The sequence below is a fragment of the Rhodococcus sp. 5G237 genome, from assembly GCF_053764735.1.
Window position 1 is genome coordinate 344795 of sequence record NZ_JBSNCD010000003.1, and the last position, 230686, is coordinate 575480.

The following is a 230686-nucleotide window of genomic DNA, read 5'->3' on the forward strand; positions in this document are numbered from 1 at the left end:
GGTCTGCGAGACGAGGATCTCGTTCCCGGTCACCTCGAAGGCACCCGCGACCATGTCCAGATCGAGGACGTCCTGGAGGGGTCCGCCTGCTCCGGTGCCGAACTCGAAGTCCTCGTCGATCTTGGCCTGCACGCCGTAGGCGGGCACGACCTCCTCGATGCCGTCCACCCCGCGGACCGCTTCGGCGGCGGGGGCCGGGACACCGAACATCTGCGGCCCGGTGAGCATGAAGTCCGCCTCGACACCGTTGTCGACGAGCGCGTCGACACTGGCCTTCGCCGACGACCCGAACACCCCGATGACGGAGACGAGCATCAGACCCAGAGTGAGGGCGAAGGCGGTCGCGGCGGTGCGACGCGGATTGCGGGTCGCGTTGGTGCGCGCGAGCCGGCCGATCGCTCCGAAGGGCCGGGCGAAGACGGCACCGAGTGCGTTCACGACGGGCCGGGACAACGCCGGCGCCGCGAACAGCACCGACAGGATCAGCAGGAAGGCGCCGATACCGACGGTCGCGGCCGCGCCGCCACCGACCTGCTGTGCGCCCACCACGACGAGCGCCGCACCGACGATCGCGCAGAGCACACCGATGATCGTGCGGAGGCGCAGCGACTCGACGGTCGCCGTGGATTCCTCGCGCATCGCGGCGACGGGCGGAACGTGGGTCGCGCGTCGCGCCGGGGCGTAGGCGCTGACCATCGTCACGACCACGCCGACGAGCAGCGCGACGATCACGGTGCGCGGGGACAACTGCAGCGGGCCCGACGGCAGTCCGAGATCCGCGGCGTTCAGTGCCGCGCGCAGACCGTAGGCGAGCGCGACGCCCGCGGCGATACCGATGATGCTGCCGATCAGGCCGACGACGAAGGCTTCGAGGGTGACCGACCGGCCGACCTGCTTGCGGCTCGCACCGATCGCGCGGAGCAGGGCGAGTTCGCGCAGTCGCTGGGCGACGATCATCGAGAAGGTGTTGTAGATGATGAACGTGCCGACGAGCAGTGCGATCGCGCCGAATGCGAGCAAGAAGTAGTTGAGGAAGTTCAGGGCTTCGGCGACCTGCGACTTGGTCTCCTCGGTGACCTCGGCTCCCGTCTGCACCTTCAGGTCGGGCAGCGCCGCCGCGATCTCGTCGCGCAGCTGCTCGGGCGAGAGCGAACCGTCGCCCGCGACGTCGAGGAAGCCGACGTGCCGGCCGTCGGTGAACAGCTGAGATGCCTGTTCCTCGGTGAACAACGCACCGATGTAGCCGCCGGTGTCGGTCTCGAGTTCGTAGATGCCGCTGACGGTCACCGGCACCATGCCCTGCGAGATGGTGAGCACGGTCGTGCTGTCGCCGATCGAGAGATCACCGCGTTCGGCCGCGCTCTCGTTGAGCGCGATCTGACCGCTCTCCGCCGGCGGTCCACCGGCCACGAAGGTCTCCGGTTCGCCGACGAGACGGTCGGGCGGGATGTAGGCGTAGCCCTCGGCGGGTGCGCCTCCGGTCTGGATCGCGGCGCCCTCGGAGTCGAGGACGATGATGCCGCCACCGATCGACGGGGACGTGCGCTCGACGCCGGGGAGGGCGGCGACCTGGTCCACTGCCTCGATCGGGACACCGCTGGTGCCGTACTGCTCGGTGCTGACGCGGACGTCGACACCCTGGGCGACGTCGCCGAAGATGCCGTCGAAGGTGCGCTGCAGGGTGTCGGTGAAGACGAACGAACCGGTGATGAAGGCCGTGCCGAGCACCACGGAGAGCACGGTCAGGGCGAGCCGCACCTTGTGTGCGGCGAGGTTGCGCAGGGCAACCCTGCGGATGGGATTCCCACTCATCGCGGTGTCTCCTATTCCGCCACGGGAGCCGCGGAGGCGGGATCGAACTGCTTCATCCGGTCGAGCACTCGTTCGGCCGTCGGTCCGCGCATCTCGTCGACGATGCGTCCGTCGGCGAGGAACACCACGCGGTCGGCGTAACCGGCGGCGCGCGGGTCGTGGGTGACGATCACGACGGTCTGGTCGAACTCGTCGACGGCCGCCCGCAGGATGGACAGCACCTCACCGGACGAGCGGGAGTCGAGGTTGCCGGTCGGCTCGTCGCCGAAGATGATCTCGGGCCGGCCCGCGAGGGCACGCGCGCACGCGACGCGCTGCTGCTGGCCACCGGACAGTTCGCCGGGGCGGTGCCCGAGACGGTCGGTGAGTCCGAGACGGGTGACGACGGTGTCGAGCCATTCCTGATCGACCTTGCGGCCCGCGATGTCCACCGGGAGGGTGATGTTCTCGAGCGCGGTGAGGGTGGGGACGAGGTTGAACGCCTGGAAGACGAAGCCGATGCGGTCGCGCCGCAGCTGGGTCATCCCCTTGTCGGACAGGGTCGTCAGATCGGTGTCGCCGATGAAGACCGCTCCGGAGGTCGCGCTGTCGAGACCTGCGAGGCAGTGCATGAGAGTCGACTTGCCCGATCCGGAGGGACCCATGATCGCGGTGAACTCACCGGCGGCGAAATCCGCGGTCACACCGTCGAGGGCGTGTACCGCGGTTTCTCCGGTGCCGTAGATCTTCTTCAGGTCCTGGGCGCGGGCTGCTGGGGCCGAGTGCAGTGGCATGCACCCATCTTCCCGGTGCCGGGAGCACCGCACCATCGGGGAGGACCCCGATCTTCGATTCGGGGATACGGGCGTATGCCGCGGTGGTGGCTCAGGCCCAGCGTGCCTGACCTCCGTCCAGCGGGATCGTCGCTCCGGTGAGATAGCGTGCGTCGTCGCTCACAATCCACGCCACGGCGCGCCCGATGTCCTCCTCGGGGTCGCCGATACGGCGGAGCGGGATGGACTTCACGAACTCGGCGGCCTCCTCCGGGTTCGTTTCCGTCCACCATTTCAGGCCGGGCGACAGGGCGTGCGGGGCGATGGCGTTGACGCGGATGCCGTCGGTCCCCCATTCCGTTGCCGCGGTGCGGGTGAGCGAGCGCAGCGCCTCCTTGGTCGAGGCGTAGCCGCCGTAGCCGCTCATGTCCCAGCGCACCGCCGCGGAGGTGACCATGTTGACGATCGACCCGCCGCCGCGTTCCTTCATGATCGGGTGGACGAGCTGCATGGCGTGCAACGCCGCGAGCGGACCCGAGCGGTACGCCTTCTCCAGCACGGCCGGCTTCAGGTCGAGCAGCGGCCCGAGCGGATTGAAGCTCGCATTGTTGACGAGGATGTCGACACCGCCGAAGACCCCGACCGTCCGGTCCACCGCAGCTGCGATCGCCTCCGGATCGGCGATGTCGCACACGACCGGCTCGGCGGTGCCACCGAAGGCGCGGATCTGCTCGGCGGTGTCGATCAGCTTCGACTCGGTCCGGCCGGCGACCGCGATGGCCACGCCTTCGCGAGCCAGCGCGAACGCGACCCCCTGACCGATCCCCTGACCTGCGCCGGTGATCAGCGCGACCCTGCCGTCGAGTTTCCCGCCTTCGAGTGTGCCCATGCGAGGAGTCGAGCAGATTCCGGGCACGTCCGGGTATTGCGGTCCCGGTCGGCGGGACGCTGCCCTAACCTGTGGCACATGCGGATAGGTGCGCACGTCCGGCAGGACGACGATCCCATCGGTCAGGGCGAGCATCTCGGTGCCGATCTGGTGCAGGTGTTCCTGTCGGACCCGCAGAAGTGGACGAAGCCCGGTGAGCATCCGCGCACCGAGGAGATCCTCTCGTCGGACGTCGACGTGGTGGTGCACTCGCCGTACGTCATCAACGTGGCGAGCCTGAACAACAGGGTGCGGATGCCGTCGCGCAAGGCCGTCGCCGACCACGCCGAGGCGGCCGCGCGGATCGGCGCGCTCGGGCTGGTCGTCCACGGCGGGCACGTGCGCGCAGGTGAGGACGTCGCCGCCGGGGTCGAGAATTGGCGCAAGCTGTTCGAACGGCAGGAGGACAAGGGCGGGTTCGGGGTGCCGATCCTCGTCGAGAACACCGCGGGCGGCGACTTCGCGATGGCCCGCTACATCGACGCGATCGGGCGGCTGTGGGACGCCATCGGCGACTACGGTCCCGGCTTCTGCCTCGACACCTGCCACGCCTGCGCGGCCGGGGAGGATCTCGTCGGTGTCGTCGAACGGGTGCGGGCGGTCACCGGCCGGATCGACCTGGTGCACCTGAACAATTCGCGTGACGAGTTCGATTCGGCCCGCGACCGGCACGCCAATCTCGCCGACGGGCAGATCGATCCGCAGTTGCTCGCGGAGATCGCGGTGCAGGCCGACGCACCGATCGTGCTCGAGACCCCGGCGGAGGGACTCGCCGAGGACATCGCCTTCCTGCGGGAGCACTCGACCTGACGACGCACTCCGCTCTACGTGTGCGTCGTGCGCGGACCGATGCACCGTGTCGACGGCGCGCCTCTGTCTCCGACCGAAGCGCACGCCCCCGAAGCTGCGGTCACATGCCGGGCAGGTCGCCGGTCAGATAGTGCTGCACGGTGGGGGCGACGATCTCGACGAGCTGCTCCGACGGCATCGACGCGAGCGGTTCGAGTCCGATGATGTAGCGCACCAGCATGATCCCGGTCATCTGGGTGGCCACCAGCTCGGCCCGCAGTCTGCCGGTGCCGACCGGACGATCGATGCGCTCGAACAACGGCGCGAGCGCGACCTCCAGCAGGAACGAGCGGATCAGACCACTGTCACCGCCTGCGATCTGCGCACGGAACATCGCCACGGCCGCGTCGCGGTGCGGCGAATCCCACACACCGAGAAGGGCGGTCACGAGAGCTCGACCGAGATCCTCGGGTGCGGCCGCGTAGACGGGGGCGAGGACGTCGCGCGGATCGACCGGCAGCGCGATGGACGCGGTGAACAGCTGCAGCTTGGTGCCGAAGTAGTGGTGCACGAGCGCCGGGTCCACTCCAGCACCGGCTGCGACCGCACGCACCGTCGTCTTGTCGAAGCCGTTGGCGGCGAACAGTTCCCGGGCGCTCGCGAGGATGTCGTCGCGCGCGCCCGAATTGCCGGGGCGACGGCCGGGGCGCCGCGCCCCGGCCTCGCTCGTCACGGGGTGCGACGGCGCAGTGTCGCCGCACCGAGCGTGAGGGCCGCGGCGGCGAATGCCGCGACGACGATCAGATCCCGCACCATGACGCCGGTGACCCCCGGGTTCACGGTGATCTCCTGCAGCGCCTCCACCGCGTAGCTCAACGGCAGTGCGTTGCTGATCCAGCGCAGCCAGTCGGGCAGATCGTCCCGGGCGACGAGCAACCCGCACAGCAGGAACTGCGGGATGACGATCACCGGCATGAACTGCACGGCCTGGAACTCGGTGCGGGCGAAGGCGCTGCACAGCAGACCCAGGGAGACCCCGAGGACGGCGACGAGAACCGCGACGACCAGCACCCACAGCACCGATCCGGCGCTGGTGACGTCGAGCAGCCAGAAGGCCACCACGCAGGCGAGACCGGCCTGGACGGCCGCCGCGAGCGAGAAGGCGCTGCCGTAACCGGCGAGCAGGTCGAGTTTCGTCAGCGGTGTCGTGAGGAGTCGTTCGAGGGTGCCCGAACTGCGCTCGCGTTGCATCGCGATGGAGGTGACCAGGAACATCACGACGAACGGGAGGATCCCGAGCATCGTGACGGCGATCCGATCGAACAGCGAGACTCCGCCCGGACCGGTGGGGGCGTTCTGATACATGAAGTACAGCAGCGTCATCAGCAGGCTCGGGACGAGCACGATCATCGCGACGGTGCGATGGTCGGCCCGCAGCTGACGCAGGATGCGGGTGGTCGTGGTGGCATGGATGACGGCGCTCACGGTCGTGCTCCCGTCCGGTTCCGGATGAGTCGGAGAAAAGCGTTCTCGAGGCCCGTCTCCCCAGTCTGTTCGCGCAGTTCGACCGGGGTCAGCTGGGCCACCAGCCGGCCTTCGCGCAGGAGGACGAGCTCGTCGCAGTGGTCGGCCTCGTCCATGACGTGGCTGGACACGAGCAGGGTGGTGCCGCGGTCGGCGAGCGCACGGAAGTGCTCCCACAGCTCGGCGCGCAGCAGCGGATCGAGTCCGACGGTGGGTTCGTCGAGCACGAGGAGTTCGGGATCGCCCACCAGCGCGCACGCGAGCGACACCCGTCCGAGCTGGCCGCCGGAAAGGGCCGACGTCCGGTTGTCGGCGTGGTCGGTGAGCCCGACCGCCGCGAGGGTGGCGGAGACCGCGGGGCCCTTCCGCCCGTAGAGGGAGGCGAAATAGGAGACGTTCTCGGTGACGGTCAGGTCGGGGTAGACGCTCGGCGACTGGGTGACGTACCCGATGCGGCGGCGCAGTTCGGCGCTGCCCGCGGGCAGGCCCAGCACCGTGACCGTGCCGGATTCGACGATCTGGGTGCCGACGATCGCGCGCATCAGTGTGGTCTTCCCGCAGCCCGAGGGGCCGAGCAGTCCGGTGATCGAACCGCGTGGGACGCGCACGCTCACGCCCTCGAGAGCTCGGTGGGTGCCACGCCGGACGTGCAGGTCGCGGATGTCGACGGCGTCGGAGATGTGGTCGATGGTCATGGTCCACTCAATTCATCGAGTGTTGAAATCATCCTCGGATGAATTGTGCGCCTCACGTCTCGATCCGGTCAACCCCCGCGAGCGTCGCCAGGGGCCGCCGGCAGCTCCGACGTACCATGAGCCCCATGAAGCACACGCGTCTCGCACTGGCCATCACCGCAACAGCACTGGTCCTGGCGGGATGCTCCGCCGGCGGCGAGCCCGCGCCCTCCCCCGCCGTCTCGGTCGACACGCCGACGTCCTCGGCTCCCGAGACCACCACCTCCGACGAGGTCCCGCGCGACGCGCGCGAGAAGGTCTCCCCGGCGGGAGAGGGTGCGAAGCTCACCGTCGTCGACATCCGTACCGGACGTCACGAGGGCTTCGATCGCGTGGTCTACGAACTCGGCGGCGAGGGCACACCGGGATGGCGGGTCGGCTATGTCGACGAGCCGCTCCAGCAGGGCAGCGGCAACGAGGTCCCCGTTGCGGGCGACGCCGTGCTGCAGGTGCTCATCGACGGTTCGGCCTATCCGTTCGACAGCGGCGTCGAGCAGTACGCCGGCCCGGATCCCGTGCTCGCCGATGCCGGCGGATCCGTGGTGGAGGTCAGCGGGTCCGGTGTCTTCGAAGGTGTCACCCAGTCGTTCATCGGCGTCGCCGCACACGGCACCCCGTTCTCGGTGTACTCCCTCACCGGGCCGACCCGCGTGGTGATCGACGTGGCTCGCTGACGCCTCGTCCTGTCGTGGTGCGAGCCTAGGCTTGACCTCGAGCGCACTCGAGGTCCTAGCCTCGGCTGCGACCCGAGGAGGCCGACACCATGAGCATGGAAGTCACCGCGTGGAACGCGATGTACAACGCGATGCACGCCGAGAGCGACCGCAGGCCGTTCTCCCGAGCGAGCCTGCGGCGGATCGCCGAGTTCGCCCGGCCGCACCGCCGCAACATCACCTTCTATCTCGTCCTGAGCGTGACCATCGCGGCTCTCGGCGTCGCGACACCGGTACTCGCCGGGCGGGTGATCGACGCGATCGTCGACGGCGCCGCGGTCTCGGTCGTGGTGCTGCTCGCGGTGATCATCGCCGCGATCGCACTGGTCGAGGCCGGCCTCGGGATCGCGAACCGCTGGTTGTCGGCGAGCATCGGCGAGGATCTCATCCTCGATCTGCGCACCACGGTGTTCGACCACGTGCAGCGCATGCCGGTCGCCTTCTTCACGAGAACCCGTACCGGTGCGCTCGTCTCACGCCTGAACAACGACGTCATCGGTGCGCAACGCGCCTTCAGCGACACCCTCTCCGGCGTGGTCGGCAACATCGTCACCCTCGCGATCACCCTGGTGGTGATGATCGGGATCTCCTGGCAGATCACACTTCTCGCACTGCTGCTGCTCCCGATCTTCGTAATCCCCGCCCGGCACATGGGTGCCCGGCTCGCGCAGCTCAGCAGGGAGGCCGCCAACCACAACTCGGTGATGAACACGCAGATGACCGAACGATTCTCGGCTCCGGGCGCCACCCTGGTCAAGCTGTTCGGCCGTCCGGCGCAGGAGTCGAGGGAGTTCGCCGTCCGAGCGACGCGGGTCCGCGACATCGGGGTGCGCACCGCGATGCTGCAGAGCGTGTTCGTCACGGCCCTGACACTGGTGTCCGCGCTCGCGCTCGCGCTCGTCTACGGCCTCGGCGGTTTCTATGCCCTGCGCGACCAGCTCGATCCCGGTTCGGTGGTCGCGATGGCGATGCTCCTCACGCGCCTGTACTCGCCGCTGACGGCGCTGGCCAGTGCCCGCATGGACGTCATGAGTGCGATGGTGAGCTTCGAGCGGGTCTTCGAGATCCTCGACCTGAAGCCGCTGATCGAACAATCGCCCGACGCCCGGCCGGTGCCCGGCGGTCCGGTCGCGGTGGAACTCCGGGATGTCGCCTTCGCGTATCCGTCCGCCGACAAGGTCTCGCTCGCCTCCCTCGAGGAGGTCGCGGTGCTCGATTCGCGGGGCGGCGAAGAGGTGCTGCACGACGTGTCGTTCCGCGTGGAACCGGGCCGGATGGTCGCACTGGTCGGATCGTCCGGTGCGGGCAAATCGACCATCGCCCAACTGATCCCGCGACTGTACGATGTCGATTCCGGTGCCGTGCTACTCGGCGGAGCGGACGTCCGCGAACTCACCGCCGATTCGATCCGCGCGACGGTCGGGCTGGTCACCCAGGACGGTCACCTGTTCCACGACACGGTCCGCAACAACCTGCTGCTCGCCCGCCCCGAAGCCGGCGAGGACGAACTGTGGGACGCCCTGCGTCGCGCTCGCCTGGAGCCCCTGATCGCGTCGTTGCCGAACGGACTCGACACGGTCGTCGGCGAACGCGGCTACCGCCTGTCGGGTGGTGAACGTCAGCGGCTGACGATTGCGCGGCTGCTGCTCGCCCATCCGCGGGTGGTGATCCTGGACGAGGCCACCGCCCATCTCGATTCGACCTCGGAGGCCGCCGTGCAGGAGGCATTGACCGAGGCGCTCGAGGGTCGCACGTCGGTGGTCATCGCACACCGCCTGTCGACCATCCGCGCCGCCGACGAGATCCTGGTCGTCGAGGCCGGACGCATCGTCGAACGCGGCAACCACGACGACCTTCTGGCGGCGGGCGGCCGCTACGCGGAGCTGTACCGCACGCAGTTCGCCGATTCGGGACCGAAGGTGTCGGCGGGAGCACCCATACTCGACGCATGAGCGCCCGAGAACACGACCTGTTGCCGAAGTGACGCTGTTCTCCGAACCGGTTCGACGCCCTGCGCAACGCGTTGCGGGCCTGACCGAGGATCAGGCCCGCAACGGACGAACTGACGGACGTCAGTCGCGGTAGCCGCCGCGACCACCACGGTCGTTGCGGTCGCTGCGGTGCGTGAAGTCGCCGGAGCGGCCGCCACGGCTGTCGCCGTACTCGCGCTTGCCGCCACGATCGCGCTTGCCGTGATCGCGACGGTCTCCCCCGCGCCGATCGTCGCCGCGACGGTCGTCGCGTCCGCGATACGAGCTGGGACGTCCGGACGGTGCGCCGGAGTCGGGCTGCAGCTGGATGAGCACGCCCGAGATGCGGGTGGAGCGCAGCGCGTCGAGGGTCTGCGGCGACAGATCCTTCGGCAGCTCGACGAGGCTGTGATCGGCACGGATGCTGATGTGCCCGAAATCGCCGCGGCGCAGTCCCCCCTCGTTGGCGATGGCACCGACGATCGCACCGGGCTGCACGCGGTGACGCTTGCCCACGGCGATGCGGTAGGTGGTCATCTCCTGGCCGTCGCGACCGACCTTCGGCCCGTCGTCGAAGCGACGCGGCGGGCGCTCGCGCGGTTCGCGCTCGCGGCGCGGCGGTGCGACCGGCTCGGGTTCGGCCTCCATGAGGAACGACTCGCCGTCGCGAGACAGCACCGCCAGCGCGGCCGCGATGTCGGCGAGCGGCACGTCGTGCTCGCGCTCGTAGTCCTCGATGAACGTGCGGAACAGCTGCAGGTGATCGGAGGCGAGCGCCTCGGTGATCGAGTCGTTGAACTTCGACACGCGCTGGGCGTTGACGTCCTCGACGGTGGGCAGCTGCATCTCTGCGAGGGGCTGGCGGGTGGCCCGCTCGATCGCCTTGAGCAGGTGCCGCTCACGCGGAGCGACGAACAGCAGCGCGTCGCCGGTGCGGCCGGCGCGGCCCGTGCGGCCGATGCGGTGCACGTACGACTCGGTGTCGTGAGGGATGTCGTAGTTGACGACGTGGCTGATGCGCTCGACGTCGAGACCACGCGCGGCGACGTCGGTGGCGACGAGGATGTCGAGCGTGCCGTTCTTGAGCTGGTTGATCGTGCGCTCGCGCTGGGCCTGCACGATGTCGCCGTTGATGGCGGCGGCGGAGAAACCGCGGGCCCGCAGGCGCTCGGCCAGGTCCTCGGTGGCCTGCTTCGTGCGCACGAAGATGATCATGGCCTCGAAGGTCTCGACCTCGAGGATGCGGGTCAGCGCGTCGAGCTTGCGCTGATGGGAGACGAGGACCCAGCGCTGGGAGATGTTCGCCGACGTCGTCGTCTTCGACTTGACGGTGATCTCCTGCGGATCCTTCAGGTACTGCTTCGACAGCCGGCGGATCGCGCCCGGCATGGTCGCGGAGAACAGCGCGACCTGCTTGGTGTCGGGGGTGTCGGCGAGGATGCGCTCGACGTCCTCCTGGAAGCCCATGGTGAGCATCTCGTCGGCCTCGTCGAGGACGAGGAACTCGAGTTCGGAGATGTCGAGGGTGCCCTTGGCGAGGTGATCGATCACACGTCCGGGGGTACCGACGATGACCTGGGCGCCGCGACGGAGGCCGGACAGCTGTACACCGTATGCCTGGCCGCCGTAGATGGGCAGGACGGACAGGCCCGGGATGTGGACGGAATACTTACCGAAAGCCTCCGCGACCTGCAGCGCGAGCTCTCGGGTGGGCGCCAGCACCAGCGCCTGGGGCCGCTTCACGGAGGTGTCGATACGCGAGAGGATCGGCACCGCGAAGGCGGCGGTCTTGCCGGTGCCGGTCTGAGCGAGACCGACGACGTCCCGTCCCTCCAGCAGCGGTGGGATGGTCGCCGCCTGGATCGGCGACGGGGACTCGTAACCCACATCCGAAAGAGCTTGCAGCACACGTGCATCGATGTCGAGATCGGCAAACGTGAGAGCTGCGGTCTCCTGGTCGGGGGCGTCTTGAATATCACTCATTTGACCAGCAGTTTATCGGATGAACCCACCTCTTCGCGCCCGGACCCGGCGGCGACCTGGGCTCGAGCGCGCGAATAATGACTCACCCCACCCCGTCGCCGGCACCCGGGGCGCGTCACACTGGGCAGGTTCATCGTCCCCGACCGAAGGATTCCACAGTGACGGCTTCCCCCTCCGCGCACGAGTCCGCGACACCCCCGTCCGTCGCCGATTCGGGCATTCCGACGCACTGGTACAACATCGTCGGCGACCTCGAGGTGGCCCCGCCGCCGCACCTGCACCCGGGCACCCGCGAACCGATCACCGCCGACGATCTCGCACCGCTGTTCGCCTCGGGACTGATCGCGCAGGAACTGTCGACCGAGACCGACATCGAGATCCCGGAGGCCGTGCGCGAGGTCTACGCCGGTTACCGCTCCACTCCCCTGTTCCGCGCCCGCTCGTTCGAGAAGGCACTCGGCACCCCGGCCCGCATCTACGTCAAGTACGAGGGCGTGAGCCCGGTGGGCAGCCACAAGGTGAACTCGGCGGTCGCCCAGGCCTACTACAACTCGCTCGACGGCGTCACCCGACTGACGACGGAAACCGGTGCCGGACAGTGGGGTTCGGCCCTGTCGTTCGCCTGCGCGAAGTTCGGTATCGATCTCGAGGTGTGGCAGGTCCGCGCCTCCTACGACTCGAAGCCCTACCGCCGCTTCCTCATAGAGACCTACGGCGGCACAGTACATCCCAGCCCGTCCGATCTGACGGAGGCCGGTCGCGCCGTCCTCGCCGAGTACCCGGACACACCCGGTTCGCTCGGCATCGCGGTGTCGGAGGCCGTGGAGGTCGCGGTGAAGGACGCCGCCGCCCGCTACACCCTCGGCAGCGTGCTCAACCATGTGGTGCTGCACCAGACCGTCATCGGCCTCGAGGCCGTGGAGCAGTTGCGGGCGGTGGGCGAGGACCAGGCCGACGTGGTCTTCGGTTGCGCAGGTGGCGGTTCGAACCTCGCCGGCCTGTCGTTCCCGTTCCTGCGCGAGGTCATCCACGAGCGGGCGACGACGCGCGTCGTCGCCGTCGAGCCCGCAGCGTGCCCGTCGATCACCCGCGGCGAGTACCGCTACGACCACGGCGACATCGCAGGTCTGACGCCGCTGCTGAAGATGCACACCCTCGGCCAGGACTTCATCCCGGATCCGATCCACGCCGGCGGGTTGCGATACCACGGCATGGCGCCGTTGCTCAGCCACACCGTCGAGCTCGGCTACGTGCAGGGACAGTCCGTGGCACAGACCGATGCCTTCTCCGCGGCGGTGCTCTTCGCCCGGAACGAGGGCATCGTGCCGGCGCCGGAGTCGTCGCATGCGATCGCAGCGGCCGCGGAGTACGCGCGCGGCCTCGCCGAGCCCGAGGTGATCGTGATCGGCCTGTCCGGCCACGGTCAGCTCGATCTGCCCGCCTACCACTCCTACCTGTCGGGCGAGCTCGACTGAGATCCCCATCGGTCCGTCCGGGCGGCGAATGCTCGCCCCGCCCGGGCGGACCGTCCCATACTGGAGGCGTGCGGTACGCCACGCGCGAGGAGGCGGGCCGGCGACTCGCCCGGTCGGCCGGGCACCTGCGCGACGCCGACCCGGTGGTTCTCGCACTTCCCCGTGGCGGCATCCCCGTCGCCCGCGAACTCGCCGCCGCCCTCGACGCACCCCTGGATGTCCTTGTCGTCCGCAAACTGGGCGTGCCGTGGCATCCGGAACTCGCGATGGGGGCGATCGCCGAAGGCCCGACCACCGAGTCCGGGGAGGCGGCAGGCGAGGGCGTCTTCCGGGTCCTCAACGAGGACGTGATCCGGCGCGGGCGGATAGCCCCCGAATCCGTCGACAACATCGAGAGACGCGAACTCGCCGAACTCGCCCGCCGCGCCGATTTCCTGCGCGCGGGTCGCGCCCGCGTACCACTAGCGGGCCGCACGGCGGTCGTCGTCGACGATGGGGTGGCCACGGGCGCGACGGCGGCGGTGGCCTGTCTCGCCGCGCGCGCATCCGGCGCCGACCGAGTCGTCCTTGCGGTGCCGGTGGCTTCCCCGGAAGCGCTGCGCCGAGTGGGCCGGGTGGCCGATGAGGTGATCTGCCCCTGGACACCGGTGGACACCGACAGCGTCGGCGCTGCTTACAAGGATTTCCACCAGCTCGGCGACGACGAGGCCGTCCGCCTCCTCCGCGATACCGGTACTTCGGGTACCGGAAAAACCGACGAGACTATCCGATAGTGGTAATCCTCGTTACCGGCGGGTAGCATTGTTACGTAGATCACTGCTTATCGGACTGTAAAAAAGGGGCAAATCAGTCCGAGGGGTAATGCATTTCCCAATGACATGTGATGCAATGCACACCGACAGTATCTAACGATGGAGGGGTCACAGTGAGTGAGATTGCCGTGCCACAGTCGTTCTCGATCCCCGAGAACACGTCGATGGCCGACAGCGTCTTCCGCCACGAGAAGGAGTCGCCGGAGTTCGTGCCGTTCGAGCGGCTGGTCGACGGCAAGTGGGTTCCCGTCACCGCGCGTCAGTTCGCATCCGAGGTACGCGCCGTGGCGAAGGGCCTGATGGCGTCGGGCATCGAACTCGGCGATCGCGTCGCGGTGCTGGCGGCGACCCGCTACGAGTGGGTGCTCCTCGACTACGCGATCTGGACCGCGGGCGGTGCCACCGTCGCGATCTACGAAACGTCGTCGGCCGACCAGGCCCAGTGGATCCTCGAGGACTCCGGAACCAAGCTACTCATCGTCGAGAACTCCGGTCACGTCGACACGGTCCGCGAGGTCGCCGAGAACGCCCCGACCGTGCGTGAGGTCCTGCAGATCGAGCCCGCGCCGGGCGGCAAGAGCGCGGTCGACGAACTCATCGCACGCGGCGCGGCGGTCACCGACGAGCAGGTCGAGGAACGGCGCAACTCGGTCACGGCCGAATCCGCGGCGACCCTCATCTACACCTCCGGCACCACGGGCCGGCCGAAGGGCGTGCAGCTCAAGCACCGTCACTTCGCCTCCGAGTCCGCCGCCTGCGGTCTCGCCCTGCCCGATTCGATGCACGAGGGTCAGCGCACCCTGCTGTTCATCCCGATGGCGCACGTCTTCGCCCGCCTGATCTCCTTCGCGGCCTTCGACAGCAAGGTCACCGTGGGCCACACCTCCGACCTGTCGACGCTGCTCGATCAGTTCGCGGTCTTCAAGCCGAACTTCATCCTGTCGGTGCCCCGCGTGTTCGAGAAGGTCTACAACTCGGCCAAGCAGAAGGCCTACGACGGCGGCAAGGGCAAGATCTTCGAGAAGGCCTCCGACGTCGCGATCGAGTACAGCAAGGCACTCGAGAACGGCGGCCCCGGCCTCGCCCTGAAGATCCAGCACTTCGTCTTCGACAAGCTGGTCTACGGCAAGCTCAAGGCCGCGCTCGGCGGCAACGTCACGCGTGCCGTCTCGGGCGGCGCCGCACTCGGCGCACGTCTCGGCCACTTCTTCCGCGGTGTCGGCGTCACCATCTACGAGGGTTACGGGCTGACGGAGACCACCGGCGGCATCATCATGAACACCCCGGCCGCTCAGAAGATCGGCACCGTCGGCAAGCCGTTCAACGGCTGCGCCGCGAAGATCGCCGAGGACGGCGAACTGCTGCTCAAGGGTCCCCAGGTGTTCGACGGTTACTGGCAGAACGACAAGGCCACCGACGAAGCCATTCGCGACGGCTGGTTCCACACCGGCGACATCGGTGCGATCGACGAGGACGGCTTCATCTCGATCACCGGCCGCAAGAAGGAACTCATCGTCACCGCGGGTGGCAAGAACGTCGCGCCGGCCGTCCTCGAGGATTCGCTGCGCGCCCACCCGCTGATCAGCCAGGTCATCGTGGTCGGCGATTCCAAGCCGTTCGTCGGCGCGCTGATCACCCTCGATCCGGAGGCACTGCCGGGCTGGCTCGAGCGCCACAACCTGCCGGCGGGCACGACGGTCGCGGAACTGATCAAGAACCCCGACCTGATCGCCGAGATCGACGAGGCCGTCGCCGAGACCAACAAGAAGGTCTCGAAGGCCGAGTCGATCCGCAAGTACCGCATCCTCGAGACCGACTTCAGCATCGAGAGCGGTGAGCTGACCCCGACGCTCAAGCTCAAGCGGAACATCATCCACGACAAGCACGGCGCCGAGATCGCAGCGATCTACAACTGACGCTTCGAACACACCGGGCCCCTCGCAACCGCGAGGGGCCCGGTCGTCTTCCGGGGACTGCGGTGTCAGACGGCCAGGCCGCCCACGAACCCGGCGACGTCCGAGGTCACCCTGCGATGGACGGGCTCGTGGAGCAGGTCGTGCCCGGCATCGGGATAGTCGAGCAGCTGCGCCCGCGGCACCGCCGCCGCCCAGTCGCGCACCGGATCGATCGGGGCGAGCCGATCGTCGACGCCGTGGACCAGCAGGACCGGCAGATCGCTCGTGCGAAGCGCTTCGGCCGTCGCCGGCAGCGCCGCGGTGCGCGGCGTACCGCACAGGACGACGCCCGCGAAACGGGTGCCGCTGGACGCGCCGGACGCCAGCGCCGTCAGGACGGTTGCCGCACCGAGGGAATGTCCCATGGCCACCAGGGGCAGACCCGACTCGGCGGCGATCCCGGCGAGCACGCCGAAGTCCTCGGCGTGGCGCCCGACGTCGCCGGGTGAGCCGAGTTCTCCTTCCGAGAGTCCGTGGCCGGCGAGGTCGAGTCCCCACAGTGCGATGCCGTGGGCCGCGAGACCGGACGCGAAACGGTGGTAGTGCCCGGTGTGCTGCCCGAAGCCGTGGGCGAACACGACAGCGGCACGCGCATCCTCGACCGGCCAGGACCGCCAGTGGACCCGGCCGACCGATCCGGGGAAGAACGTCAACGGCATGGAACTCATTCTCGCCGGAGGCGAGAGGTCACCAGCAGCCGCCCTCACCGCGGTAGGTGGGCACCTCGGTGCGTCCGTGCTCGTCGACGAGATACACCCGGTCGAACCTCTCGCACAGTTCGCCGGCCTTCGCGTGGCGGAACCACACCCGTCCCCCGATGCGGATCGACGCGGCCGCGCGACCGCGGACCGGGGTCTGCACCTCCCCCGCGCCCTCCGTCCCCAGCAGTTTCAGCCCCGCGGGCCGGACCGGACGCGGGACCCGCGAGGCCCCGGCCGGGCCGGATGCGATGTATCCGCCGCCGAACAACGTCGTGATCGACGGTGCCGGTTTCCGCACGGCGGGTAGCGCGAAGAACATCGACGGTGTCGGAGTGAACGCGCGGTAACCGTCGAACAGGGTGGGAACGTACAGGCCCGATCCCGCCGTGGCCTCGGTGACGACCCGGTCGGCGGTGGTCACCTCGAGCGACCCGGTGCCGCCGCCGTTGACCAGTTCGAGTTCGCCCACGACCGCGCGGACCGCGTCGACCACGGCGCGGCGGCGTGAGGCGAGTTCCCGAGCCGACAGGCCCTTGACGAGCCGAACCGGTAGCGACGAGTCGGGCAGACCCGCGATCTGGGCCTCGTAGAACATCACGCCGACGACGTCGAACCCGGCGTCCTCGGCGCGACGGGCCAGCTCGGCCGCGCTCGCGGGGGTGCGTATCGGCGAACGCCGCACCCCGAGGTGGACCGGACCCACCCGCAGCGACGCATCGATGTCCAGGCAGACTCGTGGCCGGAAGCCGTTCTCCCCCACAGCATCGCGGGCTACCTCGCGGATGATGCGGAGGTGCTCCGCCGAATCGATCATGAGCGTGATCGCCTGTGCCGCTTCGGGCGACGCCGCGAGACGCCCGAGCGCCGTCCGGTCGACCGTCGGATATCCCATCAGGATGTCGCGGGCGCCGTGCTCGACGAGCCATAGGGCCTCGCGCAGCGAGTACGCCATGATGCCGCGAAAACCGCCGCGAGCGGTCAGTTCCGGGCCGAGGACCTCGGACAGGACGGCGCGGCAGCGCACCGATTTGCTCGCGACCCGTACGGGCACACCGTTCGCGCGGCGGATCAGGTCGTCGGCGTTGCGTCGCAGGGTGGGCAGGTCGACGGCAGCGAACGGCGGGTCGAGGTCGGCCGTCGCCGCCTGCACCCGATCGAGGGCATCGTCGTGAGCGGAAGCAGCACGGAGCACGGGCGATCCCTTCGAAAGGTCGGGTCGGGTCAGGAACGTTCTACGGCACGGGTCGCGATGATGTCGGCGACGACTCCCAGTTCGGCCGTGGCCGCCTCACCGTCGCGATCGACGAGCCACCGGAGCACGACTCCGTCGAGCACGGACAGCGACAGTCGTGCGAGCGTCCCGGTAGGCAGCGACCATTCGAGACCGCATCGCTCGGCGCACGTGTCGAGGAACAGCCGAGCCTGCTCGTCCATCAGGCGGTACTGCTCCACGGCGATGTCGCCGCTGGCGGGACTGCCGTCGGTGCGGTGCCGGAGCGAGTAGGCGGTGATCTCGTAGGTGAGGGTCTGCAGCCCCGGCGTGGATTCGATGGCCGACCACATGGCGCGAAGACCGGTGTGGAGCATCGAGCGGAGACAGTCGACGCCGCCGGTCTGCTGCGTGTCCTCGGGCACGTCGAAGGCCGCGTGCATGGCTCCGGCGAGTTCGCCGACGACGGCGTTCGCCATGGCGACGACGAGGTCTTCCTTGCTGTCGAAACAGTAGTGGACGACACCCAGTGACACCCCGGCCTTCTCGGCGACGGCGCGGACCGTGACAGCTCCCACTCCCCCGCCCTCCGCCAGTTCCAGTGCCGCAGCCACGAGTTGGGTGCGACGCTCGTCAGCAGGCAACCGATTCGGCATGACCTGATGGTAGAGGTCGGGAAAGATTCGCGAGCAGGTGTTGACCTGGACGCTCGTCCAGGTCGAAGATGAGGCATGGCCACCTGGCGCAACTGGGCGCGCACCGAGAGCGCGACACCCCGCCGTTTCGAGACCCCCGGCGATGTCGACGACCTCGCGCGCGTCGTCGTCCGCGCCTCCGAACAGGGCGAACACGTCAAGGCCGTGGGCGCCGGGCACTCGTTCACCGGCGCGGCCGTCACCGATGGCACACTGATCTCGCTCGATCGGATGTCCGGTCTCGTCGCGGTGGAACCGTCGGCCACCGGCGCGCGTGTCACCGTTCGGGCGGGGACGCGACTGCGCGATCTGAGCGACCTGCTGTGGGCGCAGGGCCTCGCCGTACCGAATCTCGGCGACATCGACGTCCAGTCCGTCGCCGGCGCGATCTCGACCGGCACCCACGGCACCGGTGCGACCTTCCGCGGACTGGCGGCAGCCGTGTGCGGCGCGACGATCGTGCTCGCCGACGGCCGGATCGTCGACTGCTCGCCCGAGCACGAATCCGACCTGTTCGAGGCCGCCCGGCTCGGAGTCGGCGCCCTCGGCGTGCTCGCCACCGTCACGCTCGACTGTATCCCCGCATTCCGCCTGCGCGCGGAGGAAGCACCCTCCTCGCTCCGCACGACACTCGATGCCCTCGACCAATTACGCAGCGGTGTCGACCATTTCGAGTTCTACTGGTTCCCGCACACCGACGGCGTGCTCATCAAACGCAACACCCGTCTCCCCGGTGAGACACCGGTGCAGCCGGTCGGGCGGGTGCGCACCCTCCTCGACGACGAACTGCTCTCCAACGGCGCCTTCGCGCTCTTCCAGCAGGTCGAGACGCGGATTCCCGCCACCATCCCGGCGCTGAACCGGGTCGCGTCACGGGCGTTGTCCCCGCGCACCTTCGTCGACCGCAGCTACCGGGTGTTCGCGTCCACCCGCCGGGTGCGGTTCCGGGAGATGGAGTACGCGCTCCCCGCCGAGCACCTTCCAGCGGTTCTGCGCGAGATCGATACGTGGCTGCAGCGTAAGGACGTTCGCGTCGGTTTTCCGGTGGAGGTGCGGTTCGCGCAGGGCGACGACGTGTGGTTGTCCACGGCCCACGGCCGCGACACCGCCTATGTGGCCGTGCACCAGTACCATCGGCGCGACCACACGGCCTACTTCGACGGTGTCGAGCCGATCCTGCGTGCCGCGCAGGGCCGCCCGCACTGGGGCAAGCTCCATTCCCTGACAGCGGACGATCTGCGCGAGCTCTACCCTCGGTTCGACGACTTCCTCGCTGTGCGCGACCGTGTGGATCCGCACCGCACCTTCACGAACCCGTATCTGCGCCGTGTCCTGGGCGAGTGACGCCCGGGCAGACTCACCCGGACGGACTCAGAGGAAGGCGGCATCCCACGAATTGCGCCGGAGCACATCCCGCTCGGCGTCGGTGAGACCCAGCTGATCCTTCAGCCCTGCGAGGTTGTCGTCGACGTAACCACCGAAATAGGCGGGATCGTCCGAGTGCACGCTCACCGACAGGCCCGCCTCGAGCATGCGGCGCAGCGGATGGTCGGCGAGCGTATCCACCACGCGGAGGCGGACATTCGAGAACGGGCAGACGGTGAGCGGAATACTCTCGTCGACCAGGCGCGCGACAAGTTCGGGATCCTCGAGCGAGCGGATGCCGTGGTCGATGCGCTCGGCGCCGAGGAGGTCGAGCGCCTGCCAGACGTATTCCGGAGGTCCCTCCTCCCCCGCGTGCGCCGTGATGTGCAGCCCTTCGGCCCGCGCCCGTGCGAAGACGTCCTCGAACAGCGACGGCGGGTGGCCGACCTCCGCCGAGTCCAGGCCGAGGGCGATGATCGGCGCGCCGAGGCGCAGCAGTTCGCCGAACACCTCGTGGGCTTCGGGCACGGGGCGATCGCGCACGATCGACGCGATCATCGCCGCATCGACCCCGAACTCCCGGTGTGCACCGGCGACCGCGTCGGAAAGCCCGGCCACGACCTCGGGCAGCGGAACACCGCGCGAGGTGTGGGCCTGCGGATCGAAGAAGAACTCCGCGCGGGTGACGCCCGCCCGCGCCGCACGAGCGAAATAGGCGCGGGCGAGGTCGGCGAAGTCCTGCGCGGTGCGCAGAACCTCCATGTTCGCGTAGTACAGGTCGAGGAACGACTGCAGATCGGTGAATTGGTAGCGGCTGCGCAGATCGTCGAGATCGCGATAGGGCAGCTCGATGCGGTTCCGCTCGGCGAGGGCGAGGATCAGTTCGGGTTCGAGCGTGCCCTCGATGTGCACGTGCAGTTCTGCGAATCCGTCGGTCACCTGATCCTCGCCATCTGTCGTTCCTTCGCCCTCGAGTGTCCGGCCGGTCAGCGGCCCTTCCGCACCGGAGCTCAGCGCCCCTTCCACACCGGAGCTCAGCGACCCTTCCACACAGGAGGCCGCTTCTCGGCGAAGGCGGTGGCGCCTTCACGCGCGTCCTCCGAGGTGAACACGGGTGCCATGATCTCCATCTGCTTCGCGAACGCCTCCTCGCTCGACCAGTCGGCCGAGCGGACGATGATCTCCTTGGTCGCCGCCACGGCGAGCGGTCCGTTCGCCGTGATGCGCTCGGCCAGTTCGAATGCACCCTCGAGTGCCCCACCGGGTTCGGTGAGGCGATTGACGAAACCGTATCCGTAGCCTTCCTCGGCGGTGAACGCGTCCCCGGTGAGAGCGAGTTCGAGGGCCTTCTGGTAGGGGATGCGCGACGGCAGGCGCAGCAGGCCACCGCCACCGGCGACGAGGCCGCGCTTGACCTCCGGGATGCCGAACTTCGCGTCCTTCGCGGCGACGACGAGATCGGTGGCCAGGACGAGTTCGGTTCCGCCGGCGAGGGCGAATCCTTCGACGGCGGAGATGAGCGGCTTGCGCGGCGGCGCCTCCGTGAAGCCGAGCCCCTTACCGGGTACCACCACGTTCTCGCCGGCGACGAACGCCTTGAGGTCCATGCCCGCGCAGAAGTTGCCGCCGGCGCCGGTGAGCACACCGACCGACAGGGAGTCGTCGCTGTCGAGTTGGTCGACCGCCTCGGCGAGCGCGTGGCTCACGGCGGCGTTGACGGCGTTGCGCGCCTCGGGCCGGTTGATGGTGATGACGAGAACGCGATCGCGTCGTTCGAGCAGGACTACGTCGGACATGGACACACCTCTCCACTACGGAAAATGCCGGTTCATCCGGTTACAGGCTGTATACCCGACGAGAACCTGTTGCAGGGTTCACGACACCCGGACGGCGATCTGCTCGACGAAGCCCTCGTCGTCGATGCGCACCTGATCGCCCGTGCGGAACCAGCCGTCGTCCGTGAATGCCTCGTCCGAGGCGCACGGATCGCGCCAGTAGCGGCGGGCCACGCTCGGTCCGCGACAGAGCAGTTCGCCCATGCCGTGCTCGGCATCGGGCCCGAGCAGCGCGACCTCGATCCCTCCGAACGGCACGCCGACACTGCGGGGATGGCGGGAGCGGTGTTCCGAGGGCAGCAGCAGACCGATCCCGCCCGTCTCGGCGACACCCCATCCCCGCACGAAGCGCGAGGCGGGGAAGGCGGCGCGGAGATGACGCCACGGTGCGCGGATCACGCGGGATCCCGAGACCACGACGGTCCCTCCGAAGGCGAGCGTGGGCAGCAACTGGACGCTGCATCCGACCGCCGTGGACAGCGGCGCCGTCAGCACGGTCCGCACGCCGTCGCCGACGAGATCCATCGCGTGGGCGACGGCCTCGATCGTCGACAGCACGTTGGTGTTGGTCAGTTCGACGCCGCGCAGTCCACCACCGGCGACGCGCACGTAGTAGAGGACCGCGAGTTCGTCCGGTGACGCACCTCCGTCGAGGAAGGCGACGCCGTCGGGCAGGTCGGAGTCCAGGGTGAGTACCGCACCGCTGTGGACCTCGATCTCCGCTGCTTCCTCGGGGCTGCAGCTCGGGTCGGGGAGCACCGGGACGCCCCCGGCAAGAACCACGCCGAGGAACCCGATCAACCAGCGGACCCCGTTCGGCTGACAGATGACCACCCGGTCGGCGGGGCCGACTCCCTGATCGAGGAGACCACCGGCGACGCGGGCGGCGGCGGCCCACAGTTCGCGGTAGGTGAGTGTGCGGCCGCACCGGTCGACGACCGCGACGCGGTTCGCGAAACGCAGCGCACTCCGGTCGAGCAGCTCGGCGAGGCACGGCTCCAGGCAGTCGTACTGGAGGATGCCGCTGTCGCGGCGAGTGACCCGATCGTCCCGGAGCCACCGACTCCCTGCAGGAATTTCCACTACGGCCACCGACATGCCACCTCCCGCCCGGCGTGCGTGCCTGCACTATATGGCGCGGATCACAGCCATGTGAGGAAACGGCGGGTCACGGACAACCGGGAAGGTGCCACAGGGTGGTCGTCGGAACGTCCGTCAGGCGCTCGCTGCTGCCGAACGCTCTTCGGCGGCGCGCTGTTCCTTCTGGCTTGCGGGACGGTCGAAGGCGAGTACGGCCACGAGCCCGATGAGCAGGATGCCTGCGGGCAGCCACAACGATTCGGCCATCGCCGCGGCGAACGGTTCGCGCAGGGGCTCCGGCAGGACCGCGCCGGACGTCTCCATCTCCGCCGTACCTCCTCCCCCGCCGACACCGTTGGCACTCAACCGCGCCGCCATGATCGCGCCGAGAGCGGCACTGCCCATCACCGCGCCCACCTGACGCGTCGTGTTGTACACACCGGAACCCGCCCCGGCCCGGCTCGGTGCGAGACCGTTCGTCGCGGTGGCGGAGAGCGGCGACCAGATGCCCGCGTTCGCTACTCCGATCAGGGCGATCGGCAGCAGCAACTGCCAGATCTCCGCGTCGGGAGTCATCACGAGGGCGAGCCAACCCAGCCCGATCGTGAGCAGCGAGAAGCCGGTGCCGGCGATCAGCCGCGGATGGACCCGGTCGACGAGGCTGCCCACGAGCGGCGCGAGCACACCGCTGAAGACCGCCATCGGCACCATGAGCATCGCGGCGCCGGTCGGGCTCAGACCGCGCACCGACTGGGCGTAGAACATGATCGGCAGCATGACGCCGGTGATGGCGAATCCCATCGTCGCGATGCCGATGTTCGCCAGCCCGAAGTTGCGGTCCCGGAACAGCGACAACGGTACGAGCGGTTCACCGCGGTTGCGCGACTGCTGGGCGACGAACACGACGAGCAACACGATGCCCAGTCCGATCAGCGCCCACACGCGGGCGGTCCACTCGAACGAGTTGCCCTCCTGGATCCCGAACACGAGACAGAACAGGCCGGCACCGCTGAGCAGCATGCCGAGCACGTCGAACCGGTGCGGGCTCGTGGGCAGCACCGGCACGTACCGCACGGCGAGCGCGAACCCGACGATCCCGACGGGCACGTTCACGAAGAAGATCCACTCCCAGCCCAGTCCGTCGACCAGGACACCGCCGGCGAGCGGCCCGACGAGTGTCGCGACCCCGGCCACGGCGCCCCACAGGCCCATCGCGGTCCCGCGCCGCTCACGCGGGAAGATCCGCGTCACCACGGCCATGGTCTGCGGCGACATGAGCGCCGCGCCGAACCCCTGGAACACGCGGGCGACGATGAGCATCTCGATCGTCGACGAGAAACCGCACCACAACGACGCGATCGTGAACAGCACCAGTCCGCAGAGGTAGACCCGGCGCTGACCGAAGCGGTCACCGAGGCGACCCGTCACGAGCAGCGGCACCGCATAGGCGAGCAGATACGCGCTCGTGACCCACACGACTGCAGCGATGTCGGCTCCGAAGGTCCGCATGATCGCCGGGTTGGCGACGGCGACGATCGTGCTGTCCACCAGGATCATGAAGAAGCCCAGGCACAGGGCGCCCAACGCCGCCCATCGGGCACCGTCGGACATCTCCACCGCCACATCGGACCCGCGTTCGCGCGTGCCCACCTCGCTGTCGTCGCTCACCGGACCTCTCCCCTCGTCGGCGGTCTACGGTAGCGGGGTGGACCCGCACATCTCGAGCATCGCCGCCCTCGCGTGGTGTCGTGCACTGGGCCTACCCGACGGCGCCCTCGTCGAACCCGGGTGCGTCACGCGCATCGACGACTCGGTCCGCGACGTCCGACTGCTCGCCGTGGGACGCACCACCGCGATCGTCGGACCCGGCACCGCGGTCTTCCGCCTCGCGGCCGAACCCGACCCGGCCGAGATCGACGCCCCGAACGCCGAGCTCGTCGTGGCAGGCCACGCGGGTCGCACGGAGATCCTTGCTCTGTGCACCGACTGGATCGACGCGACACGCGTCGAGAACCCGCTCATCTCCGACGACCCCGAGGACCTCGCCGAGCTACTGCGGTGCTGCCCGCCCGACGACGTCACCGAGGCAGAATTGTCGCCGACGGGACCGTCGCGCGTGTTCGTGTTGCTCGACGACGATCACCGTCCCCTCGCCGGCGCGGCCTACAGCGAACTCGGGTCGTTGCTGGCCGACGTGCGGGTGCTGACGACACCGCCGGCGCGCCGGCTCGGGCTCGCCTCGACGGTCGCGACGCTGGCGACCCACGACGCGCTCGATGCCGGACTCGTCCCGCTGGCCCGCATGCGCCGCGACAACCGCGGTGCCCGGACGGTCGCGGCGGTGTCGGGATACGACATCTGGGGAACCCTCGTGACGGTTCGGGTTCCACCCGGGAAGTGACGAGTGTGCGCGGAAGGATGCGTAGGTGACCGAGAACAAGTACGTCGAGCCGGGTGCGGAGTTCACCCGGGACACCAACTACATCCCCACCCGCATCACCGCGGACGGGCGCGACGGCTATCCCGTCGAGTCGGGGCGGTACCGGCTCGTCGCCGCCCGGGCGTGTCCGTGGGCCAACCGCACCCTGATCGTGCGGCGGCTGCTCGGTCTCGAGGACGCTCTGTCGCTGGGACTGTGCGGCCCGACGCACGACGAGCGCAGCTGGACGTTCGACCTCGACCCGGGTGGGGTCGACCCCGTCCTCGGCATCCCGCGACTGCAGGACGCGTACTTCGCGCGCTTCCCGGGATACGACCGCGGCATCACCGTCCCGGCCGTCGTCGACGTGCCCACCGGGCAGGTCGTGACGAACGACTACCCGCAGATCACCCTCGACTTCTCCACCGAGTGGACGCAGTTCCACCGCGAGGGCGCCCCTGATCTGTATCCGGAGGAGCTGCGGGACGAGATCGACGAGGTGGCGGAGCTCGTCTACCAGGACGTCAACAACGGCGTGTACCGGTGCGGTTTCGCCGGTTCGCAGGAGTCCTACGACAAGGCCTTCGATCGGCTCTTCGCCCGCCTCGACTGGCTCGAGGAACGCCTCGGGGCGCAGCGCTATCTCGTGGGCGAGACCATCACCGAGGCCGATGTGCGCCTGTTCACCACGCTCGTCCGGTTCGATCCCGTCTACCACGGGCACTTCAAGTGCAACCGGAACCGGCTGGCGGACTTCCCGGCGCTGTGGGCCTATGCGCGCGATCTGTTCCAGACACCCGGCTTCGGCGACACCATCGACTTCGTGCAGATCAAGCAGCACTACTATCTCGTGCACACCGACGTCAATCCCACGGGCATCGTGCCGAAGGGACCGGATCTGTCGAACTGGCTCGATCCGCACGGCCGTGAGGCGCTCGGCGGGCGGCCGTTCGGGGACGGCACACCGCCGCCCCCGCCGCGTCCGAGCGAGGTGGTCCCCGAAGGGCACGGCACGGTCGCCCGCTGATCCCCTGCGACGGTTCCTATGGCCGACGGGGTCGGTAGGTGCCGATCGTCCAGTACACGCCGTGCGGGTCGCGGCAGGTGAACCCGTGCGATCCGTAGTCCTCGTCGTGGAGTTCGACGGTCACGGTCGCGCGGACCGCCGGGTCCTCCGCCTGCGCCGAGGCGAGCACCCTCTCGTACAGGGCATCGACGGTGGCGTCGTCGGGAAGCACGAGATAGGCGGTGCCCTTGTCGGCGTGCTGGTCGAGCGGCGACCCGCGACCGGTCGAGCCGAGCATGACCCCTCCGCCGTGCGGCCAGAGCAGGGCTGCGTGGTCGACGCGGTCCCCTTCCCCGTAGACCTCCGCTTCGGCGAACCCGAGGGTCTCCACGAGGAAACGGATCGCGCCCCGGGCGTCGGTGTAGGCGAAGCACGGCCACACCGTGTCGAGGGTGGGTGCGACGGTGGCCGACTGCTGCGTGGAATTCGTTGTGTTCGTCATGCCTTCGAGTGTCGGCCCGGATCGTCTCGATCGTCTTGGACGAATGGGAACACCTCGTCCTCGAGCCACCGCGACGGCGGGACGCCCGCCAGATCGCGCCAGTCGCGGGCGAGATGCGCCTGGTCGTAGAAGCCGCACTCGGCGGCGACATCGGCGAGGCGGCGGCCGGGGTCGGCCCGCAGCATCCGTCGCGACCGGTCGAAGCGCGCCACCCGGGCCACGTCCTTCGGGGACAGTCCGAACTCGGCGGCGCACCGGTTCGCGAGGTGTCGCCTGCTCCATCCGAGTTCGTCCGCGACGGCACCGACCGGGCGGGCCGGGTCCGTCACGAGCAGGTGCCAGGCGTGGACGAGGTGCCCGTCCGGGCTCGTCGACCGTGCGGCGACCAGGCGGCGGGTGAGAATCCGGTCGAGGACGGCGAACCGCTCGTCCCACGATTCGGCCGCGGAGATCCGGTCGAACAACTCCCGGCCGTCGGCGCCGATGACGTCCTCGAGATCGACGGCCCACGGACCGAGCGCGGCGGCGGGCGCACCGAGCAGGGCGCGGGCACCCGCGGGGGTGAGCGCGAGTTGGATCCCGTGCTGCCGTCCGTGGTGGACGATGGGCACCGGTTGCGTCGACAACCCTCCGGCGAGCGTGTCGAAACGTTCCGGGCACCGTCCGTCGCCCCGCGAGAGTTCGACGGGTTCGGAGATCGTGAGGATTACGGTGACCTCCGGAGAGGGCATACCCAGATGGGTCCCCGGCGGGAAACCGTCGAGCCGATACCCCTCGTACGACCGTACGTAGGGTGTCAGCAGGGGTGTCGGACGCCGCCTGGCGCCGTCCGACACACCGACTGCGGACCCGGTCATGGCACCAGCGTAGTGAGAGCAGTCCGGAAGACAAGAGCACCGGAGAACAGGGGCACGATGAGCAACAAGGCAGGCGTCGCAGAGGCCTTTATCGTCAAGATGCTGGACAACGGCGCGAGGCTGCAGGGTCCTGCGGTGGCCAAGTACGTCGATCTCATGCGGCGCTCGCACCCCGACGAGTCCCCGGCGCAGATCATCGAGCGGCTCGAGAAGCAGTTCCTGCTGACCGTCACCGGCAGCGGGTCCGCGGCGGGCGCGACCGCGGCCTTCCCCGGCATCGGGACGCTCGCGGCCATCGGCGCGGTCGGCGCCGAGACGGCTTTCTTCTTCGAGGCGTCCGCGCTGCTCACCCTGGCCATCGCGTCGGTGCACGGGATCGAACCCCACAACCACGAGCAGCGCCGCGCGCTGGTGCTCGCCGTCTCCCTCGGTGACGCCGGCCGGGAGATCGTCGCGACCGCGACCGGCGCGTCGCTGCGGAACTGGCCCAAGGCCCTGACCACCGGTGCGGGAGGCACCCAGCTGAAGACGCTGAACAATTCCCTGGTCAAGAAGTTCATCCGCCGGTACTTCGCCAAGCGCAGTCCGCTGCTGATCGGCAAGCTCGTCCCCGCGGGCATCGGTGCCGCGATCGGTGGCGTCGGCAACCGTGCGCTGGGCAAGCGCACTATCCAGAACGCCCGCGACGCCTTCGGTGCGCCTCCGGCCGCGTGGCCCGCCGTCCGTCCCGTTCTCCCGGCGAGCGGAGAGGCACCGGCGCTCGATGCCGGCGTTCCGGTCCCGAAGGACTGACCGTGCCGATCGGCGGGAAGATGTTCGTACGGGAGTCCGGTGCGGGACCGCGCACCGTCGTCCTGCTGCACGGCTTCTCCGATCACGGCGGTACGTGGTGCAAGGTCGCGCCGGCGATCGCCGAGCGGCACCGGGTGCTCACGGTCGACCTGCCCGGTTTCGGGCGCAGCGCGCAGCACTGGGAGACACCCGTGCTCGACCACTACGTCGACGTCCTGGCCGACCTCGTCGACGACGTTCCCGAACCGGTGTCGCTGGTGGGGAACTCGCTCGGTGCGGTGACCGCGCTGGTGTTCGCGTCGGTCCACCCGTCCCGGGTCGGCCGCGTGGTGCTCGCCGACATGCCGGGTCTCGCCGGAATCCCCCGGTGGTGGACGCGGGGTGCGAGCATGCCGGTCGAACTGTCGCGCCTGCTGTTGCGTCCGCTGCCCGCCCCGGTGATGCAGCAGGCCATGGGTGCCCTGTACGCGCGGGCCGCCGTGCACCGACGCGGCACCTTCGACCGGGCGGCGCGCACGGCGTTCGCGGCGAACTACGCGACCCGCGAGCAGGTCGACACGCTGCTGACCGTGGGCCGGCACGCGATCGGTGAGCTCGGCCGACTGCCGATCCCGGAGATGGTGCACGCCCTCGACATGCCGGCCCTGCTGGTGTGGGGTGCACGCGACCGGTTGACGCCCGCTCACGCCGCGCGACGGGTGCAGGCCGGGGGCCGGAGACGGGTGGTGATCATCCCTGATGCCGGGCACTGTCCTCAGCTCGACGCGCCCCGCGAGTTCCTCGACGCTGTCCTGCCCTTCCTCGACTGACCCGTAAGCTCACGGCGACCGCGGCACGAGCCGCACCCACATCTCGACGACGCGGGGGTCCGAATCCGTGACAGCACCGTCAGCGCAACCGCCGTACGGCACACCCGATCCCCGGGTGCCCTCGGGGGCACCGGGCACGGGGATCACCGTCCACGGCCTGAGCAGGATGTTCGGTGACCACACGGCCGTATCGAATCTGTGGTTCACGGTGCCGCCGGGCTCGATCACCGGTTTCCTCGGCCCCAACGGATCGGGCAAGACCACCACGCTCGGCATGATGCTCGGACTCGTCCGGCCGAGCGCCGGGAACGCCTTCGTCGACGGCGTGCCGTTCACCTCGCTGCGGCAGCCTGCACAGGTCGTCGGGGCGGTGCTCGACGCGCGCAGCGCCCACCCGAAGCACCGGGCGCTGACACACCTGCAGGTCTATTGCGCCGCGATCGGCGTGCCCGACGAGCGGGCGAGGCAGATGCTCGATCTCGTCGGCCTGGGGTCGGTCGCGCGACGTCGTATCGGCGAGTTCTCCCTCGGCATGCGGCAGCGACTCGCCCTGGCGACGGCCCTGCTCGGACAACCGCGTTATCTCGTGCTCGACGAACCGGCGAACGGACTCGACCCCGAGGGCATGGCATGGCTGCGCGACTTCCTCCGCGCGTTCGCCGCCAACGGCGGGACCGTGCTGATCTCGAGCCACATCCTGCGGGAGATCGAGCAGCTGGCCGACCGCCTCGTGATCATCGCGAACGGTCACCTGGTCGCGGAGACCTCGATGACCGACCTGCGCGACGCCTACCGCTCGCGGGTGTTCGTCGCGGCCTCCGACCCGGCCCGCCTCGCGACCGCGCTCGCCGCGGCCGGGCACACCGACGCGCAGGTGCAGCAGGACGGACGGCTCGCGGTGGTCGGCGTGACTCCCGACCGCATCGCCGAGATCGCCGCGACCGCGGAGGTGACGCTGTTCGGGACGAGTGTCGAGCACGTCGATCTCGAGCAGGTCTACCTCGCGATGACGGCGGGTCGGTATGCGGCCGCGCCGGTCGCGCAGTATCCGGGGCACGGCCGGCAGTATCAGCCCTACCCGAACGCACAGCAGTACCCGAACGCACAGCAGTACCCGCAGCCGCAGTGGGGGCAGCCGAACCGACCGCCGGCCGGGCAAGGAGGTCCCACCGCATGACCGTGCTTCTCACCGCCGAGTTCCGCAAGGTCCTGAGCCTGCGCTACTGGTGGATCCTCGGCATCGCACCACTGCTGGTGGGTCTGTTCTGCGGCGCGCTGACGCTGCCGGTCGCGCGGCAACTCGAACTCGGTTTCGGTGACGGTTTCGCCGAGGCCGTCGCCGCCGCGGTCGGTATCTCCCTCTCGTTGTCGCTGGTGTTCCTGTTCGCCGCGATCTTCGGTGCGGTGGCGACGGGCAGCGAGTTCGCGCACCGAACGATCGTGACGACCTTCCTCACCGCGCGGGGACGCGACCGGGTCGTCGGGGTGAAGTTCGCGACCGTCGCCGTGATCGGGTTGTTGTACTGCATCGTCACGGAAGTCGCGGCGGCCGCGACGCTCGTGTTGTTCGGTGGGGGCTTCGACGGTGCCGACCTCGGTTCGGTCGCCAAGGTGATGGGCATCGGTCTGTTCTGCGCGCTGATGTGGTCGCTCATCGGAGCGGGGCTGGGTCTGCTCACACGGTCGACGACGGGCAGTGTGCTCGCGATCTGCGCGTGGGTGCCGTTCGGGGAGCTGATGGTCTCGGTCGTCCTGCACGGTCTCGGTCTCGGCGCGATCGCGTCGTATCTGCCGGCGCAGGTCACCTGGTACGTGCTGTTCTCGGCGGTGTCGATGCCCGAGGACGTGACGCTGGAGATGACGTGGCCGGCGGCTCCGCTGCTTCTGATCCTCTGGACCGTGGTGCTGGGCGGCCTCGGCTGGTGGCGCGCCCGCACCGCCGACGTCGTCTGACACCTTCGATCACCTGCGTCTCCGGCCCTCCCGGGCGGCTCCGACGTGCCCTGTCGTGACTCGGCGCTAATGTCGGTTCGATGGCACACGACCCGATTCCGCGCTCGCCGGGATGGATTTCCCGGCTCGTCGCCGAATGCCTGAAACACCGCAGAACAGCCGTCGGGGCGCTGGCCGTCACCGTCGTCGCTGCCCTGATCGACATCACCTTCCCACTGCTGACGAAGGTCGCGGTCGACAGCGCCACCGGGCGGGGCGACGTGCCCGCCGACGACCTGCGCCTGATCGGGCTGGCGGCGGCTGCGATCGCGGCCGGTGCGGTGATCCGGTTCGGCTGCCAGTACGGGCGTCGCATGCTCGCCGGACGCCTGTCGCTCGACGTGCAGCACGACCTGCGGTTGCACCTGCTCGGCTCGCTCCAACGTCTCGACGGCCACGGTCAGGACCGCATCCGCACGGGTCAGGTGGTCTCGCGGTCCATCACCGACCTGCAACTCGTGCAGGGCCTGCTCGCGATGGTGCCGATGTCGGCGGGTGCGCTGCTGCAGTTCGTGCTCGCGCTGGTGATCATGACGACCCTCTCGCCGCTGCTCACACTGGTCGCGGTGGTCATCGTTCCGATCATCGCGGGTCTCGTCCGGGTCGTGCGCCCGAAGCTGTTCGCCGCGACCTGGTCGGCGCAGCAGCGCGCGGCCGATCTTGCCCAGCACGTCGAGGAAACGGTCACGGGCGTGCGGGTGGTGAAGGGCTTCGGGCAGGAGTCGCACGCCGTCGACCAGCTCGAGGAGCACGGTCGCAGGCTGTACGCGGAGCGTCTGCGTGCCGCCCGGATCAACGCGTGGTTCTCGGCGCCGATGGGTGCGATCCCACAGTTCGGGCTCGTCGCGACCATCGCGCTCGGCGGCTGGCTCGCCCTCGAGGGCGGAATCACCGTGGGCACCTTCGTGGCGTTCACCGCCTATGTGGCGACGATGACGGGGACGACCCGCACCCTCTCCCAGGTCGTGATCATGGCGCAGTTGTCCCGCGCCGCCGTCGAGCGGGTGTACGAGGTGATCGACACCGAACCCGATGTCGCCGATCCCCCGCATCCCGTCGAGCTGCCCGACGGTCCGCTCGGGGTGCACCTGGAGGACGTGACGTTCGGCTTCGACGACGACCGGCACGTACTGCGCGGCCTCGACCTGGAGATCGCGCCCGGCGAGACCGTCGCGATCGTCGGCCCGGCCGGGTCGGGCAAGACCGTGCTGTCGCTGCTGCTCCCCCGCTTCTACGCGCCGCACCACGGGTCGGTGTGCCTGACCGCGGACGGCCGCGACATCGACGTCGCCACGCTCCGCGCCGACGATCTGCGCGGGGCGGTCGGCCTCGTCTTCGACGAGCCGTTCCTGTTCTCCGACACGGTCGCGTCCAACATCGCTCTCGGCCGGCCCGACGCATCGGACGACGAGATCCGCGCCGCGGCCGCAGCGGCACGCGCCGACGACTTCGTCGAGGCCCTCCCCGAGGGCTACGACACGGTCGTCGGTGAACGCGGCCTGACCCTGTCCGGCGGGCAGCGGCAGCGGGTCGCGCTGGCGCGGGCACTGCTCGTCGATCCGCGGGTGCTGATCCTCGACGACGCGACCTCGGCGGTCGACGCCGAGACGGAGGCCGCGATCTACGGCGCGTTGCGGGCGGGCCGGCGCCGCACGACCCTCGTGCTCGCCCATCGGCGGTCGACGCTCGCGCTCGCCGACCGGGTCGCCGTGCTCGACGAGGGGCGCATCGTCGACATCGGGACGGTCGACGAACTCGAGGAGCGCAGTCCCGTCTTCCGGCGTCTGCTCTCGACCGACGACGACGCCGCACCGGCACCGGAACGCCCCGTCCCCGCCGGTGAGTTGTGGCCCGACGAACCGGACGACGACGAACTGTCCGGGACCGTCCGGAACCCACCGGCCGTCGGTGGAGGTCGCGGCGGACCGGCGGGCGGTGGTGGCCGCGGCGGGCCGGTGTCCGGTGCGCTCGGCGCGGTCGCCCCGACCCCGGAACTGCGCGCGGCCGTCGACGCGCTTCCCCCGGCCACCGAGACGCCCGGACACGATCCGGCCCTGCAGTCCGAGGCCCTGCGCCTGCCCGACCCGCAGTTCCGGTTGCGGACGACGCTGCGCCCGGTGCGTGCACTGCTGGCGGTCGTCGTGCTGTGCCTGGCGGTGGAGTCGCTGACGAGCATCGCGTTCCCGTCGCTGGTGCGGTACGCCGTCGACCGCGGAGTGACCCCGGGCGATCCGTCCCGGCTGTGGCAGGCGACCGCCGCAGGTGTGGTGCTCGCGCTGCTCGGCTGGTTCGTGGTCGCGATCCTCACGGTGCTCACCGCGCGGGCGGGCGAACGGGTGTTGTTCGGGCTGCGCGTGCGCTCGTACGCGCACCTGCAACGGCTCGGACTCGACTACTACGAACGCGAACTGTCGGGCCGGATCATGACGCGGATGACGACCGATGTGGATGCGCTGTCGCAGTTCATCCAGACCGGCCTGTCCACCGCGGTCGTGGCGGTGCTCACGCTCACCGGTATCTCGATCGCCCTGATCGCCACCGACCTGTCCCTGGCCCTGGTGGTGCTGGCGGTGCTGCCCGTGCTGGTCGGCGCAACCCTGTGGTTCCGGAAGGTCTCCGGGACGGCGTACGCGCAGTCCCGCGAACGCATCTCCCTGGTGAACGCGGATTTCCAGGAAAACGTCACGGGTCTGCGCGCCGCCCAGGCCTACCGCAGGGAGGAGACCGCGGCGCGGCGGTTCGCCGAGCGCGCGGAGGCCTATCGGCGCAGTCGCCTACGGTCGCAGCGGGCGATCTCGCTGTACTTCCCGTTCATCACCTTCCTGTCCGATCTGGCGCTCGCGGCGGTCGTCTTCGTCGGCGCCCGGGAGGTGGCGTCGGGCGCGGTCGGCCCCGGTGTGCTGATCGCGTTCGTGCTGTATCTGAACCTGTTGTTCGCGCCCATCCAGCAGTTGTCGCAGGTCTTCGACGGCTACCAGCAGGCGCGGGTCGGTCTGCGCCGGATCGGCGACCTGTTGCGGACCGAGAGCTCGCTCGAGTCTGCCGAGGAGGGCACGGTCACCATCATCGGGCACCTCCGAGGCGACGTCGACCTGCGGCAGGTGGGCTTCCGGTACAGCGAGGCCGATCGTGAGGCGCTGAGCGATGTGGACCTGTCGATCCCGGCCGGGTCGACGGTCGCCCTGGTGGGCCGCACCGGCGCCGGGAAGTCGACGGTCGTCAAACTGCTCGCCCGGTTCTACGACCCGACGTCCGGTTCGGTGCGGGTGGACGACACCGATCTGCGCCGTTACCGCCTGCGCGACTATCGGGGCCGGCTCGGTGTGGTGCCGCAGGAGGCGCACCTGTTCACGGGCACAGTGGCGACCAACATCGCCTACGGCCGGCCCGACGCGACGCGCGAGGAGATCGAATCGGCCGCGCGCGCCGTGGGGGCGCTGGACATGATCGCGGGTCTCGCCGGCGGCATGAACCATGCGGTCGGTGAGCGCGGTCAGGGTCTGTCGGCGGGCCAGCGTCAGCTCATCGCGCTCGCGCGCGCCGAACTGGTGGATCCCGATCTGCTGCTGCTCGACGAGGCCACCGCGACCCTCGATCCCGCCACCGAGAAGGCGGTGCTCGAGGCGGGTGCGCGGGTGGCCCGCTCACGGACGGCCGTGGTGGTGGCGCACCGTCTCGCGACCGCCGCACGCGCCGATCTCGTGGTGGTCGTCGACGACGGCCGTATCGTCGAGTGCGGGCCCCACGACGAGCTCCGCCGAGCGGGAGGTCTGTACACCACTTTGTGGCAACTCGCTACCGGTGGTCTCGTTCCGGAGGAGCCCGAGGTCCTGCTCACTTCGACGACGGAAGGATCGAACATGAGATCATCCTCACGTTTGTAACGGGGTGCGCGCTGCGCCGATGCACCTTAGAGGGAATAATCGGCTCTCGAGAACCGTCATCGATGGAGACCCCATCGCACCAGATTGTGAGGTAGCCCACCGACATGCGCGGTCAGTTCGGATCGTCACATGCCACGGGCTAGCCTCATATTCACAGGCGCTCCGATCGGGTACCGAAGAAAGAAACGAGGCGAACAACTGCCGTGAGCAGCAGCTCTACATCACAGTTCGGACAGAACCAGTGGTTGGTTGACGAGATGTACCAGCGCTTCCAGGACGACCCTTCGTCCGTGGACGCGAGTTGGCACGAATTCCTCACCGACTATTCGCCGGAAGCCGCGGTGGCCGGAGGCACCAACGGCTCCGACACCGCCACGACCGAGAAGCCCGCGCCGAGCACAGCATCTGCGCCGAGTTCCTCCGCTTCGGCCCCCACCAAGCCTGCGCCGAAGGCCGAGACCAAGGCGGAGACCAAGGCCGCGCCTGCGAAGCCTGCACCGAAGGCGGAGACCAAGCCTGCGGCGCAGCCGAAGGCCCAGGCCGCGCCCGCGAAGCCGGCTCCCAAGCCCGCCGCGGCCCCGTCGGGCCAGGCCACCGAGGAGAAGAAGGTTCTGCGCGGCGCCGCTGCTGCCGTTGCGAAGAACATGAACGCCTCGCTGTCGATCCCGACGGCCACCAGTGTTCGCGCGGTGCCCGCGAAGTTGATGTTCGACAACCGCATCGTCATCAACAACCACCTCGCCCGCACCCGGGGCGGCAAGGTCTCGTTCACCCACATCCTCGGTTACGCGATCGTCCAGGCGGTCAAGGCGTTCCCGAACATGAACAACCACTTCGCCGAGGTCGACGGCAAGCCGAACCTCGTCGTGCCCGCGCACACGAACCTCGGTCTCGCGATCGACCTGCCCGGCAAGAACGGCCAGCGTTCGCTGGTCGTGGCGGCCATCAAGAACTGCGAGACGATGAACTTCGCGCAGTTCTACTCGGCCTACGAGGACATCGTGCGCCGCGCCCGCGACGGCAAGCTCACCGGCGACGACTTCTCCGGCGTCACGATCTCGCTGACCAACCCGGGCGGTATCGGCACCGTGCACTCGGTCCCGCGTCTGATGCAGGGCCAGGGCGCGATCATCGGCGCCGGCGCCATGGAGTACCCGGCCGAGTTCCAGGGTGCGTCCGACGCGCGGATCGCCGAGATGGGCATCGGCAAGCTGCTGACGCTCACCTCCACCTACGACCACCGCGTGATCCAGGGCGCGGAGTCGGGTGAGTTCCTGAAGAAGATCCACGAGCTGCTCATCAGCGACGACTTCTACGACGGCATCTTCCACACCCTGCACATCCCCTACGAGCCGGTCCGCTGGCGCAAGGACGTGCCGGAAGGCCTCGTCGACAAGCACACCCGTGTGCTCGAGCTCATCGCCGCCTACCGCAGCCGCGGCCACCTCATGGCCGACACCGATCCGCTGCAGTTCGTGCGCGACAAGTTCCGCTCGCACCCCGACCTCGACGTCACGACCCACGACCTGACGCTGTGGGATCTCGATCGCGAGTTCAACGTCGGTGGCTTCCACGGCCGCCAGAAGATGAAGCTGCGCGACGTGCTGTCGGTGCTGCGCGACGCGTACTGCCGCCACGTCGGTGTCGAGTACACCCACATCCTCGAGCCCGAGCAGCAGCAGTGGCTGCAGGAGCGCGTCGAGGCGCACCACGTCAAGCCGACGGTCGCCCAGCAGAAGTACATCCTGAGCCGCCTCAACGCCGCCGAGGCGTTCGAGACGTTCCTGCAGACCAAGTACGTCGGTCAGAAGCGCTTCTCGCTCGAGGGCGCCGAATCCGTCATCCCGATGATGGACGCGATCATCGATCAGGCCGCCGAGCACACGCTCGACGAGGTCGCCATCGCGATGCCGCACCGCGGTCGCCTGAACGTGCTCGCGAACATCGTCGGCAAGCCGTACTCGCAGATCTTCTCGGAGTTCGAGGGCAACCTGAACCCGGCCGCTGCGCACGGTTCCGGCGACGTGAAGTACCACCTCGGCGCCGAGGGCACCTACATCCAGATGTTCGGCGACAACGACATCAAGGTCTCGCTCACCGCGAACCCCTCGCACCTCGAGGCGGTCAACCCGGTGCTCGAGGGCCTCGTCCGCGCCAAGCAGGACATCCTCGACAAGGGTGAGGACGGCTTCACCGTCCTGCCGCTGCTCCTGCACGGCGACGCTGCGTTCGCCGGTCAGGGCGTCGTCGCGGAGACCCTCAACCTCGCGCTGCTGCGCGGCTACCGCACCGGCGGCACCGTGCACATCGTCGTCAACAACCAGGTCGGTTTCACCACCGCGCCGGAGCACTCGCGTTCGTCCGAGTACTGCACCGACGTGGCGAAGATGATCGGCGCGCCGATCTTCCACGTCAACGGCGACGACCCCGAGGCCTGCGTGTGGGTCGCGAAGCTCGCCGTGGACTTCCGCGAGAAGTTCCACAAGGACGTCGTCATCGACATGATCTGCTACCGCCGCCGCGGTCACAACGAGGGCGACGACCCGTCGATGACCCAGCCGGCGATGTACGACGTGATCGACACCAAGCGCAGCGTCCGCAAGAGCTACACCGAGGCCCTGATCGGCCGCGGCGACATCTCGCTCAAGGAAGCGGAAGACGCCCTGCGCGACTACCAGGGACAGCTCGAACGGGTCTTCAACGAGGTCCGCGAACTCGAGAAGTACCCGCCGGAGCCGTCGGAGTCGGTCGAGCTCGACCAGACCCCGCCGAAGCGCCTCGACACCTCCGTCGACCGGTCGGTGCTCGAGCGGATCGGCGACGCCTTCGCCGAGGCGCCCGAGGGCTTCACCGTCCACCCGCGCGTCAAGCCGGTGCTCGAGAAGCGTCGTGAGATGTCGCGTAACGGCAAGATCGACTGGGCGTTCGCCGAGCTGCTCGCGTTCGGTTCGCTGGCCGAGGAAGGCGCCCTGGTGCGCCTGGCCGGTCAGGACTCGCGTCGCGGCACGTTCACGCAGCGCCACTCGGTCATCATCGACCGCAAGACGGGCGACGAGTACAGCCCGCTCGCCTCGCTGGCCAACCAGGCCGGCAACGGCGGCCGCTTCATGGTCTACGACTCGGCGCTGACCGAGTTCGCGGGCCTGGGCTTCGAGTACGGCTACTCGGTGGGCAACCCCGACGCGCTCGTGCTGTGGGAGGCGCAGTTCGGCGACTTCGTCAACGGCGCGCAGTCCATCATCGACGAGTTCATCTCGTCCGGTGAGGCCAAGTGGGGTCAGCTCTCCGACGTCGTGCTGCTGCTGCCGCACGGCCACGAGGGCCAGGGTCCCGACCACACCTCGGGTCGTATCGAGCGCTGGCTGCAGCTGTGCGCCGAGGGCTCGATGACGGTCGCGGTTCCGTCGACCCCGGCGAGCTACTTCCACCTGCTGCGTCGCCATCACCTCGACGGCATCCGCCGTCCGCTGGTGGTGTTCACGCCGAAGTCGATGCTGCGCAACAAGGCCGCGGTCAGCAACGTCGAGGACTTCACGCAGGGCAAGTTCCGTTCGCTGCTCGAAGAGGTTCCCTACGAGGAGGGCACGGCCGATCGGTCGAAGGCCACTCGTGTGCTGCTGACCTCCGGCAAGATCTACTGGGAACTGCTGGCGAAGAAGCAGAAGGAAGGTCGTGACGACGTCGCGATCGTGCGCATCGAGCAGCTGTACCCGGTGCCGCGTCGCCGCATCGCCGAGACGCTCGAGCAGTACCCGAACGCCACCGAGTTCTTCTGGGTCCAGGAGGAGCCGGCGAACCAGGGTGCCTGGCCGTTCCTCGGCCTCGCGCTGCCGGAACTGCTGCCCGAGAAGCTCAGCGGTATCAAGCGCGTGTCGCGTCGCGCGATGTCGGCACCGTCGTCCGGTTCGAGCAAGGTCCACGCTGTCGAGCAGCAGGAGATCATCGAGAAGGCCTTCGGTCGCTAGAAGCTCCGTTTCGGATCCTTCGGGTCCTTGACGGTTCTCATGTGAGCCGGGTCGGTTCGTCCCCGCGAGGGGCGATCGACCCGGCTCACGCCTTTTCCGGTGCGTTTCGGACCGGGCACGACGGGCACCCTTCGGAGGACCCCCGATCGCGTCCTGCGAGGAGCTACCGATGGCGAATCCGACCGTGGCCGACTACCTGTTGCACCGCCTGCGCACGTGGGGGGTGGACCACGTCTTCGGATATCCCGGCGACGGCATCAACGGGATCCTCGCCGCCTGGACGCGCACCGGCAACGATCCGGTCTTCGTGCAGTCCCGGCACGAGGAGATGAGCGCCTTCGAGGCCGTGGGCTATGCGAAGTTCACGGGCCGGCCCGGGGTGTGCATGGCAACCTCCGGCCCGGGCGCGATCCATCTGCTCAACGGCCTGTACGACGCGAAACTCGACCACGTTCCGGTGGTGGCGATCGTGGGCCAGACCGACCGCTCCGCGATGGGCGGGTCGTACCAGCAGGAAGTGGACCTGCACACGCTGTACAAGGACGTGGCATCGGCGTTCGTGGAGACGGTGACGGTGCCCGAGCAGTTGCCGAACGTCCTCGACCGGGCGATGCGCACCGCCATCGCGTATCGCACGCCCACGGCCGTCATCATCCACGGCGACGTGCAGGAACTCGAGTACTCCCCGCCCGGCCACGAGTTCAAGATGGTGCCGTCGAGCGTCGGCTTCGATCGTCCCCGGATCGCACCGGACGACGACGCGATCCGGCGGGCGGCGGAGATCCTCAACGCCGGGGACAAGGTGGCGATGCTCGTCGGCAGCGGCGCCCGGGGTGCGCGGGCGCAACTCGAGCAGGTCGCGGACCTGCTCGGCGCCGGGGTGGCGAAGGCCCTGCTGGGCAAGGACGTGCTGTCGGACGAGTTGCCGTGGGTCACGGGCTCGATCGGGCTGCTGGGCACGCGGCCCACCCATGAGATGATGACCGGCTGCGACACGCTGCTCATCGTCGGTTCGTCCCTCCCCTACAGCCAGTTCCTGCCCGAATACGGCCAGGCCCGCTGCGTGCAGATCGACATCGACCCGAACATGATCGGGATGCGCTATCCGAACGAGGTCAACCTCGTCGCGGATGCCGCCGCCGCGCTCGACGCGCTCGTCCCGCTGCTGCAGCGCAAGGCGGATCGGTCGTGGCGTGAGGGCATCGAGCAGAACGTGCAGCGCTGGTGGCAGACGATGGGACAGCAGGCGGAGGTCGAAACGGAGTTCGTCAATCCGCTGCGGATGTTCGCCGAGGCCTCACCGCGACTGCCGGACGATGCGATCGTCACGGCGGACTCGGGTTCGGCCGCCAATTGGTATGCGCGCCAACTGCAGTTCCGTGGTGACATGCGCGGTTCGCTGTCGGGCACCCTCGCGACGATGGGTCCGGCGGTGCCGTACGGGATCGGCGCGAAGTTCGCGCATCCGGGTCGTCCGGTGGTCGCGTTCGCCGGCGACGGGGCGATGCAGATGAACGGCATGGCCGAGCTGATCACCATCCAGCGGTACTGGCAGCAGTGGGCGGACCCGAGGCTCGTCGTCGCGATCATCCACAACAACGACCTGAACCAGGTCACCTGGGAAATGCGTGCGATGGGTGGGGCACCGAAATTCGCGGAGTCCCAGTCGCTTCCGGACGTCGACTACGCCGCCTTCGCGCGCAGTCTCGGGTTGGGCGGCGAAACCGTGAAGTCCTCGGACGAGATGGGCTCGGCCTGGGATCGCGCGCTGGCCGCGGACCGCCCGACGGTGCTCGACGTGTACACCGATCCGGACATGCCACCGATCCCGCCGCACGCGACGTGGGAGCAGTTCACCGATGTCGCCAAGGCCGTGCTCGCCGGTGACGAGAACCGTTGGGGCTTCGTGAAACAGGGCGTCAAGACGAAGCTGCAGGAGTACCTTCCCGGAAACGATCGCTGAGAATCCCACCGTCCGGAGCATCGTCACCGGCCGGAGAGTGGAGCGAATGCGCCGCCAGCGCAACGCCGGACAGCGCCGCGATGGCCAGTTCGACGAACTCGTCGCGGGTGAGTTCGGGATCGCGTAGCCACGCGATGGTCGTGTCCTCGACGAAGGCCACCCAGCCGCGGACGGCGAGTCGCACCGCCGGCGTGGGCTCGATGCCGATGGCAGGCAGGTGCGCGACGGTCCGGTCGACCAGCGCCGTGCGGGTGTCCTCGAAGGCCGCCCTCATGTCGGGGTCGCCGCTGGTGGCGCCGCGCAGGATCGAGACGTACATGTCGCGGCGCCGGGTGACGTAGTCGACGTACGCGACGAGCGTGCCGCGCAGCATCTCGATCGGTTCGAGGCCCTCGTCCGGTGCGGTGTACTCGACGAGATCCCGACCGATGCATCGCACGAGTTCGACGTGGTAGTCGTGCTTCGAGGCGAAGTAGTGGAACAGCAGCCCCTTCGAGACCCCGGCCCGTTCGGCGACCTCGTCGACGGAGATCTGTTCGAGGGGCCGGTCGGCGAGCAGTTCGAGACCCTGCTCGATCAGCTGGGCCCGGCGTTGGGCGGGACCGAGACGGGTCCGGCGGGGTCCGGGATGGTCTTCTGTCACGTCCACCATGCAAACACCGTTATTGAATTATGGTCAACAAGTGTTGACCAGGTCACTGGAACGCTCTAGCCTCAAGTACATGAGTCTTCCGGTTACAGATACCGTCGCCGACGCGGAGATCCGTCAGGTCGACACGCTGATCATCGGCAGCGGGTTCGCCGGGCTCGGTGCGGCCATCCGACTGTCGCAGGCGGGCAAGGACTTCCTCCTGCTCGAACGCGCCTCCGAGGTGGGCGGCACCTGGCGCGACAACACCTACCCCGGCGCGGCGTGCGACGTGCCGTCGAACCTGTACTCCTACTCGTTCGCCCTCAACCCCGGCTGGACGCGCTCGTTCTCGCCGCAGCCGGAGATCCAGGAGTACATCCGCTCGGTCGCCGACCGGTACGACGTGCGGCGACGCACCGTCTTCGGATGCGACGTGCAGACGGCCCGCTGGAACACCGCGACGCACCGCTGGGACGTGGCCACCACGCGCGGCAAGTACAGCGCCAAGGTCGTGATCTCCGCGGTCGGCGCCCTGTGCGAGCCGTCGCTGCCCGACATCGAGGGCATCTCCGGGTTCGAGGGTGAGATCTTCCACTCGGCGCGGTGGAACCACGACGCCGACCTCGCCGGCAAGCGCGTCGCCGTCATCGGCACCGGAGCCTCCGCCATCCAGATCGTGCCGGCCATCGCGGGCACCGTCGGCCGTCTCGACGTGTACCAGCGCACGGCACCGTGGATCCTCCCCCGCTTCGACCGCGAGTACACCGCCCCCGAGCGGTTCGCCTTCCGCTACATCCCCGGCTTCCAGCGTCTCTCGCGTGCCCTGCAGTACACCGCCCGCGAGACGCAGGTCGTGGGTCTGGCCAAGGCGCAGGCCTTCATGAAGCCGCTCGAACTCGCCGCGCGCATCCAGGTCCGCCGGCAGATCCGCGACAAGGAACTGCGCCGGAAGGTCACGCCGAATTACGGCATCGGTTGCAAGCGCATGCTGATCTCGAACAACTACTACCCCGCCCTCGACCGGCCGAACGTCGACCTCGTCACCGACGGCATCACCCGCGTCACCCCGCGCGGCATCGTCACGAAGGACGGCACCGAACGCGAGGTCGACGCGATCGTCGTCGCGACCGGCTTCCACGTCACCGACTCCCCGACCTTCGCCGGTATCTTCGGCAAGGACGGCCGCTCGCTCGCCGAGGTCTTCGACGAGACCGGCATGCAGGGGTACAAGGGCAGCTCGGTCGCCGGCTTCCCGAACCTGTTCTTCCTCGTCGGCCCGAACACCGGACTCGGCCACACCTCGATGGTGTACATGATCGAGTCGCAGCTCGAATACGTCGTCGACGCGATCCGCACGATCGACCGCAACCGCATCGGCGCGGTCGAGGTCCGCGAGGACGTGCAGGACGAGTACAACCGCGACCTGCAGCGCGCGCTGCGATCGAGCGTGTGGAACAACGGCGGGTGCGCGAGCTGGTATCTCGACAAGCACGGCAACAACACCACGTTGTGGCCGGGATTCACCTTCGAATTCCGCCGTATCACCCGCAGATTCGACCTCGAGGCGTACCGTAGCGTCGCCGAATCGGATCTCCCCGTCGCCACCGACCGTCCCGCGCAGGAGCACACGTCCCGAGAGGCAGCAGTTCGATGAGTGAATTCGCAGGCCGGGTCGTCGTCGTCACGGGCGCGGGTTCCGGGATCGGACGGGCCCTCGTCCTCGCCCTCGCGGCCCGAGGTGCCCGCCTGGCGATCTCGGACGTCGACACCGCAGGGCTCGAGGAGACCGCGCGTCGCGCACGGGATCTCGGCGCCGAGGTGAAGGCCGACCATCTCGACGTCACCCAACGCGAGAAGGTCCTCGAGTACGCCGAGCAGGTCGCCGCCCACTTCGGCGCGGTCCACCAGGTGTACAACAACGCGGGCATCGCCTATCACGGCGACCTCGAGCGCACCGAGTTCAAGGACATCGAGCGCGTGATGGACGTCGACTTCTGGGGAGTCGTCAACGGCACCAAGGCTTTCCTGCCGTATCTCATCGCGTCGGGCGACGGCCACCTGATCAACGTCTCGAGCCTGTTCGGTCTGCTGAGCATCCCGGGCCAGGCGGCGTACAACTCGGCGAAGTTCGCCGTGCGCGGGTTCACCGAGGCAGTACGGCAGGAGATGCTCGTCGCGCGGCATCCCGTGCAGGTCACGTGCGTGCATCCCGGTGGCATCAAGACCGCGATCGCGCGCAACGCCGCTGTCCCCGACGGCGACGACCAGGCGACCTTCGCGGAGTTCTTCGACCGCAAGCTCGCACGCACGACCCCCGAGGACGCGGCGAAGACCATCCTCACCGGTGTGCGGAAGAACAAGGCGCGCGTGCTCATCGGCGCCGATGCGAAGCTGCTCGACGCCTTCGTCCGCGTTGCCGGACCGGCCTATCAGCGTGTCGTCGCCACCGTGACCTCTCGGGTCGTGCCGAGGGGATAGGCTGCGGCATGCCTCCGACACCGCAGTTGTCACCGCGGGTGGCGCGTACCGCCCTGCGTCCTCTCTTCCGTGCCCTGCTGTCGCCGCGCTGGTCGTTCTCGACGCAGCGCCGGTTGCTCGATCTCGCGGCGCCGTTGCAGTTCCTCCCGAAGGACACCGTGGTGCGCCCGATCCGTCTGGCGGGACGCCCCGCCGAGCGGATCACGGTGGGCGCCACCGAGCGGACCACGGCGATCCTGTACCTGCACGGCGGGGCGTACACCGGCGGGTCGCTCGCCACGCACCGCTCGCTCGCGGCGTATCTCGCCGCCGCGTCCGGATCGGCCGTGTACGTCCTCGACTACCGGCTCGCTCCCGAGCATCCCTATCCGGCGGCGTTGAACGACGCCGAGGCAGCCTACCTCGAACTCGTCAGCGAGCACGGCTTCGAGGTGCCGGACACCGCGATCGCCGGCGACTCGGCCGGCGGTGGCCTCGCCGCGGCCACCACACACCGGCTCATCGACCGTCACGGGATCACCCCGCCGGCGCTCGGATTGTTGTCGCCGTGGACCGATCCGGCCGCCCGCGACCTGCCCGACGTGAACGACGTCGTTCTGAACAAGGGCTGGGTGTATTCCTCGGCCGAGGCGTATCTCGCCGGAGGCGATCCCACCGATCCCGGTTACGCGCCCATCCACGCCGATCCCACGGGTCTGCCGCCGACGCTCATCCAGGTGGGCACCGCGGAGATGTTCCACCCACAGGTGCGGCAGTACGCCGAGAAGCTCCGGGCCGCGGGCGTCGACGTCACCCTCGTCGAACAACCCGAGCTGTGGCACGTCGCGCCGTTGCAGGCGTCGCTCGTTCCCGAGGCCGCCGCGGCGATCTCCGACTTCGGTGTGTTCCTCCGGGACCGGATGGGCACCCGCGCGGGCTGAGTACTCGCGGGGTGCCGTTCACGCTCCGGCGTGTTCGTCGATCCATTCGCGGGCCACGGTCTCGGGATCGTCTCCCTCCTCGACACGCGCACGCAGTTCGGTGAGATCGCTCGTGGTCAGTTCACCCGCGATGGTCCGCAACGCGTCGAGTTGTGCCTCGTCGAGGGTGCCCTTGCGGAAGACCGGGACGACGTTCTGGGCCGGCAGGACCGGTGCGGGCGCATCGTCGGCGTTCGTGTCGTCCTGCGGGCTGCGGTCGGGTGCGTCGGGCACGGTGCTCACGGGCGAATCCGCGTCGATCTCCGCGAGGGCGGACGACGTCGTGGTGGTTCCGACGACCGTGTCGGGTTCCGACGCGACGGCGACGGACTGTGCATCCTCGATCCGTCGCACCTCGCGCGGGCGGCAGTCGGCGCGTTCGAGGGCGGTGAGTCCACCGGCGGTGTCGAAGTCCTCGGTCACCGCGAAGGTCAGGTCGGCGCAGCGGCCGGCGAGGTCGGCCACGCGGCTCACCGACCATTGCGTGAGCCGTTCGCGGTCGGCGAGCAGCACCGCGCGGTCCTGCGCCGAGGCGTAGTCGGAAATCGTCAGTTCGTCGGGCAGTGCGCGCGCCAGCGCCTCGAAAACGTCCTCGGCGTCGGTCGCGTCGGCACCGGGATCGTAGGACGCGAGCAGCCGTCCCGTGTAACCGGGGATCAGCGTGAGATCGGCGGCGTCGAGCGCTGCGGTCGGATCGGCGACGCCGGAGCGGACCTGCACGTCGATCCCGCTACCGCGCAGCGCTCCCGCGTACAGCTGCGCGAGCAGTTCCTCGTCGGGCCGCTCCCCCGCCCCGACGATCACCGTCGTCGACGGTGCCGCCTCGTCGAGAACGGGCGACGCACATCCCTGGAGCACGGCCGCCGCCGCGCATGCGGTGAGCACCGTCGCCGCGACCGGCCGGATCCGTCTCGCTTCGTTCGCCACGGCGGTCATTGTCGCCCACCGGTGTGCCACGGTCCGCACGTGCCCGACCGTCCGGCCCGCCGAGGCGCCGAACGCCCCGATCCGGAACCTTTGTGCGGTTCGGATCGGGGCGTTCGGTGCGATCTCGCCGGGAGCGAATCCCTAGTCGGTGACGCCTTCGGCCTTCGCCGCGGCCGCGACGGCCTCGGCGACGGCGGGCGCCACACGCGGATCGAGCGGGCTCGGGACGATCTTGTCCGCAGCCAGTTCGTCACCGACGACCGAGAGGATGGCCTCGGCGGCGGCGAGCTTCATGCCCTCGGTGATGCGGCGGGCACCTGCGTCGAGCGCGCCCTTGAACACACCGGGGAAGGCCAGCACGTTGTTGATCTGGTTCGGGAAGTCGCTGCGACCCGTCGCCACGATCGCGGCGTGCTTGTGGGCGATGTCGGGGTGGATCTCCGGATCCGGGTTCGACATCGCGAAGATGATGGCGTCGTCGGCCATCGTCGCGACGATCTCCTCGGGCACGGTGCCCGACGACACGCCGAGATAGACGTCGGCGCCGTCGAGCGCCTCGGCGATGCCGCCCTTGCGGCCCTCGGGGTTGGTGCGGGAGGCCAGATCGGCCTTGATCTCACCGAGATCGGTGCGGTCGGAGGAGATGATGCCCTTCGAATCGAGCACCACCACGTCGCGCGCACCGGCGGCGAGCAGGATGTTCGTGCACGCCACGCCGGCAGCTCCGGCCCCGGAGATCACGATGCGCAGGTCGGCGATGTCGCGGCCCTGCACCTTCACCGCACCCTTGAGGGCGGCCAGGGCTACGATGGCGGTGCCGTGCTGGTCGTCGTGCATGACCGGGCAGTCGAGCGCCTCGATGACGCGCTTCTCGATCTCGAAGCAGCGCGGGGCCGAGATGTCCTCGAGGTTGACGGCGCCGAAGGACGGACGCAGCCGGATGAGGGTCTCGACGATCGCGTCGGGATCGGTGGTGTCGAGCACCAGCGGGATGGAATTCAGGCCCGCGAACTTCTTGAACAGCGCGGACTTGCCCTCCATCACCGGCAGCGAGGCACGTGCGCCGATGTTGCCGAGACCGAGGACCGCGGTGCCGTCGGAGACGACGACGACCAGGCGGTTGGTCCAGGTGTAGCGGTCGACGAGGGTCTCGTCGGCGGCGATGGCCCGGCAGACCTGGGCGACACCGGGGGTGTACGCAATGGACAGATCGCGCTGGTTCTCGAGCGGCGCGGTCAGCTCGACCGACAGCTTGCCGTCGACGTGACTCGAGAAGATCTCCTCGTCCGTCAACTCGAGCTTCTGAGGGGTAGGTGCATCAGACACAATTGACACGATGACACTCCTGCGTGTTCCGAGTCGACCTCTGGACTCGGTTGCTGCGAAAACACCGCAGTTCAATGCATTTCACACACGTGCATGCATCGAGTTGCAGCGCTTCGCCAAGGACATTGGATTGAAGCTTCCGGGCGCGATCACGACTGCCGCTGTACAACGCTGTACGGCTTCCGGAACGTGATGGAGCCGGGGCGGGTGGCCCTGGCATCGAGCCCTGGGTGATCTAGCCCTGGGTGGGTCTGCCATCCTTCGTCCGATTCCGGGGTATTCCGGCTTTCGGATTGCCGCAAGTTTGCCACCTTTGCAGACGAACAATCAAATCGGCATCGATTGCGAAGGTCTCACGGTTTTGTCGCCTCACCTGTGAGTTTACGTGCCGTGAACACCGCGCCGCGGGCGCACCGCGACGAATTTCCGCAGTTACACGACGGCTACCGACGGGTAGCCGAGATGGCACTCGGGGTCGTCATCCCCACCACTGGGTGATCATCAGAATCGATGCAGTGAAGATCACCACAAGGCTCGACAGGAGTGCCGCACCACCCGAGCGCCGATCCGCCGTCACCTGGGCGATCACGGCCACGAGCGCGGCGACGACGTGCGCGGCGACCGAGGTGGTGCCCGGACCGGGGAAACCGCGGTCGCCGGCGAGGTACTGGGCCCCGCACACCACGAGCGTCAGGACCAGCACCGCCCCGCACACCACGCCGGAGAGAGCGCGGAGGGCGCGGACCGGCAGACTCGCGCGGCGCGGTGCAGGTTCGTACGGATCGGCGTAGTACCCCTCGTCCGGGTAATACGGTTCGGTGTAGTACTCACTGTCGTAGTAGTTTTCGTCGTTCGACGACCCGTACTCTCCGTCCGGATACCGCGCACCCCGTCGCCTCATCCCTCGAGCACCTCCACGCCGGTCGCGCGGTCGAGCAGCGCCTCGTACGCCGCCGGAGCCGTGGTGAAGCTGCCGAGCCTGATCGTCTTGTTGTCGCCGTGATAGTCGGACGACCCCGTGACGACGACCCCGAGCGACCGCGCGAGATCGCGCATCGTCCGCACGTCCTGCTCGTTGTGATCGGGATGGTCGGCCTCGACACCGCCGAGTCCGAGTTCGGCGAGTTCCTCGATGTGGTCGAGAGCGAGGAGCCGCCCGCGCGCACGTGCCCGGGCGTGCGCCACCACCGGCACACCGCCCGCGGCCGTCACCATCTTCACGGCGTCGGCGAGCGGGGTATCGGCCTTCGGTACGTAGTAACGGCCGCGCGGCGACAGCAGCTCGGTGAAGGCGTCGGCCACCGTGGGCACCACACCGGCGGCGACGAGCGCCCGCGCCAGATGGGGCCGGCCCGCGGCGGGGCCCGCCTCGGCGAGCACCGCGTCGATGTCGATCGGCAGACCGTCGTCCGCCATCCGCACACCCATCGCCCGGATCCTCGACACCCGTTCGCCACGGAGCCGCTCGAGTTCGGCGACGAAGACCGCGTCGTGCGGGTCGAAGAGATAGGCCAGCAGGTGCACGGCGACCGGGGCGCCGTCCTCCCCGCGTCCCGTGCAGGACATCTCCATTCCCCGGACGAGACGCAGGCCCGTCGGCAGGGCCGCTGCGGCCTCGTCCCATCCCGCGGTCGTGTCGTGGTCGGTCAGGGCCACGACGTCGAGACCCGCCCGGGCAGCGGCACGGACCAGTTCCGCGGGACGGTCGGTGCCGTCCGATGCGGACGAGTGGGTGTGGAGATCGATACGCACGCCACCAGTCTGTCAGGTCGGCGGGCTAGCATGACTGGAGCTGCCCCGCCCGGTCCCCGTCGACGGGCGACCGCCGCGCCGCGGGCCTGCGACCGGGCCGCGTCCCAGCGGCATGCCGTGAGGAAGGACAACATGCCGCACCAGCCTTCTCGTGCCACCCGTCGCGGCCCCACTACTCCCCCGGTCCCCACCGAGCAAGCGGTGGTCGACTGCGCGGTCTACGTCGACGGGCACCGCCTGCCCGGCCGCTACAGCCACACCGAGGCGATCGCAGAGGTACGTCGGCGCGGTACGGGATTCGTGTGGCTCGGGCTGCACCACCCCGACGAGGAGCAGATGACGAACGTCTCGCACACCTTCGGACTCCACGAGCTGATGGTCGAGGACGCCGTCCACGCCCACCAGCGGCCGAAGCTCGAGCGCTACGACGACGTGCTGTTCCTGGTGCTGCGCACCGTCAGCTACATCGAGCACGAGTCGGTGACGACCACCAAGGACATCGTCGAGACCGGCGAGATCATGTTGTTCACCGGCCCCGACTTCATCGTGAGCGTGCGGCACGGCGACCACTCCGAGCTCTCGCACGTGCGCAAGCGCCTCGAACGCGACCCCGATCATCTGTCCCGCGGTCCGGCGGCCGTGCTCCACGCGATCGCCGACCACGTGGTCGACTCCTATCTCGCCGTCACCACGGCCGTGCAGCCCGACGTCGACGACATCGAGGAGCTCGTGTTCACCCCCGACACGCGGATCGCGGTCGACCAGATCTACATGCTCAAGCGCGAGATCGTGCAGCTGCGCCGCGCCGTCGTGCCGCTCGCCGAACCGCTGCAGCAACTCATCCGGGCACCGGGCAACCCGATCCCGAAGGATGTCCGGCGGTACTTCCGCGACGTCGCCGACCACCACACCACGGTGTCCGACCGCATCGCCGCCTTCGACGAGACGCTCGGCACGCTGCTCGACGCGGCGATCGCGAAGGTCACCGTGCAGCAGAACACCGACATGCGCAAGATCTCCGCGTGGGTCGCGATCGCCGCCGTGCCGACGATGATCGCCGGGATCTACGGCATGAACTTCGATCGCATGCCCGAACTGCACTGGGAATACGGCTATTACGTCGTGCTCGCCGCGATCGTCGCGATCACCGTGGGACTGTTCGTCACCTTCAGGCGCAACAACTGGCTGTGACGACCGAACTCGACCGAGCCCCGACACGCGCTGCGCAGGCGGTGCGATCGCCGCGACGCCACGTGCTCGCCGTCGCCCTCGCACTGATCCTGCTGCAGACGATCCTCCGGACGGTGGTGGCTGCGACCGGCGAGTTCTACTGGGACGACCTGATCCTCCTCGGGCGGGCGGGGTCGTATCCGTTGCTGTCCGATCTCTTCCTGCGGTACGACCACGACGGTCACCTGATGCCCGCCGCCTTCCTCGTGGCGGGGATCGCCACGGCGATCGCGCCGCTGGAATGGTGGCCGGCGGCGGCCTCGCTCGTGATCGGTCAGTTGCTCGCGTCGCTGGCGGTGCTGCGGGTGCTCTGGCTGCTGCTCGGTCCGCGACGCGCTCTGTGGGGGCCGCTGCTGTTCTATCTCCTCACGCCGCTGACGCTTCCGGCCTTCGCGTGGTGGGCGGCCGCGCTCAACGCGTTGCCGCTGCAGGCCGCACTGGCCTGGGTGGCGGGAGATGCGCTGCAGTACAGCAGGACCGGTCGACGGCGTCATCTCGTGAGCGCCCTCGTCGTCACCGCGGTGGCCCTGGTGTTCTTCGAGAAGTCGGTCCTCGTTCCGTTCGCCGCGTTCGCGACGGTCGCACTCGCACACCACGTCGACGGACTCACGCGCCCGATCCGCAGCACATGGGCGCAGGCCCGGCCGTTGTGGCTCGGGTCGGTGGCCGTGCTCGTCGTGTGGGCGGTCTGTTACGCGACGGTGGTCGAGTCCCGGTTCGGGATCCCGCCGTGGTCGATGGTGGCCGGGCTGACCCATCACGGCATCTCCTACGGGTTGCTGCCGTCGCTGCTCGGTGGTCCGTGGGAGTGGGAACGGTGGAATCCGAGTCCGCCCTGGGCCGATCCCCCGCTCGTGCTCGTCGTCGCCGCGTGGCTCGCCGTCGCTGTTGCGGCGGTGTGGACGGTGCGCCGGCGGCACCGGACCGGGCCGGTGTGGCTCACGGTGATCGCCTACGTCCTGGCCTCGCTCGCGGCGATGATCAGCACGCGCTTCGGCCCGGAGACCACCTACGAACTCGCGCGCACACTGCGTTACTTCGCCGACTCCGCGGTGGTCGTCGCGATCGCCGCGGCGCTGATCCTGCGCGCCCCGCGGCGGGGCACGACGACCCGTCCTCGCGCCGTTCGTGCGACCGCCTGGACCTGCGCAGCCGTGTTCACCGTCGGCTCGCTGTGGTCGACCGTGACGTTCGCGCGCAGCTGGTCGGACAACCCGACGGGCGACTACCTCGGGGCGGCGAAGGCCGCGCTCACGGCCCGGCCCGACGAGCCCGTGCTCGATCACCCGGTGTCGGTGTGGATCCTGCTGCCGGTCACCTACCCGCACAACCTGGTGGGGTCCGTCTTCTCCGCACTGCCCGGCCGGTCCGACATCCGCGACCACGCGACCGACCTGTGGGTCCTCGACGATCTCGGACAGCGCACTCCCGCCGACCTGCTACCGCTGCGCTTCGTCCCGCCCGGCCCCGAGCCCGACTGCGGTCATCGCGTCACCACCGACGCCGTCACGGCCGTGCCGCTCGACTCCCCTGCGGGCGACTGGGAGTGGACGGTGCAGGTGAACTACCGGGCCTCCGCCGACGGCACGATCGGCCTCGGGTTCCCCGGCCACGCATCCGGCACCGTGCCCGTCACCGAAGGACTCGGGACGGTGTACGTCCGCGTCTCCGGGGACGGGTCGGCGTTGCAGGCGCGCTCGTCCACTCCCGGCACCACCGTGTGCCTCGGTGCCGGATCGCTCGGGGTGGTCGTGCCGCGGGGGTGACGGCGGGTCGGAGGCGGCTCAGCGGTCGTCGACGAACCGCACGTCGTGTGTCTCGACCTCTGGTGCCGCGAAGTTCAGCAGTCGCATGCCCTCGGCCTCGAGCGCCGACCGAGCGGACACCGTGACCGTCCGCCACAGCGTCATCTCCACGGCGGCGGTAGTCCGGTCGGTGATCACGCGCGCACTGCCCGCGACAGTGCCCCCGACGAGCAGCAGGGGTGCGATGATCCCGTTCTCCGCCATGATGCGCTTGCGGTGCTCCTCCGAGACGAACCGGGTGCGATCGGCGTGCGAGAGGAGCACGTTGTCGAACGGCGCGAGGATCCGTACGGGAGCAGGGGCCGAGGGGTCGGGTCGCGGCGCGTCGGGCAGGTCGAACAGTTCCGTTCCGCGTTCGTCCCGGAACACGACGAGTTGTGGGCGGAGGCGGTCGACGATCTCGGCGAGCCGGGTCAGGCCGCACCAGGTCTGCACGTCCTTGACACTTGCGGGACCGAAGGCGGCCAGGTACCGCAGGATCAACCGATCTGGGCCGGGGAACGCGGGCGGCGGGCCCACATACTCGTCGAGGTGCGCCAGGCGAGGTTGCCCCGATCGTCCCCACAGTCCGCGCGGCGGCACCTGCACGAGCGGAAGCAGACATCGCACCGCGTGTGCCAGCGCGGCCGGATCCTGGTCGGGGAACCGTTCGGCGAGCAACGGTCGCAACTCGGCCTGACTCATCGGAGTGCCCGCCAGCAGAGCCCGGGCGACCGACACGAGCGCCGACCGGTCGAGACCCTCGAGGCCGATGCGGTGGGCCTTGTTCGCGTCGACGCCCCGGTCGAGCACCGGCTGCACCCACGGGCGCAGCGCGTGCGCATCGGCGCCGGAGACCGCGAACACGGTGCCGCGCATCAACGCGATCCGGACGACCGCCCGCGACTCCAGCAGATCCGACAACGCGTCGGGCCGGAAGCTCCGGATGCGGGTCCACAGCGCGAAATACGGGGCGAGCGGCGCCTGGGCCTGCAACCCGAGCAGGTGCTCGATCATCGACAAGGCATCCGTGCTGCTCCGCCGCAGCAGGTGCTGGCGGGCCAGCGTGGCGCGTCCGAGCGCACGGTCGGTGAGAACCGGGACGGTCACAGACGTGCTTGCGCCCGGCGCGGGTCGCTCAGGTCGATGCCCGCTTCCTCCCACGCCTCGCGCAGCGCCTCGGTTCCCTTCAGCCGCTTCCAGGCCGCCTCGGTACCGGTGATCGGACGGGCCTCGAAGAAGTGGACCGGATCGGACGGCTCGGGCAACTCCAGCGACGGCACGTCGGCCGTCTCGAGCAACACCGCGGTGAACGGAGCGCCCGGCCACAGCGGCTCCCCGAGATCGAGCAGGGCGTCGTCGGTGAGGACCACGCCCTCCACGGCGGGCAGCGCCGCGAGCACCGCGAGGGTGCGGTGGACGCCGGCGGTGACGCCCTCGTCGTCGCGCAGGCTGAGAACCAGTTCGGCCCGCGGCCCGCGCGTCGGGTCGGCCACCATGTCGGTCGGGTCGCCCATCGGGTGCCGGGAACATCCCAGGGTCGCGTACCGCAGGAGTTCGGCGCCGCGGAATCGGAGGACCTCGATCGGTTCGAGACCGAGGAAGGTCACCGACGCCGATTCCGGATCCGGATCACCCGGCGCGGTCAGATGCTCGGTGAGGTGGCTGCGGACGGTGGCGAGAACTGCGTCGGTCACCCCTGCAATGTAGTCCCCGTCCCGCACATGCGGTTCCCACCCGGACCTGTGCACCGCCCGGTACCGTCGAAGCGTGGCTCGCGACACCGGTTTTCCGGTCTCCGATGCCGGCGACGATTTCGCCCGGCAACGCCGGCGCGCCGAGTACGCCCGGCTCATCGCATGGCTGCGCCGCGAACCGGCCGACGTCAACACGGTGCTGCCCTTCGACGACGTCGTCGCCGCCCTCGGACGCCTCGGTGAGCGGCGACTCGGGTTGCAGATCATCGAGGTCGCCTCGATCGTCGGCAGCGTCGACCGCGCCGACGACTTCGACCGACACTTCCGCCCCACCTCGGCGCGTCTGCGCGCACGCTGGGAACGCATCGCGGCCGCGCGGCGCCGCGGCGAGGCCATACCGCCGATCTCCGTGTACCGGGTGGGGCCGATGCACTTCGTGCAGGACGGGCACCACCGCGTGTCGATCGCCTACGCGCAGGGCGATCACACGATCGACGCCTACGTCACCGAGATCACCACGAAGGTGCCCGCAGAGGGCATCAGGGCCCGTCCCGATCTCGTGCGCAAGGACCACTTCCGGATGTTCCTCGGCCGCGTCCCCCTGCACGGCGCCGAGCAGGACGCGATCCGCGTGTCCGACCCGTGGGGGTACGCCGAACTGGCCGAGGCCGTCGAGGCGTGGGGTTTCCGGCTCATGCAGGATCTCGGCGAGTACCTCACCCGCGAGGAGGTCGCGCGTCGCTGGTACGAGGAGGAGTTCGTCCCCGTCGTCGCGATGGCCCGCGAAGCGGGAATGCTGCGCTCACGCACCGACGCCGAGGTGTATCTGTGGATCGCGAGCGAGCGGTACCGACTCGTGCGGCGGCACGTGTGGAGCGAGGAGATCGTCGACGAACTCCGCAGCCGCGCACCCCGCTGACGACTTCGGTGGATCCGGCCCCGCCTTCCGGGGTCGGATCCACCGAAGTCGGTTTGTCAGAGGGTGACGTTCGCGCCGGTCTCCTGATCGAACAGCGCGATCTTCGCCGGGTCGAACCACAACTGCACGGTCCCGCCCTTGGTGGCCTGCGATTCCACCGACAACCGCGCGACCAGCGATTCGGCCGACATGTCGGCACCGGCGTCGGCGGCGAGTTCGTCGAGGTCCTTCGAGTGCACACCCGGCCCCTCGGCCGTGAAGTACGCGAACTTGTCGGAACCCATCGACTCGAGCACGTCGACCTCGGCGGAGAAGGTCACGCCCGTCTCCCGTTGGGTCGGGTCGAGCAGGTCGGCGTCCTCGAAGTGCTCCGGACGGATACCGACGACCACCTCGCGCGACGGATTGTTGCGACGCACGGTCTCCCACCGCTCGTCGGGCAACCGGAACTCGCCGAACGAGGTGCGGATCGAACCGTTCTCGATCTGCCCCGGCACGAAGTTCATCGACGGTGACCCGATGAAGCCGGCGACGAACAGGTTCCGCGGATGGTCGTACAACTCCTGCGGCGCCCCGACCTGCTGCACGAACCCGCCGCGCATCACGACGACGCGATCGCCCAGCGTCATCGCCTCGGTCTGGTCGTGGGTGACGTACACCGTCGTGGTGCCGAGACGCTTCTGCAGGCGCGCGATCTCGGTGCGCATCTGCACGCGCAGCTTCGCGTCGAGATTCGACAGCGGCTCGTCCATGAGGAACGCCTTGGGGCTGCGCACGATCGCACGACCCATGGCCACGCGTTGCCGCTGACCGCCCGACAGGTTGGCGGGTTTGCGGTCGAGATGCTGTGTGAGATCGAGGATCCGGGCCGCCTCGTCGACCTTGCGGGTGATCTCGTCCTTGGACACCTTCGCGAGGGTGAGCGGGAACGCGATGTTGTCGCGCACCGACATGTGCGGATACAGCGCGTAGGACTGGAAGACCATCGCGATGTCGCGGTCCTTCGGTGCCCGCTCGTTGACACGCTCACCGGCGATGCGCAGTTCGCCGTCGGAGATGTCCTCGAGACCGGCGATCATGTTGAGCGTCGTGGATTTTCCGCACCCGGACGGTCCGACGAGGATGATGAACTCGCCGTCGGCGATCTCGAGATCCACGTCGCTGACGGCCTTCGCTCCGTCCGGATATTCCTTCGTCACCTTGTCGAGCACGATCTCGGCCACGGTAGTTATCCCTTCACTGCGCCGGAGGTCAGTCCGGCGACGATTCGACGTTGGAAGATCAGGACGAACACGATGATCGGGATCGTGATGACGACGGCCGCCGCTGCGATCGACCCGGTCGGTTCCTCGAACTGCGATGCACCCGTGAAGTTCGCGATCGCGGCGGGTGCGGTGATGGACCGCTCGGTGGAGGTCAGCGAGATCGCGAACAGCAGGTCGTTCCAGCAGAAGATGAAGACCAGGATCGCCGCCGTGATGATGCCGGGAGCGGCGAGCGGGGCCACGACCTTCCGGAACGCCTGACCCGGTGTCGCGCCGTCCATCTTCGCGGCCTTCTCGAGTTCCCACGGGATCTCCTTGAAGAAGGCCGACAGGGTGTAGATCGCGAGCGGCAGCGAGAAGGTGATGTACGGCAGGATCAGCGCCGCCCACGTGTCGAACAGTCCGAGTCCGCGCATGATCTCGAACAGCGGGCTGACGAGGGAGATCTGGGGGAACATCGCGATGAGCAACGCCACGCCCACCAGGATCTTCTTACCGGGGAAGTCGAGCCGGGCGATCGCGTAGGCGGCCATCGTCCCGAGGATCACCGCGATGACCGTGGCGATCAGGCCGATGCCGATGGAGTTGATCAGGGCGCTCGTGAACGCGTCGGTGCGGAAGATGCCGCGGTAGTTGTCGAGCGTCCACTGCTGCGGGATGAACCGGCCGTCCTGGATGGTGCCGGGCGGTTTGAACGACAGGCTCGCGATCCACAGCACCGGGACGAGTGCGTAGAGCAGGACGATCAGGTTCACCGCCGACCACGACAGGGTCCGTTTCCTGGTCTCGGCCATCATCGGCCCCCTTCGTCCGAGCCGGGCGCGGATGCACCGAACAACTTGATGAACACGAACGCGATGATCGCGACGCACAGGAAGATCAGGACGCTGATCGCCGACCCGATGCCGAGGTTGAAGGCCCGGAACAGATTGTCGTAACCGAGGATCGACACCGATCCGGTGCCGTTGGCGCCGCGGGTGAGGACGTAGATGTTGTCGAAGATGCGGAAGGCGTCGAGCGTGCGGAAGAGCAGGGCGACGAGGATCGCCGGTTTCATCAACGGAACGATGATCCGCACCAGACGCGTCCACGCCCCGGCACCGTCGACCTGCGCCGCCTTGAGCAGATCGTCGGGGACGAGCGCGAGGCCGGCGAGGAGCAGCAGCGCCATGAACGGCGTGGTCTTCCACACCTCGGCGAGCACGATGATCGCCAGGGACGGGATCTGATCGGTGAGCGGGGCGCTGCCGTCGGGCAGCAGGTTCGCGAGATAGCCCGTGCCCGGGGTCCACGCGTAGTACCAGCTGTAGGCGGCGGCGACGGTGACGATGCCGTACGGGATCAGCACCACCGTGCGCACGATGCCCTTGCCGACGATCGTGCGGTGCATGACGAGTGCGATCGCGAGGCCCAGTACGAACTCGATCGCGACGGAGACCAGGGTGACGAGCGAGGTGACGATGAAGGCCTGCCACCAGAATTCGTCGCTGAGCACCGCGACGTAGTTCGACAGCCCGACGAACCGGCGGTCGTCGGGGAAGCGCAGATCGTAGCGTTGCAGACTGAGCCAGACGGCGTATCCCACCGGATAGGCCGTCACCGCGAGCATCACGATCGCGGCGGGCGCGACGAGCAACAGACCGAGTCGTCGCTCGGCCTTCTTCCCCTCGGACAGCGCTGGTTTCGTCTTCGCCGACGGTTCCTTCGGGGTCTCGTCGGTCGGTTTCGATTCGACGGCGGTCACGGGATCAGTCCTTCCGAATTGACCGCCTTGCGCACCTGCTCGGCGAGTTCCTCGACGGTGCGGGGCGGATCGATCTGGTCGACCGGGTTGAGGGTGGCCGTCACCAGCGTCGAAATGCTCTGGTAGGCCGGTGAAGCGGGACGCACCGCGGCGTTCTCGAGACCGGCGCGGACCTCACGCCAGGCCGGATAGGCCTCCTGGAATTCCGGGTCGTCGTACAGCGCCGCGAGCGTCGGCGGCACGCCGCCACCGATGGCGTTGTTGCGCTGGTTCTCCTCGTTGCGCAGGCACTGCATCGCTTCGAACGCGAGATCCGGCTGGGTACTCGTGCGGGCGACGGCGATGTTGAACCCGCCGATGGTGACCTGGGCGGGCTCGCCGGGGATCACCGAAGGGTACGGCGCGGGAAGGAAATTCTGCTCACCGTCGACGGTCAGGACCGTGTTGCCGGTGTTCTCCGAGGTGACGTTGCCGTTCTCGTCGATGAAGGGCAGAGCAGCCTCGTTCTCGATGATGCCCGGCAGGACGAACGGCCAGTTGACCTGGAACGCCGTGCGCCCGCTCTCCATACCGAGGCGGACGGCCGCCTCGTCGGCCTGGTTCAGGGACGGATCGGCGCCGGGCGCCGTCGCGACGCGCTTCATGATGTCGAGCGCGGTCACCGCCGCGTCGTTGTCGGTGAGGGTGACCGTGACACCGTCCTCCCCCACCACCGAACCTCCGGCGCTCGAGAGCAGGGTGTTGAACCACACCATCAACCCTTCGTACTGCCGGCCCTGCACCCCGATCCACGACGGCCGGCCCTCCTCGGCCAGGCCGCTCGCGATCTCGATCATCTCGTCCCAGGTCTCCGGAGGTTGCCCGTCCGGCATGAGATCCTTTCGGTACCAGAGCAACTGGGTGTTGGTGTTGAGCGGCGCAGCATACAGCCGGTCCTGCCAGGTCGCTGATTCGAGAGGGCCCTCGAGGGTGCCCTCGGAGACCTCGGCGGCCACATCGTCGGGCAAGGGCAGCGCCCACCCGGCCTCGGCGAACTCGGCCGTCCACACGACGTCGAGGGTCATGAGGTCGAGGCCCGGGTCGTTACCGGTCAGCCGCCGCGCCAACTGCAGTCGCTGGTCGTCGGCGTTCTTCGGAAGTGTCCTCTGCTGCACGCGATATCGGCCGCCGGCCTCCGCAGTGCACACCTCCGCGGCCTGCGCGTACTGCTCGGCACCGTCGGCGGCCGTGTAGAAGGACAGAACGACACCCTCGTCGTCGCTGCCGCACGCGGCCAGTCCCGACGCCAGGAGCACCGCGGCCGCAGAAGCTGTGACCGCCCGGCTCGTCCGCCGTGTCTTGCCCGACCGTCTCATGCGTGACTCCGCTCGTATCGGGGACCTCGTGATCCGACGATAACGCCCGTACCGGCCAGCCGTAGCAAAACGAGCAGGGCGTACATCCGGAGCGGAATCGGCACGACGACGAGGTCAGAAGGAGGTCCCCGAGAAGGGTGCCTGGGGCCAGGAGAACAGCAGGTCAGCGGTGTCTACGGCGTCCGGTCGGTGCACCCGGGCGCGACCCGCGTCGACCATCCGGTGCCAGCCATGCCGGCCGAGCAGGAGCGCACCGAGGTCGGCGATGTCGATCGTCAGGTCGGCCGGTCCCGCGGTGCGCGCCACGCCGTCGGCGGAGATCTCGAAGACACCGGCGTTGTCCGTCAGCAGCCGATCGGTCACCTCCACGCTCACCGAGCCGAACCCTCGATAACTCCGCGCCGACAGCGCCCGATCGAGGTCGAGGATGCGCAACCACGTCTCGTCCGAGACCGAGCGGAAGTGCACGGCACGCGCGTCGCCGAGCATGAGTGGGAGCTGGTCGTCCTGCGGAAGTGCCGCGAACCGCAGGGTGTCGACGAGATCGAGGTCGAGCAGGAACCGGACCAGGCCGGCGTACGCCGCGGGTGACGGGGCGAAGAAGTCGTCGACCACGACGGTGCGGTTGCGGCTGGTGAACCATGCCTGCGTGTCGACGGGGTGGTACCGGACGAAGCCGTCCTCCTGCCCCGGTTCGCCGTGCACCGCCACGTACATCGGATCGGTGAGCGAGTCGGCCCGCCATCGGCGCGAGTTCCACCAGTACTCCGACCGATCGATCATGCCGGGGCGCGGCGGCAGATGACGGGAATGGATCTGCGCCAGCACGTCCCACGCATCCGGATAGGTCAGCAGACGCACCGTTCCGGACTCGGGCACGTCGGGACGCAGTGCGGCACCACGCACGTCGACGTCGACGGACACCGAGGTCGAGGCGACGCCGTAGCCGAACCGGCCGTAGATGGTCGCTTCGGAGGCACGCAGCGTCGCAAGGATCTCGCCGCGGTCCCGCGCGTCGCTCAGCTGGCGATGCACGAGTCCGGAGATCACGCCGCGACGCGTATGGGTGGGCAGCACACCGATGTGGGTGACCGCCGCGTGCGGCACCCGGGCGCCGCCGGGCAGGGTGAGATTTCCGCTCGTGGCGTCGACTGTCCCGACGAGCATGCCGTCGAGGAAGGCACCCCACGTGCGGCCGGCCTCGAGGTAGCGGCTCACCGTCCCGTCGGGAACCTCGGGCCACGACGGCAGACCCACCATCGCCGTGCGGAACAGCGCGGACGCCTCCCGCAATTCGGCTTCCGACTCCAGAACTCTGATCTCCGGTTCCGTTCGCTCACCCATGGAACGACACTATCGACCGCGAACTTGCACCGCGGGTGAACGGCCGTGACGTTCGGTACACCGGCTCCGGGCGGGTAGGTTTCCAGCGTGCGACGCGAGTGGGATCCAGCAGACACCGGGGTGCTGCAGCTGCCCTCCGGCCGACTCGTGCGGGGACGCGGGATACGCAGACCGGTGTTCGACGAGCCGTTTCCCGACTTCGGGGTGTATCTCCTCGGCCGCCCTCCGGCAGCACCGTTCGAGTGGGAGTCGCGGTGGATCCACTGGCCCGACTTCCGCACGCCGCGCGAGCCGGAGGACGCTCTCGCCATTCTGTACGAGGCGTGGATCCGGGCGGGAAGACAGCGCGTGGAGATCGCGTGCGGGCGTGGACGCGGCCGCACCGGCACCGCACTGGCGTGCCTCGCCGTCCTCGACGGGCTCTCCCCGGAGGAGGCGGTCGACTTCGTTCGGCGGCACTACCATCCGCGCGCGGTCGAGACGCCCTGGCAGCGCAAATTCGTCGCGCACGCGAAGGCGCGCTCCTGACGGCTCAGTTCTTCGTCCGGGCGAGGTGGGCCTCGGCGGCCGAGACGGCGCGTTCGGCGGCGACCACCCGTTTCTTCGCCTCGGCAGCGGCGCGGCGCGCGAACGTGCGTTGCTGCTCTGCGTGTTCGAGCTTCGCCCGAAGCTCGGCGACCTCCTCCTCGTGACGAGCCAGCTCCTGCTCTGCCGCCGACGCGGCTTCGCGCGCGTCCTCGGCCGCGCTGTGAGCCGAGTCGAGAGCGGCAGCGGCCTCGTCGATCTCCGCGTCGCGCGCCGCCTGCTCCGCCTTCTCGCGCTTCGTGGGTCCACGCTCGCCCTTGCTCTTGCGCGCAGTCCTGTCCGCTGACGTTCTGTCGTCCTCGTCCTTCTCCTCGGACCCGCCACGGACGACGGTGAGCGGCATCGCCGACAGGTCACCGAAGCCGTCGGACTCGACGATCGCGTCGAGTCGGCCCTGCCGGACCTGCTCCCCGATGTCGGGATCCGACAGCGCGGCGTTGAGGGTGCGCCCCACCTCGCGCAGTGCGCTCTCCGAGACGGTGCGGCCGCGGTCGGCGGCGAGCCGACCCGCGTCGCGCTCGAGCGCGGCGACCACTCGGCGACGCTGCTCCGACAGTTTCCGCATCTCGCTGCCGGACAATCGTCGTTGCGCGGTGCGCAGGGCGGATCCGATGTCGAGCAGCGCCGCGAGTTCGTCGGCCCGTTCGCGGGCGAGCAGATTGACCATCCAGGCCGCGACCGTCGGTTTGCGCAGTCTGCCGATGGCCGCCGTCAGCTCGCGGTCGCCCGCTTCGCGTGCCTGCGCCGCGAATTCGGAGCGGGCCGCCACGAAGTCTCCTGGGTCGAGGCCGTAGAGGGCATCGGCCACCGAATCGAGGTCGGGCATGGGATCGACAGTAGTGGCGCGAGGCCGATCACGACGAGTGCCGTTCTCGGCGAACGCGCGACCGCGCGACGATCAGATGGCGAGCTTGGCGAGGATGTCGCGCGCCTTCTCGGCGGTGGGCGGCTGGCACAGCACGTCGTAGCGGCCGGCGACGAGCTGCATGGTGGACGAGAAGTCGCGCTGACCGCGGGTCGCGGCGTACGGGATGCTCGCCGAGATGAGGCCGAAGATGATGCCGCCGACGAGGCCGACGAGCAGCGGGCCGAGGAAGTCGGTGGAGAAGATGCCGAGCAGCAGACCGAAGAACACGCCGAGCCATGCGCCCGAGACGATGCCGCCGCCGATCACCTTCGGCCACGTGAGCCGACCGGTGACCCGCTCGACCTGCATGAGATCGACACCGACGATGGTGACGTCCTCGACGGAGAAGTTCTGATCGGCCAGGTGGTCGACCGCCCGTTGCGCCTCGGCATAGGTCGGGTACGAACCGACGGGCCAGCCCGTGGGAGGTGTGGGCAGACCGGGTACCTGGCGACCCGGTCCGAGGGGATTCGTCATGTCGTTTCGGCTCCTTCGCGATACACGCCGACGGTCGCGGCGCCGGTCTCCATTCTGCCTCGACGGGGACCGGCACGCCGCGACGGTTCGCCCGATATGTTCTTTTTCCTGTCAGGAGACCGGCGGCTCGAACTTCTGGGTGCGCTGCAACCCGGCGGCCCGGCCCTTCGCGGAGATCACGAGGGCCATCTTCCGGCTCGCCTCGTCGATCATCTCGTCGCCGAGCATCGCGGCACCGCGGGCGCCGCCCTCGGCCGAGGTGTGCCACTCGTAGGCGTCGAGGATCATCTCGGCCTTGTCGTAGTCCTCCTGCCGGGGGCTGAAGACCTCGTTGGCCGCGTCGATCTGGCTCGGGTGCAGCACCCACTTGCCGTCGAAGCCCAGGGCGGCGGTGCGCTGCGCCGACCGGCGGAAGGCGTCGACGTCGCGGATCTGGAGGTAGGGACCGTCGATGGCCTGCAGCCCGTGGGCGCGCGCGGCCATGAGGATCGTCATGAGGATGTGGTGGTAGGCGTCGCCGACGTCGTAACCCTCGGGCTGTTCACCGACGACGAGCGTGCGCATGTTGATGCTCGCCATGAAGTCGGCGGGACCGAACACGAGCGTCTGCACGCGCGGGCTCGCCGTCGCGATCTCGTTGATGTTCGTCAACCCGATGGCGTTCTCGATCTGCGGTTCGATGCCGATCCGTCCCACCTCGAGACCGTGAGCCTTCTCGACCTGGGTGAGGAGCAGGTCGAGCGCCTTCACGTGGCTCGCGTCGGGCACCTTCGGCAGCAGGATCGCGTCGAGGTTCGCGCCGGCACCACCGACGACCGTCGCGACGTCGAGATAGGTCGCATCCGTGGTCCAGTCGTTGACGCGCACGACCTTGATCTGGTCGCCCCAGCCGTCCTCGTTCAGAGCTTCGACGATGGTGCTGCGGGCCTGTTCCTTGGCCAGTGGCGACACGGCGTCCTCGAGATCGAGGAAGATCTCGTCCGCGGGAAGGCCCTTGGCCTTGTCGATCATCTTCCGGCTGCTGCCGGGAACCGCGAGTACCGACCTCCGGGGCCTGAACGAAAACGACATGACCTGACCAGACCTCCGAGTTCCGGGAACAGCGTGCGCACGCTCTAGCCTGGCAATCATGGCAGCAGTGAGCAAGGTCTTCGTCGCGCGGCTGGCCGGACTGGTCGTTCTCGGCCCCGACGGCGAGTCCATCGGCCGCGTCCGCGATGTCGTGCTGACCATACGAGTGGGGCGTCAGCCTCCTCGTGCGCTGGGGCTCGTCGTCGAACTGCCCACCCGCAAGCGGATCTTCGTCCCGATGCTGCGCGTGACCGCGATCGAGCCCGGCGCGGTCACCCTCGTCACCGGCAACGTCAGTCTGCGCCGGTTCACGCAGCGACCCTCGGAGGTGCTCGCCCTCGGTCAGGTCCTCGATTCGCGTGTGCGCGTCGACGACCCGGAGCTGCCGGACCTGATGGGTGTCGACGCCGTCGTGGTGGATCTGGGGCTCGAGCTCATGCGCACCCGCGACTGGGTCGTCGCCCGGGTCGCGGTGCGTCGCCATCGCGGCCGGCTCGCGCGCCGCTCCCCCATCCACATCGTGGAATGGCCGCACGTGCACGGACTCACCCAGCAGGCACTGTCGATGCCCGGACAGGGTGTCGCGCAGTTGCTCCTGCAGTTCGAGGACATGCGCCCGCCGGACGTCGCGAACGCCCTGCGCGACCTGCCGATCAAGAGACGCACCGAGGTCGCCGCGGCACTCGACGACGAACGCCTCGCCGACATCGTGCAGGAGCTGCCCTCCGACGATCAGACCGACCTGCTCACCCAGCTCGGTCTCGACCGGGCGGTCGCGGTGCTCGAGGCGATGGATCCCGACGACGTCGCCGACCTCCTCGGTGAGCTGCCCGCCACGGACGCCGAGTCGTTCCTGCAACGCATGGACCCCGAGGACTCCGAGCCGGTGCGCCGCCTGCTCGAGCACTCCCCCGACACCGCCGGTGGTCTGATGACCCCGGAACCGGTCGTGCTGACGCCGGCGACCACGGTGGCCGAAGCGCTCGCCCGCGCCCGCAATCCGGATCTGAGTCCGGCCCTGGCGTCGATGGTCTTCGTCGTGCGACCGCCCACCGCGACACCCACCGGCAAGTACCTCGGCTGTGTCCATCTGCAACGATTGCTCCGGGAACCGCCTGCGAGCCTGGTGGGAGGGGTCGTCGACGACGACCTGCCGCGCCTGGCCCCCGACGACGCCCTGACCACCGTCACCCGGTACTTCGCGACGTACAACCTGGTCTGCGGTCCGGTGGTGGACGACGAAGGGCACCTGCTCGGCGCGGTGAGCGTCGACGACGTGCTCGACCATCTGCTGCCGGAGGACTGGCGCGAGGAGGACATCGAGGATGAGTGACCGCAGCACGCAGGGCCGCTCGCGCCTCGAGACCCCCCAGGCATCGAGGTTCCGCTTCAACTTCGACGCCGAGGCGGTCGGCCGGGTCAGCGAGTCGATCGCCCGATTCCTCGGAACGGGCCGCTATCTCGCCATCCAGACGATCGTCGTCATCGTGTGGATCGCTCTCAACATCGCCGCGGTCGGACTGCAGTGGGATCCCTATCCCTTCATCCTTCTCAACCTGGCCTTCTCGACACAGGCCGCCTACGCCGCGCCGTTGATCCTGCTGGCGCAGAACCGGCAGGAGAACCGCGACCGCGTGTCGCTCGAGGAGGACCGCGCCCGCGCCGAGCAGACCAAGGCCGACACCGAGTTCCTGGCACGCGAACTCGCGGCGCTGCGACTCGCGGTGGGCGAGGTCGCGACCCGCGACTATCTGCGTCGCGAACTCGACGACCTGCGCGCCCTGCTGGTCGACGACGAGAACGAGGACGACGCCGGCACTCCGCGCACCCGCGGACCTCGTCGCTGAGGGCCCCCGTCCTGTTGTCCGGCACGCCCGGTTGCACACAACCCGACATCCTTCTGTAACCTTCGTCACAGCAGTCGGACGGACGACCGGAGGAGGGTGATCGCGTGCGGTGGAAGGTCGCGCTGGCGATGCCGGTGATCGTCGCTGCCGGACTCGCGGCGACAGCGTCGTCGGCGACAGTGGTGGCGGAGACGACGTCCGCCGAGACCGAGCCGAGCGCCACCCCGGCGGTGGGCGTGCTTCCCGGCGAGATGCGCGAGGCGCAACCGCTGCGCAGCCCGAGCGACCCGCTCGCCCAGCTTCCGCCCGACGCCCTGGCCGCGGCAGGAGGTGCGGCCGTTCTCGGCGACGGGCCACTCGCGATCCCCGAACTCGTCTTCTACGCCTACCGCGCGGCCGAGATGCAGCTGGCCATCGACTCCCCCGAGTGCGGCCTGCCGTGGAACCTGCTCGCGGCCGTCGGGCGCCTGAGCTCCGGACACGCCGACGGAGGACGCACCGACATCCTGGGCACGCTGACCACGCCGGTCGTCACCCCGGAGGGACTGCTCGGGCCGATGCGCCTGGCCCCCGCGGTGTGGGAGCAGTATTCCGCCGACGGCAACGCGGACGGCACCGCCGATCCGCAGAACATCTTCGACGCGACCCTGGCCGCCGGTGCCCGGATGTGTGCGGAGGGCGGAAACCTGCGCGAGCCGGACGGTGAGGCGCGGGCGGTGGCGTCGGTCGATCCGTCACCTGACTATCTGGCGAACGTCCGGCACTGGTCCGGTGCGTATTCGAAGGCCGCCGAGGTGGCTCCCGCCGATCTCGCTCCGATTCCGGCGCGGCCGGTTCCGAACGCCGCGGATGTCGCGGCTCCCGCGCCGGCTCCGGCGGTCACCGCGCCCGCTCCGGAGTCGACACCTCAGCCGACCGACACTCCGGCCCAGCAAGCGCCCGCCGACACTCCGGCCCAGCAGGCACCCGAACAGAACATCCCGGCTCCGCCGCCGATGCCGGAGTTGCCCGAACTCCCATGTCTGGTGCCCGCCTTCTGCGAGTAACTCCCGGCACACACGCGAGATGACGACACGCGCGACACGCGTGTCGTCATCTTTTTCTTTCACCCCACCCGACCCATCGGACCAGCACGGATGGGCCACAGCAGTACGCCTGCACCCCCGTTACATCACGTTTGAGTAACGGAAAAGCATCGAATGCTGTAGCCTCGGCCCGGCACGTAACGAAGGTGTCTCGTTCCGAGGCACCCGAGGGAGGGTTATCCATTGGGCCGCCACGCCAAACCGTCGGATTCGAAGCTTCGGCGAAATTCCGTCATCGCGATGACCGGACTCGTTCCGGTCGGACTGGTCGCCGCAGCCGCGACCACCGCGGGTGCGTCGCCGCGAGCGCTGATGGGTGCAGCTCACCACGAGACCGAGCCGACGGCGTCGTCGACCGACTCGGCCGACCTCGCCGCCGTGGTTCCCGAAGCGGTCGCCGCCGTGCAGACGATCATGCTCGAGCCCGAACCGGCACCCGTGCGCACCTTCAAAGCCGCCCCCGCGCCGGAACCCGAGCCCGAGGTCCTCCAGGAGGGCCCGCTCGGCATCCCCGGGATCAACTACGCCGCCTACCGCAACGCCGAGCGCGTCCTCGCCGAGGAGAATCCCGCCTGCGGCATGCACTGGACGCTCCTCGCCGGCATCGGCCGCGTCGAGTCCGGACACGCCAACGGTGGTCACGCCGACGACAAAGGCAACCTGCTCGAGCCCGTCATCGGCCTGCCGCTCAACGGCAGCCTGCCCGGCCAGGCCGTCATCCACGACACCGACGGCGGCGCCCTCGACGGCGACACCGTCTACGACCGCGCGGTCGGGCCGATGCAGTTCATCCCCACCACGTGGAACCAGTACGCGGGCGACGGCAACGGCGACGGGGTCTCCGATCCCCAGAACTTGTACGACTCGACGCTGACCACCGCGAAGTACCTGTGCGACGGTGGCCTCGACATGCGCAACCTCGCGCACTCGACGAAGGCGATCCACCGCTACAACAACTCGATGGCCTACGTGGCGAACGTGCTCGCCTGGTCGACGGCCTACTCCACCGGCATCGACCCGAGCCCCGCGGATCTCCCCCGCATCCACTGATGACCGGAGGTGGTCGTCGACCCGTATCCGGTGGCGAGCGGCATGCCGCCTACCATGGGCGTCATGGCAGTCAGTGAGTCCGACGTCCGCAGTGCGCTCGCACGGGTCCAGGACCCGGAGATCCGCAAGCCCATCACCGATCTCGGAATGGTCAAGAGCGTCGAGATCGGCGCCGACAGCAGCGTCGATGTGGCGATCTATCTGACCACGGCCGGATGCCCCATGCGCACCGAGATCTCGGAGCGCGTCACCAAGGCCGTCGCCGACGTCGCCGGTGTGGGCGAGGTGCGCGTGACCCTCGACGTGATGAGCGACGAGCAGCGCACCGAGCTCCGCAAGTCGCTGCGCGGCGATTCCACCGAGCCCGTCATCCCGTTCGCCCAGCCCGGGTCGCTCACGCGTGTCTACGCGGTGGCCTCCGGCAAGGGTGGTGTCGGCAAGTCGTCGGTCACCGTCAACCTCGCCGCAGCGATGGCCGCGCGCGGACTGTCGGTGGGTGTGCTCGACGCCGACATCTACGGTCACTCGATCCCCCGCATGCTCGGCACGTCCGCCAAGCCCACGCAGGTCGAGCGGATGATCATGCCGCCGATCGCGCACGACGTGAAGATGATCTCCATCGCCCAGTTCACCGAGGGCAACACCCCGGTGGTGTGGCGCGGCCCGATGCTGCACCGCGCGCTGCAGCAGTTCCTCGCCGACGTCTTCTGGGGCGACCTCGACGTCCTGCTCCTCGACCTGCCGCCCGGCACGGGTGACGTCGCCATCTCCGTCGCGCAGCTGATCCCGAACGCCGAGATCCTCGTCGTGACGACGCCGCAGCAGGCCGCCGCCGAGGTCGCCGAGCGTGCCGGTTCGATCGCGCTGCAGACGCGTCAGCGCATCGCCGGCGTGGTGGAGAACATGTCGTGGCTCGAGCTGCCCGACGGCACCCGCATGGACGTCTTCGGCAGCGGTGGCGGTCAGGCCGTCGCCGAGCGTCTCACCCGCGCGGTGGGCGCGACGGTGCCGCTGCTCGGTCAGATCCCGCTCGACCCGGCCGTGCGCGAGGCCGGCGACTCCGGTACCCCGATCGTCCTCGCGGCGCCCGACTCGGCGCCCGCGGTGGCGCTGAAGGAAGTCAGCGACAAGTTGGCGGTGCGCAAGCGCGGGCTGGCCGGTATGTCGCTGGGAATCGACACCACGCGTCACCTGTAAGAACCCCGATATCGATCGAGCCCCCGCCGTGCTTCACGGCGGGGGCTCGATCGTAGGAAAGCTGTCAGGTGGCGTCGGGATCGATCGGCGGCTTCTCGTCCGGGGCGAGCGGCTTCGACAGGTTCGGCCGGCTCGCGCCGTTGGTGGGCGTTCCCGGGGCCGCCGAGGACGGCTTGTCGAAGTTGCCGGTGAGGACCGAGTCGTCGCCGTCGAGCAGATGCTTGGTGATCACGGCCCGCGGTGTCATGCCGCGCAGCTGGTTCAGCTCGGACAGGGGTTGCCGCAGGTCGTCGAACTCCGGTCCGAGTTCCTCCTTGAGCTGGTCGCGCGCACCCGTGGCGTAGTCGCGTACCTGACGCAGCGACTTGGCCACCCACGAGACGGCGCCGGGCAGGCGCTCCGGGCCGAGAACCACGAGGGCCGCCACGATGAGTACCAGGAACTCGCCCCAACCGATGTTGCCGAACACGCATCCAGGGTACGTGGTCTCGTCCGGATCGCAGCACCTACGCGGAAGCTCACATCACGCGGCTGGGACGTTCGGTCCGAGACAGGGACCGTTCAGTCGGAGACGGGGGTGACCTCGACGTCGACGAGGCGGCCGTTGCGCACGAGCTGGACGGTGATCGGCTCGTCGATCTCCTGCTGCTGGACCGCCACGACGAGCTCGTCGGCGCTGGTGACCTCGCGGTCGCCGACCTTGACGATGACGTCGCCCTCGACGATGCCTGCGCGCTGGGCCGGGCTGTCCTGACGGACGTTGGCGACCTCCGCGCCGCTCGCGACGTCGTTGACGACCGAGCGTGCGTTCACGCCGATGTCCGGGTGCCGCATCTCGCCCGTGCGGATCAGCTCCTGCGCCACCTCGGTGACGTCGTCGATGGGGATCGCGAAGCCCAGACCCACCGAACCGCCGGTCTCCGACTTGATCGCGGAGTTGATGCCGATCACGCGACCCTCCATGTCGATGAGGGGGCCGCCGGAGTTGCCGGGGTTGATCGAGGCGTCGGTCTGGACGGCGTCGATCACCGCGTCGGTGTCGGTGCCTTGCCCGCTGAGCCGCATGGGCCGGTGCAGCGCACTGACGATGCCGCGGGTGACGGTCTTGCTCAGGCCGAGCGGCGAACCGACCGCGACGACGTCCTCGCCCACCTGGACGTCCTCGGAGCGGCCCAGTTCGGCGACGACCAGGTTGTCGACGTTCTCGACGGCGAGCACGGCCAGGTCGGTCTTGATGTCGCGTCCGACGATCGAGGCGGGCACCTTCGTGCCGTCGTCGAAGGTGACCTGCACCTTCGCGTCGGGATTTCCGGCGGCCATCGAGATGACATGGTTGTTGGTGACGATGTAGCCGGCGCCGTCGATCACCACGCCCGAGCCGGTGCCGGCGTCGCCACCGACGGTGGTCTGGATGGAGACGACCGCAGGCAGCACGGTGTCGGCGACACGCGCGACCGCGCCGGTCGGCAGTTCCTCGTCGGGACCCGACTGGCTCAGCGTCACTCCGCGACTGGTCAGCGAACCGTTGTCGGCGGTCGCGAGCGCGACGACGAGTCCGCCGACCATGCCGATCACGACGGCCACCGCGGCCAAGGTCGCGAGTGCGCGGGGTTGGACGCGGCGGTCGAACAACACCTCACGCAGGGTGAGTCCGGGGGCCGGGGGAAGTTCCTTCTCCTCGGCCTCCCCGGCCAGGGGCGGACCGAGCCGCACCGCGGAGTCGGGGTCGCGCCACGGATCGGGTTCGGTGTCGTCCTCGGTCTCGGCTGCGGGCTGAGCGGGAGGACGCTGGAGTGTCTCGTCGGCGTCGGACGGACGTCCGTAGGCCTCGGCCAGGATCGCGTCGGTCGGGGGCGCCTGCTGGACGCGCGGGTCGACGACGCGGGGATGGACCGAGGAGTCGAACGAGCCCTCGGCACCGGGCGGGCGTCCGAAGACCCGTGCGGATGCCTGGTCGACGGTGGGTCGGTAGACGGGCCGGGGTTCGAGGCGGGGAGCGTCATCAGGGCGCGTGATCGCTCCGTCGGACCCACCCGACGAGGCGTTGCCGGACGAGCCTCTTCCCGACGAGTCCTTACCGGATGAGGCATGGGGCAGCTCGTCGTCGCGACGAGGATCGTCGCCGGCTCGTCGTTCGGTGTGCTGCGCAGATTCGGCCGTCACGCGTGCCCGTCTCCCCCGTCTAGGTCCGTCACGCAGCCCAGTATCACCGATGGCATCGGATCACCTGTTACCGCCCGTCCGGTCACCGGCGCCGGAGAATCGACCAGCGGCGCGCGGCGAAGCCTTCCTCTGCCTGCGGGTGCGGGGATGGATCGCACAGGTGTGAAGGGATGTTGCTGAGCGTCCCGAGCAGTGAACTCGGCATACGCGGTACGTGATCGGCAGCGGACCGCAGTGCGTGGCGGGCCTGCTGCTGGGCTTCGACCTCGGCGGCACACTCCGGACACATCGACAGGTGCTGGGCGGCCCGCATGTAGGCCGCCATGCGCAGTTCGCCGTCGACGAAAGCGGCAACTGCCTCGCTGGCGAGATGTTCAGTGGAGCCGAACCTGCGAGGTGGTTGCACCATCGTCATCACTACCTCCCGGCGGCTACCCCGCATCGACGCGACCGTTTTCGACCTTTCCATGCTCGCGCAGGTACTCGCGGAGTGCCTGGCGGCCTCGGTGGATACGACTACGTACCGTACCGAGTTTCACCCCCAGTGTGGCACCGATCTCCTCGTAGGACAGACCTTCGATGTCACAGAGCACCACCGCGGCACGGTACTCGGGTCCGAGCGAGTCCAGAGCGGACTGCAGGTCGGCGCCGAGACGCGCGTCGTGGTAGATCTCCTCGGGGTTCGGCCCTGCGGCCGGTACCCGATCGTAGTCCTCCGGGAGCGCTTCCATCCGGATGCGGTTCCGGCGGCGCACCATGTCCAGGAAGAGGTTCGTGGTGATGCGATGCAACCAGCCCTCGAAAGTGCCGGGCTGATAGTTCTGCAACGACCGGAAGACGCGGATGAAGGTCTCCTGCGTGAGATCCTCCGCGTCCTGAGCGTTGCCGGAAAGACGGTAGGCGAGTCGGTAGACACGGTCGCCGTGCTCACGAACGAGTTCGTCCCACGACGGCATCGCCGCGCGGTCCCCGGTGGCATCGAACGCCGCGGTGCCGCTCAGGTCCGCCTCGAAGGCAGCGTCGAGCGCCGAGGCGTCGTTCTCGGGAACGGTGTGGGATCGGGTCATGTGGATCGGTGGATCCTCCTCGTCGGGACCGCAGTCATACGGGCTTCGGGGCCTACAACACGCGACCTGCAGGGAATATTCCTTCACAGGAACGTTCCACGAGGCCGGTGCGTCCTCGAAGTCGTGAACCGGTGCGATCGTCCGGTTCGTCGAGTGTCAGTTTTCCTCGCGGCCATGTGGCCGCCGTATGAGTAACCTGAAACGTCGCTGAGAAAACCGGTCCGGGCATGTTCATCCGCCGAAATCACACAACTGACGGCACCACTCCGTGCGCGCCTGCCTGCGCGAACGAATCGCCGAGGATAGCCTCAGTGAGGTGCAGACCAACGCCGATCGCATCCTGACCCACGCCGAGAACATCGTCGTCGAGGACGACGAGCTCGCCGCGGCGCGTGACCGTGCCGAAGATCTGGGCGCCGACCCGGTGTCCCCCTCCGTCGGAGCCACCCTCGCGATGTTCGCCCGCATGCTCGACGCGAAGACGGTAGTGGAGATCGGGACCGGTGCGGGTGTGAGCGGGCTGTGGTTGCTGCACGGCCTCCGCGAGGACGGCGTGCTCACCACGATCGACAGCGAACCGGAACATCAGCGGGCCGCGAAGATCGCCTTCCGCGAGGCCGGCATCGTGGCGTCGCGCACCCGGCTCATCAACGGCCGCGCGCTCGACGTGCTGCCGCGACTCGCCGACTCCGGCTACGACATGGTCTTCGTCGACGCGACCCCCGCCGACCATCCGCACTTCGTGCGCGAGGGCGTGCGTCTGCTCCGGCCCGGTGGCGTGATCGTTCTGCACAACGCCCTGCTCGACGGACGGGTCGCCGACCCCGCCGCCCGCGACGCGACGGTGCTCGCGGTGCGCGAGGCCACCCGCGCGGTGTCCGACGACGAGCGCCTCGCCCCGGTGGTCCTGCCGCTCGGCGACGGCCTGCTCTGCGCGGTGCGCCTCAGTTGATCTGCGGCGGTGCGCCTCAGCTGATCTGCGCGGTGCGCCCCGGCGTCCGGCTTCGGAGCAGGCACAGTCTCAGATCCAGATGCCCTTGCCGATGGCGACGACACCACCGTTGCTGACCGCGAACCGCTGACGGTCGCGCTCGAGGTCGACGCCGATGATCTCGCCGTCGCCGACGACGACGTTCTTGTCGAGGATCGCTCGTCGCACGACCGCACCCTTGCCGATGCGCACACCGGGCATGAGCACGCTGCCCTCGACGGTCGCTCCGTCGTCGACCATGACGTTCGAGCTGAGCACCGAGTTGCGGACCGTGGCGGCCGACAGGATGCTGCCGGCACCGACGATCGATTCCTGCGCCAGACCACCCTGTACGAACTTCGCGGGCGGCAGGTTCTCGGCGGCACCGCGGATGGGCCAGCGCCGGTTGTAGAGATTGAAGATCGGGTGGACCGACACGAGGTCCATGTGGGCGTCGTAGAAGGCGTCGAGCGTACCGACGTCGCGCCAGTAGGCACGGTCGCGTTCGGTCGCGCCCGGGACGACGTTGTCGTTGAAGTCGTAGACGTGGGCCTCGCCCTGCTCGACGAGCGCGGGGATGATGTCGCCGCCCATGTCGTGGTCGGAGTCGGGATTCTCCGAGTCGGCCCGCAGCGCCTCGACGAGGACCTTCGTGGTGAAGACGTAGTTGCCCATGGACGCGAACGTGACGTTGGGGTCGTCGGGCGTTCCGGGCGGGTGTGCGGGCTTCTCGAGGAACTGGGTGATCCTGCCGCTCTCGTCGCTGTCGATGCAGCCGAACGCGAAGGCTTCGCTCCGCGGGACGCGGATACCGGCGACGGTGACACCGGCTCCCGACTCGATGTGCTGGCGCACCATCTGCTCGGGGTCCATCCGGTACACGTGGTCGGCGCCGAAGACCACGATGTACTCGGGATCCTCGTCGTAGACCAGGTTGAGCGACTGCAGGATCGCGTCGGCGCTGCCGGTGTACCAGCGGGGACCGAGTCGCTGCTGGGCCGGCACCGGGGTGATGTACTCACCGGTGAATCCGGACAGGCGCCAGGTCTGCGAGATGTGCCGGTCGAGGGAGTGCGACTTGTACTGCGTGAGAACGCAGATGCGCAGGTAACCGGCATTCACGAGATTGCTGAGCACGAAATCGATGAGGCGGTACGCGCCCCCGAACGGCACTGCCGGCTTGGCTCTGTCCGCGGTCAGCGGATACAGACGTTTGCCCTCGCCGCCGGCGAGAACGATTCCAAGCACATGGGGCTGGCTCCTCACACGCTTCAACCTATCCCCCGACCCAGGCCACCGCCAGCGAAGCGGAATCTCGACGCCGATCGGAGTGTCGGGGCCGGGTGGCCGGAACCTGCGCGGCCCGCTACTTTGAGGCGGTGAGGGTGGCAATGATGACGCGGGAATATCCGCCTGAGGTGTACGGCGGGGCCGGAGTCCACGTCACCGAACTCGTCGAACAACTGCGTCGACTGGTCGAGGTCGACGTGCACTGCACGGGTGCACCGCGCGACACCGCGTTCGTGCACTCCCCCGACCCGGCACTGCGCGACGCCAATCCCGCCCTGACGACCCTGTCCGCCGGGTTGCGCATGGCGCACGCCGCGGCCGGAGTCGACGTGGTGCACTCGCACACCTGGTACACCGGGCTGGCCGGTCATCTCGCCGCCGAACTCCACGATGTCCCGCACATCCTCACCGCGCACTCCCTCGAGCCGCGACGGCCGTGGAAGGCCGAGCAGCTCGGCGGCGGTTACCGCATCTCCTCCTGGTCCGAACGCAACGCCGTCCGGTACGCCGACGCGATCATCGCGGTCAGCGACGGGATGCGCCTCGACGTGCTCGACGCCTACCCCTTCGTCGATCCTGCTCGGGTCCACGTGGTGCGCAACGGGATCGACACCGCCGTCTGGCATCCGGGTCCGGCCGAGCCGGGCCACGAGTCCGTCGTCACCCGCATCGGTCTCGATCCGGACCGCCCGATCGTCGTGTTCGTGGGCCGCATCACCCGGCAGAAGGGCGTCGGGCACCTGATCGCCGCGGCGCACCACCTCGATCCCGATATCCAGCTCGTCCTGTGTGCCGGCGCGCCCGACACCCCCGAGATCGCCGCCGAGACCGAACGCGCGGTGGCCGCCCTGCAGGAGGCCCGCGACGGGGTGCACTGGGTGCGCGAGATGCTGCCCACCGCATCGGTCCGCGAACTTCTCTCGGCGGCAACGGTTTTCGTCTGCCCCTCGGTGTACGAGCCGCTGGGGATCGTCAACCTCGAGGCGATGGCCTGCGAGACCGCCGTGGTGGCCTCCGACGTGGGAGGCATCCCGGAGGTGGTGCAGGACGGGATCACCGGGCGCCTGGTGCACTACGACGCGTTCGACACCGCGACCTACGAGCGTGCACTGGCCGACGCCGTCAACGACGTCGCGCGCGACCGCGACCGGGCCGCACAGTGGGGCCGGGCCGGACGCGACCGCGCCGTCAGCGAGTTCTCGTGGGCGCAGATCGCCCGTCAGACCGTCTCCGTCTACCAGCAGGTGATCACGGCGCGCTAGGTTCGTCGGCCGTCCCGACCCGTCGCCACGTGGTGACGGTGACCGACACCGTCACGTCGAACGGGTCGGGCAGAGAGGCCAGCAACTCCGCACGCCGGTCGGAGGTCACGTGGTGGGCCGACGGGCCCATCCCCGCGACGAGGCCGAGCGCCTCGCGCGGGAATGCGGCCGTGAAGCGCACGTCCGTCCGTCCCGCCCGCTCGAAACGTCCCGACAGGGCGGACGAGAGCCGCTCGGTCTTCCGGTCGTCCACGCTCACCATGCCGGGTAGCGCGACCAGTTCGCGCAGATGCTCCGAGGTGGGTGTCGCGACGACGAGCGTTCCGCCGGGGGCGAGCACGCGGTGGCTCTCGGCAGCGTTGCGCGGCGCGAACACCGACAGCACATGGGTGAGCGAGGCCGACTTCACGGGCAGTCGTTGCCACGCGTCGGCGAGGATCGCTCCGGTCCGGGGATGGCTGCGGGCGATGCGGCGCACCGCGGGCTTGGAGACGTCGAGTCCGATGCCGCGCGCTGCCGGCAGGGCGTCGAGCACGGACGCGAGGTACTGCCCCGTACCGGCCCCGACCTCGAGGATCGCAGCGTCGGCGGGTGCGTCCACCGAATCGGCAGTGTCCACCGCATCGGCCGTGTCGACGCAGGCGTCGGCTACCGCGCGGCGGATGGGGTCGTAGTGCCCGGCACCGAGGAAGTCGGCGCGGGCGGCGATCATGTCGGCGGTGTCGCCGGTGAACGGCGTCGAACCGCCGGCGAGCAGCGACACGTAGCCCTGGCGTGCGACGTCGAAGCTGTGCCCGCGATCGCACATCACGACGTTGTCGTCGAGGTCGAGCGCGGACTCGCAGTGAGGGCACGCGAGAAGGTCGATCACGTCGGCGAGCATCGCGCCTCCGATCGTGTTCTCAGGACGACACCGGGCCCCGCGCGCCGAGAAGCGCGGGGCCCGGAGTGCCCTGAGAGGGGCCGATCAGCTGGTGACACTCTTGAGTTCGTCGCCGAGTGCCGCAGCCTCTTCCGGCGTGAGCTCGACGACCAGACGTCCGCCGCCCTCGAGTGGAACCCTCATGACGATTCCTCGTCCCTCTTTGGTTGCTTCGAGGGGACCGTCCCCGGTCCGGGGCTTCATGGCCGCCATCCTCTGCTCCCTCCAAATCTGCACCCGACCGCCGGGCGCGTGGGTTACCGTGTGGTTGCATCGCCGGTCGCGGCGACGCGCACCTTCTCATTCTTCCCTATCCGGAATACGTGCGCGTAGCTGACTCCTGGGTAAGAGACTCCTCCGGGTTCTACGGGTCGAGTGACACCCAGCACGATTCGAGGTGATCGTCGACCATCCCGGTGGCCTGCATCAGCGCATATGCGGTGGTAGGGCCCACAAACCGGAAGCCGTGACGCTTCAGCTCACGGGCCATCGCCGTGGACTCCGGCGTCACTGCCGGAATCTCCTCGACCGTTACCGACCGTCGCGCGCGTCGCGGCGGTGCGAACGACCACAGCAGCTCGTCGAGGTCGGTGGGCAGTTCGAGCACGGCCCGCGCGTTGGCGATCACCGCCTCGATCTTGCGGCGGTTGCGCACGATGCCGGGGTCGGCGAGCAACCTCTCGACGTCGGCCTCCGTGAAGCGGGCGACCGCCTCGACGTCGAAGCCCTGGAATGCCGCGCGGAAGGCCTCCCGCTTGCGCAGGATCGTCAGCCACGACAATCCCGACTGGAACGCCTCGAGGGAGAGCCGCTCGAACATCTCGTCGCGGCCGTGGAGCGGCCGGCCCCACTCGTAATCGTGATAGTCGCGGTAGAGCGACGAACCGGGACCGTCGACCGCCCACGGGCACCGCACGCGGTCGTCGGCATCGGTTACGGCAGCGTGCTCGTCGGTGTCGACCACGGGTCCTTGCTCGTCGGCCGTCATCGCGACTCCCCCGTCGACTCCGACGATGCGCTCTCCGGAACGTCCTCCGCTTCGAGCTCTTCTGCCCCGACGTCCTGCCCGGCACCGTCGACCGACTCTCCCGCCGCGCGGGCCTCGGCGTCGGCGAGACGGACCCGCAGCTCGTCGACCTCGCGGGCGAGACGATCGAGCGCCCAGTCGACCTCGCTCATCTTGTAACCCCGCACGGTCTGCTGGAACCGCAGGTCGCGGATGTCGGTGCCGGTGACGTCGGTGGCCGGCAGCACCGTGACGGTGGTGCCCGGAGGCAGCGGCGCCAACGTCTCACCCCGGCCGAAGACGGCGCTCGCGACGAAGAACAGCACGGCGGCGACGCCCGCCATCACGAGCACGTACAGCAGAACCGTGAGCATGCTCCGATCTTGGCACGAGCGTCCGACACCGGCCGGGGCCGGTGCCGGACGGCCGGTTCAGCCGGTGACCGTCACCATCGGTGGCCGGTCGGTGAGATCGACGGAGGTGTCGAACGGGACGAACGCGTCGCCCTCCACCAGGAACTGGGTGAGCGGCGCCCCCGAATCGGGGATCCCGCATCGCGAGAGCATCGTGCCCACGATCTGCCGGCTCATCGCCCCGAGTTCGGACAGCGGCCGGTTGCGGTGCTTGCGGACCCCGAGGTTGACCTGCGCGATCGCGTGGAGACCGAACCGGTCGTAGGTGTCGAGCAGCAACCCGATCTCCACCCCGTAACCCGGTGCGAACGGAACCGATTCGAGCAGTTCCCGCGTGCCCGCGTACTCACCGCCGAGCGGTTGCAGCACACAGGTCAGCTCCGGTCGCAGTGCCGCGAGCAGCGGCCGTGCGACGAGCTCGGTGACGCGGCCACCACCGTGGGCGTCCTCGCCACCACCGGTGCGCAGGGGACGCCGGTAGTACCCCTTGACGAGGTGCACACCGTCGCCGAGCAGCAGGGGCCCGAGCAGTTTCGGCACGAAGGCCGGATCGGGATCGATCAGATCGGAGTCGACGAAGGCGATGAGGTCGCCGGAGGTCGCGGCGAGCGACCGCCACAGCACCTCGCCCTTGCCCGGGACCGGTTCGATGCCCGGTACCGCCTCCTCCCTGGACATGACGCGGGCACCCGCCGCCCGCGCCCGGGAGGCGGTCTCGTCGGTGGAACCCGAATCGAGGACCACCAATTCGTCCACGAGACCGCCGAGCAGCGGGTGGATCGTGTCGATCACTCCCGCGACGGTCTCCTCCTCGTTGAGGGCGGGCAACACCACGGTCACCGTGCGGCCGGCCTTGGCCGCGATCAGCTCGTCGATCGCCCAGGCGGGCCGATCCCAGCTGTTGGCCTCGTTCCACGTGCGTACAGGTGCACTCATGCCAACCCCCTCACCGTGCGCGCCGGCGGGCGTGTGCCCGCGATCGCCGCGACCATGTCGACCACCCGACGTGTGGCTGCCACCTCGTGTACCCGGAACATCCGTGCGCCGGCCGCTGCGGCCAGAGCTGTCGCTGCCAATGTGCCCTCCAACCGGTCGGCGAGTTCGACTCCCAGAGTCTCCCCCACGAAGTCCTTGTTGCTCAGCGCCATAAGCACAGGCCACCCGGTTTTTACAAGAACGTCCACGTGCCGCAACAGAGCGAGTCCGTGATGGGTGTTCTTTCCGAAATCGTGGGTCGGATCGATGAGGATCGAGTCGCTCGCAACGCCGGCGCGGGCGGCGGCGTCCGCGGCGGCGACGACCTCCGCGACCACCTCCCCGACGATGTCGGTGTACCGCACGCGGTGCGGCCGGGTGCGCGGGACGGCACCGCCGGTGTGGGAGCAGACGATGCCGGCCCCGAGCTCGGCGGCGACCGCGACGAGTTCGGGATCGGCACCGGCCCACGTGTCGTTGATCAGATCGGCGCCCTCGCCCACGGCGCGACGCGCGACCTCGCTGCGCCAGGTGTCGACGCTGATGAGCACATCCGGATACCGCTCGCGGATGGCGGCGACGAACGGCACGACGCGCCGGATCTCCTCGTCGCTGTCGACGACCTCACCCGGCCCGGCCTTCACCCCGCCGATGTCGACGAGGTCGGCACCCTCGGCCACCGCGCGGTCGACGGCGGCGAGCGCCGCGTCGTCCTCGAAGGTCGCTCCCCGGTCGTAGAACGAGTCCGGGGTGCGGTTGACGATCGCCATGACGAGCGCCCGGTCGGTGGCGACGGGGCGCCCGCACAGGGTGGACGGTGCCGGACCGGGACGGGTCACGGGGGTCTGCTCGTCGACTTCGGTCGCGGGGCCGCTCATGATCCCATCCTGACATGCTCAGCGAGCGGGCAATTCTCCCCGCGCGATGCCGTCGACGAAGCCGTCGAAGATCGGCCGGTAGCCCTCGCTGCGACTCGCGAGCACGTACACCTCGTCCTCACCGGTCTCGGAGTAGCCCTGCTTGCGCAGATCGACCTTCCGGCTCTTGAAGGTCGTCGTGTACTCGAGCTCGTCGACGATGCGGACGAAGAGCGGGACCGCGTAGTCCGGCAACGCGTCGTGCAGCGACTTCGCGAGCGCCGCTCCGTCGAGCTCGGCGCCCTCCTTCAGGGTGATCGCGGCCATCCCGGCGCGGCCGTCGGCCCCATCGACCTCTACGCCGTAGACGACGACCTCGGCGACCGTCTCGTGCGACGACACCGCGGCCTCGACCTGCGTGGTCGCGACGTTCTCGCCCTTCCACCGGAAGGTGTCGCCGAGCCGGTCGACGAACGCGACGTGCATCCAGCCCTGGTCGCGGACGAGGTCGCCGGTGTCGAACCAGACGTCGCCGTCGGAGAACGCGTCGCGCAGCAACTTCTTCTCGGTGGCCTCGGGATCGGTGTATCCGTCGAAGGGCGCGCGGGAGGTGACCTTCGCGAGGAGCAGTCCGACCTCGCCCTTGCCGACCTTCTTCAGGCGGCCGTCGTCACCGCGGCGCGCCTGCCCGGAATCGGGGTCGTAGTCGACGACGGCGTAGGGCAGCGGGCAGATGCCGGCGGTGCGCTTCTGGTCGAGCGCGTTGATGAAGGCGATGTTGCATTCGCTGGCGCCGTAGAACTCCGCGACGCGGTCGATGCCGAAGCGTTCGGTGAACTCGTCCCACAGTTCGGCACGCAGACCGTTGCCGACGGCCAGGCGGATCCCGTGATCGGCGTCGTCCTCCCGCGGCGGCTGGTTGAGCAGGTAGCGGCAGATCTCACCGATGTAGATGAAGGCCGTGGCGCCGTTGCGCTCCGCGTCGTCCCAGAAGTTGGACGCCGAGAACTTCCGGCCGAGCCCGAAGGTGGCCCCGGCAGCGAGCACCGAGGACAACGCGACCGTCAGAGCGTTGTTGTGGTAGAGCGGCAGGCAGGAGTACAGGACGTCGGTGCGGCGCAGGCGCACACCGAGACTGCCGAGGCCCGACATCGACTTCAGCCACCGGAAGTGCGTCATGCGGCTGGCCTTCGGCAGTCCTGTCGTGCCGGAGGTGAAGATGTAGTAGGCCGTCTCGGACGCCCGCAGGTCCTCGGTGACGGCGGGATTCGACGCGTCGGCGTCGCGGGCGGCGGTGTCGAGTTCGTCGAAGCGCAGCACGGTGCGGGCCTGCGGTTCGCCGCCGAGGGAGTCGACGGCCTCCTCGCACTCCTCCCCGATCACGAGGGCGGCGCTGTCGAGCAGCGACAGGCTGTGCTCGAGCACCTCACCACGCTGGTTGATGTTGAGCATGCCGGCGGCCGCGCCGAGCTTGACCGCGGCCAGCGCGACCAGCAGGGTCTCGGGCCGGTTGCCCATGAGGATGCCGACGACGTCGCCCTTGCCGACACCGCGATCGGCGAGCACCGCTGCGTACCGGTTGACCCGAGCGTTGGCCTCGCCGTACCCGATGGTGGCGCCCTCGAACCGGATGAAGGGCCGCTCCGGGTGACGCTCGGCGAGCTTCTGGAAGACCGACCCGATCGTCTCGCGGGCGGTCGGCTTCCGGGTCATCCCGACTGCTCCGCGCAACACGATGGGGAGATCGGGGGCCATCCGGGGCAGTTTCGAGACGAGTCCGGGCAGGGACACGACGGGGGCATTGTCTCGATCGGATCGAGTGGTCACGACACATTTCCTCACGGCGACGTCGGGGACGGGCGGGCTCGCTCGGGCGACACCCATGGCGTTCCCCCGAACTTACCGAAGAGTAGATAAGCGCGCGCCGAAGTGGAACACCTCAGACCGCCGCGTACGGCGCAGCGCACCGGTCGAGCGCATCGGCGAGGTCGGTGGTGACCGCGAGACCGTCGAGTGCGCGTTGCGCGACGAAACCGGTGTCGACCATCGATCCGAGCCAGCCGAGCAGGCCGTCGAAGTGCCCCGTGGGATCGAGCAGGACCACCGGCTTGTCATGCATACCGAGATACCCCGCGGTCCACGTCTCGAACAGTTCCTCGAGGGTTCCGATGCCGCCGGGCAGGGTCAGGAAGGCGTCGGCGCGGTCCTCCATGATGCGTTTGCGCTCGCGCATCGTCTCGGTGACGATCAGCTCGTCGGCGTCGACGTCCGCGACCTCGCGGTGCACGAGCGCCTTGGGAATGACCCCGATCGTGTGCGCCCCCGCCGCGCGGGCCGCGTCGGCGACCGCGCCCATCATCGACACGTTGCCGCCGCCGGAGACCAGCTGCCAGCCCCGTCGGCCGATCTCGGTGCCGACCGCGGCGGCGAGTTCGAGGAACTTCTGGTCGACAGGGCCCGACGCGCAGTACACACAGACCGACAGAGCTTCGGTCACCATCCACTCCCGTTTCCGTACAGTTCGTTCTCGTCCTCGCCGCGATGCGCCTCGAGGATGATGTCCACCGTCTCCTCGACGCTGTCGGTGACGAAGAGGAGGTCGAGATCGGCGGGCGAGATCTTGCCGCCGCGGACCAGGGTCTCGCGCAACCATCCCACCAGGCCGTTCCAGTACTCCGAACCGAACAGCACGATGGGGAACTGCGTGATCTTGCGGGTCTGCACGAGGGTCAGTGCCTCGAACAGCTCGTCGAGCGTCCCGAAACCGCCGGGCAGGCACACGAACGCCTGCGAGTACTTCACGAACATCGTCTTGCGCGCGAAGAAGTACCGGAAGTTCAGTCCGAGATCGACCCACTCGTTGAGGCCCTGCTCGAAGGGCAGCTCGATCCCCAGTCCGATCGACAGTCCCCCGGCCTCGCTGGCACCGCGGTTGGCCGCCTCCATCGCGCCCGGGCCGCCACCGGTGACGACGGCGTATCCGGCGTGGACGAGTGCGGCGCCGAGCTCGCGGCCGATCTCGTACTCCTCGTGACCGGCCGGGGTGCGTGCCGATCCGAAGACGGTGACGGCGCGGGGCACCTCGGCGAGCGCACCGAAGCCTTCGACGAACTCGCTCTGGATCCGCAGTACACGCCACGGATCGGTGTGCACCCAGTCGGACGGGCCGCGGCGATCGAGCAGCCGCTGGTCCATCGTCGTCGCCTCGCGGGCGAGAGAACCACGCAGTTGCACCGGACCCTGGTGCACGACCTCGCGCCGGGAGCCACGTTCGGAGGAGGAGTTGTCGCCGGACATGGCGGTCACGTTATCGGGTGAGGTAGGAGCGCAGAACGGAGGTCACCTCGGTGATCCGACCGACCTCGACGTGCTCGTCGCGCTTGTGCGCGAGGTTCGGGTCGCCCGGCCCGTAGTTGACGGCCGGAATCCCCAGCGCGGCGAACCGCGAGACGTCGGTCCAGCCGTACTTGGCCCGGAACTTCCCGCCGGCGGCCTCGACGAGCGCGGCCGCGGCCGGGTTCGACAGTCCGGGCAGCGCGCCGGGCGACATGTCGGTGAGTTCCATCGAGATCGCGAGACCGTCGAAGACCTCGCGGACGTGCGCGAGTGCGTCGTCGGGGCTGCGATCCGGGGCGAACCGGAAGTTCACGTCGAGCGCAGCGGCGTCGGGCACCACGTTCCCGGCGACACCGCCCTCGATGCGCACGGCCGACAGTCCTTCCCGGTACACACAGCCGTCGATGTCGACCGACCGTGCCTCGTAGCGGGCCAGACGGTCGAGCACGGGAGCGAGCTTGTGGATCGCGTTGTCGCCGAGCCAGGAGCGCGCCGAATGTGCCCGCACGCCGTCGGTCGTGATGCGCACCCGCAGGGTGCCCTGGCAACCGGCCTCGATCTCACCCGAGGTAGGTTCGCCGAGGATCGCGACGTCCGCGTCGAGCCAGTCGCGCAGTTCGGTCTCGATCCGGCCGAGCCCGTTGTACGCGGCCGCGATCTCCTCGCAGTCGTACATCACGATCGTCAGGTCGTGAGCGGGATCGGTGACGGTCGCTGCGAGGTGCAGGAAGACGGCGTCGCCGGCCTTCATGTCGGAGGTGCCGCAGCCCCACAGCAGGTCGCCGTCGCGCCGCGACGGCACGTTGTCGGCGATCGGGACGGTGTCGAGGTGGCCGGCGAGCATCACGCGGCTGCCGAGCCCGCGGTTCGTCCGCGCCAGGACACAGTTGCCGTTGCGCACGATCTCGAAGCCGTCGGTCTGCTCCCGCAGGGCCACTTCCACGGCGTCGGCGATGAGCGTCTCGTCCTGCGACACGCTCGGGATGTCGACGAGCGCGGCGGTCAGTTCGACGGGGTCGGCGTGCAGGTCCAGCTGCGGTACGGGCATACCTGCACGATACGAAACGCGTCCGTCCCTCAGACCCCGCACACGATTTTCTCAGGGGGGACACAGGCGCAGGACCGCCTCGCGTACGCTTCTCACCCGTGAGTGCACACGGAGCATCAGCAGTAGGCATCGCGAACATCACGGAGGACGGGACCGTCCTCGACACGTGGTACCCGGCACCCGCCCTCGGCGAGCCGAGCGAGACCGGAACCACGCGACTCGAGGGTACGGACATCCCGTCCGATCTCGCCCTGCTCGCCGGTCACGACGAGGCGCGCGAGGTCCAGCAGGTCGTGGTGCGCACCGATATCGCAGACCTGTCGAAGCCGCCCGTCGACACTCACGACGCCTACCTGCGCCTGCACCTGCTGTCGCACCGTCTCGTCCAGCCGCACGGACTCAACCTCGACGGCATCTTCGGTCTGCTCGCGAACGTCGTGTGGACCAACTACGGCCCGTGCTCGCTCGAGAACTTCGAGACCGTGCGCTCGCGTCTGCGCATCCGCGGACCGGTGACCGTCTTCGGTGTCGACAAGTTCCCCCGCATGGTCGACTACGTCGTTCCCGCCGGTGTCCGCATCGCCGACGCCGACCGCGTCCGCCTCGGCGCGCACCTCGCGTCCGGCACCACCGTCATGCACGAGGGCTTCGTCAACTTCAACGCCGGCACGCTCGGCAACTCGATGGTCGAGGGCCGCATCTCCGCGGGTGTCGTCGTCGACGACGGTTCCGACATCGGTGGCGGCGCCTCGATCATGGGCACCCTCTCCGGTGGTGGCAAGGAGGTCATCTCCGTCGGCAAGCGCTGCCTGCTCGGCGCGAACGCGGGCGTGGGCATCTCGCTCGGGGACGACTGCATCGTCGAGGCCGGCCTGTACGTCACCGCCGGCACCAAGGTCACCGGCCCGGACGGCACCGTCGTCAAGGCCGCGACCCTCAGCGGCGCGTCCAACCTCCTGCTGCGACGCAACTCGGTGAGCGGCGCGGTCGAGGTCGTGCCGAACAAGGGCAGCGGAGTCGAACTGAACGCGGCTCTGCACGCCAACGACTAGCTCTGCACCCCACGACAGATTCGGAACCGAGAAACTGTGAGTGAAACCCAGCGGCCGGCTTCCGAGGTCGAACATCTCGGGAGCGGCCTGAAGGTCCGTCATCTGACCATGATGGGACTCGGCTCCGCCATCGGCGCGGGCCTGTTCCTCGGTTCCGGAGTGGGTATCGCCGCCGCCGGTCCGGCCATCATCGTGTCGTACCTGCTCGCCGGCGTGATGATCATCTTCGTGATGCGCATGCTCGGCGAGATGGGTGCCGCGCTGCCGGTGAGCGGTTCGTTCTCCCACTACGCACGCATCGGAATCGGCCGCTGGGCCGGATTCAGCATGGGTTGGTTGTACTGGTTCATGCTGATCATGGTGCTCGGTGTCGAGATCACCGGCGCCTCCGCGATCGTGCAGTCGTGGCTACCGGGCGTACCCCAATGGGTGGTCGCGCTGGTGTTCGTCACCTTCTTCGCGGTGGTCAACCTCGCGCGGGTCGCCAACTTCGGTGAATTCGAGTTCTGGTTCGCGGCCCTGAAGGTCGCGGTCATCCTCGGGTTCCTGGTGATCGGTATCCTGCTCGTGTTCGGCCTGCTCCCCGGCACCGAACCCGTCGGCACCACGCACCTGCTCGGCGACGGCGACGGTTTCGCGCCCAACGGCATCGCCGGCATCGCGGCCGGCCTGCTCGCGGTGGCCTTCGCGTTCGGCGGCATCGAGATCGTCACGATCGCCGCGGCCGAATCGAAGGACCCGGAACGGTCCATCGCGACCGCCGTGCGCAGCGTCGTCTGGCGTATCTCGATCTTCTACCTCGGGTCGATCTCGATCATGGTGCTCGTGCTGCCGTGGACCGCGGCGAGCGGCGAGACGTCCCCGTTCGTCTCGGTGCTCGACATCGCCGGCCTCCCCTACGCGTCCGGCTTCATGGAACTCGTCGTGGTGATCGCGCTGCTGTCGGCGTTCAACGCCAACGTCTACGGCACCTCCCGCATGGCCTACTCGCTGGCGCGCGGCGGCGACGGCCCGGCCTGGCTCAGCAAGCTCACCCACCACGGAGTGCCCCGCAACGCGGTGCTCGTCTCGGTGTTCTTCGGCTTCGTCAGCGTATGGCTCAACTGGTTGCTGCCCGACACCATTCTCGGGATCCTGCTCAACGCCGTCGGATCGGCGCTCATCGCGATCTGGCTGTTCATCGTCGTCTCGCATCTGCGGTTGCGTCGCAAGTTCGAGCGCGAGGGCACCATTCGCCTGCGCATGTGGCTGTTCCCCTATCTCAGCTGGTTCACGCTCGCGATGCTCATCGGCTTCATCGTGCTGATGCTGTCCGACAGCGCGGCCCGGGTCCAGCTCGCGTCGACCTTCGTGCTGTTCCTGATCATCACGGCGCTCGGCCTGATCTGGCACCGCACCCACGACAGGACGGCCGTCAGCCACCCGTCCGATCGGCCAGCGCAGTGAGCACGAGCTCGGTGATGTCGAGCGGATCGCTCGTCCGGTAGTTCACCCCTCCGGTCGCCGCAGCGATCTGCTCGAGGGTCGCGGTGTCGACGTCCTCGCCGAGTCCGATCGTCACGATCCGGACCGGCCTGGACGGATCGTTCTCGTTCGAGAGGACGGCGAGCAGTTCGTCCTTCGAGATCTCGGAGCCGTCGTCGGCACCATCGGTCACCACGACGACACTGTTGGCCGCTCGCGGGTCGTAGCTGTCCTGCACGTACCGGAAGGCCGCGAGGATCGTGTCGTAGAGCGCGGTGGTCTCGTCGGCCGTGCCGGCCATCTGCGCGACGAGCGCGGTGAGCCGGTCGCGATGGGTCCCGCCGTCCACCACGGCATCGAAGCGCCGGATCGGGGCCGCCATGATGTAGTCCCCCGAGGGTTCGGCCCGGTCGTTCGGCAAGGTGGCATAGTCGCTCACTCTGCCGCCGAAGAACCACAGGCCGGCCGAGACGTTCCCGGGCAGGACCTCGTTGGCGGCGGTCGCGGCGCGTCGGACCAGTTCGATCCGGCTCTCGTCGCCGAGATTGCGGTTCATCGAAGCGGAGACGTCCACCGCGAACACGGTGCGCACGGGAAGGGCCTGCAACGCCCACACATTCATCGCTTCCTCGGCGACGGTCTCGTCGTCGAGTTCGAGCACCGGCACCGCGCCCACACCGCGGTCGTCGGGCAGGGGCCGTCCGCCTCCGCCCCGGAAGCCGTGACGGGCCAGCCTGTCGAGCCCTTCGGAGGTGTGCAGCGCGTCGGTCAGCGCGGTCGCGGCGGCCGCCGCGGCGTCGTGTCTCTCCCCGCGCGCGGTCACGATCACCGGATAGTCCACGAGCAGCGTCCCGGTGGCGGGTACCTCGATGCCCAGTTCGCGTTCGTGGACGCTGCGATAGGCCTCGACCTGCTGTTCGGTGCTCACCACCGTCCCGCCGTTCGCGACGGTCTCCTCGAGCAGCGTCGATCCGGTGGGCACCTCCTCGTCGCGGACCCCCTCCCGCTCGGCGAGCGGCGCCATGACGGGACGGACGGTGCCCATCGCGACGGGGTCGTCGGCGGCCTCCGCCAGCACCGCGCGGATGGCTCCCGCCGCGGGGCCGGAGCGCAGTGGGTTGCCGAAGACGAGATCCGGATCGGACAGGGCCTCCTGCCAGTCGGCCGCCGGTTCGACGGTGCCCGGCGCGCCCGCGATCACGAGCGGCGTGGTGGCGAGAGGGGTCGACACCGTGCGCACCGGGCCGGTAGCGGTCTCACCCGCCCACGACGCCCACCAACCGCCCGCCGGGAGCCACAGGTCGGGAACGTCGTCGGTCGCCAGTCGCGCCGACACCTCGCCCGGTTCCTGTTCGACGACCTCGAATTCGGTGCATCCGGATACCGCGATCTCCTCGATCACGGGTGCGAGGTCCGCGGTGACCGCCACGGTGTAGCGCTCGGAGTCGTCGCACCCGCTCTGCCCCTCCACGACGAGGAAGGCGACGGATCCGGCCGCGAGGACGAGGATCGCGGCAACGACGAGCCAGCGCGCACGACCCCTGCCCTGCCGACTCCTGTCCGGCCGTGCACCCCCACGCGCGCCGCCACGACGGCTCGGCGGATCCGACTCGGACGGTTCGGATTCCCCCGCCATGCGTCGGCCCCCTCGCGTTCACTCCGGGTGACGCCCCTCGGTCGCCCGAGACCGATGATATAGACCGACAGACCTCGGGAAGCCGAATCCGATGCGATATCAGCCCTGTTCGGAGCTCTCCAGTTCGAGTCGTCGAGCGATCAGCGCCGCCTGCAGTTGCCGCAGACCGGAGGGCCGGGTGGGGTCGAAGCCGGTGAGTTGCGCGACCCGCTTGAGCCGGTAGTCGACGGTGTTCGCGTGGACGTGCAAGGTCTTGGCCGTGAGCTGACGACTGAGGTCGTGGGCGATGTGCGTTTCCAGCGTCTCGACGAGTTCGGGTGATTCGTCGAGTGGGTCGAGTACGCGCGCGAGGTGGCGGCGTGCCGGTCCGGGCCGGGTGAGCTGGTATTCGAGGGCCAGATCCTTCATGCCGTAGGCCCCGACCGGACGGCCGAGCCGTCGCACGAGATCGAGCAACTCGTGGGCCTGCTTCGCGGCGGTGGGCACCTCCCGGACGGGAGCGTGGACGAGAGCGATCGTGACGGACACCCCCGCGACGGTCTCGATACGCTGCCGGAACTCCTCGATCGCCTCGGTCGTGGGTGATTCGGGGAGCAGGACGGTGCCGCCCTCGGGACCGAGCATCGCGAGATGGCGACCCTCGCAGATCGCTTCGAGTTCGGTCTCGACCCGCCGCAGGGTGCGCCGCGCGACGACCTCCGGCCGCACGTGCGGATTGCGTTCGTCGGGATGCCGGGTGAGCGAGACCGCGAGCACGGTGTAGGTGTCGGCGAGCACCAGCCCGGAGCGCTGCGCGACCGCCGCGGCGTCCTGCCCGCTCAGCAGCGCGGTGACCAGTTCCTGCGCGGCGACGTCGCGTTCGCGGCGGATGGCGTCGAGTTCGGCGACGAAACCGGTGGTCGCGGCGACGGTGACCTTCTCGAGCAGGGCCATCCACAGGCGGGACGCGTCGGCGACGGAGGAGACGTCGCCCTCCCGGGCCCGATCGGTGACCAGCTCCCAACCGAGGCGGATGCCTTCGTGGTAGATCCGGAGCATGTACTCGAGCCGGAATCCGGCGCGGGCCCACTGTGCGGCGCTGCTGCGCAGGTCGGCGAGCTCCGCGTCGGACGGCAGTTCTCCGGAGTCGAGGAGATGAATTGCGATGCGCAGGCAACGCACGGTGACCTCGGTGACGTCGCCGCGCAGTGATTCCCCCGGTCGGAGCGAACACGGAGCCACGTTGTCGGCGAAGTGCGCCACGAGTTTGCGGGCCACGGCCGGCAGATCGCGCAGCGGAACGGACGCGGGCTTCCCGTCCACCACGAAGAGCGGAGCGTTCTCACCGTCCCCCCGACGGTCGTGCCCGGGCAACCGGACCTGATCCGTTACAGACATCCCTCGAACCCCCATCGAAGTGAGTAGATCTACATACGGTGCAGTAGAGAATCCGCCTCGCAGTGTGACACATGCAACCCCTGTGACCGATTTTCCACGAAGTTCCGGTAACAGGAATTGCCCGCGGGCGCTCCCCCACCGACCCTGTCAGCCCAGTTTCTTCTTCTGCACCTTGCCCATCGCGTTGCGCGGAAGGTCGCTCACCACACGCACCTCCCGGGGCCGCTTGTGCACGGAGAGCTGTTGTGCGACAAGGTCGATCAGTTCCGATTCGTCGACCTCCGAGCCGTCGGCGGCGGGCACCACGAACGCGACGATCCGCTGACCGAGGTCGTCGTCGGGCAGGCCCACCACGGCCACCTCCCGCACAGCGGGATGGCCGAGCAGAACGGTCTCGATCTCCCCCGCACCGACCCGGAACCCGCCGGTCTTGATCAGATCGGTCGACTCGCGACCCACGATGCGGTGGAATCCACCCTCGTCGACGGCCGCCACGTCGCCGGTGACGAACCATCCGTCCTCGGTCCACGCGGCCGCAGTGGCCTCCGGCCTGTTCAGGTAGCCGTCGAAGAGCATCGGTCCACGCACCTGCAGGACACCGATGCTCTCCCCGTCGTGGGGCACGTCGCGGCCCTGCTCGTCGCGCAGTCGCGTCTCGACCCCGGCCACCGGCGTGCCGACCCAGCCGGGACGGCGCTCGCCGTCGACCCGCGTGCTGAGGGTCAGCATCGTCTCGCTCATGCCGTAGCGCTCGATCGGAACCAGCCCCGTGAGCTCACGCAGTCGTTCGAAGACCGGCACCGGCAGCGGCGCGCTGCCCGAGACGAGCAGTCGCGCGCCGCTGAGCGCGCGGGCGGAGTCCTCGTCCTCGACGACGCGTGTCCACACCGTCGGCACCCCGAAGTAGAGGGATCCCTGCGCTTCGGCGTAGGCCTGCGGGGTGGGCTTGCCCGTGTGGATCAGCCGGCTGCCCACACGCAGGGCCCCGACCACACCGAGCACGAGTCCGTGCACGTGGAACAGCGGCAGTCCGTGGACGAGCGTGTCGCGCTCGGTCCAGGCCCACGCCTCGGCGAGCGCGTCGATGCCCGCGGCGATCGCCCGGCGGCTCAGCAGCACGCCCTTCGGAGCGCCGGTGGTACCGGAGGTGTAGAGCACGAACGCGATTCGCGCGGGGTTCGGCTCGGGCAGGTGGTGCCAGTCGCGGGCGTGCAGGCGGACCGGCAGGCTCGGCAGCTGTGGAACGTCGGGATGCTGCACCTCCGGCGCCGGACCGAGCCAGGCCTGCGCACCCGAATCCGTCAGGATGTGGGCGAGTTCGGCGGGCCCCGAATCCGGCGGCACCGGCACCACGGTCGTCCCGGCGAGCAGGGCACCGGTCACGGCGACGACGGTGGTCGCGCTCGGAGTGGCGAGCACGGCCACCCGATCGGCGCGTGCCACCCGCGCCGCGACCGCGGTGGCCGCGCCGAGCAGATCGCTGCGGGAGAAGGTGTGGCCGTCGATACGAACGGCGTCCGGGAGATCGTCGCCGCGCGCGACGGCCAGCGGGTTCAGCGAACGAAGCAGTGCAGACACAGCAGCCACGATTCCATATCGCTCCCGCAGCCTCGCGGAGGCGGTCGGGTGTGGCGGTCAGGTGTGGATGTCGCCGCGCGCCGCGGACATCGATGTCCGCGCGAGATGTGCCGGGGGAAGCACAGTGGCCAGGACCGCGCCCAGCAGCATTCCGATGAGGACGGCCACGCCGTGCGCGTCGCCCGCGATCACGAGGACCACACCGAGAAGGAAGGTCGCCGCGGAGGCGACGAGCAGCGAGCGGGTCGCTCCGACGACCGGCCACAGTCCCGCGAGGGTCGCGGCCGAGGCGAGCGTCGCGCCGGTCGTTCCCGCGCCGTCGGACGGGAAGACGAAGGTGGTGAACAACCCCCACAGCACCTGGCCGACCAGGAACAACCCGAGGGCGCGGTACCACCCCCACACCTGCACGATCGCGACGGCGACCACCGCGAGCAACAGCAGGTTCACGACGGTGAGGAGCACACCGCCGTCCTCGATCAGACCGGCGGTGAGGACACGCCACCACTCCCCCCGGTCACGGGTGCGGACCGGCTGCCGCCGGAAGACGTCGAGCAGTCCGGGGAAGACGAGCCGCGCGAGTGAGGCCACCGCGACCACCGACCACAGGATCGTCGCCGCGACGGGTGGGGGCCACCAGAACGATCGCGTCGTCGCGTGCGCGGAGCTTCCCGAGTGGGAGCGCGACGCGCTCACCGCAGCGATGGCCACCACGGCGACGTAGAGCACCCACAGCAGCGGATCCTCACCGGACGAACTCACGGGGCCAATCTACCGGCGAGCCGCTCGCCGGGCGGTGCGTCGACGCTGTCACATCAGTGGCTGCGACTATCCGCCCAGCGGAGCCGGAGGCTGCGCTCTATCCACGCAGTCGGGCAGCGGCGGCGTCGATGGCGTCGTCGGTTGCGGTGAGCGCGATCCGGACGTGCAGGACACCACCGGGACCGTAGAACTCACCGGGCGCGACGAGGATGCCGCGTTCGGCGAACCAGTCGACGGTCGCGCGGCATTCCTCACCGCGCGTCGCCCACAGGTACAGGCCCGCCTCCGAATGGTCGACGGTGAAGCCGGCGCCGCGCACGGCCTCGAGGAGCACCTCGCGACGCTTGCGGTACTTCTCGCGCTGGGCGTTCTCGTGCTCGTCGTCGTTCAGTGCCGCGGTCATCGCGGCCTGGATCGGCAGCGGCAGCATCATGCCGGAGTGCTTGCGGACCTCGAGCAGGTCGGCGACGAGGTCGGCGTCGCCGGTGACGAAACCGGCCCGGTAGCTCGCGAGATTCGAAGTCTTCGACAGCGAGTGCACCGCGAGGAGGTTGGTGTGGTCGCCCCCGCACACGCTCGGGTGCAGGATCGACAGGGCCTCACCCTCCCAGGTGAGCCCGAGATAGCACTCGTCGGAGACGACGATCGCGTTGCGGCTGCGCGCCCAGTCGACGACCTTGCGCAGGTGGTCGGGTCCGAGCACCTTGCCGGTGGGGTTCGACGGCGAGTTCACGAAGACCAGCGACGCGACCTCGGGGCCGAGGCGGGTCAGCCCGTCGGCGCGGATGATGCGGGCACCGGCGAGCAGGCCGCCCACCTCGTAGGTCGGGTACGCCAGTTCGGGGATCACGACGAGATCGTCGGCACCGAGGCCGAGCAGCGACGGCAGCCAGGCGATCATCTCCTTGGTGCCGATCGCCGGCAGGATCGCCGAGTCGTCGAGACCGGTGATGCCGTAGCGACGTTCGAGCGCACCCACGGCCGCCCGCCGAAGTGCGACGGTGCCGTGGGTGGTCGGATAACCCGGCTCCTCCGCGACGGAGACGAGCGCCTCCCGGATCACGGGGGCGACCGGGTCGACCGGTGTGCCCACCGACAGGTTGACGATGCCGTCGGGATGCGCCGCTGCCTTCGCCTTCGCGTCGGTCAGGGAGTCCCAGGGGAAGTCCGGCAGGCCCTTCGCCACCGAACGGCGGATACGCGTGCTCACGAAAGTTCCACCGGTCCGTTCGTCACTCTTCGCCCATGGGAGGGAGGTTCTTGACGAACGGCGGGTCGTAGTCGACCTTGCCGAGCTTCGCGGCGCCACCGGGCGAGCCGAGATCGTTGAAGAAGTCGACGTTGGCCTTGACGTACTCGGACCACTCGTCCGGGACGTCGTCCTCGTAGAAGATCGCTTCGACGGGGCACACGGGCTCGCACGCACCGCAGTCGACGCACTCGTCGGGGTGGATGTACAGCATGCGACCGCCCTCGTAGATGCAGTCGACGGGGCACTCCTCGATGCATGCCTTGTCCAACACGTCCACGCACGGTTCCGCAATCGTGTACGTCACTGCTGTTCTCCCTGCCTCTCTGTAAGCCCGCCGACCTGCGCGGTCTCGCCCGAGCGGGCACCCTCGGCGCCCACGGTCCTCCAGTATCCCCCGACCCACCGTAGGCCTCCGGAGTAAGGGTTACCTACTTCGGAGTGCCGGCCGCCGTGAAGGCTCAGCCCGAGGTGACCGGAAGCTCGATCGGCGTGTACGCGGTGGTCCGCCGGCGCGCCGGCCGCCCGATGCCCTCGGCGATCGCGACCAGTTCGGCGACGGTCTTCTCCGAGCCGTGCTGCGAGCCCGCCATGCGCGAGATCGTCTCCTCCATGAGCGTGCCGCCGAGATCGTTCGCCCCACCCTCGAGCATGGCCTGCGTTCCGGCGACGCCCAGCTTGACCCAGCTGGTCTGGATGTTGTCGATCCGGCCGTGCAGCATGACCCGCGCGAGGGCGTGCGCGGCACGGTTGTCGCGCATGGTCGGGCCGGGACGCGACGCGCCGGCCAGATACAACGGCGACGACTGGTGCACGAAGGGCAGCAGCACGAACTCGGTGAATCCGCCTGTGCGGTCCTGGATTCCACGGATCACCTCGAGGTGGCCGACCCAGTGGTGCGGCTGGTCGACGTGCCCGTACATCATCGTCGAGCTCGAGCGCAGGCCCACCTCGTGCGCGGTGGTCACCACCTCGATCCACTCGGCGGTCGGGAGCTTGCCCTTGGTGAGCACCCACCGCACCTCGTCGTCGAGGATCTCCGCGGCGGTGCCCGGGATGGTGTCGAGCCCGGCCTCACGCAGTTCGGTGAGCCAGTCCCGGATCGACGTGCCACTGCGCGCGACACCGTTGACGATCTCCATCGGCGAGAAGGCGTGGACGTGCATCGACGGCACCCGTGCCTTGACGGCGCGGACGAGATCGGCGTAGCCGGTCACCGGCAGTTCCGGGTCGATGCCGCCCTGCATGCACACCTCGGTGGCGCCGGCGACGTGCGCCTCCCAGGCGCGGTCGGCGACCTCGCTCGCCGACAGGGTGAACGCGTCGGCGTCGCCCTTGCGCTGCGCGAAGGCGCAGAACCGGCAGCCGGTGTAGCAGATGTTGGTGAAGTTGATGTTCCGGTTGACGACGTAGGTGACGTCGTCGCCGACGGTGTCGCGGCGCAGCTGGTCGGCGAGCGCCACGAGCGCTTCGAGACCGGCGCCGTCGGCGTTGGCGAGGGCGATGTACTCCGCTTCGGTGCAACCGCCCGGATCCCGTTCCGCGGAGCGCAGCGCCGAGAGCACGTCGCTGTCGAGCCGCACCGGTGCGGAGGCGCCCAGCTCGAGCACCTGCTCGCGGACGGTCTCCCAGTCGCCGAAGGCGCTCCCGAGATCGGACCGGTGCTCGGTGTTGCGTCCGGTCACGTCGATCTCGGAGTTCAGATCGACGCGGCCCGACGACTCCCAGTCGATGTCGGGCTCCTGCCAGGGCAGTCCGGACGGGATCACCTCGCGCGCGAGGCCCGTGGCCGGATCGGCGAGGGCGTGCACGTGCGCGGTGATGCGCGGATCGATCCACGGTTGCCCGGCGAGCACGTACTTCGGCTGCGCGGCGATCCGCTCGGTGAGCTCGAAGCCGGCCTCGGAGCTCAGGCGCGCCAGGGTGTCGAGATTCGGCCAGGGCCGTTCGGGATTGACGTGATCGGGCGTCAACGGCGAGACACCACCCCAGTCGTCGACACCCGCCCCGAGCAGCGCGCGGCACTCGTCGAGTGAGACGAGATTCGGCGGGGCCTGGATGCGCATGCCCGGCCCGAGGACGAGCCGGGCGACGGCGATCGCGGCGAGGAACTCGTCGAGATCGGCGTCGTCGTGCTCGCGCATCGCGGTGTCGTCCTTGGCGCGGAAGTTCTGGACGATCACTTCCTGAATGTGACCGAATGCCTTGTGCGACTTGCGGATCGCATGGATCGATTCGGCACGCTCGGTGAAGTCCTCACCGATGCCGACGAGGATGCCGGTGGTGAACGGCACCGCGAGTCGGCCCGCATCGGTGAGCACCCGCAGCCGCACCGCCGGATCCTTGTCGGGGCTGCCGTAGTGGCACTGACCCTTCTCGGTGAACAACCGTTCGGAGGTGGTCTCGAGCATCATGCCCATGGACGGGGCGACCGGCTTCAGCCGCGAGATCTCGGCCCAGCTCATCACCCCGGGATTGAGGTGCGGCAGCAGACCGGTCTCCTCGAGGACGCGGATCGCCATCGCTCGGACGTAGTCGAGGGTGGAGTCGTAGCCGCGCTCGTCGAGCCACTGCTTCGCTTCGGGCCACCGGTCCTCGGGCCGGTCGCCGAGTGTGAACAGGGCTTCCTTGCAACCCAGTTCGGCTCCCTGACGGGCGATCTCGAGGATCTCGTCGGGTTCGAGGTACATGCCGTGACCCTCGGCGCGGAGCTTGCCGGGGACGGTGACGAAGGTGCAGTAGTGGCATCGGTCCCGGCACAGCCGGGTGATGGGGACGAAGACCTTGCGCGAGTAGGTGACCGTGCCGGATCGACCCTCCGCGAGAAGGCCGGCATCGCGCACCCGCGCCGCCGACGCACAGAGATCCTCGAGATCGGCGCCCCGGGCCTGCAGCAGGACCGTCGCTTCGTCCACGTTCAGTGCGACCCCGTCGCGAGCCCGGCGCAGCGCTCGACGCATTCCCGAGGGAGTCGCCGCGGATCGGTGCGCAGCGCCGGGACGCACGGTGGGGGTCGGGAGCATCGCGGACTGCGGGGTGTCGTCTGCGGAATCGGTCATGCGCCCGATCATGCGCCTACGAGCACCCCCATGCCACTTCGGGGTCTATTCGCGCGGGTAGTCGTCGTCCGCCGGGACTTCGCGGGACTGCTCGTAGGTGTCTGCCGGGTCGGCCTCGAGGGGCACATCCGAAGGCAGGTCGTCGGCAGGATCGTCGTAGACGGGAGTGGCCTGCTCGAGCCGGTCGGCCTCGGAATCGTTGTCGGACTGGATCTCGATGTCGAGCGCATTCGACTCCGTCATTGCGATCTCCTCCTCACAGGGCCCGATCGCGAGGTCGGATCGGGCGAGTCCGGCCGGGTTCTACGGATCCCAGCCTAGCGTGGAACCGGACACGGGGCCCGATGGAGCAGGAGGAGCGGGTGGAGGACGACGAGGGTGCACCGGCGGGGCCGGTCGAGGACACATCGGTGAGGCCGGCCGAGAGCACGCCGGCGGGGCCGGCCGACGGTACCGCGGTGACGGGTGTGGTGATGAGGGAGCCGTCGTGGCGGCCGAGCCCGAAGTCGCGTGTGCTGTGGGCCGTGAGCGCGGCCTCGATGTGGCTGCCGCTGGTCGTCGCGCAGGTCGTGTGGGCGCTCGTCGCGCCGGTGGGCGCGGGATGGCACATCACCGCCGCGGCGGCGACCGTCGTGCTCGGTGGACTCCACGTCGCGGTGGTGCCGGTCTGGCGATACCGCGTCCATCGCTGGGAGATGGACGAGACCGCGGTCTACACGCGTTCGGGCTGGTGGACGCAGGAACACCGCATCGCACCGATCTCCCGGATCCAGACCGTCGACACCGAGCGGGGTCCGCTCGACCGGTGGCTCGACCTGACCACCGTCACCGTCACCACCGCCTCAGCGGCGGGTGCGGTGGAGATCGTCGGGCTCGACAGCCGGGTCGCCGACGAGACCGTCGCCCGTCTGACCACGCTCGCCGCAAGCTCGGAGGCGGACGCGACATGAACGAGGCCGTCGCACCCGGGACCGGCACGGACGAGGAGGTGCCGTGGTCGCGCCTCGATCGCCGGATGCTGCTGATCCACCCGATCGAGGAGATCCTGCGCCTGCTGCCCGTCCTCGCCGGCTCGTTCGTCATCGGGACCACCAGCGGCAATCCCGTGTGGGGCCTCGCAGCGACGGGCGTGCTCGTGCTGGTCGGTCTGCTGCGCTGGTTCACCACCACCTACCGCGTGGGACCGCAGCACGTCGAACTCCGCCGCGGCCTGCTGCAACGACGCGAGTTGTCGATCCCCCGCAGCCGCATCCGGTCGGTGGACGTCGAGCAACGCCTCCTGCATCGCGTGCTGGGCCTCGCGGTCGTGAAGATCGGCACGGGCCAGAGCGGGGGCGCCGATCGCAACCGGTTCGAACTCAACGGCCTCCCGATCGCAGCAGTCCCCGAGCTCCGTGCCGTTCTCCTGAGGGGTGGGCAGCAGGACGACATGCCGGCCGAGACGACCTCGACTGCTGCCGTCGCCGAGCGTCAGCTGGCACGATTCGACCCGGCCTGGGTGCGCTACGCGCCGTTCTCCACGACGGGACTGCTCGCCGTCGCGGCCATCGCCGGTGCCGCCTTCCAGTTCGGGCTCGGCCGGTGGATCGCCGAATCGCAGGTCGTCCGCCGCGCGGTGGAGACCGCGGAGGACCTCGGCCTGGTGGTCGCGCTCGTGATCCTCGTGCTGGTCGTCGTGCTCGTCGCCAGCCCGGCCGCGTGCGTGCGGTATCTGCTGCTCTACGGCGATCTGCGGGTGACCGACGACCACCGGGTCCTGCGCATCGCGCACGGCCTGCTCACCACCCGTCACACCACCCTCGACCGGGCGCGGCTGCGCGGGGTCGCGCTGCACGAACCGCTGGCACTGCGGCTCGTCGGCGCCGCGCGGCTCGACGCCGTCATGACGGGCAGGACCGCGCAGCAGGGCGGTTCGTCGCTGGTCCTGCCGTCGGCGCCCGACGAGGAGGTCCGGCGGGTCGCGGCCGAGGTGCTCACCGGACGGCTGCCACTCGAGGTTCCGCTGCGCAGGCACGGCCCCCGTGCACGTCGTCGCCGTTACACGCGGACGCTGTGGCCGGTGGCCGTCGTGGTCGCCGCCGGGCTCGTCGCCCTGACCGTCACCGACCGGCACGTGCCGTTCGCTGTGATCGCCACGGTGGTCGTGGTGCTGGTCGCGGGGGCGTGCTCGCTGGCGCAGGACCGCTACCGGGGTCTCGGCCACGCCGTCGTCGACGGGCATCTCGTCGCCCGCAGCGGCTCGATCGACCGGCAGCGCATCTGCCTCGACGCGGACGGTGTGATCGGCTGGACGGTGCGGCAGACCTTCTTCCAGCGCCGTGCCGGTCTCGCGACCGTCGTCGCGGCGACCCCGGCGGGTGCGGGACGCTACGAGGTGATCGACATCCCCGTGGACGAGGCGTGGGCGCTTGTCCAGGAGGTCACACCGGGTATGGGAGAAGCATGGATCGACCGATGAAGCCCTCTTCCGGCAAAGGCCCCCTGCACGGCACTCCCCCGGCGACGCTGGCCGAACTCGACGACGCACTCGTCGACTGCCACGCGTGTCCGCGGCTGGTCGCATGGCGTGAGCAGGTCGCGCGGGAGAAACGAGCAGCCTTCCGCGACGAGGAGTACTGGGGCCGGCCCGTCCCCGGCTTCGGCCCGGCCGATGCGTCGCTGCTGATCGTCGGGCTGGCGCCCGCCGCGCACGGCGGGAACCGCACGGGACGGATGTTCACGGGAGACCGGTCGGGTGACGTGCTGTACGCGGCCCTGTACGACGCGGGACTCGCGTCGCAACCGACCGCGACGCACATCGGCGACGGCCTCGAGCTGTTCGGCACGCGCATCACGTCGCCGGTGCACTGCGCGCCACCGGCCAATCGCCCCACGGTCGTCGAACGCGACACCTGCCGGCACTGGCTCGAACAGGAACTGGACCTGCTCTCCCCCACGTTGCGGTCGGTCGTCGTGCTCGGCGGATTCGGGTGGCAGGCGCTGCTACCGGTCCTGTCGGCGGCGGGGTGGACGATCCCGGTTCCCCGCCCGAAGTTCGGGCACGGCGCGCATGCGCTGCTGGCCTCCACCGAGGCACGGGAGCACCCGTTGCACCTGTTCGGTTGCTATCACGTCAGCCAGCAGAACACCTTCACAGGCCGGTTGACGAAGGAGATGGTGACCGAGGTGCTCAGGGACGCGGCGCGGGCTGCGTCCCTCCCACTGCCCGGGTGATCTCCTTGATGCGGGCCGAGAACAGGTACCCGCCGGCGGGGGCGAGCGCGGCCACGGGCAGCAGCAGGGTCCGCCAGTCGCCGAGCGCGAGCTGGTCGCCGCCCGGCCCACCCACGAGGCAGACGAGGAAGACGACGGCCCAGGCCAGCAGCGGCAGAGCCGCGCTGCGCAGGGATCCGGTCTCGGCGCGAACCGCCATCACGAGGAGCAGGTTGACGACGCCGGCCAGCAGGATGGTGATCGGGAAGGGCACCCCGGCGATGTACACGCCGAGATAGAAGACCGACAACAGGGCGCACAGCGCACCGTCGAGCACGAGCAGCGCGACGAGCCCCCGGCGGGGCTGGATGTCCGCCGGTGACGCGAGGGGTGCAGCGGTTGCTGGATCGACCGTCATGCTTCGATGGTGCGCTACCGGACGCGCCCGAGCGCAACCGGGGTCCGCGGAACCATCCGCGACCCACGCACGGGACGTCAGGGAACCGGCGGGTATCCGAGCATGGTGAGCAGCGCGCTCTGCTGGTCCGCGAAGGAGTACAGGGCGTGCCAGTAGTCGGCCCGGATCTCGTCGGCGTACGGCCTCAACGAATCCACGAACGCGACGATCTGGTTCTGGACGGACCAGTTGTACATCGACAACCCCCTGCACGGTGTGCCTGCGTGATGCGCGAGGCCGGGTGACGCGAACCACCTACAGCCTCGTTGATGACTCGGATCACACTAGCCGATGCCGGAGAAGAGGTCGTCCTCTCGTCCCGTGGAGTCGGTCAGGCCGAGCTGCCCGCGCACGAGCACGAAGTGCTCCTGGTCGAAGACGGGCTGGGCGACGAGGTTGGAGAGCACGAACTGCTCGCCGTCCTCCGCGACCAGCACCTGGGTCGCGTGCGCGGCCATCGCGGTCCGCTTCGCGTCGAGAACCGAGCGGACGTCGACGACGGTGGTGACCTCGTCGTCGGGCACGCTCGGCAGTTCGCCGGCATCCGGTCGGCGCCAGCCCTCGGGCAGCGTGCCCATGGCGGCGATGCCGCGTTCGAGCGCGGATCGTTCGGCGACGGTCCAGTACACCTTCGCGGGGGTCCACGCCGCCCCGGCGGACGGATAGTCCTCGGTGCCGGCCGCTTCGACGGCCGCGGTCACCCGTTCGTGCACCGCGATGTGGTCGGGATGCCCGTAGCCACCGAACGGGTCGTAGGTGACGACCACGTGCGGACGCGTCTCGCGGATCACGGCGACGAGCGCTTCGACCGCCTCATCGTGGTCGGCGTTGACCCAGGCACGAGGATTGTCGGCGGACGGTGTGCCCGCCATCCCGGAGTCGCGCCAGTGCCCGGCACCGCCGAGGAAACGCGGTCGGTCGACGCCGAGCGCGTCGAGCGCCCGGGTGAGTTCGAGGATGCGGTATCCGCCGAGCTGATCGGCGCGGTCGGCGGTGAGCTGGGCCCACTCGTCGCCGATCACTTCGCCCTCCTCGCCGAGCGTGCAGGTCACGACGGTGACCTCGGCGCCCTCGGCGACGTACCGGGCGATGGTGCCGCCGGTCGTGAGGGTTTCGTCGTCGGGATGGGCGTGGACGAGCAGAAGTCGTCGATCCGCAACGTCGGGGAGAGTTCCCGGAGCATCGGTCACGGTGTGGTCCTTCCCCACAGATGGGCGTCGCCGAGAATACCGGTGGCGACAGCGGCTGTCAGCGAGACGTTCTCGACGCCCGGACCGGCGGCGACGACGGCCCGGTCCTGCAGGATCGGCAGGTTCACCGCGAGATCCCACAGCCTGGCCTGCGCGTCGGCGACGACCTTCGCCGGGTCGGTGGTGCCGTTCAGCGCTGCCAGCAGATCGGGTTCGAGACCCGGATCGCACGCTCCCGAGAGGTTGCTCGGAGCCTCGAGTTGCGCTGCGAGCGCGTCCTCACGTTCCTCGACGTCGTCCTCGTCGAGCGTGGTGGTCGCGGAGTCCGAGGGTCGGGCAGCCTCCGTCGTCCCGGCGGCGTCGGGCTGCGCCGGCAGGTCGGGCCCGGGCGCGGTCGGCAGATCCTCCCCCGCTGCCGTGGGTGCTGCGGCCACCGGGACGCATCCGAATCGGGACAGCGCGGCGGTGGCGGGGTCTCCACCGGCACGCATCCAGCCGACGACCGCGTGCACACTGCCCCCGACGAGGGCTTCGCCGTACAGCTCGTCGGGAGGCAGTGCGTCGACCGACGCATCGATCCCGGCGCCCCGCCACAGGTCGACGGCGGTGCGTGCGACGGCGCGGGCGGTCTCGTCGCCCTCCGGCACGCCCACGACCAGCGTCAACGGCACGCCGGCCCGGGCCAGGGCACCCTCGGACAGGGCCGGTCCGTCGGGAGTTCTCGGTCCGGGAGTCGCGCTCGTCGGCGCCGCCGTCTCGGATGTCCCCGTCTCGGATGCCTCGGTCTCCGGTGCAGCGGCCTCCGGTGCTTCGGGGCCGGGTGCGTCAGGGCCTGCCGGCACCGGGGGCACGACAGGCGGGACGGGCAGATATCCGGCCTCGGCGAGACGTCCGAGGGCCTGCTCCCGGGGCAGACGCGCCGGCATCGTGTCGGTGTATCCCGGATCGGACGGCGCGAGCACCTGGGCACGAGCTCGCACGACCTCGGTGCTGTCGGCCGTCGCGACGAGCCCGAGCAGCTCGGGATCGAGCAGGTCGATAACGCCTCGTCGGACTCCGGGGTCGGCAAGTTCGGCGGTGCGTGTGTTGAGGGTCAGCTCGAGGGTGCGCGGCTGGAGCTGGACGCCGGTCCGCACACCCGGCACGGCGGCGAGCTGCGCCTCGAGAGCGACACCGCCCGCGCTCTGGACCACCTGGGCGTCGTCGCTGCGCACCGATTCGGTCACCTGGGCGTCGGTGCCGGCGCGGCGCATGATCAGTTCGTCGGGTCCGGCCGGGGTGCCCCAGAACCGGTCGTTGCGTTCGAGCAGCACCTCGGCGCGCCCCCGGTCGACGTTGTCGACGTGGAATCGCGCGCCGGACACGGGAATCGTCTCGGACAGGCCGGTGGAAAAGCCACCCGGAGTGTCCTTGACCAGGTGCGCGGGCAGGAGATTCGTGAACAGTTCGCGCCAGGCCGGATACGGCTCGCGAAGAGTGACGGTGACGGTCTTGCCTCCGCCCGACGATCGGATGTCGTCGATGAGGCGGTAGCCGGCAGGATCGACCACGCCAGGCTGGGTGATCATCTGCCGCCACAGATACCGGAAGTCCTCGGCAGCGATCGGCGCTCCGTCCGACCACTGGGCCTCGTCGCGCAGGCGGTAGGTGATGGTGAACGGCGCCTCGTCGGTGACCTCGGCGGACAGCAGCAGCGAGTCGTCCGGAACCCACAGTGCTGCAGCGGGATTCTCCGGATCGGGCACGGCTCGGAAGGCACTCGGGAGGACGAGTTCGGCGACGGCGTTCGCGACGGGCGACTGGTCTGCGAGCAGGTGGGGGTTGAAGCCCGAACCGACCTCGTCGATCGCGACCACCACCGTGCTGCGCTTCGGAGCGGGAGCCGGGGTCGTGGTCGGCTCCGTCTGCTCGATGGGCGGCGGCGGGTCGGCGGTGCAACCGGTGAGGACCAGCGCAGCCACGGCCAGGCCGGCCGTCGCCCCGATCAGTCGGCGACGAGCGCGCGTACGCGACACTCGGGCTCCTTCCGTGAGGCAGGTGGTACGTGGGGTGGCCCCGGCCAGCATGCGCTCGCCGGGGCCCCCCCACACCTGGACTACTTGTTACGGGCCTTCTCCCGCGACCGCGCACGCGCACGGTCGGTCTGCGAGAGGTGCAGCTTGCGCACGCGCACGTCCTCCGGCGTGACCTCGACGCACTCGTCCGCAGCACAGAACTCGAGCGCTGCCTCGAGGGTCAGCTCGATCGGCTTGGCGAGGGTCTCCATCACGTCGGCGGTCGAAGAGCGCATGTTGGTGAGCTTCTTCTCGCGGGTGACGTTGATGTCGAGGTCCTCGGCGCGCGGGTTGATGCCCACGACGTGGCCCTCGTAGGTGTCGCTGCCCGGTTCGACGAAGAAGGTGCCGCGGTCGGCGAGCTGGATCATCGCGAACGGGGTGACCGAACCGGCACGGTCGGAGACGAGCGAACCCGTGTGGCGGGCGCGGATCTCGCCGGCCCACGGCGCGTAACCGTGGAAGATGGCGTTCGAGATGCCGGTGCCGCGGGTCTCCGTGAGGAAGTCGGTACGGAAACCGATCAGACCGCGCGACGGGATGATGAACTCCATACGAACCCAACCGGTGCCCTGGTTGGTCATCTGGACCATCTTGCCCTTGCGGTTCGCGAGCAGCTGGGTGATGGCGCCGAGGTGCTCCTCGGGGCTGTCGATGGTCAGCTCCTCGTAGGGCTCGTGCAGCTTGCCGTCGATGGTGCGGGTGACCACCTGCGGCTTGCCGACGGTCAGCTCGAAGCCTTCACGGCGCATCTGCTCGACGAGGATGGCCAGGGCGAGTTCGCCTCGGCCCTGCACCTCCCACGCGTCGGGGCGTCCGATGTCGAGGACGCGCAGCGAGACGTTGCCGACGAGCTCGGAGTCGAGCCGCGTCTTCACCATGCGGGCGGTGAGCTTGTGGCCCTTGACCCGGCCGACGAGCGGCGAGGTGTTGGTGCCGATGACCATCGAGATGGCCGGCTCGTCGACGGTGATGCGCGGCAGCGCCACCGGGTTCTCCGGATCGGCGAGCGTGTCGCCGATCATGATCTCCGGGATACCGGCCACGGCGACGATGTCGCCGGCGACCGCGACCTCGCCCGGCTGCCGTTCGACACCGACGGTCTTGAGCAGCTCGGTGATCTTGACGTTCTTGACGCCGTCGGCGTGCATCCACGCGACGGTCTGGCCCTTGCGCAGCTCACCCTGGTGGATGCGCAGCAGCGCGAGACGACCGAGGAACTCGGAGGCGTCGAGGTTGGTGACGTGCGCCTGCAGCGGCGCCGACGGATCACCCTTGGGTGCGGGGATGCACTCCATGAGGACCTCGAAGAGCTCGTCGAGGTTCTCGGCGTCGGGGACCTGGCCGTTCTCGGGCTGCTTCTTCGACGCCTTGCCCTCACGACCGGAGGCGTAGAGGACGGGTAGCTCGAGGGCGAGCTCGGCGGCTTCGGCGGCCTCGTCGTCGAGGTCGGATGCGAGGTCGAGCAGCAGGGTCTGGCTCTCCTCGACGACCTCGGCGATGCGGGCGTCGGGGCGGTCGGTCTTGTTGACCACGAGGATCACCGGCAGCGACGCGGCGAGCGCCTTGCGGAGCACGAAGCGGGTCTGCGGCAGCGGGCCCTCGGAGGAGTCGACCAGCAGGACGACGCCGTCGACCATGGACAGGCCGCGTTCGACCTCACCGCCGAAGTCGGCGTGGCCGGGGGTGTCGATGACGTTGATGACAGTGACGGTGCCGTCCGGGTGGTGACGGTGCACCGCGGTGTTCTTCGCGAGAATGGTGATGCCCTTCTCGCGCTCGAGGTCGCCCGAGTCCATGACCCGGTCGACGAGTTCCGCACGTTCGGCGAACGCGCCCGACTGGCGCAACATGGCGTCGACGAGAGTGGTCTTTCCATGGTCGACGTGCGCCACGATGGCGACGTTCCGAAAATCAGCGGTGCTCACGCGATAGCTCTCCTGGCTGTAGTCCGGCCACACGGCACTGGACCCGGTCGGCACCTCGCCCGTACGGCGTTCGTCTCGATGGCCGCGACGCGAGATTGCGAGCTACCTGCCCCGTCCGATTCTCGGCGTGCAGGCACTGCGGCCGTCAATACACTTTACAGGCCGTTTGTCGGTCGCCGCTTCTACCTCATCCGATACCCGCAGGTCGGCGACGATCAGGGTGACGCTCGACACTCCCACGGGAGACGTAAGCACCGAATCCGGCACCACATGCACCCCTTGGCTCACAAGTAAGGAGATGCTAACCTTCGCCCGCCGGTGAATTCGCCGCACGCAGGACCGTGGAAGGCAGGCGGAACGTATGGGGAAGGTGAAGGCGAGCAAGGTCGCAGGCCTGAAGCCGAAGAAGAAGTGCTGCCGCAAGAAGACGCGGTGCCTCAAATGCCCCGTCGTCGTCATGCGCATGAGGAAGGTCGAGAACGACGGCCTGAGCAAGAAGGAACTGCGCAAGTATCTCGACAAGGCACGCGCCGCCTGACCACAAGGCATGCGCCGTATGACCTCAGCGCCGCAGATGTTCGCGTAGGTCCGGGATCCACGCACGATCAGCCGGGACGAGATCGACCTGCTCGAGTTCGTCCGCGTCGACCCACCGCAACGCCGCATGGTCCAGCGGCTCGGGATCACCCGAGACGAGTTCGACCCTGTAGGCACACAACTCGCGGCCTCCGGCCAACGGCACCGCGACCCCCAGCCGCTCCGCACCGCGCACCTCGACACCGAGTTCTTCCCTCAGCTCCCGCACGAGCGCCGCTTCCACACTCTCCCCCGGTTCCGCCTTGCCGCCGGGCAACTCCCACAGGCCCGCGAGGTCGACGGGCCGCGTGCGCTGGGCGAGCAGCACGCGTCCGTCCCGGATGACGGCGCCGGCCACGACGTGCCCATCGGGCGCCGGTGTACTCGCAGACGATGTGCTTGCAGACATGACCTGCATCGTCCCAGAATGAGTCATGTCCCAGCTGCTGACGGACGGAGAGATCGACGCCGCGCTCGCCGAGTTGCCGCACTGGCACCGCGCGGGACAGTCGCTGGTCCGCACCATCGAGGCGCCCACCTTCCCCGACGCGATCGCGCTCGTCGACCGGGTGGCCGTCGTCGCCGAGGAGGCGAATCACCATCCGGACATCGACATCAGGTGGCGGAAGGTGACCTTCGCGTTGAGCACGCATTCCGCCGGTGGCATCACGGAGTCGGATCCGGCTCTTGCGCGTCGGATCGACGAGGAGGCACGGCGCTCGGGTCTGTAGTCGCCCGTTCGTCCTGCTCCTCGCGTCCCCGGGCGGCGAGGATCACGACGACGTAGACGGCGAGGACACCGACCACGTTGACGGCGCCGAGCCAGGCGAGCGGGGCGGGACGTTCGACGTCCCAGATCGAGTTCTGCGCCGTACTCAGCACCCACGGAACGCCGATCAGCGTGACCGCGGCCCAGCACGCGGCCACGATGCGGGCTCCGAGCGACCGCACGAGTGGCCCGTAGACGAGCCACAGCAGCAACGGGACGACCCACACCCAGTGGTGGACCCACGAGATGGGCGAGACGAGCAGACCGAACAGCTGCACGATCAGCAGCGTGCCGAGACGGTCGTGCGTTCCGTCGGGCAGCGGTCCCAGCGACCGCCACGCCGCGAACGCGAGGACCGCGCAGACGACGACGCCGACCAGCCACACCGGACCGAGCCCGACGTCCTCACCCGCGAGACGACCCAGCGCTCCGCGCAGCGACTGGTTCCACACCGAGACGACAGGTCCGATCCGGTCCGCGTCGCCGAAGAGGGACCCGAAGTAGGTGGCGGCCTGGGAGCCGAGCACCAGCAGGCTCACCAGGACGGTCCCTACGAAGACGACCGCGGAGAACACCGCCTCCCGCCAGCGCCTCTGCGCGAGGAAGTAGAGCCCGGTGATGGCGGGCGTGAGCTTGATCCCGGCGAGTACGCCGACGAGTCCACCCGACAGCCACCATCGGGAACTGCGGGCCGCGAGCATCACGCCGAGGACGAGGAAGACGTTGATCTGGCCGTAGTCGAGGGTCGTGCGTACCGGCTCGGTCCATATGCCCGCAGCCGTCCACAGCATCGCGATACCGATCCACGACCTGCTCCGCGCCCGCGCGCCCACGACGAGTTCGAGGGAGATCCACACGACGGCGAACAGCGCCGCGACCGTCAGCAGCTGCCAGGCCACGCCCAGGACCCCGAACGGGATCAGGTGCAGGGGCAGGAAGACGAGGGCGGCGAAGGGTGGATAGGTGAACGGCAGGGGGAAGTCGGGGGTGTCCTCCGAATAGGTGAACCCGTAGAGGTCGCCCTGCAGCAGAGCGGCCGATCCCTCGACGTAGACGTGCAGGTCGACGAGGTTCATGCCGTTGGGAGTGATGAATCCCCAGGCGAGCCGGACGACGACGGACAGCGCCAGTAACGCCGCGCACCACCACATCCGGTGCGAAGGAAACCCTCGTGGCACTACGGTGCGGCCTCTCCCGTCGAACGTCCGTCCGGTGAACCGGACCCGGCGAAGGAGATTACCGTTCCGATAGGCATGCAAACGAACCGGAGTTCACTCCCGTAACGATTTCATCTACAGTCACAATCTTCTCAGGTCGGACGCGTTATGTTCGACAGGAACCGAGGGACGGAACACCCCGTGGTTAGAATCCCGAACCAGCGATGGGCGCGCCGTTCCGAAACGGCAGGCTTGTCCCGTGTGCGGGGGGTCCATAGAGTGTCCCCTCGAGCCGTCAGCATCCGGTCGTTCGTCCCGAACAACCGGATGCTTCAACGACAAGGATGGGGAACAGTGCTTCGTACTCGAGGAATGCGACGGGTGCTCACGCTGTGCGCACTCGCCGCCACCGCGGGATTGGCCGTGCCTACGCAGGCCGTCGCGCAACCGGCGCCACCCGCGCTGCCGGATCTGGCAGGGCTCGTCGAACTGCCCCGGTTCGAGATTCCCGCCGATCTTTCCGTCGAGTCGTTGACCGACCTCCTCGCCGGGGTCCGGGCGAACCCCGAAGAGGTCGAGGCCCTGGCTTCCCTCGCGCCCGCGATCATCGGTGCGGCCGCAGGCCCCGCCGATGTCGCCGACGCGGCCGACGGCAAGAACGACCTGCTGGCGCAGGCCAAGGAACTGCTCGCGAACTCCGAGCTCCCCGAGTCCGTGAAGAGCACCCTCCAGCGCGTCATCACCTTCCTCGACGGCAGCGGCGGTGGCGGACCCGACATCCCCGAGCCCGGCGCCGTGGTGATCTCGCAGTTCCTCTACCCGACGATCGGCAAGGGTTGCATCGGCGACAGCCAGGACTCCGTGGGCACCGCCCTCGCGGTCGCGGGTCCGTCCCACCTTCCCCCTCCCGGACCGGCCGCAGGCCAGACCGGCTTCGTCTTCACCGCGCTGGGCACCGCCCCCGCCGCCGGCGAACAGCAGCAGCCGCTCACCCTGAGCTGGGTCAACGTCTCCAACGGACGCACGGGAACGCAGCCGCTCACCAACGACGCGAAGATCAACCCCGACGGCCCGACCACGCTGAGCGCGATCGCCGACACCGGTTCGGGTCAGGTCCTCGCGGTGATCTCCGGTGGAATCACCACGCAGGACGAGGGCGCCGATCCGCGTTCGTGCACCTTCCTGCCGACCGTGGGTCTCGTCGCCGTTCCCTGATCACGTCGAACGCAGATCACGTCGAACGTACCGAAGGCCGCCGGGGAGTTTCTCCCGGCGGCCTTCGCGTCTCTTCCCCCGCCGCTGTCGGGCGTGATAGACCGGAGCATGGCCTTCCCCGCGTCGCGCATCCCGTCGAAGCAGCGTCGTCTGCGGCACCGAGCCGGCGCCGCGTCCGTGAATTCCCGCCGTTCGCTCCTCTCCCACCGCTCGATCCTGTCGATCGCCTCGGAGCGGTCGATCCTGTCGATCGGTTCCTCGTACTCGATCCTGTCGATCGGTAGCTGCGGGTCGGTCCTGTCCATCGGCTCCGTCGGATCGTTCGGTTCGGCGTTGTCGTCACTGTCGTTCGCGAGTCTCGGCTCGGCGCTGTCCGGACTGTCGCGCTGGTCGCTGCTGGCGTGGCGGGGCGATCATTCCGCACCCGACGAGCATCCGCCGCTCTCGATCACTGTCGACGAATCCGAGCCCGACAAGCACTGTCAGTCCTGACACCGGGAGCCGGTCGAACGGCCACGCAGGACCGGAAGGCGGAAGGTCACTAGGGATCGACGGCCCCGTCGTGTTAGACACGATGGCAGCGTCGTTCGTATTGCGCACAAATTGTCGTCGTAGGCCGCGTCACCCCGGCCCCGGACCGAGGAGCCGCATGGCCGTAGAGACACCGCTCTCCACCCGGGAGATTCCTGCCCCGCGCGGGATCGTGCCGGTCCTCGCGACCGTCGGTATCAGCGTCGCGCTCATGCAGACCCTGATCGTTCCGCTCCTCCCCCGGTTGCCGGTGCTCGTCGGCGCGACGCCCGAGAACACGTCCTGGGCCGTGACGGCGACTCTGCTCGCCGGCGCGGTGGTCACTCCGATCAGTGGTCGCCTCGGCGACATGTTCGGCAAACGCCGGATGCTGCTGGCCTCGCTGTCGCTGATGGTGCTCGGTTCGGCGGTCTGCGCGCTCGCGACGACCCTCGTTCCGCTCGTGGTCGGTCGGGCACTCCAGGGCGCCGCGATGGGCGCGATCCCGCTCGGTATCGCGATTCTGCGCGACGAGTTGCCCTCCCGGCGACTCCCGGGCGCCATGGCCACCATCAGCGCCACGATGGGTGTCGGCGGCGCGATCGGCCTGCCCGCCGCGGCCTTCGTCGCCCAGGCGACCGACTGGCACATGCTCTTCGTCGCCTCGCTGGCCCTCGGCCTCGTCGGGATCGCCGCGATCCTGTTCGTCGTGCCCGAGTCGTCGCAACGCAATCCGGGACGCTTCGACGTCGCCGGGGCACTGTTGCTCTCCGTCGCCCTCGTGTTGTTGCTCCTGCCTGTCACCAAGGGCAACGACTGGGGATGGACCGCCCCGGCCACCCTCGGAATGCTCGCCGGGGCACTCGTGGTGTTCGTCGGCTGGGGCCTGTACGAACTGCGGATACCGCGACCGCTCGTGGACCTTCGGCTGTCCGCCCGCCGGCCGATCCTCATGACGAATCTCGCGTCGGTCGCACTCGGCTTCTCGATGTACTCGAACATCCTGGCGTTCCCGCAGCTACTGATGGCGCCGACGGAGACCGGTTACGGTTTCGGGCAGACGATGGTCACCGCCGGGATCGCGCTCGCTCCCGCCGGGCTCGTCATGATGGCGCTGTCCCCCGTCTCGGCGCGCATCACGACGCGGTTCGGGGCTCGCGTGACCCTCGGTTGCGGCGCGGTACTGGTGGGCCTCGGCTATCTGATGGCGTACGTGCTGTACCAGGAGGTCTGGCACATCGTCGGCGCCTCGATGCTCATCGGCGCCGGTGTGGGTCTCGCCTACGCCGCGATGCCCGCGCTCATCATGGGCGCCGTGCCGTTGCGCGAGTCCGCCGCGGCCAACAGCCTCAACACCCTGATGCGGTCGATCGGCACGACGAGCGCCGCGGCGGTGGTGGGTGTGATGCTGGCGGCGATGACCCAGCGCATCGGCGACGCCGTGGTGCCCGCCCTGGAAGGGTTCCGCGCCAGCTTCCTGGTGGCGGTGGGCGCGGCAGTGGTGGCGCTGGTCTTCACGATCCTCATCCCGCCGCCGGGCCGCTCCGTGCGACCCGTCGACGAGACCCGACCCGAGCGCTAACTTCCCAGGAGTCCCGGGGCGGAACTCGGTGCGCTGCCGGCGAGCGACCACTGGCCGTAGTCGGGCGTGAGCACGTGGTTGATGTCGACGCCGATGCCGTCGATCCGGACCTCGCCCGGGATCTGGTGCAGGTTCGCTCGCGGATGCACGTACCCCTTGGGCGTGCCCCAGTCGTGCTGCCAGTAGAAGGACCCGAGGGAGACCGCCGACGCCCAGTCGATGGTCGGCGAGTTGGCGTACACACCGAGATTTCCGGCGCCGACCACTTCCTGCCAGCCCAGTAGGTACGGCACGACCTGGAGCGTGAACTGCTCGAAGGTCGGGTTGTCGTCGATCGAGGCGTAGATCGGCCGGTTCTCCGGGCCACCGGCCGCGTAGTGGAGGTCGAGGCCGCGCCGGGCGTGCTTCAGACCGGCCTCGTAACCACCGAGCCAGTCGGCGGTCTCGGCCTTGCCGTACTGGTAGCACGAGACCACTTCGAGGCCGCTGTCGACCAGCGCGTCCGCTTCCCGTCCGGTGAGCGGCTTGGCGCGCATCCACGCCGCGTCGGGCCGCGCGTCGGACACGTACCGGATGGCGCCGATATGGCCGGCGGCGCGGATCGACGAGGGCGACGGCACGGCGGCCGAGTAGTCGATGATCGTCCCGAGCACCGGGCGTCCCTGGGCCAGGCCCGGCGCGCCGAGCGCAGAGATCAACGCGACGCCCGATCCGAGCGTCGCGTACCGCAACATGTCCCGCCGCGAAAAGGTCATCGCAACCTGTCCTTCGTATTGCCGTCCGTACGTCCGCCGTATTGCATCACAATCACAGGCGTCCCACCGGCCACACGGGGAATTCGACAGGTCGCGGCAGCCGATATCGCGACGGCGCTACGAGGTCAGCGGCCGGACAGTTCGGCGAAGAAGGCCGGCACCAGGGAGACGTCCTCGATCGTCCGCACCGTGGAGCGGACACCGAGACCGTGCTCCTTGAGCAGATCGCACAACCCGTCGCCGTCGACGAGATCGATCGGCGGGGCCCCGTGCCGGTGGGCTTCGGCGCGTGCGTCCTCGGTGAACGATCCGGTGGTGACGAGCAGGCCCTTCTCGCCCCGCCCGACCATTGCGGCGCGGAACTCACGGACCACGTCGGCACCCGCCTTCTCCGGTGCCCGCAGGAAACGGAAGAACACCGAGAAGCTCAGCAGCGACACGCGCAGCACTCCGGTGCCCTCGACGTGGCCCTCGGTGGCGTGGGATCCGCCCGGCGCCGGAATCGTCAGGGTGGTGAATCCGGCCGCGCGCAGCACCGCGGTGGCGAGCCGTTCGAAACCGTCCTCCGACAGGTCGGCGACGGCGCCGAGGACCGGTTCGCGCCACAGTTCGGGATCCTCGGGGGCGGCTGCGAGCGGCACGACCTGGGCGCCCTGCGAGACGTTCCGCACCATGCGCTTGCGGCGCTTCTCGGCCGTGTACGCGACCTGCATGGGCTTGATCTCCGACTCGCGCACGGCGCGGCCGCGGTCGGTCACGCTCCACACACCGCGGCGGGTGTTCGACAGCAGGCCCATGCCCTTGAGGTACGTCCGGGCCCAGGCCAGCCGGTATTCGATCTCCGTTCCGGGGCCATCGCCGTGGAGTACTGCCCGTGCTTCCTCGGACAGTCCGGTCCGGGCGATCACGGCGGAATCGATCTCCTCGATGACGCCGGATCCGCCGAGCTCGATCACCGCCTGCACGGTCGGCCAGAGAAGATCCGTGTACGGCGGCAACGTGGCCTCGCCACCTCCGGTGTTCCGGACGGAGTTTCCGATCGCGTTCCGGCGCTGCACACCTTCCCCTAACGTCGCGGCCGTGCGGCCGCACTATCGGTCCTGCACGTAGGCAACAACCCTATCCGATGCACGGCCCCTGTCCGCGGGTGCCGGATCGGGCGCGCCGAATCACGAACCGATCGCCCTTCCCGGTCCTACGATTTCCCCACGGAAGAATTTCGCCTCCACCGAAGCGAGTCGCCATGCAACGTCCGGCGCCTGTCGATCTGGCACACCATCCGCATCTCAGTGGCCTGTTCGCGCCTCAACGCGAGGAGGTGGACGTCCGCGAGCTGGAGGTCGACGGGGAACTTCCCGCAGATCTGCACGGAAGCTATCTCCGCAACGGACCCAATCCGCGCTTCGACCCGATCGGCCACTACGTCTACCCGATCGACGGCGACGGCATGGTCCATCGCGTGCAGATCTCCGAGGGCACCGCCCGCTACACGAACCGGTTCGTGCGGACCCCGCAGGTCGTCGCGGAGGAGAAGGCCGGCCGCGCGCTGTGGGCCGGCATCACCGATCCGTACTTCCCTCCCGAAGAGGAGGTCGGGCCCGACCTCGCGAACACCATGCGCGAACTGCCGGACATCAACATCGTCCAGCACGGCGGGCGGCTTATGGCGATGGCCGAGGCGTCACCGCCGTACACCCTGGGTTCCGACCTCGAGACGCTCGGACGCGAGACCTTCGACGGAACCCTGCCGGTCGGGCTGACGGCGCACCCGAAGATCGATCCGCACACCGGCGAGATGGTCGCCTTCTGCTACATGCTCGACCCGCCGTATCTGACCTGGTCGGTGGTCGCACCGGACGGGACGGTGACGCGCGCGCCGACCCCGATCGACGGCGTCGACCGGCCGTTGATGATCCACGACATGGCGCTGACACCGACTTATGTCGTTCTGGTCCTGGCCCCGCTCGTATTCGACCTCTCGCAGATCTTCTCCGGCGGGTCGCCGCTCGACTGGAAGCCGGAGCTCGGAACGCGTGTCGCACTCGTCCCCCGCGACGGCGGGGCGGTGCGGTGGTTCTCGACCGACACCTTCTGGATGTGGCACACCGCCAACGCGTTCGACCTGCCCGACGGCGATGTCGCACTCGACTACGTGGAGTGGGCGTATCCGGGCGCGTTGACCGAGAAAACGGGTCCGAACCGGTCCGTCCTACGACGCGCCGTGATCGGTCGCAACGGGATCACCCGCACGACTCTGCACGAACGCGACATCGAGTTCCCCCGCATCGACGATCGGTCGATGACCCTCGGCCACTCCGTCGTCGCGACCATCGGGCGCAGCAGGCCGCAGAAACTCCCTGCGGGAGCGGCCGATTCGCTCTTCTGGTTCGATGTGGCGTCCGGAACCGAATCGGTCTGGGCGCACGAGACCCTCTCCCCCGGCGAACCGGCCTATCTCTCGGGTGATTCGGGCGGCTACTGGGGCGCGATCGCGACCGACCGGGCGGACATGACGAGCTGGTTCCTCGTCTTCCCCGAGACCGACCCGGCGTCGGGCCCGATCGCGCGGGTCCGTCTGCCGATCCGTGTCCCGGCCGGCCTGCACGGAGCCTGGCTCCCGCCGGACTGAGCGTCGCTCCGGCTAGTTTGGGTGGATGGGTTTCACACGAGCCGAACTCGAGTCCTTCCGCGATGCGGTGATCCCCGATCTCGTCGCGCCCGGTTGCCGCCTGTTGTTCGTCGGCATCAATCCGGGACTGTGGACCGCGGCAACGGGAGCCCACTTCGCACGGCCCGGAAATCGCTTCTACCCCGCCCTGTTCCGCGCCGGTATCGTCGACCGGCTGATCGACGCGTCGTCCGGCATGAGCGACGCCGACCGCGATCACCTGCTCGAGCGGGGTGTCGGCATCACGAACCTGGCGCCGCGCGCGACGGCCCGCGCCGACGAGCTCACCGACGAAGAACTGCGTGAGGGCGGGCGCCATCTGGCGAACGTGGTGGCCGAGTTCCGCCCTCGTGCCGTGGCGGTCGCGGGCATCACCGCCTACCGCGCGGCCTTCGGCCGGCGCAAGGCGAAGGCCGGGCGGCAGGACGACACGATCGGCGACGTCCCGTTGTGGGTGGTGCCCAATCCGAGCGGGTTGAACGCCCACGAGACGGTGGAGTCGCTGGCGCGGGCCTACGCCGAACCGGCCCGGGCGGCCGGCATCCTGTCCTGAACTACCGCTGAGCGCCGAACACCTTGTCGAGGAAGTGTGTGGCGCGGTAGCCGGGCGGTGTGCCCTGCACGACGACCGCCCATCCCTCGGAGTTCTCGGTGCGGAGCGGGAGGATCGCCTGGTACTCCGGGGATTCGTACCATGATCGGGCACGGTCGACGTCGGGGAATTCGATGATCACGAGGTTTCCCTCGAAGGGTCCTTCCATCCCTTCGGGGTCGACGCCGTGGACGAGGAAGCGTCCGTCGTACGGGGCGAGGGTGTCGTCGATGGTCTCGATGTACCGGACGATGTCGTCGTTGAGGTCGACGTTGCGGAGATGAGCCACTGCGTATGCGTTCATGGGGACCACCCTGCGCCTCGTCGTGCACGGAATCGATTACCCCGGAAGTAATGGTGACCGTTCCCCGCCGGCTCTACTGTCGGGTGCATGACCACGGTCGACACTCCCCACGCCGGAGCCCTGCTGCGGGCATGGCGCGAGCGCCGCGGCCTGAGCCAGCTCGCCCTGGCCCACACCGCCGGCATCTCGTCGCGGCATCTCAGCTTCGTCGAGACCGGCCGGTCCCGCCCGTCACGAGCGACCGTGCTGAAGCTGAGCGACCGGCTGGACATCCCGCTGCGCGAACGCAACACCATCCTGGTCGCGGCGGGCCACGCGCCCGTCTACCCCGAGCATCACCTCGGCGACATGCCGATGGCGGCGATCTCCGACGCGATCACGCGAATCCTGTCGTCGCACCACCCCTTTCCCGCACTCGTCGTCGACCGGCACTGGACGATGGTCGATTCCAACGACGCCGTCGGGGTGTTCGTCGAGGGGTGCGCTCCGGAACTGCTGGAACCGCCGATCAACGTGCTGCGCCTGACCCTGCACCCGCAGGGACTGGCGCCGCGCATCGTCGATCTCGGGCAGTGGCGCGGTCATCTGCTCGCCCGGCTGCAACACCAGATCGGTGCGACCGCCGACCCCGTCCTGCTGCGCCTGTACGACGAACTCGCCGGTTATCCCTGCGACGATCCGGTCGACGAGGTCGAACCGCATTCGCTGGTCGTGCCGATGCGGTTGCGGACCGAGGCCGGCGAGTTGTCGTTCTTCAGCACGACGACCCTCTTCGGGACCCCGCTCGACGTGACGGTGTCGGAACTGGCGATCGAGGCGTTCTATCCCGCCGACGAGGCGACGGCCCGGGCGCTGAGCGGAGCGTGATCGCCGAATCGGCCGATCACGAACGGTTTCCGCGCTAACGTGGGAGGTGCGCGTCTGCCGAGCGGATCATGCGGAGGACACCGACATGAGCACTGCGAAATGGTGGGTTCTCGATCAGCGGGAGTCCGGCTTCGCCCTCGAACACCGCCCCAGCGGCGACCTCGTCCTGATGAACACCGCGACGTCGGAAGAACACGTCCTGCACGGCTACGTGTGGAAGCACTGTCCGCACTTCGGCCTGCAGATCCAGAGCGAGGGCCCACCCCCGTACGGACCGTGGGTGGAGAACCCCGAGGAGTGAGTTTCCCTCACGGGATCATCCGTAGCGGCGTGTGCTCGCCGGTGGCGGTGTCGATCAGCACCGCGCGATCGAGTGTCGCTTCGATGGGCAGCACGTCGTAGACGACCGCGCCCAGGCGGTCGAGTTCCTCGCGCCGGGTTCGGGGACTCAGCGAACAGTGCGGGGTCCAGCGTCCCGGGACGTAGTAGCGGTGCAGGTCCGCTCCCGTCGTCTCCACGACCTGCACGACGCGGTCCTGCCGCTGCACGAGTTCGGTCGAGGGGGCAGGCACGAGCGACGCCCGGCCGCGCCGGAACAGCCCGAGCGTGTCGATGTAGACCGGGACGGGTCCCCCGTCGGGCATGTTCTCGAGGGCCGAGACGACGGCGGGTGGATCGTAGGTCCGCAGTACCGCGTACGACAGGTGCGGCACGTGCTTGCGGTGCGTGTGGGTGAGCAGGGTCGGGATGCCGCTCTCCTCGAGCCGGCCCCACAGTCGCCGGATCGCGCGGTCGGTCTCGGTGTCGAACAGGAGACAGACCGCCAGCGCCATCAGTTGAGTGTGGCGTGCCAGACGAGCGCGGCAGCGAGGGCACCGGCGCCGTTGAGCGACCAGTGCAGTGCGATGGGCGCGAGGATGCTGCCGCTGCGACGACGCAGCCACGTGAACACGAAGCCCGCGGCGGCGGTCGCGATCACCGCGCCGACGATGCCGGCGATCTGCGCGAGCAGTCCGGCGCCGAGGAAGGCGCTGAGGCCGGCGTTGCCCGCCGTGAGACCGAACGACGAGGCGACGTGCCACAGGCCGAACAGCAGGGATCCCGCGGCGAAGACCCCGCGTGCGCCCCACACCCGCTCGAGGGTTCCGTGGAGCACCCCACGGAAGGCGAGTTCCTCGGGGATGACGGTCTGGAGCGGGATGATGATCATCGAGGCGACGAGGGCACCGGAGATCGTGGCGTAGCGCTCGGAGAGGAAGAACTGCCTGGTGAACGGCAGGGCGATACCGATCGCGACGACCGCCAGGACGAGGGCCACGGCTGCTACCGAGTAGAGCGTCCCCTTCTTCCAGTGCCGAGGTGAGAGTCCTAGTTCCGACCAGCGCATGCCGCGTCGACGCATCATCGCGACCAGCACGCATGCTGCGATCGGCACGGTCGCGATCGACGCCCACGCGGTGGTGAAGTGGGCGATCAGGTTGGTGGTGACGAGCACCGCGATCACGACGGCAAGATCGATCCAGGCGTGGAAACGGGGAAGCCAGGCCAGCGACGGCAGGCGTCCGGTCTCGGGCGAGAGCAACCGTTCGATTTCTACGGTCACGTGCGATCCCTCCGGAAACTCTCGAACATCCGGTCAAGTGTACGGATCGGGGCCTGCCGGCCGCCGTGACGGCGAACACTCCGGCCTCGACTTCCTTCCGGGATTTCCGGTCGTCGGCGACATAAACACGCCGCCGAAAGTCTCGAGACGCAAGTCACATTCAGTCTGCAGGTCGAGTCCGTCACATGCCCCGTTGTCAAGGCCTTGCGTCGGCGCCGCTAACGTGTACGGCGATCATCAGCCCTCTTCCAGGAGAAACAATGGCCGACTTCCTCTACGAGGACCTGCTGCCGATCGGGGAAGACCCCACCGAGTATCGGTTGCTGACCACCGAGGGGGTGTCCACCGTCGAAGGACCCGACGGCCGCACCTTCCTGAAGGTGGAGCCCGAGGCCCTGCGCCTGCTCACCGAGACCGCGCTGCACGACATCTCCCATTACCTGCGCACGGATCACCTGAAGCAGCTGGCGAGCATCCTCGAGGACCCCGAGGCGTCGAACAACGACAAGTTCGTTGCGCTCGACCTCCTGAAGAACGCGAACATCGCCGCCGGCGGCGTGCTGCCCATGTGCCAGGACACCGGCACCGCCATCGTCATGGGCAAGCGCGGCCAGCAGGTACTCACTCCGGGCGACGACGAGGAGTCCATCGCGCGCGGTGTGTACGACGCGTACACGAAGCTGAACCTGCGGTACTCGCAGAACGCCCCGCTGACGATGTGGGACGAGAAGAACACGGGCAACAACCTGCCGGCGCAGATCGAGCTGTACGCGGACACCGCGAAGGGCCACGAGAACGCCTACAAGTTCCTGTTCATGGCCAAGGGCGGCGGATCGGCCAACAAGTCGTACCTGTACCAGGAGACGAAGGCCATCCTGAACCCGGACTCGATGATGCAGTTCCTCGAGGCCAAGATCCGGTCGCTCGGCACCGCGGCGTGCCCGCCCTACCACCTCGCGATCGTCGTCGGCGGCACCTCCGCCGAGTTCGCGCTCAAGACGGCCAAGTACGCCTCGGCGCACTACCTCGACGAGCTGCCCACCGAGGGTGCCATCACCGGCCGCGGCTTCCGCGATCTCGAACTCGAGAAGAAGGTCTTCGAGCTCACCCAGAAGATCGGCATCGGCGCGCAGTTCGGTGGCAAGTACTTCTGCCACGACGTCCGCGTCGTCCGCCTGCCGCGCCACGGCGCGTCGCTGCCCGTCGCGATCGCCGTCTCCTGCTCGGCCGACCGCCAGGCCAAGGCCAAGATCACACCCGAGGGTGTCTTCCTCGAGCAGCTCGAATTCAACCCCGGTCGGTTCCTGCCCGAGGTCACCGACAGCCAGCTCGACTCCGAGACGTCGGGGGTCTCGGGCACCGGCAAGGGCGCCGCGGTCAAGATCGACCTCACCCGGCCGATGCCGGAGATCCTCGCCGAGCTGTCCAAGCACCCGGTCAAGACGCGCCTGTCGCTCACCGGTCCGCTGGTCGTCGCGCGCGACATCGCGCACGCGAAGATCAAGGAGCGCCTCGACCGCGGCGAGGAGATGCCGCAGTACCTGAAGGATCACCCGGTCTACTACGCCGGTCCGGCGAAGACCCCCGAGGGCCTCGCGTCGGGTTCGTTCGGCCCGACGACGGCCGGTCGCATGGACTCCTACGTCGACCAGTTCCAGGCCGCCGGCGGCTCGATGGTGATGCTCGCGAAGGGCAACCGCTCGAAGCAGGTCACCGACGCCTGCCACAAGTACGGCGGCTTCTACCTCGGTTCCATCGGCGGCCCGGCCGCGCGCCTGGCGCTCGACTGCATCAAGAACGTCGAGGTCGTCGAGTACGAAGAGCTCGGCATGGAAGCGGTCTGGAAGATCGAGGTCGAGGACTTCCCCGCCTTCATCGTCGTCGACGACAAGGGCAACGACTTCTTCGCGCACACCGGCGAGGTCACGCTCACGGTCGGCAAGCGCCCCGGTCTGTAGACCCGACTCGCTGTAGACGCACTATCCCGAACGGCCCGGCAGGATTCCTGCCGGGCCGTTCGCGTTCGGGTGGATGTGCGCACCGTGCGGACAGAAACACGCTGCCGAAGCGTGTGCTCATGTCCACAGGACGAGCAAATTCGGACTCAAGCAGCGCAGGTGTGCGTCCGCGCGAGCACCGCGGGCGACTGCACGACCACCTGCTGCAGGAAGTCGAGGACGACGCCCGGTGCCGGTTCGGCGCCGGGTGCGAGCACCGAGCACAGTGCGCGGTACTGGTCGTCGCTCATCACGGGCGCGATACGGAAGTGCGTGGTCATCGCGAGCGTGAAGTCGATCCCGAAGTCGCGGGCGCGGACCTGCAGCTGCGGACCGTGCTCCCCCGCGATCAGGCAGACGTCGAAGACGGCCCGTCCGGCGGTGTGCTCGAACGATGCGGCCGGAACGTTGTTGCGGACCATCTGCCGGTAGAGAGGCCGCAGTCCGCCGAGCACGACCGGCGGAAGCGTCACTGCTCGAGGACGGTCGGCGGTGAACATGTGATCACTCCTTCAACCCTGCGACCCCATCCGGGTCGCCCACTTTTTCTGGAATAAATCCAATAACTGGAACTATTCCAGAAAAACGTTCGAGACGCAACCACCTCGTTGGTCGATCATCCAACCGGCGCACCCGCGGCGAACCGAACTCTGTAGCGCTTGCACCTCCCCCGCCGCACGCCCACCGGACAGTATCGAATGCACCGACGAAAGGAGGGTCCGTGCAGCTCACAACGGCCCGGTTCGATGCGATGCCCGAGGACGAGGCCGTCGCTCTGTTGCTCGACTGCTGTTCGAGCCGGACATGGGCGCACTCCGTCGTCGCGGCGCGCCCGTTCGGTTCGCGCACCGTGCTGCTCACCACCGCCGCTGCCGCGGCCGAGAACCTCGACGATGACGACCTCACCGACGCTCTCGCCGGCCACCCGCGCATCGGCGAACGCAGCGAACACGCTGCTTCCCGTCGCGAGCAGTCCGCCGTCGCCACGGCCGACGCCGACATCCTCGACCGGCTCGCCACCGGCAACCGCGAATACGAGGAACGGTTCGGGCACGTCTACCTCGTCCGCGCCGCCGGCCGCACGGCGCCGGAACTGCTGGAGATCCTCGAGCGTCGCCTCCGCAACGATCCGGAGACCGAGAAGGCCGAGATGCGTGCGGCGCTCGCCGAGATCACCCGACTCCGCCTCGAGCGGATCGTCACCGAGACCGCAGGGAGCCGCGCATGAACACCCTGAGTACCCACGTGCTCGACGCGACGGCCGGTGCACCCGCGGTGGGGTTGCACGTCACCCTCACCGACACGCACGGAACCTCGCTGGGCGCCGGCGTCACCGACGACGACGGCCGCCTCACCGGTTTCACCGACGCGCTGCCCGAGGGCACCTACCACCTGACCTTCGCCACCGGCGACTGGTTCTCGAGCCGTGGAGTCGCGTCCTTCTATCCGGAGGTGACCGTCACCTTCCGTATCCCGAAAGGCAGCAGCCACTTCCACGTGCCGCTCCTCCTGTCGCCCTATTCGTATTCCACCTACCGCGGGAGCTGACCACCATGACCGAACTGACCGGCAAGATCGTCCTCGGACCGCACCGCTACGGCAAGGCCGAGAACCGGGTGGTGCGCATCGTGCGTGACACCGACCGGCACGAGATCCGCGACCTGAACGTCTCGTCCTGCCTGCACGGCGATTTCGACGCCGCACACCTGGAGGGTGATCAGGGCACGGTGTTGCCCACCGACAGCCAGAAGCAGACCATCTACTCCTACGCCAAGGAGAAGGGCGTCGAGTTCGTCGAGGAGTACGGTCTCGCGCTCGCACGGCATTTCGTCGACGACGTCGAACCCGTCCGCTCGGCACGCATCGAGATCGAGGAGTACGCCTGGGAGCGGGTCGTCGTCGACGGCGCCGGGCACGACCACACCTGGACCCGCAAGGGATCCGAGGTCCGCACCGCCGCGATCACCGTCGAGGACACCGGGACCGACCGCCGCGAATGGGTGGTCGGCGGCCTGAAGGACCTCGTCGTCCTCAAGTCCACCGGCTCGGAGTTCCAGGGCTTCCTCACCGACCCGTACACGGTCCTCGAACCGGCAGAGGATCGCATCATGGCGACGAGCCTCCAGGCACGCTGGCGGTTCGCGTCGACCGACGTCGACTGGGACGCCGTCTACGCGGGCGTGCGCGCCACCCTCCTCGAGGTGTTCGCGAACCTGCATTCGAAGGCCCTGCAACAGAGCCTGTACGAGATGGGCCGCGCCGTGCTCGAGCGCTACCCGTCGATCGCCGAGATCCGCCTGTCCGCACCGAACAAGCACCACTTCCTCTACGACCTGACACGTTTCGGAGTGGAGAACGCCGGTGAGGTCTTCCACGCCGACGACCGGCCCTACGGACTGATCCAGGCGAGCGTGCTGCGCGAGGACGCCCCCGATGCCGGCATCTCCTGGGAGCCCTACACCGGCGCCATGTGACCACTCACGCGGCACGACAACGGATACCGCTCACGCGAGAGCGGGTTCCAAGGAACGCAACGCGAGATACAGGTCGAAGCGGTCACCGGTGCGCGCGAGGGAACGCCCGGTGAGCGCTTCGACCCGCCCGATGCGGTAGCGGACCGTGTTCAGGTGCACGTGCAGTCGATCGGCCGTGCGCCGCCACGATCCGTCGCAGTCGAGGAATGCCTCGAGGGTCGCGAGAAGACCCGCATCCGTGCGCCGGTCGTGTTCGACGACGTCCCCGAGCAGCCGGTCGGCGTAGGCGCGACGCAGTTCGTCGGGCAGGGTCGACAGCAGGTCGAGCGCCGAATCGAGTTCGGCGCGTCGCACCGACACCGGACCCGGATCATTGTGTGCGGCAGCGCATGCCGACGCTGCCGCGCGGACCGCGCCCGCCGGGTCGTTGTCGGAACTCTGCCCTCCGACACCGACGAACATCCGGTCGCCGCGCAGTGCCGGTGCGAGACGGCCGAGCCGTCGGCTCAACAACCGTGCCACGTCGACGTCGTTGCCGATCGCCGGGGCGACCACCCTGTTCGCCGCGTCGACGGACGTGACGGCGCCGTCGAGAACATCCTCGACGAGACCGCGCAGGACGTCCGGCGAGATCCGGCCCTCGGCCTCGGCCACCACCGCGACCCGCGAGTCCGCAGCGCGCACCGTCGTGGTCCGGTCGGTGATCTCCCATGCCACCCGGCGCCGTTCGTCGCGCCGGATCCGATCGAGAGCGACCACCGCGGCGAGCTCGGAGAACGCCTCGACGCACTCCGGTCCGCTCTCGTCGTGCCGGATCACCAGGAACCACGCGTCGATCCGGTCCGTCAGTCCGCGTCCCACCGGCAGGACGGTGAGGTCGTCCGCGAGTCGCAGTGGAAAGCGGTCGGCGGTCAGCGCTGCTGCGGTGATCCGGTCGAGTTCGGCGTCGTCGAGCTCGGAACCTCCTGCGACCCTCACGCCCGTGGAGGTGATCAGCGCCGATTCCACCCCGAGCTGCTGCGCGAGTCCGTCGAGCAGCTCCCCCACACTCCGACCGTCGGCGACGGCGGCGAGCCATTGCCGCTGCCGCGCCAGCCCCGTCTGCAGACGATCCATCCGGGCCCCGGCCATCCGCCCGGTCATGTATTCGATGACCCGGCTGAACGGCACCTCGTCGGGCACGACCAGCAGCGGCATGCGGTGTCGTGCACACGCCTCGACCACGTCGTCGGGTACGCGGCCGTGCAGGGCCTCGCCGGCGGCCATCGCCGTCACCCCCGCTCCGACGAGTCGTTTGACGAACAGGTCGGAGTCCTCGGCGGAGCGTCGCCACACCAGGCCGGTGAACACGAGCGAGCCTGCGCTGACGTAGCGCGTGGGGTCGGGCATGTCGGTGGTGCACGCGCGCAGCACCGGACGGCTCAGGGCCTCCGCGTCGCCGTGCAGTACACCGATTCCGAGCCCCGGCGCCTCCACCACATCTCGAAGAAGCACGATGTTCACCTCCTGGTGACGGTCTTGGACGATCGCACAGTACGAGCCGCGGATTTCCGAGGTGTTTCGTGCGTGCTGCCGCAGAGGTACATCTGTTCGGCGCAGTTGACTGGAGACTCCCGACGATCCGAGGAGTCGACTATGCACGCGAATCCCACCACCCGGCCGCTCGTCATCCGCGGCGCACACGTGGTGAGCATGGACGCCGCCCGCGCCGAACACCGCGACGGATATGTCGTCGTCTCCGGCAACCGGATCGTCGCGGTCGGCTCGGGCGAACCGACCGGTTACGACGACGCGCAGATCGTCGACGGCACCGGGTGCGTGCTCACCCCCGGCCTGATCAACACCCACCACCACCTGTACCAATGGATCACGCGCGGGCTCGCCGCCGACCACACGCTGTTCGAATGGCTCACCACCCTCTATCCCGTCTGGGGTGGCATCGACGCCGACGCCGTGCACGTCGCGGCCAAGGGCGCACTCGCGCATCTGGTGCGCACCGGCTGCACGACCAGCACCGACCACCACTACGTCGTGCCCCGCGAGGGCGGTGACGTCTTCGGCGCGGAGATCGCCGCAGCGGCCGAGGTCGGTATCCGCTTCCATCCCTGCCGCGGGTCCATGGACCTCGGTGCGAGTGCCGGGGGTCTGCCGCCCGATCACATCGTCGAGGACATCGACGCGATCCTCGAGGGCAGCCGCGAGACCGTCGAGCGCTGGCACGATCCGTCGTTCGATTCGATGCTGCGGGTCGCACTCGCGCCGTGCTCGCCCTTCTCGGTGACCGGGGAGCTGCTGAAGCAGTCCGCGCTGCTCGCCCGCGATCTCGGGGTGCGGATGCACACCCACCTCGCCGAGACCCTCGACGAGGAGGACTTCTGCCTCGAGAAGTTCGGATGCAAGCCCGTGCAGTACATGGAGTCGCTGGGCTGGACCGGCCCCGACGTCTGGTACGCGCACGCGGTGCACCTCGACGACCGTGACATCGGTGTGCTCGCCGCGTCGGGTACGGGTGCGGCCCACTGCCCCACCTCGAACGCCCGGCTCGGTGCCGGCATCGCCCGCGCCGCCGACCTCTACGCCGCGGGCGTGCCGCTCGGCCTCGGTGTCGACGGTGCCGCGAGCAACGAGTCGTGCTGCATGCTCGAAGAGGCCCACCACGCCGCCCTGTTCGCCCGTGCCCGCAGCGGCCCCCGCGCCATGACGGTGCGGCAGAGTCTCGAACTCGCCACCATCGGCGGTGCCCGGGTCCTCGGGCGCGAGAACGAGATCGGATCGATCGAGGCCGGCAAGCTCGCCGATCTGGCGCTGTGGCGGATCGACGGCCTCGCCCACTCCGGCATCGCCGACCCGGTCGCGGCCCTCGTCCTCGGCAGCACCCCGCCTCTCGAACTGCTGTTGATCAACGGTCGTGAGGTGGTCGTCCGTGACGAGGTCCGCACCGTCGACGAGGACGTCGTGGCACGGCAGGTCGCGGCGGAACACGCCGCGCTGGTCGCCAAGGCGGGGTGAAGGCGATGGATCTGCACAACATCACCGCCTACGACATCGCCCGCGACCGCGCCGATCTGACCTTCGAGGACGGCGCGGCCCCGCTCGGCGGCGGCACCTGGCTGTTCTCCGAACCGCAACCGCACCTGCACCGACTCGTGGATCTGTCCGGCCTCGACTGGCCCGGGGTGACCCGGCATCCCGACGCCCTGGAGATCGCCGCGACCTGCACGGTCGAACGCCTGGCTGCACTCTCGGACGAACCGGAATGGTGTGCGGCACCGCTGTTCCGGCAGTGCGCCGAGGCGTTGCTGGCGTCGTGGAAGATCTGGAAGCGCGCCACGGTCGGTGGCAACATCTGCCTGTCCTTCCCCGCCGGCGCCATGATCTCGCTGGCGACCGCGCTCGACGCGGACGCGGTGATCTGGACGATCGACGGCGGCGAACGGCGGATCCCGGTGGCCGATTTCGTTCTCGGGGTTGCCTCCAACGCCCTCGCACCCGGAGAGCTCCTGCGGAGCATCCGGATCCCGTTGCATGCTCTGAATTCCCGCACGGCCTTCCGCAAGATCGCCCTGTCGCCGCTGGGGCGCTCGGGCGCGGTCGTGATCGGGCGCCGCGACGACGACGGCAGTGTCACGCTGTCGATCACCGCGTCGACGGTGCGTCCCTGTCTCCTGCGGTTCACGGAGATCCCGTCGGCACAGGCGTTGTCCGACGCACTGGCCCGTCTCGTCCCGGCAACGAGCTACTACACCGATGCGCATGGCGCCGCCGACTGGCGACGTGCCGTCACCGCGATTCTCGCCGAAGAGATCCGCACCGAGCTGTCGAATGCTGCGCTGTCGAACACGGAGGTCCAGCCTTGAAACTCACCGTCAACGGCCGCGAACGCGACGTCGACCCCCGGCCCGGCCAGTGCCTGCGCACCCTGCTGCGCGAGACCGAACACTTCGAGGTCAAGAAGGGCTGCGACGCCGGCGATTGCGGCGCGTGCTCGGTCCTGCTCGACGGCGAACCCGTCCACTCGTGCGTGGTCCCGGCCGTGCGGGTCGAGGGCCGCGAGGTCACCACGGTCGCCGGACTGGGCACCCCCGACGACCTGCATCCCGTCCAACAGCGATTCGCCGACGCCGCCGGTTTCCAATGCGGCTTCTGCACCGCCGGCATGATCGTCACCGCGTCCACCTTCACCGACGAGGATCTCGACGACCTGCCGAAACGTTTGAAGGGCAACCTGTGCCGGTGCACCGGCTACCGCTCGATCGAGGACGCCCTGCGGTCGCGCACCAACGTCGAACAGGTCATCGGCCCGTCGTGCGGTCGCTCGCAGCGCGCGCCGGCCGCGACGCGTGTCGTCACCGGCACCGAGCCGTACACCCTCGACACCACCGTCGAGGGCCTGCTGCACATCGCCGTCCTCGGCAGCCCGCACACCCATGCGCGGATCGTCTCCGTCGACGCCTCGGCCGCCGAGGCACTCCCCGGTGTCCACGCGGTGTTGTACCACCGCGACGCCCCGGCCACCGCCTATTCGACCGCACGTCACGAGAACCGCAACGACGATCCCGACGACACCTATCTGTTCGACCGGGTCGTGCGCTTCCGGGGACAGCGGGTCGCCGCGGTGGTCGCCGAGAGCCCGGCGATCGCACAACAGGCGCTCGCGTCGATCCACGTCGTGTACGAGGAGCTGCCCTTCGTCCTCGATCCCGACGAAGCCCGGCAGCCGGGTGCGCCCCTGCTGCACGCCGACAAGTCCGCCGACGCGCGCATCGCCGATCCCGGACGCAACGTCGTCGCCGCGATCCACGGCAGCAGCGGGGACGTCGACGCGGCGGTCGCCTCCGCCGCGGCCGTGGTGCAGGGACGCTGGCAGACTCACCGCGTCCAGCACACCCACCTCGAAACACACGGAGCCATCGGTCATCTCGACGAGGCCGGACGGCTCGTCATCCGCAGTTCCACCCAGGTTCCGTTCCTGGTGCGCGACGAGCTGTGCCACATCTTCGGACTCGACCGGGATCGGGTGCGCGTGCACACGGCCCGGGTGGGCGGCGGTTTCGGTGCCAAGCAGGAGATGCTGGTCGAGGATGTCGTCGCGGCGGCGGTCCTGAAGACGGGGCGCCCGGTGCAGTGGGAGTTCACCCGCTCCGATCAACTCACCGTCGCTCCGTGCCGGCATCCCATGCGGGTCGACGTCACCCTCGCCGCCGACGCCGACGGTGTCCTCACCGCTCTCGCGATCGACGTGCTCGCCGATGCGGGCGCCTACGGCAACCACAGCCCCGGGGTGATGTTCCACGGCTGCACGGAGTCGATCGCGGTGTACCGGTGCCCGAACAAGCGGGTCGACGCCGAATCCGTGTACACGAACAACCGGCCGTCGGGTGCCTTTCGCGGTTACGGCCTCGGCCAGGTGATCTTCGCCGTGGAATCGGCCATGGACGAACTCGCCGGAAAACTCGGCATCGATCCGTACGAGTTCCGGCGCCGCAACATCATCGTGCCGGGAGACCCGCTGGTTGCCGCGCATCCCGAGGGCGCCGACCTGACGTACGGCAGCTACGGACTCGACGAGTGCCTCGATCTTGCCGAACGGGCGATGGCGCGCACGGGTGGCCGGCCCGCGCCGACGGGTGATCACTGGCGGATCGGCGAGGGCATGGCGCTCGCGATGATCGCGACCAACCCACCCAACGGGCACATCTCCGAGGTGTCGATCGAACTTCTGCCCGACGGCCGGTATCTCGCCCGGGTGGGCACGGCGGAGTTCGGCAACGGCACCACTACCGTCCACACCCAGATCGCGGCCACCGCGCTCGGCACCACCCCCGACCGGATCGTCGTCCACCAGTCCGACACCGACGTCACCACCCACGACACCGGCGCGTTCGGGTCGTCGGGCACGGTCGTCGCGTCGAAGGCCCTGCTGGCAGCCTCCCACGAACTGCGACGCCGGATGACCAAGGCCGCTGCGGAGCTGACCGGCCTCGACCCGGAGCAGGCCGAACTGCAGGCCGACGGCGTGCGGTGCGGCGATCGTCTCATCCCTCCCAGTGAGCTGCTGCAGGTCGCGGGTGGCCGGTTGCGCGCCGAGGGCCGGCACGGCGGTCTGCCGCGGTCGTTGTCGTTCAACGTGCAGGCATTCCGCGTCGCCGTCGACACCCGTACCGGCGAGGTGCGGATCCTCCGCTCGGTCCAGGCCGCCGATGCCGGCACCGTCCTCAACCCCGAGCAGTGCCGCGGGCAGATCGAAGGCGGCGCTGCGCAGGCGCTCGGTGCGTCGATGTACGAGGAAATCATCACCGACGACGCGGGACGTGTGACGACGGATGTGTTGCGCAACTACCACATTCCACAGTTCGCGGACGTCCCCCGCACCGAGGTCTACTTCGCCGACACCTACGACGAACTCGGGCCGATGGGCGCCAAGTCGATGAGCGAGGCCCCGTTCAATCCGGTGGCCCCGGCGTTGGCGAACGCCGTGCGCAACGCCATCGGGGTGCGACCGCACGAGCTGCCGCTCTCCCGCGACCGTATCTGGCGCCTCATGCAGTGACCCCGACCCGCCGAGACCGGTGTTGTATGCGATTTCCGGCCGGATTTCGCACACGACATCGGTCTCGTTCGTTGTACGGCCGGACACGCAACGCAGCCGTAACACGAAGTTGATGCAGCAGGGTCGATTCGACCCATCGCGCTGTGTAAAGTACTGAACCACATCGGGAATCGAACCGATGATGTCCGTCCGGCCCAGGGCCGGTGAACGATCCGGAGCTCCCCTCCGGAGGAGGACTCTCCGGTGACGGGCGCGAGGGCCGTCGCAGACAAAGCACCCCACGTCCCCGGAGGTTTCCATGCGATGTTCCCCGACACCGAGCCCCTTCCACGGCCGGCGCACCCACTGCTGACATGTGCGGCACGATCTCGTCCACCCTCACGCTGGTAGGACGATTCGATCCGGGAGCCATGGCGCACTTCGTCGCCGCCCGCGCCGATCTGCTGCAGGTACGCGCCACCGTCGTCACGGCGACCCGGCATCTCGTCGAACTGCGCACCGAGGGAGAACCCGACCTCGTCGACGCCCTCGAAACGGCCTGCGCTCTCGCCCCCGGCACCAATGTCGTCCTCGATCTCACTTCGACCGAGAGGAACTCGACCCCATGACCGTCTGGACTCCCGTCGCTCTCGCCCGCGACATCGAGCCCGGCACCGCGACCGGCACCACCGTCGACGGGGACTCCGTCGCGCTGTGGCGTGGCACCGACGGCGCCGTGCACGCGTGGGCAGACCGTTGCCCGCATCGCGGCATGCGCCTGTCCTTCGGATTCGTCCGCGAGGACCGCCTCGTCTGCCTCTACCACGGGTGGCAGTTCGACGGTGCCGGCGCGTGCAGGCACGTCCCCGCCCACCCACGGATGGAACCGCCGAAAACCGTGATGCCGCAGCAGTATCGGACCGTCGAGAGCGCCGGATTCGTGTGGGTGGCACCCACCGATGCCGACGGCACACCCGACGTTCCCGACACGGCGATCACCCCGGTGCGATCGGTGTGGATCGACGGCGACCGGGACACCGTCCTTTCCCTCCTCGGCCCGGACAGAACCGGCGCCCTCGTCACCGGCACGATCGACGGAACTGACGTGATCGCCGGTATCCAGACGATCGACGCGCACACCACGGCCGTGCACGTCGTCGCCGCCGGCGTCGTCCCGACCGACACCGTGAACGCCCTCGTCCTACGAGTGCACGAGTTCCGCGACTCCGTGTCGTCCGCACGAGAGGTAGTGGTCTCGTGAGCATTCCCGTCCTGCACGACTTTCCGCTCGATCCGCGGTGCTACTCCGTACGACTGGCACTGGCGCTGCTCGGCGTCGAGCATCGGGTGCAACCGGTCGACGTGTTCCCCGGTGGCGCCCACCTCGAATCGCCCTACCGCGAGCTCACCCCCACCGGCGAACTTCCGGTGTTCGAGACCGGAACGGCGACCCTTGTCGGATCCGTAGACGTCCTCGTTCACCTCTCCGACGGAACCGCATGGGCCGCACCGTCCGGCGACTGGATCGACTTCATGACCGGACCGCTCGAACTGTTCTACTCCTGCCGCGAACAGTCGCTGTACACAACGGATCCCGTCGACACCACGGCCGCTCGCGCGGTGGCGCAGTCGCTCGACGACCTGCTCGCGTCCCGCACGACGGACGACGCGTGGGTGGCCGCCGACCGGCCGACCGTCGCCGACATCGCCCTGTTCCCCGCCGCTGCCCTGAGCCGGGACGTCGGGATCGACCACGACCGCTACCCGGCCCTGCGCAGCTGGATCCGGCGCATCAAGCAGCTTCCCGGCTTCGTGGAGATGCCCGGAATCCCCGTCTTCCCGTGATCTTTCCGACCGCCCACATTCCGAAAGGACGCCACATGCAACAGTCCACCGTCGACGCGGTGATCCGCGGCCTGGAGAAGGCCGGCGTCACCACCGTGTGCTACCTGCCCGATTCCTTGTTCAAGGAGCTCTACCCCGCTCTCGACGCGCACCCCACCATCCGCACCATCCAGGTCACCAACGAGGGTGAGGGCGCCGCGATCTGCGGCGGAATCTTCCTGTCCGGCAAGCGTGCCGCGCTCATCATGGAGAACTCCGGCCTGCGTGCCTCCGTCGAACCCCTCGCCCGCATGGGTCTGGGCGCCGGCATCCCGGTGATCATGCTCATGAGCTACCGCGGCGAACTCGGTGAGAACAACTGGTGGGCCGTGCCGCACGGCATCACGATGGAGCCGATCCTCGATGCCCTGCGCATCCCGTACCGCATCGTGCGGGAGGAGGACGCGATCGAACGCGCCATCCACGACGCGTTCGAGTGGTCCTACTCCGCCTACCACCATTCCGCCATCGCCCTCGGAGGAGGACTCGTCCGATGACCACCATGCGCATGACCCGATTCGAGTGCATGCAGGCACTCGCCGCCCGGCTCGAGAACGAACTCGTCATCCTCTCCCTCGGCGCGAGCGTCGACGAGTGGTACAACGCCGCCCCGCACATGCGCGAGGCCAGCCTGTTCCAGCAGCAGCTCGGCTGCGTGACCCCGCAGGCGTTCGGTCTCTCGGTGGGCCTGCCGCACCGCCGCATCGTCTCGCTCGACACCGACGGCGGCATGCTGTTCAACCTCGGCATCCTCGCGACCCTCGCCAACGAGCAGCCCCGCAACCTGTTCACGGTGGTGTGGGACAACGAGTGCTACCAGTCCATCGGCGGCCCGCCGACCCACACCGCGAAAGGCAAGGTCGACATCGCCGCGATCGCCCGCGGAGCGGGAATCGAGAAGGCCTACACCGCGGAGACCCTCGAAGAGTTCGACAAGCACTGCGTCGCAGGGTTGTTCGCCGACGAACCGTACGTGCTCGTCGCGAAGGTCTCGAGCGTCGTGCAACCGGGCATCAAGCGCAAGCACAGCGACGGCCGGGAGGACAAGTACATCTTCGTTCGCCACGTGGAGGCGACGGAGGGCATCACCATCATGGGTCCCAGTGAACACAACTGATGGATTCGACTACGTCGTCGTCGGCGGCGGGTCGGCGGGGTGCGTCCTCGCGGCCCGCCTGACCGAGGATCCCGACACCACCGTGCTGCTCCTCGAGGCAGGACCGGACCACGCCGGTCTCCCCTCGATCGATGCGCCGGCGATCTGGGCGGGACTGCTCGGCGGCGACTACGACTGGGGGCACAGTTACGCGCCCAACCCGTTGCTCGACGGTCGCGCCGTGCCCATCCCCCGCGGCCGGGTCCTCGGCGGATCGAGCAGCATCAACGCGATGCTCTGGTATCGCGGGCACCCCTCGGACTACGACGCGTGGGAGACCGCCGGCGCGAAGGGCTGGAACTTCGCGTCGCTGCTCCCCTGGTTCCGCCGCGCCGAGGACTGGGAGGGCGGCGCCACCGCCTTCCGCGGCGCCGGAGGCCCGATTCGCATCACCCGACCCGCCGACCCGCATCCCATTGCCACCGGATTGCTCGACGCCGCAGCCGAACTCGGCATGGCCGTGCTCGACGACTGCAACGGACCGGACATCGAGGGCGCTTCCCCGGCGAACCTCACGATCGACGACGGCCACCGCGTCAGCACGGCTCGTGCCTATCTCGATCCGGCGCGGACCCGGCCCAATCTCACCGTGCGCACCGACGTCACGGTGTCGGGCCTGGTGTTCGACGGCGACCGGTGCGTCGGTGTGCGGTACGGCAGTGACGGCACGGACACCGTGGTCCGTGCCGACGCCGAAGTCCTGCTCTGCGCCGGGGCGATCTCGAGCCCGCATCTGCTTCTGCTCTCCGGGATCGGCGATCCCGCACACCTGCAGGAACACGGAATCCCTGTCCACATCGCACTTCCCGGTGTCGGACGCAACCTCCAGGACCATCCCCTGCTCATGGGCGTGAACTTCCGGGCCCGCAACCCGCTCGGACCGGCCCGCGACAACGGCGGCGGCGCGATCCTGAACTGGCGCTCGGACCCGTCGCTGGACCTGCCCGACCTGCACGCCTTCGTCGTCCAGGGTGCGCACGCCACCCCGGAGGTCGCCGCACGCTACGGCGTCACCGGCGACGTCTTCGCGATCTCCCCGGGTCTCATGCGCTCCTACAGCGTCGGGCAACTGACGCTGCGGTGCGCGGACCCGGACACAGCACCGATCATCGACCCGCGCTATCTGTCCGACCCCCGCGACCTCGACGCCCTCGTCGCCGGCCTCGATCGCATCTTCGACCTCGCCGAGACCTCCGCCTTGCAGGATCTGGTCGAGGCACCCGCAGCACCGGACCGTCGTCTCGGCCGCGCCGACGCCGAAGGCTTCGTCCGCGCGAGTTGCGCGACCTTCTTCCACACGGGCGGCACGTGCGCGATGGGCGTGGGACCCGACGCCGTCGTCGACCCGGACCTGCGCGTCCACGGCGTGGACGGATTGCGCGTCGTCGACGCCTCCGTCATCCCGGTGCTCCCGTCGTGCAACACCAACGCCCCCGTGATCGCCCTCGCCGAGCGCGCGGCCGCGCTGATCACCGGAACCGAGAGGAGACTGTCGTGACGACCAGCATCACCACACGCTGCGACGACCCGGTCGTGCTGAACCAGTGGTATCCGGTCTGTTCCGAACAGGAGACAGCCGAGGGCGTCGTGCGCACCCGCCTGCTCGGCGCCGACATCGAATGCACTGTCGACACGGACGGCGAGCCGACGGTGCGCGACGGCGACACCGCGCTCCCGGTGCGGCGCCGATACGGTTTCGTGTGGACCACTCTCGGCACCCCCGAGAAGGACGTGTTCCCCATCGACGAGGCCGACGAACCCGACCGACGGTACGTCCCCTGCGGGTGGGTGACGCTCCGGTCGTCCCCTGGCAGGGTGGTCGAGAACTTCCTCGACATGGCCCACTTCCCGTTCGTCCACACCGATATCCTCGGCGGCGAGGCCGCCACGGAGGTCGCGCGGTACAAGTGGGAGATCCGCCGGGAGACCGACGAGGTGTGGGCCACCGACTGCACGTTCTTCCAGCCGCAGATGTCCGCCGCGTCCGAGGGCTCGTTCGCGCACCTGACCTACCGGGTACCGAATCCGTATCAGGTGATGCTGTACCGGGTCTCGCCCGCAGACCCCACTCGTCTCGACGCGATCGCCCTGTTCATCCAGCCGATCGACGAAACACTGTGCCGCGCACAACCGGTGATGTATCTCGTCGACCCGGACTCCTCGCACACCGAGCTGGTGCAGTTCGAGCAGGTGATCTTCCTGCAGGACCGCATCATCGTCGAGAATCAGCGGCCGCTGCTGTTGCCGCTCGACCCGCGCGACGAAATCCCCACCCGCGCCGACGCCTCGTCGGTCACCTACCGGCGCTGGCTCAAGGCCAAGGGGCTGCGTTGGGGCGCCCTGCCGTTCCGTCCCGTCCATACCCGAGGAGCAGACACGTGATCACCGCCGCCCTCCCCCGGTACTGTGCCGACTTCCTCCGCGACGGCACGAAATCGCTGCTCGTCGACGGCCGGTGGGTTCCCGGTTCCGGCGAGCCCTTCGAGACGATCGACCCGGCCACCGGTGTGCCGCTCGCGACGCTCGCGTCGGCGGGAGCCGGCGAGGTGGACACCGCGGTCGCCGCCGCGCGCCGCGCCCTGCAGAACGAGTGGGCATCGTGCACACCCGCGGCCCGCGCACGCGTGTTGTGGCGGATCGCCGAGACCATCGACGCCCATGCCGACGAACTCGCCGAACTCGAGACCCTCGACCAGGGGAAGACCTGGGCGACCTCCCGATTCGCCGAGATCCCGTCCGCGGCCGAACAGTTCCGCTACTACGCGGGATGGGCCACGAAGATCACAGGGACCACCGTCACGCCGTCGATCACCTACGCACCTCCGGGACGGAAGGTCGTCGCGCACACCGTGCGCGAACCGGTCGGTGTGGTGGCTGCGATCGTGCCGTGGAACTCACCACTGCTCATGGCCGCGATGAAACTGGCGCCGGCGCTCGCCGCGGGATGCACCGTCGTGCTCAAGCCGGCCGAGGACACCTCGCTGACCGCCCTGCGGTTCGGTGAACTGCTCGCGAAGAGCGGAATTCCCGACGGCGTCGTCAACATCCTCACCGGTGGCGGCGAGGTCGGGCGCATGCTGGCCGAGCATGCGGGGGTGGACAAGGTGACGTTCACCGGGTCCACGGAGGTCGGGAAGAAACTCGTCACCTCGGCGGGGGCCCGCAACCTCTCGCGACTCACCCTCGAACTCGGTGGCAAGTCCCCGGCGGTCGTCTTCGGCGACACCGATCTGCCGCTGACGATCCCCGGTCTCGCGCGCGGCATCTTCGCCAACTGCGGTCAGGTCTGCGTCGCCGGTTCCAGGATCTACGCCGAACGGCGCATCTACGAGCAGGTCGTCGACGGTCTCGCCGCGGCTGCGGACACCCTGCGGCTCGGCCACGGACTCGACGACGACACCGATCTGGGCCCACTGGTCAGTCTGCGGCACCGCGAGACGGTGGCGTCCTACGTCGACGCCGGAGTCCGTGTGGGTGCCACGGTCGTGACGGGTGGTCGCATGGTGGGCGAGACCGGCAGCTTCTACGAGCCCACCGTGGTGGTCGACGCCGCCCCGGATCTGCCGATGATGCGCGAGGAGATCTTCGGTCCGGTCGTGACGGTGACCCCCTTCGACGATCCCGACGAAGTGATCGCCTGGGCCAACGACACCGACTACGGTCTCGCGGCGAGCGTGTGGACGTCGGATCTGTCGCGGGCCCACAGGGTGGCCGACGCGATCCGCGCCGGCACCGTGTGGATCAACTGCCACTCCTACTTCTCTCCCGAACTGGTCAAGGGCGGCCACAAGCAGTCCGGTTGGGGTTACGAGAACGGCGCCGCCGGACTGGAGAACTACTTGGAGACCAAGACGGTGTGTTTGTCGATCTGACCGTCGGTCGGGGCCCCGAGGTACGCGTGCGTCGCTTCGAACTGCGATTGCAGGTACTCGCCGGCCCCGATCGGTGGATGGATCGGCTGCGCACCCGGTTCGACACAAGGCGGGAAACACAATCGTCATGAATCGGACACGGCCGCTCAATGACGACCCTGGATCGTCTCGACTTGACACACAGCGATTACTCGGAAGGTCCCACCGTATGGTGACAGCAACTTCGCCCGCGAGCATCACCACCGCTGCAGGAGCGACGGAATCGGTTCCCGCCGAGGGCGTCGTGATGCGCGGTATCCACCGGTCCTTCGGTGAGAACACCGTCCTGCGCGACGTGTCGTTGCATGTGCGGCCCGGCGAGGTCTACGCGTTGCTCGGCGAGAACGGCGCCGGCAAGTCGACGTTGATGCGCATCCTCACCGGGTTGCTCCCGCCGGATTCCGGTTCCATTGCAGTGGAGGGAAAGTCGCTCGCCGATGGAGGCCGGGAGCGGATCGCCATGGTCCACCAGCACTTCATGCTCGTGCCGAGCATGACGGTCGCCGAGAACTTCCTGCTCGGCCGCTCCCGCGGGGTGGTCGGCCGGAAACGTCTGCGGCGCGCAGAGGCCGAGATCGCCGCCCTCGCAGAGGACACCGGTCTCGCCTGCGACCCCACCGCACGCGTGGAGAACCTGTCGGTCGGCGAGCAGCAGCGCGTCGAGATCCTGCGCGCCCTGCACCTGGGCGCCGGCTATCTGCTGCTCGACGAACCGACCGCGAATCTTGCTCCGGCCGAGGTGCATTCACTGCTCGCACAGGTCCGCCGACTCGCCACCGAGCGCGGCGTCGGGATCGTGCTCATCACCCACCATCTGGAGGAGGTCCTCGAGGCCGCCGACCGGGTCGGTGTGCTGCGAGGAGGGCAACTCGTCGCCGAGCGCGCCATCCGCGGAGACGGCGCCGAGAGCGTCACCACCGCCGAACTCGCCCGCAACATGGTCGGCCGCGAGGTCGGACTCGGCATCCGCCGCGCGGCCACCGAACCGGCCGGGAGCCGGATGCTCGAACTGGTCGGCGTGTCCGTCCCCGGCCAGTTGCACGATGTGACCCTGCGGGTCGCATCCGGGCAGCTCGTCGCCGTCGCCGGAGTCGAGGGCAACGGTCAGTCCGCCCTCGAGGACGTCCTGTCCGGGCTCGCCCCCGACTCCAGCGGCGCGGTGGTCGTCGCCGAACGGGAGATCGACGCCTCGTCACCCCGCGCGATGCGCGAAGCGGGTGTCGGTGTCGTTCCCGCCGACCGCTACACCCGAGGACTGATCAAGTCACTGGGAATCGATACCAATCTCGCGATCGACAGCTACACCGATCCCCCGCTCGCGCGTCGCTGGGGACGCCTGTCGCGGGCCGCCGTCCGCGAACGCGCCGAGCGCATCATCGCCGCCCTGTCGGTCAAGGCCCAGAGCCCGCGCACCCTCGCCGGCACCCTGTCCGGTGGGCACGCCCAGCGCGTCGTGCTCGGCCGGGTCCTCGACGGTGAACCCGACGTCCTCGTCGTCGCCCAGCCCACCCGCGGTCTCGACATCGGCGCCACCGAATTCGTGTGGGACACCCTCGTCGACCACCGCTCCCGGGGCGCCGCGATCCTGCTCATCTCGTCCGATCTCGACGAGATCTGCAGCCTCGCCGACCGGATCGTCGTGCTCTACCGCGGACGGATCGTCGCCGAATTCGACGAAGGCCCGTTCGACCGCGAAGCCCTCGGCTCGGCCATGGGCGGATTCCAGGAGGCCGCAGCATGACCGCCACGCTCAGTCCACCGGTGACGACACCACCCGAGCCGCCCACTGCGTCGCGGATCCGGGGCCTCGCGACCACCATCGGCGTGCCGCTGCTCGCCGTCGCCGTCGGTCTCGCGGCGGGTGGGATCCTCATCGTCCTCGCGGGCGGCAATCCCGGGCAGGCCTACACGACGATGCTCGACGCCGCGCTCGGCGGCGACACACAGCTCGGCCGCCTGCTCACCGGTATGACGCCGCTCGTGCTCATAGCGCTCGGCTACGCGATCGCGTACCGCACGGGCTTCATCACCATCGGCGCGCAGGGCCACTACGACGTCGGCGCCATCACCGCGACGGCCGTGGTGCTGAGCATGCCACTGGGGACGAGCTGGATCGCGATCCCCATCGTCGCCGTCACCGCCGCGGCCGCAGGTGCGTGCATCGGCGGCATCGCGGGTGTGCTGAAGGCGCGGCTCGGGGTCAACGAGATCATCTCGTCGCTCATGCTCAACTACCTCGTCTTCTACACACTGGCGTGGGCGGTGCGCAAACCCCTCGCCAACCCCAACGGTTTCACCCCCGAGTCCGAACGCATTCCCGACTGGGCGGCGCTCGCGACCATCCCCGGCACCCGCATCCACATCGGTGTGTTCGTCGCGATCGCGGCGGTTCCGCTCGTGTGGTGGCTCATGCGCTCGACCCGGTTCGGCTTCGCGTCGCAGATCGTCGGCGAGAGCCCGAGCGTCGCCGAGGCCAACGGCATCTCCGTCGCCCGCACCGTCGTGACTTCCGCTCTGATCAGCGGCGCCCTCGGCGGTATCGCCGGAGCGATCATGTTGCTGGGCAGCGAGTTCCGACTGTCGCTGGCGATCTCGTCCGGGATCGGGTTCACCGCGATCGTGGTGGCGCTGCTCGGTCGTCGCAATCCGTTCGGCATCGTCCTCGCCGCGGCGCTGGTCTCCGGGCTCACCCTCGGCAGCCAGGCGGTGCAGCGCACCCAGGAGATCCCCGCGTCCATCGGCACCGTCGTCCAGGCAGTGATGATCGTGACGGTGCTGCTCGCCAACCGAATCGTGGAGCGTGCCCGATGAACTGGTCCGACGTCCTGGGCGCCGGTGCGCTCGTCCCGTTGTTCACCGCCGCGCTGCGCCTGGCGGTGCCGATCATCCTCGCCGCCGCCGGCGCGTGTCTCGCCGAGCGCTCCGGGCTGATGAACCTCGGTATCGAGGGGCAGATGATGGTCGGCGCGATCATCGCGTTCGTGACGGTCTACTACACCGGGCAACCGATGCTCGGCGCCGTCACCGGTGCCGCCGCGGGCCTGGTGATCGCCGCGCTCGTCGGCTATCTGACGATCACGATGGCCGTCGACCAGATCATCACGGGCATCTCGGTGGTGATCCTCGGGACCGGACTCGCGTCCTTCCTGTACCTGCAGGTGTTCGGCGTGACCGGCACACCGCCGCGCATCCAGGGCACCACACCCCTCGATCTTCCGGTGCTGTCCGACCTGCCGGTGCTCGGCCCGATCGTGTTCTCGCAGTCGCCGCTCGTCTACCTCGCGCTCGCGCTGGTCGTCGCCCTGTGGTGGGTGCTCACCCGCACGGCCTTCGGCCTGTCGATCCGCGCAGCCGGTGAGAGCCCGGAGGCCGCCGACTCGGTGGGCGTCTCCGTCCCCCGCACCCGGTGGAGCACGCTGCTGATCTCCGGCGCCGCAGCGGGCATGGCCGGCGCGCTCGTCATCGACGGCCTGGGTTTCTTCCAGGACGGCATCACCGGTGGCCGTGGCTGGATCGCGCTCGGTGTCGTCATTCTCGCCCGGTGGAACCCCCTCGGCGCCATCGCCGGTGGCTTCATGTTCGGTCTCGTCGACGCCTTCCAGTTGCGTGTGCAGGCCGCCTCCGGTGGGCAGGCCACATCGGTGCCGTACGAGCTGTTCCAGGCCATGCCGTACGCCGTGACGCTGCTCGCGGTCATCGCCACCACCGTGTGGTTCTCGCGCAGCAATTCCCCGAAGGCGCTCGGCGTCCCGTTCGTCCCCGCGAAATAGCTTTCCGTCAGCTTTCCCGTCAGTCATGGGGCTCGTAGTCGCGAGCCCTCCCTTCCCCGAGGAGAACCACGTGAAGAAATTGGGTACCGCTGTGGCTGCCGCCGCCGTCGTCGGAGCCGCCGTGACCGGATGTTCGAGTTCCGACTCCGGTGGGAGCGGCTCGGCCGACGGGGTCGTCAAGGCCGCGATCATCACCTCGGGTCCGGTCAACGACGTCGGCTGGAATCAGGGCATGGTCGAGGGCGCCGAGAAGCTCGAAGCGGAGGGTCTCATCGATCTGACCGTGGTACAGCAGGATTCGGGCGCGACCTCGGAGCAGATCGCCCAGATCGTCACCGATCTCGCGGAGGACGGCAACCAGCTCATCGTCGGTCACTCGTTCAACTACGGCGAACCCATCAAGGGCATCATCGCCGACTATCCCGACGTGCTGTTCGCCTATCCCGGGGGCTTCGGCGACATCACCGCCAATCTCGCCGACTACAGCCAGCCGTTCTACCAGGGTTCGTTTCTTACCGGCATCCTCGCCGGCGACCTGACGAAGACCGGCATCCTCGCCGGCACCGCCGGTTTCGAGATCCCGGTGTGCAAGGCCCAGATCGAGGCGTTCGCGGACGGTGCCCGCCTGACCTACAAGGGCCCCGGCGAGATCCAGTTGCGTCCGTCCTACATCGGCGGATGGTCCGACGCTGCGGCCCAGACCCTCGAGGCCGTCAACGCCCTCGTCGACCAGGGCGCCGACCAGTTCTCCACGTGCGGTGTCGACGCCGCCACCATCGAGGGCGCCAAGCAGCGCGGAGTCGGCGTCGCCGGTTACACGATGGATCAGACCCCGCTGGCACCCGAGAGCGTCGTCTCCTCCGTGGTCTGGAATCTCGACGAGGTCCTCCGCGCGATGATCGCCGACGTCGAGGCCGGCAACGTCGACCCGGCGAAGTACTACGAGGTGGACATCACCGAGGGCGGTCTGGACGTCGTCATCAATCCGGCCTTCGTCGACAAGATCTCGCCCGAGGCGATGGCGCTGTTCGAGGAGTACCGCGAGAAGATCATGGCCGGTGAGTTCGAGGTCGAGTACAAGGGCGGCGACTGACCCGGAGTATCTCCTGTAGAACGAACGAGACCGACGTTGTGTGCGATTTCCCAACGGATTTCGCACACAACGTCGGTCTCGTTCCGTAGATCCGGCCTATGTCCGGACGCGCTCGGTGCACCACTCCACCAGTGCCGCCGCGAGGTCGTCGCGGGCGGACAGCTGTGGTGCATGGTCGGACTCGAGCGACACGACTTGCGCACCCGGGGTGAGGCGTTGCATCGCCCGCTGGGTGACGAGGGGAACCGAACGGTCCAGTGTCGCTTCGATGTACAGGCGCGGCAGGCGCCCGAACCGTTCCGGCGTCCAGCTGGGTGCCATGAGCCGGGCGGTTTCGAGTTGCGGCACGAGTCGGCGTGCGGCACCGATCGCGTCGGCCGCATCCGCCTCGTGGAAGAACACCGCGGCGCCGGCCTCCGGGGGCACGATCGTGGCGCGACCGTCGTCGGTGGGTTCGAGCCACCGCGAGATACCCACCGGCGCCTCGAGACCGATTCCGTCACAGAGCATCCCGAAGCCGACCCCGGACGGGAGCATCATCCCCGCCACGTAGGCGACCCCGGCGACACGTTCCGGCAGCATATCCGCGACCTGCGTGACGACGATGCCACCACCGGAATGACCGACGAGGAGCACCGGACCATCCAATCCGGCAACATGGTCGGCCACGACCGCGGCGACGTCGTCGAGCGTCACATCGTCGGCGCCCCATGATCCGACACCGGGAAGCGCGAGCGGGTGTGGGACGTGCCCGGACCGGCGGAGCGGTTCGAGCAGCGTGTCCCACACCCAGCTTCCGGCCCACGCGCCGTGCACGAGCACGACATGACTCACGCGCGGTTCTCCCCCGTCGCCGCCAGCACACGGGCGGCTTCGCGCACAGCGGCGGTATTGGCCTTGCCGTGCCGCGACCCGGCGAGCTTGGCCTTGATGTGATCGCGGATCAGGATGGGTTCGTAGGGTTCCGGGCCCGCATACTCGGGCAGCGTGGAGACCACCGCGTCGACGTTGCCGTCGTGGAAGAACGCCACCGAACGACGGCGTCGGATACGACCGTCGACGATCGGTGGCTTGACGCGGTGCAGCGTCGACATCCACCGGTCGTCGGTGATGCGGGCGGTGAGATCACCGAGATTGACGAGCAGAGCCCCGGGCAGCGGTTCGACGTCGTGCCAGATTCCGTCGGACCCGAGCACTTGCAGCCCTGCGACCCGGTCGGCCCACAGCACGGTGACGATCCCGAAGTCGGTGTGCTCACCCATGCCGGTGAGGTCGCCGTCGAGGTCGACGGTGCCCTCGGGCAGCGCGTAGTTGTTCATGCGCAACACGTCGATCGAGTGGTCGGTGAGCTGTTCGAAGTAGTCGGGAGCCTGCCCGAGCGCGTCGGCGAAGATCCGGGTGAGGGTCCGCGCGACCCGCGAGGCCTCGATGAAGTAGGTCTGCACGCGGTCCTCGAAGCCGGGGACGTCGGGCCAGACGTTGAGTCCGTAGTCGTCCTCCGACAGGTCCAGGTGGGGGAACGACCGGGCCTCCACGCCGACGTTGTATGCCTCGAAGAAATCGTTCATGCGGCTGGCGGATTCGACGCCGAGGCTCAGGCTCAGCGACTCGCTCTTGGGCGGGCTGTATCCGCGGTTCGCGCCGACCACCCGGTACTGCTGCTTGTCGTCCATCGGCAGACCGAAGAAGTCGTCGAGGGCGCCGGTGAGGCCGTCGACCACCGGATCGGGTATGCCGTGCCCGAGGATCTGGACGAATCCCACACGGCTGCAGGCTTCGTCGATCTCACGGGCGACACGGGCGCGTTCGGCATCCTCGCCGGCCCGGACGTACGGGCCGATGTCACCGCCGGCCCGGACGTACGGGCCGATGTCGACGGCGGGAACGACGAAGGCGTCAGACGGCGACTGGTTCATGGGCAACTCCGTGGGGAGAGGTGGTACCGGCCGAGGTGACGGGGGCCGGCGTGCCGGACCGGGACGCGCGAGCCAGTGTCCCGAGACGAGTGTGGTTGAACAGCAGGTTCAACGAGAACGCCGCGATTGCGGCGAGCGTGATGCCGCTGCCGAGCAGGATCTGCGCGGCGGACGGGAAGCGCTCGAACATGCCCTCGGCGAGTTCCGGCAGCAGACCCACACCCACCGCGACGGCGGCGATCGTGGAGTTGATGCGGTCGGACAGGTCCACCGAACGCAGTGTGTTGATGCCCACGAGGGCGACGGTGGCGAACAGGATCAGGCCGACACCGCCGACGACCGGCTTCGGCAGCGCCGCGACCACCGAGCTCACCTTCGGCAGCGCGCCGAGGACCACGAGGATCACACCCGACGTGGCGGTGACGTAGCGGCTGTACACGCGGGTGGTGGCGACCGCACCGACGTTCTGGGTGAAGACGGTGTCGACGAAGGCGTTGAAGACACCGGCGAGCACAGCGGACGCTCCGTCGCCGGCGAGTCCGCGGGCAATGTCACCCTTGCTGACGCGCTTGCCGGTGATCTCGGCGACCGCGAGCATGCTCGCGGTGGATTCGGCGAAGACCACCGCCATGACGATGCTCATGGCGACGACCGCGGTGATCGGGAATTCGGGTGCGCCGAAGTGGAAGGGGGCGGGCAGACCCACCCACGACGAACCGGCCACGCCATCGAGGTCGATCAAGCCGAGCGGGACCGCGACGACCGTGCCGACCGCGAGGGCGATCAACACCCCGAGCTGCGCCCAGATGCCGCGACCGAGGCACAGGAAGCCGACGGCGACGACGATCACCAGCACGGCCAGGGCGATGTTGGTGGGCGAGGCGAAGGTGGGAGACGACGGGTCGGTGCCGACGATCAGCCCACCTGCCACGCCGATGAGCGAGATACCGACGACGGTGAGGACGGCACCGGTGACGAGCGGCGGGAAGAACCGGATGATCCTGGCGAACGGCCAGGCCAGGGCGAGACCGACGATGCCGCCGATCAGCATGGAGCCGTAGACGGCCTGCAGGCCGTATTCCTTCGCGATGAGGATCATCGGCGTCAGGCCGGCGAAGGTCGCGCCGCAGACGATGGGCAGGCGGACGCCGACGAGTTTGCCGACACCGAGGCTCTGGACGATGGTGATCAGGCCGGCGATCAGCAGGTCGGCGCTGATGAGCATCGCGATGGTGTCGCGGTCGAGTCCGACGGCCGCGCCGAAGACCAACGGGACGGTGATGCATCCGGTGTACATGATGAGGACATGCTGGAGGCCGAACGCGAACTGCCGGAGGAACGGCAGTCGCGCGTCGACGGGGTGCGGTGAGATCATGTGATCGCTCCCATTTCGGATGCAGTGCTGTATACGGTGCCGGATACAGCTTGGGGGCCGAAGTTTTCGGGCTCGAGTCATCGTGTTTCGTGCGGGTAAGAAACCGCTCACCGCACCCGCATCGGAGCTAGGTCAGCCGTCCGTTCACGCGCAGGCGGGCGATGCCGCCGTCGGGATAGACGTCGAGCCGCACGAACTCCACCGGCGTCGGCGAATCGACGCGGAAACGATGCCGGCAGTCCGGCAGCAGTGTGGTCCGCGGCACGAGTTCGACCCAGGACGATTCGTCGGACATCGCGTCCTCGCTGGGAATTCCGCTCAGGCGTGCCGCTCCCGGTGCGTTGCCGACGAAATAGGAGGTGTCGATCTCCACGTGGTCGACGCAGCCCTGCCCGGCGAGGCGGATCACGACGTAGTCGTTGCCGTCGTCGCGGCGGCGGGCGTTCTCCCAGCCCTCCCCCATGTGCCGCGAGCGACCGAGGCCGATGATGTTGCGCGGCGACGAATAGAATCGGTTCGAGCACGCGACGACGTCGCCACCGTTCTCGAGGGCCGCGAGATCGATCGTGCCCGTGAGGAAGGCCGGGTCCGGGCGGGCATGTCCGTGCACGCGGAATCGGGCCACACCGCCGTCGGGAAAGATGTTCAGGCGCAGATGCGTCCAGCGCCGGTCGTCGTCCACCGCGAAGGCGTTCGCGGTGTCGCCCTTCAGGGCCACGCGCTCGAGGACCGGTTCCCATGGCGCGTCCAGCAACTCCTGATCGGTCGGGTAGCCGTCGAGGTTCACCCCGTCGACGGACGCGTAGGGCGGGTAGTTGCCCGTGAACCAGGCGGTGTCGATCACCACGCCCTCGACGACACCGGGCACGCCGAGCCGGACCACCGCGAAGTCGTGCCCGGATTCGCGGCGACGCCGGGTCTCCCACCCGTCGTAGACCTTTCCCTTGTGCCCGAACTCGGACGGATCGAAATCGGGTGCGCCCGGCGAGATCAGGTTCTCGCGACTCGCGAAGAACTCGTCGTTCGCATAGACGACGGCCCCGCCCAGCGATCGCGCGGCGAGATCGGGCAGTTGCAGGAAATCTGCTTCGGTCAACGGTTTTCCTTTCGGGAGAGCAGCGCACCACGCGGTGCGGGGTCGGCGGCGCCGAGGGTGACCGTGAGCGGTTCACCGGCGAGCCAGGTCTGCCGCACGACCCCGGCGAGCGCGCGTTCGGCGTAGGGCGTCACCGCGTTGCGGTGGTGCAGCCGCTCCGGGAAGACCACGAACGCGTCGTCGGGTGCGAAGACGCACAGGTCGGCACTGTTGCCCACGGCGATGGCACCGCGGTCGGCCAGTCCCACGAGGTCTGCGGTGCGACCGGCCATCCAGCGCACCACGTCGACGAGTGTGTGCCCGCGCTTGCGGGCCTCCGACCACACGATGGGCAGTCCGAGTTGCAGCGACGAGATACCGCCCCACGCCTCGCCGAAGTCGCCGGTGACGAACTTCTTCAGCTCCGGCAGGCACGGTGAGTGATCGGAGACGATGCAGTCGAGCGTGCCGTCGGCCAGGCCGCGCCACAACGCTTCCCGGTTACGGGCCTCGCGAATCGGCGGGCAGCACTTGAAATGTGTGGAGCCGTCGAGAATCTCCTCACTGAACAGCGACAGATAGTGCGGGCAGGTCTCCGCGGTGACGGGCAGACCCTCGGCCTTCGCCGCGGCCACGAGCGGAAGGCTTCCCGCATCCGACAGGTGCAGGATGTGCACGCGGCATCCGGTCTGCCGCGCGCCGTCGATGACCTGGGCGACAGCGCGGGACTCGGCGACCGGTGGTCGCGAGTACAGGAAGTCGTCGTAGCGCGGTCCGGCGGGCGGGTCCTGCGCGTCGAGGGTCGGTCCGTCCTCCGCATGCACGATGAGCAGACCGCCGAAGCCGGCGATCACGCGCATCGCCTCGATCATCTGCTCGCGGTCCAGCGGTGGGTACTCGTCGAGACCCGAATACGCGAGGAAGCACTTGAAGCCGTACACCCCTGCGTCCCAGAGCGGTTCGAGATCGGCGAGGTTGCTGGGGATCGCACCACCCCAGAATCCGACGTCGACGGTGACCTGCTCGGCCGCGACCTCCTGCTTCACCTCGAGGGCCGCTATGTCGACGGTGGACGGGATGGAGTTGAGGGGCATGTCGACAATCGTCGTCACTCCCCCGGCCGCGGCGGCACGCGTGGCCGTCGCGAAACCCTCCCATTCGGTGCGGCCGGGTTCGTTGACGTGGACGTGCGTATCCACCAGGCCGGGGAGCAGCACCTCGTCGTCGGCGAGGACGATCTCCCGCGCACCGGCCGGAGCGGCACCGTCGTACTCCTCGATCGCGACGATGCGGCCGTCGCGCACATGGACGGCGCAGCTGCGTTTCTCGTCCCCCACCACGGCGCGTTGCGCGCGGATCACGGTGGTCATCGCGTCACCACCGTCGGTCGACCCGCAAGTCGGGCCAGGTGGTCGAGATTCGTGCCGGTGCGATCGCATACTTCCTTCTCGGTGAGGGCTCCGCAACTCGCTCCTCGCAGGAGGAAGGCGGCGAGAGCACGGGCGGTGGCGGGTTCGTCGAGATATCCCGACGACAGGGCCGGGTCGATGTAGGCCGCGATGCGTCCCGCGGCGGTGGACAGCGACCGGCGGTAGAACGCGAAGGTCGCGGCGTAGCGGGTGGGCAGCTGCGCCGGGTGCAGGTCCCACCCCTGGTAGAAGCCGCGGCGCAGCGACCGGTCGATCAGGCGGGCGTGCAGTCCCCATGCCGCGCGGATCTCGTCGCGGGTGCCGACGGGAAGGCGATTGGTGGACCCATCGGACAACCGCACCCCCGTGCCCGCTGCCGCGACCTGCATCGTGGCCTTGGCGTGGTCGGCGACGGGGTGGTCCATCGCCTGGTACTCCGCGGCGATGTCGCACGCGGCCGAGTAGTCGTAGGTGCCGTAGTGCAGCCCCGAACAGCGCCCCCGGGCCTCTCGGATCATCGTGGCGACGGCCGCGGTGCCGTCGGGTCCGCAGATCGCCTGCGGCGTCTCGATCTGGATCTCGAACCGCAGGGGTGCGACGAGCGGGTAGGTCGACTCGAGATGTTCGCAGACCGTCACCATGGCGGCGACCTGTTCGGGTGCGGTGACCTTGGGCAGTGTGACGACGAATCCGTCCGGGAGAGCGCACCTTCCGGTGAGTTCTCCGACGAAGGCGTCGAGCGTGCGGAGTCCGCGGCGCCGAGTGGCGGCCTCGAAGGACTTGAACCGGATGCCGACGAAGGGTGTCGCGGTGGGATCGGTCGCGAGCGCGACGGCGGCACGGGCGACGTGGGCGTCCTCGTCGGCGTCGCGTTCGTGCTCGGGAATGCCGGGGCGGGTGAAACCGTCCTCGAAGTCGATGCGCAGATCCTCGATCGGTTCGGTGCGCAGTTTGACCTCCACGAGCGGGAGGACGGCGTCGGCCAGTTCGGGTTCGATGCCGGTGACCGCGGCGAGGTCCGCGGGACCGTCGATGTGGGTGTCGAGGACGTCGAGTGCGTCGGCTCCCCACCGTGCTGCGATCCCGGCGTCGTAGCGGTCGGCCGGGACGTAGACGGTGTGCACCGGTTGGCGGGCACCGTCGGTCCCGGGATAGGTCGCGGCGTATGCCGCGTCGGTGTCCGCGAGCTGCGCGTCGAGCGCAGCCGCAAGCCTGTGCAATCCTGTCGGCACCCGAACTCCTGTCCTGTATCCACGGCTGTATACGTCGTGGTGCGCCGACGTTATCGGCGCCAGGTCATGTGTTCGGTTAACTGCGGTTACGGGCCCGTTACACATCTGCCGGAGCGGTGTTCGTCCTCGGCTGAACCCGGTCCGATGCCGCCGGATCGACGGCACAATGGTCGGCATGGAGCCGGAGCAGGGTCGCGTGATCGATTTCGCCACCGCCGCGAAGGCGGCACGTGCGACCGCCGCGGAGTCGGCACGCGCGACCGCCGTTAGGGCGGCACGAGTTGCGCGGACCCCTGAGCGGGGAGCCGACAACACCGAACCCCGGCTGCTCCGCCAGATCTACGGGGAGATCCTGCGCGACGAGCGTCGCGATCAGGACCGCAGCCTCGAGGACGTCGCCCGAACGGTCGGGATGTCGAAGCAGTACCTGTCGGAGGTCGAGCGTGGGCGCAAGGAGGCCTCGTCCGAGATGCTGAGGTCCGTGTGCGATGCGCTGGAGCTTCCGATGGAGCAACTGCTCGCGCGCGGGATCCGTCGGATGACCGCGCACCGCACACTCCGGACCACGGGTCACGCCGGCGTCGAGTTGTGCGCGGCATGACGGTGTGACCGCGTCACAGTGTGACCCGTGACGGTGTGACCACGTGAGGGTGTGACTGCGTGACGGGTCATCCGTCCCGGTCGACGACGACGTGATCGGCGAGACCGTAGGCCACCGCTTCCGTCGGTGAGAGGATCCGGTCGCGGTCGGTGTCGCGGCGCAGTTGTTCGATGTCGCGTCCGGTGTGCGCGGCCAGGATCTCCTCGGTCTGGGCCCGCACCCTCATCACCTCCGCTGCCTGCAGGGCCAGATCGGAGATGGTGCCCTGCCCCTGCGCCGACGGCTGATGCAGCAGTACCCGCGAATGTGCGAGTACGTGCCGACGACCGGGCGCTCCGGCCGCGAGCAGCACGGCGGCCGCCGAAGCGGCCTGTCCCATGCAGTAGGTCGCGACCTTCGGGCGCAGGAACTGCATGGTGTCGTAGATCGCGAGCATCGCGGTGGACGATCCGCCGGGAGAGTTGATGTACAGGCCGATCTCCCGGTCGGGGGATTCGGCCTCGAGATGCAGCATTTGCGCCATCACGACGTTGGCGACCCCGTCGTCGATCTCGGTGCCGAGGAAGACGATGCGTTCGTTGAGCAACCGGCTGAAGACGTCGAACGACCGCTCCCCCGCCGGTGTGCGTTCGATGACGTTGGGGATCGTGTAGGTGCTCATCGTCCCAGTCCCATCTGCCGTCCGGTGGCGAACGGTGCCAGTTCGGCGAGCGACCCGACGACGGTGTCGATGATGCCGTACTCGCGTGCCTCTTCGGCGGTGAACCACCGGTCGCGGTCGCTGTCGCGTTCGATCTCCTCGAGTGAATGTCCGGTGGCGTCCGAGAGGATCTGCTGTGACTGCAGTTTCATGTATTCGAGATTCTCGGCCTGGATCGCGATGTCGACGGCCGTCCCCGAGAATCCGGCCGAGGGTTGGTGCATCATGATCCGGCTGTGGGCAAGACTCGCGCGTTTGCCCTTGGTGCCCGCCGCGAGCAGGACCTGCCCCATACTGGCGGCGAATCCCGCTGCCACGGTGACGATGTCGTTGGGAACGAGTTGCATCGTGTCGTAGATGGCGAGGCCGGCGAAGACGGATCCGCCGGGTGAGTTGATGTGCAGGACGATGTCGCGCCGGTCGTCGGCGGAGGCGAGCAGGACGAGTTCCGAGCAGACGCGCTCGGCCATCTCGTCGTCCACCTCTCCGGTCAGTCGCAGGATGCGCTGACGGAAGAGTCTGTCGGCCAGTTGGTCCCGGTACGAGAGTGGTTCGGTGGTCGTCATGCAGCCAGCCTGACCCCCGGCGGGCGCGAATCGGCGGTCCGTCTGCTCACGGCAGACGGACCGGTCGTTCCGGCAGGTCAGTCCCCCGCGGACCGGACGGCGCTGATCACCGCTGCGACGAGGACGGCCAGCAGCAGGATCACGAGCAGGACGGGTCCGAGCAGCAGCACCAGCGCGATCACGACGGCCAGGCCGATCTTCGCCTTGGTGCTGAGTCCGGAGATCAGCCCGCCCAGCGCGGCGAGGGCCGGGTTGCGACCCTCCAGCGCCGCCCGGATGCCGGCGAGGACCGCCTGCAGTCCCACGCCGCCGCTGGTGACCTCGCCGAGGAGCGAGTCCACCCATCCGCGGATCTTCCGGATCAGTCTCGCCCCGAGTCCCCGGAGTCCGGCCAGCGCGGTGCGGACACCGGCCCGCAGCGCATCCTTCAATCTCTCGAGGAGCGATGTGGGTTCCGGCGGTGCCTGCTCGGACCGTGTCTGCTCGGATCGTGTCCGCTCACGCGCGGGACGGGTCGGTTTCCCTGGCCGCGCGTCGTTCACCGGCGGACGCGATCGTCGCCTCTCCTGCGGAGGCGCCGGCTTCGCACGAGCGCGGGGCGAGGCGTCCGAACGGGTCGATGTCCGAGTGGTCGATCGGGACGAGGTTCGGGTCGAGGTGCGCCGCGAGCCGGTTCCGGGGTCGCGATCTCGACGCCGCGCGGTGTTGTCGGGTTCGCGGGTGCCGCGCCGCGCGGTGGGCTCGGGCTCGCGAGGTCGACGGCTGCGCGTCCGCGCAGGCTCGGCGGGAGTCTCCGTCCTCGTGGTCCTCGCGCGCGTCGCGGTCGGCCGCCGCGCCGGACGGGAGGTGCGGCGGGCTTCGTTCTGCCGAGCACTCATACCGCTCGCCTTCTCTCGTGGACGGGCACGGTGCCTCTCAGTGAACGCCGGATTCCGGGTCCGGTCAACGGCCGACGGAGCGTTCACCCGGTACGCAAAGGGATGGACCCTGTTCAAGATCGGTAACGGCTCTTGGAAGAATGAGCAATGCCCTCACAGCACACGGGGAGGTGTGCGCATCATCGTTCGCGATGGGGAGTGCGCGCGCGACGTAATCCGAAGGAGCACCGACAGACGTGACCGAGCAATTCAGTTTCGAAACACTCACGCCCACGGCATTTCTCGACCGTTCCGCCCGGGTCTTCCGTGACGACCTCGCAATGGTGGACGGCGACGTCCGCCGCACCTACGCCGAATTGCGTGACCGGTGCCTGAGGCAGTCGGGCATGCTGCACGCTCTCGGTGTCGAACCCGGCGACCGTGTCGCGGTGCTCGCGCCGAACACCTCGTTGATGCTCGAAGCGCACTACGGCGTGCTCTACGCGGGCGCCGTGCTCGTCTCGCTCAACACGCGCCTCACCGCGCCGGAGCTGCGGTTCATCCTCGAGCACTCGGGCAGCCGGGTCCTGCTCGTCGAGGAGTCGCTGGCCGACCTGGCCCGCGAAGCGACGGCCGATCTGCCGTCGATCACGGTCGTCGGTGACGACTACGAGAACAAGCTCGCCGCCGCCCGCCACCGGTACGTGCCGCTCGCCGACGAGCGCACGATGATCGCCCTGAACTACACGTCCGGCACGACGGGTGATCCGAAGGGCGTGATGTACCACGCGCGCGGCGCCTACCTGCAGGCCCTGGCGATGGTCGCGCACTTCGGGCTCGACAGCGGATCCACCTATCTGTGGACGCTGCCGATGTTCCACTGCAACGGCTGGACGTTCACCTGGGCCGTCACCGCAGCGGGTGGCACGCACGTGTGCCTGCCCAAGGTCGACCCCGAGCGGATCTGGGATCTCGTCCGCACCGAGAACGTCACGCACCTGTGCGGCGCGCCGACCGTTCTCGCGTCGCTGGTCGACGCCCCGAATGCGGGCGGCATCGATCATCGTGTCGTCGCGGCGATCGGTGGCGCACCGCCGGCGCCCGCCCTCATCGAGCGGTGCACCGCGCTCGGACTCGACATCACGCACCTGTACGGGCTCACCGAGACGTACGGCCCGGCGGCGATCTGCGAGTGGCGTTCGGAGTGGGACGTCCTCCCCGAGGACGAGAAGGCACGGCTGCGCTCGCGGCAGGGCGTGGGCAACGTCGTGGCCGGCGAACTCCGCATCGTCGACCCGATGGGATCCGACGTGCCCGCCGACGGCGAGACGACCGGTGAAATCGCGCTGCGCGGCAACAACGTGATGCTCGGTTACTACAACAACCCGGGCGCGACCGCCCGCGCCGTGCCGGACGGCTGGTTCCGCACCGGCGACATCGGCGTCATGCATCCGGACGGCTACATCGAGATCCGCGACCGCGCGAAGGACGTCATCATCTCCGGTGGCGAGAACATCTCGTCCGTCGAGGTCGAGGCGGCCCTCATCAGCCACCCGGCCGTTCTCGAGGCCGCCGTCGTCGCGGCGCCGAGCGAGAAGTGGGGCGAACGTCCCGTCGCCTACGTGGCACTGCGCAGCGGCGCGAGTGCCGACGAGGCGGAACTGCGCGCGCACGTGCGTTCGCAGCTCGCCGGTTTCAAGGTTCCCGACAGCATCGTCTTCGGCGCCCTGCCGAAGACTGCTTCGGGCAAGATCCGCAAGGTCGAACTGCGCGAGCGTCTCTGAGCACCGGCCGGGGCGGTTCCCGACGTCACCTCTCGTCGAGAACCGCCCCGGCCCGCTCGGGCAGCGTGAACGCCGCGAGCGCGGCGACGACGAACGACGCGGCGAACGCACCGAAGACCAGACCGTTGCCCCCGGCGCCCAGCAGCACCGGTACCAGCAGCGGCGCGATGATCGACGCGAGCCGCCCGAAGGCCGCCGCCGAACCGGTGCCGGCGCCCCGGACCGGCGTGGGATACAGCTCGGGTCCGATCGCGTACAGGGCACCCCAGGCGCCCAGGTTGAAGAACGACAGCGCCATGCCTGCCGCGACGATCGTCGACGGAGTCTCGGCGAGCCCGAACAACCCCGCCGAAACGGCCGACCCGGCGAGGAAGACCCCCAGCGTCAGGCGGCGTCCCCACACCTCGATCAGCCACGCCGCGACGCCGTAGCCCGGTAGCTGCGCGAGCGTGATGAGCAGCGTGTAGCCGAACGAAGTGACCAGGTCGAAGCCCTGCGCGACGAGCAGGCTCGGCAACCAGATGAACGCGCCGTAGTACGAGAAGTTGATGCCGAACCACACGATCCACAGCGCCGCGGTGCGGCGGCGCAGGTTCGGCGCCCACACCGAGCCTCGGGGTGCGCGCTCGACTTCCGCGACGGTCCGGACGGGTTGTTCGTCCTCCGGCGCGGAAGTGACACCGGCCGAGCGTTCGTAGTCGCGCACGATCGCCTCGGCTTCCGCGTGCCGTCCGCGACTCTCGAGATAGCGCACCGATTCGGGTAGGCCGAACCGGACGACGAGGGCGTAGGCGGCCGGGACGAGCCCGACGGCGAGCGCCCACCGCCACCCGTCGTCGCCGGTGGGAACGACGAAGTAGCCGATGAGAGCGGCCAGGAGCCAGCCCACCGCCCAGAACGCCTCGAGGGCGACGACCACGCGGCCTCGCACCTTGCGGGGCGCGAACTCACTGACCAGCGTCGACGCGACGGGCAGTTCGGCGCCGAGACCGAGTCCGACGACGAACCGCAGGACGATGAGCATCGCCACCGAGGTCGACAACGCCGCCGCACCGGTCGCGAGTCCGTACACGAGCAGCGTCGCGGCGAAGACCTGCCGGCGTCCGATGCGGTCGGCGAGCAGACCACCGAGCGACGCACCGATCGCCATGCCGACGAAGCCGATGGATCCGATCCACGAGAGCTGCGTCGACGACAGATCCCACTGCACGGCCAGGGCTGCCATGACGAACGAGATCAACCCGACGTCCATGGCGTCGAGGGCCCAGCCCACGCCGGAGCCGGTCAGCAGGCGGCGATGTCTGCCGGTGAACGGCAGGTCGTCGAGCCGCTGGGTGCGAGTGGTCATGCACCGAAACGTACCGCAGCGCTCGGGCGCCGATCAGCCGCGCGCGGCGGCCTCGAGCGCCGACACGTCGATCCGGCGCATCTTCATCATTGCGGCGGTCACGCGCTTCGCGACCTCCGGATCGGGGTCGGCGAGCAGTTCGTTCAGCCGTTTCGGTACCACCTGCCACGACAGGCCGTACTTGTCCTTCAACCATCCGCAGGCGGATTCCTCACCGCCGTCGGCGGTCAGCGCGTACCAGTAGTGGTCGGCCTCCTCCTGGTCGGCGCAGTCGATCTGGAAGGACACCGCTTCCGAGAACCGGAACTGCGGTCCCCCGTTGAGTCCGTAGAAGACCTGACCGTCGAGGAAGAACTCGACCGTCATCGGAGTCCCCGGTGGGACCGGGATGTCGCCTCCGGTGGACTCCTCGGTGTAGCGGGTGATCTCACCGATCTCGGAGTTGGGGAAGACACCGATGTAGAAGTTCGCGGCCTCCTCGGCGTTCATGTCGAACCACAACCACGGGGTGATCCTGGGCATCGTGACTCCTCGTGTCGTCGAATGTGTTCCACTGTCACGAAGGCAGACCCTGTCCGACCCGGATTCTCATCGCCGCAAAGCGGGACAGCATGCCTCTACCGCCTCGACATTGTGCAGGACACCTTCAACACGCAGACCGAAGCCGGGAACACGCTCGCAGACCTCGTTCTCGGTGACATCGACGTTCCGGACGGGCGGGGTTGTTTCGCACTGCGCCGCGGCGAGCCGTCGTAGGCGGAACCGTCGGTGCTCGTTCGCAGCGACGGGCAGGCCGAACGGTTGTGGCGCGAGAGCGCACGGCTCGTCGGACTGCCCGACCGTTGGGCCCCCGGGCGTAGCATCGGGTGGCATGGGGAGCGCCTCGCGGTCCTCACGGCCTCTCAGCAATCGTCTCGCCGCACGGGCGCGACGCGTGTTCGTCGGTCGCGATGCCGAGCTCGAGATCGTTCGCTCCGCACTGGACTCCCCCGAACCCTCGATCGCCGTGCTGTACCTGTACGGTCCCGGAGGCATCGGCAAGACGTGCCTGCTCGGCGCGATCTCCGATCTTGCGGAACGGCGCCGTCGCGCGGTGACGGTGATCGACGGGCGCAACACGGATGCGTCGCCCGGTTCGGTCCTCGCGTCGGTCGATCGTCGCATCGGCGACCGGCCGAGGGTGCTTCTCCTGGACTCGTACGAGCGGCTACGTGTGCTCGACGACTGGATCCGAACCGACTTTCTTCCCGGTCTTCCTGCGACGACGCTGACGGTGATCGCCGACAGGTCGCCGCCCTCCGCAGGATGGCGCACCGACCCGGGTTGGGGTGATCTGCTCCGGATCGTGTCTCTCAGGAATTTCGACCCCGCTACGAGCGCTGCCTACCTCACCGCTGCGCGGGTTCCCGAGGAATTGCACGACGAGACCATCGGGGCAACGCACGGACATCCGCTCGGGCTCGCTCTGCTCACGGACGTCTTCGTCCGAGGGGGCGACGTACGTGCGCCGTGGCCGCCGGATCTCGTCGGGATGTTGCTCCGACGGTTTCTCGACACCGAGCCGGGGATCGCACATCGCCGTGCCCTGGAAGTGTGTGCGCTCGCCCGGGTGACCAGCGAAGCCCTGCTGCGCGACGCCCTCGAGCTCGCCGATGCACACGCCGAGTTCGATTGGCTCCGTGGGCTGTCGTTCGTCGAAGCAGGGCCGGACGGGTTGTTTCCCCACGATCTGGCACGCGACGTCCTCGATGCCGATCTGCGCTGGCGGGATCCCGACGCCTACCGGTACACCTTCCACCGCGTGTGGAAGGCCGTTCGCCGCGGTCTCGCTTCTGCAGGAGAACGTGAACAGCAGCAGGCCATCGTGGACCTGAAGTTCGTGTTCCGCAATCTTCCCGGTGTGCTCTCGCCGGTGGATTGGCAGTCGTGGGGAAGCGCGCAACCCGAACGTGCGGAGCAGGACGATCACTCCGCGATCGTCGACCTCGTGCGGACATCGGAGGGAAACGAATCCGCGGTGCACGCGCGACGCTGGCTCGAGCGACAACCCGAGGGGTTCTTCGTGCTGCGCGACACCGACGGATCGATACGTGGTGTGATCGGTCTCCTGGAACTCTCGCGAGCGTCACCCGAGGATGTCGGTGCCGATCCCGCGACGCGCGCCGCGTGGGATTTCGTCCGGCGGACAGCGCCTCCCCGTCCCGACGAGTGTGTCACGATCACACGCGTCGTCATCGACCGCGCTGAGTACCAGAATCCTTCTCCGACAATAAACTCGGTTCCGGTGCTCACCTTCCAGCGCTATCTCAGCCTGCCCCGTCTGTCGTGGGACTTCCTGACGCTGGCGGAACCCGACCGGTGGAACGAGTACTTCGCGGTCGCAGATCTCCCCCGTGCCGAAGGAGCGGATTTCAGGGTCGGCGATCGTCACTACGGACTGTTCGCCCACGACTTCCGCCGACGGGATGTCGACGAGTGGCTCACCGTCGTCACCGATCGTGCTCTGGCTCAGGGGCACAGCGGTCCCGAACCCACAATGTCTCCACCTCTCACCCTGTCGGAGAGAGAATTCTCGGAGGCGGTCCGAAGTGCGTTACATGACCTCCATCGGCCCGATCTCCTCTCTCGTAATCCCTTGTTGCATACGAGGGTCCTCCACAAACGGTCCTCTCCCGACGATCCCGATCCGGCGGTGCTGCGCGCGCTCCTTCGTGAGGCGATCGACTCCTTGACGAGCGACCCTCGGGACGACAAGCTCTTCCGTGCGGTGGACCGCACGTACGTGCGCGGCGCTGCAACACAGGAAGCAGCGGCAGCCAGACTCGGGCTGCCGTTCAGTACCTACCGCCGACATCTGACCCGCGGCGTCACCCGCGTCGTCGGATGGCTGTGGGATCTGGAGGTGTACGGCGAGGCACCGTCCGCCCGTGAGCACATGTGAGCAGATTCCGGCCTGTCGCCCGAGCACCTTCCGCAGCGACGATCGATTCCGCGGAGGAGGTGTGATCATGTCGATCGGAGAGCGCGCCGTGGTTCTCGGCGCGAGCATGAGCGGATTGTCGGCGGCCCGTGTCCTGTCGGACAGGTTCGCCGAGGTGACGGTGATCGATCGTGACCGTCTGCCGGCCACGGACGAACCACGCCGTGGGGTGCCCCAGGGACGGCACATCCACGTGCTGATCTCACGGGGACAGCAGCTCGTCGAGGAGATGTTCCCCGGGTTGTCACAGGAGCTGACCGCTGCAGGTGTTCCCACCCTCGACCATCTGGGCGACGTACGGTGGATTCTCAGTGGTCACCGGATTCGTCGTGCGCCGAGCGGACTTCGAGTGCTGGCGGCCGGTCGGCCGCTGCTGGAGCGCCGCATTCGTGACCGTGTGGCGGCGTTGGCGAACGTCGAGATCGTCGAACGGTGTGATGCCGCGGGTCTCGTCACGACCGCGGACCGCAGCCGGGTGGCCGGTGCGCGGATCATCCGCCATGCCGACGGAAGTGCCGAGCAGGTGCTCGATGCCGACCTCGTCGTCGATGCGACCGGACGCGGATCTCGCGCCTCCGAATGGCTCGGGAGACAGGGCTGCCCGCGGCCCCGGGTCGACACCGTCGAACTCGATGTGGGCTACGCCACCGCGGTGTTCCGCGCTTCGTCGGTTGCACTCGGCGGCGACCGGGGCATCGTCATGGCGCCCACACCCGAACACCCACGCGGCGCTGCCCTGCTCACCCTCGAATCGGATCGATGCATGGTGGCTCTGATCGGGGTCCGCGGCGAAACCGTGCCGGCGACCCGGAGGGACTATCTCGAATTCGCACGGTCCCTGCGGTACCCGGACGTGTACGACGCGATCGCGGATGCCGAATGGGTCGAGGACGTCGTCCGGTATCGCTTCCGGGCGAGCACATGGCATCGCTACGACCTTCTCGACCGATTTCCCGACGGATTCCTCGTCCTCGGCGACGCGTTCTGCAGTTTCGATCCGATCTATGCCCAGGGGATGACGGTCGCCGCCCTCGAAGCCACCGCAATGGGCCGCCTCCTCGACGACCACGGGCCGTCCGCTGCCGTGCAGCGGGAGCTCGCGCGTGTCGTCGACGATGCCTGGGCGATGTCCACCGGTGGCGATCTCGCGTTCCCCGGTGTCGAGGGCCGGCGGGATCCGAAGACGAGGATCGGCAATGCATACGTACCGATGGTGCACGCGGCAGCCGCATACGACACCAGGGTGGGCGCAGCGTTCGCCCGGGTGTCCGGACTGCTGGATCCCCCGTCGGCATTGATGCACCCCGGAATCATGGCACGTGTTGTCCGGCAGAATATTTCGCATTCGGTCGTGTGGCCGTGGCGCCGAGCCGACGGATCCGGGATGCCGCCTCGCCGGTCGTCTCCGGGACCCGCGGGTCCGGCGGCACGACCTTCGTCCCTCTCGCAGACCGGACGTATGCACACGTAGTCGCCGGAGTGGGTATACATCGTCCGTGACGAAGAAGACGCGCGATCGCAGGAAACCGGGGTGGCAACGGCACCGGCCGCCGAGCACCGCGCCCGCACCACCGGCGCGATATGTCGAGGATCCGACGCTACCGGCGGCCTGGCTGGTCGACATCGACGGGACGCTCGCGCACATGAGCGACCGGAGTCCCTTCCACTGGCACAGGGTGGGCGAGGACACCGTCTCCCCGGCGGTCGAGGCCGCGGTGCGAGCGTTCGCCGCCGCACCCGACAGGGCGGCGATCGTGCTGCTCTCGGGACGCGACGGCGTGTGCCGGCCGGAAACCGAAGAGTGGCTCGTCAGGCACGACATCCCCTACGACGAGCTGCACATGCGTCCGGCAGGCGACAATCGGAAGGATTCGATCGTCAAGGCCGAGTTGTTCGACCGTCACATCCGGCACCGCTATCGCATCATCGCGGTGCTCGACGATCGCGATCAGGTGGTGCGCATGTGGCGTCGGATGGGACTCGTGTGTTTCCAGGTCGCAGAGGGCGATTTCTGAGGGGGATCTGCACACGTCCGATACTCGACCGGTGACTCAATCGCTCTGGGACACTTCGGTACTCAGCGCGGTCGGCGGGACGAACGGCGCCCCACCGAGATCGACGCGTCGGGCCCCGCACCCGACGCAGCGCACGTACAGCACCTGTCCGATCGACGTGGCGTGACTTGACTCCACGCTCCACGCGTGTTCGTGAGCGGGAGTCCGGAGGGGGCATTCCTGTGGGTTCCGAGCTTCGATAGCGGTCATGTCCACCACCATGATGTAATGGCCTTATGCATCTCAACCCTTACGGCGAGTATGCGGTCCTTCTCGCGGCGTCACTGGCCGGCGACTGGCCCGACGATCGGGACGGCATCGTGGCCCGTACGCGCGAGGTGGGGATGACCATGGACTTCCCGACCGCGCCCGACGACCATCCACGCACCCGCGAGGTCATCGACGACTGGCTCGCCATCGTCGACGCGTCCGACCCCAGGGAACGTGCGCGCCTGCTCAACGCGCAGATGGCTACCGCAGCGGCCTATCCCCGGCTGACCGATCACGACGGCGAGGGATGGCACCTGCACTACCGCGACGAGGTCCAACCGCTTCCCGACGTACTGCGCGCGGTGATCAGCGTCGGCACGGCACTGCACCTCACCACGCGCGGAATGCACCGCCTCCACCGGTGCGCCGCAGCGGACATTCCCACCAACCCGTGCTCGGCCGTGGTCGTCGACATCACCCGCAACGGTCGCCAGCAGTACTGCTCCGTGCGCTGCGCGAACCGCGCCGCTGTGCGCAGGCACCGAGCGCGGGCAGCCCAGCAGCGTCGACCCGCATAACCGAGTAGCACATCGCACTCGGGGACGGGCTTGTCCCCCACGTTCCCCCGAACCCGACGGGTTGGGAAGCTGAACGGCAGACACCCGACCGATCCGGAGGCCCCGAGAACCATGGCTGCTCGTTCCACCACCCACCCGCCGAGGATCGACGCTCCGGACCTCGGTGTCCTCACCGACGCGGACGGCGACGAGCTGCTCGCGCACGGGATCTTCGAGAGCGTGCGCTACACCGACACGGACCTGACGGGCCGTGATCTGACGGGGATCGTCCTGTCCGAATGTTCGCTCGTCACACCGATCGTCGCCGACAGCGACCTCACGAGCGCACGCCTGCGCGACACCCTGGTCGAGCGCATGCAGGCACCGAATCTGTTCGCGCCGCGCAGCAGCCTGCACCGCGTGCACATCCGGGACAGCCGGATCGGTGCGCTGGACCTCTTCGACGCGGATCTGCGCAGTGTCACGATCGCGGATTCGAAACTCGGCCTGGTCAATCTGCGGGCCGCCGCGGGACGCGACGTGCTCTTCCGCGGCTGCATCGTCGACGAACTGGACCTGGGCGGGGGCACCTTCACCCGCGTCGCCTTCGAGGACTGCTCCGTCGGCGTTCTCGACGTCGACCGCGCGACCCTCGACCAGGTCGATCTGCGTGGCCTGCGCATCGACACGATCCGCAACATGGGCGGGATGAAGGGCGCGACGATCGACGCCCACCAGGCCGTAGCCCTGGCAGGGCAGTTCGCCGCCCACCTGGGCCTGCGCATCGAGGACCTTCCCTGAGCACTGCGCTTCAGCGGTCGGTCAGGTCCCGCACCTCCGCGTAACGCTCCCGCACGTGCGGGGCCGGGTCGGCCTCGTAGTGGCGGCTCGGTTCGGGTTCCCAGGTGGGAGGCTCGTCGCCTCCGCGCAGCACCCACGCCGCCTGCCGGGCCGCGCCCCGCGCCACGTACTCCCCTGGTTCGGGAACGTCGACGGGCATGCCCAGCACCGCCGGCGCCAGCTCGCACACCGCCTGCGAGCGCGCTCCACCGCCGACGAGCAGCACCCGTCGGACCTCGGTGCCCTGCGCCCGGATGTGGTCGATGCCGTCGGCCAGCGAGCACAGCAGGCCCTCGAACGCCGCGCGGGCGAGATGGGCGGGCGTCGCCGTTCCGAGCCGCAGCCCGTGCAGGGCGCCCGTCGCGCCGGGACGGTTCGGGGTGCGTTCCCCTTCCAGATACGGGACCAGCACGAGTCCGCCGCTGCCGGCCGGCGCCGAGAGTGCGAGCCGCGTGAGTTCGGTGTGGTCGACGCCGAGCATCGTCGCGGTGGCGTCCAGTACCCGGGCCCCGTTGAGCGTGCACACCAGCGGCAGGTGCCGGCCGGTCGCGTCGGCGAATCCCGCGACGTAACCGTTCGCGTCGCGGGGCGGTGTCGTGGATACGGCGCACACCACGCCCGACGTGCCGATCGAGACGACCACATCGCCTTCGCGGACGTCGAGGGCCAGCGCGCTCGCCGCATTGTCGCCGGCCCCCGGACCGAGCAGGGCGCCGGCGACCGTCTCACCGATGCTCTCGGCCGGCCCGGCGACCCGCGGAAGGATCGGGCTCGGCCGGCGCAGGGCCAGTTCGAGCAGGTCCCGACGGTAGATGTCCGTGGATGCGTCGAAGTAGCCGGTGCCGCTCGCGTCGCTGCGATCGGTGGCGAGCCGGTCGAGGTCGCGGTCGGTGCGCATCGTCCACGTCAGCCAGTCGTGCGGCAGGCACAGCGCCGCGGTGCGGTCGGCGTTGCCGGGTTCGTGGTCGGCGAGCCAGCGGGCCTTCGCGACGGTGATCGCGGCGAGCGGGACCACCCCCACGGCCTCGGCCCACGCGGCCGAGCCACCGGCCTCGTCGACGAGATCGGCTGCTGCCGCTGCGGATCTCGTGTCGTTCCACAGCAGCGCGTCGCGGACCACGTCGCCGCGGTCGTCGAGGCACACCATGCCGTGCTGCTGCGCTCCCACCGAGATCGCCGCGACGTCGTCGAGTCCGCCCGCTTCGGAACATGCCCGATCGAAGGCGGCGCGCCACTCCAGCGGGTCCACCGCGGTGCCGGGCGGATGCGGAGCACGACCTTCGCGCACGACGGTTCCGGTGTCGGCGTCGCACACGACGACCTTGCACGACTGGGTAGACGAGTCGATCCCGGCGACGAGCGTCATCGTGCCGCCTCCCGGGCCGCGGTACGGTCGGCCAGCGTGGGCAGGTCGGCGCCGGCGCGCGCGACGGTCAGACCGGACGTCCACGCTGCGGTGTCGAGCACGTCGCGCAGGTCGTCGATCCCGATGCCGCGCAGCCGTTCCCGATTATCGGCGCCGAGGAGTCCGCAGGTCCACAATCCGTCGAGCAGACCGGTGGTGAAGGCGTCGCCTGCCCCGACGGTGTCGACAACCTCGACCCGCACGGCGGGCACCTCGACGGTTCCGGCCGCACACAGCGCCGCCGCACCGCGTTCTCCGCGGGTCACCGCGACGATCGCCGGCCCTCGCGAGAGCCAGTCCCATGCGGTGTCGAGGGGATCGCGGTCGGGCGCGAACCACGTCAGGTCCTCGTCGCTGGCCTTGACGACATCGGCGAGCGAGACGAGGCGTTCGATCCGTTCCCGCCCACGCGCCGGGTCGTCGATCAGTGCCGGGCGGACGTTCGGGTCGAAGCTCACCGTGGACGTTCCCGCCTGCTGCGCGACGAGTTCGGCGACGAGTTCACAACCGGGTTCGAGCACCGTCGCGATGGATCCGGTGTGCACGAGCACGGCGTCCACCGACGGTGGTGGTTCGACCGGATCCCAGACGATATCGAATTCGTACTTCGCGGAACCCTTCTCGTCGATCTCCGCCTGCGCGGTCGCTGTGCGCTCGGCTGCAGCGCTGCCCGGCGTCAACGACACACCGGAGGCCGCGAGATGGTCGACGATCCGCCGTCCGCGGGCGTCGGTGCCGACGCGTGTCGTGAACTGCACGGGCCGGTCGAGCCGCCCCAGACCCAGCGCGACGTTGAGCGGGCTCCCGCCCACATGCTCGACGGGTTCGGCACCGCCGCGGTGGACGATGTCGACGAGGGCTTCTCCGACGACGAGCGCGTGGCCGTTCATTCCGGCTCTCCCGGAAGTTCCTTCAGGGTGGCGCGGGCGCCGTCGTTGTGCAGGGCGTTGAGCGCCCAGGTGTAGGCGTCGACGAAGCGGTGGTTCTGCGCGAGATCACCGAAGACCTCGGTGTTCTCGATGAAAGCAGTGGGATGCGTGAGTTGTCGTCGCGCGATCGGGACGAGCGTGTCGGCGAGCCGGTCGACCACCTCGATCGGTTGCCCCTGCTCGTCGACGCCTTCGGCGTAGCGCGCCCACGAGGCGACGATCGCCGCGGACGACTGCACGTGACCACCGGTGGCCAGGTTCTCCCGGATCACCGGCACCAGCCACTTCGGGATGCGATCGGACGACTCGGCGCACAAGCGGGCGATCGTGTCCCGGATCTCGGGGTTCGCGAACCTCTCGATGAGGGTGGTCTTGTACTCGTCGAGATCGATGCCCGGCACCGGTTTCAGGGTCGGCGTCGCTTCGGTGTCCATGTAGGCACGGACGAATCCGGCGAGGAGCGGATCCTGTGCGGCCTCGTGGACGAGCCGGTATCCCATGAGATACGCGAAATAGCAGAGCCCCTGGTGACCCGCGTTGAGCAGACGCAACTTCATCAGCTCGTAGGGAGCGACGTCGTCGACGATCTGCACTCCCGCATCCTCGAAGGGCGGGCGCCCGTCGGCGAAGGCCTCCTCGAGGACCCAGGAGGTGAAGGGCTCGGCGGCGACCGGCCAGCGGTCCTGCACGTCGAAGCGTTCGAGCAACGCCGAGACCACCTCGTCGGTGGTCACCGGGGTGATCCGGTCGACCATCGAGTTCGGGAAGCGGACGTGCTCGGAGATCCACTCCGCGAGATCCGGGTTCAGAAGGCGCGCGTATTCGGTGAAGACGCGGCGCGCGACGCTTCCGTTGCCCTCGATGTTGTCGCACGACATCACCGTCGGGGCGCGCAGTCCCCGCTCCCGACGCCGGGCGAGAGCCTCGGTGACGAGACCGAAGACGGTGGCCGGGGGTTCACCGGACCGCAGATCGTGTTGCACGGCCGGATCGTCGACGTCGAACTCGCCGGTGTCGTGACGGATGTTGTAACCACCCTCGGTGACGGTCAGCGAGATGATCCGGGTGGTCGGGGCCGCGAGCAACTCGATGACCGCCTCGGGATCGTCGGGGGCGTAACGATAGTCGACGATCGAGCCGATCACCCGCGGCTCCCACGTGCCGTCGGGGTAGGTGAGCACCAGTGTGTACAGGTGGTCCTGCGCGGCGAGTGCCTCCTGCATGCGGCGATCACCGGGGAGCACCCCGACTCCGCAGATACCCCATTCCTTCGCCTTCCCCTGTGCGAGGAGCCGGTCGACGTACATCGCCTGGTGCGCGCGGTGGAATCCGCCCACACCGAAGTGCACGATGCCGACGGAGACGTCGTCGCGCCGGTAGCTCGGGACGGGCACGCCCAGCTCGGGGAGCGTCTGCTCGTTCACGTGCATGGATCTTCAGTCCTTTCCCGCCGGATCGGTCACGTCCACGACGGCCTTGATGTTTCCGGGTGTGCGATCGGATTCGAGCGCGTCGGCGGTCTTGTCGAGGGGGAACCGGGCGGTGACCATCGAGTCGAGATCGACCCGGCCCGATTCGACGAGTGCGAGCGCGGTCGGCCACGTGTTCGCGTAGCGGAACACGCCGGTCAGGATCAGTTCGCGGTTCTGGACGAGCTGCACCGGCAGGGTCATCGTCTCGGCGCCGGATCCGACGAGGACGACAGTGCCGCCGGGACGGACCGCGCGGATACCCGAATCGACGGCGACGGGGGCGCCGGACGCGTCGATGTAGGCGTCGACGCGCAGGGCCGACGGGTCGTCGACGCGGGGGTCGAGCGCAGCGTTCGCCCCGAACGACAGTGCGGTCTCGCGTCGTCGTTCGTCGAGGTCGGTGACGACGACCTCGACCGCACCGAAGGCGCGCGCGACCTGGGCGACGACGATGCCGACGGGACCGGCGCCGGTGACGAGGACACGGGAGCCTGCGGTGACGCGGGCCTTGCGAACGGCCGCGATACCGACCGACAGCGGCTCACACAGGGCGGCGGCGTCGTCAGACACGGTGTCCGGAACGGGATGCGCGAAGGCCGACCCGATGGTGACGTACTCGCACAGCGCGCCGTCGACGGGCGGCGTGGCGTAGAAGCGCATGTGCGGGCACAGGTTGTAGTCGCCGCGGCGCGTCTCCTCGGTGAGCGGGTCGGGACGCTGCGGCTCGATCGAGACCCGCTCGCCGATCCGGCTCTGCGGAACACCGTCCCCGACCGCGACCACGACTCCGGACGCCTCGTGGCCGAGCACGATCGGATCGGTCACGACGAACTCGCCGATCCGCCCTTCGCGGTAGTAGTGCGCGTCCGAGCCGCACACTCCCACGGTGGTCACCCGGACGAGGATGTCGCCGGGCTCAGGTGCAGGTAGAGGCCGTTCCTGCATCTCGATGCGGCCCGGTTCGAGAAGCACGGCGGCACGCATCGTGTCCGGGAGCGTCGGGCGAACTGTTGTGTGGGTCACACTCCGATGCTAACGTACTGAGCAGATGCACGCACCCCTGAGCAGATGCTCACGGAGCGCGACGAAGACTGCTCGCACCAAGGAGAGCTCGTGACCGCCCCCGGCCCCACCAACATCCCGGACACGGAGAGCCCGGTATCCACCGAGGATCTCCGTCTCGCCGTGCGGGCCGCGACGCTCTACTACCTCGACGGCCTCACGCAGGCGGAGGTGGCGCAGCGCCTCGGCGTCTCCCGCCCCACCGCCGGCCGGCTCGTCGCACGCGCTCGCGCTCAGGGTCTGGTGCGCATCGAGGTCAGCGTGCCGCCCACCTGGCGCGACGACCTGCACGCCGAGACCGAACGGGCACTCGAGGAGCGTTACGGACTCGTCGAGGCCGTGGTTGTCGGGCGCCGGGTCGACGACGCGGGTCCGATCGAGGACTCCGCGAGCTTCGCCGCCCTCGGGCGCGCCGCCGCCGGTCTGCTCACCCGCCGTCTCCGCCCCTCCGACACCCTCGGATTCACGTGGGGCCCCGAGACCGTCGCCGTGGCGCAAGCCCTCCCGGCGGGTGTCGCCAGTTGCGCCACGATCGTCCAGCTCGACGGATCCATCTCCACGAGCACCTACCAGACCGGCACCGAGTTCGTCCTCGGCCGCTGCGCCGAACAGCTTCGGGCGCAACCGCTCCGGCTTCCCACACCGCTGTACGCCGATCCGTCCACGGTCGCGTCGATGCGCGCCGACTCGTTGATCTCCCGCACGCTCGAGGTCGGGCGCCGCGCGGAGGTGATGATCTTCGGCGTGGGCGCCGTGTCGACCTCGACCACCCTGTTCGAGGGCAGCTTCCTCGACACCACGATGCTCCACGAACTCGACGGCCTCGGTGCGGTCGGTGAGATCGGCGGCCGGTTCTTCCGCGCCGACGGCACCGCCGTGCACGGCGAACTCGAAACCCGCACCATGTCGGTCCCCCTCGACGACGTCCGCAACTGCCCCGCCACGATTCTCGTCACCGGCGGACAGTCCAAGCACCGCGCTGTACTCGGTGCTCTCCGCGGCGGTCTCGCGAACATGCTCGTCTGCGACATCGCGTGCGCCCAGTACCTGCTCGACCATCCCGACCACGCCCTCGAGAACGGCACCCCGAAGGACGAGGCACCACCGAAATGAGGTAGACCATCGTGCCTACAGCAAGAAGATCCATCCGCGCGGCCGCGGCAGGAGCCGTGGCCCTGAGCGTCGCACTGACCGGTTGTGCCGGTGCAGGATCGATCGGTACGTCCGGCCGCACCGTCACCATCGCGATGGTGTCGAACTCCCAGATGCAGGACGCCCAGCAACTCGCGTCGCAGTTCGAGGCCGAGAACCCGGAGATCGACCTGAAGTTCGTCACCCTCTCCGAGAACCAGGCCCGCGCCAAGATCACCGCGTCCACGGCGATGGGCGGTGGCGAATTCGACGTCGTGATGATCAGCAACTACGAGACTCCCCAGTGGGCGGAGTACGGCTGGCTCACGAACCTGTCACCGTACATCGAGCAGACCGACGGCTACGACGCCGACGACATCATTCCCTCGCTGCGCGAAGCACTCTCGTACGAGGGCGACATGTACTCGGTGCCCTTCTACGGCGAATCGTCGTTCCTGATGTACCGCAAGGACCTGTTCGAACAGGCCGGTATCACGCTGTCCGATCCGCCGACCTGGACCGAGGTCGCCGAGGCCGCAGCGCAACTCGACGGCCCCGACATCAACGGCATCTGCCTGCGCGGCAAGCCCGGCTGGGGTGAGCTGCTCGCACCGCTCGACACCGTCATCAACACCTTCGGTGGACGGTGGTTCGACGAGAACTGGAATGCGCAGCTGAACAGCCCCGAGGTGCGCGAGGCGGTGCAGTTCTACGTCGACCTCGTCCGCGAGTACGGTCAGCCCGGCGCCGCGACGAGCGGATTCAGCGAGTGCGCAACGCAACTCGCGCAGGGTCGGGTCGCCATGTGGTACGACTCCACCTCCGCCGTCTCGACCCTCGAGGATCCCGCGTCGAGCAACGTCGTCGGCAAGATCGGCTACGCGGCCGCCCCCGTCCAGGAGAAGGATCCCTCGGGCTGGCTCTACACGTGGTCGCTCGGTATCCCCGCGAGCAGTGAGCACACCGAGGACGCCTGGAAGTTCATCTCGTGGATGACCGACCAGCAGTACCTGCGCACCGTCGGTGAGCAGCTCGGCTGGGAACGGGTGCCGCCGGGCAGCCGACTGTCGACCTACGAGATCCCCGAATACGCCGAGGCCGCCGCGGCCTACGGTCCGATCACCCTCGAATCCATCGAAGGAGCCGACCAGCAGAACCCCACGGTCGACCCCGTCCCGTACACGGGCATCCAGTTCGTGGCCATCCCCGAGTTCCAGGATCTCGGCACCCGGGTCAGCCAGCAGATCAGCGCCGCCATCGCCGGACGGCAGAGCGTCGAGGAAGCCCTCGACCAGGCACAGAAGTACGCCGAGGCCGTCGGCGCGACCTACCGGGAGAAGGACCAATGACCGCACCTGCAGCGCAGCGTCCCGCACCGGACGCCGACGAGCGCATCCGCGCCGTACGGGAAGCGAAGGAGGAGCAGATCTCGCGGGCCGAGGGATGGCGCCGCCGCGGACCTCTGCTCCCGGCCCTGATCTTCACGATCGTGGTCACGCAGGTCCCGTTCGTGTTCACGCTCTACTACTCGACCCAGTCCTGGAACCTCGTCAGCCCCGGCTCCCGCCGGTTCGTCGGGCTCCAGAACTACGTCGACGTCTTCCAGGACAGCCAGTTCTGGCAGGTCGCCCTGAACACGGTGATCCTCATCGTCGGCACGGTCCTGATCTCCGTGATACTCGGACTGCTCCTCGCGCTCCTGCTCGACCGGGCATTCCTCGGACGCGGTATCGCACGGACCCTGCTCATCACGCCGTTCCTCGTCACCCCGGTCGCCAGTGCACTGATCTGGAAGACGTCGATGTTCGATCCCGTCTTCGGCATCGTCAACTTCGTCCTCTCCCCGTTCGGGGTCGAGCAGGTCGACTGGGTGAGCCGGTTCCCGCTCCCGGCCGTGATGGTCGCGCTGGTGTGGCAGTGGACGCCGTTCATGATGCTGCTCATCCTCGCCGGCCTGCAGTCGATGCCCCGCGACATCCTCGAGGCCGGCCGCGTCGACGGCGCCGGAGCCTTCGCACTGTTCCGCGAACTGACGCTGCCGCACCTGCGCCGGTTCATCGAACTCGGCACCGTTCTCGGCGCGATCTACCTGGTGAACACGTTCGACGCGATCTACATGATGACCCAGGGCGGACCCGGCACGGCCAGCTCCAACCTGCCGTTCTACATCTACCAGCGCGCGTTCCTCGGCTTCGACATCGGCCAGGCCGCGGCAATGGGTGTCGTGGTCGTCATCGGCACGATCGTCATCGCCACCTTCGCACTGCGCCTGATCTTCACATCGTTCACCGGCAAGGAGGAAGCGGCATGAGCACCACGGCCACGCAGCCGCAGGCTTCGGACACCACGGCACCCACCGGCCGTGTCATGCGCACGGCCCGGAAACGCAAGAACCGCAAGTTCAATCCCTGGGGCGTGGTCGCGTGGATCGCCGCCATCGGATTCTTCTTCCCGGTCTTCTGGATGGTGCTCACCGCCTTCAAGCAGGAGGCCGACGCCTACTCCGACCCACCGAAGTTCTTCTTCACCCCCACCCTCGACCAGTTCCGGGCAGTGTTCGAGACCGGAGTGGGCACGGCCCTGCTCAACTCGGCCTTCGCCACGATCGTCTCGACGGTGCTGGTCCTGCTGCTCGGCGTGCCGGCGGCCTTCGCGCTGTCGCTGCGGCCGGTGAAGAAGACCAAGGACGTCCTGTTCTTCTTCATCAGCACGAAGATGCTGCCCATCGTCGCCGCGATCATCCCGCTGTACGTGATCGTCGCGAACGTCGGCCTGCTCGACAACATCTGGGCCCTGATCATCCTCTACACGGCGATGAACCTGCCCATCGCGGTGTGGATGATGCGATCGTTCTTCCTCGAGGTCCCGGGCGAACTGCTCGAGGCGGCGAGCATGGACGGCGCGAGCCTGTGGACGGCGGTACGCGAGTTGATCCTGCCGCTCGTCTCCCCCGGCATCGCCGCGACCGCCCTGATCTGTGTGATCTTCTCGTGGAACGAGTTCTTCTTCGCCGTCAACCTGACCGCCGTCCAGGCGCAGACGATTCCCGTCTTCCTCGTCGGTTTCATCACCGGTGAGGGCCTGTACTGGGCCCGGCTCTCCGCCGCCGCGACGATGGCGGCGCTGCCCGTCGTGCTCGCGGGCTGGCTCGCCCAGAACAAGCTCGTGCGCGGCCTGTCGTTCGGCGCCATCAAGTAGACCCGATTCCCCTTACCAGCAAGGACTTCCATCATGGCCGACATCACCTACCGCAACGCCTCGTGCATCTACGAGAACTCCGACACCTTCGCGGTCGATTCGCTGAACCTCGACATCGAGGACGGCGAGTTCGTGGTCCTCGTCGGACCGTCCGGATCCGGCAAGAGCACCGCGCTGCGCATGCTCGCCGGGCTCGAGGACATCGACGAGGGATCGATCTCCATCGGCGGCAAGGACATGACCGGTGTTCCGTCGAAGGACCGCGACATCGCGATGGTCTTCCAGAACTACGCGCTGTACCCGAACAAGACGGTCGCCGAGAACATGGGCTTCGCCCTCAAGATGCGCGGCGTGAGCGCCGAGGAGCGTCGCCGCAAGGTCGAGGAGGCGGCGAAGATCCTGGACCTGACCCAGTTCCTCGACCGCAAGCCGGCCAAGCTGTCGGGTGGTCAGCGCCAGCGCGTGGCGATGGGACGCGCGATCGTGCGTGAGCCGCAGGTGTTCTGCATGGACGAGCCGTTGTCGAACCTCGATGCGAAGCTGCGCGTGCAGACCCGCACCGAGATCGCGGCGCTGCAACGCCGTCTCGGCACCACCACCGTCTACGTCACCCACGACCAGGTCGAGGCGATGACGATGGGCGATCGCGTCGCCGTCCTGAAGAACGGTGTACTGCAGCAGTTCTCCAGCCCCACCGAACTCTACGACCGCCCCGCCAACGCGTTCGTCGCCGGTTTCATCGGCTCACCGTCGATGAACCTGCTCCGCGCGAAGGTCGTCGACGACGGAGTGGTCGTGGGCAGCACCGTCATCCCCGTCGAACGCGACCGCATCGCGCGACTGCACTCCGCAGGCATCGAGGAGGTCACCGCCGGGATCCGGCCGGAGGACTTCGAGATCGCCGACGAGGGCGTCGAAGCCGTCGTCGAACTCGTCGAGGAACTCGGCAGCGAGTCGTACCTGTACACGCGGGTGCCCGGCACCGGCGATCAGGTGGTCGCGCGGGCCTTGGTCCGCACCCCCGCACGCCTCGCCGACACCGTGCACCTGCGCAAGCGCGAAGGTACGGTGCACCTGTTCCACGTCGACACCGGAGAGCGAGTGGGCGACTGACCCGGCGACGGGAGGATCCGCAGTGGGCGAGACGGAAGGATCCTCGGTGGGCGAGCAGAAGGAGCGGATGCTGGCCGGCGAACTCTACATCGCCGACGATCCCGAACTCGCCGCCGACGCGCTCCGGGCAGCGCTGCTGACCGAGAAGTACAACGCGTCGAGCGCAGCGGATCCGGATGTGCGTCGCGCGCTACTCGAGGAGTTGTTCGACTCGATCGGTGACGACGTGGAGATCCGGCCGCCACTGCAGGTGGACTACGGGTACCGGATCACCGTGGGGAACGGAACATTCGTCAACTTCGGCGCCATCATGCTCGACGTCGCGCCGATCACGATCGGCTCGGACGTGCAGATCGGCCCGAACGTACAACTCCTCACCCCCACTCATCCGCTCGATCCCGATCTCCGCCGCGCGAAGTGGGAATCGGCGCAACCGATCACGATCGGCGACAACGTGTGGCTCGGCGGTGGCGCCATCGTCGGACCGGGCGTCACGATCGGCGAGAACACCGTCGTGGGAGCCGGTGCGGTGGTCACACGCGACCTGCCGCCGAACGTCGTGGCGACGGGCGTACCCGCGCGGGTGACGCGCCGGCTCTGAGTCGACCGGAGTGGAACTTGCGTCGATCCCGGCGCTCGCTATGCTGCCCCGCATGATCAGTCGCCGCGCACGCCTCGTCAGCTTCGTCGTCGTCGCGTGTGCGGCACTCGTCGCGGCAGGGTGTTCGCGGAGCGTGGAGGGTGAGGCCACCGCATCCGAAGCACCCACCGAGGCGGCGAGTACCACCGCCACCTCGTCGGCGCCGACCACGACCACGACCACCTCGGCCGCACCGACGCCGGTCGACCCCGACGATTACGCCGCGACCAGCGAGGGCGTGTACTACTTCGCGTCGCCGGGCGGGCAGTTCGGATGCGCCATCCTCGTCCACACCGCTCCCCTGACGGGCTGCCAGGGCACGATGCCGGCGAGTGCACCCCGGGTCCCCGGCAGCGGCGCGCCCGACGTGCTGGTGCCCGCGAACGCCCTGATGCTCGAAGGCGACGGCCCCGGAGAGTGGGTGAGTATCGGCGACATCGCATTCACGGATTTCGGAGGTGCCCCGAAGACGCTGCCCCACGGCAGCACTCTCACCGTCGATCCGTTCACGTGCACCGTCGACGAGAAGACGGGAATCACGTGCGAGACGGACACCCACGGATTCACCGTGTCGGAGACCGGTGGCGAGGTGTGGTGACAGCGGTGATCAAGGAGGGTGGTCAGGGCAGGTCGTCGCGCGCCATCGGCATCATGAAATCGCCGATCTCGTCCCGCATCCACCACTGGCCCGTCGCGCGTCGTTCGGCGTGCGTGGCGAAGCGGTAGCGGAACAGGCGGGCACGCACCAGACGGGGCGGTTCGTCCGGGAACGGGTTGTGCCGGAGCAGTTTCACGGTGGCCGGATCGTTCTCCAGCAGTTTTCCCGCGAACCGCGGGAACCACCCCGCGGCGTAGTCGCGGGAGATCCCCGCGAACCACATCAACCAGTCCAGACGCAGGTGGTACGGCGCGTACTGACGCGGCCTGCGATACACGTCGCCCGGTTTGCCCTTGAACTCGTACTCGCGCCACTCCGTCGCCGGTGTCACGACCGCATCGGACGTGCCCTCGACGATCACTTCTCGTCGGGTACGTGTGACGGTGCCGAACGCGCCGTAGGTGTTCACGAAGTGCCACTTGTTGAACGAGGCGTTCATCGCCTGCCGATGCGACATCATGTTCGCCACCGGCCAGTAGCTGAGCACCGCGACCAGCACGGCCAGCGCCAGCACGGCGACGGTGAACGCGATGGGTGTCGGACCGTAGGTCGTGGTGGAGTCGATCAGCAGCCCGTAGAAACTGTCGGGCACCACCGAGAGCGCGATGACGATGGTGATCCAGTTCAGCCACGCGAAGTTGCCGCTCGTCACCAGCCACAACTGTGTGACGATCATGATCAGTGCGGCGATCCCGGCGACCGGCTGCGGCAGGAACAATCCGAACGGCACCACGAGCTGGGTGAAATGGTTACCCGCCACCTCCACCTTGTGCAGTGGCCGCGGGATCAGGTGGAAGTACCGGCTGAGCGGGCCGGGCATCGGCTGGGTCTCATGGTGGTAGTAGAGGCACGTCAGGTCGCGCCAGCACCGGTCGCCGCGCATCTTGATCAGTCCGGCACCGAACTCGAGCCGGAACAGCAACCAGCGCAGCAGGATCAGCACGAGCAGCGGCGGCGCGGTATCGGCGTTGCCCAGGAAGATCGCGAGCACGCCGGCCTCGAGCAGCAGCGACTCCCAGCCGAACGAGTACCAGACCTGCCCGACGTTGACGATCGACAGGTACAGCAACCACATCACGAACCACACGAGCATGCAGACCACGAGCGGCAACTGCTCGGTGACACCGAGCACCGTCACCACCGACAGCACGAGACCCACCGCGGCGACCGCGGTGAACAGACCGTCGGAGTATCTCCAGTGGAACAGGCTCGGCGACTGCCGGAACGACGTGAGGGCCAGGAACCGCGGGGCGGGAAGGATGCCGCGTTCGCCGATCAGCGCCCGGAACTGCAACAGGGCCGCGAGGAAGGCCACGGCATACAGCACCGCGAGTCCACGGGTGACCAGCAACCGCCCGATCGTGTACCCGTCCGCGTCCAACCAGTCCATCGCTCGGCTCGTTCGTCGTCTGTCGTGCGCGCCGATTCGAGCATGCCACGTCCCGTTCGCCGGCGGAGACGGTCTCGCGACGATAGAACAACCGGACTCGTCCTCATCCGGTCGAGCCCGGAGGTCGACGACCGGCTACACGCGGATCTCCCGCCGGAGCCCGCTCGCTCGGAGCACCTGCCGTGCCACGCCGGCGCGTACCGCGTCCTCGGTCCCGATGATCCGCACGTGCGACCGCGCACGCGTGATCGCGGTGTACAGCAGTTCGCGGGTGAGCAGCGCCGATCCTGAGTCGGGCAGCACCACCGAGACGGTTCCGTACTGACTGCCCTGGCTGCGGTGGATCGTCATCGCGTAGACGGTGCTCACCGCGGGCAGCTGGCTCGGGCGCAGTTCGAAGGGCGTCTCGCCGCGCGCGAACGCCGCGACGAGTTCGTCGCCGCGCCGCACGACCACGCCGGTGTCGCCGTTGTAGATCTGCATGTCGTGGTCGTTCGCGGTGACGAGCAGCGGCCGGCCGGGATACCAACTTTCGGGGTCGAGGCGCTGCCCCGCGGCCTCCCCGATCCATTCGGCGGCCTGCCTCGCCCACCACTGCACACCGGCCGGGCCGTCGCGGTGCGCGCACAGCAACCGATGTTCCTCGAAGCGCTTGAGCGCCGTCTCGACGTCTCCCGTCTCGGCGGCCTTGGTGACCTCGGCGGCGGAGCGGACGATGTCGTCGCGCAGGGCGTCGAGGTCGGACGGGGCCACGAACGAGACTTCCGGGTCGCCCCTGCGCAGGATGTCGAGCACCTCGTCGCCGTTCCCCTTGCGGACGGCCACCGCCAGATCGGCGATCGCGCCACCGAAGCGGCGGCCGCGGCTCAGGCGCACGACACCGCCACCGAGCCGGGCCCGTTGGGCCGGAGTGAAGGCCGCCTCGGCCGGGTCGTCGGCGGCCACCAGATCGCGGGTGACGACCCGTTCGAAGACCGGATCGAGGGTGCCGCTGACGGGACGCCCCACCAGATCGGCGAGCACCGCACCGGCGTCGACGGAGGCGAGCTGGTCGGGGTCGCCCACGAGGACGAGCCGGGTGTCGGGCCGCACCGCCTCGAGCAGGCGGCACATCATCGTCAGCGACACCATCGACGTCTCGTCGACGACGATCACGTCGTACGGCAGGTGGTTGCCCGCGTGGTAGCGGAAGCGGGTGCGGCCGCGCTGCCAGCCGAGCATCCGGTGCACGGTCATGGCGGTGAGATTCGGCGGCAGACCCAGCTCGGTCTCCTGCTCGCGCACCGACTCCTGCAGGCGCGCGGCGGCCTTGCCGGTGGGAGCGGCCAGGCCGATGCGCAGCTCGTGCCCGTGCAGGCGGGTGAGCAGCGCGAGGATCCGCGCGACGGTGTGGGTCTTGCCGGTGCCCGGCCCGCCCGCGATCACCGTGGTCGGTCGGGTGGCGGCGAGCGCCGCCGCGACGCGCTGACGGTCGGGTGCCGGCGCGGGCCGGGACGGATCGTCGGGATGGTGGAACAGTTCGTCGAGCGTCGCCGCGATGCGCTCCTCGTCGAGGTCGGGGAAGGTCGCCGTGCGTTCGGCGAGTACCCGGCGGATCGTCTGCTCCTGCCGGAAGTACCGGTCGAGATACAGCAGCGGACCTTCCGCGGTGTCGACGAGGCGCAACGGACGCAGAGGTCCGCGGTCGCCGCCGACCACGAGGGGACTGCGACGCAGCGCCGCGAGCACGTCCTCGTCGCGCGGCCACGGCAGGCTCGCGGGGTCGACGACGGGCTGGCCGTCCGCGTCCTCCTCGACGGTGACCTCGCGGAAACGCGTGAGGTCGAGGCACACCGACCCGGATCGCACGGCACGTACGGCCAGCGCGGTGGCGAGATGAACGTGCGGGTCGTCCTCGCCGCCGAGTGCCGCGAGTCGCAGGGCGACGTGCACGTCGGCGGCAGAGAGTGCGCCCACCTCGTTGAACTGCCGCAGAGCGCCCTTGCCGCGCTGGGCGATCCGAACGTCGGTCATGGACTCGATCACGAGATCACGGCCTTTCCGGCGAGGAGGTCGGACAGGTCGGTGACGAGAGCGGCCGGCGGATGCCAGTCGAACACACCGCTGCCGGGTGGGCTGTCCGGTCCGGCCATGCCGCGGACGAACAGGTACTGCACGCCACCGAGGTGGACGTGCGGGTCGTAGTCGCGCATCCGCCACCGCAGATAACGGTGCAGGGCAACAGAATAGAGCAGCGCCTGCATCGGATAGTGGGCGCGGAGCATCTCCGCCGCCATCGACTCGCGGGTGTAGTGGGCGGTGGTCAGTTCGTCGACGGGCGCGAGCCGGTTGGTCTTGTAGTCGACGACGACGAATCGCGGACCCTCGGTGCGCAGCACGGCGTCGATACTGCCGTTCAGATAACCCCGCAGCGGCACGGGTTCGAGGGTGCGCACCAGATCGGCGTAGGCCGCCATCGGATCGTCGGCGGGCAGGTGCCGGCGCAGCAACCCGCCGACCGCGTCGAGGGTGACGGTGACGGGCACCGGACTGTCGCCTCCGGTGAGCGGCAACTCGAAGTCGAGTTCGGAGAGCCGGTCGGAGGGAGCGAAGTCGGCGAGGGCCCGGCCGAGCGGCCCGAGCGGGGTGCGCATCACCGGGAGCAACGCCGCCGCGAGCTGGGCGGGGTCGATCGGCGACATCTGGCGGCGCACCGTCTCGCGGCAGCAGTCGAGCAGTTCGGCCTCGAGATCGGGGGCGGAGGTGTCGACGACCTCGAGGACGGCGTGCACCAGCGTGCCGAAGATCGTGCCGCCGGGCAGTCCGTTCATCGGTGACGGAATGCCTTCGCGCGCCGGTTCCGTTGCGCTCAGCGGAGGCTCGGCCGGCTCGTCGGTCGTCACCGGTGCCTCCACCTCACCGCTCACCACGGGCGCATCGTGCACCGAGGCGGTGAGCGCCGAATAGGAGGTCCTGCGCCAGTTCTCGTCGACGACCCGATCGAAGCGGGCTGCGGCGAGAGGTCCGGTCTCCACGCGGGGGCGGGTCCAGCGTCGCACCGGAATCGGATGCGACCCCACCGCTTCGGCGGCGATGACCCCGTCGGCGCGCGCGGCCCACCGGTCGAATTCCTCGGCCATGGCCTCGTCGTGACCGATCCGGCCTTCCGCCGCGATCTCGGCCGAACCGGCATCGCGGGCGAACAGCAACCGGTGCAGCGGCGACCGCGAGGTGGGGGTGGACGGCGCCCACCAGAGGGTGAGCGCACACTGCGCGCGCGTCACCGCCACGTACAGCAGGCGCAGTTCCTCCCCCGCCTCCTCGAGTTCGTGCTGACGCCGCCGCGCGACGTAACCGGGACCGCTCTTGCCACCCACATCGAGGATGCGCCGGCCGTTCTCGTGCAGCAGCAGCTTGTCGGGCTCGGGGTTTTTCGCGGCATCCCACCCGTACGGGACGTGGACGACGGGGAACTCGAGCCCCTTGCTGCCGTGCACGGTGAGGATCTGGACCGCCGCGGCGTCGCTGTCGAGGCGCCGAATCCGGTCGGCCCCACCGCGGTCGGGGTCGTTGATGCGGTCCTCGAGCCAGCGGGTGAGTGCGGCCGGCCCCAGCGACTGTGCCGAGGCGACGTCCTCGAGCAGCTGGGCGACGTGCCGGATGTCGGTGAGTGTGCGTTCCCCGGACGGCTCGTCGAGGAGGCGGGCCTCGACCGAACCGAAGGACGCGAGTCGTTCGAAGACGGCGGCGAAGCCGGTGCGGGCGTAGACGTCGTTCAGTTCGCGGAGCAGTCCGCCGACCTCCACGACCAGCGCTTCGCCCTCCGAATCGATGTCGGTCATCGTGCGGCCGAGCAGCGGGGTGAGCGCGGCGAGCCGGACGCGATCGGCGCGATGGGGCTGCTCGAGCGCGTAGAGCACCCACAGCCAGTGCTGCGCGGACGGGGTGGCGAACACACTCGTGCCCCCGGCGACCACGCACGGCACGTTCGCCTTCGTCAGCGCGTCGTGGACGAGTGTCACCTGCTTGTGTTTGCGCACGAGGACCGCGATGTGCCCGGGCTGCACGCGCTCGGGACCGGAACCGAGGTCGAGGGTGACGTTCTCGTCGTCGAGCAGGCGCACGATGTCGGCCGCCACGTCGCGGGCGACCCGCCCGCGCAGGCCGTCGAGGTTCTGCGGGAAACCCCAGTCGTTGAGCGGACCGGCACCGGCACGGGGCAGGTGACGCACCCGCAGGGGCGCGATGCCCGAGAGCCGGGAATCGGCGGCTGCCGCCTTCACCGGGTTCACCACGATGCGGGGATCACCGAGGGCCGCACCGAGATGGACGTGTTCGAGCGCCCGGACGAGATCGCCGTCGCTGCGCCAGTTGGTGGTCAGCTCGCAGTACGTGTCGGATTCGGAGACGGCGTCGAGATAGCTGAGCACCTCCGCGCCGCGGAAGGCGTAGATGGCCTGTTTCGGGTCGCCGACGAGCACGAGCGTGCTGTGCCCGTGGAACGCCCGGCGCAGGATCTCCCACTGCTTGGGGTCGGTGTCCTGGAACTCGTCGACGAGGACGACGGAGAAGCGCGCACGCATCCGCCGGCAGGCGGCGTCGCCGTGCTCCGGATCGCCGAGCACGGCGTGCAGCAGGGACAACTGGTCGTCGAAGTCGCGCAGGCCGAGGCGGCGCTTGCGTCGTTCGACCTCTTCGCGGACCGCACGTGCGAACTCCACACGCTCGCCGGCCGCGGTGCCGTCGGCGTCATTCGGTGCGAGTTCGGCCTGCGGGTCGAAGATCGCCTCCTTCGCGGCGACGGCCGCCTCGGCGTAGGTGATGGGGGTCTGTCCCCTGCCGTAGCGCCGCAGGTAGAGATCGTCGACGACCTCCACCCGCAGGTCGTCGACGTCCTCGACGACCGTGACGTCGGGTTCGCGTTCACCGGCGATCCCGAGTTCGTCGAGCATGCGGCGGCAGAAGCCGTGCGTGGTCGAGATGGTGCCGGAGTCGAAGTCGGACAACGCCTGTCGCAGGCGGGACCGCCGCGCGTCGACGTCCTCGCTCGCGAGATGACGGACGAGCATGTCGGTGCTCGTCCGCGCACTGTCCGGATCGGCGAGGGCGGTGGCGACCTGCGCGAACCGGTTGCGGGTGCGCTCGCGTAGTTCCTGCGTCGCGGCCCGGCTGAAGGTGACGAGCAGCAGGTCGGACAGGCGGGCGTGCCCTTCGGCGACGAACCGGGTGGCGAGCCCGACGATCGCGTACGTCTTCCCTGTCCCCGCGCTGGCCTCGAGAACGGTGGTGCCGCTCGGGAGCGGACCGAGCAGATCGAAGCCTGCGGGCGGACCGCCTACGGCGCGCGGATCGGTGATGGCGGTATCGGGCACGCTGCGTCCTTCTCTCACGGGCGTCCCTGGTTCTCGGAGGCGAGCAGGGGTTCCCACAGCCGTCGGGCGAGCACACCGAAACGGGTGGGGTCGTCGAACCAGCCGGCCTCGACGCCGTCCGGTGCGTCGGCGGTGAGCTGCCCGAGCGTCACGTCGGGCCCGTACAGGTACTGCACGTGACGGTCCTTGCCGTCGCCGAACGCGCTACCGAACGCCTTCCCGGCGGCCGACAGTGCCATCTCCACGGAATCACCGCGGTGGCGGCGATCGGCGTACTCGGCCGACGCACCCGTCACGAGCGGCAGCGGCCGGCACAGTCCACGATCGCGCAGATCGACGAGTGCGGCGAGCAGCGCGACGGGATCGGCGGGAGCCAGCAGGGTCGAGCGCCACGCCGGATACGAGCGCGAACGGCTGCGTCCCGTGGTCACCGCACGCCACTGCCCGGGATGACCCGAGGCCACGACGGCGAGCAACCGGATCCATGCCTCCAGCCGGTGTTTCGGGGACAGCTTGGAATACGTGCTGCGGGCCAGCACCTCGCCGTGTACACCTCCGACGGTGCCGGTGAGCCGACGACCGTCGCCGAGATCGACGCGGATGTCGACGGTGCGGGCCTGCCCGGTGTGCACACCGGCGCAGGCGTGCACGAGGCGTTCGACGTTGTCGCTCACCGCGTCGAGGGTCCTTCGGCCGAGCGCGAACGGCGGGAGCGTGCCGCGACGCCACTCCGCGTCCTGGAAGGCACCCGCGGACATGCCCGCCAATCGCGCTTCGAGCATGCGGTCGCCCAGTTGCCACTGGGCGAGACCGTCGAGTTCGACGTCGAGTGCGTCGGCGATGCCCTCGTCGGTGTCGGGGATGCGCAGACCGAGTCGCTGCCGGAGGAATCCCTGCGTCGGATGTGTCAGGAAGGAAACGAGCTCGTCGAGATCGACATCGGTGCGTGCGGGGGTCGGAAAGTCGTCGACGAGGAGCGCACCCGACTGGTCGCGCGCCACCGAACCTCCTTGTCCGGCACGGGCTCCTGCGAGTGCGGTGACACCGAACCCGAACGGGTCGTCGGCCCGGAAGTTGCGCGGGTCGAAGGGCTGCAGGGGATGTCGCCGCACGATGCGCTCGTCGTCGACGTCGACGCCCGTCATCGTCGCCACCACGTCGCGCACCTCGGTGAGCGGAATCGCCGGTGGGCGCAGTGCTCCGGTGACGGCGTCGGCGCCGGTATGGAACAACAGCACACGCTCCTCCGCGGCCATCAGTGCGTCGAGGAGCAGCTGACGGTCCTCGCTGCGCGGATCGCGCTCTCCCACACAGGGATTCTGGGTCAGGACGTCGTCGCCGTCGATGTGGGCCGTGCGGGGGAAGACGTCGTCGTCGAGACCGAGGAGCACCACCACGCGATGGGGCACCGAGCGCATCGGCACCATCGTGCACACGGTCAGTTCGCCGGTTCGGAAGTTCGAGCGCGACGGACGCCCGGCGAGCCGGGAGGAGAGCATGGACCGGACGTCGCTCAGGGACAATTGCGTGTCGCCGGCGTGCTCGACGGCGTCGCCGATCTCGCGCCGCGCGCGGGTGAGCTGCCATGCGTCGGCGGTGGGAACGTCGGTGAGCAGGTCGATGCCGTAACCGAGTTCGTCCGACCACCGCGCCGCCGGGTGCGGGCCGCGCAGCCGGAGCAGCACCACCGTCAGCCGGTCGATGAACTCGGCGAACCGCCCGGCGAGGTCGATGTCGTTGCTGTCGACGTCGTCGAGGGGCAGCGACAGCGACAGCCACTCCCCGTCCGCGCCGTCGGCGGCGACACCGAGCAGGATGCGGTCGAGTGCCGCACCGAAGGTGTTCTGCATGAAGTCGCCGAGACCGAAGCTCTTGCGCTGCCACGGGCCGAGACCCCAGCGGGCACCGGTCTCGGTGGTCCACTCCTGCAGGCGTTCGAGTTCGTCGTCGTCGAATCCGAACTTGCGGCGCACCGGGGCGGAGGCGGCGAGATCGAGGACCTCGCTGGCGGTGACCCGGCCGTCGGCGAGCGCGAGCAGTTCGGACACCACCGCGAGGATCGGATCGGTGCGGCGCAGGCCGCGATCGGCGAGACGGACCCGCAGCGTGTGGCCGGGATGCTCGCCGACCCCGGCACCGAAGGCGGCGTGGACGAGCGGCGCGTACGTCTCGACGTCGGGGCACATGACGATGACGTCGCGTGGCTCGAGAGTGGGGTCGTCGCGGAACAGATGCAGCAGGCACTCGCGGAGCACCTCGACCTGCCGGGTGGGTCCGTGGCAGGCGTGGATCATCACGGTGCCGTCGGGCTCGGCCGATCCGGGTTCGGGGGCGCGATCGTCGCGGAGATCGGCCTGCAACCGGCCGAGGAGCGTCGCCGGCGGCCGGGGTGAGGGGTGCGGAACGTCGGTGCAGTCGAGGCCGGAGAGCCGGCTCTGGAGTTCGCGCACGTCGCGGCCGAGCGCGGCGAGCAACGGGTGCTGCACCCCGAGAGCGCTGTGGTCGTCGGCGCGACGCATCGACGCCGGGCGCCGGGTCAGTCCGTCCCACATCACCGGGCTCGGATGCGGAAGCCAGATGTGCACGTCGCGGTGGTGCCCGAGCGCGGACAGCACCTCGACGAGGACGGTGTCGAGGCGGGTGGGACCGAAGATCGAGAGTCGTTCGGGCAGGTCGACGACGTCGGGGTCGTCCCGCAGCCGGCCGCACAGTTCGTCGAGTCGCTGCGACGGGCTGTCGACCCCGATGCGGGCGCGCAGGCGTCGCCACAGCTCGGCCTGCCATCGCAGATGGTCGTCGAGGGGCGCACCCGTGCCGTCGGTGTCGTGCCCTTCCGCCCACTGGGCGATCATCCCGGGGCGCTGGAGTCCGTAACTGCGGAGCAGGCCGGCGAGATGCGCTGCGGTGGCGTACCGGCGCCCTGCCCGGTGGTCGTCGGCGCCGTGACCGAGGTGCCGCGCGAGGGTGGCGCACCACGGTTCGCCGACGCACTCGTCGATCACCCCGAGCAGCGACCACAACATGCGGGAGGGATGCCACGGATCGTCGTCGGCGGTGATGCCGGAGGCTGCGGCGAGCGCTTCGTCGACGAGGCGCGACGGGGACGGGAAGTCGATGTTGGCGGCCACCCCGTCGCCGGCGGACGAACCGAGCCGGCCCGACAACCGCTGGGTAAGCCATCTTTCGACACCGCGCGCGGGCACCGCGACGACCTCCCGCGCGAACGGATCGTCGAGGGGTTTCGCGAGCACCTCGGCCAGCGCATCCGCCAGGATGCCGGTGCGCTCGGCACGGTGCAGTATCAGCACGCGTCGCTCTCCCTCGTCGTCGCTCGTTCCCGTCCGGTACGGCTTATCACACCGCCCGGACAGGCGACTGCGTCGCAGGTCGCGGGTGCTCCGTGCCGCAGGTCGCGAGTGCTCCGTGCGACGGACGAGCTACAGGACGGGACGAACCCCGCCGGGAGAGACGCCGAAGACCGCCATCGATCGCGTACCCGCGATCGAGACGACGTCCCCGGCACGAAGTGGGGTGCGGGGACTGCGGACCCGGCGATGATCGACGCGGACGAGACCTTCCATGAGCAGCGCCGCCGCTTCACCGCCCGAGCCGGCGAGTCCGCTCTCCTGCAGGAAACCGAACAGGGAGTCGCGCACGAGTGCCTCCATGACACCTACGGTCCCCTCCGGAGGCGACGATGCCTCTTCGCACGAGGTCCGTACGGGTGCACATCCGATGAACACACGGCGAACACCGGCAGCCGGGATTCAGGTCTCCGTCGAGATGTCGAACAGCGACAACTGGTTCCTCGTCATCTCGGCGGTGATATCCGCGTGGTAACGCTCCCCCAGATTCTGTGCGACATGGGCAGGGCAACCGAGTTCGCTGCCGATCTGCTCCCAGGTGTATCCGGCCTCGCGGCGTTCCCACGCGTAGCCGCCGTCCTCGTCCCACGGCATCGACATGATCCGATGGTGGCCCGGGTCACACCCCTCTTCAACGACCCGCCCCGGTGTGTCGCCGACCGATCCGTCCGGAACGACGATGCCGCCGCACCTCGGAAGAGGAACGGCGGCATCGGAACAGATGACCCGTCGACCGGGAGCCGATCGATCGGGCGACCCCGCGAGTCAGTTCTCGGTGAGCCACTTGTCGATGTCGGTCCGATCGTTCTGGACGATGTTCTCGACGAGCTGGACGATCAGACCCTCGATCTGCCCGCCGACGACGGGGACCTTGACGGTGGCCTCGCCACGCACCTCGATCTCGGTACCGCCGGCCGCGTTGCCCCGCAGTTCCGAACGGGCCGCGATCGTGATCGGCAGTCCCGACGTGCTGCCGGCGAGCGTTCCCTGCGCCGTACCGCCCTCGAGTCCGCCCCACTCGTCGGTGCGCTCGATGATCAGAGGTCCTCGCACCACGCCCCGGACGACCGCGGGCAGAGCAGAGGTGTCGATCTGGTCGGAGACCTTCGCGCGGAAGGTTCCGGGACCGGAGCCGACCTCGAGCTGCCCCACGCCGGTCTGGCTCGCAGCCAGTCGGCTGTTCCAGAAGTCCTCGCTGGTCAAAGCGCCGTGGACGCGTTCGACGCTGTGGTCGAGCGTGGACGTGAAAACGAATTCCTTGGACATGACCGGAGACGATATCCTCCCGTTCCGATCTGGACGAAACGGGCCTACCGGTGTCGTTCTGCCACGTCAGAGAACAGCGACGAGAGTCGCCGCCGCTCCTCCGACGACACCCGCCAGAGCGAGCCCGGCCGCCACGGATCCTGCGACCACCGCGGCGGCTGCGAATCCACAGACGGCGAGGACGACGAACATCAGCATGCCCGCGATCGGGTGCTCGAGCAGAGCCGGCATCTCCTCCGCCACCGGAGGGTCCACTTCCCTCGACGCCACGTCGGCCGACGGCGGAGCCTCGACGGACCGCGCGTCGATCGTCCGCACCGGAGTCTCGGCCGACTGCGACGGAGCAACCGTCGCCGGAGCGGTGATCACGTCCGTGGGCATGACGGGTGCTGCCGTGGTCATCGTGTCGTCCCCGCTTTCCTTTGTGCTGCTTGCGGCCGTCTCACGGTCGCCGATCACCTGAAGAGTCAGGCGGACCGCGTCTCGTCCCGGCCTCGATCTCTCACGTCAAGGTGTGCTCCGAAGTTTCCCCGCGAGTAACGGGCTCAAACCGAGACCCGTGTGACTCGCGTGCGCCGAGTGGTCACTGCAGCAACGAACCCGACCAGGGAGTGTGTTATGGATCACATAGACGTTAGCAGTTCCGGGGGTCGGGTAGCCGACAGTTGTCACGTCATTTTCTCGATGGATGTGAATTCGTCGGTAGATCACCGACTCTTCCAGTGCGAAGGAGGCGAACGCACGATGACCGAGAATCGAACTCCCGCGTTGCTCACCCAGTTGCGCACTCTCCACGAACTGACCCATGCAGAGACCCAGGTCGCCGAAACGCGTGTCGCGCAGGCCCGAACCGAAGCGGTACGCAAGGAGCTGACCGAGAACGCCGAGAACTGCCGCATCCGTGCGGTGGCGATCGAAGAGGCGATCCGCGATCTGGGCGGACTTCCCGATGTGGTCGGGCCGTTCATCGGCCGCGCCGCCATCATGGTGAAGACCCTCACCGAGCAGGCGCAGCCGTTCGACGAAGCACTGCTGTCCGACCTCGCCCTCGAACATCAGCTCCTCGACCGTGCCCGCTATGTGAAGGCACTGGCCACCGCGGGCGGACACAAGTCGATTGTTTCGCTGGCGGACCGTCTGATCACAGCTCACACGGCGACGGTCGAGTGGCTCACCACCGTCATCGCGGAGGAGGCGCTCGGCGGTCCTGCCGCTCTGCGTCGCACTCCCCTGCAGGCCGCGGCCGGCGCAGCGGTGCGTCTGGTCAACACGCCGGTCACCTGGTCGGCGCGCAGCATCGATCGAGCGATCGACGTCGCCCGCTCGACGCGTCCCCGCATCGAGTCGCTGCTCTCGCGCGGCGCGCACGCCGGTGACGTCGCAGCCAAGACCATCGGTGCCTCGCGCGATGCGGCTCTCGAGACGGCCGAACGCGTGAGCCGTCGTGAAGGTGCCGACGGCACCGCCGACGCTCTGCACAAGGCACGCAGCGCCTCGGGTGTCCTCACCGAGGAGGAGCTGCCGATCCGGAACTACGACGATCTCACCGTCCCGAAGGCCGTGGCGGCGGTCAAGGAACTGACCGAACCTGCGGACATCCGGGTGATCGTCGCCTACGAGGAAGCGCACAAGGCACGACACGGCGTGATCTCCGCGGCCCAGACCCGTCTGGCCGCCATCGCGCAGGAGGTGGTCGGCGTCTGATCCGCCGTACCCACAGTCACATCACACGATCGCCGGGTCCCTCGTGGGCCCGGCGATCGTCGTCACCCCCGTGTCGGTCCCGCTCGCAGCGGGTACGCGACGTCTACGTTCATTCGAAAGGACACACCATGACCCGCATCCTGTTCGTCGTCAGCTCCGCCGATCATTGGACGTTGCAGGACGGCACCCGCCATCCCACGGGCTTCTGGGCGGAGGAACTCGTCGAGCCGTACACCGTCTTCGACGAGGCCGGTTACGACATCACCGTTGCCACTCCGGGCGGCCGCACGCCCGTCGTGGACCAGGCCAGCCTCGAACCCGACGCCGCAGGCGGTGAGGACCGCGTGGCCGAGTTGAAGTCGTCGCTCGAGAAGTTGCAGCCGGTACTCTCCGGTGCAGCGGTGCTCGAGGACCAGCGGGCCGAGGACTTCGACCTGCTGTTCGTGCCCGGTGGCCACGGCCCGATGGAGGATCTCGCCGTCGACGAGCGGTTCGGTGAACTCGTGCGGCACTTCGTCGAGGCCGACAAGGTGGTCGCGATGGTGTGCCACGCCCCGGCGGCCCTGCTTCCCGCCCACGAGTCCGGCGGCCGCTGGCTGTTCGAGGGTTACAGCCTGACGGCGTTCACGAACGTCGAGGAGGTCCAGGCGGGACTGGCCGACAAGGCACCCTGGTTGCTGCAGGACCGTCTCCAGGAGGCGGGCGCGGTCTTCTCGTCCGCGGACGCCTGGGAGCCGCACGTGGTGGTCGACCGCGTCCTGTACACGGGCCAGAACCCGGCCTCCTCGCGGCCGCTCGCCGAACGCGTCGTCGCCGAGATCCCCGCGCGCGCTACGTCGTGACCTTGCGGACGAAATCGATCGTCCGCTCGAGCGCGGCACGCGCATCCGGAGTGGACAGATCGAACTGGTACTCGTGTGCCAGTTCCGGTGTGTGATCGTCCGGATAGAACAACGCATCCACCTGCACACCCAGTCCGGTGAGTCGCTGCGCGAGCCTCTCGGACTGGGTGGCGGTGAGCGGATCGGCGTTGCCACCGGAAATGTAGGTGGCCGGGAAGTTCTCGGTGACCGAGTTCAACACCGACATCTGGCCCGCCGCATCCGAAGTAGCGAATTCCCGGGCGCCGGTGTAGGCCCACATCGCCTGCTCGACGCCCCATCCGATCAGCCCGCCGCTCCCACCGATCGCGGACACGTCGTAGATGCCGCAGTTGAGCACGACACCGCGCACGTTCTCCGGTGTGAACGCCGGGTCGACACCGAGGGTCGCGGCGTAGTCGGGGTCGGTGACCGCCGCGGCGATCTGCGCGGACAGTTGCGCCCCGGCCGAGTCTCCGGCGAGCACGATCCGCTCGGTGTCGATGTGCAGTTCGTCGGCGTGCTCGAGCAGGTAGCGCTGTGCATCGACGAGTTGCCGCACCGGGGTCGGATAGCGGTGGCCCGGTGCGAGCGAGTAGCCGACCGACACCACGGTGAACCCGGCGGCCGCGAGACGCCTGTAGTAGCCCGCGTAGTTGGTGCGATTACCCGACAACCATGCGCCGCCGTGCGTCCACACGATCGTCGGCAGCGCCTCGGTGGTCCCTGGCGGTGTGTACACGTCGAGGTAGGCGTCCGGGTCGTCCTCCCGGTAGTGGAGGTCGGCGACGAAGTCCGTCTCCGGAGCGTCCACCGCGAGCTTCTCGGTCTGCTCCCGCGCGTCGCGTTCGAACACCTTGCGCACCACCAGTGACCCCGGCACGGGGGTGAGGACGAATGCGGCGGCCGTGACCACCACGACGAATGCCAGAACGAGCACGACCCGGGGTCCGATCGGGCGACGAGGCCTGTTCTCGGTGACGTCCTCGGCCAATTGTCACTCCTGCTCTGCGTTCGCACCGGCGCGTCCGGCCCGCCGATCATGTCAAATGTTTCCCCCACGTGTGGCTCGACCGCGGGGCGTCGGCCACCGTCGAGCCCGTGTGACCTACCCCACAGCGGACGTGCGCGCGGGCGACCTGCGATGATGGGACATGTCGCCTCGCGGGTTCCGGCTCGATCATCCGAATGGATGAGCCTTCCCGCGTCCGCATCAGTCCTCGCTCCCGGAGCGTTGCAGTGATGCGACGGTCGTGCGGTTCCGTTCGTGCCCTTACGAATCGGACGACCGGGTGTGACACCCACCGACAGAGAGAAGTCGTATGCAGTTCTCGACCGGACAGATCGTCGTCCATCCCCATCACGGACCCGCCACGGTGTCCGCGATCATCACCCGGACGATCAAGCAGTCGCCCGTGCCGTATCTGCAACTGAAGATTCATCGCTCCGACCTCATGGTCGCCGTGCCGGTGGGGAAGGCCGAGGAGATCGGACTGCGCAACGTCTACGACCCGAGCGAACTCGCAGAACTGTTCGCGATCCTGCACGCCCCCACCGAACACGAAGAACAGACATGGTCGCGACGATTCAAGAGCAACCGGGAGAAGCTGAACGTCGGTGACCTCCACGTCACCGCCGCCGTGGTTCGCGACCTGACTCGTCGCGAACATCTGAAGGGCCTGTCGGCGGGCGAGAAGGGCATGCTGAAGACTGCACACAGTTCCGTCCTCGCCGAACTCTCCCTCGGCATGTCGCTGTCGGACGAGCAGGCGGAAGAGCTGCTCGAGTCGGCGATCCTGTCGTCCGAACCCACCCCCGAAGAGCGTCGGCTCGTCGCTGCCGGCTGACGGCTCTCCCCTCGACACACGACGCGCCACGCGGACCCCGTCCGCGTGGCGCGCTCGTCCGTCAGAACTGTCGCAGGCTTTCTCGTTGAATGAGAAGAGTCGATCCTGCGAGCCGTCATCGCTCCCACACTCGTGGAACACATCGTGTCCCACGCGCGCGGGACGGCGACGACCACGCTGAGGAGAACCCTATGGCCTTGCTCGACGAAGCCCTGTGGACGGGAAAGATCCATCTCGACGGCTGGCGCCCCGGCAACGGTGGCACCACGAAGGTCACCAACCCCTCGACCGGGGAACAGATCGCCGAGATCGGCCTGGCCGACCCCGAGGACGTCTACGCCGCCGCCCGCGCTGCCGCCGCCGCGCAGAAGTCCTGGGCCGCCACCGCGCCGTCCGAGCGTGCGGAGATCCTCCGTCGCGCCGGTGAGAAGTTCCGCGAACACGCCGACGAACTCATCGGCTGGGGTCTCCGCGAGGCCGGATCGATCCCGGACAAGGCCGCCATGGAGGTGTTCGGTTCCGCCACCGAGTGCTTCGAGGCGTCGGCGCTGCCCACCCATCCGCACGGTGAGTACCTGCCGTCGGACAACGGTCACTGGTCCATCGCGCGCCGACTGCCCGCCGGCGTCGTCTCGGTGATCGCGCCGTTCAACTTCCCGTTGCTGCTCGCGATGCGCTCGGTCGCCCCGGCCCTCGCTCTCGGCAATGCGGTGCTGCTCAAGCCGGATCCGCGTACCACCGTCATCGGTGGTGTCGCCGTGGCCCGGATCTTCGAGGAGGCCGGACTGCCCGCCGGTGTGCTGCAGGTGCTGCCCGGTGGTGGTGACGTCGGCGCCGCGACCGTCGATGCTCCCGAGGTGCGGGTGGTGTCGTTCACCGGATCCACCGCCGCCGGACGCCACGTCGGCAAGGCCGGCGCGGAGCATCTCAAGCGCACCCACCTCGAACTCGGCGGCAACAACGCGATGATCGTGCTCCCCGGCGCCGACGTCGATCTCGCTGCCGGTGTCGGCGCGATGGGATCGTTCTTCCACCAGGGCCAGATCTGCATGACCACCGGCCGGCACCTGGTGCACGAGTCCGTCTACGACGACTACGTGCGCGCCCTCGCCGCGAAGGCGGATGCGCTCGTCGTCGGCGATCCCGCGGGCGGCCCCGTGCACCTGGGCCCGATCATCGACGAGCGTCAGCTGGCGAACATCGACACGATCGTGCAGGACACCGTGGCCGCAGGCGGCACTCTCGCTGCCGGCGGCACGCACGAGGGGTTGTTCTACCGGCCCACCGTCCTGACCGATCTGACCACCGAGATGCCCGCCTGGGGCCAGGAGATCTTCGGTCCCGTCGCACCGGTGCTGAAGTTCTCCGACGCGGACGAGGCCGTCGAGCTGGCCAATGCGTCCGAGTACGGCCTGTCGGTGAGCATCGTCGGCGATGTGGGACAGGCGATGAAGATCGCCGACCGGATCCACTCGGGCAAGATCCACATCAACGAGATGACCGTCGCCGACGAGGCCAACGCTCCCTTCGGCGGGGTCGGGGCATCCGGTACCGGTTCCCGCTTCGGCGGTCCGGCCGCGAACATCGAGGCGTTCACCGAGACCCAGTGGGTCACGGTACGTCCCGACATCGCGCCCTATCCGTTCTGACGCAGATCGCGAATCGGCCGGGTGAGCGTGTGCTCGCCCGGCCGTTCTCGTATGTCTGACAAGGCTATTCGGCGAAGGTGAGTCCGCGTGCGGCTCGTTCCTCCACCGCCGCAGCCGTCTCCTCTGCGATCAGATCGGCGTTCACCGCCGCCCCGGTCATCACGCCGGCGCCTGCAGCGACCACGACCACCGCGGAGAGGTCGGCGGAGTTGCCCGCCGCCCACACGCCGGGCAGAGCGGTCTTCCCCGTCGGATCGGTCTCGATGAGGGTGCCCACGGGATGGTCGGTGACCGTTCCGCCGAGCTGCTCGTACAGATCGGCGCGGGCGACGAAACGCGGTGCGACCACCACGGCGTCGGCCTCGATCTCGGTGCCGTCCTCGAGCACCACGGCACGGACCTCCTCGCCGTCCGCTCGCAGTTCCGCGACGGCGCCGTCGACGATCCGCACGTCGCGTGCCTCGAGCTGGTCGCGGGCCTCGGCTTCCAGGGCGGGCGCGGAGTGGGTGAAGAAGGTGACGTCGTCGCTGAGCTGACGGAACAACAGGGTCTGGTGCACGCTCATCGGCCCCGAGGAGATCACGCCGATGCGCCGGTCCCGAACCTCCCAGCCGTGGCAGTACGGGCAGTGCAGGACACTCTTGCCCCACAGTTCGCGGACTCCGGGCAGGTCGGGCAGCTCGTCGACCAGTCCCGTCGCGAGGATCAGCCGACGTGCCTGCACAGTGGTGCCGCCGGAGAGACCGATCTCGAATCCCGTGTCGTTACGACGAGCGGATTCTGCTCGTGCAGAAAGGATCTCGGCGCCGTATCCGGCGGTCTCCTTCCGCCCGAGAGCCAGGAGTTCGGTCGGCGCGATGCCTTCGTGCCCGATCACGTTGTGCGCGGCCACCGCTGGGGCGTTGCGCGGTTCACCGGCATCGACGACGAGCACCGAGCGGCGCGAGCGTGTCAGCGCGGTGGCGGCACTCAGTCCGGCCGGGCCGCCGCCGATCACGACGACGTCGTAACCGTCCTGCGTGGGGTTCTCCTGGGTGTTCATCGGCTCTCCTCCTTGATTGCCTGTGCGATCCACACGGTTCGGGGCCCACGCACCACCAGATCTGCCCGGTGCAGCACCGAATCGGGACCGTCGCCGACGAGCCGATCGAGCGTGTCGAGATCCTCGTCGGACACGGCGTTGCCGAGGCCGGTCCGCATCCGGCTCAGCACCGCGTGGGCGTATCGGCGTGCGGTGTCGTCGACGTCGGCACCGAGTTCGTCGCGGCGCATCTCGACCATCTCGAATCCGGCGCGACGCAGAGTGTCGCTCCAGTCGGGCCACCTGTTCCACCCTCGGGACGCCGCGGCCTCGTGGCATCTCGCTTCGAGTCCCGGCGTACCGATACCGATGTCGTCGGGCAGGAATCGTGGTTGCGACTCCATCTCGGTGACGACCACCGTCCCCCCGGGTGCCATCGCCTCGGCGAGTTGCCGGAGCGTCGCATCCGGATCCTCGATGTGGTGTAGGGACAGTGCCGCCCAGGCGAGGTCGATCGCGCCGACGGCCGGAAGTCCTGCATCGAGGTCGACCTCGACGGTCCGGATCCGATCACCGAACCCGTTGTGCTCGGCGGTCTTCCGGATTCGCTCGAGCATCCCGGCGGACCGGTCGAGAGCGACGAGCTGCGCGTGGGGGAAGCGGCGCGCCAGGGCGAGGGTGCCCGTTCCTGTGCCGGCGCCGATGTCGACGACGGTGCGCGGTTCGCGCTCGAGCTGTCCGGCGACCCGGTCGAGCAACGACTCGAAGTAGGGCCGGTTCATCGCGGCGTCGAGGTCGAGCACCTCGGCCATCGACTCGTCGTGAGCGTGGTCGTGCGGTGCGTGGTGGGCGTGGTGGTGCATGACTCCACGTTAGGACGCGTCATCCAGTTTCGGCATACACTCTTGCCTATGGAGCAAGAAACGTCCGATCTGGACCAACTCATCCGCCAGCGCATCCGCAGCCTGCGGCTCGCGCGGGGGTGGACCCTCGACGCTCTCGCAGCCCGGTGCCACATCAGCCCGTCGAACCTGAGCCGCATCGAGACGGGCCGTCGCAGGATCGCACTCGACCAGCTCGTCCCCATCGCGCGGGCACTCGACACCACGATCGACCAGCTCGTCGAATCCGGCGAGGACCAGGACGTGGTGATCAGACCTCAGCCCTGCGACACCCCGGGGTACACGACCTGGCTGTTGTCGCGGGAACGATCACTGGGCGGCGTCACCATCGCCAAGATGCGGATCACGAAGCAGGAGCCGGTGCCGGCCGGCACACTCCCGGTGCACCCGGGGCACGAATGGTTCACCGTCCTGACCGGCACTGCCCGGCTCCAACTCGGCGAGCGGACGATCCTCATCCAGGAGGGCAACGCCGCCGAGTTCTCGACGATGACGCCACACGCCATCAGCGCGCACGACGGACCGGTGGAGATCCTCACGATCCTCGATCAGAACGGGGAGCGTGCGCACCTGCGCAACCCCGCATCGCCCTGAAAGGACCGGGTTCGCCCGTCAGGCGTACAGGCGATCGACGAACGCCCCGAGATTCTCGCGGACGCGTTCGGCCTTCTCCTCCGGCTCGAGATCCTCGCGGTACCGGCTGCCCAGTGCGGGCTTCCTCTTGCCGCGCGCATACAGCGAGCACTGCAGGTCGATGCACATGTACGTTCCGATCGCGTTGCCCGCTCGACCCGCATCGCCGACCTTGTTCGCCGTCATCAGCGCGATGCCACCCCGGGTGTGGGTGGTGAGGCAGATCGTGCACATCTGCGTCTTGCCCGAGCCCTGCTGTTCGAACCGCATGGCGACACCCACGAGTTCGCCGTCGCGGGGGACGACGATGTAGCCGCGTCCGGGGAACGACGGATCGGTCCAGCCGAGGAAGTCGAGTTCGTCCCACGGCCGGTCGTCGAGATCGCGCGGCACCGGAAGCCGCTTCGCGTCACCCTTGGAGCAGTTGACGAAGGATGTTCGAATGTCCCGTTCGGTGAGCGGGTCCATGGCCGGGACCACCTTTCGTTCGCGTATGTACCGACCCGAGGACGGTACGCGCACCGCTCACACCGGACAAACGATTTTCGCGGCCCTCACGCCGACGAACGCGGCGCGCCGATACCCGGATCGATCGTCACCGGACCGGAAGCGGTGGGCGCGACCGGGAAGTCGAAGATCGCCGTCGGAAGATACACCGTGGCACACGAATTCGGGATGTCCACGACACCCGACAAGCGTCCCTCGATGGGTGCAGCCCCGAGTAGGAGATACGCCTGCTCGGGGCTGTAGCCGAATTTCGTCAGGTAGTCGATGGCGTGCAGACACGCTCGCTGGTACGCCAATTGAGAATCAAGATACCGCTGTTCGCCGTCGAGCGTCACGGACGTGCCGGAGAACGCGAGCCACTCGGAGTACTGCGGGTCGGTGTTGCCCGGCATGAAGATGGCGTTCTCGCTCACCCCGTAGGTCTCCATGCCACCGGGGATCAGGTCGACGCGCAGGTCGATGAACCCGCCCATCTCGATGGCGCCGCAGAAGGTGATCTCGCCGTCACCCTGCGAGAAGTGCAGGTCGCCGACCGACAGATTCGCACCGTCGACGAAGACCGGATAGAAGATCCGGCTTCCCTTCGTGAGGTTCTTGATGTCCTGGTTGCCGCCGTTCTCCCGCGGTGGAGCGGTGCGTGCCGCTTCGGCCGCGACCCGGTCGAAATCGGCGCCCGACAGGCTGCCGAGAATCGCTCCGTTCGGCTCGGGTGGCAGCGCCAGTGCCGGCTCACGGTCGGGATCCGTCGCGATCAGCGCCGCTTCCCGGGTGTTCCACGTCGACAGCAGTTCGTGCGACGGCGCCGTCCCCATCAGGCCGGGGTGCACGATGCCGGTGAACGACACGTGGGGCACGTGGCGGCTCGTCGCCTTCTGCCCGGAGAAGTCCCAGACCGCCTTGTAGGCGTCGGGGAACTGATCCGTGAGGAATCCTCCGCCGTTCGTCTTCGCAAAGATGCCGGTGTACCCCCAACCCTGCCCGGCGAGCGGACCCGAGTCCTCCTGCGGGATCGGGCCGATGTCGAGGATGTCGACGATCAGCAGGTCGCCGGGCTTGGCACCCTCCACCGCGAACGGTCCCGACAACGCGTGCACGATGTGCAGCGGGGCATTGCGGATGTCGTCGGCGGAGTCGTCGTTGTGGATCTCGCCGTCGAACCATTCGCGGCAGTGCACGCGGAAGGAGTCCCCCGGTTTCAGCGTCGCGACGGGCGGGATGTCCGGATGCCAGCGGTTGTGGCCGATCTTCTCCTGATCGGTGAACCGGCGGGTCGAATCGAGGGGGAACACGACGTCGGGCACGGGACCTCCTGCAGCGGTGACGGATCAGGGTCGGGGTAACGATCGGTGCCGGGGATCGGTGGTGACCGGCCGCGCCGGACGTCTCGGCGCACCCGGCAGGGCGCCCGAGACGACGTCGGGTTCGGACGCGGTCCGTGTCGTGGCGTCGTGCAGGCGCATCGCCGCCGAACCGCCTCGGCCGAGACGGGGCGCGGTGAGCGAACGACGAGCCTGCCGAGCGCACTGCGGGCACGGTGTCGACGAGGAGATCTCGCTCATCGGAACGGAGACGTCGAACGGCCCGCAGTCGGCGCATCGGAACTCGTACAGCGGCATCGGCATCGCCTTTCGCCCGTCGGTGCACCGACCATAACGGACCGAACGGAAACCCGCGCGTCTACTCCGAATGTTCCTGTTGTCCGGAACTGTTCGGTGACACCCCTATTCGGTGACACGCTCTCGCTTCGTCAGCACCAGCGGTTCACCCTCGGTGATCGCGATCGTGTGTTCGCTGTGCGCGGTGCGCGAACCGTCGGCGGAGCGGATGGTCCAGCCGTCGGGGTCGTAGACGATCTTGTCCGTCCCCGCCGCGAACCACGGTTCGAGGGCGAGCGTCAGGCCGGGACGCAGCACGAGCCCGCGACCCTTGCGTCCGGCGTTCGCCACGTGCGGATCCTCGTGCATGGTGCGACCGAGGCCATGACCACCGAATTCGGTGTTGACGGGATAGCCGTATTCGGTCGCGACGGCACCGATCGCCGCGGAGATGTCGCCCAGGCGGTTGCCGGGGAGCGCGGCGGCGATACCCGCGGCCAGTGCCACCTCGGTCGCCTCGACGAGACGCCGGTCCTCGGGACGCTCCGCGCCGACGATGATGCTGCGCGCCGAATCGGCGACCCAGCCGTCGATCGAGACGGCGATGTCCATGCTGAGCAGGTCGCCGTCCCGGAGCACGTAGTCGTGCGGGAGCCCGTGCAGCACTGCGTCGTTGACGGAGAGACAGATCACGTTGCGGAACGGCCCGCTCCCGAACGACGGCGCGTAATCCCAGTAGCACGAGACCGCGCCGCGTTCCTCGATCATGTCCCGTGCGCGTTGTTCGAGGTCGAGCAGGTTCACGCCGGGTCGGGCGCGGCCCGTCAGGTCGTCGAGCAACTCGGCGATGAACGTGCCGGTCACGTCCATTGCCGCGAGCTCACCGGGGGTCTTCAGTTCCAACACGGGTGTACTCCTCAGGATCACAAGACGGTATTTAAATACCACCCTAACGCGACGGTCGGTATTTTCATACCGACGCGGTTAGACTGCGGGTCATGGTGCGACTCCCCCTGACCCCGGAACAACTGGCCGCCGGTAAACGCCTGGGCGGGCGGCTGCGCGAAGCCCGAGGCAGCAGGACGCTCACCGAGGTGGCCCGGGCCGCCGACATCTCACCGGAGACCCTTCGGAAGATCGAGACCGGACGACTGGCGACGCCGGCCTTCGCGACGATCGCCGCCCTCGCACGGGTGCTGCCCGTCTCCCTGGACGATCTCGCCGAACTGACCCTTTCCTGCACCGACCTGCAGCGCACCGGATAGCGCCACCCCAGTCGACGTAACAGCGGGAGACATCGGCAGCGATATCAGGAGGCACACCACCGCGACAGCGAAGGGACCCGTATGTCCATGCAGCCTCCGCCGGACGGATACGGCTACGGCTACGGCGCTCCCCCGCCACCCTGGCCTACCCCGACCCCGCCGCGACGACCGAAGTGGCCGTGGCTGGTGGGCGGTGCCCTGCTCGTCGCCGTCGTCGCCGCGGTCGCCACTCTGGTCGTCGTCCTGACCCGCTCGTCCGATCCGGGATCGGAGGGCGCTGTCGCCGCGAGTCCGTCCCCGTCGACCGTGACGGTCACCGTGTCGCCGTCCGCGGCCCCGCCGACGGAGACGGATCCGCCCGCCCCGCGAACACAGGCGAGCCGGTCCGCCCCGAGCGGCTTCCCGACCAACGGCACCCTGAAGGTCGGGGTGGACATCGCTCCCGGTGAATACGCGCTACGCCCGACGGATTCGCTCGGTGGTTACTGGGAGCGGCTGTCGTGCCTGACCGGCGACTTCGAGTGCATCACGGCAAACAGCATCGTGCAGGGCAACAGCTACGTCACCGTGCTTCCGGGCGACGTGGCACTGCGGATCGAGGACCTCGAACTCACGGCGACCGGCAATCCCGCACCCGCGACCGGACCCGCACGTCCGCTACCGCCCGTGTCCGCCTCCGAGGACACCGACCCCCAGGGTTTCGTCGGCATCCCCGAGGCACGGTGCAACCACACGAATCCCGCCGTCGCCATCGGGCAGACGGCCGACTCGCTCGTCGTGGTGTGCGAGACCGGCGCCGGGCGGTACTACTACAAGGGCGTCCGTACGAACGACGGGGCAGCGATCGAGATCGACGATCCCGTGCCCTCGGGCGACGGTTTCACCGCCACGAACGCCGGTGTGCAGTACAGCATCTCGTCGAGTGCTCTCGTCATCTCCGAGGGGTCGACGGTGCTCGCCGAGGAGCCGATGCTGCAGTACTGGTCGCGGTGATCAGCAGTACCGGTGATTACCGGGGTCGCGAGACCGCCTGCCCCGCGCCGCTCCGCCACACCCCGTGCACCCCGCTCGGTCCGATGCCCCGATCGAGGGCGAGCAGCAGGACGGCGCATCCGATTCCCGACAACACCAGGCTGGTGCCGAACAGCGCGGGATAGCCGAAGACGTCTCCGACCACACCGGCGGTGAATCCCGCGATGCCCTGCACGACGACGATCGCGCACGCGAGCAGGGTGTAGTCGCTGCCGGCGTGGTCCCTGTCCGCGGCGTCCATCATGAGCGTGAACACCGCGACCGTCGCGGCACCACCGAGGACATGTTCAGCCAGGCTCGCGGAGACGATGAGCCCGAACCCGCCGTAGCCGAGCGACGCGACGACGTACAGCGCGAGGCTCGCCGTCTGGGTGACGCCGCCGATCAGCAGGGCCTGCCGGCGACCGCGACGGAAGCACAGCCACCCACCGAGTGCGGCGCCGCCGAGGGCGCCTGCCGAGGACAGCACTCCCTTGACCAGCGCGATCTGCCCGAGGGTGAGTCCGGAGTCGGACATGAACGGTCCCACCATCGCCGAACCCATCGAGTCGCCGAACTTGAAACCCCCGATGAGCAGGATGAACGCGAGCATGCCGGGGCGGCGCAGCCGCGCCCACCACGCGACCGTCATGCGGGTCGCGCCTCTCGGTTCCCGATCCGGCGTGGCCGGTCGCTTTGTGCGCGGCAGTCGCCACACCGGGATCGTCGTCAGCACCAGCAGGAACGCCATCGCGAGAAACAGGCTGCGCCAGCCCGCGAGGGAGAACACCCACAGCAGTGCTCCCCCGCCGACGATCATCCCGATGCGGTACGCGCCGACCTGGATGCCGTTCCCCAGCCCGCGTTGTTTCGGTCCGAGCAGTTGCACGGCCAGACCGTCGGTCGCGACGTCCTGCGTGGCCGAGAGGGCGTTGACCACCGCGATGCCGACGAGCAGCCACCGCAGCGTCGACGACAGGTCGAGGCACGCCAGGATCAACGACACCGCCGACGCGGCGAGCTGGAGCGAGAGCAGCCACTGCCGCCGGGTCCCGTAGTGGTCGACGTACGGCGCCCACAGGAACTTCAGCGCCCACGGCGCGAAGAGCACACCCGTCGCGCTGATCGCGATCAACGAGAAGCCGGACTCGCGGAGCACCACCGGAAGCGCCTGCGTGAAGAACCCGTACGGCAGACCCTGCGCGAAGTACAGGGCGGCCAGCAGCGCGAGCGTGCCGGTCGGGATGCCGAGCCGGGCCGGTGCAGTCATGCGGACATGGTGTCAGAACGGTGTGCCCGTGGATCTCGACAAGTCCTGATCGCGCCGTCGCCGATCACCCGAGGCGCAGCTCACGTCGCGGCCGATGGGAGGATGGTGCCCGTGCCGATGCCCTCACCGTTGCCCGTCAGGAACGGGGTCGGGCCCACGCGACTGCGTGTTCCGACCTCCGGTCCGTGGTCGACGGTCGCCGAGTACGTCGTCGCGCGTTTCGACCATCTCGACGCCGACGATCTCTACCGTCGCTTCGACGCCGGCGAGATCGTGGGGATCGACGGAGAACCCATCGGTCGCGGCACCGAACTCGGAGCGCACAGGTTCGTCTGGTACTACCGCGATCTGCCCGTCGAGGAACCGGTGCCGTTCCACGAGGAGATCCTGCATATCGACGACGACCTCGTCGTGGTCGACAAACCGCATTTCCTGCCCACCACCCCGGGTGGGCGCTACCTGCGCGAATCGGCACTGGTCCGACTGCGGACCCGCCTCGACAACCCGGATCTGACACCGATCCACCGGCTCGACCGGGCGACCGCCGGGCTCGTGATGTTCTCGGCCCGGCCCGGGACGCGCGGCGCCTACCAGTCCCTGTTCGAGAAGCGTCGGGTCACCAAGGTGTACGAGGCGGTGTCCGCACTGCCGGCGGAATGGGATCCGGGAGCGCCGGAGATCGCCGGACGTCCGGTCCCCGTGCTGTACCGCAACCACATAGAGGCGCGGCGCGGTGAGTTGCGCGTCGTCGTCGACGACACCCGCGAACCCAACTCGGAGACGCTGATCGAGGTGCTCGGATCCGGGATGAGCAGGTCCGGACGGGCCGTCCTGCACACCCTGCTGCGCCCGCACACGGGTCGGATGCATCAGCTGCGAGTACACCTCGCGGCGCTCGGTATCGGGATCCTCGGCGACCACTGGTATCCCGTGTTGCTGCCCGAGACACCGGACGACCATTCGCTCCCCCTCCAATTGCTCGCGCGCGAACTCGAATTCGTCGACCCCTTGTCGGGGGTCGAGCGTCACTTTTCCACCCGGCGCAGCCTGGCCGAAGCACCGACCACGCAGGACTGAGGGCGCCCGAACGGATCCTGCTCGATCCTCCGAAAACTCCGACATGCCCGGCTTCACGAAATACGCTGGTAGGCATGACCAAGGTCGTCGACGGTTACCTCCGGTCGCCACTGTCGGGCATCGCACCGTGGATCCTCATGTCCGTCCTGTCGGCCCCGGGACGGTTCGAGGAAGCGGTGTGTTTCGCTCTCGGCCTCGTCCTGCTGACGATGTGGGTGGGCGCGCGACGCGGCATCAAGATACACGCCCTCGACGTGTTCGGCGCGGCGTTCTTCGTCGTGCTGGCCGCGGTGGGCCTCATCGCGTCGGACGGTGTCATCGATTGGATGGAGATCTGGGCGGGTGAACTCACCAACATCGCGCTCGCGGTGTTCGTCGTCGCCACCCTGATCGCGCGCAGACCGTTCACACTCCCCTACGCGAAAGAGGACACGCCCCAGGAATACTGGACGTCTCCCCTGTTCATGAAGATCAACTACGTGATCTCCGCGGTCTGGGCCGGTGCGTTCACCTTCTCCGCCATCGTCGGATTCATCGGCGACGCCGTGATGCGCGACCCGGGCAACTTCTGGACCGGTTGGGTGCTTCAGCTCGCGGCGATCTTCTTCGCGGTCTCCTTCACCGAGTTCTATCCGGACTACGCCGGTGCGAAGTTCGCGGCGTCGCAGGGCGAGTCCGAACCCGCCCCGTCGCTCCTGAAGCTGATCGACTGGTTGCCGACGTTCGTGCTGGTCGCGGGGATCTTCGGGTGGGTCACCGACTCGATACCGGACGCGGTCGGGATCGGCATGATCGTCGTCGGCATCATCGGCAGCGCCGTGATCGGCAGACTCTCACCGAAGATCGAGAAGGCCTCCACGTGACGCGGTGCCCTGGCGCCCAGGGGTGCGGATCAGGCCCGATCGATTCGGATCAGCGATGAGCGTTATCGGTCTCGATGTCGGTGGCGGTGCGTACCGTCGGCCCGATGGCAGCGAACAGGACCCGAGTGTCTCGCGTCGTGATGATGTGCGGCCCGGCCGGTGCCGGTAAGACCACCTATGCCAAGCGCCTGGAGCGCGAGGGTTGGACGCGTCTGTCGTACGAGGTGGAGTTCTGGGATCGCGGGATCACGACCATGCCCTCCGCCGACGTGGTGGCCGAGGTATCAGCAGACCTGAAGGCGCGCTTGCTGCGCCATGTGGCAGCCGGGAACGATGTCGTGCTCGACTTCGGATTCTGGTTCCGGCGACAACGTGACGAGTTTCGCGCACTGCTCGCACCGCAGGGCATCGTGCCGGAGACCGTGTACATCGCGACGGAGCTCGAGACCATCCTGAGCCGGGTCGGCGACCGGCACGGGAGGTGGGCGGACGATTGGCCGCTGACCGAGCGGACGGCGACGGAGTACTTCGAGCGGTTCGAGCCGCCGACGCCCGAGGAAGGACCGCTCGAAGTAGTCCGCTAGGCCGTGACCTGCGCCGAAGGACGCTCTGTCGCTTCCTCACCCACCGCATGTCGCATGCCCACCGCGTAGAGCACGAGTCCCACGACGATCCACGTGGCGAGGGTCGACAGCGCGACGAATCCGCCGGCACCGTCGAAGTATGCCGCGGAGCGCACGAGGGTTCCGGCAGCACCCGGGGGAAGGATCTGACCGAAGGTACCGAGTCCGGACGGCAGCCATGCCGACGTCGTCGCGATACCGGCCAGCGGATTGCCGAGGAACATCATGGCCATCGCACCGATGGTGAACCCTTTGGCGCCGAAGGCCTTCTGGAGTCCGGCCAACGGGAGTGCAAGGGCGGCGATACCGAGGGCCATGGATCCCGCGACCGGCCAGAAGGTCGATCCGATGCTTCCGAACGCGAAGGTGAGGATGGACGCGACGACGATGCCACCGACGGCAGCGAAGACGAGCAGGCCGGTCAGGTACCAGCCGTCGCTGCGCGGCAGGATCTTCCGGAATGCGACGACCGGGACGATGCCACCGAAGACGAGCGGGAAGGCGAGACCACCGATGCCGATACCGGTGGGGTCGGATTCCGGCAACGGAACGACGTCCTCGACGGTCACGTCGGCCCCGAGTGCTCCGCCGACCGCCTGCGAGGTTCCGGCGAGCGAACCGGAGATGGCGGTCGAGCCCGCGCCGGCGACCAGCGTGCGGACGCCCGACTCGTCGACGACGAACCCTCCGATGACGTCGCGGTCGTGGATGGCGTCGCGCAGTTCCTGCTCGGAGGCGAATCGCTGCGAGGTGTAGGCGTCGGGGGCGGCCGTCGCGAGCGACGTCTCGAATTCTTCTGCCGCTGCAGAGGTTCCGACGATGCCGACCTGCAGGTCGTGCGGTCCGCTCTTCAGTGACGGCATGATGAAGACCAAGAGCATGAGCACGAGGATCACCCCGAGCCCGCACGTCATTCCCAGCACCGTCAGCGCGGGATGCGGCTTGCGCGCGGTGGAGTCACCCGCGTCGGGAACTGTCGTCGTAGCGGCGTCTGCCATCGCGTCTTCCTTGTCCGAACCATCGCTAAGTGGATGATTTTCCTCCACTTCTATCGGAGAATAATCCTCCGGTTAGGATGGACATGTCAAGCGAAGTTCCTCACAGCCCACTCCGGAAGGAAGGCAACCGATGCGTGCCGATGCCGCGAAGCGTCGTCAGCTGATCGTCCAGGAGGCGCGCCGGCTGTTCGCCGTCCACGGCAGCGACGTCGCGCTCGAGGCGGTCGCGGAGGCCGCCGGAGTCGGCATCGCTACCCTCTACCGGAACTTCGAGTCCCGGGCCGCGCTGGCCGACGAGGTCGCGCTGACGATCCTCGCCGACATGCGCGCAGCGGGCACCGAGGCCCTGGAGCGCGTCGGCTCCTCACCCGAGGACGCCTGGGTGGGCTACGTGCAACGGCTGGTCGAACTCGACCTGGGTGCACTCTCGGCCACCCTCGCCGAATTCGTGACCGACGAGATCTCCGAATCGGTGCGCGACGCCCAGGCGCAGACGCTCGCCGGGGTCGAGGAGCTGCTCGACGCGGTGCGATCCGCCGGCATCGTGCGCCCCGACCTCGACGCATTGGAACTGGTCCTGGCGATCGGCCTGATCACCCGTCCCTTACCCGACGCGATCCGTGCGGTGACCCCGGAACTCGTTCCACGATTGGTGTCGATCGTTCTGGCGGGCATGCGACCGTCGTGAGCCGCGCGCACACCGACGACCCTGCGTATCCGCGGGCGTAGGATCGCAATCAGCCGGTGTCGGCGGCGCTCGATCGCGGGAGCGAACATGGGCAGGTCGGCGGTCCTGGACCACGCGCGGGCAGCGTACCGCGCGCGCGAGTGGCCGCGTGCCCTGGACGGATTCCGCAGCGCCGACACACTCGCCGCCCTGTCCGCGGACGACCTCGATCTGTTCGCCCGAGCCGCGTACCTCGCAGGTCACGACAACGCCAGCGTCGCACTGTACGAGCGCGCCTTCGCCGCACATCTCGAAGCCGGCGAAACCGAGAGCGCGGGTATCAGCGCCTTCTGGTTGTGCTTCCTGTTGATGGGACGCGGTGAAGTAGCACGGGCCGGAGGTTGGCTGGAGCGAGCCCGACAGTCGGGTGTCCCGGACCGACCGGACTGCGCGACCAGCGGCTTCCTGATGATCCCCGGAGCAGTACAGCAGATGTACGCGAACCGGCCGACCGAGGCACTGCCGATCTTCACCGCAGCTCAGCGCATCGGACGGGCCTGCCACGATGCCGATCTCCTCGCTCTCGGTTCGCTGGGCATCGGACAGTGCCGAGTCCTGCTCGGCGACGTCGACGGCGGGCTGCGGACACTCGACGAGGTACTCGTCGCTGTCGGACTGGGCGAGGTCTCGCCCGTCGTCTCCGGACTGGTGTACTGCGCTGTCATCGAGACTTGTTACGGCACATATCATCTGCAACGGGCGAAGGAGTGGACTCAGGCCCTCGGCCGCTGGTGCGACGATCAGTCCGGACTCGTGCCCTTCCGGGGACAGTGCCTGGTCCATCGCGCCCAGATGCTGCAACTCGAGGGCGACTGGTCGCAGGCGATGGACCTCGCCCGCCTCGCACTGCAGCGACTGTCGGATCCGCCCGGTCAACCCGCGATGGGAATGGCCCTGTACGAGCAGGGCGAACTGCATCGTCTACGCGGTGAGTTCGCCGAGGCGGAAGCCGCCTACAGGTCAGCGGGCATGTACGGGCAGGAGGTACAGCCGGGTCTTGCTCTGCTGCGTCTGAGACAGGGCGACACCACCGCAGCGGTCGCCGGAATCCTCCGGGGTCTCGGCGAAGCCTCGAATCTCGACCGGCCGCGGATGCTCGCCGCCCACACGGAGATCGCGCTCGCCACCGGAGATGTCGCCGCAGCCCGGCGCAGCACCGACGAACTCGAGGCGCTGACCCGGACGCAGGACGCCCCTGCACTGGCAGCGATGGCCGACCACGCGCAGGGCTCGGTCCTGCTCGCCGAAGGTGACCCCTGCGGCGCCCTCGAACGGCTGCGGCGATCCGGCAGGCGATGGCGTGACCTCGGTGCACCCTACGAACGTGCCCGGGTACGAGTGCTGCAGGGTCGATGCTGCGCCGCACTCGGCGACGACGATGACGCCCGGCTCGAATTCGACTCGGCAGCATCGGTCTTCCACGATCTGCACGCGTTGCCGGATCTGCGTGAGCTCCGCGGTCCCGAACTCGCCGACGCACCGAACGGGCTGACGCCCCGGGAGGTCCAGGTGTTGCGCGCCGTTGCCACGGGCAAGACGAATCGAGCCATCGCCCACGAGTTCGTCATCAGCGAGAAGACGGTGGCCCGGCACCTGAGCAACATATTCACCAAGCTCGAGGTGTCCTCACGAGCGGCAGCGACGGCCTACGCGTACGAGCATCGCCTGCTCTGACTGGGTAGAACTGCCCATACGCTGCCACCTTCGATTGCACACTCCTCCCGACGCGGCCGAGGGGCGGCAGTGCCTAACGTCGTCGGTGTAGTTCCCTCACCTCGGGGAGTCGTCATGACCGTCCACAGCGCACCCCAACAGATCGACACCGTCGTCGTCGGCGCAGGTCAGGCAGGCCTGTCCGCCGGTTACCATCTGGCCCGTCGTGGCCGTCCGTTCCTCATCGTCGACACGTACAGACGCATCGGCGACAACTGGCGCTGCCATTGGGACTCGCTACGCCTGTACAGTCCCGCCGGCTACGACGGACTGCCCGGCATGTCGTTCCCGGGCGACCCGCACCGCTCCCCCACCAAGGACGAGCTCGCCGACTACCTCGAGTCCTACGCCTCCCGATTCGATCTGCCCGTACTCGGTAACACCCGGGTGCGCCGACTCTCCCACGACGGTGACCGGTTCGCCCTCGACTGCGGCGACACGCGGATCGAGGCGAACAACGTCATCGTGGCCACGGGCACGTTCGGTCGAACCCCACGCGTCCCCGACTTCGCTTTCGAACTGGATCCCGGCATCGTGCAGTTGCATTCGAGCGAATATCACGATCCGTCGCAGTTGCGTGACGGTCCGGTGCTCGTGGTGGGAGCCTCTCATTCCGGCAGTGAGATCGCCTACGAGCTGGCGGCGTCCCATCCGACGATCCTGTGCGGACGCGACACCGGGCAGTTGCCGGTGCGCGTAGACAGTCCCGCGATGCGCGTGTTGTTCCCGATCCTGTGGTTCGCGTGGGGCCATGTGCTGTCCGTGCGTACCCCGATGGGACGACGGGCTCGCGAGGACGAACGGCGTCACGGCGCGCCGCTGCTGCGAATCCGCCGGCGGGAGCTGGCCGCACGCGGCGTCACCCGGATCACCGAGCGGGTGACCGGCGTGGCCGAACTCCGCCCCGCACTGTCCGACGGCCGGATTCTCGACGTGACGAATATTGTGTGGTGCACCGGATTCCGCCAGAACTACAACTGGATCGACCTACAGGTGCTCGACACGGATGGCTGGCCGCGCGAGGAACGCGGCGTGGTTCCCTCGGTGCCCGGCTTGTACTTCACCGGTCTGTGCTTCCAGTCGTCGTTCCGGTCGATGCTCGTCGGCGGGGCCGGCGCGGACGCGGAGTACGTCGTCCGTCATCTCGTCGCACGCGGCGCACCCACGTCCACCGGAACGGATCCGGATCGGCACAGGACGCGCTACACGACGATGCGGAGCTCCAGCGCGTCGCCGTCGGCCACGACGTAGTCCTCGGCCATCGAGTCGGCCGACGTCAGAGCGCCCGTTCGAGTCCAACCTGGGTGCAGCCGTAGCCGAGCCGCGCCCCGAACATCCGAGCCCGCTCATCGGACGCGTCCACCGCGATCTGCGCGAGCGTGGCACCCCGGTTCCGGCCGTGATCGTGGGCCCACTCGAGCATGGCTGTGCCGATGCCGCGGGAACGTTCGGACGAGGCGACCCGGATTCCTTCGACGAGCAGGTGGGTGGCACCGCCACGGAACAGACCCGGCACGATCGTCAACTGCATCGTGCCGACGATCCGGCCGACCTCGTCGCGCACCACCGCGAGGTAGTGCGAGGGGTCGCGGGCGACGGCGTCGTAGGCCTCTTCGTATCGGGCGAGTTCCGCACCGTCGCAGGGGGTCTGCTCGTCGTCGGAGAGCAATGCGGCGATCGCCGCTACGTCGGATCGATCGGCACGTTGAACCCGATAGCTACTGTCGCCCAACCGGATCTGCCCGCCGACCGATTCGCGGGCGCGGGCCTGCAACCGGGCGATGAGCAGGTCCAGCCAGCCACCGACGTGCCGTCGAGCCTCGACGGTATCGGGATAGCGGCACCGCAGGTGCAGACCCGAGTCGTCGAGGATGAACCACAGCATCACCCCGTCGGTGCGGATGGTCGCGCCGACGTACTGCGCCTCGAGGCCGGTGGCGTCGACCCGGACGGGAAGCCTGCGCAGATCCAGCCAGGAGATCGCGAACATGCCCGGGACCTCCGGCATACCGCCCCACGGGCGCAGGATGTCCTCGAGGGGCCAGGATCCGAGCCGGACCGCCTCCTTGACGGCGTCCGCGGCCGCGCGAGGTTCGGGGACGGACGATTCGAGCACCGAATTGGTGATGAACCAGCCGACGGAGTCGTGCCAGGTGGCGTCGTACCGGCTGTGCACCGGGAACACCGACCGCAACGGGGCTCCGGCCAGTTCGAGGGTCACCTCGGTCATGGCCGCGACCACCAGTGCGAGGGTGGACACCCCGTCGTCCTTGGCCTGGGAGGAGAACGCGGCGCTGTCGTCGACGTCGAGCACGTCGCGCACCTCCACGCGTTCGCGTTGGAAACTCGCCACTCCGAGGGAGAGCGGGAAGCGCGGCATCACGTCACCGCTGGCGGCGAGCACCTCGGCCCAGCGCTCGTGGACTTCGGCGGGTGCGGCCGGACGGTCCTGCAGTGCCCGGGTGTGTTCCGCGAAGGCCGGTGTCGGCGACAGGGACGGTTCCCGTCCCGCGCGCACGGCGGCGAGGGCAGCGAGCAGGTCGCGGGCCATCACCAGCATCGACCACATGTCGACGTGCGAGTGATCGGCGGCCACCACGACGGTCGGTTCCGTAGCGGTCTCGAGCACGCATAGTCGGTGCGACGGCCGATTGTAGGGCGAACATGCGCTGTCGAGGACGTCCCGGAGGGCGTCGTTGACGGCCTGACCGGGGCCGATCGGATGTTCGACCCAGCCGCCCGGACGGATCTCGGCCTCGTGCAGACGCGGCTCACCGTCGTCGCCGTGGGTGAACACCGAGCGCAGGGTGCCGTGCCGCGCGATCACCGCCAGCCACGCGGCCGCGAGGTCGTCGGGCGAGACCGGCTCGAACAGACGGAAGGACAGAGCCATCCAGGAGCCGGGACGATCGCCTGCGCCGACGTGCCGCCGCTGGTCGAACGACACGGGAAGCGCCCGGCCGAGCCCCGCGACGGTGACGTCGTAACCGAGCAGTCGGCCGAACGGCAGGCGCAGGTGCGCCACATTTGTCAGCCGCATGCCGGGTATCCTAGGCGCCTTCTCCAGCAACTGCTTTCCGACATCGGGAGACGACGTGCCGACCTTCAGTGTGCCGGGGGCCGAACTCGACGTGGAGCTGAGCGACGAGGGTGGGCACCCGATCGTCCAGCTCCACGGCCTGACCTCGAGCCGCCACCGCGACCGTCTCATGGACCTCGACCTGGGCCGCGGTCTCAGCGGCACCCGACTGCTGCGCTACGACGCGCGGGGACATGGTCACTCGACGGGGCGTGCGGTGCCGGAGGACTACCGCTGGCCGGTGCTCGCCGACGACCTGCTGCGGCTGCTCGATCACTACTTTCCCGGAGAGCGGGTGCACGGGGTCGGGCCGTCGATGGGCACCGGGACCCTGCTGCACGCGGCGGTGAAGGATCCGGAGCGGTTCAGCAGCCTCACGCTGTTGGTGCCGGCGACCGCCTGGACCACCCGCGCCGCGAAGGCCGCCGAGTACCGGGCCGCCGCCGATCTCATCGAGCAGCAGGGACTGGCGGCGTTCCTCATGCGCGATCTGAATGCACCACGTCCACCGGCCACCGTCGACGCGCCGGAGACCGTCCCCGACGTCACCGAAGAACTGCTGCCGTCGCTGTTCCGGGGCGCCGCGCTGAGCGACCTACCCGATCCGGAGGCCGTGTCCGGCATCGACGTCCCGGTGACGGTGCTGGCGTGGATCGATGATCCCGCCCACCCGGTGTCCACGGCGGAGGCGCTGGTGGGTCTCCTCCCCCACGCGAAGCTGGAGATCGCGCACACCCCGGCCGATCTCGCACAGTGGCCGAGCATCCTCTGCGAGGACGTCGCCCGGCACGGTTGATTCCGTCGGCATGCCGGGCAGTTCCTGCTGCGGCTACGGAATGGGGAGTGCCGAAACGATTTCGGTGTTCCCGACCCCGTATATCGAGGTCGGGAACACCGAAATGCGGATGACTACGGAGGAACGCCCCGATGTCGTTCGTCAGACGTTGAAGCGGAACTCCACCACGTCGCCGTCGGCCATGACGTAGTCCTTGCCCTCCATGCGGACCTTGCCCTTGGCCTTCGCCTCGGCCATCGAACCGGCCGCGTCGAGGTCGGCGAACGAGACGATCTCGGCCTTGATGAAGCCGCGCTCGAAGTCGGTATGGATCACGCCGGCCGCCTTGGGAGCGGTGTCGCCCTTGCGGATGGTCCAGGCACGCGATTCCTTCGGCCCCGCCGTCAGGTAGGTCTGCAGACCGAGGGTGTGGAAACCGGCGCGCGCGAGCTGCTTCAGACCTGCCTCGGTCTGGCCGATGGACTCGAGCAGCTCCATCGCCTCGTCCTCGTCGAGCTCGAGGAGCTCGGACTCGACCTTGGCGTCGAGGAAGACGGCGTCGGCGGGTGCGACGGCCTTACGCAGCTCCTCCTTGCGCTCCTCGTTGGTGAGGACGGCCTCGTCGGCGTTGAAGACGTACAGGAACGGCTTGGCGGTGAGCAGGTGCAGGTCGCGCAGCAGCTCGCCCTTCACCTCGGCCTGGGCGGAGAAGATGGTGCGGCCGTCCTCGAGGATCGCCTGCGCCTTCTTCGTCTCCTCCAGCTGAGCGACGAGTTCCTTGTTCTTCCGGGACTCCTTCTCGAGCCGCGGCAGTGCCCGCTCGATCGTCTCCAGGTCGGCGAGGATCAGCTCGGTCGCGATGACCTCGATGTCGGCCATCGGGTCGACCTTGCCCTCGACGTGGACCACGTCGGGATCGTCGAAGACGCGCACGACCTGGCAGATGGCGTCGGCCTCGCGGATGTTGGCGAGGAACTTGTTGCCCATGCCCTCGCCGGCGGAGGCACCCTTGACGATGCCGGCGATGTCGACGAACGACACCGTGGCCGGAAGGATGCGCTCGGAACCGAAGATCTCGGCGAGCCGGTTCAACCGCGGATCGGGCAGTTCGACGACGCCGACATTGGGCTCGATGGTGGCGAACGGATAGTTCGCTGCCAGCACATCGTTCTTGGTCAGCGCATTGAACAGCGTCGACTTGCCGACGTTGGGAAGACCGACGATTCCGAGGGTAAGGCTCACGGAATCGGTATTCTACGCGGCCGCCCGCCGCTCATTTCACCCGCACGCCACCCGCACCAGTTGCGCGATGCGCGCAGCCTGGTCCTCGTCGGGCACGGTCGATCCGTTGGTCGCGACCTCCTGGACCTTCGCGTTCACTTCCTGGTCGGACGCACCCTCGTCGATGAGCGGACAGGTCTCGGTGACGATGGACTCGATGTCCTGCGTCTCCCGGTCGGCCGACAGCTGCGGATAACCGGTACGGAAGGCCGCGACGAAGACGTCGAGCTTCGCCTCGTCGAAGATGTCGCCGGCCCGCTCGGCCGCGCTGGACGCGATGCTCTGCACCGACGAGATGGCACCCTCGGCCTGCTCTTGAACGCTCGTAACGGCGACATCCGCCGACGACCGCACGTCCTCGTTGCTGGAAGTGTCGTCGGAGCTGCACGCGGTGAGCGCGAAAGTGGCTGCGACCGCCACGGCCGCCGCAGGTACACGCAGGCGTCGGGTCGGGCTCGTTCGGTTCGTCACGTTTCGAGGATGCCACGGCCGGGGACCCTTCAGCGCCGTTTCCGGCGTGTCGTCCGGACCACGCGCGGCGCTCGGTGACCGTAGATTGGCGACTGTCGATCGGTATCGAGCTCGATACATGTCGGAAGGACCGTCGTTGACCGAATCGAAGACCGCGCCCAGCGGAAACAGCAGTGGGAAGCCGTCGGCGAAGCCCGACCGCGGAAGCCTGCTGGGCACGGGCGGAATCTGGCTCGCCAAGTGGTCGGCCTGCCTGGTCGTCATCGCCGCCGGTGCGGTGGTGATCGGCTGGATCATCGAGAAGATGTGGGTGATCGTGCTGCCGGTCGCCCTCGCGATCGTCGTCTCCACGATCCTGTGGCCGCCCACCCGCTTCATGACCAAACGCGGCGTTCCTCCGGCTGCTGCGGCCGGCCTGACCCTCGTGATGTTCTTCGCGATCGTCGGCGGCATCATCGCCGGCATCGTCCCGTCGGTGGTCTCCCAGATGCCAGACCTGGCCAACAAGGCCACCGAAGGCATCAACACCGTGCAGGAATGGGTGAAGGGACCCCCGATCAACCTGCGCGACGAACAACTCGACAACGCCGTCCACGCGGTGGTCGAGCGGGTGCAGGGCAGTGCCGCCACCATCGCGGGCGGTGTCTTCTCCGGTGTGAGCACGGCGGGCTCACTGCTCGTCACGCTCGCTCTCGTCCTCGTGCTGACCTTCTTCTTCATCAAGGACGGCCCGCGCTTCGTGCCGTGGCTACACCGTGTGAGCGGCGGCCGCGCCGGACGTCACCTCGAAGCGGTACTCGGCCGCATGTGGGACACGCTGGGCGGGTTCATCCGCACGCAGGCCTTGGTGAGCTTCATCGACGCCCTGTTCATCGGTATCGGCCTGCTGATCCTCGGAGTCCCGCTCGCACCCGTGCTGGCGATCCTGACCTTCATCGGCGGATTCATTCCCATCGTCGGTGCGTTCGTCGCCGGTGCGCTGGCAGTGCTGGTCGCACTCGTCGCCAACGGTTTCACGACCGCGATCATCGTGCTGGTCCTCATCATCGCGGTGCAGCAGATCGAGGGGAACGTGCTGCAGCCGGTGCTGCAGTCGCGGTCGATGAACCTGCACGCAGCCGTGGTGCTGCTCGCGGTGACGGCCGGATCGTCACTGTTCGGGATCATCGGTGCGTTCCTGGCGGTGCCGGTCGCGGCGGTGGCCGCGGTGGTCATCCGCTACATCGGCGAACAGATCGACGAACGCGCCAGTGATGGCGACGACGACGAGACGAAGGCACTCCCGGCTCCGGGCGACACCTCCGTGCCCGATCCGAAGCCGGCCTCTCCGGCACCCGCCGCCTCCGAGGACTGAGAGGCGGTCAGCTCGCGACGCGGACGGTGGATCCCGAGCGGCCACGGATGACGTGCAGCCTGCTCGGGATCCGCTGCCGCATCTCGTCGACGTGACTGACCACGCCCACCACACGGCCTCCCGCGCGCAGTTCGTCGAGCACACCCATGACGGCTTCGAGGGAGTCGGCGTCGAGTGAACCGAACCCTTCGTCGATGAACATCGTGTCGAGTACGAGCCCACCGGCCTCTGCGGCGACGACGTCGGCGAGGCCGAGGGCGAGCGCGAGGGACGCCTGGAAGGACTCGCCGCCCGACAGCGTCTTCGTCGATCGCACAGCCCCGGTGTACTCGTCGTGGATGTCGAGACCGAGACCGCCACGACGACCCCGGCTCTCGGCCGCGTCGGAGTGCACGAACTCGTAGCGACCGCCGGACATTCTGCGCAGGCGTTCGGAGGCGGCGTCGGCAACCTCCTCGAGTCGCGCCGCGAGCACGTACGAGCGCAGCGACATCTTCTTGGCGTTCGACCCCATCCCCGCGACGACGTCGGCGAGCGCGGCGAGTTCGGCGTGTTCGTCGAGCAGCGGGGCCAGTTCGGCGCAGGCACGCTCGAGTCGGCGGGTGTAGTTCTCGATGTCGAGGTGCCGGCGCTCGGCCTCGGTGGCCGCACTCAGGGCCGCTTCGACCGCGGCGGCACCGTCGTCCACCACCGCGCGCGCGACCGTCACGTCGGCGACCTCGTCGCCGGTGAGCGCCGCGATCGCCGGGTCGTTCAGCGTGGAGGTGGCCACCGCGCGTTCGTCGTCGGCGGCGCGCAGGACGCGGTCGATCTCGGCGAGTCGCTCGGGCGTCCGGACGGCCGCGCGGGCACTGTCGAGCTCGGTGAAGCCTGCCTCGGCGGCTGCGGTGCGGGCGTCGGCGGCGCGTTCATCGGCGGCCGTGCGCGCCTGGAGGGCTGCGGTGCGAGCATCGAGCAGTGCAGTGGCCGCGGCGGACAGTGCCGCGACCGTCTTCCGTCGCGGGGCGAGCAGGTCGAGGTCGCCGACGGCCTCGACGATGCGCTCGCGGATCTCCGTGATCTCGGCTGCGCGGACCGCGTCCTCGCGGGCGAGCTCGGACAGTTCGGCGTCGAGCCGCTTCTCCTGTTCGGCCAGCACCGTGTCGAGCTTGCGCAGATCCTCGACCGCCGCGCGCAGGTGGTCGAGCCGACCGGCGACGGTGGCGGCCTCGTCGTGGGCGCGGACCGCCTCGGCGTGGGCGGTGGTGAGCTCCGCGAGTTCGGCATCGCCGCAACGCTGCCGGAGGACGGCCACGATCCCGGAGAGTTCGGTGACGGCCTCGCGTGCTTCGCTCAGCGCGGCGGCGGCGCGTTGCTCGGCGGCGTGGGCGCGTTCCTCGTCGGCCTTCGTCGCGGTGTCGGGCGTCGGGCGGGCAGGCTCGGGATGCTCGGTGGACCCGCAGACCGCGCACGGTTCGCCGTCGGTGAGACGTGCCGCGAGTTCGGCGGCCATCCCGTCGATCCGGCGCTGCCGGATGTCGAGGTGCGCGTCGCGCGCGTCGTTGAATTCGGAGTGCAGTTGCAGCACCCGGGTTTCGAGTCGTTCGAGTTCGGTTCGGCGCGAAGCGAGTTCGGTGGCGGCGTCAAGTGCGTCGGCGGCACGGTCGCGCGCGGTGGACAGGCCCGGGAGCATCGCGGCTGCGCGCTCGGCCTCGGCGACCGCATCGGCGGCGGCGGTCGACCGCTCGGGCAGCGCGGCACGTTCGTCGATCACCTGCTGACGCTCGTCGGTGAGAGCGCGGTGGCGCCCGACGAACTTCTCGCGGTCTGCCTCGAGCTCGGCGAGACGACGTCGGCGATCGAGCAGCACGTCGAGACGCGCTGCCTCCGAGGACCATTCCTCGCATCGAGGACGGATGACGTCGCGGTCGGTGGTGGACGGCGTCGGCCCGACAGCGTCGAGGAGATCGCGTCCTTCGTCGTCGCTCCGAAGCGGCGCAGCGGCCGTCTCGGCGCGCGCTGCGGCGGCATCGGCCTCGCGTGCGAGACGGTCGGCCTCCCGATCGACGACCGCGACGCTCACCGCGCGATGCGCGGCGTCGCGTTCGGCCGTCAGGGCGACGCGCTGCGACTGCGTCTGCTCGAGTTCGGCGAGGACGTTCAGGGCGTCGCGGCGACGGCGGAGTCGGTCGGCGAGAGCGACGGTCTCGTCGAGCCTGCGCCGGTTGGACTCGTCGACGGCGCGGACGCGCGACAGGGCCGCGGCGGCGTCGTCGCGGTTCTCCGCGGCCTCGGCGAGCAGGCGGCCCGCCCACTCCACCGGGTCGGCATCGGCGCCCGCTTCGATCCCGGCGGACGCAGCCACCTTCGCCGCGAGGACTTCGACCTTCTTCTGTTGCTCGGCAAGCAGTTTCGTTCCGGCACCGCGGCGGTCGCGGAGCCACTGCTCGAGGTCGCCGAAACGGGTGGTGTCGAACAGACGCTCGAGCAGCCTGCCGCGCTCTTCGCTGTTCGCGCGCAGGAACCGGGCGAAGTCGCCCTGTGGAAGGAGTACCACCTGGAAGAACTGTTCGGCGCTCATCCCGAGCAGCGACTTGACGACGTCGCCGATCTCCTGGGCGCGCGACAGGTTCTCCCCCGACCCGTCGAGCCACGTGAGATTCGCCTTGGCATTCTGTTTGATCGTGCCGGTGCCGCGCTTCTTCGGGCGTTCGAACTCGGGGCTGCGTTCGATGGACAGGCGGCGCCCCGCGATGGTCGCCTCGAGCCGGACCGTCGGCACGGCACCCACCCGCGCGTGGTCGGACAGCAACCGGCGCCCTTCGGAGCGAGCCCCGGGGACGGTGCCGTAGAGCGCGAACGCGACCGCGTCGAGGATCGACGTCTTGCCCGCGCCCGTCTGGCCGTGCAGCAGGAACAGCCCGTCGGCGCCGAGCTCGTCGAAGTCGATCTCGACGGTGTCGGCGAACGGACCGAAGGCCGTGATCTCGAGGTGGTGCAGTCTCATGCGGGCACGTCCGTCCGCCACTGCGTGTCGGTCTCGTCGCCGATACCGCGACGACGGTCGACCTCCCTCAACGCTTCGTCGATCCAGCCGCGCTCGCGCTCGGACGGTTCGGAACGCACGTCGGTGAGGAACGACGCGGCGACGTCGCGATCGCTGCGACCGCGCACCTTGTCGCGATAACTGCCCTCCGTGGACCCGGCCGGTCGCTGCCATTCGACGTGCACGGCGTACGGGAACCGCTCCTGCAGGCGACGCATGGCGTCGAGCGGGCGGGTCGCGTCGGTCAGCACCGCGGAGACGTAGTGCTCCTCGACGGCGGCATGGGCCGGATCGGCGAGCAGGTCGTCGAGTCCGCCTTCGAGACGGGTCAATTCGCGGATCACCGGGAGATCGACGCGCTCGACGGACGCCGCACCCGAGGCGTCGAGGTCGACGACGAAGACCGCCTTGCGGTGCGAGCGCTCGCCGAAGGAGTACGGCAACGGCGATCCCGAGTACCGGACCGTCTCGCTCACCGTCTGCGGGGAGTGCAGGTGACCCAGCGCGACGTAGTCGGCACCGTCGAACGACGACGCGGCCACCGTTTCGACTCCGCCGACGGAGATGGACCGCTCGGAGTCGCTGGGCTCGCCACCGACGACGAAGGCGTGGGCCAGGACGACGGTGCGGCCGTCGCGACCCGCGGCATCGGCGCGCACGCGTTCCATCGCCGCGTCGAGGATCTGCTGGTGCGAGCGGGCCTCGGGGACGCCGAGCTCGGCGCGGGTGATCTCGGGCTCGAGATACGGGATGCCGTAGAAGCAGACCGGGCCGTGCTCGTCGTGCAGGACGACGGGGCTGTCGATCTGCGACACGCGGGTGATCAGGTGCAGACCACCGTGCGCGGCGAAGGCGGCACCGGCGCCGAGACGGACCGGCGAGTCGTGGTTGCCGGAGGTGGCGACGATGATCGCCCCTGCCTCACGGATGGCCTCGAGACCGGCGTTGCACACGGCCACCGCGTCGGAACTCGGGATCGACCGGTCGTACACGTCGCCCGGCACGACCACCACGTCGATCCCGCGTTCGGCCACCAGATCGGCGATGGCCCGCAGCGCACGCGCCTGGTCGGCGAGCAGGTCGACCCCGTGGAAGGTGCGGCCGATGTGCCAGTCGGAGGTGTGCAGGATCCGCATGGGACAGACGGTAGAGGAGGGGACCGACATCCCCGGGTGTCGGGTGGATGTCGTATCGATCAGGCATCATCCGCCACATGACAGCACTCACGGCACTCGGCCTGCTCGTCGCGCTCGGTCTGGGGGTGGTGCTCGGCTGGCTGTTGCGGGCTTCCCGCGACGGCGAACGCGCAGCCCGTGCCGAGGCGCAGCTGGCAGCCCTGCGCGACAACGAGGAGCAGCTGCGTCAGTCGCTGGCCGCGGTGAGCGAGGACGCCGCGCGTCGGCAGTCCGGTGCCATCGGCGACCAGGTGTCGCGGCTCGTCGGCCCGTTGAACGAGGCCGTGGGAGCGCTGGCCCAGCAGGTCGAGCACGTCGAACGCAACCGCGTGCACGCCTACGCCGGGCTGAGCGAGCAGGTCGAGGGCATGCACCGCGCGTCGCAGCTGCTGTCCACGCGCACCCAGCAGCTGGTCACCGCGCTGCGTGCGCCGCAGATCCGCGGACGATGGGGTGAGATCCAGCTCGAACGCGTCGTCGAACTCGCCGGGATGGTCCGGCACTGCGACTTCGACACCCAGGTGAGCAAGGACGGAGTACGGCCCGACCTGCTCGTCTACCTCGCCGGCGGCAAACAGATCGTCGTCGACGCCAAGGTGCCTTTCGCCGCCTATCTGGATGCCGCCGAGGCCGAGGAGCCCGACGAGCGCGATCGGCACCTCACGCGCCACGCACGTCAGTTGCGTACCCATATCGATCAACTGGCGGCCAAGGCCTACTGGGAGTCGTTCGACCCGACGCCCGAGTTCGTCGTGCTGTTCGTGCCGGGCGATCCGTTCCTCGACGCCGCGCTGGGTGCCGATCCCGATCTGCTCGAGCACGCCTTCGCCCGGAACGTCATCCTTGCCACACCGACCACGCTCGTCGCGTTGCTGCGCACGATCGCGCACACCTGGCGGCAGGAGGCGCTCTCCCGCGACGCCGCGACCATCCACCGATTGGGCCGTGAGCTGTACCAACGGCTCGGCGTGGTCGGTTCCCACCTCGATCGGCTCGGCAACCAGCTCGGCAAGGCCGTCGATTCGTTCAACATGACGGTCTCGTCGATGGACACCCGGGTGGGCGTGACGGCCCGCAAGCTCCACGACCTGGAAATATTCGACGGTGCGGTGCCCGAGGTGCAGCGTGTCGACGCGTGGCCGCGGCGCAGCACTCTGGCAGAAAGAGCAGTGGCGGACGGTCCTGTCGACGAAGCGAGCTGACATCGCCACGCTAATGTCTACGTTGTGTCTGCAACCCAACGTGCACGTTCGGCGGTGCCGCTCGACATGCGGTCGTTGGTGCCTACGGTGCCCGGTGTGCCCTGGTGGGGTGCCGTGGCGATCGCAGCCGGAACGACGCTTCTCGGGGTGCTGCTCGACAGCGCACGCGGGAACGAACTGACCTCTGCGTTCACTGTCTTCTACGTGCTCGGCTGCGTCGCGGCCGCGGTGGCGGTGCGCTATCGCGGACTGTTCACGGCCATGGCCCAGCCGCCTCTGCTGCTGCTCCTCGCGGTGCCGATCGGTCAGGAGATCGTCTCCTCCGACAGCACCGGCGGATTGAAGGATCTCGCACTCAACGTCGCCTATCCGCTGGTGAACCGTTTCCCGGCGATGCTGGTGGCGACACTCCTGGCACTGGCCATCGGCGGTTTCCGGATCTTCGTGACCCGACAGAACACGGGGGTACGGGCCCGGGCGCCGCGCGAGCGGGCGAAGCCGCGGGCAGCGAAGGCCGGAACCGCGAAGGAGCGCCCGGCCCGCGCCGCCGGCGACCGGCCGAACCGCGCTGCGAACGACCGTCCGACCAGGCGTGCGGCCCGGGGACGACCGGCGGCGGCCACCCCTGCGGACGCACCTCGCACCGCCGCGGGCCGCGGGACGCCGGCTGCGAAGGCGTCGGTCCGGGAGGTCGCCGACACCCGCCCCCGTCGCCGCGTCCGTCCCGAATCCCCGGCCGCCGAGCAGCCCGCTCCCCGGCGTGCCCGCGCTCCCCGGCCTGCGGAGCCGGTGCAGCCGGAGGTCCGCGAGCCGCGGCGCCGTCCGGCACCCGACCCGGAGACCGGTCGACCGGCGCCCTCCCCCGCACCCACGCAGGGCTACGAGCCTCCGCGCGTGAGGTACCGCGACCGCTACGAGGACTGACCCATACGACGAAGACGACCGGTCACCTGCCGATTCACGGCGGTGACCGGTCGTCTTCGCTCTACGGACCTACAGCTCTACGGAACTACCGTGTCAGCGACGCGACGCGCGCAGTTCGCGCGGCAGGGCGAACACCAGGGTCTCGTTGGCGGTCGTCACCGACTGCACGTCGTGGAAGCCGCGCTCGTCGAGGAACTGGACGACGCCCTGCACGAGGATCTCGGGAACCGACGCACCGGAGGTGATGCCGACGGTCTCGACACCCTCGAGCCAGGCCGGATCGATCTCCTTGGCGTAGTCGACCAGGTGCGCTGCCCGGGCACCCGCACCGAGGGCCACCTCGACGAGCCGCACGGAGTTCGACGAGTTCCGCGACCCCACGACGATCACCAGATCGCACTCGGGCGCCATCGCCTTCACCGCGACCTGGCGGTTCTGGGTGGCGTAGCAGATGTCGTCGCTCGGCGGATCCTGCAGCTGCGGGAACTTCTGGCGCAGGCGCTGCACGGTCTGCATCGTCTCGTCGACGCTGAGGGTGGTCTGGGACAGCCAGATGACCTTCGACGGATCGCGCACGGTCACCGAATCGACGGCGTCGGGGCCGTCGACGAGCTGCACGTGATCGGGGGCCTCACCTGCGGTGCCCTCGACCTCCTCGTGGCCCTCGTGACCGATGAGCAGGATGTCGAAGTCGTCGCGGGCGAAGCGCTTGGCCTCCTGGTGGACCTTCGTCACCAGCGGACAGGTCGCGTCGATGGTGCGCAGCTGCCGGGCAGCGGCCGATTCGTGGACCGCGGGCGACACACCGTGCGCCGAGAACACGAGCACGGCCCCCTCGGGCACCTCGTCGGTCTCTTCGACGAACACCACACCGCGGTCGGCGAGGGTGTCGACGACGTGGCGGTTGTGCACGATCTCCTTGCGGACGTAGATCGGCGCACCGTACTTGTCGAGCGCCTTCTCGACAGTTTCGACGGCGCGGTCGACGCCGGCGCAGTAGCCGCGCGGCTCGGCGAGCAGGACGCGCTTTCCGGAGGTGGAGGGACCGGCGGACCGTGTGATCCCGACTTCGAGAGGAACAGGCGCAGACATACCTCCAGAGTACGGGGCGCGTGGGAGTAGGGCTTTCCAGCTCGCAGCCGACGTGCTCCCCCGGCTACCAATCACGCCGATCATCGGGCAGTCTTGGGGCATGATCCGTCCACCGTTCCTGGCACGGGTGGCTGCCGGCGTTGCTGTCACCGCGTACGAAGAGACCCTCAAGCTGCCGAGCACAGCCGTTTCGTTGCCGATGACGACGGTGAGCCAGATCCTGCAGACGACGATGCGAGTGCAGCAGGTCATGACCTCGCTCGCCATCAAGGGCGACCAGTTCTTCGAGATCTTCGGAGCAGAGCCCGCCGAGACCGCACAATGGGCGACCTTCGACGACGACGGCTCGACCCCCTCGGACGAGGCAGCGACCTCGACGAACAGCGCCTCGAACGGCGCTCCCGGCCGGTTCGCCCTGTACTCGATCCCGCCGGCGACCGAGGCCGATGCACCCGTGGCCGAGCAGGCCGCACCGGTGAAGGCCGGTACCGCGACGACGAAGGGCCCCGCGAAGAAGGCGGCAGCGAAGAAGACCGCTCCGAAGAAGGCCGCCGACGCCGAGGGCACGAAGATCGGTGAGACCACGGACACGAAGGTCGCCACCGGCAACCGTTCCGGGATCGTCGAATACCTCGACTACGACTCGTTGACCCTCGCTCAGCTGCGTGCCCGCCTGCGCGCACTGTCGGTGGACGAGCTCACAGCCTTGCTCGAATACGAGAATGCTCACGCCGCGCGTACTCCGTTCGTGACGATGCTGTCGAACCGGATCACGAGCGCGCGTAACAAGTGACGGCCGGACAGAACGCGGCACGCCCGAACTCCGCGGAGCAGCCCTGGCCCGTCCGCACCGTGGCGCAGAAGGTCGCCGGGTGGATCGACAAGCTCGGCACCATCTGGGTCGAAGGGCAGATCACCCAGATCAACGCCCGCCCCGGGACGCGGACGGCGTTCTTGACCCTGCGCGACCCGTCGGTGGACATGTCCCTGCAGGTGACCTGCTCACCACAGTTGTTGCAGCAGTCGGGGATTCCGCTCACCGAGGGCAGCCGCGTGATCATGTTCGGGAAGATGACCTTCTGGCCCGGACGCGGCAGTCTCGCGCTGCGGGTCACCGAGATCCGGGCCGTCGGTATCGGTGAACTGCTCGCGCGGCTCGAACGACTGCGCGCGTTGCTCGCGGCCGAAGGTTTGTTCGACCCGCGGTTGAAGCGCCCTCTCCCCTTCCTGCCGCGCCGCGTCGGCCTGGTCACCAGCCGCGGCAGCGCGGCCGAACGCGACGTGTTGTCGGTCGCGCAGCGTCGCTGGCCGGCCGTGCAGTTCGACGTCCGCCACGCAACCGTGCAGGGCCCGACCGCGGTCACGCAGCTCATCGACGCCCTCGAAGCGCTCGACAAGGACCCGGATGTCGACGTGATCGTCCTCGCCCGCGGCGGCGGCAGCGTCGAGGATCTGCTGCCCTTCTCCGACGAGGCGCTGTGCCGCGCGATCGCCGCGTGCACGACCCCCGTGGTCAGCGCGATCGGCCACGAGCCCGACAGTCCGCTCTGCGATCACGTCGCCGACCTGCGGGCTGCGACCCCGACCGACGCCGCGAAGCACGTCGTACCCGATGCGGTCGCCGAACTCGATCTCGTCGACGAGCTGAGGACACGGTCGGCGGCGGCACTGCGCAACTGGGTCCGGCGCGAGGAACACGTGATCGCACAGTTGCGCGACCGTCCCGTCCTGGCCGATCCGTTCCGCGATCTCGACCGGCGGAACGAGGAGATCGAGCGACTGCAGCACGCGGCACGGCGCGACGTCACGCGACTGATCTCGTCGCAGTCGTCGACGCTCGAACACCTGCGGGCACGGTTGGCGACCCTCGGACCCGCGGCGACCCTGGCGCGTGGCTACGCCGTGGTCCAGCGGATCGTGCCGGGCAGCGCCCCCGAAGTGGTACGCACACTCGACGAGATGCCCATCGGCACCCAGCTGCGGGTGCGCGTGGCGGACGGCGCGGCCCGCGCCGCCGTCATGGGACACGAACGACAAGGAAGATCAGGACAGTGACGAACGTGGGAACCGACGACGCCAACGCCGATGTGCGGGAGTTCGGCTACGAGCGAGCTCGGGACGAACTCGTCAACGTCGTGAAGATGCTCGAGCAGGGCGGACTCGACCTCGACGACTCGTTGCAGCTGTGGGAGCGCGGCGAGGCGCTCGCGAAGCGCTGCGAGGAACACCTCGCCGGTGCCCGCGAACGCGTCGAGCAGGCGCTCTCCCTCGCGGACGACGAGGACGACGACGAGTACGAGGACGACGAGGACTGACCTCGCTCGAGCCCGAGATCAGCGTTCGACCGATCCGACCCGGATCAGCGTTCGACCGATCCGACCCGGATCAGCGTTCGACCGATCCGACCCGGATCAGCGTTCGAGCGGTTCGGCCCTGCCCGCGGCGGTCGCCAGGGTGGTGAACTCGGCCTCGTCGCCGGAGCCACCGATCAGGATCCGCACGTCGCCGAAGTCGGACACCCAGAGTGCTTCGACGCCCTCGCCTCCGTAGACCACCCAGTCGTGGCCCTCGACGGAGCGGGTGTCGGTGGCGGTGCGGGCACCTCCGGCGACGAATCGCACCAGTTCGTCCTCACCGGCATCCGATTGGGTGAAGCGCACGTAGCGACCTGCGGGGGTGATGAAACCGACGGTGCTCGAATCACCGCCCTGGTTACCGGAGACGATGCTGCGGCTACCGGAGTTGGGCTGCCAGTCCTCGGGCACCTCGGGTTGGCGGATCGGGAATCCGAGCTCCGCCGCGTCGTACTTCAGGCCGGCATCGATGTCGAAGCTCGGCACCGGACCCGCCGTGGGTCCACCGGGCTTGAACTCGCACTGGCTGGCGATCGCCGCGATGAAGAGAATCAGCACGAGCAGCGGGATCAGCGACCACGCCATATCGCGACCGTCTTGCAGGATGCGAGGTTTCTTGGATGCCACCCGTCCAGTCTGACAGCTACGAAACAGCCATGTTCAGGCCGGGCGGGTCCGACAGCCCACACCATCGGCCGTGATGAGACAATAGCCACGCGACACACACGGATCGTGCGGGCGCCCTCGGCGCCCGCTTCCTCTGCCGGCGCAACCCGCGTCGACCGAAAAGTCTCCAGGAGGCAGTAGCCCATGACGGCCAGCACCCCACGCCGCGAAGCTCCGGACCGCAACCTCGCGCTCGAACTGGTCCGCGTCACCGAGGCCGCGGCGATGGCGGCCGGCCGGTGGGTCGGACGCGGCGACAAGGAAGGTGGCGACGGCGCCGCGGTCGACGCGATGCGGCACATGGTCAGCTCCGTGTCGATGCAGGGTGTCGTCGTGATCGGTGAGGGCGAGAAGGACGAAGCGCCCATGCTGTACAACGGCGAGGAGGTCGGCAACGGCGACGGTCCGCTGTGCGACGTCGCGGTCGACCCGATCGACGGCACGACCCTCATGTCGAAGGGCGCTCCCGGCGCGATCGCGGTGCTCGCCGTGGCCGAGCGGGGCGCGATGTTCGACCCGTCCGCCGTGTTCTACATGGAGAAGATCGCCGTCGGCCCCGAGGCCGCCGACGTCATCGACATCACCGCCCCGATCGCGGAGAACATCCGACGCGTCGCGAAGGCGAAGAACATCGCGCACGCCGACCTGACCGTGACGATCCTCGACCGTCCGCGCCACGCGCAGATCATCAAGGAGGTGCGCGAGGCGGGTGCCCGCATCCGTCTGATCTCCGACGGCGACGTCGCCGGCGCGATCGCCGCTGCACGTCCGGGTTCGGGTGTCGACATGCTGCTCGGCATCGGCGGTACCCCCGAGGGCATCATCGCCGCGGCCGCGATGCGCTGCATGGGCGGCGCGCTGCAGGGCCGCCTGGCACCGAAGGACGACGCCGAGCGCCAGAAGGCCATCGACGCCGGACACGATCTCGACCGCGTCCTCACCACCACCGATCTCGTCACCGGCGAGAACATCTTCTTCTGCGCGACCGGCGTCACCGACGGTGAGCTGCTCCGCGGCGTCCGCTACTCCGCCGGTGGCGCGGAGACGCAGTCGATCGTGATGCGCAGCAAGTCCGGCACGGTCCGCATGATCGAGGCGTACCACCGCCTGCAGAAGCTGAGCGAGTTCTCGTCCATCGACTTCCACGGTGTCGCCGGCTCGCCGCCGCCCATGCCCTGATCCTCACCGCACTGATCCAAGCGATCGTTCCGAGGAGGGGCACTGCACCGAGTTCTGGTGCAGTGCCCCTCCTCGTTCGTTCCGGCGGCATAACGTGGAGGACATGACCGACACCGAACAGTCTTCTCAGCAGTTCCGTATCGAACGCGACACGATGGGCGAGGTCCAGGTTCCGGTCGACGCCTTGTGGCGCGCCCAGACGCAGCGCGCCGTGGAGAACTTCCCGATCTCGGGCCGTGGACTCGAACGCGCACAGATCCGCGCGCTGGGTCTGCTCAAGAGCGCGTGTGCCCGGGTGAACAAGGACCTGGGTCTGCTCGACCCCGACAAGGCCGACGCGATCGTCGCGGCCGCCGATGCCATCGCCGCGGGTGAGTACGACGACCAGTTCCCGATCGACGTCTTCCAGACCGGTTCGGGCACGAGCTCGAACATGAACACCAACGAGGTCATCGCGTCGATCGCCGCCAAGACCGGCGTCACGGTCCACCCCAACGACGACGTCAACATGTCGCAGTCGTCGAACGACACCTTCCCCACCGCGACGCATGTCGCCGCGACCGAGGCGACAGTCAAGGATCTGATCCCCGCCCTCGAGCATCTGCACGGTGCCCTCGACGAGAAGGCGAAGGAGTGGCGTACGGTCGTCAAGTCGGGCCGCACCCACTTGATGGATGCGGTCCCGGTGACCCTGGGCCAGGAGTTCGGTGGTTACGCCCGACAGATCGAGGCCGGGATCGAACGCCTCCGCGCAACCCTCCCCCGCCTCGGCGAACTGCCGATCGGCGGTACCGCGGTAGGCACAGGCCTCAACGCACCGGCGGATTTCGGTCCGCGCGTCGTGGCCGTGCTCGTCGAAACCACGGGGCTCGACGACCTGCAGCGGGCCCGCGACAGCTTCGAGGCGCAGGCCGCACGTGACGCGCTGGTCGAGGTGTCCGGCGCGCTGCGAACCGTCGCCGTGTCACTGACGAAGATCGCCAACGACATCCGCTGGATGGGATCCGGCCCGCTCACGGGTCTGGCCGAGATCCAGCTCCCCGATCTGCAGCCCGGTAGCTCGATCATGCCGGGCAAGGTCAATCCCGTTCTTCCCGAAGCGGTTACGCAGGTCGCCGCACAGGTGGTGGGCAACGACGCCACCGTGGCGTGGAGCGGTGCGGCCGGGGCGTTCGAACTCAACGTCTACATCCCGGTGATGGCCCGCAACGTCCTCGAGTCGATTCGTCTGCTCGCCAACGTCTCCCGACTGTTCGCCGATCGCTGCATCACCGGACTGGTGGCGAACGTCGAACATCTGCGCACGCTGGCGGAGTCGTCGCCGTCGATCGTCACTCCCCTCAACTCCGCGATCGGATACGAGGAGGCGGCCGCTGTCGCCAAGGAGGCGTTGAAGGAGAAGAAGACGATCCGTCAGGCCGTCGTGGACCGCGGCCTCGTCGGCGATCGCCTGAGCGAGGAGGAACTGGACCGCCGCCTCGACGTCCTGGCGATGACGCGGGTGGACGAGGAGTCCTGACACGCAGGGCCCCGACCCCGCCTGCATCCGCTACATGTTCGGCCATCCTCTACGGCAATTTGCTGTAGAGGATGGCGAAAACGCGAGCGGATAGCGAGGACTCAGCGAACCTGCACCGCACACACAGCACGGACCGTCCCGAATCTCGCATTTCGGGACGGTCCGTTCTTGTAGTTGACCAATCGATCGTCAATACTGTTAGCATTACCTAAGTCCGCGGACCTCGGTTCGCGGATCTTCGAATATCTCTGTCACCCAACGCATTCGCGTCGGGATTTTCGTGCCTGTTTCAGGCCTGCCCTTTCTCGAGGAGAAAATCATGGGATCGATCGAGTCTCTGCTCTCGACCAGCCAGCTGCTGGCCTCGCTGACGCACCTGTTCGGCGTCATCTCCGGCTCGCTCGGACTCTGATCCGCATCCGGCCCTGATCAGGGCCGACATCCGTAGGCCGGATCCCCCGCCCGGCTCCCGCCTCGCCGTGTCCGAGGCACATCCCGATTCCGCCCTCGCCTTTCGGCGTGCGCAAAAACTGGAGGTACACAATGGGTTCCATCGAAACTCTCGCCCTGATCCCGCTCGGCAGCATCGACCTGATCGGTGCCGGCGCGGTCGACGCGATCACCAACACCCTCAATGTTCTCGGCATCGTGTTCGGCGGCCTGTTCTCCTGAACCACACCCGAGACGGTCGACGGTTCGAGCGGCATTGCTGCTCGAACCGTCGACGCATGTCCGGACGTCACCTCACTCCTGGACCACCTCGGTCCCGGCGCCGGGCGCCCAGGTGATGTAACCGAACTGGAAGTTGCTCCGCGCACCGTCGGGGGTCTGTTCCTCGTCGGTGATCGGGAAGCCCAGATCGCCGCCGGCACCGCCCGCGGCCTCCCAGGCCGTGCGGATCTCACCCCACACGATGTGGGAGTCGGTGTCGGGGCTCCACGCGATGATGCCGCCCTCGAACTCCGCGACGTAGCCGTCGCCGACCTCCTCCTGCTGGCCGGTCGCGGCACCGAGCGGGCTGGACGCACCGCCGACCTCGTCGTACTTCTGCAGGATCGGCCCGCTGAGTTCGACCTGCTCGCCGTCCGGTCCCGGCACCGCACTGGACTGATCCGCCGCTGGCTCCTCGGCTTCGGGCGAATCGTCGCCCTGCGTGATCGATTCGACGGCGCTCTCCGCCTCGGACGCCATACTCTCCGCGGCGGACTGGACCGCGCTGGTCGCGCTGCCCACCGTTTCCTCCGCCGACTGGTCGTCGCTGCAGCCCGCGACCACCAGCCCGACCGCCGCTGCGGCCGCCACCAACGCTGCTCTGCGTCGGGGAATTCGATTCATCGGTTCGCTCCTGTCACTCGAGAGGACGGGTACCTGATCTCAGGGTGCCCGACTCCTCCGCGACACAACCCGGTTTCCGGTGATTCCGTGACGTGCACGAATCCACCCCATCCCCGGCATCCTGCCATTACCATGCGACGCAGCCGACGCCGAGGAGAACGATGAGCACACAGACCGCCACCGCGCAGGACGCCGTCGCCACGGTGACCGATTTCCTGGAGGCAACGGCCGCCGAGGACATCGACCGCGCCGCCTCGCTGATCACCGACGACATCGCGTGGCACAACACCTGGCTCCCCACCATCCGCGGCGGCGCCCGGGTCCGGAAGATCCTCGCAGGTCTCGCGCGACCTTCGATGGGCTTCGGCGTCGTCGTCCACCACATCGCGGCCGACGACGACATCGTGCTCACCGAACGCACCGACATCCTGCGCTTCGGCCCGGTGCGCATCGAGTTCTGGGTGTGCGGCACCTTCGAAGTGCGTGACGGACGGATCGCCGTGTGGGACGACCACTTCGACGTCCTCACCTTCCTCCGGGGAACCGTCGTGGGCGTCCTGCGCGCCGTGCTGCGTCGCTCCTGACGCTCCTCACCCCACCGCTCCCCTGAGGGCGCCCGCATAGAATCCGTTCGTCGCCGAACCGTTCGGCGACGGATCAGCAGGGAGCGATGACATGTCCGACGCCGAGCACACTCCTGGATTCACGACGGGTCTGGAGATCCGGCGCGAAGTGATGGGTGACGACTTCGTCGAGCGGGCATTCGAGCGTTCCCGCGGCACCGACTCCGAGGCGATGCAGGAGTTCGTGACCGAGCACGCCTGGGGTGCCGTATGGTCGCGTCCCGGCCTGGACCGGCGCAGCCGCAGCCTGCTCAACCTCGGCATGCTCATCGCGCTGCGCGCCGAGAACGAGCTGCGCGGACACGTCCGCGGAGCCCTGCGCAACGGGCTCGGCCGCACAGAGATCGTCGAATCCGTCATCCACTGCTCGGCGTACTGCGGCGCCCCCGCCGGACTCGCTGCGATGCGCGTGGTCCAGGAAGTACTCGAGGCCGAACTCGGCCCCCTCTCCGAGGACACCGACGCCTCCGACGAGGCCTGACGACGACGGCGCGCCCGGCGGATGCCGGACGCGCCGCGTCGACCGTGCTCGGGCGTCAGGCGCCCGGAGCGAACTCCTCGAGCATCTCCGTCACGAGGGCCGCGATCGGCGACCGCTCACTGCGGGTGAGCGTCACGTGCGCGAACAACGGATGCCCCTTGAGCTTCTCGATGACCGCCGCGACACCGTCGTGCCGGCCGACACGCAGGTTGTCACGCTGGGCGACGTCGTGGGTGAGCACGACGCGCGATCCCGCACCGAGCCGCGACAGGACGGTGAGCAGCACGTTGCGTTCGAGCGACTGCGCCTCGTCGACGATGACGAACGAATCGTGCAACGACCGGCCGCGAATGTGCGTGAGCGGCAGCACTTCCAGCATTCCGCGGCTGAGCACCTCCTCGAGCACCGCCGGGCTGGCAAGTCCTTCGAGGGTGTCGAAGACCGCCTGGCCCCACGGATTCATCTTCTCGGCCTCGGTACCCGGCAGGTAGCCGAGTTCCTGCCCACCCACCGCGTAGAGCGGCCGGAAGACGACCACCTTGCGGTGGGTTCGTCTTTCCAGGACGGCCTCGAGTCCGGCCGTCAGTGCCAGGGCGGACTTTCCGGTTCCGGCTTTGCCGCCGAGGGAGACGATGCCGACGGATTCGTCGAGCAGCAGGTCGAGGGCGACGCGCTGTTCGGCGGAGCGTCCGTGCAGTCCGAACGCCTCCCGGTCGCCGCGGACGAGCTGCACCCGCTTGTCGGCGGTGACCCGGCCGAGTGCGCTGGACGAACCACCGAGAAGTCTGATCCCCGTGTGGCACGGCAGATCCCGCGCGTCGTCGATGTCGACGATGCCCTCGGTGAACATCTCGTCGATGAGGGCCCGGTCGACTTCGAGTTCGGTCATGCCCGTCCATCCCGAGATCACCACATCCTGGGCGTGGTACTCGTCGGCGTCGAGGCCGACGGCACCGGCCTTGACGCGCAAGGGGATGTCCTTGCTGACGAGCACCACGTCGCGACCCTCGGTGGCCAGATTCAGGGCGCACGCGAGGATGCGGGAGTCGTTGGTGTCGGTGCGGAATCCCGCGGGCAGGACCATGGGGTCGGTGTGATTGAGCTCCACGTGGAGGGTGCCACCCTCGTCCCCGATGGGGATGGGCTGGTCGAGGCGTCCGTGCCGCTGCCGCAGGTCGTCGAGCAGGCGCAACGATTCGCGGGCGAACCAGCCGAGTTCGTGGTGGTGCCGTTTCCCTTCGAGTTCGCCGATCACGACCAGCGGGAGGACGACTTCGTGCTCGGCGAACCTGGTGACCGCCCAAGGGTCGGAGAGCAACACTGAAGTGTCCAGCACGTAGGTGCGTACAGCGGATTCTTTCGCAGCGGCGGTACCGGAGGCGTGGCCGGAGCGGGTGGGGACGGAGCGTGTTGCGTTCACGTGGGGCTCCTCGGCCCGGACGGCACCGCCCGGACGTATTCGGTGGGCCGGTGGGTCCCCGGTGTCGTCACGACCACGGAGGCCCGGTGCCGGCCCCCTCGCTCGGACTGTGTCAGCCACACGATCAGGGACCTCCCGTGTAGACGGCACCTGCGCCGCCTACACCCCCGACGCTAACCCCGATACGGACGATTCGCTCGGTGGCGGAGGAAGCGTGTCGGTGAAGATTGCGTTAACGACGCCCCGTAAGCACTCCTGAGCCTCAGAACTTCCGATCCACTCCGCCTCCGAACCCACGGTCGGCTCCGCCTCAGGGACGCGCAGCGGGATCGTAGGAATACACCGACACCCAGTCGACGAGCAGGTTGCCGGTGTTGGCGCCGTAACCGTTCGTCTCGACCTGGATCTGCCAGCGCATCGGCGTCGACGGCACCCAGTCGGTGCTGTCGAGCACCACTTGATCGTCGAGGAGGTAGCGGATGCGGCCGGGTGACCACTCCATCGTGTAGGTGTGCCAGTCGGTGAACCGCGCGCCGGTGTAGGCGGCCTCGATCTGGCAGCTGGGGCACGAGCCCCCGCCGGCGTAGTGGTGGAAGCCGCTCACGGTTCCTGCGAGTCCACCCTCGGGGAAGTCGAACTCACCGTCCACCGGCCACCGTTCGGACTGCGGCCACAGCAGCGAGGCGATGTAGTACTCCTGCAGGTTCGGGTTGTCGACCTTCAACCGGATGCTGTAGCGGCCGTAGGTCTGGTACTGGGACACGCCGTCGATCAGCGGCGACGGGTTGGCCCCGGCCGGCATGCCGTCCACCGGGTGCAGGTGGAAGTTCATGACGCCGTTACCGACCGACAGCACCTGATCCGGCCGGTAGGGCCGACGCTGGTAGGTGTCGAGATAGCAGCTCGGGTAGGTGCGCCATTTCTGGCCTTCGGCGCCGGTGTAGACGATGCGGTCCGGATCGCACACATTGGCCCAGCTGCCGACCGGGGCGTCGCGGGTGAATTCGTCGACGAAGATCTGTCGCCATCCGTCGAGGTTGCCGCGCGGCGCGGACACTCCGGACGGGGAGGTGACGATCGGTTGCGGGGCGGGTTCCGGCGGCACCGTGGGGCTCCCGTACTGCCAGCGCTGAGCGGCGGAGCCGTTGCAGGTGCGCACGACCACCGGGTTGCCGTCGACGTTCGCGCCGTTCGAGTTCTCGAGGCACAGCGTCGAATTGCTCTGCAGCCGCACGGTTCCCCCGGGTCCCTCCACCCACTTCTGGTTGGCGGCGCCGGTGCAGTTCGAGATCACCACGGCGGTGTTGTTGTTCATCCGTCCCTGCGCGGGCATCAGGCACTTGCCCTGCACCCGGACGGTGTTGTCGGCCTCGGCGCTCCACGACTGCGCTGCCGAGCCGTTGCAGGTGTACACCTGGACGGGGTTGCCGTCGAGCGTCACGCCCCACTTGTTGTCGAGGCAGCGTCCGTTCGAGTCGCGCACCGGCCCGATCTCGTAGGCCTGCGCGACCGGCGCCGCCACGATCGTCGCGCCGACGGACACGACCGCTGTCGCGAGAACAGCGAGCAGTCCGCGGATCCGCCTGCGGGAGGCCGTTCTTCGTGAGTCCACACCCATAGCTGAAGTCATCGACAACTCCCCGACGTTGGCGGGATCCGGACCTGCCGGAACCATGCGGACACCAAGATCAACGCATCGGGACGCTAGCAGCAATCGTGACGGTACACATGCGCGATTGCCCCAATTTGGTCGCGACACCAAACTGTGATGTTCCTCACTAATACGGCATTCCGGACGAAATGCGAGTGGGTCACCCGCCCCGACTCAGGATAGGTTTGCCTAAACTTCCTTCGCTGCTCCATTCGAGCATACGGACACGAGAAACGGAGGCGCCCGTGCATGCGCTGGTCACCGGCGGTGCCGGATTCATCGGATCGACGCTCGTCGACCGGCTTCGGGCGGACGGCCACCGTGTGCTCGTCGTCGACGATCTCAGCCGTGGCCGCGAGAGCAATCTGACCGCGGCACTCGACGAGGGCGGTACCGACCTCGAGGTCCTCGACCTCCGGTACGACGACCCGACCCCGATCTTCACCCGTTTCGCCCCCGAGGTGGTCTTCCATCTCGCCGCCCAGATCGACGTGCGGGTCAGTGTCGACGACCCGGCCGGCGACGCGTCCACGAACATCCTCGGCACCATCGCCGTGGCCCGCGCGGCCGTGACCGCCGGCACCCGCAAGGTCGTCTTCGCGTCCTCCGGCGGCGCCATCTACGGTTCCACCGCCGTCCCGCCCGTCGCCGAGACGACCCCCGTGGCCCCGGTCTCCCCCTATGCCTGCAGCAAGGTCGGCGGAGAGATGTACCTCGACAGTTTCCGGGTCCTCCAGGGACTCGACTGCTCCCACATCGCTCCCGCGAACGTGTACGGTCCGCGCCAGGACCCGCACGGTGAGGCCGGCGTGGTCGCCGTCTTCGCCCGCGCGATGCTCGACGCCGCCCCCACCACCCTGTTCGGCGACGGCGGCAACACCCGTGACTACGTGTACGTCGACGACGTCGTGGAAGCTTTCGTCGCGGCCTCCGGCACCGCCGGTTCGGGCATGCGCTTCAACATAGGCACCGGTGTCGAGACCTCCGACCGCGACCTGCACGCGATGGTCGCGCGCGCCACCGGGTACACGACCGAGCCGCAGTGGCAGCCGGCCCGCTCGGGCGACGTGCGACACTCGGCCCTCGACGCCGGCCTCGCGCGGAAGGTGCTGGGCTGGTCGCCGCGCGTCGACCTCGCCGAGGGCATCGCCCGGACGGTGGACTGGTTCCGCGCCGAGCGCGGCGCCGACGCCCTCGTCGGCGGATGAGCAGGGCCACGCCCACCGCGACACGCGCGGTCACGGTCGGCCCGTTGGATGTGCTGCACAGCAGATCCCGGGTCACGGCCGCGATCGGTCCCGTCGCCGTTCCCGAACCCGATGTGGTCGCCGCCCGTGTGCGTGCACTGATCGGGTCCGGTCCGCACACCCGTTTCGGGTTGCAGCCGTCGTCGACGACCACCCGCTGGATCTACGATCCTCGGACCACGCCCGAGATCGTCGTCGCGGACGATCCGGAGTCGGCCGCGGATCTCCTGGTGGGCACGTCCTTTCCGGCCGGTGATCGGCGCACCCGCATCGTGCTGGCCGGCGACCACATCCTCACCGACCACAACCACGGGCTCGGGGAGGTCGAGCTGACGCTCCGCTTCCACGCGGTGCTGCTCGGGGTACTCGACCCGACCGACCCCGCGGTGTGGCGCGACACCCGTCGCAGGTGCTCGGGTGTCGGCACGGCGGCGGCCCGGGTCTTCGGATCCGACCCGCGGCGGCTCTGGGCGCTGCGCCGATTGCTCGGCAGCGCAGGGGTACCGGAGGAACCGGTGGCCGAGAACCGCGACGAGGTGCCGTGGACGCCGTCGCGCGCGGGTGCGGTGGCGACCTTCGAGCAGGACGTCTTCGACCGTCTGCGGGCCTGGCGCGACGAGCACGAGCCGAGCGTGTCGATGTTCTCGGTGACCTCGACGGTGCTGCACCGGGCGCTCACCGCCGAGGGCATCGACCCGGCGCCGACGATCTCCGTCCCGTTCGACGTGCGCCGCTATCTCCCGGCCGGACGGACACCGCTCGGCAACTTCGTCGCCGGCCTCGACTTTTCCGTGGGCGCATACCCCTCCCCGCGCGCGATCCACGACGCGCTCGGTCGTGCCGCCTCGACGGGCCGTCCCGTCGCCAATCTGGCGGTGAGTTCGGCGCGCACCCACGTGGCACTGCGCCGCGGTCTGACCTTCGCCGCACCGAGCACCCGGCCCCGGTCGCCGCGGGCGCGGATCCTCTTCTCCAGCCTGAGCAAGGGCCCCCTGGTGGACAGGCTGCCGTGGCTCGTCACCGACCTGCCCTTCTACGCGGCTCACAACGATCCGACCGGGCCGGAAGGCATCACGTTCACCACGAGCGCCTTCGGTTCGCGGGTCATCGTGGTGGCGTCCTTCCACGACACCGTCTTCCCCGCCGACCGGATACGCGCGGCGCTGCAGCGCGCAGTGGCGGATCCACTCGACCTGCTTGCGACACCGAATCC

At 69.0% G+C, this 230686-nt stretch carries 214 protein-coding genes and 1 pseudogene (2 of these 215 cut by a window edge); 105 read left to right on the forward strand and 110 right to left on the reverse strand.

Annotation, left to right across the window (positions count from 1 at the left end; translation table 11 throughout):
* The 3 genes from ACWPOC_RS08190 to ACWPOC_RS08200 form a co-directional block, all read right to left on the reverse strand.
* Positions 1–1812 carry the 5' portion of an FtsX-like permease family protein gene (locus ACWPOC_RS08190; protein ID WP_120281919.1) on the reverse strand. 714 nt of this gene lie to the left of the window's left edge, so the window shows 1812 of its 2526 coding nt (coding positions 1–1812); its start codon is at positions 1810–1812; its stop codon lies off the left edge, out of view.
* Positions 1813–1823: 11 nt separating this feature from the next.
* Positions 1824–2585 (reverse strand): ABC transporter ATP-binding protein, encoded by a 762-nt coding sequence (locus tag ACWPOC_RS08195; RefSeq protein WP_120281918.1) that lies wholly within the window; start codon positions 2583–2585, stop codon positions 1824–1826.
* 91 nt (positions 2586–2676) lie between these two features.
* Positions 2677–3453: an SDR family oxidoreductase gene (locus tag ACWPOC_RS08200; protein WP_120281917.1), complete on the reverse strand. Its 777-nt coding sequence runs from the start codon at positions 3451–3453 to the stop codon at positions 2677–2679.
* Between the two features lie 78 nt (positions 3454–3531).
* Here ACWPOC_RS08200 and ACWPOC_RS08205 point away from each other — a divergent pair, with 78 nt between their 5' ends.
* Positions 3532–4302, forward strand: coding sequence for a deoxyribonuclease IV (locus ACWPOC_RS08205; protein WP_455408394.1), 771 nt, complete (start codon positions 3532–3534; stop codon positions 4300–4302).
* Between the two features lie 100 nt (positions 4303–4402).
* Here ACWPOC_RS08205 and ACWPOC_RS08210 read toward each other — a convergent pair whose 3' ends face one another.
* Genes ACWPOC_RS08210 through ACWPOC_RS08220 form a run of 3 tightly spaced genes read right to left on the reverse strand, consistent with a single transcriptional unit; the run spans position 4403 to position 6500 of the window.
* On the reverse strand, positions 4403–5014 hold the full coding sequence (locus ACWPOC_RS08210) for a TetR/AcrR family transcriptional regulator (protein WP_120281915.1): 612 nt from the start codon (positions 5012–5014) through the stop codon (positions 4403–4405).
* Complete coding sequence (locus ACWPOC_RS08215) at positions 5011–5766, reverse strand: ABC transporter permease (RefSeq protein ID WP_455408395.1); 756 nt, start codon at positions 5764–5766, stop codon at positions 5011–5013. Before ACWPOC_RS08215 ends, ACWPOC_RS08210 begins: the two co-directional genes overlap by 4 nt.
* A complete protein-coding gene (locus ACWPOC_RS08220; RefSeq protein ID WP_120281914.1) occupies positions 5763–6500 on the reverse strand; it encodes an ABC transporter ATP-binding protein in 738 nt (245 codons plus the stop codon). Before ACWPOC_RS08220 ends, ACWPOC_RS08215 begins: the two co-directional genes overlap by 4 nt.
* Before the next feature lie 125 nt (positions 6501–6625).
* Between ACWPOC_RS08220 and ACWPOC_RS08225 the strand changes: the two genes are divergently transcribed.
* A complete protein-coding gene (locus ACWPOC_RS08225) occupies positions 6626–7213 on the forward strand; it encodes an AMIN-like domain-containing (lipo)protein (protein WP_120281913.1) in 588 nt (195 codons plus the stop codon).
* An 89-nt stretch (positions 7214–7302) separates the two neighbouring features.
* Entirely contained in the window at positions 7303–9204 is a 1902-nt protein-coding gene (locus ACWPOC_RS08230) for an ABC transporter ATP-binding protein (RefSeq protein ID WP_120281912.1), read from the forward strand.
* A 120-nt stretch (positions 9205–9324) separates the two neighbouring features.
* Here ACWPOC_RS08230 and ACWPOC_RS08235 read toward each other — a convergent pair whose 3' ends face one another.
* Positions 9325–11205, reverse strand: a complete 1881-nt coding sequence (locus ACWPOC_RS08235) for a DEAD/DEAH box helicase (protein WP_006553923.1) — start codon at positions 11203–11205, stop codon at positions 9325–9327.
* Between the two features lie 158 nt (positions 11206–11363).
* Between ACWPOC_RS08235 and ACWPOC_RS08240 the strand changes: the two genes are divergently transcribed.
* The 3 genes from ACWPOC_RS08240 (at position 11364) to ACWPOC_RS08250 (ending at position 15408) form a co-directional block, all read left to right on the forward strand.
* Positions 11364–12680: a TrpB-like pyridoxal phosphate-dependent enzyme gene (locus ACWPOC_RS08240; protein WP_120281911.1), complete on the forward strand. Its 1317-nt coding sequence runs from the start codon at positions 11364–11366 to the stop codon at positions 12678–12680.
* Between the two features lie 68 nt (positions 12681–12748).
* Positions 12749–13453, forward strand: a complete 705-nt coding sequence (locus ACWPOC_RS08245) for a phosphoribosyltransferase (RefSeq protein ID WP_120281910.1) — start codon at positions 12749–12751, stop codon at positions 13451–13453.
* 152 nt (positions 13454–13605) lie between these two features.
* Entirely contained in the window at positions 13606–15408 is a 1803-nt protein-coding gene (locus tag ACWPOC_RS08250) for an AMP-dependent synthetase/ligase (RefSeq protein WP_120281909.1), read from the forward strand.
* Between the two features lie 65 nt (positions 15409–15473).
* Here ACWPOC_RS08250 and ACWPOC_RS08255 read toward each other — a convergent pair whose 3' ends face one another.
* Genes ACWPOC_RS08255 through ACWPOC_RS08265 form a run of 3 tightly spaced genes read right to left on the reverse strand, consistent with a single transcriptional unit; the run spans position 15474 to position 18014 of the window.
* A complete protein-coding gene (locus ACWPOC_RS08255; protein WP_120281908.1) occupies positions 15474–16106 on the reverse strand; it encodes an alpha/beta hydrolase in 633 nt (210 codons plus the stop codon).
* A 28-nt stretch (positions 16107–16134) separates the two neighbouring features.
* Positions 16135–17340 (reverse strand): alanine racemase, encoded by a 1206-nt coding sequence (locus tag ACWPOC_RS08260; RefSeq protein WP_455408396.1) that lies wholly within the window; start codon positions 17338–17340, stop codon positions 16135–16137.
* A 29-nt stretch (positions 17341–17369) separates the two neighbouring features.
* Positions 17370–18014 carry a TetR/AcrR family transcriptional regulator gene (locus ACWPOC_RS08265; protein ID WP_183070672.1) on the reverse strand — a complete coding sequence of 215 codons (645 nt, stop codon included), beginning with the start codon at positions 18012–18014 and terminating at the stop codon, positions 17370–17372.
* A gap of 75 nt (positions 18015–18089) precedes the next feature.
* On the opposite strand from ACWPOC_RS08265, the gene ACWPOC_RS08270 reads away from it, so the two are divergent.
* On the forward strand, positions 18090–19397 hold the full coding sequence (locus tag ACWPOC_RS08270; protein ID WP_120281906.1) for a D-arabinono-1,4-lactone oxidase: 1308 nt from the start codon (positions 18090–18092) through the stop codon (positions 19395–19397).
* A gap of 27 nt (positions 19398–19424) precedes the next feature.
* On the opposite strand, the gene ACWPOC_RS08275 is transcribed toward ACWPOC_RS08270, so the two are convergent.
* From ACWPOC_RS08275 to ACWPOC_RS08290, 4 genes are all read right to left on the reverse strand, one after another.
* Positions 19425–20357, reverse strand: coding sequence for an adenosine deaminase (locus ACWPOC_RS08275; protein WP_120284082.1), 933 nt, complete (start codon positions 20355–20357; stop codon positions 19425–19427).
* Between the two features lie 95 nt (positions 20358–20452).
* Positions 20453–21214, reverse strand: coding sequence for a crotonase/enoyl-CoA hydratase family protein (locus tag ACWPOC_RS08280; RefSeq protein ID WP_060651666.1), 762 nt, complete (start codon positions 21212–21214; stop codon positions 20453–20455).
* 78 nt (positions 21215–21292) lie between these two features.
* A complete protein-coding gene (locus tag ACWPOC_RS08285; RefSeq protein WP_120281905.1) occupies positions 21293–22336 on the reverse strand; it encodes a class I adenylate-forming enzyme family protein in 1044 nt (347 codons plus the stop codon).
* Positions 22337–22468: 132 nt separating this feature from the next.
* Positions 22469–23944 (reverse strand): DHA2 family efflux MFS transporter permease subunit, encoded by a 1476-nt coding sequence (locus ACWPOC_RS08290; RefSeq protein ID WP_120284078.1) that lies wholly within the window; start codon positions 23942–23944, stop codon positions 22469–22471.
* A 94-nt stretch (positions 23945–24038) separates the two neighbouring features.
* On the opposite strand from ACWPOC_RS08290, the gene ACWPOC_RS08295 reads away from it, so the two are divergent.
* The gene (locus ACWPOC_RS08295) at positions 24039–24734 is read left to right on the forward strand and encodes a GNAT family N-acetyltransferase (RefSeq protein WP_120284080.1); all 696 of its coding nucleotides are present in this window, start codon (positions 24039–24041) and stop codon (positions 24732–24734) included.
* A 25-nt stretch (positions 24735–24759) separates the two neighbouring features.
* The gene (locus ACWPOC_RS08300) at positions 24760–25779 is read left to right on the forward strand and encodes a glutathione S-transferase family protein (protein ID WP_120281904.1); all 1020 of its coding nucleotides are present in this window, start codon (positions 24760–24762) and stop codon (positions 25777–25779) included.
* A gap of 16 nt (positions 25780–25795) precedes the next feature.
* Here the strand turns inward: ACWPOC_RS08300 and ACWPOC_RS08305 are convergent, their stop codons facing one another.
* Both ACWPOC_RS08305 and ACWPOC_RS08310 read right to left on the reverse strand, forming a co-directional pair.
* Positions 25796–26260 carry a VOC family protein gene (locus tag ACWPOC_RS08305; RefSeq protein ID WP_455408397.1) on the reverse strand — a complete coding sequence of 155 codons (465 nt, stop codon included), beginning with the start codon at positions 26258–26260 and terminating at the stop codon, positions 25796–25798.
* Positions 26257–27117, reverse strand: a complete 861-nt coding sequence (locus tag ACWPOC_RS08310) for a helix-turn-helix domain-containing protein (protein WP_455408398.1) — start codon at positions 27115–27117, stop codon at positions 26257–26259. The genes ACWPOC_RS08305 and ACWPOC_RS08310 overlap by 4 nt, the downstream gene beginning before the upstream one ends.
* Before the next feature lie 57 nt (positions 27118–27174).
* On the opposite strand from ACWPOC_RS08310, the gene ACWPOC_RS08315 reads away from it, so the two are divergent.
* The 7 genes from ACWPOC_RS08315 to ACWPOC_RS08345 all read left to right on the forward strand — a co-directional run bounded on the left by ACWPOC_RS08315 (position 27175) and on the right by ACWPOC_RS08345 (position 40522).
* A complete protein-coding gene (locus ACWPOC_RS08315) occupies positions 27175–27909 on the forward strand; it encodes a hypothetical protein (protein WP_455408399.1) in 735 nt (244 codons plus the stop codon).
* A gap of 20 nt (positions 27910–27929) precedes the next feature.
* Positions 27930–28718, forward strand: a complete 789-nt coding sequence (locus tag ACWPOC_RS08320) for an alpha/beta fold hydrolase (RefSeq protein ID WP_120284074.1) — start codon at positions 27930–27932, stop codon at positions 28716–28718.
* A 166-nt stretch (positions 28719–28884) separates the two neighbouring features.
* Positions 28885–29895: an ATP-binding cassette domain-containing protein gene (locus ACWPOC_RS08325; protein ID WP_455408473.1), complete on the forward strand. Its 1011-nt coding sequence runs from the start codon at positions 28885–28887 to the stop codon at positions 29893–29895.
* Positions 29892–30671, forward strand: coding sequence for an ABC transporter permease (locus ACWPOC_RS08330; RefSeq protein ID WP_120281901.1), 780 nt, complete (start codon positions 29892–29894; stop codon positions 30669–30671). Before ACWPOC_RS08325 ends, ACWPOC_RS08330 begins: the two co-directional genes overlap by 4 nt.
* Positions 30672–30751: 80 nt before the next feature.
* Positions 30752–34594 carry an ABC transporter ATP-binding protein gene (locus ACWPOC_RS08335; RefSeq protein WP_455408400.1) on the forward strand — a complete coding sequence of 1281 codons (3843 nt, stop codon included), beginning with the start codon at positions 30752–30754 and terminating at the stop codon, positions 34592–34594.
* A gap of 203 nt (positions 34595–34797) precedes the next feature.
* Positions 34798–38559 (forward strand): multifunctional oxoglutarate decarboxylase/oxoglutarate dehydrogenase thiamine pyrophosphate-binding subunit/dihydrolipoyllysine-residue succinyltransferase subunit, encoded by a 3762-nt coding sequence (locus tag ACWPOC_RS08340; RefSeq protein ID WP_120281899.1) that lies wholly within the window; start codon positions 34798–34800, stop codon positions 38557–38559.
* Between the two features lie 169 nt (positions 38560–38728).
* Complete coding sequence (locus ACWPOC_RS08345) at positions 38729–40522, forward strand: thiamine pyrophosphate-requiring protein (protein ID WP_455408401.1); 1794 nt, start codon at positions 38729–38731, stop codon at positions 40520–40522.
* On the opposite strand, the gene ACWPOC_RS08350 is transcribed toward ACWPOC_RS08345, so the two are convergent.
* Positions 40479–41174 (reverse strand): TetR/AcrR family transcriptional regulator, encoded by a 696-nt coding sequence (locus ACWPOC_RS08350; protein ID WP_455408402.1) that lies wholly within the window; start codon positions 41172–41174, stop codon positions 40479–40481. The genes ACWPOC_RS08345 and ACWPOC_RS08350 overlap by 44 nt on opposite strands.
* A 70-nt stretch (positions 41175–41244) precedes the next feature.
* Here ACWPOC_RS08350 and ACWPOC_RS08355 point away from each other — a divergent pair, with 70 nt between their 5' ends.
* The 3 genes from ACWPOC_RS08355 to ACWPOC_RS08365 are packed head-to-tail and all read left to right on the forward strand — an operon-like array spanning position 41245 to position 44551.
* Positions 41245–42807 (forward strand): flavin-containing monooxygenase, encoded by a 1563-nt coding sequence (locus tag ACWPOC_RS08355; protein ID WP_455408403.1) that lies wholly within the window; start codon positions 41245–41247, stop codon positions 42805–42807.
* The gene (locus tag ACWPOC_RS08360; protein ID WP_455408404.1) at positions 42804–43631 is read left to right on the forward strand and encodes an SDR family NAD(P)-dependent oxidoreductase; all 828 of its coding nucleotides are present in this window, start codon (positions 42804–42806) and stop codon (positions 43629–43631) included. Before ACWPOC_RS08355 ends, ACWPOC_RS08360 begins: the two co-directional genes overlap by 4 nt.
* Before the next feature lie 8 nt (positions 43632–43639).
* On the forward strand, positions 43640–44551 hold the full coding sequence (locus ACWPOC_RS08365; protein WP_455408405.1) for an alpha/beta hydrolase: 912 nt from the start codon (positions 43640–43642) through the stop codon (positions 44549–44551).
* An 18-nt stretch (positions 44552–44569) separates the two neighbouring features.
* Here the strand turns inward: ACWPOC_RS08365 and ACWPOC_RS08370 are convergent, their stop codons facing one another.
* The 4 genes from ACWPOC_RS08370 to ACWPOC_RS08385 all read right to left on the reverse strand — a co-directional run bounded on the left by ACWPOC_RS08370 (position 44570) and on the right by ACWPOC_RS08385 (position 48595).
* Positions 44570–45526: a glycine betaine ABC transporter substrate-binding protein gene (locus tag ACWPOC_RS08370; RefSeq protein WP_447815427.1), complete on the reverse strand. Its 957-nt coding sequence runs from the start codon at positions 45524–45526 to the stop codon at positions 44570–44572.
* A gap of 132 nt (positions 45527–45658) precedes the next feature.
* On the reverse strand, positions 45659–46852 hold the full coding sequence (locus ACWPOC_RS08375) for an NAD(P)-dependent malic enzyme (RefSeq protein WP_033097302.1): 1194 nt from the start codon (positions 46850–46852) through the stop codon (positions 45659–45661).
* Positions 46853–47321: 469 nt separating this feature from the next.
* A complete protein-coding gene (locus ACWPOC_RS08380) occupies positions 47322–47744 on the reverse strand; it encodes a hypothetical protein (protein WP_159418883.1) in 423 nt (140 codons plus the stop codon).
* Positions 47741–48595 carry a PHP domain-containing protein gene (locus ACWPOC_RS08385; protein ID WP_159418884.1) on the reverse strand — a complete coding sequence of 285 codons (855 nt, stop codon included), beginning with the start codon at positions 48593–48595 and terminating at the stop codon, positions 47741–47743. Before ACWPOC_RS08385 ends, ACWPOC_RS08380 begins: the two co-directional genes overlap by 4 nt.
* A 132-nt stretch (positions 48596–48727) precedes the next feature.
* On the opposite strand from ACWPOC_RS08385, the gene ACWPOC_RS08390 reads away from it, so the two are divergent.
* Together ACWPOC_RS08390 and ACWPOC_RS08395 are read left to right on the forward strand one after the other, a co-directional pair.
* The gene (locus tag ACWPOC_RS08390; RefSeq protein ID WP_192378733.1) at positions 48728–49786 is read left to right on the forward strand and encodes a magnesium and cobalt transport protein CorA; all 1059 of its coding nucleotides are present in this window, start codon (positions 48728–48730) and stop codon (positions 49784–49786) included.
* A complete protein-coding gene (locus ACWPOC_RS08395) occupies positions 49783–51591 on the forward strand; it encodes a hypothetical protein (RefSeq protein ID WP_455408406.1) in 1809 nt (602 codons plus the stop codon). Before ACWPOC_RS08390 ends, ACWPOC_RS08395 begins: the two co-directional genes overlap by 4 nt.
* Positions 51592–51609: 18 nt before the next feature.
* Here ACWPOC_RS08395 and ACWPOC_RS08400 read toward each other — a convergent pair whose 3' ends face one another.
* Together ACWPOC_RS08400 and ACWPOC_RS08405 are read right to left on the reverse strand one after the other, a co-directional pair.
* Positions 51610–52719, reverse strand: coding sequence for a winged helix DNA-binding domain-containing protein (locus ACWPOC_RS08400; protein WP_455408407.1), 1110 nt, complete (start codon positions 52717–52719; stop codon positions 51610–51612).
* Entirely contained in the window at positions 52716–53306 is a 591-nt protein-coding gene (locus ACWPOC_RS08405) for a suppressor of fused domain protein (RefSeq protein ID WP_159418887.1), read from the reverse strand. Before ACWPOC_RS08405 ends, ACWPOC_RS08400 begins: the two co-directional genes overlap by 4 nt.
* A 73-nt stretch (positions 53307–53379) precedes the next feature.
* On the opposite strand from ACWPOC_RS08405, the gene ACWPOC_RS08410 reads away from it, so the two are divergent.
* Complete coding sequence (locus ACWPOC_RS08410) at positions 53380–54225, forward strand: chromosome partitioning protein ParB (RefSeq protein WP_120281888.1); 846 nt, start codon at positions 53380–53382, stop codon at positions 54223–54225.
* A gap of 56 nt (positions 54226–54281) precedes the next feature.
* Here the strand turns inward: ACWPOC_RS08410 and ACWPOC_RS08415 are convergent, their stop codons facing one another.
* From ACWPOC_RS08415 to ACWPOC_RS08435, 5 genes are all read right to left on the reverse strand, one after another.
* Positions 54282–55448, reverse strand: a complete 1167-nt coding sequence (locus ACWPOC_RS08415) for an ABC transporter ATP-binding protein (protein WP_455408408.1) — start codon at positions 55446–55448, stop codon at positions 54282–54284.
* A gap of 5 nt (positions 55449–55453) precedes the next feature.
* Entirely contained in the window at positions 55454–56284 is an 831-nt protein-coding gene (locus ACWPOC_RS08420) for a carbohydrate ABC transporter permease (RefSeq protein ID WP_006554305.1), read from the reverse strand.
* A complete protein-coding gene (locus ACWPOC_RS08425; protein ID WP_455408474.1) occupies positions 56284–57165 on the reverse strand; it encodes a carbohydrate ABC transporter permease in 882 nt (293 codons plus the stop codon). Before ACWPOC_RS08425 ends, ACWPOC_RS08420 begins: the two co-directional genes overlap by 1 nt.
* Positions 57166–57230: 65 nt before the next feature.
* A complete protein-coding gene (locus ACWPOC_RS08430) occupies positions 57231–58589 on the reverse strand; it encodes an ABC transporter substrate-binding protein (RefSeq protein WP_183070668.1) in 1359 nt (452 codons plus the stop codon).
* A 114-nt stretch (positions 58590–58703) separates the two neighbouring features.
* Positions 58704–59933, reverse strand: coding sequence for a GNAT family N-acetyltransferase (locus tag ACWPOC_RS08435; RefSeq protein WP_120281885.1), 1230 nt, complete (start codon positions 59931–59933; stop codon positions 58704–58706).
* A gap of 87 nt (positions 59934–60020) precedes the next feature.
* On the opposite strand from ACWPOC_RS08435, the gene ACWPOC_RS08440 reads away from it, so the two are divergent.
* Entirely contained in the window at positions 60021–60461 is a 441-nt protein-coding gene (locus ACWPOC_RS08440) for a protein-tyrosine phosphatase family protein (RefSeq protein ID WP_120281884.1), read from the forward strand.
* Between the two features lie 4 nt (positions 60462–60465).
* Here ACWPOC_RS08440 and ACWPOC_RS08445 read toward each other — a convergent pair whose 3' ends face one another.
* From ACWPOC_RS08445 to ACWPOC_RS08455, 3 genes are all read right to left on the reverse strand, one after another.
* Complete coding sequence (locus ACWPOC_RS08445; RefSeq protein ID WP_120281883.1) at positions 60466–61344, reverse strand: hypothetical protein; 879 nt, start codon at positions 61342–61344, stop codon at positions 60466–60468.
* Positions 61345–61416: 72 nt separating this feature from the next.
* Positions 61417–61902: a general stress protein gene (locus ACWPOC_RS08450; RefSeq protein ID WP_006554299.1), complete on the reverse strand. Its 486-nt coding sequence runs from the start codon at positions 61900–61902 to the stop codon at positions 61417–61419.
* A 111-nt stretch (positions 61903–62013) separates the two neighbouring features.
* Positions 62014–62973 (reverse strand): HpcH/HpaI aldolase/citrate lyase family protein, encoded by a 960-nt coding sequence (locus ACWPOC_RS08455; protein WP_120281882.1) that lies wholly within the window; start codon positions 62971–62973, stop codon positions 62014–62016.
* Positions 62974–63031: 58 nt separating this feature from the next.
* On the opposite strand from ACWPOC_RS08455, the gene ACWPOC_RS08460 reads away from it, so the two are divergent.
* From ACWPOC_RS08460 to ACWPOC_RS08480, 5 genes are all read left to right on the forward strand, one after another.
* On the forward strand, positions 63032–64306 hold the full coding sequence (locus tag ACWPOC_RS08460; RefSeq protein WP_006554297.1) for a magnesium transporter MgtE N-terminal domain-containing protein: 1275 nt from the start codon (positions 63032–63034) through the stop codon (positions 64304–64306).
* Positions 64299–64820, forward strand: a complete 522-nt coding sequence (locus tag ACWPOC_RS08465) for a DUF1003 domain-containing protein (RefSeq protein WP_120281881.1) — start codon at positions 64299–64301, stop codon at positions 64818–64820. Before ACWPOC_RS08460 ends, ACWPOC_RS08465 begins: the two co-directional genes overlap by 8 nt.
* Positions 64821–64924: 104 nt before the next feature.
* The gene (locus tag ACWPOC_RS08470) at positions 64925–65866 is read left to right on the forward strand and encodes a lysozyme family protein (protein ID WP_159418894.1); all 942 of its coding nucleotides are present in this window, start codon (positions 64925–64927) and stop codon (positions 65864–65866) included.
* Between the two features lie 222 nt (positions 65867–66088).
* Positions 66089–66955: a lytic transglycosylase domain-containing protein gene (locus ACWPOC_RS08475; protein ID WP_455408409.1), complete on the forward strand. Its 867-nt coding sequence runs from the start codon at positions 66089–66091 to the stop codon at positions 66953–66955.
* A gap of 63 nt (positions 66956–67018) precedes the next feature.
* Positions 67019–68152: an Mrp/NBP35 family ATP-binding protein gene (locus ACWPOC_RS08480; protein ID WP_120284066.1), complete on the forward strand. Its 1134-nt coding sequence runs from the start codon at positions 67019–67021 to the stop codon at positions 68150–68152.
* Between the two features lie 64 nt (positions 68153–68216).
* On the opposite strand, the gene tatB is transcribed toward ACWPOC_RS08480, so the two are convergent.
* The 4 genes from tatB to sigE all read right to left on the reverse strand — a co-directional run bounded on the left by tatB (position 68217) and on the right by sigE (position 71382).
* Positions 68217–68621 (reverse strand): Sec-independent protein translocase protein TatB, encoded by a 405-nt coding sequence (gene tatB / locus ACWPOC_RS08485; protein ID WP_120281878.1) that lies wholly within the window; start codon positions 68619–68621, stop codon positions 68217–68219.
* A 92-nt stretch (positions 68622–68713) separates the two neighbouring features.
* Positions 68714–70315, reverse strand: coding sequence for a S1C family serine protease (locus tag ACWPOC_RS08490; protein WP_120281877.1), 1602 nt, complete (start codon positions 70313–70315; stop codon positions 68714–68716).
* A gap of 82 nt (positions 70316–70397) precedes the next feature.
* Positions 70398–70730 (reverse strand): anti-sigma factor family protein, encoded by a 333-nt coding sequence (locus tag ACWPOC_RS08495; protein WP_060651698.1) that lies wholly within the window; start codon positions 70728–70730, stop codon positions 70398–70400.
* Between the two features lie 16 nt (positions 70731–70746).
* Positions 70747–71382, reverse strand: a complete 636-nt coding sequence (gene sigE, locus ACWPOC_RS08500) for an RNA polymerase sigma factor SigE (RefSeq protein ID WP_120281875.1) — start codon at positions 71380–71382, stop codon at positions 70747–70749.
* 316 nt (positions 71383–71698) lie between these two features.
* Here sigE and ACWPOC_RS08505 point away from each other — a divergent pair, with 316 nt between their 5' ends.
* Positions 71699–72334, forward strand: a complete 636-nt coding sequence (locus tag ACWPOC_RS08505; protein ID WP_159418896.1) for an O-methyltransferase — start codon at positions 71699–71701, stop codon at positions 72332–72334.
* A 69-nt stretch (positions 72335–72403) separates the two neighbouring features.
* On the opposite strand, the gene glgC is transcribed toward ACWPOC_RS08505, so the two are convergent.
* Entirely contained in the window at positions 72404–73618 is a 1215-nt protein-coding gene (glgC, locus tag ACWPOC_RS08510; RefSeq protein WP_037190186.1) for a glucose-1-phosphate adenylyltransferase, read from the reverse strand.
* Between the two features lie 113 nt (positions 73619–73731).
* On the opposite strand from glgC, the gene glgA reads away from it, so the two are divergent.
* Positions 73732–74904 (forward strand): glycogen synthase, encoded by a 1173-nt coding sequence (gene glgA, locus ACWPOC_RS08515; RefSeq protein WP_120284064.1) that lies wholly within the window; start codon positions 73732–73734, stop codon positions 74902–74904.
* Here glgA and ACWPOC_RS08520 read toward each other — a convergent pair.
* The 10 genes from ACWPOC_RS08520 to dapE all read right to left on the reverse strand — a co-directional run bounded on the left by ACWPOC_RS08520 (position 74891) and on the right by dapE (position 83461).
* A complete protein-coding gene (locus ACWPOC_RS08520; protein WP_159418897.1) occupies positions 74891–75787 on the reverse strand; it encodes a putative RNA methyltransferase in 897 nt (298 codons plus the stop codon). The genes glgA and ACWPOC_RS08520 overlap by 14 nt on opposite strands.
* 84 nt (positions 75788–75871) lie before the next feature.
* Positions 75872–76039, reverse strand: coding sequence for a DUF3117 domain-containing protein (locus ACWPOC_RS08525; RefSeq protein WP_006554284.1), 168 nt, complete (start codon positions 76037–76039; stop codon positions 75872–75874).
* Positions 76040–76190: 151 nt separating this feature from the next.
* Positions 76191–76814: a DNA-3-methyladenine glycosylase I gene (locus ACWPOC_RS08530; protein ID WP_174247068.1), complete on the reverse strand. Its 624-nt coding sequence runs from the start codon at positions 76812–76814 to the stop codon at positions 76191–76193.
* Positions 76811–77206 carry a DivIVA domain-containing protein gene (locus tag ACWPOC_RS08535; protein WP_120281873.1) on the reverse strand — a complete coding sequence of 132 codons (396 nt, stop codon included), beginning with the start codon at positions 77204–77206 and terminating at the stop codon, positions 76811–76813. Before ACWPOC_RS08535 ends, ACWPOC_RS08530 begins: the two co-directional genes overlap by 4 nt.
* A 57-nt stretch (positions 77207–77263) precedes the next feature.
* On the reverse strand, positions 77264–78181 hold the full coding sequence (locus ACWPOC_RS08540; RefSeq protein ID WP_159418899.1) for a glucosyl-3-phosphoglycerate synthase: 918 nt from the start codon (positions 78179–78181) through the stop codon (positions 77264–77266).
* Positions 78178–79098: a dihydropteroate synthase gene (gene folP, locus ACWPOC_RS08545; protein WP_120281871.1), complete on the reverse strand. Its 921-nt coding sequence runs from the start codon at positions 79096–79098 to the stop codon at positions 78178–78180. Before folP ends, ACWPOC_RS08540 begins: the two co-directional genes overlap by 4 nt.
* An 18-nt stretch (positions 79099–79116) precedes the next feature.
* Complete coding sequence (locus ACWPOC_RS08550) at positions 79117–80868, reverse strand: long-chain-acyl-CoA synthetase (RefSeq protein ID WP_159419299.1); 1752 nt, start codon at positions 80866–80868, stop codon at positions 79117–79119.
* Positions 80869–81016: 148 nt separating this feature from the next.
* Entirely contained in the window at positions 81017–81577 is a 561-nt protein-coding gene (locus tag ACWPOC_RS08555) for an LOG family protein (RefSeq protein ID WP_120281869.1), read from the reverse strand.
* Positions 81571–82374, reverse strand: coding sequence for an LOG family protein (locus ACWPOC_RS08560; RefSeq protein WP_006550564.1), 804 nt, complete (start codon positions 82372–82374; stop codon positions 81571–81573). The genes ACWPOC_RS08555 and ACWPOC_RS08560 overlap by 7 nt, the downstream gene beginning before the upstream one ends.
* 10 nt (positions 82375–82384) lie before the next feature.
* The gene (dapE, locus tag ACWPOC_RS08565) at positions 82385–83461 is read right to left on the reverse strand and encodes a succinyl-diaminopimelate desuccinylase (RefSeq protein ID WP_120281868.1); all 1077 of its coding nucleotides are present in this window, start codon (positions 83459–83461) and stop codon (positions 82385–82387) included.
* Positions 83462–83559: 98 nt separating this feature from the next.
* Here dapE and dapD point away from each other — a divergent pair, with 98 nt between their 5' ends.
* Positions 83560–84513 carry a 2,3,4,5-tetrahydropyridine-2,6-dicarboxylate N-succinyltransferase gene (gene dapD, locus ACWPOC_RS08570; RefSeq protein WP_060651706.1) on the forward strand — a complete coding sequence of 318 codons (954 nt, stop codon included), beginning with the start codon at positions 83560–83562 and terminating at the stop codon, positions 84511–84513.
* A gap of 108 nt (positions 84514–84621) precedes the next feature.
* Positions 84622–85959, forward strand: coding sequence for an amino acid permease (locus tag ACWPOC_RS08575; RefSeq protein ID WP_225623812.1), 1338 nt, complete (start codon positions 84622–84624; stop codon positions 85957–85959).
* Here ACWPOC_RS08575 and ACWPOC_RS08580 read toward each other — a convergent pair.
* The 8 genes from ACWPOC_RS08580 to ACWPOC_RS08615 all read right to left on the reverse strand — a co-directional run bounded on the left by ACWPOC_RS08580 (position 85928) and on the right by ACWPOC_RS08615 (position 95881).
* Positions 85928–87613: a substrate-binding domain-containing protein gene (locus ACWPOC_RS08580; RefSeq protein WP_230790800.1), complete on the reverse strand. Its 1686-nt coding sequence runs from the start codon at positions 87611–87613 to the stop codon at positions 85928–85930. The genes ACWPOC_RS08575 and ACWPOC_RS08580 overlap by 32 nt on opposite strands.
* A gap of 99 nt (positions 87614–87712) precedes the next feature.
* On the reverse strand, positions 87713–88966 hold the full coding sequence (locus ACWPOC_RS08585; RefSeq protein ID WP_120281865.1) for a PucR family transcriptional regulator: 1254 nt from the start codon (positions 88964–88966) through the stop codon (positions 87713–87715).
* Positions 88967–89137: 171 nt separating this feature from the next.
* Positions 89138–90568 (reverse strand): acyl-CoA synthetase, encoded by a 1431-nt coding sequence (locus tag ACWPOC_RS08590; protein WP_159418903.1) that lies wholly within the window; start codon positions 90566–90568, stop codon positions 89138–89140.
* A 57-nt stretch (positions 90569–90625) separates the two neighbouring features.
* Positions 90626–91330 carry a rhomboid family intramembrane serine protease gene (locus tag ACWPOC_RS08595; protein WP_455408410.1) on the reverse strand — a complete coding sequence of 235 codons (705 nt, stop codon included), beginning with the start codon at positions 91328–91330 and terminating at the stop codon, positions 90626–90628.
* Positions 91331–91427: 97 nt separating this feature from the next.
* Positions 91428–92540, reverse strand: coding sequence for a succinyldiaminopimelate transaminase (gene dapC / locus ACWPOC_RS08600; protein ID WP_455408411.1), 1113 nt, complete (start codon positions 92538–92540; stop codon positions 91428–91430).
* Between the two features lie 22 nt (positions 92541–92562).
* Positions 92563–92886: a ferredoxin gene (gene fdxA / locus ACWPOC_RS08605; RefSeq protein ID WP_006550573.1), complete on the reverse strand. Its 324-nt coding sequence runs from the start codon at positions 92884–92886 to the stop codon at positions 92563–92565.
* A 154-nt stretch (positions 92887–93040) separates the two neighbouring features.
* Positions 93041–95638, reverse strand: a complete 2598-nt coding sequence (locus tag ACWPOC_RS08610; RefSeq protein WP_455408412.1) for a bifunctional FO biosynthesis protein CofGH — start codon at positions 95636–95638, stop codon at positions 93041–93043.
* Between the two features lie 45 nt (positions 95639–95683).
* A complete protein-coding gene (locus tag ACWPOC_RS08615) occupies positions 95684–95881 on the reverse strand; it encodes a hypothetical protein (protein WP_120281862.1) in 198 nt (65 codons plus the stop codon).
* Positions 95882–95982: 101 nt separating this feature from the next.
* Here ACWPOC_RS08615 and ACWPOC_RS08620 point away from each other — a divergent pair, with 101 nt between their 5' ends.
* Genes ACWPOC_RS08620 through ACWPOC_RS08630 form a run of 3 tightly spaced genes read left to right on the forward strand, consistent with a single transcriptional unit; the run spans position 95983 to position 98851 of the window.
* Positions 95983–96588, forward strand: a complete 606-nt coding sequence (locus ACWPOC_RS08620; RefSeq protein WP_455408413.1) for a PH domain-containing protein — start codon at positions 95983–95985, stop codon at positions 96586–96588.
* On the forward strand, positions 96585–98096 hold the full coding sequence (locus ACWPOC_RS08625) for a PH domain-containing protein (protein WP_455408414.1): 1512 nt from the start codon (positions 96585–96587) through the stop codon (positions 98094–98096). Before ACWPOC_RS08620 ends, ACWPOC_RS08625 begins: the two co-directional genes overlap by 4 nt.
* On the forward strand, positions 98093–98851 hold the full coding sequence (locus ACWPOC_RS08630; protein WP_120281860.1) for a uracil-DNA glycosylase: 759 nt from the start codon (positions 98093–98095) through the stop codon (positions 98849–98851). The genes ACWPOC_RS08625 and ACWPOC_RS08630 overlap by 4 nt, the downstream gene beginning before the upstream one ends.
* On the opposite strand, the gene ACWPOC_RS08635 is transcribed toward ACWPOC_RS08630, so the two are convergent.
* The 5 genes from ACWPOC_RS08635 to typA form a co-directional block, all read right to left on the reverse strand.
* Positions 98808–99248, reverse strand: coding sequence for a hypothetical protein (locus tag ACWPOC_RS08635; RefSeq protein WP_120281859.1), 441 nt, complete (start codon positions 99246–99248; stop codon positions 98808–98810). The genes ACWPOC_RS08630 and ACWPOC_RS08635 overlap by 44 nt on opposite strands.
* Positions 99249–99325: 77 nt before the next feature.
* Positions 99326–99484 (reverse strand): hypothetical protein, encoded by a 159-nt coding sequence (locus ACWPOC_RS08640; protein WP_016693616.1) that lies wholly within the window; start codon positions 99482–99484, stop codon positions 99326–99328.
* Positions 99485–99571: 87 nt separating this feature from the next.
* Positions 99572–100495 carry an N-acetyl-1-D-myo-inositol-2-amino-2-deoxy-alpha-D-glucopyranoside deacetylase gene (mshB, locus tag ACWPOC_RS08645; RefSeq protein WP_455408415.1) on the reverse strand — a complete coding sequence of 308 codons (924 nt, stop codon included), beginning with the start codon at positions 100493–100495 and terminating at the stop codon, positions 99572–99574.
* Entirely contained in the window at positions 100474–102543 is a 2070-nt protein-coding gene (locus tag ACWPOC_RS08650; RefSeq protein WP_455408475.1) for an ABC transporter family substrate-binding protein, read from the reverse strand. The genes mshB and ACWPOC_RS08650 overlap by 22 nt, the downstream gene beginning before the upstream one ends.
* A gap of 29 nt (positions 102544–102572) precedes the next feature.
* Complete coding sequence (gene typA / locus ACWPOC_RS08655) at positions 102573–104459, reverse strand: translational GTPase TypA (protein ID WP_006550583.1); 1887 nt, start codon at positions 104457–104459, stop codon at positions 102573–102575.
* A 361-nt stretch (positions 104460–104820) separates the two neighbouring features.
* Between typA and ACWPOC_RS08660 the strand changes: the two genes are divergently transcribed.
* Positions 104821–104997: a hypothetical protein gene (locus ACWPOC_RS08660; protein WP_095092009.1), complete on the forward strand. Its 177-nt coding sequence runs from the start codon at positions 104821–104823 to the stop codon at positions 104995–104997.
* 24 nt (positions 104998–105021) lie between these two features.
* On the opposite strand, the gene ACWPOC_RS08665 is transcribed toward ACWPOC_RS08660, so the two are convergent.
* Entirely contained in the window at positions 105022–105444 is a 423-nt protein-coding gene (locus tag ACWPOC_RS08665) for a (deoxy)nucleoside triphosphate pyrophosphohydrolase (protein WP_183070665.1), read from the reverse strand.
* Between the two features lie 25 nt (positions 105445–105469).
* On the opposite strand from ACWPOC_RS08665, the gene ACWPOC_RS08670 reads away from it, so the two are divergent.
* Complete coding sequence (locus ACWPOC_RS08670; RefSeq protein WP_006550586.1) at positions 105470–105766, forward strand: 4a-hydroxytetrahydrobiopterin dehydratase; 297 nt, start codon at positions 105470–105472, stop codon at positions 105764–105766.
* On the opposite strand, the gene ACWPOC_RS08675 is transcribed toward ACWPOC_RS08670, so the two are convergent.
* Positions 105702–106955, reverse strand: coding sequence for a mannosyltransferase (locus ACWPOC_RS08675; protein WP_120281856.1), 1254 nt, complete (start codon positions 106953–106955; stop codon positions 105702–105704). The two genes, ACWPOC_RS08670 and ACWPOC_RS08675, sit on opposite strands and share 65 nt — an antisense overlap.
* A 378-nt stretch (positions 106956–107333) precedes the next feature.
* Here ACWPOC_RS08675 and ACWPOC_RS08680 point away from each other — a divergent pair, with 378 nt between their 5' ends.
* The 3 genes from ACWPOC_RS08680 (at position 107334) to ACWPOC_RS08690 (ending at position 110268) form a co-directional block, all read left to right on the forward strand.
* Positions 107334–108176 (forward strand): Rv1157c family protein, encoded by an 843-nt coding sequence (locus ACWPOC_RS08680; RefSeq protein WP_120281855.1) that lies wholly within the window; start codon positions 107334–107336, stop codon positions 108174–108176.
* 108 nt (positions 108177–108284) lie between these two features.
* Positions 108285–108668: a hypothetical protein gene (locus tag ACWPOC_RS08685; RefSeq protein WP_120281854.1), complete on the forward strand. Its 384-nt coding sequence runs from the start codon at positions 108285–108287 to the stop codon at positions 108666–108668.
* 157 nt (positions 108669–108825) lie between these two features.
* Positions 108826–110268, forward strand: a complete 1443-nt coding sequence (locus ACWPOC_RS08690) for an MFS transporter (protein ID WP_120281853.1) — start codon at positions 108826–108828, stop codon at positions 110266–110268.
* Here ACWPOC_RS08690 and ACWPOC_RS08695 read toward each other — a convergent pair.
* Positions 110265–111023, reverse strand: a complete 759-nt coding sequence (locus ACWPOC_RS08695) for a DUF1906 domain-containing protein (protein WP_174247071.1) — start codon at positions 111021–111023, stop codon at positions 110265–110267. The genes ACWPOC_RS08690 and ACWPOC_RS08695 overlap by 4 nt on opposite strands.
* Positions 111024–111148: 125 nt before the next feature.
* Complete coding sequence (locus ACWPOC_RS08700) at positions 111149–112081, reverse strand: winged helix-turn-helix domain-containing protein (protein ID WP_455408416.1); 933 nt, start codon at positions 112079–112081, stop codon at positions 111149–111151.
* Between the two features lie 185 nt (positions 112082–112266).
* Here ACWPOC_RS08700 and ACWPOC_RS08705 point away from each other — a divergent pair, with 185 nt between their 5' ends.
* Together ACWPOC_RS08705 and mug are read left to right on the forward strand one after the other, a co-directional pair.
* Positions 112267–113652 carry a carotenoid oxygenase family protein gene (locus ACWPOC_RS08705; protein ID WP_455408417.1) on the forward strand — a complete coding sequence of 462 codons (1386 nt, stop codon included), beginning with the start codon at positions 112267–112269 and terminating at the stop codon, positions 113650–113652.
* A 25-nt stretch (positions 113653–113677) separates the two neighbouring features.
* Positions 113678–114244 carry a G/U mismatch-specific DNA glycosylase gene (gene mug, locus ACWPOC_RS08710; protein WP_060651724.1) on the forward strand — a complete coding sequence of 189 codons (567 nt, stop codon included), beginning with the start codon at positions 113678–113680 and terminating at the stop codon, positions 114242–114244.
* A gap of 1 nt (position 114245) precedes the next feature.
* Here the strand turns inward: mug and ACWPOC_RS08715 are convergent, their stop codons facing one another.
* Entirely contained in the window at positions 114246–114587 is a 342-nt protein-coding gene (locus tag ACWPOC_RS08715; RefSeq protein WP_006550595.1) for a DUF1330 domain-containing protein, read from the reverse strand.
* Positions 114588–114674: 87 nt separating this feature from the next.
* Here ACWPOC_RS08715 and ACWPOC_RS08720 point away from each other — a divergent pair, with 87 nt between their 5' ends.
* Both ACWPOC_RS08720 and ACWPOC_RS08725 read left to right on the forward strand, forming a co-directional pair.
* Positions 114675–115454, forward strand: coding sequence for a helix-turn-helix domain-containing protein (locus ACWPOC_RS08720; protein ID WP_455408418.1), 780 nt, complete (start codon positions 114675–114677; stop codon positions 115452–115454).
* Between the two features lie 85 nt (positions 115455–115539).
* Positions 115540–115755 (forward strand): hypothetical protein, encoded by a 216-nt coding sequence (locus ACWPOC_RS08725; RefSeq protein ID WP_026061451.1) that lies wholly within the window; start codon positions 115540–115542, stop codon positions 115753–115755.
* A 7-nt stretch (positions 115756–115762) separates the two neighbouring features.
* Here the strand turns inward: ACWPOC_RS08725 and ACWPOC_RS08730 are convergent, their stop codons facing one another.
* Positions 115763–116287, reverse strand: a complete 525-nt coding sequence (locus ACWPOC_RS08730) for a 2'-5' RNA ligase family protein (RefSeq protein WP_120281849.1) — start codon at positions 116285–116287, stop codon at positions 115763–115765.
* Entirely contained in the window at positions 116287–117036 is a 750-nt protein-coding gene (locus tag ACWPOC_RS08735) for a CPBP family intramembrane glutamic endopeptidase (RefSeq protein WP_455408476.1), read from the reverse strand. Before ACWPOC_RS08735 ends, ACWPOC_RS08730 begins: the two co-directional genes overlap by 1 nt.
* 281 nt (positions 117037–117317) lie before the next feature.
* On the opposite strand from ACWPOC_RS08735, the gene ACWPOC_RS08740 reads away from it, so the two are divergent.
* The gene (locus ACWPOC_RS08740) at positions 117318–119015 is read left to right on the forward strand and encodes a fumarate hydratase (RefSeq protein ID WP_120281847.1); all 1698 of its coding nucleotides are present in this window, start codon (positions 117318–117320) and stop codon (positions 119013–119015) included.
* A 146-nt stretch (positions 119016–119161) separates the two neighbouring features.
* Here ACWPOC_RS08740 and ACWPOC_RS08745 read toward each other — a convergent pair whose 3' ends face one another.
* Positions 119162–119554: a hypothetical protein gene (locus ACWPOC_RS08745; RefSeq protein WP_120281846.1), complete on the reverse strand. Its 393-nt coding sequence runs from the start codon at positions 119552–119554 to the stop codon at positions 119162–119164.
* Between the two features lie 221 nt (positions 119555–119775).
* Here ACWPOC_RS08745 and uraD point away from each other — a divergent pair, with 221 nt between their 5' ends.
* Genes uraD through pucL form a run of 3 tightly spaced genes read left to right on the forward strand, consistent with a single transcriptional unit; the run spans position 119776 to position 121528 of the window.
* On the forward strand, positions 119776–120282 hold the full coding sequence (uraD, locus tag ACWPOC_RS08750; RefSeq protein WP_120281845.1) for a 2-oxo-4-hydroxy-4-carboxy-5-ureidoimidazoline decarboxylase: 507 nt from the start codon (positions 119776–119778) through the stop codon (positions 120280–120282).
* Positions 120279–120602 (forward strand): hydroxyisourate hydrolase, encoded by a 324-nt coding sequence (gene uraH, locus ACWPOC_RS08755; RefSeq protein ID WP_120281844.1) that lies wholly within the window; start codon positions 120279–120281, stop codon positions 120600–120602. Before uraD ends, uraH begins: the two co-directional genes overlap by 4 nt.
* Positions 120603–120607: 5 nt before the next feature.
* A complete protein-coding gene (pucL, locus tag ACWPOC_RS08760; RefSeq protein ID WP_120281843.1) occupies positions 120608–121528 on the forward strand; it encodes a factor-independent urate hydroxylase in 921 nt (306 codons plus the stop codon).
* 30 nt (positions 121529–121558) lie between these two features.
* Here pucL and ACWPOC_RS08765 read toward each other — a convergent pair whose 3' ends face one another.
* Positions 121559–123022, reverse strand: a complete 1464-nt coding sequence (locus ACWPOC_RS08765) for a PucR family transcriptional regulator (RefSeq protein WP_455408419.1) — start codon at positions 123020–123022, stop codon at positions 121559–121561.
* Positions 123023–123163: 141 nt separating this feature from the next.
* On the opposite strand from ACWPOC_RS08765, the gene ACWPOC_RS08770 reads away from it, so the two are divergent.
* The 16 genes and pseudogenes from ACWPOC_RS08770 to ACWPOC_RS08845 all read left to right on the forward strand — a co-directional run bounded on the left by ACWPOC_RS08770 (position 123164) and on the right by ACWPOC_RS08845 (position 139871).
* A complete protein-coding gene (locus ACWPOC_RS08770) occupies positions 123164–124537 on the forward strand; it encodes an 8-oxoguanine deaminase (RefSeq protein ID WP_120281841.1) in 1374 nt (457 codons plus the stop codon).
* A 5-nt stretch (positions 124538–124542) separates the two neighbouring features.
* Positions 124543–125385 carry an FAD binding domain-containing protein gene (locus ACWPOC_RS08775; RefSeq protein ID WP_183070664.1) on the forward strand — a complete coding sequence of 281 codons (843 nt, stop codon included), beginning with the start codon at positions 124543–124545 and terminating at the stop codon, positions 125383–125385.
* A complete protein-coding gene (locus ACWPOC_RS08780) occupies positions 125382–128078 on the forward strand; it encodes a molybdopterin-dependent oxidoreductase (protein ID WP_455408420.1) in 2697 nt (898 codons plus the stop codon). The genes ACWPOC_RS08775 and ACWPOC_RS08780 overlap by 4 nt, the downstream gene beginning before the upstream one ends.
* 353 nt (positions 128079–128431) lie before the next feature.
* A complete protein-coding gene (locus ACWPOC_RS08785) occupies positions 128432–128686 on the forward strand; it encodes a hypothetical protein (protein WP_120281838.1) in 255 nt (84 codons plus the stop codon).
* Positions 128683–129318 (forward strand): Rieske (2Fe-2S) protein, encoded by a 636-nt coding sequence (locus ACWPOC_RS08790; RefSeq protein ID WP_120281837.1) that lies wholly within the window; start codon positions 128683–128685, stop codon positions 129316–129318. Before ACWPOC_RS08785 ends, ACWPOC_RS08790 begins: the two co-directional genes overlap by 4 nt.
* Positions 129315–129902 carry a glutathione S-transferase family protein gene (locus ACWPOC_RS08795; protein WP_183070663.1) on the forward strand — a complete coding sequence of 196 codons (588 nt, stop codon included), beginning with the start codon at positions 129315–129317 and terminating at the stop codon, positions 129900–129902. The genes ACWPOC_RS08790 and ACWPOC_RS08795 overlap by 4 nt, the downstream gene beginning before the upstream one ends.
* Positions 129903–129937: 35 nt before the next feature.
* Complete coding sequence (locus tag ACWPOC_RS08800) at positions 129938–130438, forward strand: thiamine pyrophosphate-binding protein (RefSeq protein ID WP_016693649.1); 501 nt, start codon at positions 129938–129940, stop codon at positions 130436–130438.
* Positions 130435–131058 (forward strand): thiamine pyrophosphate-dependent enzyme, encoded by a 624-nt coding sequence (locus ACWPOC_RS08805; protein ID WP_220659981.1) that lies wholly within the window; start codon positions 130435–130437, stop codon positions 131056–131058. The genes ACWPOC_RS08800 and ACWPOC_RS08805 overlap by 4 nt, the downstream gene beginning before the upstream one ends.
* Positions 131045–132595, forward strand: a complete 1551-nt coding sequence (locus ACWPOC_RS08810; protein ID WP_120281836.1) for a GMC family oxidoreductase N-terminal domain-containing protein — start codon at positions 131045–131047, stop codon at positions 132593–132595. The genes ACWPOC_RS08805 and ACWPOC_RS08810 overlap by 14 nt, the downstream gene beginning before the upstream one ends.
* A complete protein-coding gene (locus tag ACWPOC_RS08815; protein WP_120281835.1) occupies positions 132592–133479 on the forward strand; it encodes an aromatic ring-hydroxylating oxygenase subunit alpha in 888 nt (295 codons plus the stop codon). The genes ACWPOC_RS08810 and ACWPOC_RS08815 overlap by 4 nt, the downstream gene beginning before the upstream one ends.
* A complete protein-coding gene (locus ACWPOC_RS08820) occupies positions 133476–134969 on the forward strand; it encodes an aldehyde dehydrogenase family protein (protein WP_120281834.1) in 1494 nt (497 codons plus the stop codon). The genes ACWPOC_RS08815 and ACWPOC_RS08820 overlap by 4 nt, the downstream gene beginning before the upstream one ends.
* A gap of 337 nt (positions 134970–135306) precedes the next feature.
* Positions 135307–135717: pseudogene (locus ACWPOC_RS08825) on the forward strand (ATP-binding cassette domain-containing protein); the annotation flags it as partial.
* A complete protein-coding gene (locus tag ACWPOC_RS08830; RefSeq protein WP_443714520.1) occupies positions 135706–136749 on the forward strand; it encodes an ATP-binding cassette domain-containing protein in 1044 nt (347 codons plus the stop codon). The pseudogene ACWPOC_RS08825 and the gene ACWPOC_RS08830, both read left to right, overlap by 12 nt.
* Positions 136746–137819, forward strand: a complete 1074-nt coding sequence (locus ACWPOC_RS08835; protein WP_268655341.1) for an ABC transporter permease — start codon at positions 136746–136748, stop codon at positions 137817–137819. Before ACWPOC_RS08830 ends, ACWPOC_RS08835 begins: the two co-directional genes overlap by 4 nt.
* Positions 137816–138778, forward strand: a complete 963-nt coding sequence (locus ACWPOC_RS08840) for an ABC transporter permease (protein ID WP_120281831.1) — start codon at positions 137816–137818, stop codon at positions 138776–138778. The genes ACWPOC_RS08835 and ACWPOC_RS08840 overlap by 4 nt, the downstream gene beginning before the upstream one ends.
* 70 nt (positions 138779–138848) lie before the next feature.
* The gene (locus tag ACWPOC_RS08845) at positions 138849–139871 is read left to right on the forward strand and encodes a BMP family protein (RefSeq protein ID WP_230790858.1); all 1023 of its coding nucleotides are present in this window, start codon (positions 138849–138851) and stop codon (positions 139869–139871) included.
* 96 nt (positions 139872–139967) lie between these two features.
* On the opposite strand, the gene ACWPOC_RS08850 is transcribed toward ACWPOC_RS08845, so the two are convergent.
* From ACWPOC_RS08850 to ACWPOC_RS08875, 6 genes are all read right to left on the reverse strand, one after another.
* Entirely contained in the window at positions 139968–140705 is a 738-nt protein-coding gene (locus ACWPOC_RS08850) for an alpha/beta fold hydrolase (RefSeq protein WP_455408421.1), read from the reverse strand.
* On the reverse strand, positions 140702–141787 hold the full coding sequence (locus ACWPOC_RS08855) for an isopenicillin N synthase family dioxygenase (protein WP_159418921.1): 1086 nt from the start codon (positions 141785–141787) through the stop codon (positions 140702–140704). The genes ACWPOC_RS08850 and ACWPOC_RS08855 overlap by 4 nt, the downstream gene beginning before the upstream one ends.
* Positions 141768–143159 carry a uracil-xanthine permease family protein gene (locus ACWPOC_RS08860; protein WP_455408477.1) on the reverse strand — a complete coding sequence of 464 codons (1392 nt, stop codon included), beginning with the start codon at positions 143157–143159 and terminating at the stop codon, positions 141768–141770. Before ACWPOC_RS08860 ends, ACWPOC_RS08855 begins: the two co-directional genes overlap by 20 nt.
* A gap of 130 nt (positions 143160–143289) precedes the next feature.
* Positions 143290–144258, reverse strand: a complete 969-nt coding sequence (gene alc / locus ACWPOC_RS08865; RefSeq protein ID WP_120281826.1) for an allantoicase — start codon at positions 144256–144258, stop codon at positions 143290–143292.
* Positions 144255–145607 (reverse strand): allantoinase AllB, encoded by a 1353-nt coding sequence (allB, locus tag ACWPOC_RS08870; protein ID WP_120281825.1) that lies wholly within the window; start codon positions 145605–145607, stop codon positions 144255–144257. Before allB ends, alc begins: the two co-directional genes overlap by 4 nt.
* Positions 145604–146878, reverse strand: coding sequence for a DUF6986 family protein (locus ACWPOC_RS08875; RefSeq protein ID WP_159418925.1), 1275 nt, complete (start codon positions 146876–146878; stop codon positions 145604–145606). The genes allB and ACWPOC_RS08875 overlap by 4 nt, the downstream gene beginning before the upstream one ends.
* Before the next feature lie 166 nt (positions 146879–147044).
* Here ACWPOC_RS08875 and ACWPOC_RS08880 point away from each other — a divergent pair, with 166 nt between their 5' ends.
* Positions 147045–147479 (forward strand): helix-turn-helix domain-containing protein, encoded by a 435-nt coding sequence (locus ACWPOC_RS08880; RefSeq protein WP_455408422.1) that lies wholly within the window; start codon positions 147045–147047, stop codon positions 147477–147479.
* Positions 147480–147546: 67 nt separating this feature from the next.
* Here ACWPOC_RS08880 and ACWPOC_RS08885 read toward each other — a convergent pair whose 3' ends face one another.
* From ACWPOC_RS08885 to ACWPOC_RS08895, 3 genes are all read right to left on the reverse strand, one after another.
* Positions 147547–148140 (reverse strand): ATP-dependent Clp protease proteolytic subunit, encoded by a 594-nt coding sequence (locus ACWPOC_RS08885; RefSeq protein WP_120281822.1) that lies wholly within the window; start codon positions 148138–148140, stop codon positions 147547–147549.
* A complete protein-coding gene (locus ACWPOC_RS08890; RefSeq protein WP_120281821.1) occupies positions 148137–148745 on the reverse strand; it encodes an ATP-dependent Clp protease proteolytic subunit in 609 nt (202 codons plus the stop codon). Before ACWPOC_RS08890 ends, ACWPOC_RS08885 begins: the two co-directional genes overlap by 4 nt.
* A gap of 77 nt (positions 148746–148822) precedes the next feature.
* Entirely contained in the window at positions 148823–149176 is a 354-nt protein-coding gene (locus ACWPOC_RS08895) for a hypothetical protein (protein ID WP_120284048.1), read from the reverse strand.
* A gap of 683 nt (positions 149177–149859) precedes the next feature.
* Here ACWPOC_RS08895 and ACWPOC_RS08900 point away from each other — a divergent pair.
* Positions 149860–151386, forward strand: a complete 1527-nt coding sequence (locus ACWPOC_RS08900; RefSeq protein WP_455408423.1) for an AMP-binding protein — start codon at positions 149860–149862, stop codon at positions 151384–151386.
* Positions 151387–151411: 25 nt separating this feature from the next.
* Here ACWPOC_RS08900 and ACWPOC_RS08905 read toward each other — a convergent pair whose 3' ends face one another.
* The gene (locus tag ACWPOC_RS08905) at positions 151412–152734 is read right to left on the reverse strand and encodes an MFS transporter (RefSeq protein WP_120281819.1); all 1323 of its coding nucleotides are present in this window, start codon (positions 152732–152734) and stop codon (positions 151412–151414) included.
* A gap of 33 nt (positions 152735–152767) precedes the next feature.
* Positions 152768–153256, reverse strand: coding sequence for a VOC family protein (locus ACWPOC_RS08910; protein WP_088896644.1), 489 nt, complete (start codon positions 153254–153256; stop codon positions 152768–152770).
* A 349-nt stretch (positions 153257–153605) separates the two neighbouring features.
* Between ACWPOC_RS08910 and ACWPOC_RS08915 the strand changes: the two genes are divergently transcribed.
* From ACWPOC_RS08915 to ACWPOC_RS08935, 5 genes are all read left to right on the forward strand, one after another.
* Entirely contained in the window at positions 153606–155675 is a 2070-nt protein-coding gene (locus ACWPOC_RS08915; protein ID WP_455408424.1) for an ATP-binding protein, read from the forward strand.
* Between the two features lie 67 nt (positions 155676–155742).
* Positions 155743–157185 (forward strand): FAD-dependent oxidoreductase, encoded by a 1443-nt coding sequence (locus tag ACWPOC_RS08920; RefSeq protein WP_455408425.1) that lies wholly within the window; start codon positions 155743–155745, stop codon positions 157183–157185.
* A gap of 25 nt (positions 157186–157210) precedes the next feature.
* Entirely contained in the window at positions 157211–157729 is a 519-nt protein-coding gene (locus ACWPOC_RS08925; RefSeq protein WP_120281815.1) for a phosphatase domain-containing protein, read from the forward strand.
* A 275-nt stretch (positions 157730–158004) separates the two neighbouring features.
* The gene (locus ACWPOC_RS08930) at positions 158005–158556 is read left to right on the forward strand and encodes a CGNR zinc finger domain-containing protein (RefSeq protein ID WP_064852918.1); all 552 of its coding nucleotides are present in this window, start codon (positions 158005–158007) and stop codon (positions 158554–158556) included.
* Positions 158557–158667: 111 nt separating this feature from the next.
* Entirely contained in the window at positions 158668–159336 is a 669-nt protein-coding gene (locus tag ACWPOC_RS08935; RefSeq protein ID WP_039586358.1) for a pentapeptide repeat-containing protein, read from the forward strand.
* Between the two features lie 10 nt (positions 159337–159346).
* Here ACWPOC_RS08935 and ACWPOC_RS08940 read toward each other — a convergent pair whose 3' ends face one another.
* The 4 genes from ACWPOC_RS08940 to ACWPOC_RS08955 are packed head-to-tail and all read right to left on the reverse strand — an operon-like array spanning position 159347 to position 164165.
* A complete protein-coding gene (locus ACWPOC_RS08940; protein ID WP_455408426.1) occupies positions 159347–160741 on the reverse strand; it encodes a xylulokinase in 1395 nt (464 codons plus the stop codon).
* Positions 160738–161670, reverse strand: a complete 933-nt coding sequence (locus ACWPOC_RS08945; protein ID WP_455408427.1) for a carbohydrate kinase family protein — start codon at positions 161668–161670, stop codon at positions 160738–160740. The genes ACWPOC_RS08940 and ACWPOC_RS08945 overlap by 4 nt, the downstream gene beginning before the upstream one ends.
* Positions 161667–163139 (reverse strand): mannitol dehydrogenase family protein, encoded by a 1473-nt coding sequence (locus tag ACWPOC_RS08950; RefSeq protein ID WP_455408428.1) that lies wholly within the window; start codon positions 163137–163139, stop codon positions 161667–161669. The genes ACWPOC_RS08945 and ACWPOC_RS08950 overlap by 4 nt, the downstream gene beginning before the upstream one ends.
* A gap of 6 nt (positions 163140–163145) precedes the next feature.
* Positions 163146–164165 (reverse strand): NAD(P)-dependent alcohol dehydrogenase, encoded by a 1020-nt coding sequence (locus tag ACWPOC_RS08955; protein ID WP_455408478.1) that lies wholly within the window; start codon positions 164163–164165, stop codon positions 163146–163148.
* Between the two features lie 129 nt (positions 164166–164294).
* Between ACWPOC_RS08955 and ACWPOC_RS08960 the strand changes: the two genes are divergently transcribed.
* Genes ACWPOC_RS08960 through ACWPOC_RS08990 form a run of 7 tightly spaced genes read left to right on the forward strand, consistent with a single transcriptional unit; the run spans position 164295 to position 170923 of the window.
* A complete protein-coding gene (locus ACWPOC_RS08960; protein ID WP_455408429.1) occupies positions 164295–165356 on the forward strand; it encodes a sugar-binding transcriptional regulator in 1062 nt (353 codons plus the stop codon).
* Positions 165357–165367: 11 nt separating this feature from the next.
* Entirely contained in the window at positions 165368–166723 is a 1356-nt protein-coding gene (locus ACWPOC_RS08965) for an ABC transporter substrate-binding protein (RefSeq protein WP_455408430.1), read from the forward strand.
* Complete coding sequence (locus ACWPOC_RS08970) at positions 166720–167685, forward strand: carbohydrate ABC transporter permease (RefSeq protein ID WP_229582413.1); 966 nt, start codon at positions 166720–166722, stop codon at positions 167683–167685. The genes ACWPOC_RS08965 and ACWPOC_RS08970 overlap by 4 nt, the downstream gene beginning before the upstream one ends.
* Positions 167682–168572, forward strand: a complete 891-nt coding sequence (locus ACWPOC_RS08975) for a carbohydrate ABC transporter permease (RefSeq protein ID WP_006550641.1) — start codon at positions 167682–167684, stop codon at positions 168570–168572. The genes ACWPOC_RS08970 and ACWPOC_RS08975 overlap by 4 nt, the downstream gene beginning before the upstream one ends.
* Positions 168573–168605: 33 nt before the next feature.
* Positions 168606–169685, forward strand: a complete 1080-nt coding sequence (locus ACWPOC_RS08980; protein WP_120281808.1) for an ABC transporter ATP-binding protein — start codon at positions 168606–168608, stop codon at positions 169683–169685.
* Between the two features lie 46 nt (positions 169686–169731).
* On the forward strand, positions 169732–170286 hold the full coding sequence (locus ACWPOC_RS08985; protein WP_120284041.1) for a sugar O-acetyltransferase: 555 nt from the start codon (positions 169732–169734) through the stop codon (positions 170284–170286).
* A gap of 52 nt (positions 170287–170338) precedes the next feature.
* The gene (locus ACWPOC_RS08990; protein ID WP_225623738.1) at positions 170339–170923 is read left to right on the forward strand and encodes a hypothetical protein; all 585 of its coding nucleotides are present in this window, start codon (positions 170339–170341) and stop codon (positions 170921–170923) included.
* A 22-nt stretch (positions 170924–170945) separates the two neighbouring features.
* Here ACWPOC_RS08990 and ACWPOC_RS08995 read toward each other — a convergent pair whose 3' ends face one another.
* The 8 genes from ACWPOC_RS08995 to ACWPOC_RS09030 all read right to left on the reverse strand — a co-directional run bounded on the left by ACWPOC_RS08995 (position 170946) and on the right by ACWPOC_RS09030 (position 182757).
* Positions 170946–172373, reverse strand: a complete 1428-nt coding sequence (locus ACWPOC_RS08995) for a lipase maturation factor family protein (RefSeq protein WP_120281807.1) — start codon at positions 172371–172373, stop codon at positions 170946–170948.
* A 135-nt stretch (positions 172374–172508) separates the two neighbouring features.
* Positions 172509–174386, reverse strand: coding sequence for an exodeoxyribonuclease V subunit alpha (gene recD, locus ACWPOC_RS09000; RefSeq protein WP_183070662.1), 1878 nt, complete (start codon positions 174384–174386; stop codon positions 172509–172511).
* Positions 174387–174394: 8 nt separating this feature from the next.
* Positions 174395–177724: a UvrD-helicase domain-containing protein gene (locus ACWPOC_RS09005; RefSeq protein WP_455408431.1), complete on the reverse strand. Its 3330-nt coding sequence runs from the start codon at positions 177722–177724 to the stop codon at positions 174395–174397.
* A 14-nt stretch (positions 177725–177738) separates the two neighbouring features.
* Positions 177739–181032: an exodeoxyribonuclease V subunit gamma gene (gene recC, locus ACWPOC_RS09010; protein WP_455408432.1), complete on the reverse strand. Its 3294-nt coding sequence runs from the start codon at positions 181030–181032 to the stop codon at positions 177739–177741.
* A 129-nt stretch (positions 181033–181161) separates the two neighbouring features.
* Positions 181162–181392: a S4 domain-containing protein gene (locus ACWPOC_RS09015; protein ID WP_120281803.1), complete on the reverse strand. Its 231-nt coding sequence runs from the start codon at positions 181390–181392 to the stop codon at positions 181162–181164.
* A gap of 99 nt (positions 181393–181491) precedes the next feature.
* Entirely contained in the window at positions 181492–181689 is a 198-nt protein-coding gene (locus ACWPOC_RS09020) for a hypothetical protein (RefSeq protein WP_026061505.1), read from the reverse strand.
* Between the two features lie 165 nt (positions 181690–181854).
* Positions 181855–182355: a DUF2505 domain-containing protein gene (locus ACWPOC_RS09025; RefSeq protein ID WP_088896629.1), complete on the reverse strand. Its 501-nt coding sequence runs from the start codon at positions 182353–182355 to the stop codon at positions 181855–181857.
* Positions 182356–182421: 66 nt separating this feature from the next.
* Positions 182422–182757, reverse strand: coding sequence for a hypothetical protein (locus ACWPOC_RS09030; RefSeq protein ID WP_120281801.1), 336 nt, complete (start codon positions 182755–182757; stop codon positions 182422–182424).
* 342 nt (positions 182758–183099) lie between these two features.
* Here ACWPOC_RS09030 and ACWPOC_RS09035 point away from each other — a divergent pair, with 342 nt between their 5' ends.
* A complete protein-coding gene (locus tag ACWPOC_RS09035) occupies positions 183100–184059 on the forward strand; it encodes a ferritin-like domain-containing protein (RefSeq protein WP_183070661.1) in 960 nt (319 codons plus the stop codon).
* A gap of 128 nt (positions 184060–184187) precedes the next feature.
* Positions 184188–184901: a type 1 glutamine amidotransferase domain-containing protein gene (locus ACWPOC_RS09040; protein ID WP_120281800.1), complete on the forward strand. Its 714-nt coding sequence runs from the start codon at positions 184188–184190 to the stop codon at positions 184899–184901.
* On the opposite strand, the gene ACWPOC_RS09045 is transcribed toward ACWPOC_RS09040, so the two are convergent.
* Positions 184891–185913, reverse strand: a complete 1023-nt coding sequence (locus ACWPOC_RS09045; protein WP_455408433.1) for an alpha/beta hydrolase — start codon at positions 185911–185913, stop codon at positions 184891–184893. The two genes, ACWPOC_RS09040 and ACWPOC_RS09045, sit on opposite strands and share 11 nt — an antisense overlap.
* Positions 185914–186241: 328 nt before the next feature.
* On the opposite strand from ACWPOC_RS09045, the gene ACWPOC_RS09050 reads away from it, so the two are divergent.
* On the forward strand, positions 186242–186766 hold the full coding sequence (locus ACWPOC_RS09050) for a CarD family transcriptional regulator (protein WP_120281798.1): 525 nt from the start codon (positions 186242–186244) through the stop codon (positions 186764–186766).
* Between the two features lie 191 nt (positions 186767–186957).
* Positions 186958–188415 carry a benzaldehyde dehydrogenase gene (locus tag ACWPOC_RS09055; protein ID WP_120281797.1) on the forward strand — a complete coding sequence of 486 codons (1458 nt, stop codon included), beginning with the start codon at positions 186958–186960 and terminating at the stop codon, positions 188413–188415.
* 64 nt (positions 188416–188479) lie between these two features.
* Here the strand turns inward: ACWPOC_RS09055 and ACWPOC_RS09060 are convergent, their stop codons facing one another.
* Positions 188480–189457: an NAD(P)/FAD-dependent oxidoreductase gene (locus tag ACWPOC_RS09060; protein ID WP_455408434.1), complete on the reverse strand. Its 978-nt coding sequence runs from the start codon at positions 189455–189457 to the stop codon at positions 188480–188482.
* Positions 189454–190299 carry a class I SAM-dependent methyltransferase gene (locus tag ACWPOC_RS09065; RefSeq protein WP_258260567.1) on the reverse strand — a complete coding sequence of 282 codons (846 nt, stop codon included), beginning with the start codon at positions 190297–190299 and terminating at the stop codon, positions 189454–189456. Before ACWPOC_RS09065 ends, ACWPOC_RS09060 begins: the two co-directional genes overlap by 4 nt.
* 48 nt (positions 190300–190347) lie before the next feature.
* Between ACWPOC_RS09065 and ACWPOC_RS09070 the strand changes: the two genes are divergently transcribed.
* Positions 190348–190932, forward strand: coding sequence for a helix-turn-helix domain-containing protein (locus ACWPOC_RS09070; protein ID WP_120281794.1), 585 nt, complete (start codon positions 190348–190350; stop codon positions 190930–190932).
* Positions 190933–190950: 18 nt separating this feature from the next.
* On the opposite strand, the gene ACWPOC_RS09075 is transcribed toward ACWPOC_RS09070, so the two are convergent.
* From ACWPOC_RS09075 to map, 4 genes are all read right to left on the reverse strand, one after another.
* Entirely contained in the window at positions 190951–191439 is a 489-nt protein-coding gene (locus tag ACWPOC_RS09075) for an FBP domain-containing protein (protein WP_120281793.1), read from the reverse strand.
* Between the two features lie 86 nt (positions 191440–191525).
* A complete protein-coding gene (fmdA, locus tag ACWPOC_RS09080) occupies positions 191526–192779 on the reverse strand; it encodes a formamidase (RefSeq protein WP_120281792.1) in 1254 nt (417 codons plus the stop codon).
* 24 nt (positions 192780–192803) lie between these two features.
* The gene (locus ACWPOC_RS09085) at positions 192804–193100 is read right to left on the reverse strand and encodes an FmdB family zinc ribbon protein (protein ID WP_120281791.1); all 297 of its coding nucleotides are present in this window, start codon (positions 193098–193100) and stop codon (positions 192804–192806) included.
* A gap of 99 nt (positions 193101–193199) precedes the next feature.
* On the reverse strand, positions 193200–193979 hold the full coding sequence (gene map, locus ACWPOC_RS09090; RefSeq protein WP_120281790.1) for a type I methionyl aminopeptidase: 780 nt from the start codon (positions 193977–193979) through the stop codon (positions 193200–193202).
* Positions 193980–194071: 92 nt separating this feature from the next.
* Here map and ACWPOC_RS09095 point away from each other — a divergent pair, with 92 nt between their 5' ends.
* Together ACWPOC_RS09095 and ACWPOC_RS09100 are read left to right on the forward strand one after the other, a co-directional pair.
* Positions 194072–194338, forward strand: a complete 267-nt coding sequence (locus ACWPOC_RS09095) for a helix-turn-helix domain-containing protein (protein ID WP_060651790.1) — start codon at positions 194072–194074, stop codon at positions 194336–194338.
* Positions 194339–194419: 81 nt separating this feature from the next.
* Positions 194420–195331 (forward strand): hypothetical protein, encoded by a 912-nt coding sequence (locus ACWPOC_RS09100; RefSeq protein WP_147414385.1) that lies wholly within the window; start codon positions 194420–194422, stop codon positions 195329–195331.
* A 16-nt stretch (positions 195332–195347) separates the two neighbouring features.
* On the opposite strand, the gene ACWPOC_RS09105 is transcribed toward ACWPOC_RS09100, so the two are convergent.
* Positions 195348–196619, reverse strand: a complete 1272-nt coding sequence (locus ACWPOC_RS09105) for an MFS transporter (protein ID WP_159418951.1) — start codon at positions 196617–196619, stop codon at positions 195348–195350.
* Positions 196620–196721: 102 nt separating this feature from the next.
* On the opposite strand from ACWPOC_RS09105, the gene ACWPOC_RS09110 reads away from it, so the two are divergent.
* The 3 genes from ACWPOC_RS09110 to ACWPOC_RS09120 all read left to right on the forward strand — a co-directional run bounded on the left by ACWPOC_RS09110 (position 196722) and on the right by ACWPOC_RS09120 (position 199143).
* Entirely contained in the window at positions 196722–197696 is a 975-nt protein-coding gene (locus ACWPOC_RS09110) for a pseudouridine synthase (RefSeq protein WP_268655316.1), read from the forward strand.
* Between the two features lie 74 nt (positions 197697–197770).
* On the forward strand, positions 197771–198559 hold the full coding sequence (locus tag ACWPOC_RS09115; protein ID WP_230790899.1) for a DUF3159 domain-containing protein: 789 nt from the start codon (positions 197771–197773) through the stop codon (positions 198557–198559).
* Positions 198560–198663: 104 nt separating this feature from the next.
* A complete protein-coding gene (locus ACWPOC_RS09120) occupies positions 198664–199143 on the forward strand; it encodes an AAA family ATPase (RefSeq protein ID WP_225623737.1) in 480 nt (159 codons plus the stop codon).
* Here ACWPOC_RS09120 and ACWPOC_RS09125 read toward each other — a convergent pair.
* Positions 199140–200180, reverse strand: coding sequence for an ABC transporter permease (locus ACWPOC_RS09125; protein ID WP_120281785.1), 1041 nt, complete (start codon positions 200178–200180; stop codon positions 199140–199142). The genes ACWPOC_RS09120 and ACWPOC_RS09125 overlap by 4 nt on opposite strands.
* Positions 200181–200310: 130 nt before the next feature.
* On the opposite strand from ACWPOC_RS09125, the gene ACWPOC_RS09130 reads away from it, so the two are divergent.
* The 3 genes from ACWPOC_RS09130 (at position 200311) to ACWPOC_RS09140 (ending at position 203871) form a co-directional block, all read left to right on the forward strand.
* Positions 200311–200868: a TetR/AcrR family transcriptional regulator gene (locus ACWPOC_RS09130; protein WP_455408435.1), complete on the forward strand. Its 558-nt coding sequence runs from the start codon at positions 200311–200313 to the stop codon at positions 200866–200868.
* A gap of 87 nt (positions 200869–200955) precedes the next feature.
* On the forward strand, positions 200956–202581 hold the full coding sequence (locus ACWPOC_RS09135; RefSeq protein ID WP_120281783.1) for a LuxR family transcriptional regulator: 1626 nt from the start codon (positions 200956–200958) through the stop codon (positions 202579–202581).
* Positions 202582–202695: 114 nt separating this feature from the next.
* Positions 202696–203871 (forward strand): flavin-containing monooxygenase, encoded by a 1176-nt coding sequence (locus tag ACWPOC_RS09140; RefSeq protein WP_455408436.1) that lies wholly within the window; start codon positions 202696–202698, stop codon positions 203869–203871.
* A gap of 25 nt (positions 203872–203896) precedes the next feature.
* On the opposite strand, the gene ACWPOC_RS09145 is transcribed toward ACWPOC_RS09140, so the two are convergent.
* Entirely contained in the window at positions 203897–205660 is a 1764-nt protein-coding gene (locus ACWPOC_RS09145; RefSeq protein WP_455408437.1) for a GNAT family N-acetyltransferase, read from the reverse strand.
* Positions 205661–205715: 55 nt separating this feature from the next.
* Between ACWPOC_RS09145 and ACWPOC_RS09150 the strand changes: the two genes are divergently transcribed.
* Positions 205716–206495 carry an alpha/beta fold hydrolase gene (locus ACWPOC_RS09150; protein ID WP_455408438.1) on the forward strand — a complete coding sequence of 260 codons (780 nt, stop codon included), beginning with the start codon at positions 205716–205718 and terminating at the stop codon, positions 206493–206495.
* A gap of 141 nt (positions 206496–206636) precedes the next feature.
* Here ACWPOC_RS09150 and ychF read toward each other — a convergent pair whose 3' ends face one another.
* Both ychF and ACWPOC_RS09160 read right to left on the reverse strand, forming a co-directional pair.
* A complete protein-coding gene (gene ychF, locus ACWPOC_RS09155) occupies positions 206637–207716 on the reverse strand; it encodes a redox-regulated ATPase YchF (RefSeq protein WP_016693933.1) in 1080 nt (359 codons plus the stop codon).
* 36 nt (positions 207717–207752) lie between these two features.
* Positions 207753–208226: a hypothetical protein gene (locus tag ACWPOC_RS09160; RefSeq protein WP_455408439.1), complete on the reverse strand. Its 474-nt coding sequence runs from the start codon at positions 208224–208226 to the stop codon at positions 207753–207755.
* 136 nt (positions 208227–208362) lie between these two features.
* Here ACWPOC_RS09160 and ACWPOC_RS09165 point away from each other — a divergent pair, with 136 nt between their 5' ends.
* The gene (locus ACWPOC_RS09165; protein ID WP_225623736.1) at positions 208363–209580 is read left to right on the forward strand and encodes an AI-2E family transporter; all 1218 of its coding nucleotides are present in this window, start codon (positions 208363–208365) and stop codon (positions 209578–209580) included.
* Between the two features lie 7 nt (positions 209581–209587).
* Here the strand turns inward: ACWPOC_RS09165 and ACWPOC_RS09170 are convergent, their stop codons facing one another.
* Positions 209588–212566 (reverse strand): AAA family ATPase, encoded by a 2979-nt coding sequence (locus ACWPOC_RS09170; RefSeq protein WP_455408440.1) that lies wholly within the window; start codon positions 212564–212566, stop codon positions 209588–209590.
* Positions 212563–213741 (reverse strand): metallophosphoesterase family protein, encoded by a 1179-nt coding sequence (locus tag ACWPOC_RS09175; protein ID WP_120281777.1) that lies wholly within the window; start codon positions 213739–213741, stop codon positions 212563–212565. The genes ACWPOC_RS09170 and ACWPOC_RS09175 overlap by 4 nt, the downstream gene beginning before the upstream one ends.
* A gap of 77 nt (positions 213742–213818) precedes the next feature.
* Between ACWPOC_RS09175 and ACWPOC_RS09180 the strand changes: the two genes are divergently transcribed.
* Positions 213819–214982, forward strand: a complete 1164-nt coding sequence (locus ACWPOC_RS09180) for a DNA recombination protein RmuC (protein WP_120281776.1) — start codon at positions 213819–213821, stop codon at positions 214980–214982.
* A 24-nt stretch (positions 214983–215006) separates the two neighbouring features.
* A complete protein-coding gene (locus tag ACWPOC_RS09185) occupies positions 215007–215906 on the forward strand; it encodes a DUF6542 domain-containing protein (RefSeq protein WP_455408441.1) in 900 nt (299 codons plus the stop codon).
* Between the two features lie 93 nt (positions 215907–215999).
* Here ACWPOC_RS09185 and ACWPOC_RS09190 read toward each other — a convergent pair whose 3' ends face one another.
* Complete coding sequence (locus tag ACWPOC_RS09190) at positions 216000–216998, reverse strand: 4-hydroxy-3-methylbut-2-enyl diphosphate reductase (protein ID WP_455408442.1); 999 nt, start codon at positions 216996–216998, stop codon at positions 216000–216002.
* Positions 216999–217098: 100 nt separating this feature from the next.
* On the opposite strand from ACWPOC_RS09190, the gene ACWPOC_RS09195 reads away from it, so the two are divergent.
* The 3 genes from ACWPOC_RS09195 to ACWPOC_RS09205 are packed head-to-tail and all read left to right on the forward strand — an operon-like array spanning position 217099 to position 219313.
* Positions 217099–217791 (forward strand): lipid droplet-associated protein, encoded by a 693-nt coding sequence (locus ACWPOC_RS09195; RefSeq protein WP_455408443.1) that lies wholly within the window; start codon positions 217099–217101, stop codon positions 217789–217791.
* Positions 217788–219053: an exodeoxyribonuclease VII large subunit gene (gene xseA, locus ACWPOC_RS09200; RefSeq protein ID WP_455408444.1), complete on the forward strand. Its 1266-nt coding sequence runs from the start codon at positions 217788–217790 to the stop codon at positions 219051–219053. Before ACWPOC_RS09195 ends, xseA begins: the two co-directional genes overlap by 4 nt.
* Positions 219050–219313: an exodeoxyribonuclease VII small subunit gene (locus ACWPOC_RS09205; RefSeq protein WP_455408445.1), complete on the forward strand. Its 264-nt coding sequence runs from the start codon at positions 219050–219052 to the stop codon at positions 219311–219313. Before xseA ends, ACWPOC_RS09205 begins: the two co-directional genes overlap by 4 nt.
* A gap of 96 nt (positions 219314–219409) precedes the next feature.
* On the opposite strand, the gene ACWPOC_RS09210 is transcribed toward ACWPOC_RS09205, so the two are convergent.
* Positions 219410–219979, reverse strand: a complete 570-nt coding sequence (locus ACWPOC_RS09210) for a DUF4245 domain-containing protein (protein ID WP_455408446.1) — start codon at positions 219977–219979, stop codon at positions 219410–219412.
* A gap of 183 nt (positions 219980–220162) precedes the next feature.
* Here ACWPOC_RS09210 and glpX point away from each other — a divergent pair, with 183 nt between their 5' ends.
* The 3 genes from glpX to ACWPOC_RS09225 all read left to right on the forward strand — a co-directional run bounded on the left by glpX (position 220163) and on the right by ACWPOC_RS09225 (position 223388).
* The gene (gene glpX / locus ACWPOC_RS09215) at positions 220163–221197 is read left to right on the forward strand and encodes a class II fructose-bisphosphatase (protein ID WP_016693944.1); all 1035 of its coding nucleotides are present in this window, start codon (positions 220163–220165) and stop codon (positions 221195–221197) included.
* A 103-nt stretch (positions 221198–221300) separates the two neighbouring features.
* Positions 221301–222716 carry an aspartate ammonia-lyase gene (locus ACWPOC_RS09220; RefSeq protein WP_160877125.1) on the forward strand — a complete coding sequence of 472 codons (1416 nt, stop codon included), beginning with the start codon at positions 221301–221303 and terminating at the stop codon, positions 222714–222716.
* A 543-nt stretch (positions 222717–223259) separates the two neighbouring features.
* Positions 223260–223388, forward strand: a complete 129-nt coding sequence (locus tag ACWPOC_RS09225) for a hypothetical protein (RefSeq protein WP_455408447.1) — start codon at positions 223260–223262, stop codon at positions 223386–223388.
* A gap of 72 nt (positions 223389–223460) precedes the next feature.
* On the opposite strand, the gene ACWPOC_RS09230 is transcribed toward ACWPOC_RS09225, so the two are convergent.
* Positions 223461–224051, reverse strand: a complete 591-nt coding sequence (locus ACWPOC_RS09230) for an LGFP repeat-containing protein (RefSeq protein WP_455408448.1) — start codon at positions 224049–224051, stop codon at positions 223461–223463.
* 161 nt (positions 224052–224212) lie between these two features.
* On the opposite strand from ACWPOC_RS09230, the gene ACWPOC_RS09235 reads away from it, so the two are divergent.
* Together ACWPOC_RS09235 and ACWPOC_RS09240 are read left to right on the forward strand one after the other, a co-directional pair.
* Positions 224213–224635 carry a limonene-1,2-epoxide hydrolase family protein gene (locus ACWPOC_RS09235; RefSeq protein WP_120281768.1) on the forward strand — a complete coding sequence of 141 codons (423 nt, stop codon included), beginning with the start codon at positions 224213–224215 and terminating at the stop codon, positions 224633–224635.
* 91 nt (positions 224636–224726) lie between these two features.
* Positions 224727–225155 carry a carboxymuconolactone decarboxylase family protein gene (locus tag ACWPOC_RS09240; RefSeq protein ID WP_120281767.1) on the forward strand — a complete coding sequence of 143 codons (429 nt, stop codon included), beginning with the start codon at positions 224727–224729 and terminating at the stop codon, positions 225153–225155.
* Between the two features lie 55 nt (positions 225156–225210).
* On the opposite strand, the gene ACWPOC_RS09245 is transcribed toward ACWPOC_RS09240, so the two are convergent.
* Both ACWPOC_RS09245 and ACWPOC_RS09250 read right to left on the reverse strand, forming a co-directional pair.
* Positions 225211–226575, reverse strand: a complete 1365-nt coding sequence (locus ACWPOC_RS09245; RefSeq protein ID WP_174247077.1) for a PhoH family protein — start codon at positions 226573–226575, stop codon at positions 225211–225213.
* A gap of 310 nt (positions 226576–226885) precedes the next feature.
* Complete coding sequence (locus ACWPOC_RS09250) at positions 226886–228205, reverse strand: ricin-type beta-trefoil lectin domain protein (RefSeq protein WP_455408449.1); 1320 nt, start codon at positions 228203–228205, stop codon at positions 226886–226888.
* Positions 228206–228471: 266 nt separating this feature from the next.
* Here ACWPOC_RS09250 and ACWPOC_RS09255 point away from each other — a divergent pair, with 266 nt between their 5' ends.
* Both ACWPOC_RS09255 and ACWPOC_RS09260 read left to right on the forward strand, forming a co-directional pair.
* Positions 228472–229434 carry an NAD-dependent epimerase/dehydratase family protein gene (locus tag ACWPOC_RS09255; protein WP_455408450.1) on the forward strand — a complete coding sequence of 321 codons (963 nt, stop codon included), beginning with the start codon at positions 228472–228474 and terminating at the stop codon, positions 229432–229434.
* Positions 229431–230686, forward strand: partial view of a hypothetical protein gene (locus tag ACWPOC_RS09260; protein WP_455408451.1) — the 5' portion only. The gene runs 55 nt beyond the window's last position; 1256 of the gene's 1311 nt are visible here — the first part of the coding sequence; the start codon lies at positions 229431–229433; its stop codon lies beyond the right edge, outside the window. The genes ACWPOC_RS09255 and ACWPOC_RS09260 overlap by 4 nt, the downstream gene beginning before the upstream one ends.

Bases quoted from the DNA above. Each gene is read 5' to 3' on its own strand.
- ACWPOC_RS09135 (WP_120281783.1), top strand. From the start codon at position 200,956: ATGGGCAGGTCGGCGGTCCTGGACCACGCGCGGGCAGCGTACCGCGCG.
- ACWPOC_RS08885 (WP_120281822.1), bottom strand. From the start codon at position 148,140: ATGAGCACCTACACGATCCCCAACGTCATCGAACGCACACCGGCGGGG.
- ACWPOC_RS08690 (WP_120281853.1), top strand. From the start codon at position 108,826: ATGGCCGTAGAGACACCGCTCTCCACCCGGGAGATTCCTGCCCCGCGC.
- ACWPOC_RS08725 (WP_026061451.1), top strand. From the start codon at position 115,540: ATGAGCACTGCGAAATGGTGGGTTCTCGATCAGCGGGAGTCCGGCTTC.
- ACWPOC_RS09015 (WP_120281803.1), bottom strand. From the start codon at position 181,392: ATGGAGGCACTCGTGCGCGACTCCCTGTTCGGTTTCCTGCAGGAGAGC.
- ACWPOC_RS08990 (WP_225623738.1), top strand. From the start codon at position 170,339: ATGATCAGTCGCCGCGCACGCCTCGTCAGCTTCGTCGTCGTCGCGTGT.
- ACWPOC_RS08715 (WP_006550595.1), bottom strand. From the start codon at position 114,587: ATGAACGCATACGCAGTGGCTCATCTCCGCAACGTCGACCTCAACGAC.
- ACWPOC_RS08520 (WP_159418897.1), bottom strand. From the start codon at position 75,787: ATGCTCGCCGACGTGATCGACCTTCTCGCGTGCCCTCACTGCGAGTCC.
- ACWPOC_RS08350 (WP_455408402.1), bottom strand. From the start codon at position 41,174: ATGGTGGACGTGACAGAAGACCATCCCGGACCCCGCCGGACCCGTCTC.
- ACWPOC_RS08660 (WP_095092009.1), top strand. From the start codon at position 104,821: ATGGGGAAGGTGAAGGCGAGCAAGGTCGCAGGCCTGAAGCCGAAGAAG.
- ACWPOC_RS09035 (WP_183070661.1), top strand. From the start codon at position 183,100: ATGACCGAGAATCGAACTCCCGCGTTGCTCACCCAGTTGCGCACTCTC.
- ACWPOC_RS08195 (WP_120281918.1), bottom strand. From the start codon at position 2,585: ATGCCACTGCACTCGGCCCCAGCAGCCCGCGCCCAGGACCTGAAGAAG.
- ACWPOC_RS08905 (WP_120281819.1), bottom strand. From the start codon at position 152,734: ATGACCACTCGCACCCAGCGGCTCGACGACCTGCCGTTCACCGGCAGA.
- ACWPOC_RS09220 (WP_160877125.1), top strand. From the start codon at position 221,301: ATGACCGACACCGAACAGTCTTCTCAGCAGTTCCGTATCGAACGCGAC.
- sigE (WP_120281875.1), bottom strand. From the start codon at position 71,382: ATGACCCGATCCCACACCGTTCCCGAGAACGACGCCTCGGCGCTCGAC.
- ACWPOC_RS08325 (WP_455408473.1), top strand. From the start codon at position 28,885: ATGTTCGGTGACCACACGGCCGTATCGAATCTGTGGTTCACGGTGCCG.
- ACWPOC_RS08665 (WP_183070665.1), bottom strand. From the start codon at position 105,444: ATGTCTGCAAGCACATCGTCTGCGAGTACACCGGCGCCCGATGGGCAC.
- ACWPOC_RS08370 (WP_447815427.1), bottom strand. From the start codon at position 45,526: ATGACCGCCGTGGCGAACGAAGCGAGACGGATCCGGCCGGTCGCGGCG.
- ACWPOC_RS09235 (WP_120281768.1), top strand. From the start codon at position 224,213: ATGAGCACACAGACCGCCACCGCGCAGGACGCCGTCGCCACGGTGACC.
- ACWPOC_RS09040 (WP_120281800.1), top strand. From the start codon at position 184,188: ATGACCCGCATCCTGTTCGTCGTCAGCTCCGCCGATCATTGGACGTTG.
- ACWPOC_RS08225 (WP_120281913.1), top strand. From the start codon at position 6,626: ATGAAGCACACGCGTCTCGCACTGGCCATCACCGCAACAGCACTGGTC.
- ACWPOC_RS08575 (WP_225623812.1), top strand. From the start codon at position 84,622: ATGATGGGACTCGGCTCCGCCATCGGCGCGGGCCTGTTCCTCGGTTCC.
- ACWPOC_RS08745 (WP_120281846.1), bottom strand. From the start codon at position 119,554: ATGTTCACCGCCGACCGTCCTCGAGCAGTGACGCTTCCGCCGGTCGTG.
- ACWPOC_RS08580 (WP_230790800.1), bottom strand. From the start codon at position 87,613: ATGGCGGGGGAATCCGAACCGTCCGAGTCGGATCCGCCGAGCCGTCGT.
- ACWPOC_RS09050 (WP_120281798.1), top strand. From the start codon at position 186,242: ATGCAGTTCTCGACCGGACAGATCGTCGTCCATCCCCATCACGGACCC.
- ACWPOC_RS08740 (WP_120281847.1), top strand. From the start codon at position 117,318: ATGGCCGACTTCCTCTACGAGGACCTGCTGCCGATCGGGGAAGACCCC.
- ACWPOC_RS08640 (WP_016693616.1), bottom strand. From the start codon at position 99,484: ATGTACAACTGGTCCGTCCAGAACCAGATCGTCGCGTTCGTGGATTCG.
- ACWPOC_RS09110 (WP_268655316.1), top strand. From the start codon at position 196,722: ATGGTGCCCGTGCCGATGCCCTCACCGTTGCCCGTCAGGAACGGGGTC.
- ACWPOC_RS08445 (WP_120281883.1), bottom strand. From the start codon at position 61,344: ATGCCCGACCTCGATTCGGTGGCCGATGCCCTCTACGGCCTCGACCCA.
- ACWPOC_RS08980 (WP_120281808.1), top strand. From the start codon at position 168,606: ATGGCCGACATCACCTACCGCAACGCCTCGTGCATCTACGAGAACTCC.
- ACWPOC_RS08310 (WP_455408398.1), bottom strand. From the start codon at position 27,117: ATGACCGGGTCCGCAGTCGGTGTGTCGGACGGCGCCAGGCGGCGTCCG.
- recD (WP_183070662.1), bottom strand. From the start codon at position 174,386: ATGACCGACGTTCGGATCGCCCAGCGCGGCAAGGGCGCTCTGCGGCAG.
- ACWPOC_RS09180 (WP_120281776.1), top strand. From the start codon at position 213,819: ATGACAGCACTCACGGCACTCGGCCTGCTCGTCGCGCTCGGTCTGGGG.
- ACWPOC_RS08790 (WP_120281837.1), top strand. From the start codon at position 128,683: ATGACCGTCTGGACTCCCGTCGCTCTCGCCCGCGACATCGAGCCCGGC.
- ACWPOC_RS09075 (WP_120281793.1), bottom strand. From the start codon at position 191,439: ATGGACCCGCTCACCGAACGGGACATTCGAACATCCTTCGTCAACTGC.
- ACWPOC_RS09100 (WP_147414385.1), top strand. From the start codon at position 194,420: ATGTCCATGCAGCCTCCGCCGGACGGATACGGCTACGGCTACGGCGCT.
- ACWPOC_RS08435 (WP_120281885.1), bottom strand. From the start codon at position 59,933: ATGGGTGAGCGAACGGAACCGGAGATCAGAGTTCTGGAGTCGGAAGCC.
- ACWPOC_RS08290 (WP_120284078.1), bottom strand. From the start codon at position 23,944: ATGTCCGACGGTGCCCGATGGGCGGCGTTGGGCGCCCTGTGCCTGGGC.
- ACWPOC_RS08630 (WP_120281860.1), top strand. From the start codon at position 98,093: ATGAAGCCCTCTTCCGGCAAAGGCCCCCTGCACGGCACTCCCCCGGCG.
- ACWPOC_RS08730 (WP_120281849.1), bottom strand. From the start codon at position 116,287: ATGGCGCTGGCGGTCTGTCTCCTGTTCGACACCGAGACCGACCGCGCG.
- ACWPOC_RS09070 (WP_120281794.1), top strand. From the start codon at position 190,348: ATGGAGCAAGAAACGTCCGATCTGGACCAACTCATCCGCCAGCGCATC.
- ACWPOC_RS08880 (WP_455408422.1), top strand. From the start codon at position 147,045: ATGGTCGGCATGGAGCCGGAGCAGGGTCGCGTGATCGATTTCGCCACC.
- ACWPOC_RS09170 (WP_455408440.1), bottom strand. From the start codon at position 212,566: ATGAGACTGCACCACCTCGAGATCACGGCCTTCGGTCCGTTCGCCGAC.
- ACWPOC_RS09250 (WP_455408449.1), bottom strand. From the start codon at position 228,205: ATGACTTCAGCTATGGGTGTGGACTCACGAAGAACGGCCTCCCGCAGG.
- ACWPOC_RS09190 (WP_455408442.1), bottom strand. From the start codon at position 216,998: ATGTCTGCGCCTGTTCCTCTCGAAGTCGGGATCACACGGTCCGCCGGT.
- ACWPOC_RS09125 (WP_120281785.1), bottom strand. From the start codon at position 200,180: ATGGCAGACGCCGCTACGACGACAGTTCCCGACGCGGGTGACTCCACC.
- ACWPOC_RS08430 (WP_183070668.1), bottom strand. From the start codon at position 58,589: ATGAGACGGTCGGGCAAGACACGGCGGACGAGCCGGGCGGTCACAGCT.
- ACWPOC_RS08230 (WP_120281912.1), top strand. From the start codon at position 7,303: ATGAGCATGGAAGTCACCGCGTGGAACGCGATGTACAACGCGATGCAC.
- ACWPOC_RS08650 (WP_455408475.1), bottom strand. From the start codon at position 102,543: ATGCTGGCCGGGGCCACCCCACGTACCACCTGCCTCACGGAAGGAGCC.
- ACWPOC_RS08345 (WP_455408401.1), top strand. From the start codon at position 38,729: ATGGCGAATCCGACCGTGGCCGACTACCTGTTGCACCGCCTGCGCACG.
- ACWPOC_RS08460 (WP_006554297.1), top strand. From the start codon at position 63,032: ATGGCAGCAGTGAGCAAGGTCTTCGTCGCGCGGCTGGCCGGACTGGTC.
- ACWPOC_RS09230 (WP_455408448.1), bottom strand. From the start codon at position 224,051: ATGAATCGAATTCCCCGACGCAGAGCAGCGTTGGTGGCGGCCGCAGCG.
- ACWPOC_RS09020 (WP_026061505.1), bottom strand. From the start codon at position 181,689: ATGTCGATGCCGTGGGACGAGGACGGCGGCTACGCGTGGGAACGCCGC.
- ACWPOC_RS08675 (WP_120281856.1), bottom strand. From the start codon at position 106,955: ATGTGGTGGTGCGCGGCGTTACTGGCGCTGTCCGTCGTCGTCCGGCTC.
- ACWPOC_RS09065 (WP_258260567.1), bottom strand. From the start codon at position 190,299: ATGCACCACCACGCCCACCACGCACCGCACGACCACGCTCACGACGAG.
- ACWPOC_RS08685 (WP_120281854.1), top strand. From the start codon at position 108,285: ATGGCCTTCCCCGCGTCGCGCATCCCGTCGAAGCAGCGTCGTCTGCGG.
- ACWPOC_RS08775 (WP_183070664.1), top strand. From the start codon at position 124,543: ATGGATCTGCACAACATCACCGCCTACGACATCGCCCGCGACCGCGCC.
- ACWPOC_RS09025 (WP_088896629.1), bottom strand. From the start codon at position 182,355: ATGTCCAAGGAATTCGTTTTCACGTCCACGCTCGACCACAGCGTCGAA.
- ACWPOC_RS08720 (WP_455408418.1), top strand. From the start codon at position 114,675: ATGACCACGGTCGACACTCCCCACGCCGGAGCCCTGCTGCGGGCATGG.
- mug (WP_060651724.1), top strand. From the start codon at position 113,678: ATGGGTTTCACACGAGCCGAACTCGAGTCCTTCCGCGATGCGGTGATC.
- ACWPOC_RS08455 (WP_120281882.1), bottom strand. From the start codon at position 62,973: ATGTCGTTTTCGTTCAGGCCCCGGAGGTCGGTACTCGCGGTTCCCGGC.
- ACWPOC_RS08495 (WP_060651698.1), bottom strand. From the start codon at position 70,730: ATGACGATGGTGCAACCACCTCGCAGGTTCGGCTCCACTGAACATCTC.
- ACWPOC_RS09130 (WP_455408435.1), top strand. From the start codon at position 200,311: ATGCGTGCCGATGCCGCGAAGCGTCGTCAGCTGATCGTCCAGGAGGCG.
- ACWPOC_RS08770 (WP_120281841.1), top strand. From the start codon at position 123,164: ATGCACGCGAATCCCACCACCCGGCCGCTCGTCATCCGCGGCGCACAC.
- ACWPOC_RS09175 (WP_120281777.1), bottom strand. From the start codon at position 213,741: ATGCGGATCCTGCACACCTCCGACTGGCACATCGGCCGCACCTTCCAC.
- ACWPOC_RS08670 (WP_006550586.1), top strand. From the start codon at position 105,470: ATGTCCCAGCTGCTGACGGACGGAGAGATCGACGCCGCGCTCGCCGAG.
- ACWPOC_RS08540 (WP_159418899.1), bottom strand. From the start codon at position 78,181: ATGAGTGCACCTGTACGCACGTGGAACGAGGCCAACAGCTGGGATCGG.
- ACWPOC_RS08800 (WP_016693649.1), top strand. From the start codon at position 129,938: ATGCAACAGTCCACCGTCGACGCGGTGATCCGCGGCCTGGAGAAGGCC.
- ACWPOC_RS08330 (WP_120281901.1), top strand. From the start codon at position 29,892: ATGACCGTGCTTCTCACCGCCGAGTTCCGCAAGGTCCTGAGCCTGCGC.
- ACWPOC_RS08390 (WP_192378733.1), top strand. From the start codon at position 48,728: ATGCCGCACCAGCCTTCTCGTGCCACCCGTCGCGGCCCCACTACTCCC.
- ACWPOC_RS08615 (WP_120281862.1), bottom strand. From the start codon at position 95,881: ATGACGGAGTCGAATGCGCTCGACATCGAGATCCAGTCCGACAACGAT.
- ACWPOC_RS08970 (WP_229582413.1), top strand. From the start codon at position 166,720: ATGACCGCACCTGCAGCGCAGCGTCCCGCACCGGACGCCGACGAGCGC.
- uraH (WP_120281844.1), top strand. From the start codon at position 120,279: ATGAACACCCTGAGTACCCACGTGCTCGACGCGACGGCCGGTGCACCC.
- ACWPOC_RS08705 (WP_455408417.1), top strand. From the start codon at position 112,267: ATGCAACGTCCGGCGCCTGTCGATCTGGCACACCATCCGCATCTCAGT.
- ACWPOC_RS09120 (WP_225623737.1), top strand. From the start codon at position 198,664: ATGGCAGCGAACAGGACCCGAGTGTCTCGCGTCGTGATGATGTGCGGC.
- ACWPOC_RS08635 (WP_120281859.1), bottom strand. From the start codon at position 99,248: ATGACGGTCGATCCAGCAACCGCTGCACCCCTCGCGTCACCGGCGGAC.
- ACWPOC_RS09225 (WP_455408447.1), top strand. From the start codon at position 223,260: ATGGGTTCCATCGAAACTCTCGCCCTGATCCCGCTCGGCAGCATCGAC.
- ACWPOC_RS09240 (WP_120281767.1), top strand. From the start codon at position 224,727: ATGTCCGACGCCGAGCACACTCCTGGATTCACGACGGGTCTGGAGATC.
- ACWPOC_RS08785 (WP_120281838.1), top strand. From the start codon at position 128,432: ATGTGCGGCACGATCTCGTCCACCCTCACGCTGGTAGGACGATTCGAT.
- ACWPOC_RS08450 (WP_006554299.1), bottom strand. From the start codon at position 61,902: ATGACGAATCCCCTCGGACCGGGTCGCCAGGTACCCGGTCTGCCCACA.
- ACWPOC_RS08950 (WP_455408428.1), bottom strand. From the start codon at position 163,139: ATGCACGTGAACGAGCAGACGCTCCCCGAGCTGGGCGTGCCCGTCCCG.
- ACWPOC_RS08930 (WP_064852918.1), top strand. From the start codon at position 158,005: ATGCATCTCAACCCTTACGGCGAGTATGCGGTCCTTCTCGCGGCGTCA.
- ACWPOC_RS08920 (WP_455408425.1), top strand. From the start codon at position 155,743: ATGTCGATCGGAGAGCGCGCCGTGGTTCTCGGCGCGAGCATGAGCGGA.
- ACWPOC_RS08255 (WP_120281908.1), bottom strand. From the start codon at position 16,106: ATGCCGTTGACGTTCTTCCCCGGATCGGTCGGCCGGGTCCACTGGCGG.
- ACWPOC_RS08220 (WP_120281914.1), bottom strand. From the start codon at position 6,500: ATGACCATCGACCACATCTCCGACGCCGTCGACATCCGCGACCTGCAC.
- ACWPOC_RS08835 (WP_268655341.1), top strand. From the start codon at position 136,746: ATGACCGCCACGCTCAGTCCACCGGTGACGACACCACCCGAGCCGCCC.
- ACWPOC_RS08975 (WP_006550641.1), top strand. From the start codon at position 167,682: ATGAGCACCACGGCCACGCAGCCGCAGGCTTCGGACACCACGGCACCC.
- ACWPOC_RS09145 (WP_455408437.1), bottom strand. From the start codon at position 205,660: ATGCGGCTGACAAATGTGGCGCACCTGCGCCTGCCGTTCGGCCGACTG.
- ACWPOC_RS08555 (WP_120281869.1), bottom strand. From the start codon at position 81,577: ATGGTGACCGAAGCTCTGTCGGTCTGTGTGTACTGCGCGTCGGGCCCT.
- ACWPOC_RS08465 (WP_120281881.1), top strand. From the start codon at position 64,299: ATGAGTGACCGCAGCACGCAGGGCCGCTCGCGCCTCGAGACCCCCCAG.
- pucL (WP_120281843.1), top strand. From the start codon at position 120,608: ATGACCGAACTGACCGGCAAGATCGTCCTCGGACCGCACCGCTACGGC.
- ACWPOC_RS08910 (WP_088896644.1), bottom strand. From the start codon at position 153,256: ATGCCCAGGATCACCCCGTGGTTGTGGTTCGACATGAACGCCGAGGAG.
- ACWPOC_RS08420 (WP_006554305.1), bottom strand. From the start codon at position 56,284: ATGGCCGAGACCAGGAAACGGACCCTGTCGTGGTCGGCGGTGAACCTG.
- ACWPOC_RS08945 (WP_455408427.1), bottom strand. From the start codon at position 161,670: ATGAACGGCCACGCGCTCGTCGTCGGAGAAGCCCTCGTCGACATCGTC.
- ACWPOC_RS08805 (WP_220659981.1), top strand. From the start codon at position 130,435: ATGACCACCATGCGCATGACCCGATTCGAGTGCATGCAGGCACTCGCC.
- ACWPOC_RS08335 (WP_455408400.1), top strand. From the start codon at position 30,752: ATGGCACACGACCCGATTCCGCGCTCGCCGGGATGGATTTCCCGGCTC.
- ACWPOC_RS09140 (WP_455408436.1), top strand. From the start codon at position 202,696: ATGACCGTCCACAGCGCACCCCAACAGATCGACACCGTCGTCGTCGGC.
- ACWPOC_RS08525 (WP_006554284.1), bottom strand. From the start codon at position 76,039: ATGGCGGCCATGAAGCCCCGGACCGGGGACGGTCCCCTCGAAGCAACC.
- ACWPOC_RS08535 (WP_120281873.1), bottom strand. From the start codon at position 77,206: ATGCTCACGGTTCTGCTGTACGTGCTCGTGATGGCGGGCGTCGCCGCC.
- ACWPOC_RS08320 (WP_120284074.1), top strand. From the start codon at position 27,930: ATGTTCGTACGGGAGTCCGGTGCGGGACCGCGCACCGTCGTCCTGCTG.
- ACWPOC_RS09195 (WP_455408443.1), top strand. From the start codon at position 217,099: ATGATCCGTCCACCGTTCCTGGCACGGGTGGCTGCCGGCGTTGCTGTC.
- ACWPOC_RS08995 (WP_120281807.1), bottom strand. From the start codon at position 172,373: ATGGACTGGTTGGACGCGGACGGGTACACGATCGGGCGGTTGCTGGTC.
- ACWPOC_RS08270 (WP_120281906.1), top strand. From the start codon at position 18,090: ATGGCCACCTGGCGCAACTGGGCGCGCACCGAGAGCGCGACACCCCGC.
- ACWPOC_RS08200 (WP_120281917.1), bottom strand. From the start codon at position 3,453: ATGGGCACACTCGAAGGCGGGAAACTCGACGGCAGGGTCGCGCTGATC.
- ACWPOC_RS08530 (WP_174247068.1), bottom strand. From the start codon at position 76,814: ATGACGGCCGACGAGCAAGGACCCGTGGTCGACACCGACGAGCACGCT.
- ACWPOC_RS08610 (WP_455408412.1), bottom strand. From the start codon at position 95,638: ATGACCGATTCCGCAGACGACACCCCGCAGTCCGCGATGCTCCCGACC.
- ACWPOC_RS08680 (WP_120281855.1), top strand. From the start codon at position 107,334: ATGCGACGGGTGCTCACGCTGTGCGCACTCGCCGCCACCGCGGGATTG.
- ACWPOC_RS08620 (WP_455408413.1), top strand. From the start codon at position 95,983: ATGGAGCAGGAGGAGCGGGTGGAGGACGACGAGGGTGCACCGGCGGGG.
- ACWPOC_RS08365 (WP_455408405.1), top strand. From the start codon at position 43,640: ATGCCTCCGACACCGCAGTTGTCACCGCGGGTGGCGCGTACCGCCCTG.
- ACWPOC_RS08890 (WP_120281821.1), bottom strand. From the start codon at position 148,745: ATGACGACCACCGAACCACTCTCGTACCGGGACCAACTGGCCGACAGA.
- folP (WP_120281871.1), bottom strand. From the start codon at position 79,098: ATGAGCGGCCCCGCGACCGAAGTCGACGAGCAGACCCCCGTGACCCGT.
- ACWPOC_RS08935 (WP_039586358.1), top strand. From the start codon at position 158,668: ATGGCTGCTCGTTCCACCACCCACCCGCCGAGGATCGACGCTCCGGAC.
- ACWPOC_RS08840 (WP_120281831.1), top strand. From the start codon at position 137,816: ATGAACTGGTCCGACGTCCTGGGCGCCGGTGCGCTCGTCCCGTTGTTC.
- ACWPOC_RS08695 (WP_174247071.1), bottom strand. From the start codon at position 111,023: ATGACCTTTTCGCGGCGGGACATGTTGCGGTACGCGACGCTCGGATCG.
- ACWPOC_RS08560 (WP_006550564.1), bottom strand. From the start codon at position 82,374: ATGTCCGGCGACAACTCCTCCTCCGAACGTGGCTCCCGGCGCGAGGTC.
- ACWPOC_RS09105 (WP_159418951.1), bottom strand. From the start codon at position 196,619: ATGACTGCACCGGCCCGGCTCGGCATCCCGACCGGCACGCTCGCGCTG.
- ACWPOC_RS08625 (WP_455408414.1), top strand. From the start codon at position 96,585: ATGAACGAGGCCGTCGCACCCGGGACCGGCACGGACGAGGAGGTGCCG.
- ACWPOC_RS09055 (WP_120281797.1), top strand. From the start codon at position 186,958: ATGGCCTTGCTCGACGAAGCCCTGTGGACGGGAAAGATCCATCTCGAC.
- ACWPOC_RS08235 (WP_006553923.1), bottom strand. From the start codon at position 11,205: ATGAGTGATATTCAAGACGCCCCCGACCAGGAGACCGCAGCTCTCACG.
- ACWPOC_RS08280 (WP_060651666.1), bottom strand. From the start codon at position 21,214: ATGTCCGACGTAGTCCTGCTCGAACGACGCGATCGCGTTCTCGTCATC.
- ACWPOC_RS08855 (WP_159418921.1), bottom strand. From the start codon at position 141,787: ATGAACCAGTCGCCGTCTGACGCCTTCGTCGTTCCCGCCGTCGACATC.
- ACWPOC_RS09030 (WP_120281801.1), bottom strand. From the start codon at position 182,757: ATGACCACGGCAGCACCCGTCATGCCCACGGACGTGATCACCGCTCCG.
- glpX (WP_016693944.1), top strand. From the start codon at position 220,163: ATGACGGCCAGCACCCCACGCCGCGAAGCTCCGGACCGCAACCTCGCG.
- ACWPOC_RS08265 (WP_183070672.1), bottom strand. From the start codon at position 18,014: ATGCCGAATCGGTTGCCTGCTGACGAGCGTCGCACCCAACTCGTGGCT.
- ACWPOC_RS09115 (WP_230790899.1), top strand. From the start codon at position 197,771: ATGACCAAGGTCGTCGACGGTTACCTCCGGTCGCCACTGTCGGGCATC.
- ACWPOC_RS08315 (WP_455408399.1), top strand. From the start codon at position 27,175: ATGAGCAACAAGGCAGGCGTCGCAGAGGCCTTTATCGTCAAGATGCTG.
- ACWPOC_RS09095 (WP_060651790.1), top strand. From the start codon at position 194,072: ATGGTGCGACTCCCCCTGACCCCGGAACAACTGGCCGCCGGTAAACGC.
- ACWPOC_RS09060 (WP_455408434.1), bottom strand. From the start codon at position 189,457: ATGAACACCCAGGAGAACCCCACGCAGGACGGTTACGACGTCGTCGTG.
- dapE (WP_120281868.1), bottom strand. From the start codon at position 83,461: ATGCCCGTACCGCAGCTGGACCTGCACGCCGACCCCGTCGAACTGACC.
- ACWPOC_RS08380 (WP_159418883.1), bottom strand. From the start codon at position 47,744: ATGAGGCGACGGGGTGCGCGGTATCCGGACGGAGAGTACGGGTCGTCG.
- ACWPOC_RS08940 (WP_455408426.1), bottom strand. From the start codon at position 160,741: ATGACGCTCGTCGCCGGGATCGACTCGTCTACCCAGTCGTGCAAGGTC.
- ACWPOC_RS09085 (WP_120281791.1), bottom strand. From the start codon at position 193,100: ATGCCGATGCCGCTGTACGAGTTCCGATGCGCCGACTGCGGGCCGTTC.
- ACWPOC_RS08360 (WP_455408404.1), top strand. From the start codon at position 42,804: ATGAGTGAATTCGCAGGCCGGGTCGTCGTCGTCACGGGCGCGGGTTCC.
- allB (WP_120281825.1), bottom strand. From the start codon at position 145,607: ATGACCACCGTGATCCGCGCGCAACGCGCCGTGGTGGGGGACGAGAAA.
- ACWPOC_RS08915 (WP_455408424.1), top strand. From the start codon at position 153,606: ATGGGGAGCGCCTCGCGGTCCTCACGGCCTCTCAGCAATCGTCTCGCC.
- ACWPOC_RS08355 (WP_455408403.1), top strand. From the start codon at position 41,245: ATGAGTCTTCCGGTTACAGATACCGTCGCCGACGCGGAGATCCGTCAG.
- ACWPOC_RS08480 (WP_120284066.1), top strand. From the start codon at position 67,019: ATGGCAGTCAGTGAGTCCGACGTCCGCAGTGCGCTCGCACGGGTCCAG.
- ACWPOC_RS08205 (WP_455408394.1), top strand. From the start codon at position 3,532: ATGCGGATAGGTGCGCACGTCCGGCAGGACGACGATCCCATCGGTCAG.
- ACWPOC_RS08305 (WP_455408397.1), bottom strand. From the start codon at position 26,260: ATGACGAACACAACGAATTCCACGCAGCAGTCGGCCACCGTCGCACCC.
- ACWPOC_RS08955 (WP_455408478.1), bottom strand. From the start codon at position 164,165: ATGCGTGCCGCCGTGCTTCTCGAACCGGGCCGCATCGAGATGCAGGAA.